General features: G+C 50.2%; 215 protein-coding genes, 1 pseudogene and 1 riboswitch (2 of these 217 only partly in view). Of the genes and pseudogenes, 45 read left to right on the top strand and 171 right to left on the bottom strand.

Going from position 1 to position 230,686, the window contains the following annotated elements; translation table 11 throughout:
* Positions 1-392: the 5' portion of a sulfurtransferase TusA family protein gene (locus tag HH215_RS33700; protein ID WP_169283895.1), read on the bottom strand. 187 nt of this gene lie to the left of the window's left edge; 392 of the gene's 579 nt are visible here — the first part of the coding sequence; the start codon lies at positions 390-392; its stop codon lies off the left edge, out of view.
* Between the two features lie 186 nt (positions 393-578).
* Here HH215_RS33700 and HH215_RS33695 point away from each other — a divergent pair, with 186 nt between their 5' ends.
* Positions 579-1,985 (top strand): SpoVR family protein, encoded by a 1,407-nt coding sequence (locus HH215_RS33695; RefSeq protein WP_169284700.1) that lies wholly within the window; start codon positions 579-581, stop codon positions 1,983-1,985.
* A 46-nt stretch (positions 1,986-2,031) separates the two neighbouring features.
* Here HH215_RS33695 and HH215_RS33690 read toward each other — a convergent pair whose 3' ends face one another.
* Positions 2,032-4,143: a methyl-accepting chemotaxis protein gene (locus HH215_RS33690; RefSeq protein WP_169283894.1), complete on the bottom strand. Its 2,112-nt coding sequence runs from the start codon at positions 4,141-4,143 to the stop codon at positions 2,032-2,034.
* A gap of 198 nt (positions 4,144-4,341) precedes the next feature.
* Here HH215_RS33690 and HH215_RS33685 point away from each other — a divergent pair, with 198 nt between their 5' ends.
* Positions 4,342-5,238 (top strand): SDR family oxidoreductase, encoded by an 897-nt coding sequence (locus HH215_RS33685; RefSeq protein WP_169284699.1) that lies wholly within the window; start codon positions 4,342-4,344, stop codon positions 5,236-5,238.
* Positions 5,239-5,302: 64 nt separating this feature from the next.
* On the opposite strand, the gene HH215_RS33680 is transcribed toward HH215_RS33685, so the two are convergent.
* From HH215_RS33680 to HH215_RS33635, 10 genes are all read right to left on the bottom strand, one after another.
* Positions 5,303-6,649 (bottom strand): MATE family efflux transporter, encoded by a 1,347-nt coding sequence (locus HH215_RS33680; protein WP_169283893.1) that lies wholly within the window; start codon positions 6,647-6,649, stop codon positions 5,303-5,305.
* A gap of 105 nt (positions 6,650-6,754) precedes the next feature.
* The gene (locus HH215_RS33675) at positions 6,755-7,540 is read right to left on the bottom strand and encodes a class I SAM-dependent methyltransferase (RefSeq protein ID WP_169283892.1); all 786 of its coding nucleotides are present in this window, start codon (positions 7,538-7,540) and stop codon (positions 6,755-6,757) included.
* 160 nt (positions 7,541-7,700) lie between these two features.
* Positions 7,701-8,510, bottom strand: coding sequence for a pyruvate, water dikinase regulatory protein (locus tag HH215_RS33670; protein WP_169283891.1), 810 nt, complete (start codon positions 8,508-8,510; stop codon positions 7,701-7,703).
* Between the two features lie 15 nt (positions 8,511-8,525).
* Positions 8,526-9,173, bottom strand: coding sequence for a CBS domain-containing protein (locus tag HH215_RS33665; protein WP_169283890.1), 648 nt, complete (start codon positions 9,171-9,173; stop codon positions 8,526-8,528).
* Positions 9,174-9,222: 49 nt separating this feature from the next.
* Complete coding sequence (ppdK, locus tag HH215_RS33660; protein ID WP_169283889.1) at positions 9,223-11,907, bottom strand: pyruvate, phosphate dikinase; 2,685 nt, start codon at positions 11,905-11,907, stop codon at positions 9,223-9,225.
* A complete protein-coding gene (locus HH215_RS33655; protein ID WP_169283888.1) occupies positions 11,900-12,079 on the bottom strand; it encodes a hypothetical protein in 180 nt (59 codons plus the stop codon). Before HH215_RS33655 ends, ppdK begins: the two co-directional genes overlap by 8 nt.
* Positions 12,076-13,110, bottom strand: coding sequence for a type I glyceraldehyde-3-phosphate dehydrogenase (gap, locus tag HH215_RS33650; protein ID WP_375140478.1), 1,035 nt, complete (start codon positions 13,108-13,110; stop codon positions 12,076-12,078). The genes HH215_RS33655 and gap overlap by 4 nt, the downstream gene beginning before the upstream one ends.
* An 845-nt stretch (positions 13,111-13,955) precedes the next feature.
* The gene (locus HH215_RS33645; protein ID WP_169283886.1) at positions 13,956-14,345 is read right to left on the bottom strand and encodes a LytTR family transcriptional regulator DNA-binding domain-containing protein; all 390 of its coding nucleotides are present in this window, start codon (positions 14,343-14,345) and stop codon (positions 13,956-13,958) included.
* Between the two features lie 36 nt (positions 14,346-14,381).
* Positions 14,382-14,498 (bottom strand): cyclic lactone autoinducer peptide, encoded by a 117-nt coding sequence (locus HH215_RS33640; RefSeq protein WP_169283885.1) that lies wholly within the window; start codon positions 14,496-14,498, stop codon positions 14,382-14,384.
* A complete protein-coding gene (locus tag HH215_RS33635; RefSeq protein WP_169283884.1) occupies positions 14,499-15,047 on the bottom strand; it encodes an accessory gene regulator B family protein in 549 nt (182 codons plus the stop codon).
* 73 nt (positions 15,048-15,120) lie between these two features.
* Here HH215_RS33635 and HH215_RS33630 point away from each other — a divergent pair, with 73 nt between their 5' ends.
* The 3 genes from HH215_RS33630 to HH215_RS33620 all read left to right on the top strand — a co-directional run bounded on the left by HH215_RS33630 (position 15,121) and on the right by HH215_RS33620 (position 18,866).
* Positions 15,121-15,312: a hypothetical protein gene (locus tag HH215_RS33630; protein ID WP_169283883.1), complete on the top strand. Its 192-nt coding sequence runs from the start codon at positions 15,121-15,123 to the stop codon at positions 15,310-15,312.
* A 1,258-nt stretch (positions 15,313-16,570) separates the two neighbouring features.
* Positions 16,571-17,218 carry a sensor histidine kinase gene (locus tag HH215_RS33625; RefSeq protein WP_169283882.1) on the top strand — a complete coding sequence of 216 codons (648 nt, stop codon included), beginning with the start codon at positions 16,571-16,573 and terminating at the stop codon, positions 17,216-17,218.
* A 94-nt stretch (positions 17,219-17,312) separates the two neighbouring features.
* Entirely contained in the window at positions 17,313-18,866 is a 1,554-nt protein-coding gene (locus HH215_RS33620; protein ID WP_169283881.1) for a glycosyl hydrolase family 18 protein, read from the top strand.
* A 91-nt stretch (positions 18,867-18,957) separates the two neighbouring features.
* Here HH215_RS33620 and prkA read toward each other — a convergent pair whose 3' ends face one another.
* Positions 18,958-20,853 carry an ATP-dependent protease PrkA gene (gene prkA, locus HH215_RS33615; protein ID WP_169283880.1) on the bottom strand — a complete coding sequence of 632 codons (1,896 nt, stop codon included), beginning with the start codon at positions 20,851-20,853 and terminating at the stop codon, positions 18,958-18,960.
* Positions 20,854-21,029: 176 nt separating this feature from the next.
* On the opposite strand from prkA, the gene HH215_RS33610 reads away from it, so the two are divergent.
* Together HH215_RS33610 and HH215_RS33605 are read left to right on the top strand one after the other, a co-directional pair.
* The gene (locus tag HH215_RS33610) at positions 21,030-21,872 is read left to right on the top strand and encodes a DUF2161 domain-containing phosphodiesterase (protein ID WP_169283879.1); all 843 of its coding nucleotides are present in this window, start codon (positions 21,030-21,032) and stop codon (positions 21,870-21,872) included.
* Complete coding sequence (locus HH215_RS33605) at positions 21,872-22,180, top strand: Rieske (2Fe-2S) protein (RefSeq protein WP_169283878.1); 309 nt, start codon at positions 21,872-21,874, stop codon at positions 22,178-22,180. Before HH215_RS33610 ends, HH215_RS33605 begins: the two co-directional genes overlap by 1 nt.
* Positions 22,181-22,197: 17 nt before the next feature.
* On the opposite strand, the gene HH215_RS33600 is transcribed toward HH215_RS33605, so the two are convergent.
* Positions 22,198-23,328, bottom strand: coding sequence for an aminotransferase class I/II-fold pyridoxal phosphate-dependent enzyme (locus HH215_RS33600; protein ID WP_169283877.1), 1,131 nt, complete (start codon positions 23,326-23,328; stop codon positions 22,198-22,200).
* Between the two features lie 152 nt (positions 23,329-23,480).
* On the opposite strand from HH215_RS33600, the gene HH215_RS33595 reads away from it, so the two are divergent.
* Positions 23,481-23,633: a hypothetical protein gene (locus HH215_RS33595; RefSeq protein WP_169278030.1), complete on the top strand. Its 153-nt coding sequence runs from the start codon at positions 23,481-23,483 to the stop codon at positions 23,631-23,633.
* Positions 23,634-23,750: 117 nt separating this feature from the next.
* Here the strand turns inward: HH215_RS33595 and HH215_RS33590 are convergent, their stop codons facing one another.
* From HH215_RS33590 to liaF, 14 genes are all read right to left on the bottom strand, one after another.
* On the bottom strand, positions 23,751-23,993 hold the full coding sequence (locus HH215_RS33590; protein WP_115992011.1) for an AbrB/MazE/SpoVT family DNA-binding domain-containing protein: 243 nt from the start codon (positions 23,991-23,993) through the stop codon (positions 23,751-23,753).
* A gap of 172 nt (positions 23,994-24,165) precedes the next feature.
* On the bottom strand, positions 24,166-24,627 hold the full coding sequence (gene trmL / locus HH215_RS33585) for a tRNA (uridine(34)/cytosine(34)/5-carboxymethylaminomethyluridine(34)-2'-O)-methyltransferase TrmL (RefSeq protein ID WP_169283876.1): 462 nt from the start codon (positions 24,625-24,627) through the stop codon (positions 24,166-24,168).
* Between the two features lie 94 nt (positions 24,628-24,721).
* Entirely contained in the window at positions 24,722-25,810 is a 1,089-nt protein-coding gene (gene serC, locus HH215_RS33580; RefSeq protein ID WP_169283875.1) for a 3-phosphoserine/phosphohydroxythreonine transaminase, read from the bottom strand.
* Positions 25,811-26,071: 261 nt separating this feature from the next.
* Positions 26,072-27,496 carry a type I glutamate--ammonia ligase gene (gene glnA, locus HH215_RS33575; RefSeq protein ID WP_169283874.1) on the bottom strand — a complete coding sequence of 475 codons (1,425 nt, stop codon included), beginning with the start codon at positions 27,494-27,496 and terminating at the stop codon, positions 26,072-26,074.
* A 588-nt stretch (positions 27,497-28,084) separates the two neighbouring features.
* Positions 28,085-29,146, bottom strand: coding sequence for a 3-deoxy-7-phosphoheptulonate synthase (gene aroF / locus HH215_RS33570; protein WP_169283873.1), 1,062 nt, complete (start codon positions 29,144-29,146; stop codon positions 28,085-28,087).
* Between the two features lie 150 nt (positions 29,147-29,296).
* Positions 29,297-29,788 (bottom strand): DUF2062 domain-containing protein, encoded by a 492-nt coding sequence (locus tag HH215_RS33565; protein ID WP_169283872.1) that lies wholly within the window; start codon positions 29,786-29,788, stop codon positions 29,297-29,299.
* Between the two features lie 51 nt (positions 29,789-29,839).
* On the bottom strand, positions 29,840-30,799 hold the full coding sequence (locus HH215_RS33560) for a 4-hydroxy-3-methylbut-2-enyl diphosphate reductase (RefSeq protein ID WP_169284698.1): 960 nt from the start codon (positions 30,797-30,799) through the stop codon (positions 29,840-29,842).
* A gap of 169 nt (positions 30,800-30,968) precedes the next feature.
* A complete protein-coding gene (locus HH215_RS33555; RefSeq protein ID WP_169283871.1) occupies positions 30,969-32,471 on the bottom strand; it encodes a sensor histidine kinase in 1,503 nt (500 codons plus the stop codon).
* Between the two features lie 4 nt (positions 32,472-32,475).
* Positions 32,476-33,162, bottom strand: coding sequence for a response regulator transcription factor (locus HH215_RS33550; RefSeq protein WP_169283870.1), 687 nt, complete (start codon positions 33,160-33,162; stop codon positions 32,476-32,478).
* Positions 33,163-33,255: 93 nt separating this feature from the next.
* Positions 33,256-34,740 carry a S1C family serine protease gene (locus HH215_RS33545; RefSeq protein WP_169283869.1) on the bottom strand — a complete coding sequence of 495 codons (1,485 nt, stop codon included), beginning with the start codon at positions 34,738-34,740 and terminating at the stop codon, positions 33,256-33,258.
* Positions 34,741-35,038: 298 nt separating this feature from the next.
* Complete coding sequence (locus HH215_RS33540) at positions 35,039-35,452, bottom strand: YugN family protein (protein ID WP_169283868.1); 414 nt, start codon at positions 35,450-35,452, stop codon at positions 35,039-35,041.
* Positions 35,453-35,502: 50 nt separating this feature from the next.
* Entirely contained in the window at positions 35,503-36,177 is a 675-nt protein-coding gene (locus HH215_RS33535) for a response regulator (protein ID WP_169283867.1), read from the bottom strand.
* Positions 36,178-36,189: 12 nt separating this feature from the next.
* On the bottom strand, positions 36,190-37,203 hold the full coding sequence (locus tag HH215_RS33530) for a sensor histidine kinase (protein WP_169283866.1): 1,014 nt from the start codon (positions 37,201-37,203) through the stop codon (positions 36,190-36,192).
* A gap of 4 nt (positions 37,204-37,207) precedes the next feature.
* On the bottom strand, positions 37,208-38,257 hold the full coding sequence (liaF, locus tag HH215_RS33525) for a cell wall-active antibiotics response protein LiaF (protein WP_169283865.1): 1,050 nt from the start codon (positions 38,255-38,257) through the stop codon (positions 37,208-37,210).
* A gap of 248 nt (positions 38,258-38,505) precedes the next feature.
* Here liaF and HH215_RS33520 point away from each other — a divergent pair, with 248 nt between their 5' ends.
* Positions 38,506-39,795, top strand: coding sequence for an ammonium transporter (locus HH215_RS33520; protein WP_169283864.1), 1,290 nt, complete (start codon positions 38,506-38,508; stop codon positions 39,793-39,795).
* A 64-nt stretch (positions 39,796-39,859) separates the two neighbouring features.
* On the opposite strand, the gene HH215_RS33515 is transcribed toward HH215_RS33520, so the two are convergent.
* From HH215_RS33515 to metA, 10 genes are all read right to left on the bottom strand, one after another.
* On the bottom strand, positions 39,860-40,216 hold the full coding sequence (locus HH215_RS33515) for a hypothetical protein (protein WP_254450301.1): 357 nt from the start codon (positions 40,214-40,216) through the stop codon (positions 39,860-39,862).
* 97 nt (positions 40,217-40,313) lie between these two features.
* On the bottom strand, positions 40,314-41,759 hold the full coding sequence (locus HH215_RS33510; RefSeq protein WP_169283863.1) for a methyl-accepting chemotaxis protein: 1,446 nt from the start codon (positions 41,757-41,759) through the stop codon (positions 40,314-40,316).
* Between the two features lie 170 nt (positions 41,760-41,929).
* Entirely contained in the window at positions 41,930-42,067 is a 138-nt protein-coding gene (locus HH215_RS33505) for a hypothetical protein (RefSeq protein ID WP_169283862.1), read from the bottom strand.
* Positions 42,068-42,113: 46 nt separating this feature from the next.
* Positions 42,114-42,635, bottom strand: a complete 522-nt coding sequence (locus HH215_RS33500) for an RNA polymerase sigma factor (protein WP_169283861.1) — start codon at positions 42,633-42,635, stop codon at positions 42,114-42,116.
* Positions 42,636-42,831: 196 nt separating this feature from the next.
* Positions 42,832-44,772, bottom strand: coding sequence for a threonine--tRNA ligase (gene thrS, locus HH215_RS33495; protein ID WP_169283860.1), 1,941 nt, complete (start codon positions 44,770-44,772; stop codon positions 42,832-42,834).
* Between the two features lie 368 nt (positions 44,773-45,140).
* Entirely contained in the window at positions 45,141-45,995 is an 855-nt protein-coding gene (locus HH215_RS33490) for a putative sporulation protein YtxC (RefSeq protein WP_254450638.1), read from the bottom strand.
* A gap of 271 nt (positions 45,996-46,266) precedes the next feature.
* On the bottom strand, positions 46,267-47,403 hold the full coding sequence (gene mqnC / locus HH215_RS33485) for a cyclic dehypoxanthinyl futalosine synthase (protein WP_169283858.1): 1,137 nt from the start codon (positions 47,401-47,403) through the stop codon (positions 46,267-46,269).
* A 127-nt stretch (positions 47,404-47,530) separates the two neighbouring features.
* Positions 47,531-48,718 (bottom strand): MalY/PatB family protein, encoded by a 1,188-nt coding sequence (locus HH215_RS33480; protein WP_169283857.1) that lies wholly within the window; start codon positions 48,716-48,718, stop codon positions 47,531-47,533.
* A 22-nt stretch (positions 48,719-48,740) separates the two neighbouring features.
* Positions 48,741-49,898 carry a PLP-dependent transferase gene (locus HH215_RS33475; protein WP_169283856.1) on the bottom strand — a complete coding sequence of 386 codons (1,158 nt, stop codon included), beginning with the start codon at positions 49,896-49,898 and terminating at the stop codon, positions 48,741-48,743.
* 17 nt (positions 49,899-49,915) lie between these two features.
* A complete protein-coding gene (metA, locus tag HH215_RS33470) occupies positions 49,916-50,854 on the bottom strand; it encodes a homoserine O-acetyltransferase MetA (protein WP_169283855.1) in 939 nt (312 codons plus the stop codon).
* An 86-nt stretch (positions 50,855-50,940) separates the two neighbouring features.
* Positions 50,941-51,054: riboswitch (SAM riboswitch) on the bottom strand.
* A 346-nt stretch (positions 51,055-51,400) separates the two neighbouring features.
* On the opposite strand from metA, the gene corA reads away from it, so the two are divergent.
* Positions 51,401-52,336, top strand: coding sequence for a magnesium/cobalt transporter CorA (corA, locus tag HH215_RS33465; protein ID WP_169283854.1), 936 nt, complete (start codon positions 51,401-51,403; stop codon positions 52,334-52,336).
* 83 nt (positions 52,337-52,419) lie between these two features.
* Here corA and HH215_RS33460 read toward each other — a convergent pair whose 3' ends face one another.
* From HH215_RS33460 to HH215_RS33430, 8 genes are all read right to left on the bottom strand, one after another.
* Positions 52,420-54,306 carry a heparinase II/III domain-containing protein gene (locus tag HH215_RS33460; protein WP_169283853.1) on the bottom strand — a complete coding sequence of 629 codons (1,887 nt, stop codon included), beginning with the start codon at positions 54,304-54,306 and terminating at the stop codon, positions 52,420-52,422.
* A 180-nt stretch (positions 54,307-54,486) separates the two neighbouring features.
* The gene (locus HH215_RS33455) at positions 54,487-55,485 is read right to left on the bottom strand and encodes an HRDC domain-containing protein (protein ID WP_169283852.1); all 999 of its coding nucleotides are present in this window, start codon (positions 55,483-55,485) and stop codon (positions 54,487-54,489) included.
* A gap of 261 nt (positions 55,486-55,746) precedes the next feature.
* Positions 55,747-56,481 carry a hypothetical protein gene (locus tag HH215_RS33450; protein ID WP_169283851.1) on the bottom strand — a complete coding sequence of 245 codons (735 nt, stop codon included), beginning with the start codon at positions 56,479-56,481 and terminating at the stop codon, positions 55,747-55,749.
* A gap of 42 nt (positions 56,482-56,523) precedes the next feature.
* On the bottom strand, positions 56,524-56,868 hold the full coding sequence (locus tag HH215_RS37205) for a ParB/RepB/Spo0J family partition protein (protein ID WP_445662482.1): 345 nt from the start codon (positions 56,866-56,868) through the stop codon (positions 56,524-56,526).
* Positions 56,869-57,048: 180 nt separating this feature from the next.
* Complete coding sequence (locus tag HH215_RS33445) at positions 57,049-57,456, bottom strand: DUF3102 domain-containing protein (protein WP_256376665.1); 408 nt, start codon at positions 57,454-57,456, stop codon at positions 57,049-57,051.
* A 9-nt stretch (positions 57,457-57,465) separates the two neighbouring features.
* Positions 57,466-57,726, bottom strand: a complete 261-nt coding sequence (locus tag HH215_RS33440; RefSeq protein WP_169283849.1) for a hypothetical protein — start codon at positions 57,724-57,726, stop codon at positions 57,466-57,468.
* A gap of 515 nt (positions 57,727-58,241) precedes the next feature.
* The gene (locus HH215_RS33435; protein ID WP_169283848.1) at positions 58,242-59,216 is read right to left on the bottom strand and encodes a hypothetical protein; all 975 of its coding nucleotides are present in this window, start codon (positions 59,214-59,216) and stop codon (positions 58,242-58,244) included.
* A 21-nt stretch (positions 59,217-59,237) separates the two neighbouring features.
* Positions 59,238-60,677, bottom strand: coding sequence for a DUF8370 family protein (locus HH215_RS33430; RefSeq protein WP_169283847.1), 1,440 nt, complete (start codon positions 60,675-60,677; stop codon positions 59,238-59,240).
* Positions 60,678-60,776: 99 nt separating this feature from the next.
* Between HH215_RS33430 and HH215_RS33425 the strand changes: the two genes are divergently transcribed.
* On the top strand, positions 60,777-60,971 hold the full coding sequence (locus tag HH215_RS33425) for a hypothetical protein (protein WP_169283846.1): 195 nt from the start codon (positions 60,777-60,779) through the stop codon (positions 60,969-60,971).
* Positions 60,972-61,514: 543 nt separating this feature from the next.
* Here the strand turns inward: HH215_RS33425 and HH215_RS33420 are convergent.
* From HH215_RS33420 to HH215_RS33335, 18 genes are all read right to left on the bottom strand, one after another.
* Positions 61,515-62,750 carry a hypothetical protein gene (locus HH215_RS33420; protein ID WP_169283845.1) on the bottom strand — a complete coding sequence of 412 codons (1,236 nt, stop codon included), beginning with the start codon at positions 62,748-62,750 and terminating at the stop codon, positions 61,515-61,517.
* Between the two features lie 105 nt (positions 62,751-62,855).
* A complete protein-coding gene (locus tag HH215_RS33415; protein WP_169283844.1) occupies positions 62,856-63,881 on the bottom strand; it encodes a hypothetical protein in 1,026 nt (341 codons plus the stop codon).
* A gap of 156 nt (positions 63,882-64,037) precedes the next feature.
* A complete protein-coding gene (locus HH215_RS33410) occupies positions 64,038-64,805 on the bottom strand; it encodes a bacterial surface protein (protein ID WP_169283843.1) in 768 nt (255 codons plus the stop codon).
* Positions 64,806-64,842: 37 nt separating this feature from the next.
* Positions 64,843-65,895: a fibronectin type III domain-containing protein gene (locus tag HH215_RS33405; RefSeq protein ID WP_169283842.1), complete on the bottom strand. Its 1,053-nt coding sequence runs from the start codon at positions 65,893-65,895 to the stop codon at positions 64,843-64,845.
* A gap of 164 nt (positions 65,896-66,059) precedes the next feature.
* Positions 66,060-66,851: a hypothetical protein gene (locus tag HH215_RS33400; RefSeq protein ID WP_169283841.1), complete on the bottom strand. Its 792-nt coding sequence runs from the start codon at positions 66,849-66,851 to the stop codon at positions 66,060-66,062.
* A gap of 62 nt (positions 66,852-66,913) precedes the next feature.
* The gene (locus HH215_RS33395) at positions 66,914-67,228 is read right to left on the bottom strand and encodes a hypothetical protein (RefSeq protein ID WP_169283840.1); all 315 of its coding nucleotides are present in this window, start codon (positions 67,226-67,228) and stop codon (positions 66,914-66,916) included.
* A 757-nt stretch (positions 67,229-67,985) separates the two neighbouring features.
* Positions 67,986-68,213 (bottom strand): hypothetical protein, encoded by a 228-nt coding sequence (locus HH215_RS33390; protein ID WP_169283839.1) that lies wholly within the window; start codon positions 68,211-68,213, stop codon positions 67,986-67,988.
* 251 nt (positions 68,214-68,464) lie between these two features.
* Complete coding sequence (locus tag HH215_RS33385) at positions 68,465-68,932, bottom strand: hypothetical protein (RefSeq protein WP_169283838.1); 468 nt, start codon at positions 68,930-68,932, stop codon at positions 68,465-68,467.
* Positions 68,933-68,950: 18 nt separating this feature from the next.
* Positions 68,951-69,406 (bottom strand): ArpU family phage packaging/lysis transcriptional regulator, encoded by a 456-nt coding sequence (locus HH215_RS33380; RefSeq protein ID WP_169283837.1) that lies wholly within the window; start codon positions 69,404-69,406, stop codon positions 68,951-68,953.
* Positions 69,407-69,421: 15 nt separating this feature from the next.
* Positions 69,422-69,835: an ArpU family phage packaging/lysis transcriptional regulator gene (locus HH215_RS33375; RefSeq protein ID WP_169283836.1), complete on the bottom strand. Its 414-nt coding sequence runs from the start codon at positions 69,833-69,835 to the stop codon at positions 69,422-69,424.
* Between the two features lie 43 nt (positions 69,836-69,878).
* Positions 69,879-70,223, bottom strand: a complete 345-nt coding sequence (locus HH215_RS33370; protein ID WP_169283835.1) for a replicative helicase loader/inhibitor — start codon at positions 70,221-70,223, stop codon at positions 69,879-69,881.
* Positions 70,162-71,142 (bottom strand): phage replication protein O, encoded by a 981-nt coding sequence (locus HH215_RS33365; protein ID WP_169283834.1) that lies wholly within the window; start codon positions 71,140-71,142, stop codon positions 70,162-70,164. The genes HH215_RS33370 and HH215_RS33365 overlap by 62 nt, the downstream gene beginning before the upstream one ends.
* A 38-nt stretch (positions 71,143-71,180) precedes the next feature.
* Positions 71,181-71,522 carry a hypothetical protein gene (locus HH215_RS33360; RefSeq protein ID WP_169283833.1) on the bottom strand — a complete coding sequence of 114 codons (342 nt, stop codon included), beginning with the start codon at positions 71,520-71,522 and terminating at the stop codon, positions 71,181-71,183.
* Positions 71,523-71,870 carry a hypothetical protein gene (locus tag HH215_RS35975; protein WP_174887654.1) on the bottom strand — a complete coding sequence of 116 codons (348 nt, stop codon included), beginning with the start codon at positions 71,868-71,870 and terminating at the stop codon, positions 71,523-71,525.
* A 209-nt stretch (positions 71,871-72,079) separates the two neighbouring features.
* Positions 72,080-72,529 carry a hypothetical protein gene (locus tag HH215_RS33350; RefSeq protein ID WP_169283832.1) on the bottom strand — a complete coding sequence of 150 codons (450 nt, stop codon included), beginning with the start codon at positions 72,527-72,529 and terminating at the stop codon, positions 72,080-72,082.
* An 88-nt stretch (positions 72,530-72,617) separates the two neighbouring features.
* Complete coding sequence (locus tag HH215_RS33345) at positions 72,618-73,016, bottom strand: helix-turn-helix domain-containing protein (protein WP_169283831.1); 399 nt, start codon at positions 73,014-73,016, stop codon at positions 72,618-72,620.
* Positions 73,017-73,048: 32 nt separating this feature from the next.
* Entirely contained in the window at positions 73,049-73,309 is a 261-nt protein-coding gene (locus HH215_RS33340) for a helix-turn-helix transcriptional regulator (protein WP_169283830.1), read from the bottom strand.
* Positions 73,293-73,583 carry a helix-turn-helix transcriptional regulator gene (locus tag HH215_RS33335; RefSeq protein WP_254450300.1) on the bottom strand — a complete coding sequence of 97 codons (291 nt, stop codon included), beginning with the start codon at positions 73,581-73,583 and terminating at the stop codon, positions 73,293-73,295. The genes HH215_RS33340 and HH215_RS33335 overlap by 17 nt, the downstream gene beginning before the upstream one ends.
* A 128-nt stretch (positions 73,584-73,711) precedes the next feature.
* Here HH215_RS33335 and HH215_RS33330 point away from each other — a divergent pair, with 128 nt between their 5' ends.
* The 5 genes from HH215_RS33330 (at position 73,712) to HH215_RS36610 (ending at position 77,735) form a co-directional block, all read left to right on the top strand.
* On the top strand, positions 73,712-74,650 hold the full coding sequence (locus HH215_RS33330) for a helix-turn-helix domain-containing protein (RefSeq protein WP_169283829.1): 939 nt from the start codon (positions 73,712-73,714) through the stop codon (positions 74,648-74,650).
* 648 nt (positions 74,651-75,298) lie between these two features.
* A complete protein-coding gene (locus HH215_RS33325) occupies positions 75,299-75,625 on the top strand; it encodes a hypothetical protein (RefSeq protein WP_169283828.1) in 327 nt (108 codons plus the stop codon).
* Between the two features lie 41 nt (positions 75,626-75,666).
* Positions 75,667-76,908, top strand: coding sequence for a site-specific integrase (locus tag HH215_RS33320; protein WP_169283827.1), 1,242 nt, complete (start codon positions 75,667-75,669; stop codon positions 76,906-76,908).
* 211 nt (positions 76,909-77,119) lie between these two features.
* Positions 77,120-77,416 (top strand): DUF3055 domain-containing protein, encoded by a 297-nt coding sequence (locus HH215_RS33315; protein WP_174887653.1) that lies wholly within the window; start codon positions 77,120-77,122, stop codon positions 77,414-77,416.
* A gap of 73 nt (positions 77,417-77,489) precedes the next feature.
* Positions 77,490-77,735, top strand: a complete 246-nt coding sequence (locus tag HH215_RS36610) for a hypothetical protein (protein WP_169284694.1) — start codon at positions 77,490-77,492, stop codon at positions 77,733-77,735.
* A gap of 62 nt (positions 77,736-77,797) precedes the next feature.
* On the opposite strand, the gene HH215_RS33305 is transcribed toward HH215_RS36610, so the two are convergent.
* The 3 genes from HH215_RS33305 to HH215_RS33295 form a co-directional block, all read right to left on the bottom strand.
* On the bottom strand, positions 77,798-78,724 hold the full coding sequence (locus tag HH215_RS33305; RefSeq protein ID WP_169283826.1) for an Rpn family recombination-promoting nuclease/putative transposase: 927 nt from the start codon (positions 78,722-78,724) through the stop codon (positions 77,798-77,800).
* A 131-nt stretch (positions 78,725-78,855) separates the two neighbouring features.
* Positions 78,856-80,262 carry a glucuronate isomerase gene (gene uxaC / locus HH215_RS33300; RefSeq protein ID WP_169283825.1) on the bottom strand — a complete coding sequence of 469 codons (1,407 nt, stop codon included), beginning with the start codon at positions 80,260-80,262 and terminating at the stop codon, positions 78,856-78,858.
* Between the two features lie 17 nt (positions 80,263-80,279).
* A complete protein-coding gene (locus HH215_RS33295) occupies positions 80,280-81,572 on the bottom strand; it encodes a Gfo/Idh/MocA family protein (protein WP_169283824.1) in 1,293 nt (430 codons plus the stop codon).
* A gap of 144 nt (positions 81,573-81,716) precedes the next feature.
* On the opposite strand from HH215_RS33295, the gene HH215_RS33290 reads away from it, so the two are divergent.
* Positions 81,717-82,583 (top strand): AraC family transcriptional regulator, encoded by an 867-nt coding sequence (locus tag HH215_RS33290; RefSeq protein WP_169283823.1) that lies wholly within the window; start codon positions 81,717-81,719, stop codon positions 82,581-82,583.
* 78 nt (positions 82,584-82,661) lie between these two features.
* Here the strand turns inward: HH215_RS33290 and add are convergent, their stop codons facing one another.
* The 9 genes from add to HH215_RS33245 are packed head-to-tail and all read right to left on the bottom strand — an operon-like array spanning position 82,662 to position 92,937.
* A complete protein-coding gene (add, locus tag HH215_RS33285) occupies positions 82,662-83,681 on the bottom strand; it encodes an adenosine deaminase (protein ID WP_254450299.1) in 1,020 nt (339 codons plus the stop codon).
* A 23-nt stretch (positions 83,682-83,704) separates the two neighbouring features.
* The gene (gene ssuD, locus HH215_RS33280) at positions 83,705-84,847 is read right to left on the bottom strand and encodes an FMNH2-dependent alkanesulfonate monooxygenase (protein ID WP_169283822.1); all 1,143 of its coding nucleotides are present in this window, start codon (positions 84,845-84,847) and stop codon (positions 83,705-83,707) included.
* Positions 84,848-84,868: 21 nt separating this feature from the next.
* Positions 84,869-86,311, bottom strand: a complete 1,443-nt coding sequence (locus tag HH215_RS33275) for a 4-hydroxyphenylacetate 3-hydroxylase family protein (protein WP_169283821.1) — start codon at positions 86,309-86,311, stop codon at positions 84,869-84,871.
* 18 nt (positions 86,312-86,329) lie between these two features.
* Entirely contained in the window at positions 86,330-87,700 is a 1,371-nt protein-coding gene (locus HH215_RS33270) for an LLM class flavin-dependent oxidoreductase (protein ID WP_169283820.1), read from the bottom strand.
* Positions 87,701-87,712: 12 nt separating this feature from the next.
* Entirely contained in the window at positions 87,713-89,080 is a 1,368-nt protein-coding gene (locus HH215_RS33265) for an LLM class flavin-dependent oxidoreductase (RefSeq protein WP_169283819.1), read from the bottom strand.
* 4 nt (positions 89,081-89,084) lie between these two features.
* Entirely contained in the window at positions 89,085-90,206 is a 1,122-nt protein-coding gene (locus tag HH215_RS33260) for an acyl-CoA dehydrogenase family protein (RefSeq protein WP_169283818.1), read from the bottom strand.
* 28 nt (positions 90,207-90,234) lie between these two features.
* Positions 90,235-91,305 carry an ABC transporter substrate-binding protein gene (locus HH215_RS33255; protein ID WP_169283817.1) on the bottom strand — a complete coding sequence of 357 codons (1,071 nt, stop codon included), beginning with the start codon at positions 91,303-91,305 and terminating at the stop codon, positions 90,235-90,237.
* Between the two features lie 36 nt (positions 91,306-91,341).
* A complete protein-coding gene (locus tag HH215_RS33250; protein WP_169283816.1) occupies positions 91,342-92,142 on the bottom strand; it encodes an ABC transporter permease in 801 nt (266 codons plus the stop codon).
* 42 nt (positions 92,143-92,184) lie between these two features.
* Complete coding sequence (locus HH215_RS33245; protein ID WP_169283815.1) at positions 92,185-92,937, bottom strand: ABC transporter ATP-binding protein; 753 nt, start codon at positions 92,935-92,937, stop codon at positions 92,185-92,187.
* Positions 92,938-93,189: 252 nt separating this feature from the next.
* Between HH215_RS33245 and HH215_RS33240 the strand changes: the two genes are divergently transcribed.
* On the top strand, positions 93,190-93,774 hold the full coding sequence (locus HH215_RS33240) for a transposase (protein WP_169283814.1): 585 nt from the start codon (positions 93,190-93,192) through the stop codon (positions 93,772-93,774).
* Positions 93,775-93,984: 210 nt separating this feature from the next.
* Here the strand turns inward: HH215_RS33240 and HH215_RS33235 are convergent, their stop codons facing one another.
* The 15 genes from HH215_RS33235 to HH215_RS33165 all read right to left on the bottom strand — a co-directional run bounded on the left by HH215_RS33235 (position 93,985) and on the right by HH215_RS33165 (position 106,107).
* Complete coding sequence (locus HH215_RS33235) at positions 93,985-94,869, bottom strand: 5'-3' exonuclease (RefSeq protein WP_169283813.1); 885 nt, start codon at positions 94,867-94,869, stop codon at positions 93,985-93,987.
* Positions 94,870-94,884: 15 nt separating this feature from the next.
* On the bottom strand, positions 94,885-96,075 hold the full coding sequence (locus HH215_RS33230) for an aminotransferase class I/II-fold pyridoxal phosphate-dependent enzyme (RefSeq protein ID WP_169283812.1): 1,191 nt from the start codon (positions 96,073-96,075) through the stop codon (positions 94,885-94,887).
* Positions 96,072-96,440: a Spx/MgsR family RNA polymerase-binding regulatory protein gene (locus HH215_RS33225; RefSeq protein ID WP_169283811.1), complete on the bottom strand. Its 369-nt coding sequence runs from the start codon at positions 96,438-96,440 to the stop codon at positions 96,072-96,074. The genes HH215_RS33230 and HH215_RS33225 overlap by 4 nt, the downstream gene beginning before the upstream one ends.
* Positions 96,441-96,455: 15 nt before the next feature.
* Complete coding sequence (locus HH215_RS33220; protein WP_169283810.1) at positions 96,456-97,436, bottom strand: RluA family pseudouridine synthase; 981 nt, start codon at positions 97,434-97,436, stop codon at positions 96,456-96,458.
* A 3-nt stretch (positions 97,437-97,439) separates the two neighbouring features.
* Positions 97,440-98,018, bottom strand: a complete 579-nt coding sequence (locus HH215_RS33215) for a cob(I)yrinic acid a,c-diamide adenosyltransferase (protein WP_169283809.1) — start codon at positions 98,016-98,018, stop codon at positions 97,440-97,442.
* Positions 97,993-98,616, bottom strand: a complete 624-nt coding sequence (locus tag HH215_RS33210) for a bifunctional adenosylcobinamide kinase/adenosylcobinamide-phosphate guanylyltransferase (RefSeq protein ID WP_169283808.1) — start codon at positions 98,614-98,616, stop codon at positions 97,993-97,995. The genes HH215_RS33215 and HH215_RS33210 overlap by 26 nt, the downstream gene beginning before the upstream one ends.
* A gap of 102 nt (positions 98,617-98,718) precedes the next feature.
* Positions 98,719-98,970: an aspartyl-phosphate phosphatase Spo0E family protein gene (locus HH215_RS33205; RefSeq protein WP_169283807.1), complete on the bottom strand. Its 252-nt coding sequence runs from the start codon at positions 98,968-98,970 to the stop codon at positions 98,719-98,721.
* 109 nt (positions 98,971-99,079) lie between these two features.
* Positions 99,080-100,309, bottom strand: coding sequence for an aminotransferase class I/II-fold pyridoxal phosphate-dependent enzyme (locus tag HH215_RS33200; RefSeq protein WP_169283806.1), 1,230 nt, complete (start codon positions 100,307-100,309; stop codon positions 99,080-99,082).
* Between the two features lie 32 nt (positions 100,310-100,341).
* Complete coding sequence (locus HH215_RS33195) at positions 100,342-100,833, bottom strand: Lrp/AsnC family transcriptional regulator (RefSeq protein WP_169284692.1); 492 nt, start codon at positions 100,831-100,833, stop codon at positions 100,342-100,344.
* A gap of 146 nt (positions 100,834-100,979) precedes the next feature.
* A complete protein-coding gene (locus HH215_RS33190) occupies positions 100,980-101,342 on the bottom strand; it encodes a spore coat protein (RefSeq protein ID WP_169283805.1) in 363 nt (120 codons plus the stop codon).
* An 11-nt stretch (positions 101,343-101,353) separates the two neighbouring features.
* Entirely contained in the window at positions 101,354-101,578 is a 225-nt protein-coding gene (locus tag HH215_RS33185; protein ID WP_169283804.1) for a hypothetical protein, read from the bottom strand.
* A gap of 166 nt (positions 101,579-101,744) precedes the next feature.
* Positions 101,745-102,662 (bottom strand): cysteine synthase A, encoded by a 918-nt coding sequence (gene cysK, locus HH215_RS33180; protein ID WP_169283803.1) that lies wholly within the window; start codon positions 102,660-102,662, stop codon positions 101,745-101,747.
* Complete coding sequence (locus HH215_RS33175; protein ID WP_169283802.1) at positions 102,659-103,204, bottom strand: hypothetical protein; 546 nt, start codon at positions 103,202-103,204, stop codon at positions 102,659-102,661. The genes cysK and HH215_RS33175 overlap by 4 nt, the downstream gene beginning before the upstream one ends.
* 106 nt (positions 103,205-103,310) lie before the next feature.
* Positions 103,311-103,730, bottom strand: a complete 420-nt coding sequence (locus HH215_RS33170; protein ID WP_169283801.1) for a DUF350 domain-containing protein — start codon at positions 103,728-103,730, stop codon at positions 103,311-103,313.
* A 16-nt stretch (positions 103,731-103,746) separates the two neighbouring features.
* Positions 103,747-106,107 (bottom strand): endonuclease MutS2, encoded by a 2,361-nt coding sequence (locus tag HH215_RS33165; RefSeq protein WP_169283800.1) that lies wholly within the window; start codon positions 106,105-106,107, stop codon positions 103,747-103,749.
* Positions 106,108-106,221: 114 nt separating this feature from the next.
* Here HH215_RS33165 and HH215_RS33160 point away from each other — a divergent pair, with 114 nt between their 5' ends.
* Both HH215_RS33160 and HH215_RS33155 read left to right on the top strand, forming a co-directional pair.
* Positions 106,222-106,584, top strand: a complete 363-nt coding sequence (locus HH215_RS33160) for a phage holin family protein (protein ID WP_169283799.1) — start codon at positions 106,222-106,224, stop codon at positions 106,582-106,584.
* Positions 106,585-106,839: 255 nt separating this feature from the next.
* Positions 106,840-107,217: a cupredoxin domain-containing protein gene (locus tag HH215_RS33155; protein ID WP_169283798.1), complete on the top strand. Its 378-nt coding sequence runs from the start codon at positions 106,840-106,842 to the stop codon at positions 107,215-107,217.
* Between the two features lie 70 nt (positions 107,218-107,287).
* Here HH215_RS33155 and zapA read toward each other — a convergent pair whose 3' ends face one another.
* The 3 genes from zapA to pheS all read right to left on the bottom strand — a co-directional run bounded on the left by zapA (position 107,288) and on the right by pheS (position 114,326).
* A complete protein-coding gene (gene zapA / locus HH215_RS33150; RefSeq protein WP_169283797.1) occupies positions 107,288-110,347 on the bottom strand; it encodes a cell division protein ZapA in 3,060 nt (1,019 codons plus the stop codon).
* Positions 110,348-110,787: 440 nt separating this feature from the next.
* On the bottom strand, positions 110,788-113,235 hold the full coding sequence (gene pheT, locus HH215_RS33145; protein ID WP_169283796.1) for a phenylalanine--tRNA ligase subunit beta: 2,448 nt from the start codon (positions 113,233-113,235) through the stop codon (positions 110,788-110,790).
* Between the two features lie 56 nt (positions 113,236-113,291).
* The gene (gene pheS / locus HH215_RS33140; RefSeq protein WP_169283795.1) at positions 113,292-114,326 is read right to left on the bottom strand and encodes a phenylalanine--tRNA ligase subunit alpha; all 1,035 of its coding nucleotides are present in this window, start codon (positions 114,324-114,326) and stop codon (positions 113,292-113,294) included.
* A 681-nt stretch (positions 114,327-115,007) separates the two neighbouring features.
* Here pheS and HH215_RS33135 point away from each other — a divergent pair.
* On the top strand, positions 115,008-115,241 hold the full coding sequence (locus HH215_RS33135; RefSeq protein ID WP_254450636.1) for an RCC1 domain-containing protein: 234 nt from the start codon (positions 115,008-115,010) through the stop codon (positions 115,239-115,241).
* A 119-nt stretch (positions 115,242-115,360) separates the two neighbouring features.
* On the opposite strand, the gene HH215_RS33130 is transcribed toward HH215_RS33135, so the two are convergent.
* The 8 genes from HH215_RS33130 to pxpB all read right to left on the bottom strand — a co-directional run bounded on the left by HH215_RS33130 (position 115,361) and on the right by pxpB (position 125,003).
* Positions 115,361-115,987 carry a YcnI family copper-binding membrane protein gene (locus tag HH215_RS33130; RefSeq protein ID WP_169283793.1) on the bottom strand — a complete coding sequence of 209 codons (627 nt, stop codon included), beginning with the start codon at positions 115,985-115,987 and terminating at the stop codon, positions 115,361-115,363.
* 139 nt (positions 115,988-116,126) lie between these two features.
* A complete protein-coding gene (locus HH215_RS33125) occupies positions 116,127-116,801 on the bottom strand; it encodes a response regulator (protein ID WP_169283792.1) in 675 nt (224 codons plus the stop codon).
* Positions 116,794-117,651 (bottom strand): sensor histidine kinase, encoded by an 858-nt coding sequence (locus tag HH215_RS33120; protein ID WP_169283791.1) that lies wholly within the window; start codon positions 117,649-117,651, stop codon positions 116,794-116,796. The genes HH215_RS33125 and HH215_RS33120 overlap by 8 nt, the downstream gene beginning before the upstream one ends.
* A 26-nt stretch (positions 117,652-117,677) precedes the next feature.
* Complete coding sequence (locus HH215_RS33115; RefSeq protein WP_169283790.1) at positions 117,678-118,274, bottom strand: Uma2 family endonuclease; 597 nt, start codon at positions 118,272-118,274, stop codon at positions 117,678-117,680.
* Between the two features lie 63 nt (positions 118,275-118,337).
* The gene (locus tag HH215_RS33110; RefSeq protein WP_169283789.1) at positions 118,338-120,011 is read right to left on the bottom strand and encodes a copper resistance CopC/CopD family protein; all 1,674 of its coding nucleotides are present in this window, start codon (positions 120,009-120,011) and stop codon (positions 118,338-118,340) included.
* Between the two features lie 210 nt (positions 120,012-120,221).
* Complete coding sequence (locus tag HH215_RS33105; RefSeq protein ID WP_169283788.1) at positions 120,222-122,345, bottom strand: putative bifunctional diguanylate cyclase/phosphodiesterase; 2,124 nt, start codon at positions 122,343-122,345, stop codon at positions 120,222-120,224.
* A gap of 146 nt (positions 122,346-122,491) precedes the next feature.
* Complete coding sequence (locus HH215_RS33100; protein ID WP_169283787.1) at positions 122,492-123,211, bottom strand: LamB/YcsF family protein; 720 nt, start codon at positions 123,209-123,211, stop codon at positions 122,492-122,494.
* Positions 123,212-123,215: 4 nt separating this feature from the next.
* Positions 123,216-125,003, bottom strand: a complete 1,788-nt coding sequence (gene pxpB / locus HH215_RS33095) for a 5-oxoprolinase subunit PxpB (RefSeq protein ID WP_169283786.1) — start codon at positions 125,001-125,003, stop codon at positions 123,216-123,218.
* Positions 125,004-125,104: 101 nt separating this feature from the next.
* Between pxpB and HH215_RS33090 the strand changes: the two genes are divergently transcribed.
* Both HH215_RS33090 and HH215_RS33085 read left to right on the top strand, forming a co-directional pair.
* Positions 125,105-125,437, top strand: coding sequence for a hypothetical protein (locus HH215_RS33090; protein ID WP_169283785.1), 333 nt, complete (start codon positions 125,105-125,107; stop codon positions 125,435-125,437).
* Positions 125,438-125,468: 31 nt separating this feature from the next.
* Positions 125,469-127,907, top strand: coding sequence for an MMPL family transporter (locus tag HH215_RS33085; protein ID WP_169283784.1), 2,439 nt, complete (start codon positions 125,469-125,471; stop codon positions 127,905-127,907).
* Here the strand turns inward: HH215_RS33085 and HH215_RS33080 are convergent.
* The 31 genes from HH215_RS33080 to ilvB form a co-directional block, all read right to left on the bottom strand.
* Positions 127,904-128,557 carry a hypothetical protein gene (locus HH215_RS33080; protein WP_169283783.1) on the bottom strand — a complete coding sequence of 218 codons (654 nt, stop codon included), beginning with the start codon at positions 128,555-128,557 and terminating at the stop codon, positions 127,904-127,906. The genes HH215_RS33085 and HH215_RS33080 overlap by 4 nt on opposite strands.
* A 139-nt stretch (positions 128,558-128,696) precedes the next feature.
* Positions 128,697-129,665: an aldolase catalytic domain-containing protein gene (locus tag HH215_RS33075; protein ID WP_169283782.1), complete on the bottom strand. Its 969-nt coding sequence runs from the start codon at positions 129,663-129,665 to the stop codon at positions 128,697-128,699.
* Between the two features lie 144 nt (positions 129,666-129,809).
* Positions 129,810-130,085: a HesB/YadR/YfhF family protein gene (locus tag HH215_RS33070; RefSeq protein WP_169283781.1), complete on the bottom strand. Its 276-nt coding sequence runs from the start codon at positions 130,083-130,085 to the stop codon at positions 129,810-129,812.
* Positions 130,086-130,196: 111 nt separating this feature from the next.
* Positions 130,197-131,174, bottom strand: a complete 978-nt coding sequence (locus HH215_RS33065; protein ID WP_169283780.1) for an aldo/keto reductase — start codon at positions 131,172-131,174, stop codon at positions 130,197-130,199.
* 454 nt (positions 131,175-131,628) lie between these two features.
* Entirely contained in the window at positions 131,629-132,171 is a 543-nt protein-coding gene (locus HH215_RS33060) for a hypothetical protein (RefSeq protein ID WP_169283779.1), read from the bottom strand.
* 778 nt (positions 132,172-132,949) lie between these two features.
* Complete coding sequence (locus HH215_RS33055) at positions 132,950-133,318, bottom strand: hypothetical protein (RefSeq protein ID WP_174887652.1); 369 nt, start codon at positions 133,316-133,318, stop codon at positions 132,950-132,952.
* A gap of 263 nt (positions 133,319-133,581) precedes the next feature.
* On the bottom strand, positions 133,582-134,517 hold the full coding sequence (locus HH215_RS33050) for a carbohydrate kinase family protein (protein ID WP_169283778.1): 936 nt from the start codon (positions 134,515-134,517) through the stop codon (positions 133,582-133,584).
* Positions 134,518-134,861: 344 nt separating this feature from the next.
* The gene (locus tag HH215_RS33045; protein WP_169283777.1) at positions 134,862-135,356 is read right to left on the bottom strand and encodes a YhjD family protein; all 495 of its coding nucleotides are present in this window, start codon (positions 135,354-135,356) and stop codon (positions 134,862-134,864) included.
* A complete protein-coding gene (locus HH215_RS33040) occupies positions 135,353-136,615 on the bottom strand; it encodes a DNA polymerase IV (protein WP_169283776.1) in 1,263 nt (420 codons plus the stop codon). Before HH215_RS33040 ends, HH215_RS33045 begins: the two co-directional genes overlap by 4 nt.
* On the bottom strand, positions 136,605-136,802 hold the full coding sequence (locus HH215_RS33035) for a hypothetical protein (RefSeq protein ID WP_169283775.1): 198 nt from the start codon (positions 136,800-136,802) through the stop codon (positions 136,605-136,607). The genes HH215_RS33040 and HH215_RS33035 overlap by 11 nt, the downstream gene beginning before the upstream one ends.
* A 171-nt stretch (positions 136,803-136,973) precedes the next feature.
* The gene (pyrH, locus tag HH215_RS33030) at positions 136,974-137,711 is read right to left on the bottom strand and encodes a UMP kinase (RefSeq protein ID WP_169283774.1); all 738 of its coding nucleotides are present in this window, start codon (positions 137,709-137,711) and stop codon (positions 136,974-136,976) included.
* Positions 137,712-138,243: 532 nt separating this feature from the next.
* On the bottom strand, positions 138,244-138,816 hold the full coding sequence (gene lepB / locus HH215_RS33025) for a signal peptidase I (protein WP_169283773.1): 573 nt from the start codon (positions 138,814-138,816) through the stop codon (positions 138,244-138,246).
* A 75-nt stretch (positions 138,817-138,891) separates the two neighbouring features.
* Positions 138,892-139,434 carry a GNAT family N-acetyltransferase gene (locus HH215_RS33020; protein WP_169283772.1) on the bottom strand — a complete coding sequence of 181 codons (543 nt, stop codon included), beginning with the start codon at positions 139,432-139,434 and terminating at the stop codon, positions 138,892-138,894.
* Positions 139,435-139,660: 226 nt separating this feature from the next.
* Entirely contained in the window at positions 139,661-140,947 is a 1,287-nt protein-coding gene (locus HH215_RS33015; RefSeq protein WP_169283771.1) for an MFS transporter, read from the bottom strand.
* Between the two features lie 30 nt (positions 140,948-140,977).
* On the bottom strand, positions 140,978-142,513 hold the full coding sequence (locus HH215_RS33010; RefSeq protein WP_169283770.1) for a leucyl aminopeptidase: 1,536 nt from the start codon (positions 142,511-142,513) through the stop codon (positions 140,978-140,980).
* 83 nt (positions 142,514-142,596) lie between these two features.
* Complete coding sequence (locus tag HH215_RS33005) at positions 142,597-143,976, bottom strand: ATP-binding protein (protein ID WP_169283769.1); 1,380 nt, start codon at positions 143,974-143,976, stop codon at positions 142,597-142,599.
* Positions 143,977-144,116: 140 nt separating this feature from the next.
* Positions 144,117-145,427, bottom strand: a complete 1,311-nt coding sequence (locus HH215_RS33000; RefSeq protein ID WP_169283768.1) for an anti-sigma factor domain-containing protein — start codon at positions 145,425-145,427, stop codon at positions 144,117-144,119.
* Positions 145,424-146,227 (bottom strand): RNA polymerase sigma-I factor, encoded by an 804-nt coding sequence (gene sigI, locus HH215_RS32995; protein WP_169283767.1) that lies wholly within the window; start codon positions 146,225-146,227, stop codon positions 145,424-145,426. Before sigI ends, HH215_RS33000 begins: the two co-directional genes overlap by 4 nt.
* Before the next feature lie 144 nt (positions 146,228-146,371).
* Positions 146,372-146,797, bottom strand: coding sequence for a hypothetical protein (locus HH215_RS32990; protein ID WP_169283766.1), 426 nt, complete (start codon positions 146,795-146,797; stop codon positions 146,372-146,374).
* Positions 146,798-146,941: 144 nt separating this feature from the next.
* Positions 146,942-147,490, bottom strand: a complete 549-nt coding sequence (locus tag HH215_RS32985) for a peroxiredoxin (protein WP_169283765.1) — start codon at positions 147,488-147,490, stop codon at positions 146,942-146,944.
* Between the two features lie 124 nt (positions 147,491-147,614).
* Positions 147,615-148,694 (bottom strand): 3-isopropylmalate dehydrogenase, encoded by a 1,080-nt coding sequence (gene leuB, locus HH215_RS32980; RefSeq protein ID WP_169283764.1) that lies wholly within the window; start codon positions 148,692-148,694, stop codon positions 147,615-147,617.
* 185 nt (positions 148,695-148,879) lie between these two features.
* A complete protein-coding gene (locus HH215_RS32975; protein ID WP_169283763.1) occupies positions 148,880-150,076 on the bottom strand; it encodes an aminotransferase-like domain-containing protein in 1,197 nt (398 codons plus the stop codon).
* Positions 150,077-150,093: 17 nt separating this feature from the next.
* Entirely contained in the window at positions 150,094-151,644 is a 1,551-nt protein-coding gene (locus HH215_RS32970; protein ID WP_169283762.1) for a 2-isopropylmalate synthase, read from the bottom strand.
* Between the two features lie 146 nt (positions 151,645-151,790).
* A complete protein-coding gene (locus HH215_RS32965; RefSeq protein ID WP_169283761.1) occupies positions 151,791-152,195 on the bottom strand; it encodes a DUF350 domain-containing protein in 405 nt (134 codons plus the stop codon).
* Positions 152,196-153,512, bottom strand: a complete 1,317-nt coding sequence (locus HH215_RS32960) for a glutathionylspermidine synthase family protein (RefSeq protein WP_169283760.1) — start codon at positions 153,510-153,512, stop codon at positions 152,196-152,198.
* A gap of 6 nt (positions 153,513-153,518) precedes the next feature.
* Positions 153,519-153,812, bottom strand: coding sequence for a hypothetical protein (locus HH215_RS32955; protein WP_169283759.1), 294 nt, complete (start codon positions 153,810-153,812; stop codon positions 153,519-153,521).
* Positions 153,813-154,289 (bottom strand): hypothetical protein, encoded by a 477-nt coding sequence (locus tag HH215_RS32950; protein ID WP_169283758.1) that lies wholly within the window; start codon positions 154,287-154,289, stop codon positions 153,813-153,815.
* 8 nt (positions 154,290-154,297) lie between these two features.
* Positions 154,298-155,329: a potassium channel family protein gene (locus HH215_RS32945; RefSeq protein ID WP_310735522.1), complete on the bottom strand. Its 1,032-nt coding sequence runs from the start codon at positions 155,327-155,329 to the stop codon at positions 154,298-154,300.
* 226 nt (positions 155,330-155,555) lie between these two features.
* Entirely contained in the window at positions 155,556-156,548 is a 993-nt protein-coding gene (ilvC, locus tag HH215_RS32940; protein WP_169283757.1) for a ketol-acid reductoisomerase, read from the bottom strand.
* A gap of 154 nt (positions 156,549-156,702) precedes the next feature.
* Complete coding sequence (ilvN, locus tag HH215_RS32935) at positions 156,703-157,188, bottom strand: acetolactate synthase small subunit (RefSeq protein ID WP_169283756.1); 486 nt, start codon at positions 157,186-157,188, stop codon at positions 156,703-156,705.
* A complete protein-coding gene (gene ilvB / locus HH215_RS32930) occupies positions 157,185-158,930 on the bottom strand; it encodes a biosynthetic-type acetolactate synthase large subunit (protein WP_169283755.1) in 1,746 nt (581 codons plus the stop codon). The genes ilvN and ilvB overlap by 4 nt, the downstream gene beginning before the upstream one ends.
* 502 nt (positions 158,931-159,432) lie before the next feature.
* Here ilvB and HH215_RS32925 point away from each other — a divergent pair.
* Entirely contained in the window at positions 159,433-159,876 is a 444-nt protein-coding gene (locus HH215_RS32925; protein WP_169283754.1) for a GNAT family N-acetyltransferase, read from the top strand.
* Between the two features lie 105 nt (positions 159,877-159,981).
* On the opposite strand, the gene HH215_RS32920 is transcribed toward HH215_RS32925, so the two are convergent.
* Positions 159,982-160,266, bottom strand: coding sequence for a 50S ribosomal protein L33 (locus HH215_RS32920; protein ID WP_169283753.1), 285 nt, complete (start codon positions 160,264-160,266; stop codon positions 159,982-159,984).
* A 279-nt stretch (positions 160,267-160,545) separates the two neighbouring features.
* Between HH215_RS32920 and HH215_RS32915 the strand changes: the two genes are divergently transcribed.
* Positions 160,546-161,265 carry a winged helix-turn-helix domain-containing protein gene (locus tag HH215_RS32915; RefSeq protein WP_169283752.1) on the top strand — a complete coding sequence of 240 codons (720 nt, stop codon included), beginning with the start codon at positions 160,546-160,548 and terminating at the stop codon, positions 161,263-161,265.
* A 99-nt stretch (positions 161,266-161,364) separates the two neighbouring features.
* Here HH215_RS32915 and HH215_RS32910 read toward each other — a convergent pair.
* The 7 genes and pseudogenes from HH215_RS32910 to HH215_RS32885 all read right to left on the bottom strand — a co-directional run.
* Positions 161,365-162,231, bottom strand: a pseudogene (locus tag HH215_RS32910) (IS3 family transposase); the annotation flags it as partial.
* 8 nt (positions 162,232-162,239) lie between these two features.
* The gene (locus HH215_RS36180; protein WP_217362261.1) at positions 162,240-162,536 is read right to left on the bottom strand and encodes a transposase; all 297 of its coding nucleotides are present in this window, start codon (positions 162,534-162,536) and stop codon (positions 162,240-162,242) included.
* A gap of 425 nt (positions 162,537-162,961) precedes the next feature.
* Positions 162,962-163,321, bottom strand: a complete 360-nt coding sequence (rplT, locus tag HH215_RS32905) for a 50S ribosomal protein L20 (protein WP_169283751.1) — start codon at positions 163,319-163,321, stop codon at positions 162,962-162,964.
* Between the two features lie 224 nt (positions 163,322-163,545).
* A complete protein-coding gene (gene rpmI, locus HH215_RS32900; protein ID WP_144704106.1) occupies positions 163,546-163,746 on the bottom strand; it encodes a 50S ribosomal protein L35 in 201 nt (66 codons plus the stop codon).
* 16 nt (positions 163,747-163,762) lie between these two features.
* Positions 163,763-164,377: a translation initiation factor IF-3 gene (gene infC / locus HH215_RS32895; RefSeq protein ID WP_254450298.1), complete on the bottom strand. Its 615-nt coding sequence runs from the start codon at positions 164,375-164,377 to the stop codon at positions 163,763-163,765.
* Between the two features lie 265 nt (positions 164,378-164,642).
* A complete protein-coding gene (locus HH215_RS32890; RefSeq protein ID WP_169283750.1) occupies positions 164,643-165,881 on the bottom strand; it encodes a glycosyltransferase family 2 protein in 1,239 nt (412 codons plus the stop codon).
* 369 nt (positions 165,882-166,250) lie between these two features.
* A complete protein-coding gene (locus HH215_RS32885) occupies positions 166,251-167,411 on the bottom strand; it encodes a glycosyltransferase family 4 protein (protein ID WP_169283749.1) in 1,161 nt (386 codons plus the stop codon).
* Positions 167,412-167,550: 139 nt separating this feature from the next.
* On the opposite strand from HH215_RS32885, the gene HH215_RS32880 reads away from it, so the two are divergent.
* On the top strand, positions 167,551-168,075 hold the full coding sequence (locus HH215_RS32880; protein ID WP_169283748.1) for a phosphatase PAP2 family protein: 525 nt from the start codon (positions 167,551-167,553) through the stop codon (positions 168,073-168,075).
* Positions 168,076-168,180: 105 nt separating this feature from the next.
* Here HH215_RS32880 and trmB read toward each other — a convergent pair whose 3' ends face one another.
* Positions 168,181-168,960, bottom strand: coding sequence for a tRNA (guanosine(46)-N7)-methyltransferase TrmB (gene trmB, locus HH215_RS32875; RefSeq protein ID WP_169284689.1), 780 nt, complete (start codon positions 168,958-168,960; stop codon positions 168,181-168,183).
* Positions 168,961-169,237: 277 nt separating this feature from the next.
* Here trmB and HH215_RS32870 point away from each other — a divergent pair, with 277 nt between their 5' ends.
* Positions 169,238-169,645 carry a cupredoxin domain-containing protein gene (locus tag HH215_RS32870; protein ID WP_169283747.1) on the top strand — a complete coding sequence of 136 codons (408 nt, stop codon included), beginning with the start codon at positions 169,238-169,240 and terminating at the stop codon, positions 169,643-169,645.
* 87 nt (positions 169,646-169,732) lie between these two features.
* On the opposite strand, the gene HH215_RS32865 is transcribed toward HH215_RS32870, so the two are convergent.
* On the bottom strand, positions 169,733-170,368 hold the full coding sequence (locus tag HH215_RS32865; RefSeq protein WP_169283746.1) for a phosphatase PAP2 family protein: 636 nt from the start codon (positions 170,366-170,368) through the stop codon (positions 169,733-169,735).
* Between the two features lie 141 nt (positions 170,369-170,509).
* On the opposite strand from HH215_RS32865, the gene HH215_RS32860 reads away from it, so the two are divergent.
* The 4 genes from HH215_RS32860 to HH215_RS32845 all read left to right on the top strand — a co-directional run bounded on the left by HH215_RS32860 (position 170,510) and on the right by HH215_RS32845 (position 173,527).
* The gene (locus HH215_RS32860) at positions 170,510-170,872 is read left to right on the top strand and encodes a hypothetical protein (RefSeq protein ID WP_169283745.1); all 363 of its coding nucleotides are present in this window, start codon (positions 170,510-170,512) and stop codon (positions 170,870-170,872) included.
* A gap of 106 nt (positions 170,873-170,978) precedes the next feature.
* Positions 170,979-171,473, top strand: coding sequence for a cation:proton antiporter regulatory subunit (locus HH215_RS32855; RefSeq protein ID WP_169283744.1), 495 nt, complete (start codon positions 170,979-170,981; stop codon positions 171,471-171,473).
* A 6-nt stretch (positions 171,474-171,479) separates the two neighbouring features.
* Complete coding sequence (locus HH215_RS32850) at positions 171,480-172,694, top strand: cation:proton antiporter (RefSeq protein WP_169283743.1); 1,215 nt, start codon at positions 171,480-171,482, stop codon at positions 172,692-172,694.
* Between the two features lie 26 nt (positions 172,695-172,720).
* Positions 172,721-173,527 carry a YitT family protein gene (locus HH215_RS32845; RefSeq protein ID WP_169283742.1) on the top strand — a complete coding sequence of 269 codons (807 nt, stop codon included), beginning with the start codon at positions 172,721-172,723 and terminating at the stop codon, positions 173,525-173,527.
* 77 nt (positions 173,528-173,604) lie between these two features.
* Here the strand turns inward: HH215_RS32845 and HH215_RS32840 are convergent, their stop codons facing one another.
* From HH215_RS32840 to HH215_RS32825, 4 genes are all read right to left on the bottom strand, one after another.
* A complete protein-coding gene (locus tag HH215_RS32840) occupies positions 173,605-174,285 on the bottom strand; it encodes a hypothetical protein (protein WP_169283741.1) in 681 nt (226 codons plus the stop codon).
* Positions 174,282-175,178 (bottom strand): ABC transporter ATP-binding protein, encoded by an 897-nt coding sequence (locus HH215_RS32835; RefSeq protein ID WP_169283740.1) that lies wholly within the window; start codon positions 175,176-175,178, stop codon positions 174,282-174,284. Before HH215_RS32835 ends, HH215_RS32840 begins: the two co-directional genes overlap by 4 nt.
* Positions 175,178-175,546, bottom strand: a complete 369-nt coding sequence (locus HH215_RS32830; RefSeq protein ID WP_169283739.1) for a GntR family transcriptional regulator — start codon at positions 175,544-175,546, stop codon at positions 175,178-175,180. Before HH215_RS32830 ends, HH215_RS32835 begins: the two co-directional genes overlap by 1 nt.
* 133 nt (positions 175,547-175,679) lie before the next feature.
* Positions 175,680-175,865: a hypothetical protein gene (locus tag HH215_RS32825; protein WP_169283738.1), complete on the bottom strand. Its 186-nt coding sequence runs from the start codon at positions 175,863-175,865 to the stop codon at positions 175,680-175,682.
* Between the two features lie 316 nt (positions 175,866-176,181).
* Here HH215_RS32825 and mnmL point away from each other — a divergent pair, with 316 nt between their 5' ends.
* The 5 genes from mnmL (at position 176,182) to HH215_RS32800 (ending at position 179,673) form a co-directional block, all read left to right on the top strand.
* Positions 176,182-177,135: a tRNA modification radical SAM protein MnmL/YtqA gene (gene mnmL / locus HH215_RS32820; RefSeq protein ID WP_169284688.1), complete on the top strand. Its 954-nt coding sequence runs from the start codon at positions 176,182-176,184 to the stop codon at positions 177,133-177,135.
* Position 177,136: 1 nt separating this feature from the next.
* Complete coding sequence (gene mnmM / locus HH215_RS32815; protein ID WP_169283737.1) at positions 177,137-177,718, top strand: tRNA 5-(aminomethyl)-2-thiouridylate-methyltransferase MnmM; 582 nt, start codon at positions 177,137-177,139, stop codon at positions 177,716-177,718.
* A 13-nt stretch (positions 177,719-177,731) separates the two neighbouring features.
* Positions 177,732-178,133, top strand: coding sequence for a VOC family protein (locus HH215_RS32810; RefSeq protein WP_169283736.1), 402 nt, complete (start codon positions 177,732-177,734; stop codon positions 178,131-178,133).
* Between the two features lies 1 nt (position 178,134).
* Positions 178,135-179,106: a type I phosphomannose isomerase catalytic subunit gene (locus HH215_RS32805; protein ID WP_169283735.1), complete on the top strand. Its 972-nt coding sequence runs from the start codon at positions 178,135-178,137 to the stop codon at positions 179,104-179,106.
* Between the two features lie 75 nt (positions 179,107-179,181).
* Entirely contained in the window at positions 179,182-179,673 is a 492-nt protein-coding gene (locus HH215_RS32800; protein WP_169283734.1) for a hypothetical protein, read from the top strand.
* Between the two features lie 148 nt (positions 179,674-179,821).
* Here the strand turns inward: HH215_RS32800 and HH215_RS32795 are convergent, their stop codons facing one another.
* From HH215_RS32795 to HH215_RS32780, 4 genes are all read right to left on the bottom strand, one after another.
* Entirely contained in the window at positions 179,822-181,387 is a 1,566-nt protein-coding gene (locus tag HH215_RS32795) for an ABC transporter substrate-binding protein (RefSeq protein WP_169283733.1), read from the bottom strand.
* Positions 181,388-181,468: 81 nt separating this feature from the next.
* A complete protein-coding gene (locus HH215_RS32790; RefSeq protein ID WP_169283732.1) occupies positions 181,469-182,350 on the bottom strand; it encodes a carbohydrate ABC transporter permease in 882 nt (293 codons plus the stop codon).
* Positions 182,351-182,368: 18 nt separating this feature from the next.
* Positions 182,369-183,292, bottom strand: a complete 924-nt coding sequence (locus tag HH215_RS32785) for an ABC transporter permease (RefSeq protein WP_169283731.1) — start codon at positions 183,290-183,292, stop codon at positions 182,369-182,371.
* A gap of 243 nt (positions 183,293-183,535) precedes the next feature.
* Positions 183,536-189,052: a discoidin domain-containing protein gene (locus tag HH215_RS32780; RefSeq protein WP_169283730.1), complete on the bottom strand. Its 5,517-nt coding sequence runs from the start codon at positions 189,050-189,052 to the stop codon at positions 183,536-183,538.
* 234 nt (positions 189,053-189,286) lie between these two features.
* On the opposite strand from HH215_RS32780, the gene HH215_RS32775 reads away from it, so the two are divergent.
* Positions 189,287-191,512, top strand: a complete 2,226-nt coding sequence (locus HH215_RS32775) for a helix-turn-helix domain-containing protein (RefSeq protein WP_169283729.1) — start codon at positions 189,287-189,289, stop codon at positions 191,510-191,512.
* 104 nt (positions 191,513-191,616) lie between these two features.
* Here the strand turns inward: HH215_RS32775 and HH215_RS32770 are convergent, their stop codons facing one another.
* A complete protein-coding gene (locus HH215_RS32770; protein WP_169283728.1) occupies positions 191,617-193,506 on the bottom strand; it encodes a beta-N-acetylhexosaminidase in 1,890 nt (629 codons plus the stop codon).
* 148 nt (positions 193,507-193,654) lie between these two features.
* Complete coding sequence (locus HH215_RS32765; protein ID WP_169283727.1) at positions 193,655-194,629, bottom strand: aldo/keto reductase; 975 nt, start codon at positions 194,627-194,629, stop codon at positions 193,655-193,657.
* Between the two features lie 125 nt (positions 194,630-194,754).
* On the opposite strand from HH215_RS32765, the gene HH215_RS32760 reads away from it, so the two are divergent.
* The gene (locus tag HH215_RS32760) at positions 194,755-195,282 is read left to right on the top strand and encodes a MogA/MoaB family molybdenum cofactor biosynthesis protein (RefSeq protein ID WP_169283726.1); all 528 of its coding nucleotides are present in this window, start codon (positions 194,755-194,757) and stop codon (positions 195,280-195,282) included.
* Between the two features lie 34 nt (positions 195,283-195,316).
* Here the strand turns inward: HH215_RS32760 and HH215_RS32755 are convergent, their stop codons facing one another.
* Positions 195,317-196,273 carry an acetylxylan esterase gene (locus HH215_RS32755; RefSeq protein ID WP_169283725.1) on the bottom strand — a complete coding sequence of 319 codons (957 nt, stop codon included), beginning with the start codon at positions 196,271-196,273 and terminating at the stop codon, positions 195,317-195,319.
* A gap of 272 nt (positions 196,274-196,545) precedes the next feature.
* Between HH215_RS32755 and HH215_RS32750 the strand changes: the two genes are divergently transcribed.
* The 3 genes from HH215_RS32750 to HH215_RS32740 are packed head-to-tail and all read left to right on the top strand — an operon-like array spanning position 196,546 to position 199,780.
* The gene (locus HH215_RS32750) at positions 196,546-197,760 is read left to right on the top strand and encodes a DegT/DnrJ/EryC1/StrS family aminotransferase (protein ID WP_169283724.1); all 1,215 of its coding nucleotides are present in this window, start codon (positions 196,546-196,548) and stop codon (positions 197,758-197,760) included.
* Between the two features lie 35 nt (positions 197,761-197,795).
* The gene (locus tag HH215_RS32745) at positions 197,796-198,776 is read left to right on the top strand and encodes a Gfo/Idh/MocA family protein (protein ID WP_169283723.1); all 981 of its coding nucleotides are present in this window, start codon (positions 197,796-197,798) and stop codon (positions 198,774-198,776) included.
* Positions 198,777-198,787: 11 nt separating this feature from the next.
* Complete coding sequence (locus HH215_RS32740; RefSeq protein WP_169283722.1) at positions 198,788-199,780, top strand: Gfo/Idh/MocA family protein; 993 nt, start codon at positions 198,788-198,790, stop codon at positions 199,778-199,780.
* Here HH215_RS32740 and HH215_RS32735 read toward each other — a convergent pair.
* Positions 199,777-201,084, bottom strand: coding sequence for a neutral/alkaline non-lysosomal ceramidase N-terminal domain-containing protein (locus HH215_RS32735; protein ID WP_169283721.1), 1,308 nt, complete (start codon positions 201,082-201,084; stop codon positions 199,777-199,779). The two genes, HH215_RS32740 and HH215_RS32735, sit on opposite strands and share 4 nt — an antisense overlap.
* Before the next feature lie 97 nt (positions 201,085-201,181).
* On the opposite strand from HH215_RS32735, the gene HH215_RS32730 reads away from it, so the two are divergent.
* Positions 201,182-202,072 (top strand): AraC family transcriptional regulator, encoded by an 891-nt coding sequence (locus HH215_RS32730; protein WP_169283720.1) that lies wholly within the window; start codon positions 201,182-201,184, stop codon positions 202,070-202,072.
* Between the two features lie 214 nt (positions 202,073-202,286).
* Here the strand turns inward: HH215_RS32730 and mgrA are convergent, their stop codons facing one another.
* From mgrA to HH215_RS32705, 5 genes are all read right to left on the bottom strand, one after another.
* Positions 202,287-203,279, bottom strand: a complete 993-nt coding sequence (gene mgrA, locus HH215_RS32725; protein WP_169283719.1) for an L-glyceraldehyde 3-phosphate reductase — start codon at positions 203,277-203,279, stop codon at positions 202,287-202,289.
* 19 nt (positions 203,280-203,298) lie between these two features.
* Positions 203,299-205,044 (bottom strand): B12-binding domain-containing radical SAM protein, encoded by a 1,746-nt coding sequence (locus tag HH215_RS32720; RefSeq protein ID WP_169283718.1) that lies wholly within the window; start codon positions 205,042-205,044, stop codon positions 203,299-203,301.
* A 137-nt stretch (positions 205,045-205,181) separates the two neighbouring features.
* A complete protein-coding gene (locus tag HH215_RS32715) occupies positions 205,182-206,528 on the bottom strand; it encodes a GH1 family beta-glucosidase (protein WP_169283717.1) in 1,347 nt (448 codons plus the stop codon).
* Between the two features lie 103 nt (positions 206,529-206,631).
* Positions 206,632-207,261: a hypothetical protein gene (locus tag HH215_RS32710; RefSeq protein WP_169283716.1), complete on the bottom strand. Its 630-nt coding sequence runs from the start codon at positions 207,259-207,261 to the stop codon at positions 206,632-206,634.
* Positions 207,171-207,653, bottom strand: coding sequence for a hypothetical protein (locus HH215_RS32705; RefSeq protein ID WP_169283715.1), 483 nt, complete (start codon positions 207,651-207,653; stop codon positions 207,171-207,173). The genes HH215_RS32710 and HH215_RS32705 overlap by 91 nt, the downstream gene beginning before the upstream one ends.
* 571 nt (positions 207,654-208,224) lie before the next feature.
* Here HH215_RS32705 and HH215_RS32700 point away from each other — a divergent pair.
* Positions 208,225-208,461, top strand: a complete 237-nt coding sequence (locus HH215_RS32700) for a DUF3951 domain-containing protein (protein WP_169283714.1) — start codon at positions 208,225-208,227, stop codon at positions 208,459-208,461.
* Positions 208,462-208,992: 531 nt separating this feature from the next.
* Here the strand turns inward: HH215_RS32700 and HH215_RS32695 are convergent.
* The 6 genes from HH215_RS32695 to HH215_RS32670 form a co-directional block, all read right to left on the bottom strand.
* The gene (locus tag HH215_RS32695; RefSeq protein ID WP_169283713.1) at positions 208,993-213,900 is read right to left on the bottom strand and encodes an S-layer homology domain-containing protein; all 4,908 of its coding nucleotides are present in this window, start codon (positions 213,898-213,900) and stop codon (positions 208,993-208,995) included.
* Between the two features lie 41 nt (positions 213,901-213,941).
* Positions 213,942-214,892 (bottom strand): DUF1861 family protein, encoded by a 951-nt coding sequence (locus tag HH215_RS32690; protein ID WP_169283712.1) that lies wholly within the window; start codon positions 214,890-214,892, stop codon positions 213,942-213,944.
* A 16-nt stretch (positions 214,893-214,908) separates the two neighbouring features.
* Positions 214,909-216,633 carry an extracellular solute-binding protein gene (locus tag HH215_RS32685; protein WP_169283711.1) on the bottom strand — a complete coding sequence of 575 codons (1,725 nt, stop codon included), beginning with the start codon at positions 216,631-216,633 and terminating at the stop codon, positions 214,909-214,911.
* Positions 216,634-216,701: 68 nt separating this feature from the next.
* The gene (locus HH215_RS32680; RefSeq protein WP_169283710.1) at positions 216,702-217,595 is read right to left on the bottom strand and encodes a carbohydrate ABC transporter permease; all 894 of its coding nucleotides are present in this window, start codon (positions 217,593-217,595) and stop codon (positions 216,702-216,704) included.
* A 23-nt stretch (positions 217,596-217,618) separates the two neighbouring features.
* Positions 217,619-218,578: an ABC transporter permease gene (locus HH215_RS32675; RefSeq protein ID WP_169283709.1), complete on the bottom strand. Its 960-nt coding sequence runs from the start codon at positions 218,576-218,578 to the stop codon at positions 217,619-217,621.
* Between the two features lie 12 nt (positions 218,579-218,590).
* The gene (locus tag HH215_RS32670) at positions 218,591-219,661 is read right to left on the bottom strand and encodes a glycoside hydrolase family 130 protein (protein ID WP_169283708.1); all 1,071 of its coding nucleotides are present in this window, start codon (positions 219,659-219,661) and stop codon (positions 218,591-218,593) included.
* A 371-nt stretch (positions 219,662-220,032) separates the two neighbouring features.
* Here HH215_RS32670 and HH215_RS32665 point away from each other — a divergent pair, with 371 nt between their 5' ends.
* The gene (locus HH215_RS32665) at positions 220,033-221,040 is read left to right on the top strand and encodes a LacI family DNA-binding transcriptional regulator (protein ID WP_169283707.1); all 1,008 of its coding nucleotides are present in this window, start codon (positions 220,033-220,035) and stop codon (positions 221,038-221,040) included.
* Between the two features lie 526 nt (positions 221,041-221,566).
* Here the strand turns inward: HH215_RS32665 and HH215_RS32660 are convergent.
* Positions 221,567-222,559 carry a Gfo/Idh/MocA family protein gene (locus HH215_RS32660; protein WP_169283706.1) on the bottom strand — a complete coding sequence of 331 codons (993 nt, stop codon included), beginning with the start codon at positions 222,557-222,559 and terminating at the stop codon, positions 221,567-221,569.
* Between the two features lie 122 nt (positions 222,560-222,681).
* Here HH215_RS32660 and HH215_RS32655 point away from each other — a divergent pair, with 122 nt between their 5' ends.
* On the top strand, positions 222,682-223,485 hold the full coding sequence (locus HH215_RS32655) for a Cof-type HAD-IIB family hydrolase (RefSeq protein WP_169283705.1): 804 nt from the start codon (positions 222,682-222,684) through the stop codon (positions 223,483-223,485).
* Positions 223,486-223,551: 66 nt separating this feature from the next.
* On the opposite strand, the gene HH215_RS32650 is transcribed toward HH215_RS32655, so the two are convergent.
* From HH215_RS32650 to HH215_RS32635, 4 genes are all read right to left on the bottom strand, one after another.
* Complete coding sequence (locus HH215_RS32650) at positions 223,552-225,453, bottom strand: ADP-ribosylglycohydrolase family protein (protein ID WP_169283704.1); 1,902 nt, start codon at positions 225,451-225,453, stop codon at positions 223,552-223,554.
* Between the two features lie 34 nt (positions 225,454-225,487).
* Entirely contained in the window at positions 225,488-228,535 is a 3,048-nt protein-coding gene (locus tag HH215_RS32645; RefSeq protein WP_169283703.1) for a discoidin domain-containing protein, read from the bottom strand.
* A gap of 104 nt (positions 228,536-228,639) precedes the next feature.
* Positions 228,640-230,193: an ABC transporter substrate-binding protein gene (locus HH215_RS32640; RefSeq protein WP_169283702.1), complete on the bottom strand. Its 1,554-nt coding sequence runs from the start codon at positions 230,191-230,193 to the stop codon at positions 228,640-228,642.
* 29 nt (positions 230,194-230,222) lie between these two features.
* Positions 230,223-230,686, bottom strand: partial view of a carbohydrate ABC transporter permease gene (locus tag HH215_RS32635; protein ID WP_169283701.1) — the 3' end only. Its footprint extends 478 nt past the window's final position; only the last 464 of its 942 coding nucleotides appear in the window; its start codon lies beyond the right edge, outside the window — the gene reads right to left on this strand; the stop codon is at positions 230,223-230,225.

Raw genomic sequence — 230,686 nt, 5'->3', positions numbered from 1 at the left:
ATCGATTTCGCCCCCGGAATATGGTTAAACGCATACTCTGCCGGTTCGCGTACGTCAACGATAACGAGAGATTCCTTAGCGTCGAGCTTGTTCATTACGGTTTCGTTAGTTATCGTATTCGGATAAGTCTGATCTTCTTTTTCCTCGTCCAAGAAAGCTTTGCGCACAAAATGTCTCAGAACCTCGCCTTCATGCAAAGTGCCTAAATATTGATGTCCCGTGTTTTTGGCCCAGCCTTGAATGTCGGCTAACGAACCCTTGTCCGTCGCCTGCACTTCGATCACTTCGCCCGGCATTAAAGTATCTATCGACTTCTTCGTTCTGACGATCGGCATCGGGCAAGCTAACCCTTTGCAGTCCAATACTTGATTCGCGCTGATGCGTTGAGTCATGAGTGATGGTTCCTCCTTTTATCATATACCCTATGGGGTATATTTTACTCCAAAATAATATACCCTATGGGGTATGTAAAACATCTTACTTCGGAACTCCGAAATTGTCAACACACTCCCGCTTGTTCCCACATATACATATCGTGGTGGAATCTTTGTTGAGGACAGGGGGCTTGGCTTAACATGATGCGCGAAGAGGAACAACAGGAGTTGGAAGAAGCCATAACGGAAATTACGGAGATCGCGGAGCGTTTCGGCCTCGATTTCTACCCGATGCGCTACGAGATATGCCCGTCGGATATTATCTATACCTTCGGAGCCTACGGGATGCCAACCCGCTTCAGCCACTGGAGCTTCGGAAAGACGTTTAACCGAATGAAGATGCAGTACGATCTCGGCTTAAGCAAAATTTACGAGCTTGTTATCAATTCGAATCCTTGTTACGCCTTCCTGCTCGACGGTAATTCCCTCGTTCAGAACAAGCTGATCGTTGCCCACGTGCTCGCTCACTGCGACTTCTTCAAGAATAACGCGCGCTTCTCGAGGTCCAATCGGAATATGGTCGAGAGCATGTCCGCCGCCGCGGAGAGAATCAGCCAATACGAGATCGAAGTGGGTACCGTTCAAGTCGAACGTTTTCTGGATGCGGTGATGGCCGTTCAGGAACATGTCGACCCCGTTATTCACAAGCCATACGGACTAGACAAGAAACATTACTTGGAGTCCCAGCAGCGGCGAGACAAGTTCAAGGACCGAAGTTCTCCACGCCCCTCATCGCCTTATGCGGATCTATGGGACCTGGAGAGCTTCGAAGATGCTAATCGGGGGAAAAGCCCTTCCGAAGAGACTGTCGACCCTCACAAATTCCCAGTTAATCCGGAGAAGGATATCGTTTGGTTCATCCAGGAATTTTCCCCGAACTTAGAGGACTGGCAACGGGATATTATGAGCATTCTACGCGAAGAAATGTTATATTTCTGGCCGCAGATCGAGACGAAAATCATGAACGAAGGCTGGGCTTCCTACTGGCATCAGAAGATTATGCGCGAGCTCCCGCTTACGAGCGAGGAGACGATCGAATATGCCAAGCTTAATTCCGCCGTCGTCCAACCGTCTCGCCATTCTTTAAACCCTTATTACCTAGGACTTAAGATTTTCGAAAACATCGAGAAACGCTTCGGGCAAGAAAAAATATTCGAAGTGCGCGAGCTCGACTCCGATCCCTCTTTCCTTCGTAATTACTTAACCAAAGAATTGACGGAGGAGCTAGATCTGTACATCTTCGAGAAGAAGGGCCAAGAGTGGAAAATTACCGATAAAATGTGGGAAACGATTCGCGATCAACTTGTCTATTCCCGGGTTAACGGCGGATTCCCCTACTTGGAAGTGACGGACGGAGACTATCTTCGCAGCGGCGAGCTATACGTTACGCATCGATACGAAGGGACAGAGCTCGATATCAAGTACGTGGAGCGGACGCTTCCCTATTTAGTTCAACTATGGGGCAAACAAGTCCATCTCGAAACGGTAGCGGATGACAAGAAGATCGTGTTCACTTGCGACGGGAAGAAGACGACTCGGAAAAGCGCATAAAGATTTAGAAGGGCAGCACGCCACAACCGCGTGCTGCCCTTCTCTATTAAATCTTGAAGTACGATAGCTTCACAAGAAGCTCTTGAACGTTATGGCTGAGCGCTGCCGAAGCCGAAGAAATTTCCTCCATTGAGGCTAACTGTTCCTCCGAGGCCGATGCTACGCTTTGCGAATTGCCGGCTGCTTCACCCGCAATACGAGACAATTCCTCGATCGAGGCATTTACTTGTTCCGAGCTGGCATTCATTTGCTCGGATGTCGCGGATACCTCCTGAATCTGTTCGCCTACCCTTAACATTTCGTTAGCAACGACTTCGAATAGCGTCGCGCATTCGATTACTTTCTGTTCTCCGACATTGACTTCCGTCGTTCCAACCTTCATCGCGGATGACGCTTTAGCCGTTTCTTCCTGAATGGTCTCAATTAACCCCGAAATCTGCTCGGTAGCTTTGAAGGTCTGATCCGCAAGCTTGCGAACTTCTCCGGCAACGACGGCGAATCCGCGGCCATGCTCTCCGGCCCTCGCGGCTTCGATGGAGGCGTTCAGCGCGAGCAAGTTCGTTTGATAGCTTATCTGGGAAATCAGACTTACGATTCCCCCGATTTCCTTGGAACGTTCGCCTAATTGCTCGATCATACGTTCGGCTTCGGAGACCGTACTCTTAACCCGCGCCATCTGTTCGCCGGCTTCGCGCAACCGTTCGTTGCCCAATTCGGTTTGCGATTGAACTTCCTGCGAGGATGCGGACACCGCGGAAGAAGAATCCGCGATTCTCTGTATGCCCGCCGACATCTCGCTCATCGCCAATGCCGTTTCTCTCGTATACAGATTTTGAGTTTCCGAACCCGAAGCCACTTGCTCGATCGAACGCGTAATCGTTTCGGACGCCAGGCTCGTTTGTTCGGCGCTTGCCGTTAATTGCTCGGAGGTTGCCCCGACGGACATCGAGAGATCCTGAACGAGAATAAACATTCTACGCAACTCGTCGGACATATGGTTAAAGTCTTCCGCGAGCTGTCCGAACTCATCCTTGCTTTTCACTTCAACCTTCTGAGTCAAATCCCCTTCCGCCATTCTTTTCACGCTTCTGACGAATACATGGATATTGCGTATAATTAACAGCCTAATCGCGACCGCAAGCACGAAGTACAGAACGAACAATGCCAATCCGCTTATTAACTGGGTTTCGGATTTGCCCTTATTGTAAGACTCCATAATCTTCTTCTTAGGGATTACGGTTTCCGCGTACATAACGTCATCGCTGCCTGTTATGCGTATAGGCTGAAATACCCTCAATACATTTTCGCCCGAAACATCTTGCGCATAACCTTCCGCGACTTCGCCAGCCGATACTTTCGAGAAGAGTTCCGCCTTGTCTTCATCGTTCCCGTATGCCTTCGAGATCAAGTCAGGATGAACAGGATTCGCAATGTAGTTGCCTTTGCCCGAAACCATCGTTACATATCCGCCCAGCGGAGCATATTTCGAAGCTTCCTGCTGCAAGGAATCCAAAGTAAAATCCATTCCCACGATCCCGAGGAAGCGGTTCTGCTTATCTAGAATGGGGACGATTAAAGACGTCATCTGCACGGATTTTCCGGCAACTTCGTATGCATACGGCTCCATTAAGGTTACTTTCTTGGTTGTCTTAGGAATTTGATAATAATCCCCGTCCCCTTGGGTTTCATAGTTCTTGAGGGGTTCAACCAGGACGTCTTCGCCGTTTCGCACCGCGTAAGGAATCAACCGTCCGGTTTGATCGTCATAAAGCGACTTGCCCGCATAAGCCGCATCTTTCCCGTCGAAAGCATTCGGTTCCCATAACGTGTACGTGCCGATAATATCCGGATTTGCCTTAAGCGTTTCCTGTAATAGCGTTACGACTTGCTCGCGCGTAAAGGAGTTCGTATCCTTGGCATTAAACAAAACTAAAGCAAGCATATCAAGCTCCGCTTTTAGCGCCGACAGCTTTTTTTCGAAGTCGTTTCCGAACTCTTGGCCGACGTATTTCGCTTCATACTCGCCTTTGGAGACGCTGATGCTTTTTAGATTATTGAGATTCAGTTGGACCATAATCGCGAATACGCAACATAGAATCACGATTAGCAACGCCACGAATTTAATAGTCAGCGAAAATTTCATTTTTCTTTTTATCATTGGATGACCCTCCACCTTAAGCGATACGACTTATATCGACAAAATACCAGTTAATGTGAATAAACCCCATACGGTATGTAAAGAAAATGAATAATTGCTTTTAATAGCTTAAAAACCGATGATTTTGTTTAACCTATCCTTATAACGACTGTCGATCGGATTAAAATCCTTTCGCACAAGCTAAGGAGAGATAACATGATGACCTCATTATCGGGAACGCAAACCGACAACGGTACGCCGCAACGTCCGACTTCTTTTCCCCCGCAGCATCAGAATCAACAGCCAGGCATTCAGCAGAATATGAACCCCCTTCCCGAAGCCGAGTCACCCGTTTATCGTCCGGCGGGCAAATTGATGGGCAAAGTCGCCATCGTTAGCGGGGGAGATAGCGGCATCGGGCGCTCGGTATCGATCGTCTATGCCAAGGAAGGCGCCGACGTAGCCGTTCTTTACTTAAACGAAGATGCAGATGCCGAGGAAACCAAAAGGCAGATCGAAGCCGAAGGTCGACGATGCATTCTTATCCGAGGCGATATCGGTGATCCTGCCTTCTGCAAACAAGCGGTTGAACAGACGGTCTCGAATTTAGGGCGCTTGGATATCGTCGTTAATAACGCCGCGGAACAGCATCCGCAAGATAAGCTCGAACAGATTACCCCTCAACAGCTCGAGAGAACGTTCCGCACGAACGTCTTCGGCATGTTCTATCTGTCGCAAGCAGCGATGCCCCGCTTGTCCGCGGGTTCCACCATCATCAATACCGCTTCCATCACGGCTTATCGCGGAAGCCCGGCTTTGCTCGATTATTCCTCTACTAAGGGAGCAATCGTTTCGTTCACTCGATCCTTGGCAATGAACGTCGTCGGCCAAGGCATTCGCGTAAATGCCGTAGCGCCAGGTCCGATATGGACTCCGTTAATTCCGTCCACCTTCGACGCGCAGAAGGTTTCCAAATTCGGAGCGGACACCCCTATGAAACGGGCGGGACAACCCGATGAGCTTGCTCCCGCATATGTGTTTCTCGCGAGCGAGGATTCGTCTTATATGGCTGGACAAGTGCTGCATATCAATGGCGGAGAAATCGTAAACGGTTAATGTCTCCATCGCAGCAGTCAGGCCGTTCCCCATGTGGAGAACGGCCCGACTTTATTGTATAAGTTTACCCGTGTGCTTCTTTTAGTTGCACCGAGTTGAAATCCGTCCGGTAATAACGAATCATGACCGCCGATCCAAGAGCAACGAGGAACGAATACAGCGCCAACCAAGCGCCGATGCTTCCCCAATCTAAAACCATTACGAAAAGATAAGTCAATGGGATGAACATGAATATGCTTAGCACGAACGATGCTCTCATCAAGAACGTCGTATCACCGATTCCTCTTAACCCGCCCGCATAGAAATTGTAGAATCCGTCGAAAATTTGCAAGTAGGCGGATACCGTTATCAAATACGCTGCCAACTCGTATACACCCGGATCATCGCTGTACATTCGAGCTATCGGTTCTGCCCAGATTAGCTCCGCCGTTCCTAGCAAGATCAAGAATATCGTACCCAAGATGGCCGTGTTCGTACCTGCTTTTTTCGCCAAATCCGGTCTTCGCTGTCCGATTTCTTGTCCGACGAGTATCGTCGCCGTAGATCCGAACGCGAAAGCCGGCATGAATCCGAACGACATTACGCTTAGCGCTACTTCGTTCGCCGCAGCAGCCATATCCCCTAACTTCAGGACGAATATCGTAAAGATATACATAGAGACGCTCATCGAGAATTCCTGCAGCCCAAGCTTTCCGCTTTCCTGGGAAATCAACTTCAGTTCCTTCCAATCCGGCTGTTGCAGCTTCCTTGTCTGGTACCGCTTATGCATAGGCCCCCAGAACACGATCAAACAAACTAGCAACTGTACCGCTTCTCCGATTAATAGAGCGTAACCCGCTCCAATAATCCCCATATTCGGCAATCCCCAGTGGCCATAGGTGAGACCATAAGTGAGTCCGACCATCAAGACGTTCGCTACGATCGATACAATCATCGACGTACGAGTATCGCCCACCCCGCGGAAGAAACCATGAAACACGAAGCTTATAATTCCGAACGACATCGCGTAAAAGCGTAACTCCAGATAATCGCCGCCCGTTGAGATGAGGTCCGCGGAACCGCCCGTCAGCTTTAAGACCGCACCGCTCGCTAACCAACCGGCTATGGCAATGAAAATCCCCACTCCCAAGCTTACCATCAGGGCGAGATAAGTCCTCTGCATCCCTTTGCGCATTTCTTGCGCTCCGAAGTTCTGCGCGACGAGGTAATTGACCGAATGGCCGATTCCGGAAAAGATAGCGAACACGTTATACATAATAATGTTGGATACGCCGACAACGGCTATAACCACAAATCCGAGATCGCCGACCAAGATCAGGTTGACCGTACCGGTTAGCGTTTGAGTAGCGAACGCGAATAAGGATGGGAGCGCCAGCATGAGAATGCCATACCAGCTTTTGAAAAGTTTCATGATGTTAAACCGTCCCCGCTTGTTAAGATGTCCTCATTTTCTCCGAGAAGCATCTTTAAGTCAATGAACGATAAGGTTTTATTTTTATCCCTTTGTGCTCAATTTCTATCCGCGTTTTACCGCTGAAATCCGCAATCTTCTATAATCGGCCGTCCATGATCCTTGATCGAAGAGCGTCGATTGTTTCAAAATTTGCACGGATTCGTCGATCCACTGAGCAACTTCCGCTTCGCTTGCGTTCGGAAACATCGCCGTACCGAACATCCGTAACCACACCGTCATCCCATCCGGTCCATTCTCCAGCCGTGTCGGACGGTCGAACAAGTTCGCGCTGCAAACTTCCATACCATACCGCTCGAGCAAGATGGAATATTCTCCTATCGTTGGAAAATACCAAGGCATGAGGAATACCTCTTCTTTGCCGCAACCTTTCAAAGTTTCTTTTACTGCCGATATAATCGTTGCTACGTTCCCGTAACCTCCGAATTCCGCGATTAATCTACCTCCGGGACGAAGCGCAGAAGTCATACTTTCAATAGCTCCCTCCGGCTCTCTCATCCAATGCAAAGCCGCATTGCTAAATACGGCATCGTATTTATGTTCGGATTCCCAGCGCATTCCGTCCGCGCATTCGAAGTGAATTTCGGGATATTTGGCCTGTGCCTTTTCGACCATTTCCGGGGAAATATCCACTCCGATTACCTTCGATCCATGCGCGGCGATCTTAGCGGCCAGATCGCCGGTACCGCAGCCGAAGTCAACTATCCTTTCATCAGGTTTGGGGTTAAGCCACTTCACGATATCCTCGCCATACTTGGAAACGAAACTCATCGATTCATCGTAGCCGTTAGCGTTCCAATGGATTTTTTGCTCCTTATTCCGATTAGCCATGTCTGATCCTCTCCTCGACTGATTATGATAGCTAAGTTATATCATACGCATTGCTATAGTTGAAATATATAAAAACTATGTACTTTATAGAATTTGACTATGAAGAGGCTGAACACCTAAGTCACCTTAGGGGTTCAGCCTCTTTCGATAACCATTCGATTCATGAGCGGAAACAAGATTCCATAATCAACCCGGCTGTTTCCTCAATCGCGCTTTCCGTAACGTCAATAACCGTACAGCCTAACTTTTTGTACAGCTCCAGAGCAAACTCCAACTCGTGCACGACGCGTTCTATGGAAGCGTACTTCGCTCCGTTAGGCAGTCCCATCGCTTTCAGACGTTCGAACCTGATTTTCGCCAAATGTCCCGCATCCATCGTCAAGCCGACCAGCTTCGCTTTATTTTTCAGCAAAATATCCAGGGGCGGCATGACTTCAGGGACGATCGGGTAATTGCAAACTTTGAAGCCTTTATGCGCCAAGTAAATACTTAGGGGCGTTTTGGATGTTCGGGACACTCCCAGCAGTACCAGATCCGCCTGATGCATGGCGTTCATGTCCTTGCCATCATCGCATTTGACGGTAAATTCGATCGCTTCCACCCGACGATAATATTCATCATCCAATTGATGGAGCAGTCCGGCTTTCCTCTTGGGCGAATCATTAAAAACATCGATAAAGGCCTGCATAACGGGACCCATAATATCCACGGTGATCACCTGGAGCCTTATGCCCTCGAGTCTGATCATTTCTCTGAGCTCCGGGAGCACCAAGGTATAAGCGACGAATGAACCCTGTCTAGCCGCTTCCTCCATTAATGCGCTTATCTCTTCCTCGCTCTTCACGTGCGAATATCTTCTAATACCGGTTTGGTATGCGTTAAATTGCCGAATCGTCGCCAGTACGACCATCTCTGCCGTTTCTCCTACGGAATCGGAGCAAACAAATACGGTGCGCTCCTTCTCTTTCAAGCTTGCTCCCCCCAACTAATGGCCAAAAGCCAATTCCAGCAGCACCTTCGTCATCGCCGTCTTCGTAATTCTTCCAATGACCTCTGCCCTCTGCAGACTATCCTCCGACCGTAATTCCAGAACGACCGGCAAGCTGTCCACCTCATGCGAAATCATTTTTTTCGCTGCCGCGACGATGGACTCTTCAGGAGTGATCGTCACGATATTCGGATGGCGGGTCATAATCAAGCTAACCGGCATAGCAGCAGCCGCGCTATTCCCTAGAGTCACCTTGAGCAAATCTTTCCTCGATACGATGCCCGCAAGATGACCGTCCGCGTCGCCGATAATCAAGCTTCCCACATTGTCCAGAAACATCGCGACGACCGCGTCGCTCACGGACGCCGTTTCCCTCAGCACGACCGGTGCCGATTGAAACTCCTTGACCTGCATCGTCAACAATCGCTCTAATGCCAGCTCTTGTTGATTCGAGGCGCTGCTTAACGTATACCCTACCTTGGGTTTGGCTTCGAGCAATTTCAGCATGACTAATAAGGCTAAATCCGATCGAATGGCCGGACGCGTCGTCCCTAACTGCTCCGCGATATACTCTCCCGATATGGGCTGCTGATTCGTCACGATCGTCAAGATGTCTTGCTGGCGGGATGTGAGTTCGATGGTCATCCACTCCTCGTCTACCTATCATCCCACCATTTTATCAAACGCGCTTCATCTATGATATGGGTAAGGATGATTTCATTGTTTTCTCGTATCCGTAAGCAATGGCCGCTTGCGCTGCTGCGATTCGAGCCATAGGCAGCCGGAATGGCGAACAACTAACATAATCCAACCCCGTGCGATGGCAGAAAAAGATCGAATCCTTGTCGCCGCCGTGTTCTCCGCAAATGCCGGTCTTCAAGTTCGGTTTAATCGACCTGCCCGATGTCGTCGCCCACTCGATGAGCAGCCCTACTCCCTCGGTGTCCAGCACTTGGAATGGATTATGCGGCAAGATCTTCTGATCCACGTAGTGGGACAGGAACTTTCCTTCCGCATCGTCTCGGCTATAGCCGAAGGTCATTTGCGTTAGATCGTTCGTTCCGAAGGAGAAGAAATCCGCGATCGGAGCGATTTGAGCCGCAGTCAGAGCCGCCCTAGGCACCTCGATCATCGTTCCGACTTGATAGATGCCGCGTTCTAGAATTTCCCGACCTAAGATTCGTTCACCGATCGTATCGATCCGTTCCCGAAGCATAGCCAGCTCATTCACATGTCCTACGAGCGGAACCATGATCTCGAGCGTTACCTTCGTTCCCTTATCTATACAACGAGACGCAGCCCTGAATATCGCTTCAATCTGCATATCGTAAATTTCAGGGTAAACGATCCCTAATCTGCAGCCCCGTTGCCCAAGCATCGGATTCACTTCTTCGAGGGCTTGCACCTTGCGAATCAAAGATAGAACGGCCTTCTTCTCCGACTCGTTGTCGCCGCCTGCGCGATCGAGATCGTCCAGCTTCTTCCTTAGCTCCTTCTCCTTGGGCAGAAACTCGTGTAATGGCGGATCTAACAACCGAATATTGACGGGATGACCGTCCATATTCGTAAGCATCGCTTCGAAGTCCGCTTGTTGCATCGGTAGAAGCTGCTCCAGAGCCTGGTGCCGTTCCTCGATATCGTCCGCTAAAATCATCCGTTGCACGACGGGAAGGCGTTCAGCCGAGAAAAACATATGCTCCGTCCGGCACAAACCGATTCCTTCGGCGCCGAATTGTTTCGCAACGCTCGCGTCATGAGGATTATCCGCGTTCGCTCTGACTTTAAGCTTACGAATGGAATCGGCCCATTCCAGCAACTCCGACAACTCTTCCGTAATCTCCGCTTCACGCAGCGGAACCTCTCCAATGATCACTCTGCCGCTGGCCCCGTCTATCGTAATCCAGTCTCCCTCTTGCACAAGGCGTGAGCCAACGGACATTTGACGTTGTTCTTCATCGATCTTAATGGTCTCGCATCCGCATACGCACGGCTTGCCCATGCCCCGGGCGACAACCGCGGCGTGGCTTGTCATCCCGCCTCTGCTAGTAATAATTCCCTCGGATACAAGCACACCTTGGATATCTTCGGGCGTCGTTTCCGGTCGCGCAAGAATGACTTTCTTGCCCGCTTGGCTCCATTCCATGGCCACGTCCGCATCGAACGCGACCTGCCCGACCGCCGCTCCCGGGGAAGCAGGCAATCCGATCGCAAACACTTCGGTCGCTACGCTCTCGTCGATTCCTCTATGCAGCAATTTATCGAGATGGGAGACCTCAATCCGTTGAAGCGCGTCTTCCTTCGCGATCGTACCCTCTTTCACCAAATTCGCCGCAATCGTAACGGCCGCTTGCGCGTTTCTCTTTCCGTTGCGCGTTTGGAGAATATATAACCGCCCCTGTTCGACGGTGAATTCGATATCCTGCATATCGCGGTAATGCTGTTCAAGCTGTTTCGCTAGACGAACCAATTGTTCGAAGACGGCTGGCATTTCGTCGCTAAGCGAAGCTACCGGCTGCGGCGTGCGCGTTCCTGCGACTACGTCTTCGCCTTGGGCATTGATTAAGTATTCTCCGAACAATTCGGTAGCGCCGGTCGAAGGATTTCTCGTGAACACGACACCCGTTCCGCAATCCTGGCCCCGATTGCCGAAAACCATGCTTTGGATATTTACCGCAGTCCCCTGGTCATCGGGAATCCGGTTAATTTTACGATATATTTTCGCTCTCGAGTTGTTCCAGGACTGAAATACCGCTTCAACCGCCAACGTGAGCTGTTCACGTACATCTTGCGGAAAAGGACGACCGGCTTGCAACTGGATACAGTGCTTGAAATCGGCGATCAAACGAAGTAATGCGTCCGGTGTTAGATCCTGATCCTGCGAAACCCCTTCTTCTTGTTTCAGCCGATGAACGATTTTCTCGAAGTGATGCCCACCAATATCCAGAACGACGTTCCCGAACATCTGCAGCAGCCTCCGGTAACAATCGTACGCAAACCTAGCATTATTCGTTTTAGCCGCCAAGCCTTCCACTGTCTCGTCGTTAAGACCCAGGTTTAAGATCGTATCCATCATGCCCGGCATCGACGTGACCGATCCGGATCTGACGGAGACGAGAAGCGGATCGGCAGGATTACCGAACTTCTGGCCTTTCAGCGTCTCAAGACGGTGAAGGGCCGCTACGATTTCGGATTGCAATTCATCCGACATTCGATTGTCGGCTTTGAAATACGATAAACAAGCTTCGGTCGAAATCGTGAACCCCGGAGGTACCGGGAGACCTGCGCGCGTCATCTCCGCAAGATGCGCTCCTTTACCCCCGAGAAGGGTTTTCATTCCCGCGTTTCCTTCTTGAAAATCGAATACTTGTTTGTTATTCATTTATTATTTCCCCCTTGATGGCGATGCAGTTTTCGTTATCGCAGATGACGTACATTTTCTTGTATCCGTTCGTCGGGAGAGAGCCCACCACTTGATAGCATATTTTACAGATAATGAGCCCCAGATCGTTCATGTGGTTGTCTTGCGCGCCGTTAATGGTTTCGTTGTTCATACGCTTACAACACTCCTTGTTTCTAATGAATGATGTGCGTTGCTTACATGCATCGCCAAATCGTAAACACGGCTGGCATATGCCCACTCATTGTCATACCAAGCGAAGAGTTTTAGTTGATCGCCTCTCACCATCGTGCTAAGACCATCGATAATTGCGGATTTCTCGTTCCCGATATAGTCCGTTGAGACCAACGGCAATTCGTTGTATTCCATTACCTTCGTCTGTGGTCCGGATACCGCTTCTAGGAAAACCTCCCGGACCTCATTTAAAGTTGCCTTACGTTTAAGCTGCAAGGATAGATCCAGCATGGAGACATTTTGCGTAGGTACTCGCATCGAAATGCCTTCGATGACGGAAGATAAGTGCGGAATAACCTCCTTCAACGCTTTGCCGACCCCGGTAGACGTGGGAATAATGGAACTTGTGCAGGCGCGGGCCCTTCTCAAATCCTTATGGGAGTTGTCGAGATGATTCTGATCGTTCGTGTAGGAATGAATCGTGGTCATCCACCCCTGTTCCACGCCGAAAGCTTTATCCACGACATGAAGTACGGGAGCTAGGCAATTCGTCGTACAGGATGCCGCGGAAATAATCCGATGCTTGCGCGGGTCGTACTGACTGTCGTTGACCCCCATCACAACGGTCAAATCAACGCCCGATCCCGGTGCGGTAATCAATACTTTCTCCGCTCCGGCCTTTAGATGACGAGAGGCGCCATCGCGGTCATTAAACTTACCCGTAGCGTCAATTGCCATCTCGACTTCGTATTCTCGCCATGGCAACAATTCAGGTGCTGCTTGAGAAGTAACCGCGACTCGTCTGCCATTGAGAATCAAATCATTCCCGTCCACCTCGGCCTCGCCATCCCATTTCCCATGAACAGAGTCATATTTAAGCAGATGAGCTATCGTTTCCGGACTGCTAAGTGAATTTATGACGCCTACTTCGACTGCCGACTGTTCCGTCGAGAACACCTTCCTTAGTAATAGGCGTCCTATACGTCCTGTTCCGCTCAATCCTACGCGCAATATGCTCACCCCTGAGTTATTATATTTACAATATAGGTCTAATTAAATAATAAATCAATACATTATGACCATTATTTAATAAAAAGTTCATATTTATGAGTCACATTAAGTTGATTATATGTTCAAGATGGGTTGATTGTTGGATTCGGACGATGATATGTGAAAAATCATATAGATTTTGCTTGGAAATAGAAAAGCGGATGAATCTGTATGAAAAAACATACAGATTTTATCTTTTTGCGATATTTTCGAAGATTCTATGCTAAAAATAGTACAGATTTATAAGGGGGGAAGAAGCTCGAGGGTAGCGTCAAGATTAAGTCCGCATGGATTATTTTTACGGATTAGTTATTCCACCCCCCTCTCATTCCGACTACCTGAGTAAACTGCACATATCTGCACAACCCATGACCGATTCGATATGCGTACTTTGCTCAGGAACTAGATTCCGTAGCATCGAACAAAGTTTTACGCGGCGTAATATCTTTTGAAAATTCGAGCCTGAAACGCATCGTTGGTTAACAGGAACGTAAACCGCTACTAGCGGACTAATTGGCTACACTTAGGCTAGTGTTACTTTTTGGCATTATTGCCCCGTCTGCGGTCAAAGTCGGTGCTACAGCGTTACTTTTTAGTACTATCGCACCAATCGTGCTCGGATTCCACGATGTAGCATTACTTTCTGACACTATCGCACCATCCTTGTTCAGAGTCAGCGCAACAGCATTACTTTTTAGCACAATCGCACCATCAACGAGTTATCCATTTCGATTATTAATCCCTAAAAAACAAAAAAAACCAAACCTCGGCGGCTTGGCTCTTGTATTCCGTATGGCTTTACACGTTCACTTCTTCCAGAACAACGACGGCCTTGGAATTGCCTTGTACGGTGCGCTTTCTTCCTGCGCCAGATGCTCTACTTTACTCACATTTGCTTCCGAAACGGTAGCAAACTTGCTGTCCTTACTCCACGGATGCTCAAAGTAAACCTTTCGAGCCTTTGGATCAAAAGCCTTGACGTGGTTTAGATTGACCAAATTCGTCCGATCCAAACGCTCAAAACCCAAGTTCTTAAATAACAGCAGAAGCTCGTCGAGTGTCGTGGGATAGAAATACATGCTGTCCTTCGTATAAAACTCGGGACCGTCCGCCGTCGGTTTAATCGCGATCAAATCTTCGATATTCACGGTACACGGATTCCCATCACGGTCCAATAAGCGGATTTGTTCAGTCATGATTTCATCCCTCCTGTCAAATAAATACTTTCAAATCTACAATTCTTCTGGAATTTCAGGACGGTGAAACCAAAGCATACTTGCCGTACTTACAAAAATGACAGCAAATACCGCTAGACCTTTCCCGACGAATAATGCAATTTTCTTCTTCATTCATTTCCACCCCCTTTTCAACATCAGTTTTGAATAGGGTATAACAAGTAATGATTGAAATAATAATGCCAACGCCACTGCTGAATTCAGTAAAAATAAATTCGCTATAACGATAATAATTGAAATCATCTTCAGTACAGGAAAGTACGATTTAGGAATTCTTGCATGATTTTCGATATTTGAAGGTGCAAATACGAATAATATTAGTATAGTAAATATTGTAATAGCTAACAATACGTCATTATTAATAGGAACACTAAAAGATACAATAATCACGCATGACGAAAAGATTGTACACATAAGCGCCGACTTGAAGTGATGTCCTCCTGAAAAAAAGTGCAAGAAAACAAAAAATAGTGAAGCCAGAAAACTATCCCACAAATGTCCGCTAATAGCACCAATGAAAATAATAATAATAAAAATCAGCAGGCTGTTAAGTATTCCAATTAACGCAAACTGTAATACTGCTATACTTGCAGTCTGATCTGGATTTTGTTGTTTAATCCAAGTTGCCGCATTTAATGCCCACTTATCAATTATGATTATCATCCCTCTTCAAAGCAAGATAGAGCAATGTGAGCAACATAAGTAAAAAAATGATAGAGATTAATAAATAAGGAGGATGATCCGAGATGAAATACAACATGTTGACAAATATAAAAACTATCAGCGCTACAACAAGTACAATAAAGAAAACACGATTGGATCTGTTAAATATCAACGTTTTTCTATTGGTACTTCTATGATCCACAAAACTAAAACCGCCGTGCTTGAAGTAAATGATCAATGCAAACAAGAACATGTAGAAAGCTGATGAGACTTGGACCAGAAAGGCTGTATTCGAGTATATTTCAATTTCTTGAACAACACCAAAATGAGTTAAAATCGTTACTAAAGTGGATTGGACGAGCCCGAATATAAAATATATGGTAAAAACCATAATAATGGAGTTAAAAATCGAAACTCTCAAAATAATGTTAACCAAAAAAATAAAAACAAGAAGTTGTACCAATGGAGATACAGAATCCAAATTTTGTTGAATAAGTGTATTTGAAATAAAAGAGAGTAAAATTGATGAAACAAGAAACTTAATAAAATGTTCTTTCACATTAAATCTAAAAAGTACGAGCATTAATGTAAGCGATGACAAATATTCCAGAGTCGAGAATATAATAAATAAGAAAAAAGTCATTAGGTATAAATCCCCTCTAAACTAGTAAGCACCTCTCATTATTTTATCAAATATTGAAGAAAACGCATCAATATTTTCATGATATATCCGAATTTATTTATTATACATACCAAATGACCTAAACAAAGTGGTATAAATGTAGTATTACATTGAAAAATATTGGTGAGGCGCACGCGATATGGATATTGTATTCGATTTTCTTAAACTGAATATCCTCGCCTCCCAACCTCAAACGTTCGTTTTTTGGTTATTTTGTTTTTCTTTCTTAGACCCTACTCCGCCAAAATTATTCAAAAGAATTTTCATTCTATCATTTATTCATTCGATCTATACCGATATATTAATTTTGATTATTCCGCTACACTTACATCTCATTAACTCCATATTAGCAGGATGCATACTCCTATTTGTTATTTTCAAAGAAATCAGCGTAAAGAAAAAATTATATCTAATGCTCTTTTCACTCATTATCATTATTATTATGGATCTAATAACAGGTAGCATAGCTATATATGTAATGGGAATTGACTCCCATTCCGACATGATCAGGGACCATTTGTTTCAAGTACTCACAATAATCTATCCAGAGTTAATCGTTCTCGTCATTGCTTCTTGGTTTATCCGTAAGCGAAATCTCTTTTCGGCGAAGCGTTTTTTCTCCATTGTCCTAGAAAACGAACGAAAAGGCTTAAATTCAGTGATTTCCCTCATTTGCTTTCAATTTGTGCTTCTGGGAGTACTTCAATTCACTCTGTTCAAAAATCAAAATATCCATCCCTTGATCAATACAATCCTGATTTACGTTCTTATCTTAATAAGCCTCTTAGCCCTAGTCTCGATCATCCGCCTGCTAATCCGCACCCGAGAGCAAGCAGCACGCATGACGCAAGAGGTGTACGTGGAGGAAATCAACGACATGTTTACGTCGATACGCGGTCAAAGGCATGATTTTCTTAACCACGTCCAGGTCATCCACACGATGGTTCAAATGGGCAGAACCGAGCAATTGAAAACGTACGTGGCGGACTTGGTCAAGGAGACGCAAGACGTCAGCGAGATCGTCCAGCACTGTTCGCCGGCATTGGCTGCGTTCGTCCAAGCTAAGATTACCGTTGCGGTCGGCAAAGGAATCTCTTTCACCTATGAATTGCCGGGTAACTGGGAGGCCGAAGATACGACCATTAAAATGATCGATATCATTAAAATCATGGGAAATCTCGTCGATAACGCGTTCGATGAAACGGGACTTCTTCCTCAGAACGAACGTCATGTCCACGCATCCATTCTGATCTCGGACGATAAAACGATCCAGATCCAAGTAACCAACAGCGGGCGAACGATATTGCCCGAGGAGAAAGAACGCATATTCGTGCCCGGTTACACGACCAAGGGAGAAGGCCACTCCGGTCTCGGATTGGCGATCGTTCTCGAACGGGTCAAGCACTATCGAGGCAAGCTCGACGTCCATTCCGACGAGAGCATCAAAACGACGGAGTTCCGAATTTCCTTGCCGAAACAGTCTGCATAATATCTCCTCTACTCCCATATTGTTTGGGTTTACTAGAATCGACCGCTCCCCGAGAATAAGTAGAAACACCTTATTCTCGTAGGAGGAGTGACGAATGAAAAGCTATACAATCCGACTCCGCATCATCCTTCTGTTTATCATAGCGGGCCTCGCTACCATACCTATGCCTTCTAGCCATGCCGGCAATGAAATCAAAGTTACATATAACAAGAACAGAATCGAATTCCAGAAGCAGCCATTCGCGAAAAACGGCACTACCTTCGTGGAAACGCGGCCGTTTTTGAAACCGCTCGGCGTTCGAGTCGACTGGGTGACCAAAACCAAATTCAAGCTCACTAAAGCCGATCTCGTTATCGATATGCAGGTCAACAGCAAAACCGCTTATTTGAATAACAACAAGCTTGTCACGTTGGCAGCCGCTCCGCTTTTAGACGGTTCGACTTTATTTCTGCCTTTGCGTCCGGTCGCTTCCTTAATGGGACTAAATCTAAATTGGACGACTACATCCAATACAATAGAGATTACCGGTCAGCCAGGCAATAATGTCACTCCTACGCCTCCGACGAACTCGTACAAAGTCGTAGCCTATTACCCGCATTGGGCAACCTATCAAAACTTCAAAGTCTCTCAAATTGCCGCATCTAACCTGACGCATATCAACTATGCTTTCGCTAACGTCAAAGAAGGCGTGGTCGTGAACGGAGATTATTGGGCGGACCAAGTGAATTTCCCGCAGCTCAAACAGCTTAAACAAGCCAATCCGAAGCTGAAGACGCTCATTAGCATCGGAGGATGGACTTGGTCGGGACAATTTTCCGACATTGCCCTAACCGACGATGCCCGGAAGAGATTCGCCGTCAGCGCCGTGCAATTCATGCGCAACAACGGTTTCGACGGGATCGATTTGGATTGGGAGTATCCGGTTGCCGGAGGATTGGCGACGAATCGCGCCAGAGCGGTCGACAAGACGAATTTCACGTTGCTCCTTCAGACCCTTCGCCAGAAACTTAACGATGCTCAGACTCAAGACGGCAAAACCTATCTGTTAACGATCGCCGCAGGCGCTTTTCCCGCTTATGTGACCAATACGGAAATGCCCAAGGTAGCGGCCTCCGTGGATTGGATTAATCTCATGACCTATGACTACCATGGCAATTGGGAAAATAGAAGCAATCATAATGCTCCGCTGTATGCGGATTCCGCCGATCCGAACAATGCCAAAAGCAGCATCAACGACACCGTCGCGACTTATTTGAACGCTAAAGTGCCCGCGAATAAACTCGTCTTAGGCATTCCCATGTACGGACGGAGTTGGACAAGCTGCGGCGAGACGAATCAAGGGCTATATCAAGCTTGCAAAGGGGTTGCCCCGGGCGTTATCGCAGACGGTATACATGAATACGGAAATTTGGAGAAGCAGGGTTGGATCAACGGCAACGGCTTTGTCCGCTATTGGAACGAAAGCGCCAAAGTCCCATGGCTATACAAGAAATCAACGGGTACGTTCGTAAGCTACGAAGATCCTGAATCGATTGCTTACAAAGCAGGTTACATCAAATCCAAAGGACTAGGCGGAGCGATGTTGTGGGAATTAAGCCAGGACTTTAACCAAACGTTGCTGGATAAGCTTACGAACTCCTTACGGTAAAATGGCTATATGTTTGATCGCGCTTTACAACGTTCAGAACCGAATAAAAGGGCGGTGCAGGAGCCTTGGCTTCCTGTCCGCCCTTTTTCATTCACCGATTCAATAAGCTCCCCACGTACCGCAGCAACTCGTTCGCGCAGACCGGGCAATAGCTGTGCTCGTCGATAAGCCGCTTGGTTACCTCGTTAATTCGCTTCAATTGGCTCTCGTCAGGCGTCTTCGTAGAGGTCGTGATTTTCACGATATCCTTCAGATCGGTGAACAGCTTCTTCTCGATCGCTTCCCGCAGTCTATCGTGCATGCTGTAATCGAACTTCTTCCCTTTCCGCGAGTAAGCCGAGATTCGGATAAGAATTTCCTCGCGGAACGCCTTCTTGGCATTCTCGGAGACGCCGATTTGCTCCTCGATAGAACGCATTAAGCGTTCATCCGGATCCATCTCTTCGCCCGTCAGCGGGTCTTTGATCTTCGACCAGTTGCAATAGGCTTCGATATTGTCGAGATAATTCTCGAACAGCGTGCGCGCCGACTCTTCGAACGAATAGACGAACGCCTTCTGAATTTCCTTTTTCGCCAGATTGTCGTATTCCTTGCGCGCTACGGAGATGAAGTTTAGATATTTCTCCCGCTCTTCCCTCGTGATCGAAGGATGTTGATCGAGCCCGTCTTTTAACGCGCGGAGTACGTCCAGCGCGTTAATACACGGCAAATCTTGCTTGATCAATGCGCTTGAGATTCGATTGATGACATAACGAGGATCGATTCCGGCCATGCCCTCCTCGACAAATTCGTTCTGCATCTCCTTCAGATCGGCTTCCTTATAGCCTTCTACCTCTTCGCCATCGTACATCCGCATTTTCTTGACCAGATCCATCCCTTGTTTCTTCGATTCCTTCAGTCTGGTCAGAATCGAGAAAATCGCGGCGGCGCGCAAGGCATGGGGAGCGATATGAACATGGCTCATATCCGATTGACCGATGAGCTTCGTGTAGATCTTCTCCTCGTCCGACACCCTGAGGTTATACGGAATCGGCATGACGATCATGCGCGACTGAAGCGCTTCGTTTTTCTTGTTCGAGATAAACGATTTATACTCCGATTCGTTCGTATGGGCGACGATTAATTCGTCCGCGCTAATCAACGCGAAACGGCCTGCTTTGAAGTTCCCCTCTTGCGTCAGGGAAAGAAGATTCCACAAAAACTTCTCGTCGCACTTTAGCATTTCTTGAAACTCCATCAGCCCTCGGTTAGCCTTGTTCAGCTCCCCATCGAAGCGGTATGCCCTCGGATCGGATTCCGAACCGTACTCCGTTATCGTCGAGAAGTCGATGCTTCCGGTTAAATCCGCGATATCCTGGGATTTCGGATCGGAGGGACTGAACGTTCCGATTCCGACGCGATTTTTTTCCGAGATCAGAACCCGTTCGATCGGTACTCTCTCGATGTCGTTCTCGAATTCCGTCTTCAAGCGCATCTGGCACGAAGGACACAGATCGCCTTCAATTCGCACGCCTAGCTCTTTCTCTACTTCCGGGCGAAGCTCGCTCGGAATGAGATGGAGGGGATCCTCCTGCATCGGACAGCCCTTAATGGCATAGACGGCGCCTCGGGCCGTACGCGAATATTGCTCCAAGCCTTTCTTAAGTAATGTAACGATAGTAGACTTTCCTCCGCTTACCGGTCCCATCAACAACAATATCCTTTTGCGAACGTCAAGCCGTCTTGCAGCGGAATGGAAGTACTCCTCCACCAGCTTCTCCATCGTCTGGTCCAGTCCGAAAATCTCGGAGTTAAAAAAATTATATTTTTTACTACCGCCCCGCTCCTCGACGCCGTGGGAAACGATCATATCGTAAACCCGGGCATGAGCGGTCATCGCCGGAGTGTTATCGCGGCGAAGTAGATCGATGTACTCCCGAAAAGTGCCCGACCAGCCTAATTTCTCACTCTCGGCCCGATACTCTGAGATCCGACTGAAGATGTCCATGCCGCTTCCTCCTCGCAACTTTCTCTACTCTTGACCTGACGTAATACATACTTATGCGAGGAAACGGACGAATTTGACCTGACATTGCTTTTACATTACGCATTTCATTTGAAAACGGTGTGATATAATTGCGGTAATTTAGAAATAACGCGTTTAGCATGCAGGAGGGAAATCCGGTGGCAGTCCAATTAGAAACCGAGCTTTACCCGCCGGTCAAAGGCTTTTTTACCGAGAGAGGTTACGAGGTCAAGGCGGAAGTCCGAGGGTGCGACCTCGTTGCTTGCCGAGCCGATCAAGATGAGCTTACTATCGTCGAGATGAAAAAAACTTTTACGTTACCTTTGTTGCTTCAAGGCATAGATCGCCAGAAAACCGGAGCGACGGTCTGGTTGGCCGTTGAACGCAATCGTACGAAAAAAGGCGCCCACAACCAGAGGTTCGCGGAAATCACGTCGTTGTGTCGCCGATTAAACCTCGGTTTTCTTACTGTGACCTTCTACAAGACGAAATCCGCCGTCATCGACGTATGGTGCGAGCCTGCCGTTAGCTTAGCTATTCCCGCCGCCGCAAAGCATGGTCCCCAGGCTCTTGCCGCCGAGTCTCCCGCTCCATATCAGCTCTCTACGGGAGGACGTCGCAAAGCTAAGGCAGCTAAGCTACTGAAAGAATTTAATGCCCGTAGCGGAGACTACAACGTAGGAGGAAGCACGAAACGCAAGCTGATAACCGCTTTTAGGGAGAAAGCGATCCAGTGCGCGTTGGCGCTCGAGTGCCACGGCCCTTCCGCTCCCCGGCAGGTAAGGGATTGGACCCACTGTCCAACCGCCGGCTCGATGCTTAGGGACAATCATTACGGTTGGTTCAAGAGAATCTCAAAGGGCGTTTACGAGCTGACTCCATCCGGCCGCGCCGCTTTACGGCAATACTCCGACGTTACGAAGGTATGGGCAACGCGATTTTCCTGGGCAACGAATTACTTGCATTCCCTTAACGAGCTAGAAGAAGGAGTAACGACCTAATGAACGGTGAAGAGATCGAACTCGGTCCGGTGGATACCTTTACGGAACTGCCGGTTGAAATTACGTTGGAGCATAACCCTTATTGGCTTGTCCGGACGTCCGAAGGGGGATTCCGGCTGTTATTGGCTATTTGTCCGCACGCGGGAGGAGAAATTCGACCGCTTAACGATGTCCTCTTCTGTCCGCTTCATTTCTGGACATTTCATGCGGAGACAGGCGTTTGCCTAAACGATTCCGACGAACGGCTTATGGAACGTAAAGTTATCCTGCGTGACGATCGGCTATATGCGGTAGGCGAGAATTACTAATCGCTTACCGCCCCTCGTCAACTTCTCGACCATCGCCCCGTGAACTCTTCAATACTCTCCGCAAGCCTTGCAATACCTTGCCTCATTTGACGTTCATCCGCGAACGCGTGCGTCATTCTTAGCGTATTGATCCGGGCGTCCTTCACGAAGTAAGGGCTGCCAGGCTGGAAGATCAGCCCCTTCAGCCATGCTCCGCGCAGCAAGGCTTCGCCATCCAGTCCCGAAGGCAGTACGACCCAGAGGTGAAGCCCTCCCTTGGGCTCTACCCAACTCAATCCTTCGATTTCTTTACGCGCCAATAGCTCCGTCATCACTCTCATTCGTTCTCCGCACTGTATTCGGAGCATTTCAAACAACGGTTCTAACGGCTGTTCGTCGATAAGCCGAGACAAAGCCTTTTGCTCGACCGGATTAGCCAACTTTTCATTTCGGGATTCATATCCGTTCCTTATGGAGCTTAGCTGCTCCGACGTCCCCGCGATCCATCCGATCCTCGAACCCGCGACCAAACCCGGAGGAAGCTGCCCGATGGAGAGAACGCCAGGCTCGAGCCTCTTGGACGACGGATAACCGGTTGGCTCGTAGAGCAACATTTCTTGCCGATCGTCCATTACCAGCAATACGCCTGCTTCCTTGCAACGAATCTGGACCGCCGTACGATTGTCCGCGCTCCAGCACCCGCCTTCCGGATCCGTACAGGAGGGCGAGACGTAAACCATTTTCGGACGATACCGGAATAACGCCGTCGTTAATGCTTCGGGATCCATCCCTCTACGATCGCCATCGACCGCTTCAACCTTTAACCCGGCTTTGCGAAAGGCTTGCAATGCGGAGCGCGATGTCAGCCTTTCTGTCAATATCGTATCTCCGGGTACTAACTTCCGTTCCAATATCCAAGCAAGAGCGCCATCCGCACCTCGCGTCACCATAATCCGGTTAGGATTGCCCCCCGTCTTTCCCTTTAACAATCCATTCGCCAATTGGTCCCTAAGCTTCTCCGACCCAAAAGGATCCGTTTTGCTTTCCACACCCCCTAGTTGCTGAGTCGCGACAATTGTAGCCGCTTCTTCTACGCGCTCTTCCCAGTCCGACGAAGAGACCAAGCCTTCCTTAGGCCATCCGCCCATCCAGTTAATGATCAAGCTCAAGGCGTTCCCCTCCCATGACGATGTTGGCCATGGTTCATTTATATGCCCGTTTCGGGATGGACAACCCATGATTCACTTTGTTCACAACATTTTGCGTTTTCTTTTTCCTAAGGGTTGGTTATAATATGGAGAGTGAATTGGAGGTGTGGAACATGTTTCTAGCGGAAACAGCTGCAAAAGCAGCCGAGCAATTTCAGTTGTTTGGAATGACCAACCGGTTCTGGATTATTATCCTCGTTCTGGTTCTGTTCCTCACGGCGATCCTTACGTCTTCTTATAACGAAGATAAAACCAAAGGGCTGTAAGCCAATCCAAAAGCCGGACTCGCATCCTAACGGAGATGGGTCCGGCTTTTTCGTTTAAATGCACCCTACCACAAAGAAACCGCCCCTCTGAGGGGCGGTTTCTTTGTGCGGTTATGTTTACAGCCCGTGCATATCCTTCACGCAAGAAGCGCACACATAACGCTCCTTGAATTCTCCGACGCCTTCCATCGAAGAACAGAACACGCAACGAGGCCGATAACGTTCCAGAATGATATGATCGCCTTGGACCAGTATTTCTACAGGATCCCCTTCATTCATTTGGTATCGTTTACGCAACGATTTCGGTAATACGATTCTTCCTAATTGATCCACTTTACGAACCACGCCTGCAGGTTTCAATGCAGTTCCTCCATTCATACGCTATTCTAGCTAGTTATCACGAAACCTTTTAGCCACTCTATAGCGTTCTATACGGAAAGCAAATAACCTTCCCCAATTTCAATTTGCTTAAAATAGTGCAATAATTCGACATAATAAATCGTATTAAAACAGATTTTGTCGAACTTTGTAATTACTTTAAAGGAAAATCATTTTGCCTTAAAGCCTCGAATACGACTATCGCTGCCGAGTTCGCTAAGTTCAACGAGCGGACTTTATCCGTCATCGGGATCGTCATGCACGTCTCCGTATGGGCATCCAGCAAACTTTGCGGCAATCCGGCCGTTTCTTTCCCGAAGACGAAAAAATCTCCGTCGCGAAACTGAAAATCCGTATACCTATTTTTAACCCGGGTACTCGCGAAAAAAAACCTCGCTCCGGCATTCGCGGCTTCGACTTCCTCGAACGAATCGTAATAGGTGATGTTTACGGCATGCCAATAATCCAATCCCGCCCTTTTCAACACCCGGTCATCCGTCGAGAAGCCTAGCGGCCGGACAAGATGAAGATGAGTACCGGTGGCTGCGCACGTTCTTGCGATGTTTCCCGTATTCGCGGGTATTTCCGGATTTACGAGCACAATATGGAATGCCACGGCAAATCCCTCCTCACTTCAGATCGGTGAAAATCGAAAAATAGCGGCAGATTACCGCTATTCTTCATGTTATCGTGCGTATACGACGAGCGAATTAACCGTTACGGCTCTGAAAGTCGCGCATGAACTCTACAAGAGCCTTTACGCTTTCGACAGGAACCGCATTGTAGATCGACGCCCGTAAACCTCCTACGCTGCGGTGCCCTTTCAAGCCGACGAAGCCATTCGCTTCTGATTCCTTAACGAATTTCTTTTCCAGCTCTTCGTTCGCCAGCGTGAACGTTACGTTCATCAACGAACGGCTGCCCGCCTCCGCGAAACCTCGGTAGAACCCATTGCTTCCGTCGATCGCATCGTAGATCAAGCCCGCTTTCTCGCTATTGCGCGCTTCCATACCCGCCGCTCCGCCGTTTGCTTTAATCCATTTCAGCACTTCGTTCATCATATAGATCGCGAACGTTGGAGGGGTGTTGTACAAGGAATCGGCTTTGGCATGGGTATCGAAACGAAGCATCGTTGGAACGGGAGCAGATGGTTTCGAGATAAGATCCTCTCGAATAATCACGATAGTTACGCCGGATGGTCCAAGGTTTTTCTGAGCTCCCGCATAGATGACGCCGAATTTCGACACATCGACTGGACGGCACAAAATATCGCTCGACATATCCCCGATCAAAGTAACATCGCCGGTATCCGGAAATTCCGCCCACTGGGTACCCTCGATCGTCTCGTTCGAAGTCAAGTGAAGGTAGGCCGCATCGGAGGCGTAGTTCAGTTCGCCGATCGCAGGAATCCGCTTATACGAATCCGCCTCCGAAGAAGCGGCGATCGCGATTTCTCCGAACAGCTTCGCCTCTTGAATCGCCTTCGTCGCCCAACTGCCCGTTGCTACGAAAGCAGCCGTCGTGCCCGGACGAAGCAAATTCATCGGAATCATGGCGAATTGCGTGCTAGCTCCGCCTTGTACGAACAATACTTTGTAACCTTCGGGGATCGAAAGAAGCTCGCGTAGCAGCGCCTCGGCTTCGAAGTGAACCTTCTCGTAAATAGCGCCTCTATGGGACATCTCCATCAAGGACATTCCGCTATTCTCGAAATCGACAAATTGTTCTTGAACCTTCTGCAGAACCTCTAGCGGCAATGCAGCAGGACCTGCGTTGAAATTATAAGCGCGGTTAGCCATCTTGTCCCCACCTTATTTAAAATTCATAATAGGCTTATCATAACAAAGCTTTAGGTTGAAGAGCAACAATTATCCGTGCAAAAACATCAATAATATGTCTTATTTCCGAACGAAAGCGGTATCATTGCATTGGAATTTTCGGCTTTTAACTTTAGCACATCACGAATATGGAAATCTCGCTTTATCAACTCAGCGCAACGAAAATGCAGCCCCATCCGGATGGATGAAGGCTGCACCGTAACAAGCATTATGCTTAATGAATTAGCAATCGAAGTAGAGGCCATACTCATGAGGATGAATGCGGATGGCTACCGCTTTCGCTTCGGCACGTTTAACGTTAACGTAGTTCTCGATGAATTCTTTCGTGAACACGCCGCCTTCAGTCAAGAACTCGCTGTCGGCTTCCAGAGCGTCAAGCGCCTCGTCCAGTGTACCTGGAACGCTGCGGATTTCTTTCTTTTGCTCGTCGGACAATTCGTAGATGTTCGTGTCGAAAGGTCCATAACCAAGAGCGGATGGATCGATTTTGCGTTTGATTCCGTCCAATCCCGCCATCAACATCGCCGCGAAAGCAAGGTATGGGTTAGCCGTGGAATCCGGCGTACGGAACTCGATACGGCAGCCCTTAGGCGTAACAGCCGCAACCGGAATACGAACTGCCGCGGAACGGTTACCTTTGGAGTAAACGAGATTAACCGGCGCTTCGTAACCAGGAACGAGACGTTTGAACGAGTTCGTGGACGGGTTCGTGATTGCGATCAAAGCAGGCGCATGGTGGAGAATACCGCCGATGTAATGCAATGCCAATTCGCTCAGATTAGCGTAAGCGCCTTTTTCGTAGAACAAAGGCTCGCTGCCGTTGAAGATAGACGAGTGAACGTGCATTCCGCTACCGTTATCTCCGAACAATGGCTTAGGCATGAACGTTGCGACTTTGCCGTATTGGCGAGCTACGTTGTGAACAATATATTTGTATTTCATCAAATTGTCTGCAGTCGTTGTCAGCGTGTCGAAACGGAAGTTGATCTCCGCTTGGCCGGCTGTCGCTACTTCGTGGTGATGACGTTCGATGCGAAGACCAGCTTCTTGCATCAGACGTACCATTTCGCTACGGATATCTTGTTGGGAATCAACGGGAGCAACCGGAACGTATCCGCCTTTGACGCCGATTTTGAAACCAAGGTTTCCGCCTTCTTCTTTGCGGTTCGTGTTCCAAGCCGCTTCTTCGGAGTCTACGAAGAAAGAAGAGGAATTCATTGTGGACTCATAACGAACGTCGTCGAAAATGAAAAATTCGGATTCAGGCGCGAAAAATGCTGTCGTGCCTACGCCGGACTTTTGAAGGAATTCCTCGGCTTTATGTGCGATAGAGCGAGGATCACGCTCGTAACGCGCGCCGTCTGGCGTATGGATGTTACAAATTACGATTAATGTCGAATGGGCGGTGAAAGGATCCACGTATACGGAATTCGTATCCGGCATCATAACCATATCGGACTCTTCGATACCACGGAAACCCGTGATAGAGGAACCGTCGAATGCTACCCCGTTAACGAACGTTTCCGCATCAACTTCGGTAGCTGGCAATGTAATGTGATGAGCGCGACCTGCAAGGTCAATAAAACGGAAATCTACGAACTCGATGTTTTTTTCCTTGATTAAATCTAAGACTTGTTGAACTGACATTTGAATTTCCTCCCCATTTCCGAACATTAAGTGTGTGAAACCGATCTATTGTTCAAGTTTTCACCGAACTTATGAAGTTATTATAAAACTCTGCCCTAAGAGCGTCAATACTTATGTAAGGTATTTTTTGCGCTTGTGTGAGCATTGCTCACAACTTATTCAAATGTTTTTCTACAACTCCTCTAGCCTCCCCTCTTATATCTTCCATCCCTACCAAATTCGCCGTATCGATAGCAGATGTTTTGTATGCGCTTTCGAGATTTTCAAGGCAAAACCTGACATGAAAGATGATTTTGAAATATACTTGGTTTCCGAACGAATAGCCACTCAAGCACCCCAACTCCCAACTGTCACCGAGAGATAAGATCATGGCATTCTCTTCCGTTATTCGAGTAAGAATCTCATTTGTGGAAGGGATAACGGCACAGGACCAGGTCCGCTAAGCCGATGCATCCGTTTTTGACAGCGGTACGGTTCGAGTAATCGACTGATCGATCGTCATAAAGTTAAAAAAACGCACCGTTCGATCATCGGCTATCCGATAAACGAACGGTGCGGTTTAATTGGAATGTGGATTACGGCCGGCTACTACTTAATCCAAGATTCGAAGGCTTCGGCTGGAGCCTTATCCGTATCGAACTTCTTGCCGAGCAATGGCGCAAGCTGCTCAAGCTCCTTAAGCAAATTCGCGAACTGGTCCGGGAAGAGCGATTGAACGCCGTCTCCGGTTGCCGAATTGTCGGGATCGGTATGCATCTCGATAATAAGGCCGTTCGCCCCGGCGGCCAAAGACGCCTTGGTCATCGTCTCGACTAATTCGCGACGTCCGGTAGCGTGGCTAGGATCCGCGATAACAGGAAGATGCGAGAGCTGTTGAATGACCGGAATAGCGGTTAAGTCGAACGTATTCCGCGTGTACGTCTCGAACGTACGAATTCCGCGTTCGCATAACATAACGTTAGGATTTCCTCCGGCCAGAATGTACTCCGCCGCGTTTAACCACTCATCGTAGGTCGAGCTGAACCCGCGCTTAAGCAGAACCGGATTTTTAATCGTTCCTAACTTGCGAAGCAGATCGAAGTTCTGCATATTCCGCGTACCTACCTGCATAATATCTGCGTATTCCGCGCAAACGTCAACGAACTCGGGAGCCATGACTTCGGTTATCGTCAGCAAGCCGTATTTATCGCCTGCTTCCTTCATCCACTTTAGTCCTTCCACTCCAATCCCTTGGAAGCTATATGGACCCGTACGGGGCTTAAACGCTCCGCCGCGCAACACCTGTCCGCCTGCCGCTTTGACTAAGCGCGCGATCTCGTCGATTTGCTCCGGCGTTTCTACGGCGCATGGTCCGCCCATGACTACAAGATTATCTCCGCCGATCTTGACGCCCTTCACTTCGATAACCGTGTCGTCCGGATGGAAGTCGCGGCTAGCCAGCTTATACGACTTGGAAATCTTGATCACGTTCTCTACGCCTTTCATCGAACGGATATGTTCGGCAAGAGAAGGCTCCGCCTTGCCGATAATTCCGATGACCGTGCGATCCGTTCCGCGCGAGACGTGCGCTTGTACTCCGGTTTGTTCAATATGACGGACGATCTCCGCTATGCGCTCTTCGGCAATATTAGGGGAAGTAATGACGATCATGGCATTCACGCTCCTGGGTTGATTTAACGCGTATACGCTTCGACGCTTATACGCTTTTAAGCACTAAAGTAAATATAGATTAAAAAATGTCCCGTGTCAACCCCCTTTCATTACGATCGGGTTGATCAAAGGACATTTTCGCCGCTTCTATTAGGAACTGGCTTCGACTTTCGTTCTGATCATCTTCCTCTTATCTTTGCGTTTCAACTTATACGCGTTTAAGCTCATCTTGATCGGGAAATAACAGATCATTCCCAAGATCGCGCCATCCACCATGCCGCCGACGATAAGCTTCAGATTCGTGAGCAACAGATGATTAAACCACTCGGGGAAAATAGCCAGATGGAAACTTAGATTCTTGGGCAGTATCCACCCTCCGACTTTGGAATTGGGATACATCATCGGGATGTATATGACTTTACCGACGACGAAACCAATTAAAGCGGCAGGCATATTCCCTTTAAGCAAGTAACATAGCGGAAAGATGAGAACGAAAGCAAAACCTAGCGTAGGCAACGTAAACATCTCAATGGCGAGTCCGATAGCGAAACCCATTGCGACGATGGAGGCTCCGCCCTTAGCCCGGATCAACATCATGTATTTGTATTTCAACCAACGGCGTATCTGTTGAAGTCGATGCATGGATAGCTCCTCCCATTGGGTGACGCAAACAGACCTACCACCGTAGACTCTTTAAGCGTTCGCTCCTACCGCCTTAATTTTAACGTTCGGCAATAATTTATTCGGATTAACTGTCCGATGAATGGGCCAGGTGTCCGGTTTGTCGGAATCGAATTGTTCCAAGTAGGCGATGACTTCTTTGGTAAGAGCCGTCGGCGTCGACGCTCCCGAAGTAACCGCAACCCGTTCAAGACCTAATAACCATTCTTGCTTAATCTCGGAAACGTCCGCGACCCGATAAGCTGGTACTCCGGCGATCTCTTGGGATACTTGAGCTAAGCGATTGGAGTTATTGCTGCGCGGATCGCCCACGACGATGCATAATTGGGCTTCCCCGGCTTGATCGGCTACTGCTTCTTGACGAACCTGCGTAGCGAGACAGATCTCGTTATGGATTTCCGCCGTCGGAAACGCAGCAAGCAGAAGTGCCATAAGATGTTTAATGTCCCACTGGGACATCGTCGTCTGATTCGTGATAATAATCCGGTCGTTCGTCAGGGTTAACTTCTCAATGTCCTCTTCCCGTTCGATAAGGTGGACGTGACCCGGAGCAATCCCGATGGCCCCTTCCGGTTCTGGGTGGTTCTTCTTGCCGATATAGATAACCTCGTACCCTTCGCTGACTTTCTCCCGGATCAAATCGTGGGTCTTGGTTACATCCGGACAAGTGGCGTCCACTAAGGTTAATCCTTTCTCCTTAGCTCTTCTACGAACTTCCGGAGATACGCCGTGCGCCGTGAAAATCACGGTGCCCTCCTCGACCTTCTCCAATATTTCCAGACGGTCGTTGCCGTCCAGCGTAATGATTCCTTCTTCCTTAAACGCTTCGGTCACATGGCTATTATGAACAATCATTCCCAATATATAGATAGGTCGCGGAAGATCAAGGTTACGCGCCGTTTGCAACGCCAGAACCATTGCATCCACGACTCCGTAACAATAGCCCCTCGGGGAAATTTTTACGACTTGCAACATGAACGCCTGCTTTCTCGCCCGGAATAGAACTTCTTCTGAGTGCGATGGGCGTACCGACTCTTTATCTATTATAGCTTATTAGTCGTATCGGTGAAAGGCGACACGAACGGCGAAAGGCGACGACGCCTAATCGTGAAGATTCGGTGTCGTCGCCTTCCCCTATAAGTCATTCCAACGATGATTCGGACTGTGCGATCGGAAGCCACAAGGTGATGACCGTACCTTCCCCGGGCTGCGTCCGCACTTCGAATTTGGCATGGTGCATGTCGGCTATCCATTTGGCTATCGACAGTCCTAGACCGGTGCCGGCCGTTTCCCCGCGAGACACGTCCACGCGATAGAAACGTTCGAAAATATGTGGGACTTCTTCGGCATGTATTCCGATTCCCGTATCGGCCACGGACAATCCCACATAACCCTCGCTTTTTTGCGCATATAATCGTACGACGCCCTTCGGGGTGTACTTAAATCCGTTCTCGATAAGAATAAATAGCAACTGGAGCAAATAATCGCGGTTCCCCCGAACTTCGACCCCGTCAAGCGCTTCTAGAGGACCGACGGCCCATTCCGCCTTCCGCGGCAGGAAGGCGGCTCGACGGGAAGCCTCTTCCGCTAGTGCGCGCAATGTAATTTCTTCCATTTCCATAGCATAACCCGCATCCGCTCTAGCCAACGATAGCAAGTCGTTAACCAAACCGCTCATCCGCCGGGCTTCGTCCGCGATATCGCGAATCGATTCCAGCGACATCTGCTGTTTGTCGAGCGCCGACAAAGCCGATTGCTCCATCGAGGCGTATCCGTCGTCCCCATCGTCCTGACGGCTCATCTTATCGCTAATCCAAATTTTCTCCAGAAGGTCCACGTTACCGCGAATCGTCGTCAGAGGCGTGCGCAATTCATGCGAAGCGTCGGAAACGAACCGCCTTTGCGCGGCATTCGAGTCCTCCAAGGTTTTGTAAGCCCGCTCTAGCCCAGAGAGCATTCCGTTCAAAGTATCGGTTAAACGTCCGATCTCATCATTCGGCTTCTCCCTCGGAATTCTTAAGCCAAGCCCCGAACCGCTTTGGATCCGTTCCGCCGCTTCCGTCACGCGGTTGATGGGCATTAGCGCTTTGCGGGACAAGAACATTCCTAGGAAGAAGGCGGCTATTACGCCCGCAACGCCCGATAACCACAAAATGTTTCTTAGCTGGGCAAGGAACCCCTCTTCCCGCCCAATGTATGAGCCGACTTGCAATAAGGCAACGACGCTATCATCTTCATTTAACAATGGTTCTTCAAGAATTAGGAATGGCGCCCCGTTCACATCTTTCGAAACGAACCTGATCTCGTGTTTGATTTCACTTTGCTTGGGAAACGGAAATGTTAATTCGTCCCTCTGCAGACTCGGCATCATGTTTTCTGTTTTGTCATCCACGGTTCCGATAACCGATTTATTATAGTTAATCAATTGAAGATAAATGTTGTTATCTATCCCGCGAGGAATAACGCGTAAATTAATATTCCAAGTGACCCCCACTCTCGTTTCGGCCGCAATCCTCTTCATATTAACCTTAATATCGGACATCGTGTTACTCCGAACGATACCGTAAATGATGACCCCAAACGCGACCAGCGCCACCGCAAGAAGTCCCGAATACCACAGCGTCAACCGCAGCCGGATGGACATGTGATCAGCTATCTCCCTTCAGAACGTATCCGGCTCCCCTAACGGTCTGGATCAGTCTCTTCTCCCCGCTCTCCTCCAGCTTCTGCCTGAGCATGGCGACATATACCTCAAGCACGTTGGATTCACCGCTATAATCGTAGCCCCATATCCGCTCCATGATCAGATCCCTGGAAAGCACCCGTTTCGGATTCTGCATAAAAAGATGAAGCAGATCGAACTCCTTCGCCGTCAGGTCGATGCGACGATCGCCCCTTAGCGTCTCCCTGCCGTCTACGTCAAGCAACAGATCTTCGTAACGAAAATGTCCGCTTTCTTCCGTTTTGTCGGGGCGTCTGCGAAGAAGCGCCCGAACGCGGGCCATTAGTTCTTCGAGGGCGAAAGGTTTGACCAAGTAGTCGTCCGCGCCTAAGTCAAGCCCTTTAACCCGATCCGACACTTCGTCTTTTGCCGTAAGAAGAAGGACAGGCGAAGTAATCCCCGCCTCCCGCAAACGGCGGCATACTTCCCAGCCGTCCATTTTCGGCATCATTACGTCCAAAATAATCAGATCGACTTGGCGTTGGCCAAGCACTCTTAATCCTTCCGCTCCGTCAGGCGCCGTCGTGATTTCATACCCTTCGAATGCCAAGCTGCGCCTTAACAGGGCCGTAATCTTCTCATCGTCGTCAATAACCGCGATATGGGGTCTCATAGGGCTCGTCCTCCTCTGACAACAAAGAGCGGGACAACCCTCTTTCGGTTTCCCGCTCCATTCGGTCTCATTCCTTGCGAGTGCGATATAACGTTACTGCTGTTGAGTATTATACTCGTTTTTATCGCCGATCTCGACGACGATTTCTACCTTTTTATCTCCGCGAAGTACGTCCAATTTGACTTTGTCTCCGACCGCTTTTTTCTGGATCGCGGCAATCAGCTCTTCTTTGTTTTTGTATGTCGTGCCGTCTAACGCCGTGATAACGTCGTATTGCCGCAAGTCGGCTTTATAGGCAGGAGTATTAAACACGATCTCCCTGACGAAAGCACCCTTAATATTCTCGTCAATGCCAAGACGTTGAGCGATATCCGCGGTCATGTCCATTAGAGTCGCTCCAATGAATGGTACCGGCTTTTGCGGAATTTTAGTATTGCTCTTCAAATTATCCAACACTTCGGTAATCGTGCTCGTCGGAATCGCGAAGCCGATCCCTTGCGCTTGGGAGCTCACCGCGGTATTGATCCCGATGACTTCGCCCTTCAGATTAAGCAACGGACCGCCGGAGTTACCCGGGTTAATGGAAGCGTCCGTCTGCAGCAAGTGCTTATAATTCCGTGTTCCGTTGGAATCGGGAATGCTGATTTCACGTTCGTTAGAGCTAAGAACCCCTACGGTGATCGTGTGTTCGAAACCGTATGGATTTCCGATCGCGACGACCCAATCGCCCATATTCAAGCTGCCGGAATCGCCAAGCTTCAAGGTCGGGAAATCATTTCCTTCGATTTTCAATACCGCCAGATCCAACTCGTAGCTCGAGCCGAGAAGTTTGGCCGTATAAGGCTTCTCATGGCCTTCGATCGTTACTTTAATTTCGCTGGCGCCGCCTACCACGTGTTGGTTGGTCAAGATATATCCCGTCGAGTCGAAAATAAACCCGGATCCCATCCCGCTCGGCTGCAATTCGCCTTTTCCGCCGGTGTCCCCGCCTCCGAAATCGTCACCGAAAAATTGACGGAAGAAATCGTCTTCCAGCAGTCCGCCGCCTTGTTGCTCCGCCGCATACGTCTCGATCTTAACGACTGCCGGGGAAGATTGCTCGAAAATTTTGGCGATATTGTTCGGGCGGACTGCGTCTTCCGTATTGCTTACCGGATTATTAACCGTCTTCGCCGTCGTTTCCTGTACTTGCGACGAACCCCCGAACGCTTGGTCGGAAAACCAATTTTGCCGATCGGCGGTGAACATTAATCCTCCGACCACTACTACCCCTACAAGGAACGAGGCGAACATCGCCCTGAACGAAGTTCTTCGCGGAGGTTTGGCACCCCAATCATTTCGCGCCGGCCCCCCGGATACGGTGAAGGGGCGATACTCCTTCGAAGAAGTCGGGGTAACGTCCAACGTTCTGGATTGTTCGGAATTCGGTTGCTCGCTCGCTCCGTAAGAAGGAGTAGTCCCGAAAGGTCCGAACGTATACGGCTCCGACTCTCTCCGGACATCCGCGTAGGGATCGTCTCTTTTTTCAGGCTCATATGTGAATCCTTGCTCTTCCGGTTTTTTGTTCTGATCATCCATTTTCATTTTCCTCCTCGCGCCGCGTTAGGCAGACGCCGTTCTAGACTTCTTGATTGTATATTATACGAGTTTCCTTAAAACTATCTTAAACGGAAATGAATACGAAGTAAAAGCCTAGAAAAATCCTTATCAATTCGAGTTCAAAAAGTCCGGTTTTCAGCACCGAGAAGGTTAAAAGAAGTTGAATTCAAGATTCGATGTCGAGTACGCTTCTAGTTAGGCTTCGTGATCAAAATTGGACTTTTTGACAACCTCTATTACCACAAAGAAACGGCACTCGCGTGCCGTTTCCGCTTCTTCAACCTGGATATATGGCTTCCGCTTCGCGCAGCTTCCGCTCGGCTTTCTCTATCCATTCGGATTCGATCTTATCGTCGGGATCCAATGGATCCGAAAACTGGTTCAAGACGGCCCCCATCACGCCAGGCTGCGCTTCCCTATCCAAACCTTCATTATAGACATGTTTAAGTACGTACGGCTGGCCGAACCGGATTTCGGTATCGTTGTCGTCCGACTCGCCATCTAGATTGCCGACCGTTACATCGAACGGCAAACGCAACCATACTTTATTCGCTTCATCCAATGCGCAATCGAAGGAGCCATGATCGTAATCCCAATTCCCGCCTAACGTAAATCCTTGCTCCGATAATGCTTCTCTCGATACGACGTAATCCCGAACTTTAGAAGTCAGGGCAGACGGAAGGGCATGCACCTTGAGGGAACCCCCTTTTTTTCTTAGTAGAGTATCCCAAGGTTAATAAATTATGCTTCCTTTACCCAGCCTTTTCGATGCGCATATATGGCAAGCTGCGTTCGATCTTCCAGTTCGCATTTCATCAGCAAGTTACTGACATGGGTTTTGACGGTTTTGATGCTGATATGCAGCTCGTCGCCGATATCTTTATTATTCCGTCCTTCCGCAATAAGAAGCAGAACTTCGCGTTCCCGCTCCGTTAACCCCTCGACGTCATTGCTGACGGAACGCTTGCGAAGTCCGCGGGTAAGAGCCTGGGACACGTCCGTGCTCATGACGGGCATGTTCTTGATCGCTCCTTGCATCGCGTAGATCAATTCGTCGGCCGATACGGTTTTTAGCACATAGCTGACCGCTCCCGCTTCAATAGCTTCGACGACTTTCCCGTCTTCCAAGAAGCTGGTCAAGATGATGATTCGAAAATCCGGATACTGGCTTAACAACGCTCGCGTCGTCTCGACCCCATCCATGTCCGGCATCATCAAATCCATTAGAACGATCTGCGGTAATTTGCCCTGAAATCCCCCGTTCGCGAGTTTCTCGATCGCTTCTTTCCCTCCGCCGGCTTCGCCGATGACTTCGAATCTCGAATCCAACATTAAATAAGTACGCAAGCCCATTCTAACCATCTCGTGGTCGTCTACGATAAGTACTTTCCAAGGGGAACCTGCAGGCTCCGTCATCTTCATCCGCTCCTATTCGAATTTCGGAAACCATACCCGCACTCGCGTGCCGGAACCCGGTTTCGTTACGATCTCCGCTTCTCCGCCCAGCTTCTGCGCGCGTTCATTCATCGTCGACAAGCCATAGGTGCCCGACCTCACCTGCTCGTTCTTAAAGCCCGCCCCGTCGTCTTCTATAGACAGGGAAATCTGCCGGTCCGTTTCGCCAAGATATAAACGAACGCTTAACGCTTCCGCATGTTTGACCACATTCGCCATCGCTTCTTGAATGATCAAGAACAGTTGATGCTCCTTCGCGTCCGATATTCGGCCTTTCATTTGTATTTCAAGCTTGCCCTGGAGCCCGTTTTGCCGACAATAATCCGGGAACCATCGCTCTAAAGCTTCTTCCAATGTCCTGCCTTGCAGTTCCATCGGCCTCAGTTGCGCGATCAGCCCGCGCATTTGGCGTTGCGCCGTCGAAGACATGGCGATAAGCTGCTCCATCACTTTCTCCGCATGTTCCCTATCGCGTTCCAGCAGTTTAGGTAACGATGATGCCGACATATGAAGCGCGAATAATTGTTGGCTTACGGTATCATGAAGGTCGCGGGCTAACCGTTTTCTTTCTTCCAACACCGCGTCTTCATGCGAGGAAACTTCTTCCATGACCTCTTTTTCCCCAAGCTGCTGAAGAAGTTTGATGCGTCCTTCCAAATGACCCATCATCGCGTTCATTTCTCGAAACACTCCCGAGAAGGCGTCTCCTTCGATCTCTGGCAAGCGCGTATTCCAGCTCCCTGCGGACGCTTGCTTCATCGCAAGCTGCAATTGATCGATCATCCTCTGCGTTCTTTGACCGCCGCGATAAGTAATGGCCATCTGCACGGCAGCAAGCACGCCGGCCCAAGTTAGCCAAGTTTCCAGACTTGGAATGCTGTCCGTGAAGATGACCACCCCGCAGTAGAGCAGCGTCATGACGACCATCGTCGTCAAGCCGGCGTAAATCGAAGAGGCCCATTTGCTCGTCCGAACCCGTTTTACCATTGATTTAGCCTACCTTCGTTACTCGAACATCGCCGATTAAGCTGCTTACGATCAGAACGACGCGTTTATCGGAATCCATATAATTCGGAGTTTCCACCGACATTTGATTGAACAAGCCGCCGCGTTTTTGATCCAACACTTTCACGTCGCCGATCAGACAGCTGGATTCCACCTTCAGTCCGACCGAAAGGTCGTTGGGCACGAATACTTTCACGTCGCCTATAAAGGAAGAAACGTAAACCCGGGTTTCTCCGAGTGAAATCTGCGCTTTCGTCAAGTCCAACGTCGTATCTCCGATGAAATTCGAAATATTCATTGGGCGAAGTTCCCAATAACCGTTTCCGAAATGCATATCTCCAATAAATCTACTGTGGTTGTCTCTTGCGTAACGTTTCCAATCGTGGTTTTTTCCGTAACGTTTCCAATCGTGGTTTTTCCACCAATCCTTATGCTCATGCCCTTGATTCCAACCATCGTATTCCGAATCGTCGCTGCGCTCTCGGGCTTTGTCCTCCCGATTAGCGTAATGAGAGGATTCGAAGTCATTCCGAGCCTTCTTGGATAAATCCACGGGATTACGCCGTTCGAATTCCTCCAACTCCGGCGGAACGGGAGGCGGTCCCGGGGGCATAGGCGGCACAGGCGGAATCGGAGGAGTCGTAGGGTGAATCGGATTCCATTGTCCGCCCTTGTAATCTTTTTGTTTCTTGCACGTCGGACGGTTACTTCTGAATATCAAGTTAATCCCGAACAGAATAATCGCGATCGGAACAAGAATGCGTATCATATCGGATACTCCCCATTCCAACAAACCCAAGTTCCGACCGAGAAAGTACCCCCCGATGATCACCGTCAACGAATTCCACCAGAACCCCCCGCCGTGTTGCAAAAGCAGCCCTTGCAATCCGAATACAATGAGCAACACCGGCCAATACGTCCCGATTAGCTCCCCGATATCCAACGAAATCATCCCGACTTGGTTCAATAAGAAGACAACTCCGATCGTCACTACGACGATCCCCCACAGCAAGCGGTGCGCGGTCGATGTTTGCATAATCCCGTCCTCCAATAGATGCGTATCGAAATATATGTTCTCAGTATAACGAAACAAGCACGCGTATCAACAGCGGCGTAGGTAGTAAACTCTCCTCGGTCTCGAGACTGAGTATCCGTATCTTGTGCCTCTTTAAGTGTCACATATCATTACATTATCCGTTGACTTAGGTGACTCTCCACTATATAATGAGTTCGAATTTCTATGTGATATGTAAGGTATTCATAAAGCTATTAGGAGTTGAAGCAATGGAACTCGAGCAATTATCAAGAGGCCTAGACACAATCTGGGTCGTATTGACGGCCGCGATGATTTTATTGATGGAAGGCGGATTTGCGCTGCTTGAAGCCGGATTCGTACGACAGAAAAATGCCGTCAGCATAATTATGAAGGTTTTCGTGGATATCGCGTTCGGCGCTCTCGTCTTTTTCGCTATCGGTTTCGCCCTAATGTACGGCAAGGACGCAGGGGGATGGATCGGCACGACCGGCTTCTTCATGGAAGGCGATCTAACACATCTTTCGCTCAATATTTCTTACGACACCTACTGGCTGTTCCAATGCGCTTTCGTTATTGCCGTAATATCCATCGTTTCCGGTGCGGTAGCCGAAAGAATTCATTTCCGCGCATACATTATCTACACGATATTCATGACGGGACTTATTTACCCCATTTCCGGTCACTGGATCTGGTCCCCTAACGGTTGGTTAGCTCAATTAGGGATGATAGACTTCGCCGGTTCCGCAGCCATTCATGCGCTCGGCGGCTTCGCGGCGTTAGCGGCAGCCTTATTCATCGGCCCACGTCTAGGCAGATTCGGAGCGGATGGCAAAATCAACATCGTACCCCCTTCCAATCTGCCGTTAGCTTCCGTCGGCGCATTTATTCTCTGGTTCGGTTGGTTCGGATTCAATTCCGGAAGCACGTTAAGCGCAACGAACGAGAGCATCGGCCATATCGCGCTGACCACAATGCTCGCATCCGCCGCTGGTTGCGCCGCATGTATCCTCTTCACGATGCTAAGATATCGCAAAGCCGATCCTCCCATGGTCATTAACGGAGCGTTAGCCGGATTAGTCGGAATTACCGCGGGATGCGCCTTCGTCTCCAGCGCCGCCGCCATATTCATTGGCGCGCTCTCAGGGATCGTCATGGTATTAGGAAGCGAATGGCTTGAAAAACGCAAAGTAGACGACCCCGTCGGAGCATTCGCCGTCCATGGCATCAGCGGCAGTATCGGAACACTCGCCGTCGGCCTGTTCGCCATGCCGGGAACAGCCGCCCATACCGGCCTCTTCTATGGCGGAGGATGGTATCTATTCGGAGTGCAGGCACTCGGATTGGCCGTCGTCGCCATCTGGGGATTTTCCCTGACTTGGCTCGTCCTGAAACTCATTCAACTATTCAAGCCCGTCCGCGTAACTCGCGACGAAGAACTGATCGGTCTTGATATCGGCATTCACGGCGTCCCGGCCTATAGTCAAGATCACGACTTCCTTGACGTGGATCAGTTGAGAAGCCAATCTGCCGATCGATAGACGAAAAGGAAGGTTGGGCTGCATTCGCCGCCCAACCTTCCTTCTTTATTACGCTCAATACATTTCAAGTGTTAAGAGCTGTGACATCCGCGGGAATGTTGCCCGCCAGCATCGCTTGATAGTTGGCCACCTCAAGACGAAGCATACGGACTTTCTCCATTGGCTTCTTCACGTAATGAATGTATTCAAGCGCCAAATGATGATCCGGTTTCTTGCCCGATAGGATTCGACGTAACGTCGACATCGATCGATAGGCCTGCTCCTCCAGCCTTAATCTCCGTTCGTAACGTTCCACCATCTGTTCGATGTCGGATATTTCCTGCTCCCGTTTAGAAATGAGCGCTTCAAGTAAGGAATGCACCTCTGCAGCTTTACGCCGCGGTATATTCGTCGCGGAAATCGGTACCGAAGGCTCCGTCATGATAGGTCACCTACCCTATTCTCGTTAACTTTCATAACATTAACTATATCATACTGGATTTTTTCGTTTTTGAGAACCGTTTATGGCCATTTATTTGTCAAGAAATCACAATATCTATCCCGACAACCCCGAAGGCCGTTCCATCAATCCTCATCAGCGGCATCGATACCGTTAAACACGGCTTCTTCGTAATAGCGGAAACATAAACTTCCGATACGAAGGTTTCTCCCGCCATCGCCCTTTTCCACCACTCGCGCCCTCTGGCATTTAATAGTCCCGCTTCCGGGGCGGAGAAGACGAAAGAACCATCGCTGCGATTAGACCAGATAGCTTCCATACCCGACGAGCGCTTCAACCAATTCCCCAGCACCTCGCGATGGACTTCCTCCGCCATCCCAGCCAGAGCAGGATCCAACGTAAGCGTCCGCAACAAATTCGTCCAATGCGCCGTATCCGCGGCTACCGCGCCGCTCCACACCCTACCTCCGGCATTCTGAACGGCTACGACGAGTTCATCCGCCGATTCGTTCAGCTCTTCGGACACCCGGCCGAGATTGTTGATTTCGGTCCTTTGCCGCTTATTCTGCGCCAAAGTGTCGTCTACGCTACTCATGGTCAACCCGACGGATTCCACGACATCCTCCAGCATGGCATTCGTCGAGGACGTCCGGTCCGCCTGCTCCACCGCAAACTCAAGCGTCTTGCCGACGTGCTCGTCAACCTTCAAGAACGAATTGAATATGATATCCATCTTCTCGCGCGTCCGCGACATCTCGGTTAAACCGAGTGCGACGGACTCCTTCTCGCGTTCAACCGAGCTAACGACCTGGCGAATGCCGGACTCGATATTGTGCACGATGCTCGTCGATCGCTTGACCGCTTGTCCGCTCTGTTCGGCAAGTTTCCTGATCTCTTGCGCGACAATCGAGAAACCGCGCCCATGCTCTCCCGCGTGCGCCGCTTCTATCGCCGCATTCAGCGCCAGCAACGACGTCTGAGCGACGATTTCTTGGATTAATTCGTTGATCTCCCCGATTTTCGAAGCTTGGGCGATCAATCCGTTCACCCTTTCCTCCATCGTCCCATGATTCGTCGACAAATCGTTCATGACTTCATCGGTGTGATTAAGAGAACGACATACCTCCACGACTACGTCCTTCGTCCGTTGACTCTGAGCGTTCAACTGTTCCGTGACGCCGCGAATTTCCTGCGAAGCCGCAGACACTTCCTGAAGCGAGGAAAACGCTTCTTCCAAACGAATCATAGCCGTCTGGCTATTCCGACGAAGCTTCTCTTCATGCTCCGTCGTTCTGTCGGCGATCGCGTCCAGTTGGCTTATGCTCGAATCTACTTCGGATACGGCCGCCTGAAGCCGATCCGCGATAACGACGGCTTCCTCTATCATGTGTCGAAGAGCTTCCGGCTTCGCTTCCGCGGTCGACTCCTCATTCCGCGAGGCAACGTTTGCCTGATCGGGCCGAGAAAAACGCGGCTTGTCCATCCCGTTGCCATTTCTCCTTAACCAACGTTGCCATAGTGCCATCTCTCATCACTCCAACAAGTCATTTGTCGTTTTACGTTAGTTTTCCTAACATTATATTACGATTTTTGACAAAAAGAAAGGGACCCTTAAGGGTCCCTCTCCAAAAAAGCTTGTTTATTTATGGAATCTTCACACAAAAACATGACGCGCAATTAACGCGCAAGCTAAAACTACCTATTGGACTGGTTCGAATTTTTCTGGGCAGCTTTATTTTGCGTGTTGTTGCCGACATTCGTCTCAGACGCAAACTCGGCTTGATAATCGTTTGCGTTTGCATTGCCGATTTTCTGCTTCTTGTTCTTTGCCACTGTCTACCTCACCTCCACAACATAGCATGGACAGCAAGGAATTGGTTTATGTATGTCGATCTTCGTCTTCTACTTGCGTTTTTAATCTCGCTTTGCCGCGATGAATCCGCGCCTTAACCGTACCAACCGGCAACTGCAACGCGGTCGCAATCTCGGCATCCTTCAAACCGTAATAAAACTTATACAGAAGCAGCGTTCTTGTAACAGGATCCAACTGTCCCAACAGATCGGACAGCTCCATCATCGATTCTGGATCGAAGTTAGATCTCGTACCGGCAATTTCATGCTCCAGGTGATCATCGATACTCTCGTGACGCCTTGCCCGGTTAGCGTTCGAAGCTAGGTTAGAAGCAATCGCCTTGGCCCATGGAATGAGCTTCTCCTCGTTCCGCAGCGTAGATCTCTTCTCTAGAATACGCACCCAGGCTTCTTGCACCACGTCGCCCGCGTCGTTCTTGTGCCATAGCTTATGACGAACGACCTTCAGCATTTGCGAATAAAGCTCGCCCAGTACTTCATCTTCCGACCAGAACGATTCCGGTAAATTTGAATCACGGAGGAAGTTCATGTATCCAGCCACTCCTAAAAGGATGCTTATTTGAAGTATTCTTATTCTATCATAAACGCGATAAAAAGAGAATAATTACCATTTAATAGAAGATATGCGACATGACGCGAAACTGCTCAATTTTCACGAAAAAAGGAAGCCCTTAAGCACGATATGCATAAGGGCTTCCTCCTATCGTATTCCAGTTAGCCTAACTCTAGTCAATCCGTTTGGAAGCAATCTCGCCCGTAATGCGGGAAACGAATTCGTCCACCGATTGAGCACCCAAATCCCCTTCGCCGCGACGACGAACGGAAACGGTTCCGTTCAACGATTCGTTCTCGCCGATTACGAGCATATAAGGGATTTTCTCCAACTGGGCTTCGCGAATTTTATAACCCAGCTTCTCGTTACGCAGATCCGACTCGACACGGACGCCGGCGCGTTGAAGCTTCTCTTCTACTTCCTTCACGTAAGGCTCGTAGATCGGGTTTACGGGAATAAGCTTCGCTTGTACGGGGGATAGCCATAGCGGCAGCGCACCCGCGAAATTTTCCAGCAAGAACGCGGTCATGCGTTCCATCGTACTGATAATGCCCCGATGGATAACGACCGGGCGATGTTTCTTGCCGTCATCTCCGGTGTATTCCAGTTGGAAGCGTTCCGGTAGCAGTACGTCAAGTTGCGCGGTCGATAACGTTTCTTCCTTGCCGAGAGCCGTCTTGATTTGCACGTCCAGCTTAGGACCGTAGAAAGCCGCTTCTCCTTCCGCCTCGAAGAACGGTAAGCCTAGCTCTTCCACGACTTCGCGAAGCATACGCTGGGAATTTTCCCACATTTCGTCGTCCGGCCAATATTTCTCGGTATCCTTAGGATCCCGGTAAGAAAGACGGAAACGGTAATCTTTAATGCCGAAGTCCTCGTACACCTGGCGGATCAAGTTAACGACCCGGGTGAACTCTTCCTTGATTTGATCCACGCGACAGAATATATGAGCGTCGTTCAGCGTCATCGCGCGAACCCGGTGCAAGCCCGTCAAAGCTCCGGACATCTCGTACCGATGCATGGTGCCCAGCTCGGCGATACGTACCGGAAGATCGCGGTAGCTGCGCATGTCGCTCTTGTACACCATCATATGGTGAGGGCAGTTCATCGGACGAAGCACCAATTCTTCGTTATCCAACGTCATCTTCGGAAACATATCTTCTTGGTAATGCTCCCAGTGACCCGATGTTTTGTATAGCTCTACATTGGCTAGTACCGGGGTATACACGTGACTGTAACCCAGCTTCTCCTCTAGATCGACGATGTAACGCTCAAGCGTTTGACGTAGCTTGGCGCCATACGGAAGCCACAACGGCAGCCCTTGACCGACTTCGCGGTTGAAAGCGAACATTTTCAACTCGCGGCCGAGCTTCCGGTGATCCCGTTTCTTGGCTTCCTCGAGGAAATGAAGATGCTCGTCCAGCTCGGCTTTTTTCGCGAACGCCGTTCCGTAAATCCGCTGCAGCATCTTGTTCTTGCTATCGCCGCGCCAGTAGGCACCCGCGACGCTCAGAAGTTTGAACGACTTAATACGCCCCGTCGACGGCAAATGCGGTCCGCGGCAAAGATCGAAAAACTCTCCTTGATCGTAAAGCGTAATCGCCACGCCTTCCGGCAAGTCCCGGATAAGCTCTAATTTTAACGGATCGGAAATCTCTTCGAATATTCGCAGAGCTTCTTCGCGGCTGACTTCCCGTCTTTCGATCGGCAAGTTTTCTTTCACGATTTTGTCCATTTCCTTCTCGATCGCCGCAAGATCCTCGGGAGTTACGGACTGCTCCATATCGATATCGTAATAGAAGCCATCCTCGATGACCGGTCCGATACCAAGCTTCACTTTGTCGGCTCCATAAACGCGTTTAAGCGCTTGAGCCAATAAGTGAGCGGTACTATGACGCATGACCTCCAGACCGTCGGCATTGTCCAGCGTTAGGATCTCTAATGCCACGTCGCTCGAGATAGCCGTATTCAAATCCACCACTTTACCGTCTACTTTACCCGCGACCGCTACTTTTTTCAGTCCGGGACTGATCGAGAACGCGATTTCTTCGATGGTTATGCCGGCATCGTAAGAGCGAACCGCGCCATCGGGCAATTTCACTTGTACAGACATTCGAATTCCTCCTTCGTTTAATGGGAAACAAAAAAACACCTCGTCCCGAAAGGGACGGGTGCTCTGAATGCGGCCCGTGGTTCCACCCTCCATCAATCGGTTAACTGGCAACCGATCCTCTGGCATGTATTAACGGTCATGAACCGGCCGAGAATACTAACGCCATCACGAATGATCGCGAATTCATCTCCGCAGCTCGAAAGGGGTCAACGTCAGTCGGTACGGAAGGAACTTGCAGCCAAGGTTCCTCTCTCTGATCCGTCCTTTACAGACGCCGATGTCTTTCTCATAGCTTGTAAATGTGGATTGATATCAAAAATTATACTCGTCTTGCCCCGTTTCAGTCAAGTACGACCGCGAAAAGCCGATTAATGTGCCGGTAAATCGGGATAGACAGCCGCCCGGTCGCCGAATATTCCGATGATGGTACGAATGACCTGCGATTCCGGTTCGGGAGTGTGGATATACAATTGGCGCGGAGAGGCGGCTAGCAGTCGGCTCACCACCCTGCTTTCCTCCTCCTGCTCCTCTTGAACATCGATTTCCGGCGCCTCTTGGTCCAGCGGACGCATCTCCTCGTCGAGTAAACGAAAAGCATGACCGCCGGAATGCAAGACGTGCACGGCGGACGTTCTGGTCTCCTGCCATTCCACCATCGATTTAAGCAGCGTCATGAATTCCTGGTATTGTCTCTCCATGAGCCTCTCTTCGATTGCCGTTTCCGCGGCCTCCTGCACCTCGGCGCGATAATCGCCAAGCCTGAACCGCATAAATCCGTCCAAATGAAGCCGTTCATGATCTTCTAAGTAATGTGAAAATCGAGTGGTCAGCTTTTGCAACCGTCGTTCCCTGCCGCGTCCCATCCAAGATTCATCGACATCCGGCTCGCCGTCCAGCAAGGAAACGGCTTCCGCGATGAGCGCATCCGTCTCGAATTCGTCCTTAAGCCCAAAACGATTTTGAAATAACGCGCGAAGCAGCGTAGGCTCTTGATCGGAAAGCGTATATTCCGCAAGCGCGCGCCCCACTCTGTCGCAGTAGTTTTTTTTATCTTCCGGCCCGGGACCTAAAGGAAATTGACAGCGGATAACCCCGTCTTCCCGGCTAAGCTCCCACTGCACGCTATCCACGGGATTGTCCGTGCCCACGAAAGTTCGGTTCAGCATGCCGGCCAGCCGTTCCAACGATGAATGATCGTTCCCGTACTCCACGACGACTTCCATTCTGTTCAATTCCTCACCTCCAACTTGCAAGCTTGATACTTACTATATGGTGACCCAAAAAGGGATATACGATGGGTTGCCGGTTATGGTACTTTTTATGAAGTTTAATCTCCGGTTCGCAAGACGCGCGCCGTCTGTCCGTATTCGCGCCTCCCATATGTTCGATTTCCCTTCATTTACTAAGTGAAATACGAAATGCAGCGAATCGTTAAACGCCAAAAAAGCTCCGCCTCTTCATCCGAGACGGAGCTTTCTTCAAGTAAGGTATCGTTTAGTTTTGCATGACGTAATCTTTGGCTACTTTGTCGTTCTCGCGGTAAATCTTGATCGTTTCGTATTTCGTGTTGCGTTGGGCCGGAATTTTACCGCATTCGCGGATTAATTTAAGAATAAGTTCTATGTTGACCTTATGCGTCGTTCCGGCGGCCGATACCACGTTCTCTTCGATCATCGTGCTTCCGAAGTCGTTACAGCCGTACTGTAGCGATAGCTTCCCGACTTCCGGGCCCATCGTCACCCAAGAAGATTGGAAATTATCGATATTGTCCAAAGCGATCCGGCTGATCGCCAGCGTTTTTAAATATTCTTCCGGCGTCGCTTTCTCGCGTTTCATGTTCGTGTTCTCCGGCTGGAACGTCCAAGGAATGAACGCCAGGAATCCCGGGGATGGATATTGATTGTTCAAACATTCATCTTGCGCGTCGCGAACGCGCATCAGATGCAGCGCTCTTTCTTCCATCGATTCGCCGAAGCCGATAACCATCGTCGCCGTCGTATTCATGCCGATCTTATGCGCGGTCGTCATAACGTCCATCCAATCGCGCCAACTGCCTTTCATTCGGCTGATTTTCTTGCGGGTCCGATCGTCCAGAATCTCCGCTCCGCCGCCCGGAAGAGAATCCAGACCGGCCTCATGCAGCTGTCTAACGACGTCCTCTAACGGAATATTTCCGGCGACGACCTGCATTTTACGAATTTCCGCAGGCGAGAAGGAGTGCATCGTGATTTCGGGGAAACGCTGTTTGATCGCCCGCAGTAAATCCAAATAATAGCTGAAAGGCAAATCCGGGTTCGTTCCGCCTTGCATCAGAATCTCGGTACCGCCTACGTCGATCGTTTCTTGGATTTTACGGAAAATCGTTTCATCCGGCAGCACGTAACCTTCGTTCGAGCCCGGAGCGCGATAGAAAGCGCAGAACCTGCAATACACGTCGCATACGTTCGTGTAATTGACGTTGCGCCCGACCACGAATGTCGTAATCGGCTCCGGATGCTTCTTCAGCATGATCTGATTCGCCGTATGACCAAGCTTTTCTATTTCATCGCTTTCGAATAAAGTTACGATATCTTCCAATTGCAGTCTCTTTCCTTGCAGAGCTCCATCCAAAATCCGGTCCACTTGATTCATCTGGGGACCCTCCTTCTTACGGACTTATGTCCTCTTAAACCGCTTATCCCATCGTAACACAAAATCACCGCGATAGTCACCTCAGAGGTGACAAGATCGCGGCGATATCCGATTCATTCCAACCTGTTTATTTACTCGACACGGTGGCGGAATTCGCCGCGGAGGCGAATTTCTCCAGTGCTTCCACCAACAATGAACGACGACAAGCCAGGTTAATGCGTAAGTAACCTTCTCCTTGTTTGCCGAATACCGAACCATCGGAAAACGCGACGCCCGCTTGCTCGAACATGAGTTGCTTGAGCACTTGAGGTTTATCCGAGATCGCCGTGCAGTCCAACCATACTAAGTAGGTGCCCTCGGGCTTGATTACCTTCACTTGAGGTAAATGCTTCCCGACGAAATCCACCAAGGCGTTTAGATTTCCCTCTAAATAGACGAGTAACTGATCTAGCCATTGTTCGCCGTGCGTATAGCTGCTTTCGATCGCGGTCAAGCCGAAATAACTTTCCATATGGATCGACAGCGTTCTAAGCAACGCATTATACTTACGCCGTATTTCCTCGTTAGGAATAATGACGGAGGCGGCTTGCAGACCGGCTAAGTTAAACGTTTTGCTCGGCGCGATACAAGTGACGGAGTTCTGCGCGAATTCATCCGATAGCGAAGCGTACGGCACATGCTTGTAACCGGAGAATACGAGATCGTGATGAATCTCGTCGGCTACGACCAGTAAACCGTATTTCGTGCAAATCTCTCCGATGCGCACCAGTTCTTCGCGTTTCCATACACGGCCGCCCGGGTTATGAGGAGAGCATAACAATAGCATCTTCGCTCCGTCTTTCGCTTGCTGCTCCAACAGATCGAAATTTATCGTGTATTGACCGTCTTTCAAAATCAGCGCGTTGTCTACAACGTTACGTCCGTTCGCTTTGATCACGTCATAGAACGGATAGTAAACCGGCGATTGCAAAATGATACCGTCGCCCGGCTCCGTAAATGCCAGCACCATAAGGCTTAGCGCGGGAACGACGCCAGGACTGGAACTGATCCAATCCTGTTCGATCGTCCAGCCATGCCGTCTCGACAACCAACCGATAATTGCATCGTAGAACGATTGCGTACGAACCGTATAGCCATAGATACCTTGTTCCGCTCTGCGGGTAATCGCCTCGACGACTTCCTTCGGCGCTTCGAAATCCATGTCCGCAACCCACAGCGGCAAAATATCCGGACGGCCGAACAGTTTCTCCGACTGATCCCATTTATAAGAAGCCGTACCCGTCCGATCGATTATTTTGTCAAAATCGTATTTCATCGTCGTTTCCCTCCGATCCGGATTATCCGTTTATTTCACGCTCAGCGGCTTCGATCGCTTGCTTGAGATCGTTCATAATATCGTCGACATGCTCGAGTCCTACCGAGAAACGAAGCAACCGATCGTCCACTCCGACGGCCTGGCGGATTTCAAGGGGGATATCCGCGTGCGTCTGCACGGCCGGATAAGTCATTAGCGACTCCGCGCCTCCTAAGCTTTCCGCGAAAGCGATCAGCTTAATATGACGAAGGATCGGTTCGATCGTGCGGGCATCTTTCATTTTGAAGGAGAAAATACCGGTGTTGCCCGAAGATTGCGCGTTCTGTATTTCGTGTCCGGGATGATGAGGAAGGGCCGGATAATAGACTTCATCCACAGAAGGATGAATTTTCAGCCATGCCGCGAGTCTAGTCGCGTTATATTGATGACGCTCCATACGAAGGGCTAGCGTCTTCATTCCCCTCATCAGCAACCAGGAATCCTGAGGTCCGAGCACGGCACCGATCGAATTGTGAAGGAAAGCGACATCGGCCGATAACTTCTCGCCCTTGGTCACGATCAATCCCGCCAACACATCGTTGTGGCCGCCCAAATATTTTGTCGCGCTGTGGATGACGATATCCGCCCCAAGCTCTATCGGACGTTGGAAGAACGGCGTTAGCAACGTGTTGTCCACGATCGTGAGAAGCCCTTTTTGTTTCGCCCATGCGGCTACTTTCGCGATATCCGTAACCATCATCAACGGGTTGGTCGGCGTCTCGATCAGGACCGCTTTCGTGTTCGGCTTCCTGTGGGACTCCAGCGCATCGAGATCGTTCGTATCGATGTAAGAAGCCGTCACGCCGAAACGCGACATGACTTGCTCGAGCAGACGGTATGTACCGCCATATAAGTCAAGGGAAACTAATAGATGGTCGCCTTGGCTGAACAGCGAGAAAATGATTTGCAGCGCTGCCATGCCCGAACTCGTCGCGAACCCGGCGTCGCCGCTTTCGAGATCGGCCGCTGCGGTTTCGAGAACGGCCCGGGTCGGACTCTTGGAGCGAGAATAATCGAATCCCGTGCTTTTCCCAAGCTGGGGATGGCGGAATGCGGTCGATTGGTAGATCGGGAAGCTGACCGCTCCGGTTTGCGGATCGTTGATCGATCCGATTTGGGCTAAACGGCTTTCGATGTTCATTGTGTTTCATATCCTCCCTATCGCAACGTGGTCTGGTTAGCCTTCGCTTTGCCAAGCTCGAACGGCGTAGCTTGATAAACATAATAATTCAGCCAATTAGAGAACAGCAGGTTGGCGTGCGCGCGCCAAGTCGAAACCGGAATTTTCGAAGGGTCGTTATTCGGATAATAGTTCTTAGGCACGTCGATGCGCAACCCTTTCGCTTTATCGCGATCGTATTCCCATTTCAAAGAAGGGGCATCGTATTCGGAATGGCCGGTGACGAAAATTTGCTTGCCGTCGGAAGTCGCGGCGATATACACGCCGGCTTCCTCGGACTCGGACCATATTTCCAAGTCCGCGACATTATCGACATCCGACTTCAGCACTTCCGTATGACGGGACTGCGGTACGTAGAACATCTCGTCGAAGCCTCTCAGCAAAGGGACGTTCGGCTTGGAAATTCCATGCGGATATACGCCGAACATTTTCTCGGGCAGATCGTATTTCGGCACCCCGAAATGATGATACAGTCCCGCTTGGGCGCCCCAACAAATATGAAACGTCGAAGTGACGTTGCCGACCGTCCAATCCATGATTTCCTTCAATTCGTCCCAGTAAGTGACTTCCTCGAACGGAAGATGCTCGACGGGAGCCCCGGTTATGATAAAACCGTCGTATTGCTCGTCTTTGATATCGTCGAACGTTTTATAGAAGCTGGCCAGATGGTCGGCTGAGGTATTCTTGGAATGATGCGTCTTCGGATGCAGCAATACCGCTTCCAGTTGTAGCGGAGTGTTGCCGATCAAGCGCAACAGTTGGGTTTCCGTCGTTTCCTTCGTCGGCATTAAATTCAAGATCGCGATTCGCAGCGGGCGAATATCCTGACGGTAAGCGACGCTTTCATCCATGACGAATATATTCTCTCCTGCTAATATTTCCTTGGCCGGCAGATTATCCGGTACTTTGATCGGCATGTTCATTCCTCCTGATTACGTCAAAATGTACAACAAAAAACGACCCCAAATGAGATAGGGTCGTGTAGCAGATCGTACGCGCGCCCCTCTCATCTGTCAGAAACGTTAAGTTTCCGCAAGATTTAGCACCGTGCGTATAATAAAATACGTCGGTTGCCGGGCTTCATAGGGCTAGTCCCTCCGCCTGCTCTTGATAAGATGGCCATTTCTATTCGATTGTGGGGAAAACTATCCTTAATGTACCCGAAAAACCGAAGGGAGTCAAGGTGTGAACCGCCCAATGGCTTCGACATATTTTCTCCTTGAAAGGTACGGGGGTGAGGATTATACTTAACACGTTAATAGCGACTTATCATTATCTGATTATAAAGGGGGGAGCCGGACATGGAAGGCGATAAACCCAAGCCCTGTGGCAATCGCATGAATAACGCAGGATGGAAACCTTCGGGGGGGACTATTTCTTTGTCCGGCTTCTTCGGCTAAGATTTCTTTCTCGTGGAGAGCGTCCTGCATGAACCAGATCGGACATGCAAAGGAGCAAATCCCATGAAAATCAGATTGGTAAACAACGGCATTTTTACGACTATCGACAGTATTAACGATACGCTTATTCCGCCTAAGAGCGGCTTCTATTGGATCGACGCGGACGTAGACGATCTCATCGTCCTTCAACCTTTATTCGGGCTGCACGACTTGGCCGTCGAAGACTGCTTGATGGAAGAGGAACAACGTCCCAAACTCGAAATTTACGAAAATCAATACTTCCTCGTGATCAATAGCATTCGGTTCGACGACGAGGAAATTTTCTTGCGTGCCTTGAACATGTTTCTTGGACGCCACTATTTAATTACGGTAACCCGCCAGAAGATCAACGAACTCCGCAGCGTCAAACCGATTCTGTGGGAGCAAGAGGTCAATTCGGCGGATCGGTTCCTCTACCACCTGGTCGACATTGTCGTCGATAACTATCTTACCGTCGGCGACCGAATCGAAGCCCGGATCGAGAGTCTTGAGGAGGATATCCTCATGCATACGAAGAAATCCCACCTGACCGAGATCATCGGACTCCGAAGCGAGATTCTATGGCTGAAGAAAGTGCTCGGTCCGCAGCGCGAACTGATCGCGACGTTAAACAAGAAAGACCTGCGGCTTATCGATAATGAACTGCAGAAATATTTCGGCGACATCCACGAGAATGCCGTCAAAATATACGAAACGTTCGAAACCTATCGCGATCTCATGGCGAACTTGCGCGAAGCCTATCAATCCAGCCTTGCGAGCCGGGCCAATGAAATCATGCGCGTATTCACCGCGCTGACGACGATCTTCATGCCTTTAACGTTCATTACCGGCATTTACGGAATGAATTTCGACTATATCCCGGGAATGCATTTCGATTTCGGCTCCGTTGTGTTAATCGGATGCATGGCCGTTATCGGGTTCGGAATGTTTTACTTCTTTCGCAAGAAAGATTGGTTGTGATCGGCATTGGATGATGATGAATTTATCTGAGGGAGAATTCCGGCAGTTTCGCGGAAACTCCCTCTTTCTCATGTCCGAAAACGTCAGTTCCCCCTTATGATTTTGACGGCGTGTTTGCCTTGCGTTACCGGTTGCTTCATCGTCATTAGAATGCGATAGACCGTATCTCCCCAGTTTACGCGCAACCGTTCATCCACGATTTCGATCTGCTCGCTCTTAGCTACCAAAGCTTCCGCATCGTACGTAACCGTTACTCGTTTGTTCGGCGCATACTCGAGCTCGATTGCGCCATCAGCCGCGATAATCGGCTTTAACGGCGTCATCAGGCTGTAATAAAGATCGGCAGCCGGATCGCGAAGCCGGAAATCGTCGATAATCTCGACGTACCCTCGTCCTTCTCGCGAAAGTCTGAAGGTTCGCTGCCATTTTTCGATCCCTGCTTCGTCGGGGTAAGCTCCCTCGATTCGTAACTTCATCTCCGCCTGACCGGCATCCCCGGTAAATGCGGCATCCTCTCCTCGGAATTGCCGCCCATCTTGCTGACCGATCCCCCTTACCGTCGGCAAATTGTGATATTCCGACTTCAGATACCATAACTCATACCTCTGCGGACTGAACGTTTGCACCCGGTATTCTTCGGTTCCCAGATCGATGAGTACGGGTAAGCCATCCGCGTATACGATAAAATGTCCGACATCGTTATGATTATGCGATTCGGCGTTATGGCCGCCTTTGGCGGCGATGAACAACCCTTCATCCCCCTTCTGCCGAGCGGACATCACTTGCGAATGGGCCATCCATGCCTCCGGAACGTTAGGCGGCGATGCTTCGGCGTCCTTCCTTTCCCGTTCCTGGAACAAATTCCGCAGATGCCGGAAAATCGAAAACCAATCATGAAGCGGCGGTTCCGTTTCCGGCAAACTCGCTCCTAGCCGGATTAAATTATCATCCTGAATATCCCGACCGAAACCGTACACGACGTCGCCTTCCGGTCTGACGAGCGCATCCCCATCGGCGAAATTGACGTAATAAGGTCCGGCAATGTGTGCCTTGTACAAATAAGCCCCGATATCCTTGACGATTCGTTCCCCGAAAATATCGATCCGGCCGCCGGAAGCTTGATGCAGCAGATCCAAACAATCGTATAGGGAACCGCCCGATTTCCCCCAATACATCGGTCCTTCATCGCAGCAGCCGTCGGGCGGATAGGTTTCAAGAAATACGTCCAAGCTTCGCATGATCTTGCCAACGGCCTCGTTCCGAGATTCCGAATCCCGTTCCAGAAGAAGAAAACCCATCAGCGCGTTACCGTTGCACCAAGGATTCCAATTGTTTACGCGGTGACCCGGGGCGAACCCCATCCACCAATAATCGTCCCGCCGCGCATAGGGCTTCAACAAGCGATCGTTTACTTCCCGTTCTATACGAAGGGAGATCCGCGGACTGATCTCGTCGAATCTGCACTTGAGCAAGTATCTCGTCCAGATCAATAAAGCCGCCGTCTCGCTGCTAAACAACTCCACCTGATGATCTGCGCTATCGTGCAAGCTCTCTTGCGATCCCGGTCGAATAATCGCTCCGTTCATCTGGGGCGGCATCCAAGTCGTTTCTTCGCAAATGCTCATGACTCCGTCTACGATCTGATCCAAGAACCGTCCACTGTACTCGATGCATTCCGCGAGCACCAAAGTACCGAGTATCGTCCTTCTCTCCCAATAAGAGTAGTTATAACCTACGAATGTTCCATCCCGGCGATAGGACAAATATTGCGAAGCTTTCAAAGCAGGCCAAGCATAATCGATGTATCTCTCCGCAAGGGAAAGCCACCGGAGGCGGGACTCGGTCGTTACGGCCGTCCAAGCATCGCGATCTTCCGCATGCGGGTAAGGATGGAATTCATCGAGAGGCAGCAGCCATTGTTTCCCTTCCTCTTTCAGGCGGTCGAACCGTTCAGTCAGCATGGTTTCCATAGGCAGGATCGTTTCGCATCCCGTGCCTCCTTTGAAATATTTCACATTTTGAAGTGGACATTAGAACTTCTGATACGTTTTGACCATAATTTTACTGATTGAGGAATTTAAAGCAATACAAAAAAATCCCCGACTCCGGTTGAGGAGGCGAGGATTTATCGTAATCGTTCTGGCAGCTTTCTATACCGCGGATTGTTTGACGCGACGATGACGAATCCGCATCATGCGAAGCTTCTCGTACTGCCGTTCGACCTCTTCATCGTTCGATCCGATCTCGCCGTAGATTTGCTGCAGCAACGGCTTCAAATAACGGTCTCCCAATTGCTGAATAGCCGTCTCGTACTGCTCGTTTTCCTCAGGAGTGACTTCAAGCAGTTCCCGTTCGACTACAGGCAGCACGTCGTAACCTTCTTCGTCCAACCTTTCGATCCTTTCCAGCAATTTACGCCGAGGGCATTTCAGCTCTTCTTCCAGTTGTCCGAGATTCCGGCCTTCTCGAATGCCGTTCAGCAATGAACGTTTCTCCTTTACAACGGTTAAAGCTTTGCCGTATTTATCCTCTTTCATATGGAACATCCATTCGGAAAGTTGCACATCGCTGACGGCTAGAGATACCCATTCTTGCAACGGATAAGTGTGGGTTCTATCTACGCCCTTAAGCAAAGAAATGATTTCGTCACCGTAGCGTTCGATCTTAATCTTCCCGAATCCGGGAATTTGTTGAAGTTCCTCTAACGTATGAGGCAAGAATACAGCTAACGTCTGCAGCTCTCGATTCGTTGCAATGAGATATGCGGATTTCTTCTCTTCGACGGATTTGGCTCTCCTCCACTTACGTAAATCGGCAACCACCGTCTCCGCGTCTTGCGAATCCGCATAACATTGGAGCAGTTGCGGGAAAGCCGGTCGGCGTTCCCAGAATGGCGTTTCCTCCAACATACCATCCAAAAGCGGCCTAAAACCTAACTTCATCTTGCTCGCTACCCCATGACGAAACGCGGCAAGCAACTCCTCCCAACTCATGCCTTCGTACCAAATGTCCTCGACTTCCGACGTTCCAAGCTGGATCGCCCTCCACCCTGCGCTCCAAATCCCTTGCAACTCCCCGATGAATACTTGCGCTCTGTCCTCCGCCTGACCCGTTACCCGTTCGAACTGATTCAAAAACACGACCTGCATCTTGACTTCCTCCTTAAACCGCCCATGCGGCATAGTATATGGATGTTCAAGCAGCAATGCCGGCCTGCCTCGGAACGCAAAAAAACACCTCCCGCCGGACGGCGATGAGGTGCTTCTTCTATTTTGGGGTGTTTTGACTATTCAATGCTAACCAAGAATGTCTACGTATCAAGGTTTTTGTGCTCTAACTGACATGATGAAATCACCATTATTGTGGGCAGGCGTGGGCAAAATGTGGGCAAGTGCAAATCACTCTGGAGATCAATCTCTGGAGTTTTCTTTTTCTTGAACCCAATTATAAAATCTTATCGTGTTCAATATCTTATTTTCGACTCCCCAGTCGTTAATACTTTTTTTATGCATTTCAAACTTTGATCTGATATCTATTTTTTCCAACCTATTCATCTTACTTAATAACTGCAATCCTGTCGGCCAATTCAAACACGGTTGTTCGCACATTTCACCACTCTTATTTGGAACTTTGTAATCCACTATGTGATTATGACTTCTTAATAGTTCTATTTCTTTCGAATTATAAAGTTCATCTAGTTTCAATACTTCAGGGTCTATAACCACTCCCGACCAATCCTGTTTCTTTTCGATATTATACGCTTTAACGATTCCCTTGCCATATAAATATTGTCTTTTATCTTGTTTTATTGATATAGGTCCACATGAAATGCCGCCCCTGATTGGAACTCCATCGTACATAAGTGCAGCACTCAATATATTCACAATCATAATAAAACCAACAAAACTTAATGCATTCTTATCACCAGTCCAAATTATTATACTGTCCGATAAAGTTAGAAAGCTTATTTGCACGTCATCATATTTCAGATCTCTCAAAGTTTTATTTACATTTTTCTCAGCTCTCAAAACATTCCTTTCAATTACGCTTTCGATTATTTTTTCAAGATCATTATGACTATTACTATTGACCATGTCTCTAAACCCTAGAATATCCAAAAAAGCTATAAACTTTTCATCTCCCATGATAACCCTCCTATGAACTTCACTATGTGACTATTCGACATGCTAACCCCTATACCTTTCGGTAGTTTCACAACGCTCTGCAAGCCAATCAGACAACGATCGATCCGCCAATTTAACAAGTAATTTTTTGTCGCGAGATGAAAGTTCTACACGGACGACCTTGTCAGCAATTGCAGACTGTAGGTTCTTAGGAGCTCTAGCGATTTGTCCTGCTTGGGTAGAATTTATAGAGCGCTCTATAATTTTTTGTTGGATTGGCACATCCAATTGAAGGAGAGACAGTCTTAAATTAACCCAATTTTGTGACTTGCCGAATTCCTTTGAAACCCTGTCCTGCGTCCACCCAAACCGTTCCAACATCTCCCGGATTCCCTCTGCCTCTTCGATCTCCGAATATCATAATAATCCTCAGTGAAGCGGATATAGCCTTGCTGGGAGCCTGTCGCATCGCTTGGCAGTTAGATACCACCTCTATCGGAGACTCAGAAACGTTGATCAGCTAACACATTTCAACCTACAGACAGCGCGCATGAAGTATCAGCTAGCGGATTCGGATTCTTAGGCGCATTACTCAACTGTTTGAAGATCCTTCTTGACCTCGCACAGTTCCCTGACCGTCATGTCCTCAGCTTTCTTCGATTTACCGGTTGAGGGAATATCATGTGCCTGTCCGAGGAACTCTGAACGGTCAATTGATTCCGGCAGAGAGAGCATTTCGAACAATTTCCCGCTAGGAAGATGTTCCGATGTCGGAACATTTGAAAATTGATTGAACGCTTGAATTAGGTTCCAAGCAGTAGTCTTCGGAATGTCTATCGATTCAAGCCAGCTTAACCATTGCCCATGTGCTAAATCATTTTCCTTCACATGCTTCAACCGCTTACCGATTTCGAAAACTGCTTGTCCTGCGACTTGCATAAAGCTGTTGATCTCTGTGTTGATAACCGATAGGTCAGTAGATAAGAATAAAAGCACCCGAGGGTGCTAGGATTGGTTCATATGCAATTGTAAGTCATTAAGAATTGATTTTAATGCTTCATTTTCATCATCAAGATTAATAACGAACCACGGAATCCTTTTGCCCTTAGATTCTTCTGATGCCTTTGCTTTGAAAATGCCCGTCCCAAGTTTATATATGCTGATTTCCCAATTCCATTCAGTCGTTACCGTACCCGATCCTCCAAATGGTTTTACGCTCTCCAGAAGAATTGCATAATTTTTTACTTCGTGAAATATGGAACTCATAATAACACCTCCTTAGTCATACTTCGACAGCAGGAAGGCATTTCCTTTTATTCTAATTCAGCACTCATCCTGCTTGTTCCGAACCTCATCAACGTGAATTGACCCACGAAGTGGCTCAAGACAATGGACTGATAACACTCTGCTGATATCCTCATCTCTTGCTCATCAATCACTAGCTGCGAGCCTCTGGTAATAATCCGAATGTTCTATTCAATAGAAAAACGATCCGTGAATAGATCGCTATTCTAAGCATTTAATTATTTTTTGTTCAATTGCTGTGAGTCTTAGGAATAACCTACGATCACGGCCGATAAGACTGATCTCCTAATAGAATTACTTTTTCCTTTGACGCCATCCAGTATGCAACTAAGGATGCAAACGCAAAAACAGAATATGAAATAGGATTTTCGGATTGCCTGAGACCCTCGATAAGGATAATGTATATTTACAGTAAGATCCCCATCCTTTCGGGAACCATTCGCTCGACCTGTTTTACTTATGATCCTCTATTCATATTAATCCCACATCCCAAGAATATTAGTAACTTTGATTTTCCAATTTCCTGTATGTGTGACTCTTTCGAAATTTTTATCATTACTACTCAGCAGTTGTGTTCGACTCAATCGGGTAAGTTCTTTCCAATCTTCATTAAAAATATATATGGCATTTCCAAACCAAACATTTTCCAAGATAACTTTTTTATCATTTATGACAGCACCAAAATATTTACTAAATCTATTTTCACCAACGATGTACTGCGTCGGTTTCAGTGACTCAAAAAATTCAATCCGTTCAATAATCAGTTGTTTTGTTTCTTCAGAAGGTGATCTTAACCTCATAAGTATTTGTTCTACGTTAGAATTGATGTTTTTCTGACCAGGCGGTAGCAGTTCCCACTTAACATATAAAGTTGATATGTACTGCTCATTCGTAGCATCCGCACTAAATATATTGCTTACACCTGTGTTCTCCATAAATAAGTTAATATGAAACAATAATTCCTTTTCAAACGATGGGTCATCCTTCTTTAGCTGTGTATCCAAACTGAATTTTATAGTTAGTGTTGTTTCATTTTCTTCTAACTTTTCTAGATTGATATTTATGTTTTTTTCATACCAGTGCTCTTTTTGTCTTACTAGTTTTGTCCAACTCATTTCGTGAGAACCTTTACTCCAATCTCCGAAATTAGGGACTTGGCCAGCTGAATAAGTCTTACTTATCTTAGGGAGATCCTTTCGAACAAACGTTCTCCCTTCTTTGTTATACTTTGAATACCTTCCATTCTCTTTAGAAGGCAATACAGAATCCTCGATCTGAATCGAATCATTAATAAATTCTATTCCAATGTGACTATAAACTCCCTGTTTAATTTCTGATACTGGAATTTGTTTTACAGCCCCTACTACTAGTTCATTAGACTCCAGCTCTTCCACCTTTTTCAGTAAGTCTGTAGACAATTTAAACACATTCTTTTTCCAAGGTCTCTTCATATTTGTATCCTCCAATTCTTCTTATAATTTTGATGCTGATGGTTTATTGTCTCTTGCATCAATGATGAAAGCTTTAACTTTAGCTCCGTTATCTTCGCTTATTTTTTCAGCCAATTGCTTAATACGTTCCGCTTTATCGAGCTCATCATCTTTTTGGACAATGACCATATAGAAGCCATGGGTAATACCCTCACCTTTGAGATATTGAAGCAATTGTTTTTGTAATCCATCGTAAAACTTACTATTACTAGCTCTTTTGACCTCGAGGAGAACTCGATGTTGAAATCCTTCTGTAAACTTAAAATCTACTGGACCTCTCCCAATGTCTACTTCACGTGAAATATCAATATTGTTAGCATAGCAATAGTGTTTTACAACTCCTAGAAATAATAATTGAGAGGCTTCTTCTATCTTCGGTTTTTTAACTATCCCTTCATTCCATAATAGTTTATATCCTGAGTTGTCTATTATGAAAGTTTCAAAGATTCTTAATAAAGCTTCTACAAATCCAGGTAGGTCTTGTTCTCCTGTTATAGGATTGATAATGAATGGAAAAGAATCACGAAACTTCTTTGACTGCTCATACCATTTATAGAATCCGTATATATCCTTTTCTAAATCATATGGTATTGAATCTCGACCCTCATTGAACTCAACATACTTTTCGACAAAGCTAGGATTATTTCTAGCGATATTAATAATATCTTCTTTTCTAATTTTGCTTTTAACTTCAAAATTTAAATCATTTCTAAGTGTAAAATTTTCATTTTCCCAAGCCCAAGTTAGAAAATCCTCAGAATTTATTGTGGAAAGATGTCTTAACACCTTTTCTGGCACAAGCAGGATGGGACGTGGCCTTTCAGTAAACGGATTAATTGGAAGTTCAACAATATTGCTCTCCCAACGAAGATATTCAAAGTTAAAATCAGAGTTTCTCACTCGTACTCTTTGAGTAGGGATCTTGTGCCTTTTACATATTTCCAGAGTGTAATCAATTAACTCTCTTTTAAGTATGTTAGCAGCAATGTCACTTATCCTATCCCGTCCTATTCCTTTACCCAGCAACGACATTTCTTCAAAATGTACCATGTCTCTGATTCCTAGACCTATTGAATCAATCATTACACTCGCAATATTTATTGAAAAACCTGGACCAGATCCTGCCCCGTCAGTATCACTTCCTGCAAAACCTAAACATAACTCACTTGCCTCTGGGAATGACAATATACTCAGTAGTTTGTTATAGGATAATGAAAAGGTATTCCCGCCACTTTTTGCAGCAAGTTCGAATGCCCTCTGAAAGAAAACAATAATCTTAGTGTGTGAATTTACAAAAAAACCTTCTTTACATTGAAAAAGTAAAAATGGATCAATAAAAAGTTTCGTATCAACGGTCAGAATGGGATCAAACCAGTCGTCAGCTTTAATTTTTTTTATTCCAAATAACTCAGAGAAAAGCATGAAGTTGTTCCTCCATATGTCATAATCTATTGTTACATATTTCGACAACAGGAAGGATTTACCTTCCGCATGTCGAAAAATGATCAAAGGAGGTGCTGTATGTTCAAGTCTGGATTTCTACTAGATACCGATGAAAAAATAACTGCTGCACTTTATAACCAAACTCCCGTTTCAGTATGGAAAAACGGCAAGCTTTATTATGAAGGTGGTCCGATCCAAGAACAGACCGAGGAAGCCGTTTATATCAATGATGGGTATTTCTTGAAAGCTACCTGTATATTCAAGATCGCTTAGGCTTGCCTGGTATTTGCCTTACGAACTTATCGTTCTCGTCATAGACCATGATACATAACCCCTTAATAGCCCCCTTTGTTTCGAAAAGTAACTTCATTGCCTCGTCTTTCGATAGCGGAACATTGATGCGTTTCCCGTTATACCCGAGGTAGTACTTCAGCCCAGGACCCCCTTAGACAAACGAAAAGGGAGTGCTGACGTTAGCCGCACTCCCATATGATTTTTTATCTCTGTTACTGTAAACTGAGTTCAACTTGAGATATAAAAATAGCAAAAATCCTCTAACAGTGTACCTAGATTATTACGAAGAACTACTTTTTATCTGTGTTGTCGTCAGCCATGTAAAACATACAACTATTACGAACGAAATTGTTTAGAACGCTATCTATCCTTAGTTTAACATGGAAATCCGTAAGCTCCTCGATCGGAGCCAGCCCGAAAGTCTCCCCGTCGAAAATTAAGTATACGGGCGTTCGATTAGCGGCGGCTTCGTAAAGGGCGTGCGTTGTGGCAAGCGGGATCATCGCGAAATCCCCAAATGTATTAATCATTTTGAAATGTGAAATGTGCTTCTTCTATATTATCAATGTTCCAAACTACTCCATCGTAAGATTTGATTAAAAATGAATAGTCATAGTTCCTGGCTTTCCAATATTCACGAACATAGACTTTGCTAATTTTGACGTTGGGATTATCACTTTCTTCAGTTTCTGGGTCCGAGAGAGCAAGACCATAAAAATCCTTGTGTTCCTTGTTGCGGTATTTTTCTTGTTTCATTTGTTTTAGTAAGATATCCGGAGAGACTCCGTTTATATAAGAATGTCTAAAATCGTTTGTGAAAAGTGAGATATATTTATTAATTGAATTAATATTAGGATTTAGCTCAAGTCTGATTTCGTAATAATCATTTATTAAGTCTATTATTTGCTTTTTTTCTTTTTCCAACGAAGTGTTACTAAAAGTTTGTTGATATTTTCTTTTATCCCCTTGGTATGTATTTCTATATGATTCGATCTTTTTTACTTTATCTCTGGGGATGAGATTCATTTTCTTCGCAGGCATATCATAACCAATAATATATTCAGGGTTAATATCCATTTTTATTAGTATCTTCTCAAGCCCATCTTCGTAAGTTACTTTTAAAAGCTCAATGTTTTTTCCATCTCTATTGTATTTATTGAAAGTTTCAACTTGTGATTGAAGTCCATATATATACACTGATAATAAAGTAACTATGAATAGAACACCTGAGATATAGAAAACACACATGTGATTATTGAAACGATCATATCTATTTATTTCGTCGTTTGCTTTATAGAAAAGTAAACTAACTATAAAGTAAAGTAAAAAAGCTACCGCGGCTGTTAGAGTAGAATCAGGAATAGAGTCCCCACTCATAGATAATAACTGAAGCCTTAATATAATTCCCATTAAAATGATGTATATTGCCATAAAGAGTGCCATTTTAAGCTGATCTAAAATACTATTGCTTGTGCGTCTTCGAAACCAGATTATTAGTTTATGATATAGGGAAATGTGTTTAACCAGGATGTAAGATAGGATAAATGGTAATAGAATAACAAGAGATTGATATATACCATTAGTTATATACAAATTGTATGACACTGGCGTTACAGTGAGTATTTTCTGAAACATAAACTGTTCTGATAAAAAGGGAGAAAATGCACCTTGAATAAATACGAAGCCAATAAGAAAAACAGCAAATGGAGCAAACCATAAATCCTTAATAAAGGTTAAAGTTCTTTGAATGCTATTCAAAATTATTCCTCCAAGAATACAAGATAATGTTTCAACAATATTCGACAGTTTAACAGGATTTCCCTGCAAAAAAAGCCCGTCAGCCGAAGCCAACGGGCTAATCTACTATGGATTTACAACATCATACTCGTCCACATCGAATGTAAGGATTTTATCGAAGATCACGTATTCACTCCGGGCTTTGAACGGTCCTTTGTTCCACGTCTTCACGAATTTGTATTTAGCTGGACCGCTACCAGCATCTTTAGCATCATACCATGAGATGAATGCGTTAAGTTCAGTAGCGCTAAGATCGTATTCCTTAATTTGACCGCCGGATATGTAGACCGTGAGGAGTGCACGTCCGGGGTTTGGCGGAGCTATGGGAGTTGCAGATGCTTCATTTGATAGTGTGCTCTCGCCAATGACATTAACAGCTACAACAACGTAATAATACGTAGTGCCGATTGTAACATTAGGGTCAGTATAGAATGTGTTAGTCACATTAGTTGCAATAGTTGTATATGGCCCACCTGATGACGTTGATCTTTTTAGTGTATAGTTTGTCACACCGACTGTAGAAGTCCATGACAAGTCAACCACGCTATTACCGCCGGTTGCGCTAAGATTAATTGGCGCCTGTGGACGAGAGAAAACGTCAAACTCATATATCTTTGGATTCGAATTTTCCGTTCCTGCACAAATAAAAACGGTCTTCACTCCTGTGATAGCCCCAATATTTTGTTGAGTTCCGTCTATAACTAGATGATTACTACCGGCTAATTCAGTCCCAATACTCATAATTTGATTATTATTTTCGTCAAACGCTCTTATTGAAAACTTTCCATCGGCTTTAATTTTATAAGCGTTAAGTGTAACTGGTGAATCAAAAGTGTACCAAGCATACTGTTTCGCTTTATTTTCAGCATTGTTTCCATAGTAAAGTTGGAAGAGTGTGCCTTCGCTATTATCTGTAATTAAATTAGTTGTATTTCCTGAAGGAGTGATAACGCCGGCTATTGGGTCAATCTGACCAATTTCAAGAATCTTTCCATTCAATAATCCTTCTGAGTACGCACTTACAGACTTTATTGGAGCTGTTAATCCGATTATTAATGCGAATCCCATTAGAAATAATAAAACCTTTTTCACTTATTAACCCCCTAATATGTAATGCCCCCATTGTACGAGGAAACATAAGGAATTATAAGACTGATAATCTACTTTTTTCGACATTATACTAAAGAGTTAAAAAGGAAAATCCCGGAAATAAAAAAAGCCCGAGAGCCGAAGCCCCGGGCTAATCTTTTATGGAGAGGTCACATCGTACTCGTCGACATCGAATGTAAGAATCTTATCGAAGATAACGTACTCAGCGCGTGACTTAAACGGCCCTTTGTTCCACGTTTTTACGAACTTATATTTTGCGGGACCGCTGCCGGCATCTTTAGCGTCGAACCAGGAGATGAATGCATTAACCTCAGCCATGGATAGATCGTATTCCTTTTCAAGTCCGTTCGTCATGGTTATAGTGAGGAGCGCTCGATTTCCTTGAGCAGGTTGTTCTGGATCTTCAGGGTTAAGAATTGTCCCAGTATCATCAATGTCGATTGCATCCAGTGAAAATAGACCATTTACATCAATCTCAACATTGTGCTCAATATCTGGAAGATCTGTTTTCTCGAACACAAGGATTTGGTGATTTAAACTATTGAATTCAGAAAATGCACTATCGTATTCCCCATCGATTATTACCTTGTTGCTTTCACTATTAGGTCTATCCGTATTGTAGTTAGCTATTAACCTAAATTTCGTTCCTTTAAATTTAAACTTAACGCTCCCCTTGGTTCCAACAAATATTTTTATTGAACCTCCATAATAGGCACTGTCGTAGGTATATCCCCAAGACTCTCCAGTGTAAATAAAATTGTAATCCGTTTCATCATATCTTGTCCAACCCGTCTCAGGATTTTGTAGGACGTCGCCCACTACAGCAGCGCTCGCATTCGAAACAAATGTGAATAACATAACTGCACTAAGAACTATTGAAACAATTTTCTTGTTTATCTTATTCAAACTGCAGACCCCCTCAAAAATAATTAATCAAGCCCTATTATTGAGTTACTACATCGTACTCGTCGACACTGAAAGTAAGAATCTTATCAAATATCACGTATTCATTTCGTGCCTTAAACGGGCCTTTGTTCCATGTTTTAACGAACTTATATTTTTCAGGACCGTTACCGTTATCTTTCTCATCAACCCACGTAATAAATGAATCTAATTGCTGCTGTGAAAGATCATATTCCTTAATACTTCCATTTGTCATGGTAATAGTCAGAATTGCTTTACCGTTAGAAATGGGTTGTAAAGTTGCAGAAACTTCATTAGATAATCCGCTCTGACCGTTTGAATTTACGGCTACTACCACGTAGTAATAGGTTGTCCCGACAACAGCAGTCGTGTCTGAATATATATTGCCTGTTACATTACTTGCAATATCTGTATAGGGACCACCAACTGTAGTGCTCCTCTTAACAATATAACTAATTGCTCCGGTGACAGCATTCCAACTCAGTTTAATGTTTGAATTATGGGACTGAGCACTTAAATTACTAATTGAATCCGGAATTTCTGTGGTTGGATTTGAATCAGGATCTAATACATACCCAGAATCATCGATATCAATCGCATCCATATAAATATGATAATTTGAGTTTTCATGCGCATTTGTTATTTTTACAGTATGTATTGTGTCAGTTAAATTTAGTTTTTCAAATGCAAGTACCTGCCATACCTCCCTACCATCTCCGGCACAGCTATATGTATATTCCACCCCGTCAATCAAAACTTTCACATTGTCTGATTGATTAGCATAATAGTACATGTTTATTATTCGTAATTTAGTTCCCTTAAACTTAAACTCAACAGATTCATTTTGGAATAAAAGGTTATAGGTGTTATTAAATGCAGCTGTTGTACCTCCACTCACTCGGTTTGAAGAATATTTAATAGAGGGATCTGAGTCATCAATTCTCTTCCAGCCGCTTTCAGGTTGCAGTAATTGTTGACCAACTATAGCAGAATCTGCGAACGAGACTGATGAAAAAAGTGTTGTGATTACTACCAATAAAGCTAAAATTGTAAAACTAATTTTCTTTTTCACTATAAAGCCGCCTCCTAGTTAAGTAATGTTCCAATCATACGAGGAAAAATCAGGAATTATAAGACTGATAATCTACATTTTCCGACAGTATACTTAAGAGTTAAAAAGGAAAATCCCGGAAACTGAGGTCTCCGGGGGAATGTCAAACTATATGTTTACCTAAACTATGTTTTATTGGGAAACAATCGACTTAATATGCTCTTTCCCTTCTGCTTATTCTCCGTTTTACTGATTTTCTCCAATAACGAACGTGCTTCTTTATCGGTTACAAGTTCACCAGTATTCGCGTAATGCTGAATCCAAAGGGGTAATCCACCGGTGAGATATGCGTTTTCCAACTCGTCCTCCCGTGGGACGATACATTCGTCTCCAACAGCCAATACAGGATAGGAACTGCCAATGATTTGCTTAAGTTTTGGCCCATCAGGAACACCAGATTTAGAGGTTCGTTCCTGATATGACAACCCCGCAGAATGTTCCACCGCATTTAATTCCTGTTTAACCTGCTGAGCTTTCTTATAGAACACGTTGGCCTCTGCGATCTTTAGAGTCAGAAGTGCTCTAAGTTCCCGAGCTTCCGACTGCACCTTGTCTATATCATCGTTAATACCATCCACTTCATGTTTCCATGCCGTTTTTACATCATCAAGTAGGATCCGTAGCTTTTCCTTTTTACCGGAATTTGCTCCAGAAGTGAGCATCTCCAGTCTCTCAGTCGCTGTAGAAATATCGAGTGCGATATTCTCCGCTTTCTGTTTTAGTTCGGATAGTTCTGTGGTCGTATATTCCTTCGTACCTGCTGCGTCTTCAATCATGGCCTGCTTGTATCGTTCAGTAGCTTGCACATGTTCAGATTTCTTTTTCCTAATTTCGGAGTTCAAGGCTGCGACTCTCGAATTAATTACAGTATTTGCGCTATTAAATTCTGTAATGGCTTGCTGAAATGTATGTTTCAAGGTAAATACCTCCTAATGTTTTGACGATTATTATTAATTTTCAAGGTGATTAAGTCCGATAGCTAGAGATTATTAGACCGAAGACGGTAAGCTTCTTCAATGATTGCATCCACATCAGAATCGCCAGTAGGAGTAGGTGCATGATGATTCTTTTTTTGTCGATTCGCCATGATCCTATTCGCTTCAGCTACCATTGTTGTGACTATTTCGTTACCTATTTCTTCTTCAGTACGATGTAAACCCGCTTTCACTATGTCTATAGCTGTAGTTTCTGGACTTAACCCGTTCGCAATGGCCTTATCGATCATATCGCTGTTGACTTTCGTACGAAAACTTTCAAGCATATTAATTCGTTGTTGCTCTGTATAATGATTCATTCTTATCTTCCTTCCGTTTATGTTTCGTTACTTAAGTTATCGTTACTTTCTTTTTCCGCTTTGATCGTCCTAATCCAGTTTAACTGCTTAATTTGAAGCGATTTTCATTAGTTGCCCATGTACCACACCCACCAACGAAAGCGAAAGGATCTTTTTGAAATAAAATCTAGCGGGATTTCGGGCTCACGCGCACCCGCATTCCTTTTGGGGCTGTCCCAGTACCTTTTTGTTCCAGAACCATCTTGTTTCCCTGCCACATCGCCCTCTCACGCGCCCGCTACTACAACACAGGATGTACATACACCTATGCCTTCATGTGATGCTAAGACTAAGACCCGAACCATATGCGATTCTGAATGGCTACTAGGTCATCCTCTATTACTTTTGATTTATCGTATTCAACTACAATGTTCAATATTTCGATAGATATATCAGTGGCTAACGCTCCTGTATATATAGCATTATCTAAGATTCGGTCTATCTTGACACTTACATCTACCCTATCTCTATCCCTGCTATACCTCATCGAATTAATATCTCGGATCCGTTCGCGTTCCTTTGTGGTAATCTCATTGAATGCTTCTTGGTACACATCGGGATGATTGGATTTCAATAGCCCTAGAGTTAATGGAGATCTCTTAAATAAACTCAATAGGAATCTAAACATGGCTTACCTCCTCTCTAATCGTTTGATCAATGTAACCTATAGCTAGCTGGATGCTTCGCTTAACATGGCTTAGGCTATCGCGTCTCTAGTCTAGACCAACCAGCCTGGCAGGTTACCACTTGTTACTACAATCGTTTCATAACCAGACGCACTCGGTTTGTTCGGATCAATGATCTCCCACATGATGTGTACTTGATTCATACCTGCACTGAAGTAATGATCAACAACCTTACGTGTAGGATTCTTCTCGATCCAGTTCTTCAGCGCCTCACGCGGATTAGCTGAGTTAAGTGTTACTGTACCTTGCTTTGGTTCCATATATATCACCTCCCCTCATTACTGACATAATTCCAGATACATCACCTGATGCTCTAGGAGCGCCATACAGGAATCAATCTTTCGATAAGCATTAACCCCACTAGACTATCTTTAGAACGTCTCAAATCGACCACAGGAAGGCTTCACTATTCTGTTTATATAGAATCTAAATAAGTAAGGAGATATCTATATAAATATTTAATAAACAACCTAGATAGGTGGGCTATCTGACGTGCTTCATGGTATTAAGCTCAATCGTCAATCTCAGGACGGATTAACATGAATTGATGGCATTCGTTGGGAGACTCGTTTTTGATCTTCTCGATAACCCACCCATCCCGCAGATGCATTGCCAATATGTCCAATTGTTCGGCAGCATCCGGATCGGTGAATTTAATCTCAAAGTTCATGAAGCCACGATTTTTCAGATGTTTATCCTTCAGCCTGTCATAAGCGTCTTGAATCGCGAACACAAGATCCTGATATATCTCGTGATCTGCCTCGTATGCTTCGCTTATGACCTCGTGAGCAATCGGGCCGACATAATCATCTACTTCGCTCCATTGAAAGTCGGGTCCAGAAGCAGCCTCTAGCATCTTCCCGATGTAGCCCTGGTAGAGCTCATAATTACCTGCGTTGTCCTTCAAGAATTGGGAAAATGATATTGGTTTTCCGTCAAGTGTGACCGATGCGAATAGATCTTTAATAGACTGTTTCATTGATTAATCTTCCCCTCATTATTGGGTTTGGTCTTGCTCTATTTCAGCTACTTCCTCAATTGCAAGGCGCAGCCTGGAAAGCAGATTTGTAAATGCGCTATCTCGATTGTTTGCGTAAATAAATTTACTCATTTGCAATTGCCGCTGGGCTTGTTTGTCCAAGATCGGTTCACGCTGCATATATCTACAGCGGATAAGGCGCATCTCCTTGATTGACAATTTATCGACAACTCTCTCAACCCGCTCGCAGTAATCTAGCCTCTGTTGCTGTGTGAATACGTTCCATACTGCGATATCTGCCGTCGAATCACTGGTAACATTCGTGTTTCCGTGATACCGAACTTCGTAACTGCCGGTAATCTGAACTTCTTTCCGCTCAAATTTCTGATACTTAAATTCGCGGTACGTATCCAGATATCTCTCCATAATGCGTTGAATCTCTTTCCGTTCATCTGCCGCTGAGCTCTTCCCCATAGATTCACCCGCTCGCTATATGTTAGGAACCTCTATAGGATCTGCTCCAAAATCTAGTTTGAAAGCACCGGCTAACTTAAAGAACGCTGAGGTCCGAATCTTTGTATATGTCCCTTCCGCAATTCCAAGTTCAATCTGATAAATCTGATAGTCTCTTGCTTCGTCTGAATCCATGTATCTAAGCTTGATCATGTCTTTTTCGGACAAAGGGAGCCGCTCGACAATTTGTTCCAAGCGTTGAATAAGCATTTTACGCCGTTCGGATTGTTCTATCTCATAGGCCGATTCATTAAGATCTAATCTACCAGAAGCGTCATTTTCGGCCTCGACCAATTTGAAGTATCTATAGCGCTCGAAGAGGTCCTCACATACTCGCTGAAGTTCTTTTTTCTGAGCCGCAGTTAGTCCTTTGATCAATTTCGTTGCCATGTGCTCATCCTTTCGTGATGTATTGCGTTAACTGTGCAACTTGCTAATTCAATAGCTTATTATTCAGCTTCTTATCCAGCTTATCAGCCCCAAAAATAAACGCCTCTGGGTCACCTCCAGCAGCTACCCATTGTTGGTGGGCTATTTGCTTATTTCGGTGATATATTTCTGGATCCATACTGATCTCAGGTTCGTATTGAATCACTTCAGCTATGGTTGGAGGGAATTTACTGGTCTTGATGTGCTCAACGACATTATCCTGAGCGATGTAATACGGTGTGCCGGTTAACATTTCAACCCATAGCTTGGTTTGTTTTTCATCCCACTCACGGCTCGGGTAAGCTGTCGTGATCATGGCCATAATCTTGATTACTTCCGTCTCCTTCATGCTGCTCCACCTTTCTAAATTGTTTATCAAGAAAATCCATTGTATCTTCGAACTTCGATTTCTTCTTGGGATAACCATGATTGCTCGGGTTGGAATTCATCTTTATTGCTAGGTCGATATATTTCTTCCTGAGCTTATCTGGAGAAAGTATGTTCTTTTGCCAGAATGAATCTGACGTACTCCAATCAATGATTTTGTGCAGTTCCTTCGTATCTCTCTTATCTATTTCAACGATCTTACAAAAGTCATCTGCCCACGTCTGCATATTAACGTTTCTTATAAGGTGATCGACTTTATTAATCGCTGCATGCTCCATTATTTTCGAATGAAAATATAGAGACATTTGATAATAAACATTGTCCTCGGAATAAGCGGTTTTCTTATTTCGGGAGGAAGGATCTTCTTTAATTTCATTTCTCTTTACTTTCTCTTTCTCTTTCTCTTTCTCTTTCTCTTTCCCGATTTCTTCCGGAGGAAACGCATCATTATCGTCGTTTCCGGTATCAGAAACATCTCTTATATGATGGTTTCCGGTGGAAGAAACTATATTTCCGGGTTTATGAGGCAATGAACCAATGCGCTTCTTGAATGCATCCTTCACGTTGTCTACTAAGTTCTGCACCCATATGATTTGGTGATCTTGCCACAAGTCCTTATCGATAGTTCCCAGTTGAGCGAGTGTCTCAAGGATGCTAACTCCTTTCTCCTCATCAACCCTAGTCTTAGACAACAAGAACCGTTTATTGGCTTGATCTCCGTAATGGAATGCCATTCCCTCGGTGTCACCTAACACTTCAAGAAGCTTGAACCAGAATGCATAACCATCGTTACCATAGTCATTTTCTAGGATGAATAAGGTTCTTCCGGCTTTGATATAATGCGGGAAATAGTCAACTGTACTCTTAGTTGGTCTCGCCATATAATATTTACTTCACCGCCGATCGACGTTTCATTGATTTAACTGGTTCCGATAAGAGCTCTTTCATTACCGGCTCCATCCCTCCCCCGCCTTTCCTTCTTGGTTTCAATGAACATTAGATCCATTTTCTCCATGCACTGTCTGATAGTTATGTTGCCTTCAAGGAAGGAAAACAGGGGATCGCAGAGGTATGCAACCTCATCATCATCTCGCTCGATTCCGCATAATCCCAGAATGGTATGAATCAGCTCGAATTTATGTGCTTCGAGGGGCAATACGGTTACGCCGGCCGTATCAAGGGCAGTTAGCTCAGCTTCCAAGTCTTGCAGTAGAATAAGAAGCGGACGCATGATGATCCAGTTGAAATAGATCGTTGCCATTTAATCGCTCACCACTCTCAAAGATGATGTATGAGGCCTGTCCACTGCATTGAAGCTCTCCTGTCCGAAAATCCCTGACATTGGCGCCGACGATTGCGAACCACTATCCATGATCACTTCTGGATCCTGAACAGAATCAGCATAGAGAGATAGGATTGAATCGCGCTCCTGCCGTAATTGCTCAATGCGGCCACGCATCTCTTCACGTTGCTCCATGGTGTATGCGCTCGTGTTACAAATAAGCTCCTTCGCTAGGCGGACATGCTCTCCGCTGATCTCCAGCAGCCTCGGACCGTGCTCAGCACTATCAATAGCTCGTAATCGCGTCTGTAAATTAAATTCAGCCATATCATTTGGCTCCTTTCTATATTCTTCGTCCGGCTGCTTTCCGGAAATATCCAGCTTCCAATCCGAGCAGTGGCTCCATCCGTTCCAGGTGTAAAACAATCCTGCCGTCGTTACGGAAAGTCGAGCACTGCTTAACAACTGACTCTATCTCATCTCTGCTCTTGTCGAGCATCAACGATAATTCCGTAATAAGTTGTATCAACCAACCCTCAGGCATTGGGAGCAACTCCTTCTCTGGAAATAATCTCTTCACAAAAGGCCCGGAGCTCCGACACGTCAAAACCTTCTCGTTCGAGCCCTTCAATCACGGATTCGAGAGGAATAGAACCATCATCGGCAATCGCGTCAACAATGCATGCGCTAAACACCTGCTCACGGTCTGCCCTTGTGAGGATAGGATTATCGACTTCGATCGCTTGTTCCTGCGACATGGACAGTACCCGATCGAATCGTAGCTGAAATTCCGAAAATTCAGCATTGGTCATATCGCGAGACTCATTTGCAATTAGCCGAACAGCTTCCATGAAAAACTCCGCCTCTTTTCCTTGCCCTTGCAAACAATCCGGAATTTCGCCTCTCTGGATTTGCTCAAAGACATTCTTATCGAAGCTGTTCGCTTCGTAAACACCGCGCCAGTTAATCACCTGTTTTGCCTGCATTAAAATATCGCTCCCTTGATTGAGTTTTAATGAGTTGCTAGTAAGCGGAGATGATCAACATAATTCCCGTTAACTGACCAAGTGTAGTTCAATCATGAGCGAAGCGCTCAGCTGCTCTTGCCTTTTGCGCCTCTTTCCAACGAAGCAAATCAGCTTTATCGATTTTGCGGCTTCCGCCGATCGTATAACTCGGGATACCGCCAGCTTCAGGGGCAATTCCGCAATATTCATAGACACGTGTACGCGAAATTTGTAAGTAGTCGGCCGCGACTTGCGGCGAGCAAACATCCGGCAAATGCTCGGCCCTTAGAACCCTCTTGCGTCCGTTTATAATCGGAGCTTCACTTGTTGCTGCGGATTCGCGGTTACGAATCTCATTGGTGCCTTCCACGATCAAAGCCTTCATTGCCATTAAGCTACTCGCATTCTCATTCAGCAGTCTTTCAAACACTACGTCCAAGAATCTTTGCGTTGAATCAATGCTCATGGTCTTTCTCCTTCATTAATTGATGGATTAAATTAGTTCGTTGCAGATTGTGGCTGCTTGTTCGGTTTCGACTTGCTATATCCGATACGAAAGATGTCATCAAATTTGACTTCGAGAGCATCACATATTTTTTTGGCGGCTTGCGGACTCGGGTTCCCTTTCCCGTTCGTGATTTGTTCGATGGTTGCTTCTTCAATCCCAACGACTACAGCAAATGAATGTACTGTATGTCCTTTGCGGATAAGCAGTTCTACGAAATGTTTGGCATTATAAAACTTAATTACTGGTTCCATGTAATCCCCCCATTCCTATTTCTAATTCGTTTGTTGTTTCAGAAACAACATCTTCAACAAAAAAAATTTCCCTTGGATCCTTACTGAAAACTCTTGAAATCTTCAACATATTCTCCGCGGAAGTATTCGCCCCATTCTCTATTGCTGATATCGTGGCTTTCGTTACACCTATAATTTGAGCCAGCTCTTCCTGGGTCATATCGAAAGCCTTACTTCGACGCAGGTACTTAACATCATTTTTCAATAAAATCACCTCACTCTTTTGTTGTTTCACACTTTACAAAATTCATTTTATTATGGATGTTATAAAGTGTCAAGTACGAAACAACATTCCTCTTTATCTTTGTTCGTCTATACCTTACAATAGAAACCAAGATGATCAGATGGAAGGAGTTATAACAATTGAATCAGAAATTTGGTGAAAAACTTCGCGAACTACGAGGGAAAATGACTTTACGAGATGTTGCTAAACTCACCGGGCTAAGTCACACATATATACGCGATCTAGAATTAGGAAACAATCGAAAAACTAATAAGCCACCAATACCATCAAGAGAGACACTACGGAAACTTTCTGAAGCTTACGATCACCCATATGGTGATCTTCTTGAATACTCCGGTTACTTTGATGGTCTCTCTGATGATAAGAAAAAACAATTAAAAGAAGCGTACAATGATCGATCGAAGGTAATTGAATCGTTCCGAGATTTATTATCCCAAATGTCAATTAACGGAGACTATCCGGAAGAGATCAAAGTGGATCTAATTGAATTAATGAAAAGCACAATTGACGATGAAGTGATGAAAGATTCATTGTTCGACTTCTCGAACATTACTAATGAGTTAATTGAAATGATGCAGAGACTTGACGATTTTGATGAAATGGGGAAACTTTATGCAGATGTCATTAAAATAGCCAAAAAACATGAATTAGATATCGATTATTCAAAATTAGTTACCACTGGAAGCCATCAAAAACGTGGCAACCAAATGCAACTAAAACAACTCGATGATTTAACATGGGACTTAGTAGAGATGACCGATGAAGAAGCAAGAGAAGCAGCACGTATAACCATTCGCGACGTTGTAAAAGCGTTAGTGGGGGTAGTTGAAGAACATAGTGGAAGAAAATTCGATTTAGGAGATATAACAACCGTTGGACGTGATCTAGAAATGGCTCTCAAAGATTTTCCGTTGACCATTGGTGAAGTAACGCAGAACAAAGAACTTACTAGCTTACTCAATGAAGAAGAAGTCACGTATAAACATCAGCCACTAAATGCTCCCGATCGCCAACGCATCCTGGACATGCTCAAAGTGTTGTTCCCGGATCGGCAGTAACTGAACGAAAAATTGCGCACCCTAAGAATCTCTTAGGGCAAGAAGTAACCAACGCGAATTTCCGTTCGTTGAAACTCCACCATTCCGTTGATGTAATGAGACTATGCAAAATTGCTGAGTCGAAATTGAGGAGCGCACGGATCCATGCTGACCCATGACAGTCCAATTTTGGACTCACCATAATTGGTGAGTGAGATCATGATTCGACAGAAGTGTCGAAAGAAAAGTGCACTCGCGTGCACTTTAGAGAAAATAGCGCGCGCTATAACTGGTCGACACCCGGGTACTAATACGACGCGCGTCGTAAACCCTACACGATTATTACGGACGTATGCAGACAATGCACCGTCTAAGCTCCAGCACGCAATGACTGACAAGGGGACGCTAACTTACCGTAACCATGACCTCATTAGTAATGAACCTATGATGTATGTTCAACATACCCCATCAATCACACCGTCTAAGCTCCATTTCGTATTGATTCATCATGGTTTCAGCACACTACAACGTTAACCGGTACAAACTACCACCCAGCCTATACAAGCCCTCAGAACGGCTTTATCGGGCTCAGGCGACTTACAAAGAGGTTCCCCGCTGCATGGCGGTTCCTATATGTATTAAAATTCATAAACCGAAAGGAACAATTCTATGAAGATGAAAAAAATCAGTCTACAGAAGAGGAAAGAATACGTGGAGGCCCTCCAGAAAGAAATTGAACATCAGAATGAAGTCATTGCTTTAATCGAGTCTTATTCTCCCGATACGCTCGAAAAGCGGATTATTCATGAGTACGCCATTGAAGGTGCTGTAGCGGAAGTGGCTAAAAAGTTGAATGAAGAGGGACTTCGTGTTGGGGCACGCAAATATATAAGTAATGATGTATCTGAAGTAGTGCGCTCAAAACCAATAATAGACAAGTTGCATGAAGTGACTAAAAAGGCTCTTGAACACAATACAGCAGGTTTGCGTTATTGATTGTAGTTGACTAAAAAGCATAAATAGAATTAAGAGAGGAGTTGAAAACAATAGCTAAATCAACGGTACGTAAACGTAGTTGTAAATGCGAGGGAAAGTGTAAATGCGGAGCTACCTGGTCTTATCGGCTCGAGCTCGGCCCAGATCCTAAGACGGGCAAACGCCGGCAAACGGAGAAACATGGCTTCAAGTCTCAGAAGGAAGCAGAGCTCGCTTATGCAAAGGCTATTGTATCCGTTGCTGACGGTACATACGTATCGGAGAAAAATGTTTCGTTTAAGGAATTCGCAGAACAATGGATTGACATTTATGCAGCTACTGGAAAAGTGAGAAACAGCACGATCGATATTAGGCGTGCTAGACTCAAAAACCTATCCGCTCACTTCTCCGAAATCCCACTTAAGAAAATTACCCGAAAAATGTATCAGGACATGCTCATTGAGCTCAAGAACAAAGAAGTCGGTAAGAAAGTTAAGAGAAAAGGCTACTCGAAGAAAACAATTGAAAGTATTCATGAGACGGCAAAACTACTGTTCGCCAATGCAGTTGATCTTGAAATAATCGCTTCCGATCCAACTGAAAAAGCCCAGTTACCAACTTTTCAAAAGACAGTTGAAGAGTTAGAAAATGAGAACGAGCTTCCGAAGTATTTAGAGAAGGAAGAGCTTGCCCGTTTCCTCCATGAGGCTAAAAAGGGCCATCCGGATGATTTCGTGAGGTATTATTTATTAGCTTATACAGGATTGCGAATCGGGGAGATGGTTGCTCTAAAGTGGCGGGATATCGATCTGGTAAACCAGACAATCAATATCAACAAAACGTTGTATGAGAAGGATGGAGTTGCGAATCCAGGATTAAACCCACCAAAGACGATAAGCTCAAAGCGTGTCATCGACATTAATAAGGTGCTTGTTACAGAATTGAAAAGTTTGAAAGCCCGACAGAACATTTTCAAAATGGAACATAAGAAAACTTATCTAGATAAGGATTACGTATTTGCTCGGGAAGATACATTGCTAGGATATCCAATTTCACGCGGCAGCGTTCATAAGCGCATGACCACACTGTTAAAGTACGCGGGCTTGAATACAGCCCTCTCACCGCATTCGATGAGGCATACCCATACTTCACTCATGGCCGAAGCCGGTGTATCCATAGAGGCCATCATGGAGCGTCTAGGGCATAAGTCGGATCGAGTAACGAAGGACATATATCTACACGTAACAAAAACACGAAAAAAAGAAGCAGTCCAAAAGCTCGATGAGCTAATGAATGGCCTCTAATGTTTATCTCACGTGGGCAAAACGTGGGCAAATACCCACAAATAAATTCATAAACCTTGATATCATTGGGTTTTCAGACCCTCAAAATAGAAGTGCTTCCTCTCTCCTGCAAACATGAACAACTATAGATTATCAAATATATCCAAGTTAGGCAATACCCCGTCTATCCCGTATAATAAGAGGAGCAGAATGCCAAGGAGGACTTTTACCGATGAGTATGAAGGATTTCGATTTTTTATCGGATTCGACGGAACAAACGACGACCCGGTTCGTCACGTTCGTAACGCCCGGTCTGAAACGCTTTGACCTGGCGATTTTATCGACGAACCGTTTCTACGGCAAGAAGCTCGTAACGGACATGATGTTCGGACGCAGCGCCGTATTGGGGCCAGACGACCTCGAAGAAGAGGGCGTGCTGGAATCGGTGTTTCGGATCAACGAGGAAGAAGCGGCAGAACTCGCCCAATTTCTGACTCTCGTACTCGGAGCCGTCAATTATACCGATTAACTTTCCGATTAACAATCGGTTGACCCGGACACTCTAATGGAAATCACCCTAATCAGTTAGGAGGTTTCCAACCCTGTTTCCCTTTCGTTCGGAGAAAAAACAAGCGACGACCGATCTCGCGACGGTTGAATCGCTGCGCAATGATCTGATTCCCGAAGAATTTCCCGAAGGCCCCTACGGCTCTCCGTTGATCTCGGAAACTTTAGGTAAAACCCCGGAGTGGCGTGATGACCAGCGTTCTCCGGCTCGTTTCGGCTATGAGAATCGCGGATTGCATGCCGGTTTGGACCGGGATTATCCGGGAGAAGACCCGTTGTAATTACGAAATAGGGACAGCATCTTTCGGCTAAGCAGCCAAAGTTCCTGTCCCTTATCTATCGGTTAATGACGGGCAAGCCGTTTAATTTCATCCAAAGATATTTCAAGCGTTTCGGCGATCTGCTCGTCGGAGAAACCTTTGGCAAGCAGCTTGCGAACGGTCATTTTGCGTTCTTCCGCTTTTCCTTTCTCCAACCCTTCCTCTATTCCTTCCTCGTATCCCCAACGTTTCCAAGCCGGCATAAGCTCCATGATGTTATCGCCCTCCTCCGGATATTGGTTAAGCAACTCGCGCAGTACTTGTTCATCTTGTTCTCTATCGGGCTCGAAATACAAATCCGCAACGGACATGATTAAAGCCATTTTCGCATCGTCCAGCTTTTTTCTCATCCGTAGAATCATCCGCAAGTAAGCCGAACGCATCTCTCTCTTTTCCTTCTTATTATATCCCATTTTCGCTAACAGCGCAGCGGCTACGGGATTATCCGAATCCACGAATCGTCTCCAATTATGCTTTTTCAGCTCCACCTTTAAAAACTGAAAACGGACGATCTCATGATCGGGTATCGCCATCGAGTAGGTATCCGGCTCTTCTCGCCACGCATCCGAGGTAAAGATCGCAATCGGAATAATAAGTCTATGCTCTTTGCGATGCCGCTCGAAGAGTCGACTGAAATAGATAAACATTCGCTCGTTGAATTTTTCTTGCCAGTACGATTGCGGCTCTAAATGTATCAGTATATAAGCATTAAGCGATCTATACCTGGTTTCTATGAGTAAATCGAGACTCCTTGCCTCTTCGCCAACGATATCTACGAGCAACTCCTGCATTAACAATCGCGTGTGGGTATGATCCAATAGCAAATCCAAGTGTGGAAAAAACAGCTCGATAAATTCGGCGAAAAAGGTTTGCAGCAATTTCTTGAACGCTTCATCGTGAGGAATGTTCTCTCTCTTGCCCTGCTCCTTCGTTAAGTCTTGCTCGCTCACTCCATATCCTCCCTTATGCCCATGAACAACAACACGCCGCTTGCTCCCCCTAAAGGAGAACAAGCGGCGTGTGCTTCACGACCGATAATTAAATATAACCGAAGCATATCAAAGCAGGCAGGATCGCGCAATTAAAAATTGAAATACCGTTTCGCGTTACGGTAACAAATATCTTCCACCATGCCGCCCAGAAGATCCGTATCATCCGGAGCTTCGCCCCGAACGACCCATTCTCCGAGCATATTGCATAGGATTCTGCGGAAATACTCATGTCGCGGATAGGAGAGAAAGCTGCGAGAATCCGTAAGCATCCCCACGAACCGGCTCAAAAGCCCCATGTTGGCAAGCACGTTCATCTGTTCGAGCATGCCGTCTTTCGTATCGTTGAACCACCAAGCCGAACCCAATTGGATTTTCCCAACAGCGTTACCGTCCTGAAAGCTTCCCATGACGGTGCCCAACACGCTATAATCTTTCGGGTTTAGAGAGTACAGAATCGTCTGCGGCAGAGTACCCGTGGCTTCGATTCCGTCTAACAGCTTCATCAACGGATAAGCGAGCGGTCCGTCATGAATGGAATCGAATCCCGTATCCGGTCCCAAGCGCGAGAACATGCGGCTGTTGTTGTTCCGGGAAGCATGGATGTGCAACTGCATCGTCCAACCGCGTTTCGCGTACTGCTGGCCGAGATGGATCAGCGTATAGGTTTTGTGCTTCTGCTCTTCTTCCAAAGTGAGCGGTTGCCCGTCCATTGCCTTGGAGAAAATAACCGAAACCTCGTCCAGCGTCGCTTCCGAGTAGTACACCTGATCTAACGCGTGATCGGATACTTTACACCCGACGTTGGCGAAATGTTGAATTCGGCTATCGATCGCTTCGAGGAATTGCCCGTAGCTCGTGACCGGCATACCCGCTGATTGCGCTAGCTTCTTCACCCATGCCACGAACGGTTCTCTGCGTATTTCCAAACCTTTGTCCGGTCTGAACGACGGAAGCACCTGACAATCGAAGTCCGCTAATCCTTTGATTCCCTCATGGTATTCGAGCGTATCGGTCGGATCGTCTGTCGTGCAGATGACGCGAACCCGCTGTTCCCGAATAAGCTGCCTAACGGAAAAACGTTCGGATTGCAAGATCGCGTTGGCTTTCTCCCAGATAATCGGTCCGTTCTTCTCGTTAATCGTCTCTTCGATATTGAAATAACGACGAAGCTCCAAATGCGACCAATGGTATAACGGATTGCCTAACGTAGCGGGAACCGTCTTCACCCAAGCCATGAACCGATCGTAATCGCTAACGCCCGGCCCTCCGGTAACGAGGGATTCGGGAATCCCGTTGGCCCTCATCGCCCGCCACTTATAGTGATCCCCGTACAGCCAGATTTCCGCCAAATTGCTAAAGCGCTTGTCCTCGAATATTTCCTGGGGATTCAAATGACAATGATAATCTATGATCGGCTGTTTCGCCGCGTAATCATGATACAATCGTTCCGATACGGCATTCTGAAGCAAAAAATTATCGTCCATAAACGCTTTCACTTCGTTATCCCGCTCCTTCAGTGAAATTTCACCAGCTCATCTACCTTTATGGGTTGACCTGTCCGTATGGAGCGATTCGCGGCAATTCCCGTCAGAATCGATCTTGCTCCATCGATGTGGTTAGCCGCCCGATTGAAGCGATCCTCTACCGGCGTACCGAAAATATCGTTCAGCAGTGCGGGGTCGCCGCCGCCATGCCCGCCTATGCCCTCTTCTACTTCGACTTCGTAAGGAGCCGCGAACATCGGGAATACCGTGATGCTTTGAGCTTGCAATGCGCCTTCCTGCGACTTCTCTCCGCCGGAATTGACATAAGATTGCTCGACGACCTTCATTTCGATGCGACCCTTCGTTCCGTTAAAGGCAATTCGGTAACCTTCCCAAGGTAAATACGCGTTAAGCGAATACGTCATGATGGCATTATTCTTGTACTTTACCATGACGCCCATCGTATCTTCAATATTGATGCCGTCTCCGAATACGCTCTGGTCGCGGCGGTAGCCGTCCTCATGCTCCGCGTCCAAGTAAAGCCCCTTCAGATTCTCGTTCTCGTCCATATGAAGCGCGAACGGATCCTCTTTCGCGTTCGGGTTGCCCGTTGCCCGGTCATAGAACTTGGTTTCGCCGCGCGCCTCCGCGTTTTCTTTGCCGTAGAACAGCAAATCTCCGAAAGCGAAGACGGTGTCCGGCTCGGAACCGATCCAGAAATTGACGAGATCGAAATGGTGAGTCGATTTGTGCACGAGCAATCCGCCGCTGTTTCTTTTGTCGCGATGCCATCTGCGGAAGTAGTCCGCGCCGTGCTGCGTATTCAACAACCATTCGAAGTGCACGGAAGTGATCTTGCCGATCGTTCCGTCTTCAATCAGTTCGCGGGCTTTCGTATGATGGGGAGCATAACGATAATTAAACGTTACCCGCACATCGCGGCGAGTGCGTTCGACGGCGTCAAGAATCTGTTGGCATTTGATCTCGTCCACCGTCATCGGCTTCTCCGTAACGACGTCGCAGCCTAGCTCCATAGCGCGAATGATGTACGAGTGATGGGTCCGGTCCACGCTTGTCACGATCACCGCATCCGGACGCTCGTTAGCGATCATCTCTTCGAATTGCTCCGCTTTATAAGTGTTGACCTTTTGGTAACCGTAACGCTCCGTCAATTGCCGATTCGCGTAATCCATGCGGGTTTGGTTCGTGTCGCAAAACGCCAACAATTCGGATGTTTCATGAAATGAAGTCGCGATCGCCGAATAGAAGAACTCTGCCCTGCCGCCCGAACCGACGAGTACGTATTTTTTCTTTAAAGTCATTTCCATCACCCTTTTACGATAGTGTCAATCCTCTAGCACTAATTTATCGCAAACGAGTATTTAATTCTCCGTGTTTTCTGCTTTTTTTTCTTAAAACCCCGCTTTTCTTGCTATACTATAAACATAGAGAGGAGATGATGATCGATGAAGTTGCCCGAGACGATGATATACGGATCTTATTCCGATCCTCTATATCTCGATTACGTGAAGCGAACGGTACCGTTCAGCATGACGAGCAACCATTTTCATCCGTATTACGAAATCTACTACCTCCTTTCCGGTTCGAGAATTTACTTCGTTAAAGACACGACCTATCGGATCGCTGCCGGAGACCTTGTATTCATCGATAAGAACGAGGTTCATAAAACTTTGCAGGAAGGCGAGCCCGCTCACGAGAGAATCGTTATCCATATCGACGAACGATTCGTCAGGGACGTACTTAAGCCCCACGACGATCTGCTGCTTAGTCCATTCCGCCAAGACAGTCCTATCGTCAACTTACTGTCCGACAACCGGGAGAGGCTTAGCCAAACGATCGGAAGAATGTTAGTCGAACTTAGAGACCGGCCGCCGGGATACGTAATTTCAATCCGGCAAGCCGTTACGGAGTTGATGCTACTATCTTCTCGTCACGTTGCAGCCAATCGCCCGCCGGAGCCCGCTTACGTTTCGCCGCTGCACCGGAAAATCTCCGAAGTCGTGCGTTATTTGAACGCGAATTACGGGGAACAAATCCGCGTCCAACAGCTCGCCGAACGGTTTTTCATCAGTCCTTACTACATGAGTCGCGCATTTAAGGAAGTTACCGGTTTTACTTTGATCGATTACTTGAACCTCACCCGAATTAAGGAAGCGCAGCGCTTGCTTAGAGAAAGCAGCCTCTCCGTAACGGACGTCGCCGCTCGAACCGGCTTCGATAATTTCTCCCATTTCGGCAAAACGTTCAAAAAAATAACCCGGACTTCCGCCCGGGATTATCGCAAGGTGCAACGTGCCGCCACTCCACTCTAGCACGAAGCTTTGAGCTTCCGCTTTAACGGGATAACACGTTTTTCCTTAGTTATTTGATTGTAAGTCTTCATTAACGCGCTAACTCGTCCGATTCAAGAACGCGGTCAGTTGCTCGTGAAGCACCCGTTTCCTCCGATCGTCGCAGAAAGCCGCGTCAATCGCATGGCGTGAAGCGGACACGGCATGTTCGCGCGTCCATTCGCACAACGAGCCGATCTTTTCCCATTCGCTTGTTAGCGATATCCCCAGCAACTCCGGGTCATCGGTATTCACCGTGACGCGAACCCCCGCCTCCAGCAACCGGCGAAGAGGATGATCATCGATCGAAGGATACAGCAGAACCAAGTTCGAGGTCAGGCACACGTTCAGAGGGATCCCTTCGTTAGCAAGCCGGATTATCAAGTCCGGATCCTCCGCCGCCCTTACCCCGTGGTCGATGCGATCGACGACTAACAGATCGAGGGCATCCCGGACCCCTTCGGGTCCCGAGGACTCCCCCGCATGTGCCGTCGTAAAGAAGCCCGCGGCTTTAGCCTTCGCGAATGCCTTGGCGAATCTTGGCCCCGTCCTCCCTGCGGCTTGTTCGTTCCCGTCGATAGATAAGCCCGCAATGCGAGGGTTTCGATTCGCGATCATCCAATCCACGAGTTCCTCGGCCGCTTCTCCGCTCTGCGTCCTTAATAGGGATAAGAGCAGACTGCAATCCGCTAATCCCTCATCCGCCGCGCGTTCGAAACCCGCGATCAACGAGGAAACCAATCGCTCAACAGTCCAATGTTCATGCCAATGGGTTGGATTCACGATAATTTCCGCATAGGAGACCCGTTGCTCCGACAATCGTCGGGCGACTTCGTAAGCGATCCCCTCCAATTCCTCGCCGGTGCGGATCAATCCGCAAATCCAATCCAGGAATTCAAGGAAAGGCTTCAGCCCGTCGAATTCGTAAAGCTTATCGATCGGCCGAGGCAGCTTCGCTCCGTATTTATCCGCAAGCGCAAGCAACGCCGCGCTCGGAATCGAGCCCTCGAGATGGACGTGCAATTCCACCTTGGGCAGATCCGCGAGCCATCGGCCGTCTATCCCGTTCGCCGCCATCATAAAACCTCCTAGCGCCTATGTCCTTATCTCGCTTCGGCTTTCGGGATTTCGTTGTTCGCGATCATTTCCCCGAACGGGCTAATATAGGAGTTCCCCGCGCGTTTCTCTTGCTTGCCGCTGAGCGGCAGCAACGGGAACAACAACTCTGCCGTCCGGTAGGCTTCCTCCAGGTGAGGATAGCCTGATAGAATAAACGTCTCGATTCCGATATCCGCATAAGCCTTCATCCGATCCGCGACCGTTCGGGGATCGCCGACTAGCGCGGTTCCCGCGCCGCCACGGACAAGTCCGACGCCGGCCCATAGATTCGGACTGATCTCCAAATTCTCGCGCCTGCCTCCGTGCAAATTCATCATTCGCCGTTGTCCGACCGAGTCGAACCGGTCCAATATTTTCTGGGCGCCCGCGATCGTGTCGTCGTCCAAATAGCTGATGAGCTCGTCCGCCGCTTTCCACGCGTCTTCTTCTTTCTCCCTGACGATCACATGAAGCCTGATTCCGAAACGCACCGTTCTCCCTTGTTCGGCCGCGAGCTTGCGAACGACGTCGATCTTCTCCTTCACTTGCTCCGGGGGTTCCCCCCAGGAAAGATAAACGTCGATATGATTCGCCGCCACTTTGTGCCCCGCATCCGAAGACCCTCCGAAATACAAAGGCGGATACGGCTGTTGAACGGGCGGATACAGCACTTTGCCGCCTTTGATCCGAATATGCTCGCCGTCCAGATCGATTTCCTCTCCTTGAAGCGCTTTACGCCATACGGTAAGGAATTCGTCGGTCATCTCGTAACGGGCGTCATGGTCGAGATGGAGGCCTTCTCCGGCCAATTCTATCGGATCCCCCCCGGTCACGACGTTGATAAGCAGCCTTCCACCGGATATCCGGTCGAACGTCGAGGCCATTCTCGCCGCTATCGTCGGCGACATGAGTCCGGGTCGTACCGCGACGAGAAATTTAAGCTTTTGGGTCATCGGTATTAAAGCCGAAGCCGCGATCCACGGATCTTCGCAGGATTTGCCGGTGGGGAGCAGGACGCCTCCGAATCCCAAGCTGTCCGCTGCCTTGGCGATCTGAGTCATGTAATCGAAATCGACGGCGCGGGCCCCATGTCCGGTCCCCAAATACTTGCCGTCGCCATGCGTCGGAATAAACCAAAACACTTCCATGTCATTTACTCCTTCCTATTACTAGCGGGATTGTCGCAGAAGCTTCCATATCGGGTCGACCAACGCGGATTTGTCGCTGCCGATGTACTGATTCGCGAAACTCCGAACCGGATCTCCCGCGTAGAATCGTTCGTACAGTTCATGCCTCGAACCGAGCGGGCTGCCGATAAGGTCCCACGCCAGCTTGAACAGCCGTACTTTGTTTTCCGCGTTTAACGATACCCCTTCGAAATAACGGTTAAGCAAGTCGCTTAACGGCCCTTCGAACTGGCTCATCCTCGCCGGCGTCTGAACGAAACCTCCGCCGCCGATCTGCTGGAGGATTTCGATCGCCCTTGGGTACAGCTTCGTTCCGATGCTTCTCGCCGTATCGATGTAGGAAGCTTCCGGCAACCACATCCCCGTGACCGGGTCGGGTTTGGCCTGCGCTTCCGAAGCGATGACGAGAGCCTTCATCGTATCGATCTGCGTAATCAGCTCTCCGAGCTTCTCCTGCACGTGCAGGAATCCGTTGACGCCGATCGCGTCCGCTACGGCGATAGCGACTCCGGTTACGAACTCCAGCTTCGCGACGAAACGAACGACCGTCTGATGGAAAGCGAGCGTATTGGACGGGGTATGGGTTCTCAGTTTCCAGACCGCATCCGCGTCGCCGTTGATCAGTACCCGTTCCCAGGGAATAAGCACTTCGTCGAACAACAGGACGGCGTCCATTTCGTCATAACGGGCGCTAAGCGGATAATCCCGAACGCCGGCTTCGGCGAACGAGTCCCTGCACACGATATGCAAGCCTTTCGACCCGGCGGGTACGATCAAGGCATGCGCGTGCTTGCTGTGCCGGACATCCAGCTTGTTAAACGAGAAGATCAGAAAGTCATGGGTATAGGGGGCTCCCGTCGCGATCATCTTCGCGCCATTCAGTACGATGCCTTCTTTCGTTTCCTTGACGACATGCAAATACCTTTCGGCAATTCGTTGATCGTCAAGCCCTTTGGACCGGTCGATCTGCGGATCCAGTAGAGAAGTCGTCAGGAATAAATCCTTATCCCTCGCCTCTTCGTAATACGCCGCTATTTTCGACTCCAGCTTGGACTCCAGCTTGCCTAACTGCTTACGGGAGCCATACCACCCGGTCACCAACGAACGGGCGTAATCGGACAATCGGCTCATGACGCCGTTCGTCTCTTTGGCCCAATAAGAGAACGCGTTGCTTCTCTTCGCCAAATCCTCCGCGCTATAGGGAACCAGAAACGAGCTGTGCGCGTATTTGTCGCGCCCGTTCACCGGATACCCCACGTGATCCCTGAACTTGGCATCGTCCAAGAAATCGAACAACCGGCTAATCGTACCTAGCGTTCCGGAAAATGCCGGATGAGTGGGAAGATCGGTTACTCTATCGTTATCGACCCAGACGTTGCGGCCGTCGTTTAAGCTATCCAAGAATCGTTGTCCTCTGGAAGGCATCACCCATTCACTCCTTTGTCATTTGCGACGGCGGAAAGCCGCTCCGGGATGCCTGTCCGGAAGACGGCTTTCCCCGGGTCCGAAGAGCTTCTCGCGCATCGTTCCCTTCTCGTACTCCGTCTTGTACAATCCCCGTTCCTGCAAGACCGGAACGACCAAATCGATGATATCCTCCAAGCTTCCCGGAGTGATGAGATGCGCGAGATTAAATCCGTCGATCCCGGTTCGTTCCACCCATTGCTGCATTTGATCGGCGACTTCCTCGCCGGATCCGAAGAGCAGCGCGCTTCTGCCGCCGATCTTCGTAATCTCGTCCACGACCTCGCCTACGTTCATCTTTTTCTCCGACATCGTCGTAAACCGGGCAACCGCCGCCTGTCCATGATCGGACGCGTAGTAGGACAAGTAATCCGACCGATCGTACTTGGACAGATCGATTCCGCTGAAGCCTCCGTAGAGCACTTGAGGCGCTTCATCGCTTCGTATCGCCGTATACTCCCGATATTTTTCTTCCGCTTCGGCCCGGGTGCGACCCACGATCGAATTGATCGCCATGAACACCTTAACGTCCTCCGGCTTGCGGCCGTAAGAAACCGCTTTGGCCCGGATATCGTCCACGTAAAATTTCAAGCTCTCGAAATTGTGGGCGTCGATGAACACGCATTCCGCGTGTTTCGCCGCGAACTCCCGGCCTCTTGCTGACGTTCCAGCTTGATAGAGAACCGGCGTACGCTGAGGCGAAGGTTCGCTCAGATGAGGACCCGGAATGTTATAGTATTTGCCTTGATGATTAATCTCGTGGACTTTGGAAGGATCGGTGTAGATGCCTCTCGCCGTATCGCGAATGACGGCGTCATCCTCCCAACTGGCTTCCCACAGCTTATAAACGACGTCGAGATATTCGTCCGCGACCTCGTATCTTTCGTCATGGGTCACCATTCGGTCCAGACCGAAATTCAAGGCCGCGCTCGGCAAGAAAGACGTGACAATATTCCAGCCTACCCGTCCTCCCGTTAAATGATCCAGCGTCGACATCCGTCTTGCGTGCGCGTATGGCGGCTCGTAAGTCGTCGGTATCGTAACCGCGAAGCTCAGATGCTCGGTCGCATAAGCCATCGTCGGAATAATCAACGAAGGATCGTTCACCGGCGCTTGAACCGCATCGCGCAGCGCCGCGTCACGATTGCCGCCGAATATGTCGTAGAAACCAAGCACGTCCGCCAAGAACAAGGCGTCGAATTTCCCCCGCTCAAGCAATCGCGCCAATTCCACCCAATAGTTCAGATCTTTATAGCGATGGCGTTGGTTCGCCGGATGTTTCCACAATCCATGAGCGCTGTGCATGGCGGTGTTCATGTCGAAAGCGTTCAGCAATATTTTTTTCCCCATCGTCGCAATCCCTCACTTGTATCGGTAACCGGCTCCGGGATGCCGCTCGGGCAGTCGGCTTCGACCGGCCCCGAACAACTTCTCTCGCATCGTACCTGTTTCATATTCCGTTTTGTATACCCCTCGCTCCTGCAAGATCGGTATCACTCCGTCGATGACTTCCTTCAAGCTGCCCGGAGTGACGAGATGGCCGAGATTAAACCCGTCGATCCCCGTTTTCTCCATCCATGCCTGCATTTGATCCGCTACCTGCTCCGCGGAGCCGGTCAGAACGACGGCCCTGCCTCCGATTTTCTTAACCGATTCGATGACTTCCCCGTAAGTCATCTCCTTGGGAGACATCTTCGTATAACGAGCCAGCACGGTTTGTCCGTGATCGGTTGCTTGGTAAGTCAATATCTGATTCGGATCTCCCTTCGACAAGTCGATGCCGGTATACCCCCCGTAAATCGCTTGCGGTCCTTCTTCGCTGCTTAACTCGGTCAACTCGCGGAACTTCTCTTGCGCTTCCTTAGCCGTCGTCCCCACGATCGTGCTAAGCGCCATGAACACCTTAATATCATCGGGATGCCGACCGTAAGCGACGGCTTGGGCGCGAATATCGTCTACGTAAAACTTCATGCTCTCATAGGAATGTCCGTCTATGAAGACGCATTCCGCGTGTTTCGCCGCGAACGCCCTCCCTCTCGGCGATGCCCCGGCTTGATACAACACCGGCGTCCGTTGCGGGGAAGGTTCGCTAAGATGCGGCCCGGGTACGCGATAATGCTTACCCTCGTGATGGATTTCCCGAACCTTGGCAGGGTCGGTGTATATGCCTTTGACCGTGTCCCGAATGACCGCGTCGTCCTCCCAGCTGCCTTCCCATAGCTTATACACGACTTCCAAGTATTCGTCCGCGATATCGTAGCGCTCGTCGTGCCCGATCATCCGGTCCAACCCGAAGTTGCGCGCCGCGCTCGGGAGAAAGGAGGTAACGACGTTCCAACCGATCCTGCCGTTCGTCAAGTGATCCAGCGTCGTCATTCGCCTGGCGTGGGCATAGGGCTGCTCGTAGGTCGTCGGGACCGTTACCGCGAAGCTCAGGTGCTTAGTGGCGTAAGCCATCGTCGGAATGATCAGAGAAGGATCGTTGATCGGCGCTTGGATGGCGTCCCGGAGTGCCGCATCCCGGTTTCCCCGATAAATATCGTAGAATCCGTATACGTCCGCCAGGAACAACGCATCGAACATGCCCTTCTCCAACAATTGCGCCATCTCGACCCAATACTTCAAATCCTTGTATCGGTATCTCTCGCTTTCCGGATGTTTCCATAGGCCATGGGAATTGTGCATGGCCGCGTTCACGTCGAAAGCGTTAAGCCTGATTTGTTTCGTCATAGGATCACCCTTGCTCCCGCACGTTGAGCTCGTTCTTCCCGACGAACAACTTGCAAAGCTCGCTCGAGTATGCCATCAATCCGCCTGCCTGAGCATCGCGCAGATGACGTTCGAAGGGCAGAGCTCTCGTGAACGCAAGCCCCCCTCCTACCCGAAGTCCGAGATCCGCGACGTCTTTGCCGATTTGGTTGGCCAATATTTTCGCTTCCATCGATACGACGTTCGTTTGCTCGGACCCGGCATCCGCCAAATCGAGCAAGTGCTCTGCCAACAGCTTCGCGGCCTTAAGCCTGACATAGACTTCCGCCGTTTCGTATTGGATCCATTGCACGTGGGACAACGGCTTGCCGTCCGAGAGCTTCTTTCCTTCCGCTTGCGCCTTCAGAGCATCGTAAGCCGACTGGGCGATTCCGAGCGACAGCCACGGAAGTCCGAGCGCGATCAAATTCTGACGGGTAGAGGCGACCAGCCCGAACCGATTCTCCGCTTTCAGGCGGGTCCGATTAAACCCGATCAATTGGCTCCTCGTTCCTCGCATGCCGAGAGCATCCCAAATTTCGTGGATCTCGACCGTCTCGTCGCGCTCTACGCCGAAGAAGGCCGGCAATCCGTCGATGCTGGCGTTAATCAAGAAGAAGTCCGCCCATTCCGAGCCGGAAACGAACCTTTTGGCGCCGTCCAAGCTCCAATCCCCGTCCCCGAGCGGCGTCGCTTCCTGAACGGGATTCAGGAACAAGTTGCCGGAGGAGGGTTCGCTTAATGCATTGGCAAAGCGTCTTCCTTGCTTCCATTGTTGCAAATAGTAATCCGATTTCTCGGGATTGGATAACGTAATGAGAGATTCCGCGGCGGAAGTGTTCATTAGCCATACGCAGGCCGTTGACGGGCATCCTCGCGCGATTTCGAAGACGATACGCCCGAACGTCGCGTACGAGATGCCCGCTCCGCCTTTCTCTTCCGGCAGTATCGCCGTATCCAAGCCCCGTTCGAACAAGAGTCTGAGGTTATCCTTGGGCAGTTCCGCCTTGCGATCCGTCTCGGCCGCAGTTAACGCGAACCGCGCGGACAATTCGGCCGCCAAATCTATCCAATATCGTTCCTTCGCTCTCGTAGTCAGGGTACTCATGGGCTCTTACCTCCGTCATGCTTCCTCGTTATTTAGGCAAATACTCCGTCGTGAACGCTTCGTTGACGTCGACGTCTTTTTTAAGCAGGCCGACTTCCAGCAACTGTTTCTTGTTCTCTTCCCAACGCGCTTCCTTCATGATTCCGAAGCCTTCCGTAGCGGCGTCTCCGCCGGTCACGTAGGGTTTGTACGCAATCGCCTGCTCGTTCATCGCGGCGATCGGGAGGTCCTTGTTGTCCTCGTGAATGCGTACGTTGATTTCCTCCGCATTGTCGAAATAATACGCCCAGCCCTTCTTGACGGCCCTCAGGTACGCTTTAACGACTTCCGGGTTATCTTTCAGGAAGCTTTCCGACGTAATGATCGTGATTTCGTACGGATCGTAACCGGACTCGGACAACAAGAACGGCTGCGCCTCTATTCCTTGCTCCTTCAGGGTAATCGGTTCCGAAGTCGCGAATCCGTGCAGGAGCGAGGTCTTGTCCTCCAAGAACCGGACGAGCGTACCGTCGGTCACTTGCTCTTTCAACTGGAGATTGTATTTCTTCTTCACGTATTCGTATGCGGGCACTCCGGGAACGAAGAACGCCGTACGGCCGTTCAGGTCCTCGAACGTCTTGATGTTCTGGTCCTTGTGGAAAATAAGAGCCTGCGGAGAGCTCTGAAGCGCGCCGGCTACCGCGACGATCGGCAGGCCTTCTTCGCGGTTCTGCAACACGGTGTCGGCTTTCGCGAATCCGAAATCCGCGTTGCCGGTCGCGACGATTTGTCTTCCGTTCACTTTAGGTCCCCCGGATTTTATCGTAACGTCCAGGCCTTCTTCCGCGAAGTACCCTTTAACCAAAGCCGCGTAGTCGCCGCCGTACTCCGGCTCCGCGAACCAGCCTAATTGAACGGTAATTTTGCGAAGCTCCTTGGAAGCTTCCGGCGAAGCCGCTTCGGAGGAAGCCGCTTCCGGGGAGGCCGCTGCCTCCGAAGACTTCGGCGACTCGGATGCCGTCGGCGACGCGCCGTTCGATTCCGCGTTATTGCCGCATCCCGCGACGATAACGATTGCGAGTAACATCGTGAATAGCAGTTGAATCGGAGTTTTTTTCATTTTTTATCTGTCCTTTCGAATAGGAGAATAATAGCTTTAGTCGATATCCGTCCTCAGCTCGGATTCATGCCAGGAGCCGAGTAATTTACGGGACAAGTAACTTACGAGTTGGTAGAAGGCGATTCCGAGAAGCGATGCCATGAGACCGCAAGCGAACAGATAAGGCGTTTGAATGCGCATCGCCGCGTAGGTGATCGCATATCCTAGGCCTCCCTGTCCGCCGCCGACGCCGGCGACGTACTCCCCGACGATCGCTCCAATGACGCAGAGGGAACAGGAGATTTTCAGTCCCCCTACGATATACGGGAGCGCGGCGGGTATGCGCAGCTTCCACATCGTCTGCCACTTCGACGCGTTATACAGATGGAATAGGTTTTTCAAGTTCTGATCCGTAGAGTTGAGTCCGATCAACGTGTTGGATAACATCGGACAGAAGCCAATCAGAAAGGCGATGATAACGATGGAGCGCAGTCCGGCATCGAACCAGATGACGATAATCGGGGCCACCGCTACGATCGGGATCGTCTGTAAGACGATCGCGTATGGATAGATGCTTCTCTCTATCATTTTGGAGCTGGCGAGCAGGATCGCGCCGACGACTCCTCCCACGACGGAGAAAAGAAATCCTAAAATCGTTTCGAGCGTCGTCGTATAGACCGAGCCCAACAAGCTTCTCCAGTTGGAGACGACGGCTTCGACGATATCCGACGGCTTCGGCAATAAGTATGCCGGAAGCCCTGCCTGCCCGACGATCAGCTGCCACAAGCCCACGATCAGTACGAAAGCGGCTAACGGAGGCAGAATGCGGCTTAAGCGGCCGTTTCTAACCAAGTCCATAGGTTGGGCCTCCTTTCCGTTCAATAAGTATTTCGTTCGCGTTCAATGTCTTAACGAGTCGCTGACTTGGCTAACGAAACGGCTGAATTCGGGATTAGCCCGAAAACGCTCGCCTCTCGGATAAGCCATATCGATCGGAATTTCATCGGATATCCGGCCCGGCCTCGGCGTCATCACCATAATCCGGTTGGACAAGTAAACCGCTTCGAACGCATTGTGCGTGACGAACAAGATCGTCATTCGCTCGGTCTTCTGCCAAATCGTCAGCAGCTCTTCCTGGAGAGTCTGCCTAGTGATCTCGTCCAACGCGCCGAACGGTTCGTCCATGAACAAGATCCGGGGCTTGGCCACTAGTGCCCGCGCGATCGAGACGCGCATCTTCATTCCTCCTGAAAGCTCGCGCGGCAAAGCTTTCGCGTAATCTTGCAAACCAACCAGTTGCAATACCCGCTCCGCTTCTTCCTCCCGCTCCTTGCGCGGTTGTTTCCTTAGCTGCAAAGGCAGCGTAATGTTGTCCTTGACCGACACCCATGGCAAGAGGGTCGCCTCTTGGAACACGCAGGAAATCGAGTTGCTTCTCCTCGCTTGCTCCGGCGTGCCGCCGAGAATTTCGATTTCTCCCGAAGTGGGATTCGACAGCCCGGCCGCCATACGGAATATCGTAGACTTCCCGCAGCCGGAAGGTCCGACGAATGAAACGAATTCCCCTTCATGAATGCTTAAACTCGCCTCTTGGACGGCTATCGTTCCGTTCCGGTACGTTTTCGAAACATTCCTCAGTCCAAGAACCTCCACCTGCTCATCACTCCTTGCCTACGCTCGCGTTCTATAAAAATCAATGTTCTTCCAGTTTGTCTGGTCAGCGTTGCTTCCAGGAGCGACGAATAGGCTCCGTAGGATAATAGGAATCTTAATCCACTTAATTCCTATGTGTCAAGTAGGATTAATACTTGAATATCGCCCTTTTTTACACTAGAATGAGGTTAAAAATCAGTCATTCCCCCTCGGACGAACTGAGATTTGGACCACGGAAAGGAAGATATAAATATGGCTGCTGCTACCCGCAGAAGGTTCACTCCCCATCAGAAGGCGCACATGATATCCAAGCTTCTCGAGGAACAAACCAGTATTTCCGAGCTCGCCGAAGAACACGGCATCCACCCCCTCGTCTTGAACCGGTGGAAAAAACACGCCGTGCAAAATCTGTCCAGGCTATTCGAGAACGATCATAAGAAAACCGATAAACTGAAAGGCGATTACGAACGGCAAATCGGAGAAAAGCAAACGGAAATCGATCAATTGCGTCTGCAGTTGGATTGGCTGAAACAAGCTACGATATCGAGGTTGTCCAAGGAAGACCGCAACGTGTTCGTCGATAAAGAAGAGACCCGACTCCCCATCCGCACGCAAACCGCTCTTCTTGGACTTAGCCGTTCGACGCTTTATTACCGGATGAATCACACGTCTTCCCGCAAATCGAAATTAATAGATCCTTTAAGCGAGATGAAGCAACTCCCTCTCTATCTGTTCGCGGGTTTGAGCGTGGAGCAGCAGAGAACGAACCGCGAATCCGAAGTATCCAAACTGAAAATCCAGAACGGTTGGATGGACGTATTCGGCGGTTACCACTAAACTTATTTTTTCGAATTAAGTGTCCAATTCTCTCAACCTATAACGAATGAAATTCCTTTGCCCTAAAGCTACGTTCACATAAAAAAATATTTTTTCGTCCGTTTCGCCATCCGTTTATCCATCCGTTTCGCCGCCCCTTCCGCACAAAACAAAAAACCGGATGCCGCTAAAGGCGTCCGGGTTCTTGTCGCTACTTCCGATATAAAAATATTAAGATACCGCGATAAGGCGAGTGACGTCTTTCACTAAGCTGTTGAACTCAAGCTCCTCGAACATCGAAGCGATTTTCGCTTGATCGGGTTGCCACAGACATTGTTCCGGCGTACAGGCGACAGGCGCTCCGCAATGAATTGTGGCCAGTTCTCGGCAGAGATGCAGCATCTCGAGCTCGGCTTCTATTTTAGCTTTTACCCCTTTGGGCAATAACGCCAAGTTTTCCAAGATGCCTTCTATGGAGAGGTATTCGACGAGCAGCTTGGTCGCCGTTTTCTCGCCGATTCCTTTGACGCCCGGATAGTTGTCCGACGTGTCCCCGATAAGACCTTTCAGATCGATGAACTGCTTGGCCGTCAGTTGCTTCTCTTCTAAGAGCTTATCCGCATCGTATACCGCGTAGTTGGAAGGTCCTTTTTTCATAATGACGACCTTCACCCGTTCGTCGACGAGCTGAAGCATGTCATGGTCTCCCGTGAGTACGAAAACTTCCATATGCGCGCTTAACTGCTTCGACAAGGTGCCGATGCAATCGTCGGCTTCATAGCCGACAACGCCGATATTCGGAATGCCGAAGCCGGTCACGACTTCTTTCACCAGATCGAATTGAGGAATCAGATCCGCCGGAGCTTCGGGTCGATTCCCTTTATAGTCGTTGAACTTGTCCGTGCGGAAGGTTTTGCTTCCCATATCCCAGCAACAGACGACGTGCGACGGGTTAAATGTTTTGCAGGCGTCCAGCAAATATTTAACGAACCCATATACCGCGTTCGTAGGCAAGCCGGCTTTCGTTTTCCGAATATAGCCGCCATAAGAATTGGCGAAGTATCCCCGGAATAACAAAGCCATTCCGTCCACTAATAACACTTTGTTCTCGGCCATTGCGACTTTCTCCCTTCATTTCCCCGGCTGAGCGGTACGAATGAATCTTCCGATCCGCTCGGCGGCATCTAACAGCTTCGGCTCGGATTCGACCAGAGCCAATCTTACATAACCTTCTCCTCGCGCGCCGAACGCGTTGCCAGGGATAGACGCCACCCCCGTCGACGTGAGCAACTCCTGGGAGAATGCCCGCGAAGACCAGCCTTCCGGCACCCGGGCCCAGAGGAACATCGTCGCACGAGGCATAGAAACGCTCCAGCCTTGCTCGCGAAGCGCTTGAACGAAAACGTTCCTGCGTCCTTCGTATAAGCCCGAAATCGGCTTAGGATCATGGATGTCCATCTCCAGCGCGGCTATCCCGGCCTCCTGGGTGCCAAGAAACACGCCGAAATCGATATTATTCTTTAATGCCCGCAATGCGGACAAAACCTCTTTGTTTCCTACCGCAAATCCTAGACGGGTGCCCGCCAAGTGATAGGATTTCGACAACGAGTGGAACTCGATGGCGATTTCGGAAGCATGCGGAATTTCAAGCACGCTTGGCGGACGCATGCCATCGAATGCCATTTCGCTGTAGGCGTTATCGTGGACGAGCAACACGCCATGCTTACGCGCGGCATGAACCGCCCGCTCGAAGAACGCCAAATCGGCGGTTGCCGACAACGGATTGCTCGGATAATTCAAAATCATGAATTTAACTTTATCCCAGACCGCCTGCGGCACGGCTTCGAAGTCGGGCAAATAATCGTTCTCCTCGAGCAAGGGCAACGAAATGGCCTCGACCCCGGCAACGGCCAAACCCGCTCCGTATACCGGATATCCCGGATCCGGAAGCAATGCGGCATCTCCGGGATTGCTAATCGCTAACGGCAAGTGGGCAAGCCCGTCCTGCGTGCCCATCAGCGACAGCACCTCCGTATCGGGATCAAGCTCTACGTTGAACCGATGAGAGAACCACTTGGCAACCGTCTGCCTAAACGCCGAGGTCCCTTCCGTACCCGGGTAACGATAAGTATCGGATCTAAGGCTGGCTTCCGCCAACACGGATCGGAGAAGCTCGGCGGGAGGCTGATCCGGGCTGCCGATATCCAAATTGATCACGGACAATCCCTTGTCGCGGGCTTCCCTTTTCCATTCCGCCACTTCCGCGAAGATCGCGGAGCCTAACCGGTCAAGACGATCGGAGCGAAACCGAACGTTCTTCATAAAGTGTACCACATCGGGCCGAAGTCCTGTTCCCGGAAACCGATGGATACTTTGCTTCCGTTCGTAACGATCGGTCTTTTGATTAACATGCCGTTAGACGATAACAACCGTATTTTCTCTTCGTCGGACATTCCGGGAAGCTTATCCTTCAATCCCATTTCCCGATATACTTCGCCGGATACGTTAAACCATTTCCCGATCGGCAGTCCGCTCTTCGCGATTAACTCACCCAGCTCGGCTTCTCCCGGAGGAGTCGTCTTGATATCCTGAAGTTCCAAGCGATATCCGTGTTGCTTAAGAGCTTTAATCGCGCCCTTACATGTGCTGCAAGTCGGCAAATGATAGACTTTCAATTGTTCGCTCACGTCCCGTGACCCCTTTTATTCAGTATGCGAGAGCTTGGAAAGCTCCTGTTCAAGCCGTTTCATATCCTCGGGCAAAGCCGCTTCCAACCGCATCTCTTCTCCGGTTACCGGATGCTTGAAGATTAACAGGGCAGCATGGAGCGCTTGGCGGGCAATCACTTCGGACAAATTCGCCGCCCATTCCGAACTCGTCCATTTCTCGTCCGTATAATAGCCGTCCCCGATAATCGGACAGCCTACCGAAGTCATATGGACCCTGATCTGATGCGTTCTTCCCGTACCTAGTCGGATGTCGATCGCACTAGCTTGGTCGTGATAGGTATCCGTCACTTTATAGAACGTTAACGAAGGCGCTCCATCCTCCCTCACGACTCTGCGATGGGGATCTTCCGTTTGCCTTCCGATCGGCGCGTTGATCTCGCCCTCCCGTTCGGGAGGACGTCCGTACACGAACGTCCGGTATTGTTTCGTAACCGTGCCCTCCATCATCTGCGCGGATAGTTGTTGCTGCGCCAACGGATGCTTCGCAATGACGACCAAACCCGAAGTATGCTCGTCCAATCGATGTACCGGCCGGAAACGAATCCGCTCTCCGCGCTCCTGCCAATAATGCATGACCCCGTTGGCTAGAGTGTTAAGATAGTGTCCCGTCGTCGGATGAACGATAACTCCGGCAGGTTTGTTCAATACCAACAGATGGTCGTCCTCGAAAACGATATCCAATTCCATCGGTTGCGGCAAGATCGTCTCCGAAACTTCCGTTTCCATGCGCAGGCTAATAATATCCCCCTCGGAAACGATATGGTTCGGCCATACTTTCAGGCCGTTTACGGACAACCCCTCTTCCGAGGTTTTCAAGCGAACCATCAGCCGCCGCGAAATACCGATCCGCTTGCGAAGCACTTCCCGCAATTTGCGCCCTTCGTCGGAAGCATTCGCAACGAATTCGATCGGAGCGTAATAATCCGCGTTGACGTTCTCATTCTCGTTAGCCATGAATCAAGACCTCCGCCGGAAGACCGGGGCGCTCCGCTCGTACTCTACGTCGAGAAGCCCTAACCTGGCATTCGCCACCCTTGCGACGGTGAAGAAAAAGTCGGACAAGCGGTTCAAATATTTGCGAACCTCGTCCGGACACTCCTGCTCTGCCGACAACGTAACAAGCCTTCTCTCCGCCCGACGGCAAACGGTCCGGCACACGTGAAACAACGATGCGGCTTCGCTTCCTCCCGGCAAAATAAATTTCTCGATCGGTGGCGTCTGCGCTTCATATAAATCGATCCAGCTTTCAAGGCGATCCGTCATAGCGGGCGTAACCTTCATCTTAGCCGGATCCGGAACCGCGTAACATAAATCCGAACCGCAGTCGAACAATTCATGCTGAACGATCGTTAACGTTTCGAGCAAATCCGCCCAATCCGAAGTAGATTCCCTAGCCAAGACGGATGCGGCTTGCCCGACAAAACTATTTAACTCGTCGATCGTCCCGTAGGCTTCCACTCGGGCATCGTCTTTCATTACTCGGCCGCCAATGACCGAAGTCTTCCCTTCGTCACCGGTCCGGGTATAAATTTTCATCCGTTTTACTCCCCCTTTTCAATCGATAACCTTTTAACTCCGTTGCCATCCCGGCCGTCATTCGGTATACGATCTCGCTGGATTCCATTAGCTTGCGGTTTGCGTTGGCCAATCTATAAGCATATCCTTGCTCACGAACGTTCATGGACAAACCCGCCGAAAGCTCCTCCGTGACCACGATAACACGGCCTTGAAACGCCAGTATCGCCTCTAAAGCCTCGCGCCATTCGGCTTCGATCCGCTCCTCCGCCTCCGGTAATTGCGCTTCTATGCGACGGTAAACCCCGCGCAACCATCCTGATAGGCTATCTATAACAACAACGCGACGGTCCGCCCGATAAAAATTAGAATCCAGATTAATCGCGTTCAACTTCTTCGCCAATGTTTCGTCCGCATCCGAGCGGGTCCAAGGAAAATCCGGCCGAATGTCCGAGCCCATTTCCGTATCCATGTCCGTACCCTTAATCGCAGCTTCGATAAGCATTTCAGGAAAAGGGGGACAGGACAACCGAATACCTTCGCGCCCTACGACATAGGCAAGCTCATCGGCGAAAGCGGACTTTCCGCTGCCGATGCCTCCGGTAATAAGCCATAACAATTCCGGTCCCCTCCTCTTCCGAATCTAAGCATAAACGGCTATCGTCGTCCTAGGGACGGCGAGGGAACGTTCATGTCTTGAAAAAAAGAGGCCGGCGACGAATCACCGAACCTCCTCCCGACTTATGAGAACTTGTTTCATATATTCGTTGATCTTAAGATCCAGTTGCCGGCTAAGCTCCATGACCGAATCGGCGACTAATGAACGCTCTCTCAGGAAGGTTTCCGTCATTGCCTTGCGCAATCGATCGATTTCTTCCACTAACTCCGCTACTCTGTTCGGGTACTGAGAAATGATGGGTGTATCGGCATGTAAGGACGACAAAGATATGGAATTATGTTCTGCCGCAGCCATGTACATTCCCCCTTCTCATGACGAAAATCGATACTCAGCGGGTTGAAAACCATGGTTATTATAGCAAAACATCTACGAATTGAACATCACTTTTGTAAAATATACATTTTTATTCCAAACTTCTAAGGAACGAATCGATACGTTCCAAGGCTTCCGTCAGCTGGGAAACGGAGGTCGCGTAACAGCATCGGAGGAACCCTTCCCCGCCTTTGCCGAACACATGGCCGGGAACCGCGGCGACTTTCGCTTCCAGAAGCAATCTTTCCGCGAACTGCTCGGAGGTCATCCCCGTCGACTTGACCGAAGGAAACGCATAGAAGGCGCCCTGCGGCTCGTGGCACTCGAGCCCCATCTCGCGGAAACCTTGAACGACGAGACGGCGTCTTTGATTGTAAGACTCCATCATGCGGTCCTTCTCTTCCAATCCGCCTTTGGTCAACGCCTCCAAAGCCGCGACCTGCCCCATCGTCGGAGCGCACATGATCGTGTATTGGTGAATTTTCAGCATGGCGCTAATCAGATCGGGATGTCCGCAAGCATAGCCCATCCGCCAGCCGGTCATCGCGAACGCCTTGGAGAAGCCGCTTACTAGAATCGTGCGGTCTTTCATGCCGGGCAAAGACGCAAAGCTGGAATGGTTTCCCTTAAACGTCAGCTCCGCGTAAATCTCGTCGGAAATGACGATGAGGTCGTTCTCTTCCACGATCTTGGCGATCGGGAGCATTTCCTCGTACGTCATGATCGCGCCCGTCGGATTGCTCGGATAACACAACACGAGAACTTTGGACTTCGGCGTAATAGCTGCTTTCAAGCTCTCCGCGGTCAGCTTGAACTGATCCTCGGCGAACGTCTCGATGCCGACCGCGACGCCTCCGCTTAGCGTGGTAATCGGAGAATAGGAAATGTAGCAGGGCTCGGGCACGAGAATCTCGTCTCCCGGTTCGATGAGCGCGCGAAGGGCTAGATCTATGCCTTCGCTTCCTCCGACCGTTACGATCATTTCCTTGGCCGGATCGTATGTGAGATGGAACTGGTTGGATAAGTATTGTCCGATCGCCTCGCGCAGCTCTGGCATTCCCGCGTTGGGCGTATATTGCGTCTTCCCTTTCTCAAGGGAATACACGGCCGCGTCCCTAACCCGCCATGGGGTTACGAAATCCGGCTCTCCAACCCCCAGAGTGATGATGTCTTTATCTTTGCTCGCGCTGACCAGATCAAAGAATCGCCGAATACCGGACGGCGGAATCTCGCGCGCATGCGCGGCCAAATGGTGTTGCATTCCGCCGCTCCGCGAACGATCGTCCTGACGGATTAACGGCTTTTCCTCGTCTTTTATCATGGGGCATTCTTCCTTTTCGTTGAACTGCTTATTTATGGAGATACGAGCAGGCGATGATCATCCTCGAATTCTTCGAAAATAATGCCATCCTGTTTATATTTCTTAAGAATGAAAAAACTCTTCGTGGCAATAACGGACTCGATCGTCGATAACTTATTGGAGACGAACGAAGCAACCTCTTTCAGGTTTTTCCCTTCGATCTCGACAAGCAGATCGTAAGCTCCGGACATTAAATACACCGATTTGACCTCGGGGTACAGATAAATGCGTTCCGCGATGTTCTCGAACCCGCGCCCGCGCTCCGGCGTACACTCGACCTCGATAAGCGCCGTTACCTTCTCGTCGTCTACTTTGCTCCAGTTAATAACCGTCGCATACTTGACGATGACGTGATCCCGCTCCATCTCCGCGATCGCGGAGGAAACGTCCGCTTCTTCTGCGCCCAACATCGTTGCGATGGTAGCGGCAGACAAACGGGCGTCTTCCTTGAGCAGATCCAAGATGCTTAATTTGAATTCGTTCATCATGATCCCTCCTGAATTACTCTTCATCATACATCAAATACAGGCTGCGTGAAAAGGTAAATCAGATGAACCGCCGAAAAATCCCCGCATCGGCAATCGCTGCCAATCGGGGAAGGGGCCGCGCTCGTTGTCGGCCGAACGGACTGCTATTGATAGGCCGGCATCGAGGACGTACCGGCCGAATTCGGAGGAATAGGGCTCTGAGCCGCTTGCGCTTGCTGCACGAACTGGGAGGTTTTTTGCTGCGTTTGCTGATATTGTTTCAACTGCTTATCTACTTCTTGCTTTATAACCGGAGAGGATGCGTTGTACATATTATTTTGCTGCATTATCGTATATAACTCGCCCTGCATCGTTAATGTGCTGTTCAGCATCTGCGTAAACATCTGCCGGATTTCCGGACATACGGACTCCGTTGCCGCTGTCGCGTATTCTCGCGTTACCCTTTTGAGATCCGAAAGAATCGTCGATGCGATGTCCTCGTCGGTTAAAGTCGGTTTATTTAGCATGATGATCCTCCTTAGGATTGGGGTTGTGCCGGCGCCATCGATTGATGCTGTTGAACGGCGTTCAATAGCGTGTTGTAATGTTGCGTGTGCACATCGACCATGTGGGAGCACGCTTGCTGCAACTGCACGTTAGTCATCGTAGCGGCCGCTACCGCGCACTGCTTAATCTGCAGGTCTTCGTTGGACATGGAGTCCGCGATGTATTCCAGTTCTTTAGCCGTCATAGCTTGCATCATGAACGGTTATCCCTCCTAGACGTTCGATTAGACATCAGATGGTATTGTGTGATGATCGTTCGTTCGTTATGCACCGCAAGCTTATACGGCTCCCTTCTGCTTGGAAAATAAATAAAGAACATCCGCAAGCTTGCGGATGTTCTCGTTCCAAACCATCTATCCCGTGTTAGAAAATTTCCATGCTCAGATATCGTTCTCCCGTATCGGGCGCTATGCAGAGAACCCGCTTTCCAGGCCCCAATCGGCGTGCGATTTGCAATGCGGCCCACACGGATGCCCCCGAAGAAGGTCCGACCAGCAAACCTTCCTCCCGAGCAAGCCTCCTCGTCGTCTCAAGCGCATCATCGTCCGTCACTTGGATGATCTCGTCGTATATAGAAGTATTCAGTATTTGGGGAACGAATCCCGGACTCGTGCCGACCAATTTATGCGAACCGGGTTGTCCGCCCGATAATACGGGCGAACCGGCAGGCTCGACGACCGCAACATAGAGATGAGGAAGCTTGGCTTTCAACACTTCCCCCGTCCCCGTTATCGTGCCGCCCGTTCCGGACGTCGCGACGAAAGCATCCAAACGTCCTTCCGTTTGCTCGATGATCTCAAGCGCAGTCGTCGTACGGTGAATGTCCGGATTCGCGCCGTTCTCGAATTGGTTCGGCATATAGCTGCCCGGATTCTCCTCGATCAATTGACGCGCTTTGGCGATCGCCCCGGGCATCCGTTCGGCGGCCGGCGTCAATACGACCTCCGCGCCGTATGCGCGAAGGAGAGATATTCGCTCGGCGGTCATGTTGTCCGGCATAACAAGAATCAAACGATATCCTTTAGCGGCCGCATACATTGCTAATCCGATGCCGGTATTGCCGCTAGTCGGCTCCACGATCAAGCTTCCGGGACGAATCAAGCCTCGCGCCTCCGCGTCGATCAACAAGCCGGAAGCCGCGCGATCTTTCACGCTGCCGCTCGGATTCATTTTCTCCAACTTTACGAATACGTCCGCATGCTCCGGCCCAGTCAACCGTTGCAATTGAACGGCCGGGGTGTTGCCTATTAATTCAATAACCGATTGGTACATTCGTGTCATGCTTCGGGCTCCTTATGACTAACAGAGGAGTTTTGACTCAATCTGCGTACGATTTGATGCCGATAGGAATCCCCTAGGAAACTTTGCACCGTGAAACAAGAGGGGCATGCAAACATCGTTAACGTAAACGGAGCGGCCAGTATCGTCTCTCCCAACGCTTCCGATACCCTAGGACGAAATTGGGCTTCCGAGACGAGCTGTTCCCCGGTTTCGATCATAAATTCGCGACAGAACGGACATTCCGGAACAAGCTCTTGTTCGTTGAGCAACTGTTCGACGGTCTCTTCGAATTGTTGCAGCTCGTCATCGGTTTCGATGAACTCCTCATCCTCTTCCCAGCTAACGTACTCGTCGATTGCCACCACGGGGGTATCTTCTTCCTCTTCCCCTTCGTCCTCGTCTTCTTCCGCGCCGCCGATATTGAGCTTTAACGTACGATAACCATCCAACTCGTTATCGCAAACCGGACAATACTTCTCCGGCTCTTGCCCCTCCTCCTGAATGATTTCGCTTTGACACCACGGGCAAATTACTGAAGCCATAACGCCTTAAACCTCCTTCATCATGTAAATGACACCGATCGCAATGAATATAATCGCCAGAGCAAGCAGCGTTCCCCACAAATATTTCATGTTGTTATCCTCCGATTTAAATAACGGCCGCGCCTATGATATAGGAAAGGGATGCCGATAATACCAGCGACAGAAATCCGACTGCACGATTATCCTTCTCGAGTTCATCGTCGATCCGAAATACCGGAGTCAGGAATTCGAACAGAAAATACGCGACAAGCAGCAACACGAATCCGACTGCCGCCCATAGCAGGCTTTGATAGATCGTATCGTTGGATTCGATTGAAAACCGGAAGATATTGCAAATTCCGAATATTTTGCCGCCCGTCGCCATCGCAACTGATAAATTACCTTTGCGGATTTCGTTCCAGCTATCGTATTTCGTCACCCATTCGAACAAGGACAGAAAAACGATAAGCGCGAGTATGCCGACCGAAAAATAAGCCAGCACCGCCGAAAAGGGGTGGGACATCAAGTAATCGACCACATCTTGCACGACTTAAGACCTCCCGTTAATGGAGCTCGGCTACGGACACCCCCGCGCCGCCTTCCCCGAATTGGCCCAACCGGTAGCTCTTTACATGTTTATGGCGACGAAGGAAATCCTGAACTCCCGTTCGCAAAGCTCCCGTTCCTTTGCCATGAATAATGTATACCTGCCCCAGATTGGATAGAAATGCCTCGTCCAGGAAATGATCCACTTCCATGATCGCTTCATCCAGCATCATACCACGTAAATCCAGCTCCGTCCGAATGTTCTCGTCGCGGGAACGCTTCACGATGGTCGCCTGCGCAACCTGCTTGCTTTGCGCGGCTTTGCGTACCGGCTCCAAGTCGGATAACGAAACCTTCATCTTCATGATTCCAAGCTGTACGACGGCTTCCGAACTTCCCGACAATTCGACGACGTGACCTTTTTGCCCGCTTAGGCTAAGTACTTTCACTTCATCTCCGACTTCGATCTTCGCTTGCTTCGCCCCTGATGTCCGATTCGGTCTTGCTGCGGGCGGAGGTACCGCATCCTCTAATCGTTTACGCGCTTCAATAAGCTTATGTTCCTTAACGGACGCACTTTCCTCCATCGCAAGACGACGGAGATCGGAAATAATCTCTTCGGCTTCCCGCTTGGCTTTCGCTATCGCCAGCCGCGCTTCTTCGCGCGCTCCCTCCAATAGCTTCGCCTTCTGCTCTTGAAATTTGAATCGCTCATCCTCGATGTCCTTCTGCAGCTTCTCGACTTCCCGGCGCAACCTCTCGGCGGCATGGCGCTCCGTTTGCGCTTGCAGTCGATCCTGCTCCAGGGAAGCAATCATTGAATCGACCTTCAACTCGTCTTCGCTGACCTCGCCCCGCGCATGGTCGATAATGCTTTTCGGTAATCCTAACCTTTCCGCGATCGCGAACGCATTGCTGCGACCGGGAACGCCGATAAGCAAACGGTAGGTCGGCCTCAGCGTGGCGACATCGAATTCCATGCTGGCATTAATAATGCCTTCGCGATTGTAGGCATACGCCTTCAGCTCGCTATAATGAGTAGTCGCGATTAGTCTGCATCCCCGCTTCTGCAGATGCTCCAATATCGCGATCGCCAGCGCCGATCCTTCGGCCGGATCCGTTCCCGCTCCCAGCTCATCCAGAAGCACAAGGCTTCTATCCGTTACTTGGCCTAACATGGAGATCAGATTGGTCATATGGCTGGAGAAGGTGCTTAAGCTTTGCTCTATGCTCTGCTCGTCGCCGATATCCGCATAGATACCATCGAATACGCATAGACGGCTACCGTCCTCCGCAGGGATAAACAAACCCGACATCGCCATCAAGCTAAGCAAACCGATCGTCTTCAACGAAACGGTTTTACCGCCGGTGTTAGGTCCGGTGACGATAATCGATGTATAAGCATCGCCCAGCTCCATATCGAACGGAACCGCTTGTTTAATATCGATCAACGGATGGCGAGCTTTCCTCAGAAGAAGCCTTCCTCCATCGTTCATCTCTGGAAGCGTCGCGGACAAAGAATGAGCCAACGCCGCTTTGGCGAAAATAAAATCGATCAAGCCGAGAATTTCCGCATCCCCGGTAAGAAGTTCGGCTTTTTCTCCCGTTTGTTCGCTCAGCTTGCGCAGAATGCGTTCGACCTCGTTTTGCTCTTTAATCTTGAGCTCCCGCAGCTTGTTATTCATCTGAACGACCGCTTCCGGTTCAATGAACAACGTCGCTCCGCTTCCGGATTGGTCATGCACGATTCCGCCGAAATGAGCGCGGTATTCCTGCTTGACCGGGATCACATACCGATCGTTACGCATCGTGATCAAGGCGTCCTGAAGCATTTTCTGGACCGAGTTGGACCGAACCAGGCTTTCAAGCTTTTCTCTGGCGCGTCCTGCGTTGATTCGGATATCGCGACGAACGGACGCCAGCTCCGGACTTGCGGAATCCAGCACTTCCCCTTGCTCGTCTATGCATTTTCTGATTTCGTCTTCAAGCGGCTTAAAGTCGGTTAACGGTTCGCAGAGATCGCTAAGAAGCGGAAGCTCGGTTTCCTCGCCCGCAACGGCAATAAATCTGCTTAACCGACGGGAGCCCATAATGAATTGGGCCACCTCCATTAGCTCGGGAGGTTGCAAAATCCCTTGCAGCTTCGCTCTATATAGCGATGCGCGGATGTCCGTAATTCCTCCGAACGGGGGAGTACCTTTGAGCATGTTGACGCGAACCGCTTCATCGGTAGCGGCTAGACGACGCGCCACGATAGGGAGTTCGCGGGACGGAGCAAGCTTCTCCGCCTCTTCCTTGCCGAGGCTTGTCGAAGTTAGCCCCGTAAGCCGGCGAATGATTTTATCGAATTCTAATGTATGTAATGCCTTATCGTTCACGGCGAAATTCATCTCCTTCGCCTTATATTATAGCCGAATCGATCAATCTTGCGAAACCTTCCACTCATAGGGTTTAAATCTAAGGATACACTAACGCTTAAGGAGGTCGATAAAATGAATTTTTTAGGCACGGTCGTTCGCTTCATCGTCTCTGCCATCGTACTGATGGTCGTGGGATGGCTGGTACCCCAATTTTCGGTGGGAGGCTTCTGGAGCGCCTTGATGCTCGCGGTCGTTATTGCCGTCTTGGGCTGGATCATTGAAGGGATATTCGGCAAAAAGGTCACCCCGTTCGGCCGCGGGATCGTCGGTTTCTTGTCCAGCGCGTTGGTCATCTGGTTAGCGCAATTCGTCGTGGGGAACGTCGAGGTCACCATGATCGGTGCCTTGCTTGCCGCGCTAGTGATCGGGATTATAGATCTTTTTATTCCCGTCGCTACCCCTTACGAGGCCGGACATCGTCGGCATCGGGACTAAACCCGATCCCAGTGAAAACCATCTTCGGACGTCAACAACCTCCTTGCTCATTCAGCAGGGAGGTTGTTGACGTTTATTCCCGTTTCCATAGTTATTGAATAGGAATTGGCAGATATTGATAATGTCATTGTTCCGTCATGGGTTTCCCGGCAAACGCGACGATACATATGTTACAATATTGCTCGTGCAGGAATGGATTCGAATAGAGAGAGCCGATGATCTTCCGCAAATTTTCAAGTACGGAGGGAAACGAACATGCAAAAAAAGATCGCTTATTTTCTCACACTGACCGCTCTTGTGCTCGCTCTATCGGCATGCGGCGGCAACAACAAGAATACAGAAAACAACAGCGCACCATCCAACGCTGAAGCCGCTTCGCAGGAAGTCGTCATTAAAGCAAGCAGTTGGGAATTCGACCAAGCCGAGTACGCTGTACCCAAGGACACTCCCGTCAAGCTGACGCTTGAAAATGTGAGCGGCGCGCACGGCATCGAAATCGTCGGACAAGATATCAAAATCAGAGGCAATAAGTCCGAAGTCGTCACTTTGCCGGCCGGCACTTACGAAATCAAGTGCAACATCATGTGCGGCAACGGACACAATAAAATGGTAGCGAAAATTGTCGTAAGCTAGCCGTAACCTGAATCGAAAACGACAAAAGGCTATTCCCAAGTGATTCGCTCGGGAATAGCCTTTTTTTTATTTATTCTTGTTCGAGCAGCTCGATCCACTCGTTATACTCGGTCTTCAGCTTCGCGTGTTCGTTGCCCAGCGCGGAATGCTCCCGCTTGAGCGCCTCCAGCTCCGCCTGCAACCGATCGCCGCGCTCCGCTTGCTCGCGCAGCTCCTCCTGCGAGGCGGCCAACCCCGCCTCGCGAGAAGGTGCGGCCGCCGCTTCCGCGAGCGCCGCCTCAAGCTCGCGCTCCGCCCGCTGCGCGGCTTCGCGCAAGCCCTCCTCCGCATCGCCAAGCTCGGCGATGCGGGCCTCTAGCGCCGCCGTCTTCTCCGCGGCGGCGCGCTGCTCTTGCTGCGCCGACGCTACGCGCGCTTGCAACTCCTTCATCGAATCGCTCCACGCTTTCTCCCACTCGTCCCGCTCTCCAAGCTGGCGGGCAAGCTCGTCGCGCTCTTGCTCCGCCTTCTCGAGCGCGGAGGCGTGCGAGTTCAAGCGCTCCATCGTTTGCGCTTCGACCTCTTGCAGCATTTCTTGCTGCTCGATAATCGTTCGACGCTGGTCTTCCGCTTCTTTTGCCCAATGCTCGACGTCGCTCTCGAGTTGCCCGCGCAGTTGTTGCCATTCCCGTTCTCTCGCCAGCCAATCTTCCTGCGCGACTACCAATGCTTCAAGCTTCTTCTTCATCGATTCAAGCTCGTCGGAGTACATCGTCTCGACATCTTTAATCTCCGATTCCAATTTGACTTTCAAGGTTTGCAGTTCTGCTTCCTTCTGGCTTGCATAGGCGATCTTCTCGGCCATATATTTGCCGTTCTGCTCCTCGGATTCCCTGCGGAAACGGTTCGTCAGCTCCTCGAGCTCTTCCGAGTGCGCCTGCTTCAAGCTATCGAGATCCGAACCTAATATCGCTTCGATCTCCGCTTGTTTCGCGATCCATGCCTTTTTCTCCTCGACGAACTGAAGGGTTAGAGACTCGGCTTCCGCTTGAGCGTTACCCAGTTCCGCGGCCGCTTGCTGCTTCGTCTGCTCCAGTTGCCGATCGAACTGTTCCCTTAACGCTTCAAGCTCCTGCTCGGCTTGGAGCCCAGCCAACCGTTGCGCTTGATCGGCTTCGGATTTCGCCTGTTGCAGTTCCAATGAAGCTTGAGTCTTCAAGCTCTCCAATTGCTGCGTCATTTCCGTTTTCAACCGCTCGTATTCCTTGGCTGCCAACGCTTTGGCGCTTTCCAATTCCTGCTCAGCGTGAATTCTCGTTTGCTCGAGCTCTAATTCCGCCCTTACCTTCGCGCCTTCCAAATCTGCCGAGGCTTGCGTCATGACCGATTCGAGCAACTCGGACGATTCCGCCTTTAACATTTCAAGTTCGCCGGATATTTGAGCTAATTCGTGGCTAGCTGACGATTTCTCTTTCTCGAATGCTGTCGTCAACTCCGCGCGCAGAGATTCCAGTTGTTCTCCGGCCAGCGCTTTTACGCTTTCCAGCTCCGCATTCGACTTCGCCCTTAGACTTTCCAAATCTTCAACAGCCACGGCTTTAATGAAGTCCAGCTCTTCAGCCAACTGTTGCTTCGCTTTCTCCAATTCCGCCGTCTTCGCGATCAAGTTTTCCACTTGCTCCGAATGGTCGGCTTTGACGAAGTCCAGCTCTTCAGCCAACTGCTGCTTCGCTTTCTCCAGTTCCGCCGACTTCGCGATCAAGCTTGACACTTGCTCCGTATTGTCCGCTTTGGCGAAGTCCAGCTCTTCAGCCAACTGCTGCTTCGCATTCTCCAGTTCCGCCGTCTTCGCGATCAAGCTTGACACTTGCTCCGTATTGTCCGCTTTGGCAAATTCCAGCTCTTCGGCCAACTGCTGCTTCGCTTTCTCCAGTTCCGCCGACTTCGCTATCAAGCTTGCAACTTGCTCCGAATAGTCGGCTTTGACGAAGTCCAGCTCTTCGGCCAATTGCTGCTTCGCTTTCTCCAATTCCGCCGTCTTCGCGATCAAGCCTTCCACTTGTTCCGATTTCTCGGATCTGACGAAATCCAGCTCTTCGGCCAACTGCGCTTTCTCGCTCTCGAATTCCGCCGACAACTGCGCACGCAAGGACTCTAGCTCTTTCGCTGCGCGATTTTTGGCGTTTTCTAGTTCCGCTGCCGATTTCGCTCTATAGCTTTCCAGCTCTTCCGTCTTGTTAGCTTTAAAGACTTCAAGCTCTTCAGCCGTCCGGGCTTTAACTTCCTCTATCTCCTTGGCCGCTTGCGCTTTAACGTCCGCCAATTCTTCGGCAGCCCGAGCCTTGACGAACTCTAACTCGTCCAAAGCCTCGGCCTGCTTGTTGTCCATATCCGCTTTCCATTGCGCCCTTAAAGTCCCCAGCTCCGAAGCAGCCCGAGCTTTCTCGTTGTCCAGGTCAGCCGACGATTTAAGCGTCAAGTTATGTATTTCTTCCGCTTTCCTGACATTCAACGCTTCTAGGCTTTCGGCAGCCTGATCTTTAAAGAGCTTTAACTCTTCCGCAGCCCTTTCCTTCTCGCTCTCGAGCTCCGCCGCTTTGGCTTCGGCAAGCTCCCTCGCTTTCAGCGCCTCGGACCGTTCATTCTCCAACTCGGCCGTCAAATCCGCTCGCAGAGCTTCCATCTCTTTGCTGGCCTCGGTCTTCGCGATTTCAAGCTCCGCCGTCGTCTTCTCCCTGAGGCTCTCTAACTCCGCGTCCGCCTTCGATCTAAGGCTCTCTAGTTCTTCCGCCTTCTGGGCTTTTACGAACTCTAATTCCTCCGCGACCTGCTCCTTAACGAACGCCAGCTCCTGCGCGGTTTCTACCTTTAAACTTTCCAGTTCCTCGATTTTTCGGGCGTTCTCCGTCTCGTCCTTAAGCAATTGCTCGTTTTCCCTGCGCAATCGCATTAACTCATCGCCAACGTTCACGGCGGCAAGCACGGCCAATTTCGGTAAATCCAAACGGGGAGACCCGCTATTAATTTTGCTCATATGCTCGTTGACCAAAGCGGCAACCCGTTTCATATGTTCGGTACTGGTGTGACCCGTTAGCGTATATTGCGTTCCATATATGTCAACGGTCACACGCGTTTTGTCGTTATTCTGCACAGCGTGATCCTCCCATTGCGTCCGTAGTTATGTATCTTTTTTACTAATACCCGATAATGCTCCTCCAAAGCGCCAAACTGGCTTAGATCGAAGTCGATCCTTAATGAATTGGTCTGCTAGAAGTACTTTCATTGCGGCCGATTACTCGGGAACTCCTGCTTCATAATCGAATAAATCGTTACTGCTCAGGCCGAATAATTCGAAAAGATTTTTTCTCGACCTTTTCTCCGATATTCAGTCTTGCGCTAATGCAATTAGGTGATGGCGTAACTCTATTCCTTGTTTATTCCGAAGTTGACTCGAAATAGAGTTATGCCGTAACGTTATTTCCGATCCGCAACCAGCCATTCTCTGATCACGCCGTTCGCGAACAAAAGCAGCGAACCATCCGCGCCAGTCGGCGTCTAGATGTATTCGCTGCCTCCCTTACTGTTTCCTGCCTATTTGCGAAGTTCCGCGCCGAAAGATTGTTCCAATTGTGTCAATACTCGGGCATGCGTTTCCGTAACTTCCTCATCCGTCAAAGTACGTTCTCCATGACGATAAACTAGTGCCAGCGCAACGCTCTTCTTCTCCGTTCCGATGCGGTCTCCGGTATAAACGTCGAACACCTTCACGGACTCCAACAATTCGCCTGCGGAGGCGACGATAGCTTCCGTTAACGCTCCGCCCGCCACGTTACGGTCTACGACGACCGCGATGTCCCGCTCGATCGCCGGGTAGCGGGGTAACGTGCGATATTCGATATGACGATCCGCGTATTCATAGATCGGGGCAAGCTCCATTTCAGCCACATACGTATCCGGCAAGTCGAAATCGCGTTGCAATTCAGGGTGCAATTGCCCGATGTAACCGATCGTTTCGTTCCCACGCTCCGTATGAATCTTGATCGCGGCCGTTCTTCCGGGATGGAATCCCGCCGGCTGAGCAGCTTCGTATACGATTTTACCCGTAAGCCCCAGATGATCGAGAATTTTCTCGAGAATGCCTTTGGCATCATAGAAATCGACGGCCTCGGAGGAACGATTCCAGCTTGCCGAACGCCGGTTGCCGCTCAGCAACAGAGACACGCGAGGCTTTTCTTGCGGTAAACGAGTCAGCACCTCTTCGTCGGAATGATAGACGTTACCGATCTCGAACAGCGCCAAATCGTTATTCTTGCGCGTTAGATTATACGCGGCCGCTTCCAACAAGCTCGGAATCAGCGTCGTCCTAAGAACGCTTCGTTCTTCGCTCATCGGCATCGCGAGCGGGATCGGTTTCGTATCGCCTGACAGCTCCGTGAACAGCTTCGTTTTTTGCTCGGAAGTCACGGAGTAGCAGATGGCCTCGTGCACGCCGGCTCCCGTTAAAATCGAACGAAGCTCCCTGCGTATCGCCTGCGGCTTCGTAAGCGATCCTGCCGTCGTTTGACCGTCGATCAAAGTCGTCGGAATTTCATCGTAGCCGTGAAGTCGCGCGACTTCCTCAACGAGATCGACATCCCGGGTAATATCCCCGCGACGGGAAGGGACGGTGACGTTCCAAATGCCGTCTCCGCTAACCTCTACCGCGAAATGCAATCGGGAGAAAATCGTTTTGATCTCCAGCGAGGAGAGCTCGGTGCCTAACATTCCGTTAATCCGGCTCAATGAAATTTCGACGTTCGCCGGTTGTTGAACGGAAACTTCCGCTTCGACGATTCCTTCCGTTACGAGCCCTTCCGCGTATCTCGCGATCAATCCCGCAGCACGGTCGAGCGCGTCCCTTACCCTTGACGGATCGACTTCTTTCTCGAAGCGGGATGACGCTTCCGAGCGCAGACCCAATTGCCGCGACGTACGGCGAACCGTACCGCCTTCGAATTTGGCGGACTCCAGAATAATATCGGTCGTCTCCGGAGTGACCTCGGAATTCGCTCCGCCCATAACGCCGGCCAACGCGATCGCTTTCTCCGCATCCGCGATTACGAGCATTTGCGGCTCAAGCTTGCGCTCTTGGTCGTCAAGCGTGACCAGGATTTCGCCCGGCTGGGCCAATCGAACGTCGATGCGTCCGCCGGCGACTTTCGCCGCATCGAAAGCATGAAGCGGCTGGCCGTATTCCAGCATGACATAGTTCGTAATGTCTACGATATTGTTGATCGGGCGAACGCCGGCGGCAATGAGACGATTCTGTATCCATTGCGGAGCCGGAGCGATCTTAACGCCTTTAATGTATCGCGCGGTATACAATGAGCATTGCTCGGTAGCGGTTATCGACACGCGTACGTGGTCGGAAGTCCGGTCGACGGACGAATGCAAATCCTTATCCGGCTCCGGAAGCTTCAACGGTCGTCCCGTCAGCGCGGCCACCTCGTAAGCTACGCCGAGCATGCTCAAACAATCCGAACGATTGGGCGTGAGATCCAGCTCCAGAATAGAGTCGTTTAACGCGAGCACGTCTAAAATATCGCGGCCGATTTCCGTTTCAGGCGGCAAAATCAGAATTCCCTCTTGCTGTTCCTTCGGCAGCAGCTTGTCGTTAATACCCAATTCGCGAGCCGAACAGATCATGCCTTGCGATTCCACGCCGCGCAGTTTCGCTCGCTTAATATCAAGACCGCCCGGAAGCTTCGCGCCGACCATCGCAACCGGAACTTTCATATCCGCGCCGATATTCGCCGCTCCGCAGACGATTTGCAGATCTTCCCCGGTACCGGCGTCGATCGTACAGACGCTTAGCTTATCCGCGTCCGGATGTTTCTCCCTCGTTTTCACATAGCCGACGACGACTCCGCTAACTCCCGCGTTACGGGAAGGAACGGAATCGATCTCGATTCCTCCGCGCGTCATCATTTCCGCCAATTGCTCAGCCGGAATGCCGCTTAAATCAATATAATCGGATAACCACCGATAAGATACGTTCATGGGAAACTCCCCTCGTTTGTCCTAGTATATTTAATCGCTTTACCTGATCATTACCGTCACATCTTCGCGAACTGGTTCAAAAACTTCGTGTCGTTCGCATAGAAATGGCGGATATCGTCAATGCCGTATTTCAGAAGCGCGATCCGTTCTACGCCCATACCGAACGCGAATCCCGTTACTTCGTTCGGATCGTATCCGCCGTGCTCCAGCACTTTGGGATGTACCATTCCGCAGCCGAGAATTTCGATCCAGCCCGTATGTTTGCACATCCGGCAGCCGCTGCCTCCGCACTGCGCGCAGGTGACGTCCACTTCCGCGCTCGGTTCCGTGAACGGGAAGAAGCTCGGACGAAGACGAATTTGCATTTGCGGTCCGTACATCTCTTGCACGAATTGCAGCAACGTCCCCTTCAGATCGCTCATTCGAATGTTCGGCCCGATTACCAAACCTTCGATTTGATGGAACATGAACGAATGCGTAGCATCGTCGTCATCCCGGCGGTACACGCGTCCCGGGCAAATGACTTTAATCGGCGTTTTGCCGTTCATCGCCTTCATCGTACGGATCTGCACCGGGGAAGTTTGCGTGCGTAGCAAGATCTCGTCCGTAATATAGAAGGAATCCTGCATGTCGCGCGCAGGGTGGTTCTTAGGTAAGTTCAGCGCTTCGAAGTTGAAGAAGTCCGTCTCGACCTCGGGTCCTTCGGCAACCGTATAACCCATTCCGATGAAAATATCTTCGATTTCCTGAGTCACTTTGTTCAGCGGATGAACCGAACCGACGCCAACCGCCTTACCCGGCAGCGTTACGTCGATCGTCTCCGCCTGCAGGCGATGGGCGGTTGCCGCGCGATCGAATCCTTCTTGCTTCTCGGCGATAACCGCTTCGATGGCCGCGCGTACCTCGTTGCCGACTTGACCGATCACCGGACGCTCCTCCGCGCTTAACGCGCCCATGCCGCGCAAGATCTCGGTCAATTGTCCCTTCTTGCCTAGATAGTGAACACGAAGGTCGTTAAGGGTAGCCGCATCCGCGACGCCCTGAAGCTGCTCCAGCGCTTCTTTTCTTAGAGCCTCTAATCGTTCTTTCATCCCGATTCTCCTTATCGCATTGAAATAGAAAAAGGCCTTCTCTCCCGTAAGGGACGAAAAGACCGTGGTACCACCCTTTGTTGAAATGCCGCCGCTACTCCTTCGAGTGGCTGGAACGCATGCGCGCTCCTGGACATTCCCGCTTCATACGGCATAACGGGCCGTCAACCGGTTCTCCTACTGATCGGATAGACCGACCGTTCAGAGTTCTGCTCGGGAGTGAATTTAGGCAGCCTGTATTCTTAGGAACGCTCACAGTCTAAGGCGTTCCATCCCTGAAAGAAGGCACTGCTTACTTGTCTCCGTCATCGCATTTCTACATTTTTGAGGTTGTTACAAAAGTTTTCGAACTCTCACTTTAATGATCATTATAGGGCAACCCCACTGTTCAAGCAAGCCGGATAGCCCTAACTAGCGTTATTTTCTTATGTTACGGAAACGAATTGCTGTTAATCATATATCGTTGCCTTATCTTCCGGCCATGGAAGAATCAATTTTGCAATTAAGAAGGATGGTACCGTCTGGGGATGGGGAGAGAGCAACAAAGGATCACTAAGAATTCCTATCGACGGAATCGTATATCGTCCTATGCTTATCGAATGTATAAAGGATGTTTCCTCAATTATCACGGATAGTAAGATTAGGACGTTAGTTCTGAAGAAGGACGGGTCTTTGTGGGTCATGGGATTTGATGTAGTTGAATTTAAATATGATGCCCCTCTAAAACAAGGAGAAGAATTAAGGCGCATAGAGGGACTAGGAAAAGTAACGTCCGTAGCAATGGGACAATCCCATGCCGTAGCCGCCACCGCAGATGGAATGGTATGGATGTGGGGAAGCAACTTAGCCGGACAATTTGGAAATATGAGCTTAAAGGAGAGTTCCGCTCCAATTCTTGTTCACGAATTCCGATAACGGGATTATGTAACCCTGTAATCGGCTAGTCCTCTTATTTAGAGCGGTATTTGATTCGCAATAACTAAAGGGATGACGGGAAGTTCCGTCATCCCTTTTCATGATGCTTTAATTCTTGTTTATGCCCGTTTGCGGAATAGCGCGATAAGTAACGCGAGAACGCCTGCAGCCAAGCCCGCGATGGCGAGCGAGAGTGTTAAAGTATCGCGGCCTCCATCATCCTTCGCTTCTCCGCCCGCAACCGTTCCTCCGGCAGCGCCATGCCCATCTCCGTGTCCGTCGCCCGTAGCCGCGGTAACCGTCGTGACCGATGCCGGTTTGTCCGCGTCCGCGGCGCCCGTCCATTCCACGACTTCTCCGTCCGAGTAGGTTTGGTAGGCTTTCCACGTTAATTCATTAGCATCGTCGGCCACTTTGCCTTGCATGCGGAATTCTCCGAATTCCGTTGCGCCGAGTCCATTACCCGTAGCTTTCCAAGTAACGCTGACGATTTTATCTTCCGCGCCCTTCTCGATCTCGTAAGTCCAATCCGCCTTCGGTTCAAACCGGCTGACGTTTACATTATCCGGGATCGCGACTTTGACCGTCGTCGTTGCCGCTTCCTTCTCCGATGGAACGCGAACCGTGAACACCTGATAGGAGCCTGCAGGCACTTCCTTGGGTTGAACCGTAACGTGCGCGCTAGCCAATCCCGCGAACGCTAATGACATCATAAGAACCAATACGAGAGAAAAACTTCTTTTCATGAGAGATTTCCAGCCTTTCATCGTCCATTAGGATAAGATATCTCTCAGTATAGTCCGCCCCCATTCATCGCGCATGACTCGAAAGAGTCATATGCGCTAACTCTTTGTGACAAAACGGCAACGATATTGTCCCTCGTTCCTATTCCGTCTCCACCATGCCCCGTTCGTAGGCGTAACGCGTCAACTGGACCCGATTGTCCAGATGCAGCTTTTGCAAAATGTTTTTAATATGGTTTTTTACCGTATGTTCGGACAACCCCAGAGAAACGGCAACCTCTCGATTCTTTTGGCCGCGCGCCACTTCCTGTAAAATCTCTTTTTCCCTTGGGGTTAATCCCCCGGCCTCCTGTTCCTTCTCCTTCGTAGTAGCGGAAGCCGTGCTCTTGCGGGAAGCGAATTCCCGTAAAATGGACATGGCGAGCTCGGGGTTCAACGGGGCCTCGTCCAATGCTACCGCGCGCAAGTAATCCCGCCAAGAGGAGGGATTAAGATTCTTGAGCAGATAGCCTTGAGCCCCCTTCTTCAATGCTTCGAACAAATGGGAAACGTCGTCCGAGACGGTGACCATGATGATCTTTATGAACGGATATTCGCTCTTGATCAGCTTAACGGCCTCAAAACCGCCCATTCCCGGCATGTTGATGTCCATCAGAATTAAATCCGGAAGCAAGCTTCCCGTCATCGCCAACGCTTCTTCTCCGCTGGAAGCTTCGCCTACGACTAGAAACTCGGGAATCCCCGCAACGATCGTTCTCATCCCTTCCCGCGCATGGCGATGGTCGTCCGCGAGCAACAAACGTATCGGCTTACTCATGTACTTTCCCTCCCCTTTTCAACAATTCCACAACCGTACTATCACCTCTGCGCTCAATAAGGAACGACCACCCCATCGCCTTCGCCCGATCTCGAACCATCCGAAGCCCGAATCGACCCGACGCTTGCAACGGATCGCCATGGAATCCGACGCCGTCATCTTCAACCGAGCAGCGAAACCCATGCTCGCCGACCGACTCGCCGGTAACGGTCACGTTGGATGCCTTCGCATGCTTGCGCACGTTCATGAGCGCTTCCCTTATGCAGGCGTGGAGCTCCACTTTCTCTTTATCGGTTAAGCTCTCGTCCGGAATACTCCAAGTAAATACCGCGCGAGCTTCGGTCATGTCCGCCGTTTCTCCGAGCAGCTTTCTTAGAGGTACCACCCAAGCGGCGGCAGCCGGCGTGAGCGGCTGACGAAGGTTAGCGATCGCTTGGCGAACGTCCTCGTGCATGACGCGCACGGTTTCTCTCAGCCCTTCGGCTAGCTGTTTCACCGGTCCTTCGCTTTGCATCTCATCCAATTGATCGAGCTTGACCGCTAACAGGAAAAGCGACTGCGAAATTCCGTCATGAAGCTCTCTCGCCAAGCGTTCCCGTTCCTCAAGCGCTGCGTTCGCCCCTTTAGCCCGCTGCAGCGCTTGCTGGGATTGTTCCAGTCGGCTGAAGAGATTTCTCACTAAAGTTAAAGTAACGAGCAGAACGATAAAAGGAGCTAGTAAATTGCCTAGCTCCATAGATATATAAGGCAGCAGAATGGCATGGCGAATATATTCCCATAAGCCGATCGTAAGCGTAGGGATAAGCAGGATCAACCACTTAATCCTTCGATCCTTATTTTCATTGTTCAATGCGGAACGCCTCTCTCGACCTCAAGTTATTCCACTTCGTCGCGTGTAAGTTTGCGGAACAATCTCGCTATATCGATGTCCACGCAGGAAAACATCGGCGAGTTCATCCGCCCGGTAATTCCGTACGTTTCGTGCAGAACGTATTTTCCCCCAGATAGAATAAACTGATCAACCAACCGATGAACGGGATCAATCACCCAATATTCCTTGACTCCGTGCTTCTCGTATTGCCGCTTCTTACGGATCTTATCGTTATGGCTCGTGCTGGGCGACAAGATCTCCGCTACGAGATCCGGAGCACCCTCAATTCGCTTGGCGTTAATGATCGAGGAATTCTCGTGCAGGATATAGACAAGATCAGGTTGAAAATGATTATCTTCGTCCAGAAACACATCCAAAGGTGAAAATAAAACCTCTCCATTGGGATGACAAGTGTGATACACCATAACGAAGATTTCTGCTAATAACTGCTGGTGGGTAACGGTCGGCGCAGGCGTGAGGTCATATCGCACGCCCTCCACGATCTCGAATCGAACCTCATCCTCGAATGGGAAATCACCCTCCGGTTCCCCATACGACTGCTGCTGCTCCCTAACCTTATCCCTCTTCTCGTCATGTCCCATACGCCACACTCCTTCGACCATTTTTATCCATTATAACCTGTTATCGCATGCTCGTCCTCCCTATCAGTAAACCCGATAAGTCGTTTCCACGACCCTCTCCGTATCGTCCGCATCCGTTACCCTGATCTGGGCTTTCCACTGTCCGGCGAAAGGAAGAAACGGGCCTTTAGCTTGGTAAGTCGACTTCTTAAAGTCTGGAAATGCGTCCATTTCTTTATCCGTATAAGCTTCTAAAGGAACGTCGATAAAACCCATTCCTTCTTTATCGAGAGGTAACATCCGTAATTGAACCGACTTGGGTACGCCCTTGCCTATCTGCTCCGGAAGCCATATTTTCAAGTTAAATTGGTTATCTCCGGGCGTGTTGGGCGACACTCTCAGCGTGACATGCATTTCCTTGCCCATTTGATGAAAATTCAACTGCTCGTTGGCCGGCAACGGAGTTTGATAAGTGAGAACCCCTACGCTGATAACGATTGCGGACAACAAACCTACGTCCACTTGCAGCAGCTTGCCGTGCGGAAGATCTCCTTTCTTCAGCCTTCTTCGGATCAAGAAAGCCGTAACCCCGACGAGAAGAGATAGAATCGCTTTAGCGACTAACCATTTCCCCCACGTAGTGTATTTCAAATAGGTCAAGGAAGGCATGAAGTCTAGCGTCGATAAGATTCCCGTCACCCACAGGAGGAGGAACGAGACCAGAGCCCATTTCGAGAACACGAGGGCAAACCTGCCCGCTTCCGGTCTTTCTTTGTACCAAATCGCGAGCAGCAAGATCAGTCCTCCGCTCCACAACGCGGCAGCCAGAAGATGCAAGACATCTAAACCGATCGTATAAGCGATAGGATCGAATGCCGCCGCATGACCGGACCACGCCTCGACGAATACGGCTATCGCCACCCAGCCTAACCTCACCCAGATTCCGATCCCGGACAGCAACGGCGCGACGACGGCGAGCAACAGCTGCGCTAGATACAGCTTACCGATCGTCGTTTCCGTCAGGATGCGTCCCCACTCGGCAAGCGGCTCCCCTTGACCCAAATCCTGCAAGCTGAAAAATACGTAAGCCATAGTCGCGAGCAAGGCGAATTTCCCCGACAGCGCGAGCGATCGCGCGTATACTTCCCGAACGGTGGGGGAAGTTTTCCTCAACAGGCCCCACATCGCGATCCCGGCAACCGCTAGTAGACCCGCATAATACAAAATCCGGGCGGTATAGAGGAGAAATACTTGTCTGTCCAATCCGCCCATTCCATGGCTAGAATGACCGACCTGTTGATGCGGATCAAGCTGGCTAGCATCCGTGAGCGCAGCAGGGGTGCCAACGGTAAAAACGTAAGCTCCGGATACCGGGTGGCCATCTGCCGAGATGACGGAATAAGACACGGTGTAATGGCCTTCCCCAAGCTTCGGAAGCGCTATGCGAATCCCTTTGCCCTCTTTAATCATCTCGATCTTGCCCTTCGCGACGTCCCGAGACGATTCGTTAAGCACGACGAGCTTCGAACCTCCGCTATCCAATCTCTCGTTAAACACGATCTCGACCGACGGCGGACTGACGTCCATCCGCACGTTTGCTTCCGGCGTCGTTTGCTCAAGGGCGGCATGCGCCTCCACCCGGCCGTTAAAACTAAACAGCGAAAACAAGAATAACAATGCTATGAACGATAACCCGAATGCTTTATTGGTAAAGTGAAAGCGCGAAGCCGCGCGAATAGGTCTATTAAATAACATCATTCCAGCCTCCTGATCTCTCTCCCAAACGTAAAATCCATCTCATGCAACTCTATCGTACCCGAACGGGACTACCTCTTCAACTATGTCAAAACGGTGACTTCCACTACGAGAGTTTAAAATAACAAGAACACCTCTTAGGATCGCATCCTTCGACGTGTTCTTTGACTTGCTTTCCGTGTATTGACCGCCGATTTACTTGATAACCCCTCTTTACCCGGCTGTCTCTTTCGAATCTGTTTTACCTTTGTCCATATCGAATAAAGCAAGGAACTTCTCGGGAGACACGGGACGTGAGAAGAAGAAACCTTGCGCTTCTTGGCACTTCAATTCCTTCAGGAAAGCCACTTGCCCCTCGCTCTCTACGCCTTCTGCGGTCACGGTCAAGTTCAGGTTGCGGGCCATTGCCGATATCCCGGAAACGATAGCCGCGTCGTTGCGGTCCGTCAGCACGTCGTTCACGAAAGAGCGGTCGATCTTCAGCTTATCGATCGGGAACCGCTTCAAGTAATAGAGGGAGCTGTAGCCTGTTCCGAAATCATCGATACTGATCCGCAAACCAAGCTTCTTGAGTCTCTCCAGCATTTCGGTCGCGTACGCAACGTCGGCCATAATGCTTTCCGTAATTTCCAGCTCCAGCCATTGCGGATCTAAGCCGGTTTCTTCCAGAACTTTGGCGATTCGCGCGTCCAGATCGTGCTGCCGGAATTGACGAATCGAGAGATTAACGGACAAGATGATCATCGGGTATCCGTTGTCCTGCCAGCTCTTCATTTGAAAGCATGCGTTGCGAAGCACCCATTCTCCAAGCGGCAGAATAAAGCCGTTTTCCTCGCAGAGGGGAATGAACTCCGACGGCGGGATTTCCCCCCGTTGCGGATGGCTCCACCTAAGCAAAGCTTCGGCTCCTACCAACGTCTCGTGCTCCAGATCGATCAGAGGCTGGTAAGCGAGATGGAACTGCCCGAGCTCGAGCGCAATTCGCAAATCATTTTCCAGCAGCAGCTTTTCCTTCGCTTTCAGATTCATTTTAGTCTCGTATCTTTTCCAACTGTTGCGCGTTTCCTTAGCGCTGTACATGGCCGTATCCGCGTTCTGCAGCAAAAGATCGAGAGAATTTCCGTCATCCGGAAACAACGCCATGCCGACGCTGCTTGTAATATGGAACGAAGATGGCCCTACTTTAATCGGTTGTTCGAATAGCTCCACGAGCCGTTGCGCAGCTTCCTCCGCTTCCTTTTCCCCGCGAATGCCGGCTAAGAGCACCGTAAATTCGTCCCCGCCAAGCCGAAAAACGTTTTCCGGCTTTTCGGAGAATTTACATAATCGCTCGGCGACCGCAACCAACAAACGATCGCCGAACGCATGTCCCAACGAATCGTTAATGGTTTTGAACCTGTCCACGTCCAACCATAACAACGCAAACCGGCTGCGATTATGTTGCGCTCGCGCCATCTCGGCTCTGACCCGGTCCGCGAATAAGCGTCGGTTCGGCAATGCCGTCAACTCGTCGTGATAAGCCAAATAGTTAATCCGCGCTTCCGTTTTCTTCTGCCGCCGGTACGGCTCCTCGATAAGGACCAAGTAAATGCCTTTAAGGAGACAGTAATAACCCGCCAGCTTGAAAACATCCCCGATTAAAGCTTGCACGCTTTCCGGCCCGGTCCCTAAAGACTCTTCGAGCTTAGCGAAAAACAACCAGATCAGCGCCTGTACGATCGTCAGCATCGATTCCGGTCTTTCGATGCGGTGACGGTACAAAATAATGCTTATCGCAGCCGCATAGAGCAGCAGGGTAGACGATTGTTGGAAAGGAGCGAGCGCATCTATGACCGATTGATTCCAGTGATTCGTCTGGAAAACAAGCAAAGATACGACTGTAACGATGCATAGGACGGAAATAATCGCATAAATTCGAGCACGGGGCCTGACAATCGGATTATCTAACGAAAAAACGACAAGCAAGCCTAACGCGCCAACCCATTGGGAAATCCAGTTCAGCAGCAGGCTTGGCGTATCTCCGATTATCGGATCATGCAACGGCATTCCCGAGCCGCTAAGCGCGTGCAATAAACCAAGGAACCCGATCGCCGTGAATAACGCGGCCGTCATTAACCGTTGCCTGCACAAAGTAGGTACGAAAACCATCCAGCCTAGAATAAGCAAAGCGAAGCATATCGCGAATGCCAATGCCTCCATAATCGAATGCACGGCATAACGATTAATTGAAATGAACAGATCCTCTAGCCAGTCGTGCCCAAGCTGCAACAAACCAAATAGGATTATTGCAGCGATAACCACCCATATCGTTTTCATTTCGGCGCGATTCATCGACATTTATGTGCCCCCGACAATATCCCTATCTAGGTAAAAAGACTCTATGTACTTTTCTATATTTTCCACATGAACTTTCATTTTCCTGCTTTTCTCAATCGATTTCGACATATTTTCGACAGAGATTCGACAAATATCGTCTAAGTCCCTTATGGAGCTTCAATAGGAATGCCTGATTTTAGCAGCCCTTGCGCAATATGGCGGGCATGTTCGGCGGCACTAGGAGTATCGCCGTGCAAGCACAACGTTTGAACTAGTCCTCCGGTTGCAAGAGACACCGCCTGCCGTACAATTTCCTCCGAATGCTCAAGTACGGCACCGGGAATATTTCTGGGCATGAGTTCTCCGTTAGGCAAATAAGCACGATCCGCGAAACCTTCGGTCACGAATACAACTCCCGATTCCAATGCGGCTTTATGTAATTTACTCCCTGAAGGTCCGAAAAGCATCAACTCCGGCTCTGTTCGTTGAACCGCTTCGACGATCGCGCTCGCCAATCGTTCATCTCTGGCCGCCATGTGATACAACGCTCCGTGAAGCTTGACGTGCCGCAGCTTCCCTCCCGCGGCTTTCACGAAAGCTTGCAGCGCTCCAATCTGATAGAGTACGAAGTCGCCGGCTTCCTCCGGGGAAACGGCCATCTCGCGGCGTCCGAATCCGAGACGATCCGGCAGCCCCGGATGCGCGCCGATCGCGACGCCGCGCTTAAGGCAGCTTCCTACGGTTTTGCGCATAGTATGCGGATCTCCGGCATGAAAACCGCAAGCGATGTTCGCGGACGAAACATACTCCAATAAAATATCGTCCGCGCCCCAATCGTAAGCTCCGAATCCTTCGCCCATATCCGCATTTAAGTCGATCGCGATCATAGCGTTACCCCTCCAATATTCGTTGGCCGTACGTCTTTATCCCGGCAGTTAATATCGCTAGTTCTCTTTCTTGCTGCCTTATGGCCTGCTCCGCTTGGTCGATGTCGGAAAGTTCGAAAATCATCCGGTCGCCTGGGACTGCCTGTGCCAATCGCGGCATATCCGCGCTAAGGACATGCGCGATCTTAGGATAACCGCCCGTCGGCTGACAGCCAGATCCCAATATGATCGGTTGGCCGTCGGGCGGAACTTGAATCGTTCCCGCAACTACGCCATGCGACTCCAATTCCTCGTAATTCGTTCTCGTTAAAGCTCCTCCCGATAACCGTATGCCCATTCGATCGGAATTCGTTTCAATGCGATATTGCCCGGATACAAGCCGATTCCTCGACTCGACGGTGAAGGAATCCCATTCCGCTCCCGGCAACACGCGTAACAGGATCCTACCGGTGGGTATCCGGTCGTACGTTGCGCGAGGGAAGTCTCCGCCTTCGCCAACCTTTGCTTGCCAATCGACGGTGCTCCAGCCGGACACGCCTTCCCTCGCTTTGTTTCTGAGCTTGGAGACGAGTTTGGCCGTGCGACTCGAATATGGGTCAACGCCTATCGAATCTCCCGCCGTTAACGATCTGCCGAATCCTCCGCCCATTCCCGCTCTAACATCCATACTGCGGCTTCCCAGTAAACGAGGAGCGTAGATTCCCCCGGCAATCGCCAAGTACGCCCTGCAGCCGGCTACGGCCGTTCCGAACGACAACGTCGTTCCGCGGCTAAGAAATACGGGCTTATTCATCGGTATCGAGGCCCCGTTCGCGGTAGGCACGAGATTCCCTCCGCAGATGGATACGAGAATATCACGCTCGATCGAGTAACTTCCTCCGACCATGGTCAGTTCCAGAACCGCCGCCCCTTCTTCGTTCCCGACAAGAAGGTTCGCCCTTCTCATCGATAACCGATCCATTGCTCCTCCGACCGATACGCCGTATCGTTGCCAGCCTTGTCTCCCGAGATCCTGAATCGTCGTTAGCAGACCAGATTTCAGCACCTTCAATGCCGTCAAAGGCGTCGATGGCGTCAAGGAGCGGCTTTCCCCTTTCCCTTGAACGGTCCTCATCTTAGAATCGGACTTAACCTCGCTGAATTTGTCCACCGAAACAAACTTCACTCGATCTCCTTGAGCGAGAAGAAACGGCTCTTCGGCATTCGGACGATACAAAGGAACGTCCGTCCTTCCGATAATCTGCCATCCCCCCGGCGAAGTTACGGGATATACGCCGGTCTGGTTGCCGGCGATCCCGACGGCTCCCGCGCTAACTTTCAGTCGCGGAGTATCATGGCGAGGCTGAGCCAACGTTCCGGGCAGGCCGCTCAGATAGGGAAAACCCGGAGCGAAGCCCATCATGGCGACGGTATAAGAAGCTTCGGAATGCAGCTTCGCGAATTGCGCTTCCGACACCCCGCTTCTTCGCGCGCACTCCGATAGATCGGGGCCGTACTCCCCGCCGTAGACAACCGGAATGACCACTTGCCTCGGAGTCGGCAATGTCTGTTCCGCGAGCGTATCCAGTACTCCGATCAATCTTTCGGCCGCCGATCGTAAGGAATAATCGGATCCGCGCATATAAAACGTTATGGATCGATAAGCGGCTACCGTTTCCATAAGCCACGGGAAATTCATGAGATCTATCGCCCTTGCTTTAGAGGCCGGATTGCCGATTTCAACCGTTCCCTCCCAATAAAGCGAGAAGGCGCGATCGCCAAGCGGCCGTATGGATATCGCACAATCGGTCATCGGTCGGTCTCCTTTCGCGACTTCCTTCGCAACTTGCATTTGCAACCTTTTCGAAAAACACGGTACAATTATAATATCGGCAAGGGAGGAATGGTTCAGAAGTGGAAACATACGACTTGGCGGAACTCGTCATCACGCAAGATTCGCAAACATGGCCCCTGGAATTCTCTCGCGCCAAATTGATGATCGTCTCCGAATACGGTACGCGTCTCTGGTATATCGACGTAGACGGAATAACCGACGAAGGTTTGCTCGGAAGGTTCGCGGAATCGGAAGAAATCGGCGTCGGCATGAGCGCGATAACGATCGGAGGACGCCGGTTGGAAGGAAAGGGATTTTTCCACCCCAACCCGCAGCATCGAGCCGCCGCCATCCGCGGGGATGGTCAATTAGAAGGTTACGGACAATCGGGCAGTCATGCCCTTAAGGAATAAAGACGGATGACCAGATGACCCGAGGTGTATTATGGAAAAATGGATAGGCTGGATCGCTAAGCTTCGTTGGGCGATCGTAGCCGTATGGCTGGCGCTTGCAGCCCTCTCTTTCTTTGTTTTGCCGGATTTACAGAGCATCGTCCGGCAGACGGAACAGAAGTTCTTGCCCGTTGACGCCGAATCCGTTCAGGCCGTTCGTCTATTGCAAGAAATTAACCCGTCCTCGCATTCCCTGTCCAGCGCGGTGATCGTCCTGCATCGCCAGGGGAGCTTGAACGACACGGACAAACGCTGGATGGAGGAGCTTCTTGAACGGATACAGTCCAGCAAACAAGAGTTCATGATTTCTAGCGTAATATCCACCCGAACGAATCCGGAACTGGCAGAGCGGATGCTCAGCAAAGACGGTTCGACGCTGCTCGCCATCGTCAATTTTCCTTTTGCCGATTTCGAGGATTCGACGAAGATTTCGCTCGCGAAGATTAAACCGATGCTTCGCGAGGCTCCCTCGGGAACGACGGCCATCTTGACGGGAAGCGCCCAGCTGTCTCAGGATTTCCAGCAATCTTCGGAAAACGGCTTAAGACGCACCGAGATTATCACGATCGGACTAGTGCTCGTAATATTGCTCTTCGTGTTCCGTTCTCCCATCACCCCAATCATCCCGTTGCTTACGATCGGAATCAGTTTCATTATTGCGCGCGGACTGGTCGGATGGACCGCGCAATTCGGCATGCCCGTCTCCCACTTTACGGAATCCTTCCTTATCGCCGTGTTATTCGGAGCCGGCACGGACTATTGCATCCTAATCATACAGCGGTACCGCGAGGAGTTAAGATCGGATAACGGGGAAGCTCTCCCGGCGGCGATTTCCCGCATGATGAGAGGCGTCGGGAAAACGATCCTATTCTCGGCAAGCACCGTGCTTACCGCGTTTTTACTCATAGGTTTCGCGGATTTCGGCTTATATCGTTCCGCGGTAGGCGTTGCTATAGGCATGCTAGTGACCGTCGCGGCCGCTTTAACGCTTACTCCCGCCTTATTATTGGTTTTCGGTAAAGCTTCCTTTTGGCCTAATCGCCATGGCGCAGCGCATAAGCGGGAAGAATCGCGGATGTGGGCAAAGCTCGCGACGCTGGCCGCCAAACGTTCGACTCTTGTGCTGCTCTCGACCACGATCTTGCTGGCTCCGCTCGCATTGCTCTTCCAAGGCCAGCGCTCCTTCGACGATATTTCGGAGATGGACCCGAAGCTGGAATCCATCGTCGGATTTCGCCAGATCGAACGCGCATTCAGTGCCGGAGAAGCGTTCCCGGTGACGATTGCCGTGTCCGCCGCTCAGTCGATGCGCACGAAATCGGGACTTGCGGCGCTAGAACAAGCAAGCTCGGATCTCGCGAGAGCGGACAACGTACTGGAGGTTCGCAGCGCGGTTCGTCCGCTCGGACGCAAGCCCGATCAAATGACCGTACCCGGACAACTGCGGACTCCGAACGTCGACGAGATCATCCAAACCATTATGAAAGAACAAAGATTCCTGTCCGAAGGGCTTGAAGCCATAGCTTTAGGAGCCCTTCCGTTCAGTCAAGGATTGTTAGGGATCTTGCCTTCCATCGGTCGGTTGGGCGACGGAATCGGCAAGCTTCTCGTTTCGCCGCTAGGCGGGTTTGCTCGCGTCTCGGATTCAGCGGGGAGCAAGACGACCGATGCCGATCGTCAAGCGTTGGACTACTATATTTCTCCGGATGGAAAGACGACGAAATTCGAACTCATCTTGAAACCCTATCCTTATTCCGGCTTGGCAATGGATTCCGTACCGGTCATCGCCGGTCAATTGCGGGCAAGCTTAGCCTCCACTTATCTTACGGATACGAAGGCTTATGTTACGGGGGTATCCGCCAAATACAATGAGCTAAGAGACATATCCTATCACGATTTCGTCCGGACGGGTTTGTTCGTGCTCGCGGGAATCGCCGTCGTCCTCATCCTGTTGCTGCGTTCCGTACTGGCACCTATTTGCGTCATGCTCTCTTTGGGTTTCAATTACTTGATTACGATGGGGATCACGGAATTCGTCTTCGTAGATATGTTAGGGTACCCTGGTCTATCCTGGACGGTGAGCTTCTTTATTTTCCTTATTATCGTGGCTCTCGGGGTTGACTACAGCATCTTCCTAATGGCTAGATTCAAAGAAGAGGTTCGACCTGGGGAAGTCCGCTCAGCCATGACGAAAGCCATGAAAACAACCGGAGGCATCATCACGTCCGCGGCGATCATCATGGCGGGAACGTTCGGAGCCCTTTGCTTCTCCGGGGTAGTTACGCTCGTTCAGATCGGCCTTGGAACTTTGTTCGGTTTATTGTTATACGCCACATTGTTCATGGGGCTCATCGTGCCTGCTTTCACGTTCCTCCTAGGGGAAAAGAACGGGTGGCCTTTCAAGGCCAAAACAAACAGAAAGTTACCTTAGTCATCGTCCGAAAATGTCGTTTTCCAACTGCTTACCGCGATTCTCCCCTCTAGAAAACGAATGAAAGCTTCCAGCTCCAATTGTTGAAGATACTCGAGGATGTCGCCGGCTTCTTGTTCATCGACGCAACGTTGTTGAATAGCAACGACATTCACGAACAAATACGCATTCCAGCTCCCTTGAGAAGCGATCTGCAAGAGAGCCGTCTGAAGCGAACCTCTCGGAATCCTACGCTCGCCTAAGAATGCGGCCGCTCTCGATTGCAGGCCGTGATAAGCCGGATGGTTGCCGGCTTGGTGAAACCAGTATTTCGCGTTATCGAAGTCCCCTTCGCGCCGATGCATAATGCCATGCAAAGCCGCCCCCGTCGGGGTATTCATATGCTCGACCAAGGCATGCGCCGCATCCAGGCTATCGTTCCATAGGTGAAGCGCCGCCTTCCAGGCCATGGCCGACAGCGTGCCGTCCGGCCTTCCGTCCGCCACTAAATCGATCGGTATCGCCGCGATCTCTTCATCCAATCCGGGATGCCACACCTGATCCGGCAATAAATGAGGTAAGCTCTTGCGATTGTTCAGCCGGGTAAGCAAAGTAACCCACCGTTCGGTTTCGCCTGATCTTTCGCGCCCGGCAGGGATCATTTCCCTCATCCTGTCGCCTCCTGGAATACCATCTTTTTACAAGACAATAGCCCAAAGTACGGAATTTGTCGAGAGAAATTACAAAAAATAGGAGCTAGCCGAGTCTTATGGACTCTAAGCTAGCTCCTTCGTGCGATAACGGATGTATTTATTTGCCGTGAAATACTTCCGGCGTTGTCATTTTATCGTAGAAATCGGTGAATTGGTCACGTTTGTCGGATGCGCGCCAGCCCATCGCCGAACGCGGATGCTCATCCAACGTTCCCGTGATCATGTCGGGAATGAGGTATCCCCACTCTTCCTTCTCGCGCAGCTTGATCATATGCTTCTCGATCATGCCGAGTACCGGACGAAGGCTGTATTCCGGACGGGTAAGCTTCGCCAGCAAGAGCTCGGTCGGCGTGTTGCCCGCCGCGCGACCCATTCCGTAGACGGAAGCATCGAGGAACTCGACGCCCAGTTGAGCCGCGGTCAACGTGTTCGCGAATGCAAGCTGCAGATTGTTATGCGTATGAACGCCTAAGCGTTTGTTCTTCAGAGCACGGCGGAATTTCTCCACCAAATAACGCATGTCGTCCGGATCCAAGCTGCCGAAGGAATCCACGATGTATACGACGTCGATCGGACTGTCGTTGATCATCGCTAACGCTTCGTTCAGTTCGTTGTCCATAACGCCGGACAAAGCCATAATGTTGATCGTCGTCTCGTATCCGCGCTCATGGAACAACGTTGCAAGCTCGATAGCCTTAGCCGTATCGCGAGCGTAACAAGCAACCCGGATCAGGTCGAGCATCGACTCGCTGCGCATAAGAACGTCAGCTTCGTCTACGCGGCCCACGTCAACAAGCGCGGAGAGCTTCGTTCTTTTCTTCTCGCCGATGACTTTACGCAAGAAATCGTCGTCCAGAAATCTCCATGGCCCTTCTGTGCCTTCGCTCTTCAGAAGTTTAGGGGAGTTTTTGTAGCCGACCTCCATGTACTCAACCCCGGAAGCGTTAAGCGATTCGTACAAATCCTGCACGAATTCCACGCTGAAATCCCAATTGTTAACGAGTCCTCCATCGCGGATGGTGCAATCCACGATCTTGCAATGATTCGTCTGGTTATGTACCGTCATATCCTTAAATCTCCTTTTCTCCTGCATGTGCGGTTTCGAAACATAATGATTATTAGTTTACATCAAACCGATTCTCATTGCTACCTCTATTGCAACTGTTTTCCGGAGCAAGAGACGAATCGGGCGACTGCCCATTCCGATCGATCACGCGAAATGAAACACGATGTCTTCGTCTTGGCAATCGATCTTTAAGCTTTTCCCTTCCAGAAACCAAACGTCCTTGCTTTCCATATAAAAGGTTATCATTTCCGCTACCGTCGTCACCGCGGCGTCATGAGGAGTATCCCTCGTGATTCCGAACGCGAACGGCGTTTCCCCGCCGCTTACGTATCGCACGAACACCCGAATGATCTCTCCGTCGGCAATTCCCCATTCCCCTTTGAAGCATGACAGCGCGGAAGGCGTAACGATCAATTCCATATCCAACACCTCATCTTTCATTTTGGGTACCTTTACATTTTACATCCAAATCCCAAATAAAGAAACGAGCCTTCTCCGAAGAGAAAGACTCGTTGTTGAACGGCTTGCCGATCAAGGCATCGGACGTCCGCGGGACGTAATGTACAGATGATACCATTCTTCGCGGGATAAATTGACTTTGCCTGCCTCGCCGCACGCGATGATTCTTTCCGGGTTAACTGTCCCGATAACGGGCTGGATGTTCGCCGGATGCTTCATTAGAAAGGCAAGAACGATCGCTTCTTTGCTCGTCCCCTTCTCTTCGGCTAGTTGCGCGACCAAAGCAGCCGTTTCTTGAACGCTCGCGCTCTCGCCCGAGATATCCTTACCGCCGTATAATCCGCGAGAAAGCGGACCCCACGCTTGCAATTGCACGTTATTGAGCCTGCAGTATTCGACCGTCCCTTCGGGGAACGAAGACCGCTTACCGTCTTCTTGATTGATGTGGACGACCGAATCCAGCCAGTCCAACTTCAGCAAGCTGAGTTCTAGCTGGTTCGCGACCAACGGCTCGTCCAGATAAGCTTGCAGAAGCTTCATCTGTCCCTCGCTCATGTTGGAGACTCCCAGGCTTCCGACCTTGCCTGCCGCTTTCAGCTGATGGAACGCTTCCGCCACTTCTTCCGGTTCCGCCAATGGATCCGGTCTGTGCAGGAGCAAGATATCCAACTTTTCGATGCCCAATCGAGCCAAAATGTCGTCCACGCTAGAGAGGATATGCGCTTTCGAGAAATCGAAACGAGTCCGCGGATAGTCGTCCGTCCCAAAACGGATTCCGCACTTGGATTGCAGGATGATCGAATCTCTGAGTTCCGGACGCTCCTTCAACACTTGGCCGAACACTTTTTCCGCTTTGCCTAACGCATAAATATTCGCATGATCGAACATATTGATCCCGACCGAAAGAGCGGCGTCGACCGCTTCGTGCGCTTGCTTTACATGATCTGCGGTAATCGGATTATCGTTCCATTCGCCACCAAGCCGCATACAGCCTAATACAAGCTGGCTAGCCGTATAACCGTGTTTATTCAAGGGAATGTTTTTGCTCATCGGAAGATCCTCCAGGAAATTTGTTTAATTGATTCTTTATCAATTATAACGAACCGATTGCGATCGCATAAGAAGTATACTTAACCGTACTAAGTAAACAACTGGGGCATTCTATCGGCAGCTCGGGTATTCGATTGGCAGTTCGGGCATTCGATTGGCAGCTCGCGAAATAGAGTTGTCTCTTTTCTATGCTATCCGACGCTTAAGTAAATCCACAGTGTGTCATACTTCTCAATTCAATGCGGTGCATTCGCTAGGCTACGATTTATATCTCCTCGGTAGAGACATCGCCGGATGAAATTAGGCGGCACAACCGGGTTAATCGGCTGGAAGTGCCGAACTTGACGGTTTAGACCGGCTCAGCAGGGTTAAATCGACCGGAGCTGGCCCATTCGCGGGTTTAGACCGGCTAGGTCGGGTTAAAATGGCCTAATGAGTTACTTTGAGTGCAACTCTACGAGAGCGAAGCCACTCTAGCTAGTCCCACCCAAAGTACCTCCATGCTCGATTTAAAGCGGCGTAGCCGCTCTAATCCCATCAAAAGCGCTTCCTTGCTCGATTTAAAGCGGCATAGCTGCTCTAATTCCACCCAAAGTACCTCCATGCTCGATTTAAAGCGACGTAGCCGCTCTAATTCAACCCAAAGTGCCTCCATGCTCGATTTAAAGCGGCGTATCCGCTCTAATCCCATCAAAAGCGCCTCCATGCTCGATTTAAAGCGGCGTAGCCGCTCTAATTCCATCAAAAGTGCCTCCATGCTCGATTTAAAGCGGCGTAGCCGCTCTAATTCCATCAAAAGTGCCTCCATGCTCGATTTAAAGCGGCGTAGCCGCTCTAATTCAACCCAAAGTGCCTCCATGCTCGATTTAAAGCGGCGTATCCGCTCTAATCCCATCAAAAGCGCCTCCTTGCTCGATTTAAAGCGGCGCAGCCGCTCTAATTCAACCCAAAGTGCCTCCATGCTCGATTTAAAGCGGCGTAGCCGCTCTAATTCCATCAAAAGTGCCTCCATGCTCGATTTAAAGCGGCGTAGCCGTTACTACTCAGGTCAACTTCTTTTAGGGAGTATTACTAGGCACTTTTTAGTCTGCTTCACCGTAGTCGTCATCCAGCCTCACACTAAGTAACATCCTCCGTCGTCAGCCGACCTTTGGCGGAGATAACGTAATCTCAGTTCGTTTCCCGGATCGTCAGCCAACCTTCGGTAGTTGTAAGGTACTCTCAGTGCGTTTCACGGATCGTTAGCCGAAATTTGGCAGCTGTAAGGTACTCTCAGTGCGCTTCCCTGATCGTTAGCCGAAATTTGACTGGTGTAAGGTACTCAGTGCGTTTCGAGGAGCATTAGCCAACTTTCGGCGGAGATAAGGTACTCTCAGTGCGCTTCCCTGATCGTTAGCCGAAATTTGACTGGTGTAAGGTACTCAGTGCGTTTCGAGGAGCATTAGCCAACTTTCGGCGGAGATAAGGTACTCTCTGTGCGCTTCTCGGATCGTTAGCCAACTTTGGGCGGGTGTAAGGTTCTCTTTGTGCTCTAATGGATTTGCCGTGGAGCTTTGCGACTGGGGAGACCTGAGTAGTAGCGGCATAGCCGCTCTAATCCCGCTCAGAGTGCCCACTTTTCGGTTGCGAATGACAATGCTAAAGAAGAGAGCGAGGTCCTATTGCGAAAACTCTTTCAATTTATGTTTGCAGGAACTCTTGGTCCCTGCATTACGCGCAACAAAAAACCGCTGAATCTTCTCAGATCAGCGGCCTTGTTCGTTGCATGAATGCCTTCACACCGGATATCCTAACCGATTCGATGAAGATATTCTTCGATGAGGCTTCCTATTTTTCTCGCCCTCGGTTACCGAGAGGGTCGACAGTTTCAGGGATAACTCGTTAAACCATTGCTCATCCTTCGCGGCCAAAGCGATGTCGATCAAGCTTTCGATGGACTCGGCATCTTCGAACGAATGCGTCGGCAGCTTTCTCAACCAACCTTCGCGAACGGAGACCAGCCTGCCGATCGATTCCGAATTATCGGATTTAACGGCGAATACCGTTGCCATACCCGCTTGAACGTCTAACGAATCTACAAAACCGTGAATCAATTCCCCGTTTTTCGTTTTGGCTTGCACCCAATCGCTGATTTCGACTTTCATCTTTAACACCGCCCATCCGGAAGTTTGTCTCGCATTAACTGTAACATTATCAATTACATATGAGTTAAAAAAATCGACGATTAGCGAGAGTTATATCTGCCTGTCGTCTATTCTTATCCCTGTACTGTAATAATATGCATTACAGTTGTTTTTGTCAAGAAAGAACCGCGGAATATTCGAAACATCCGAAAATATCCGCGGTTCTCATTGTATTCGTACCCGTTGGCGATACATGTAGGTTTGGATACGTTAGCTACGGTAAATTAGTTAAAACCGGAAATGAACTGCCCGACTTCTTCTCGAGAAGGCACATTCCCCGCACCGCCGATTCTAAGAGTGGCTAGCGCTCCGCAAGCGCAACCTACGCGAAGCGCTTCCGTTATTCCCTGACCGGATACCCATTCGTAGATCATTCCGGCATTAAAGGAATCTCCTGCGCCTGTCGTATCGACCGGAACGACGGGGAACGGCTTCGCTTCGATCGTTTTTCCGTCCCGATCGATGCAGAGCGCTCCTTTCGAGCCTCTTTTTACGACAACTCCTCCTCGCTCATTCGGTAATTTGCGAATCGCTTCTCCTATAGTCTCTGCGTCGAAAATCTGCAGCAATTCTTCTTCGTTGGGAATGAACCAATCGGTAACCTTCAGCAACTCGGTTATCGCATCCCGATTCCAATTCCCGTTAATGTCCCATCCGGCATCGAAGGAGGTCGTGATCCCGCTTCCGGCAGCCCTTTCGAATACGCTATTCCAATGCGGACGCATGTCGTCGAGCAGAAAATAAGATCCAAAGTGAATATGAGAGGCTTCCTCATACATCTCCTCCGGAAGAAACTCGGGACGCAATCTGGAAATCGCCCCGAGGTGCGTCATCAGCGCCCGATCCGAAGCGGTCGAGAAGGATAACGTTACACCCGTGCTCCACCTCGGATCCACTCGTACATGCTGGGTTCCTATGCCTGCCTTATTCAACTCATCCAGGCAGAACCGCCCTAACGAATCGTCCCCGATCACGCTGACGAACCGAACATCGCCGCCGAGCCCCGCCAAGTTCGAAGCGGTAATCGCCGAAGACGACCCCAGCACCATTTGAAACGAATCCAGAAGCTTCTCGCGATTAAACTCCGGAACGAGATCTTTCCCGGTCATGATGATGTCGGGATTCAGTTCGCCGACAACGTACACGACTTTTCCTTTCATCTTGCTCCACCCCTTTGCAAATTGAACAATAAATGTTTCTCCGCTTCGAAGAATTTGTCGAATTAACGATTTCCCACGCGCCGAATGAATACCATAGTTGTATCTATATCGTAATGACCGTTCTCAGGGGTGTCCACATATTTTTCGTTTTGGCGAAACGTTTGGTTAACCCACGCAAATAAGCCTTCGTTCCGTTTAGAAGGAACCGAAGGCTTATGTTCTAACAGGCTTTTACAAAGGATTGCCCGATCATGAGCTCTTAAGGAATAATCACTCTCATCGGCTGGGTGGATCTTTTCCTTCAAATAATCCGATAACAATTCGTCAGCAGTAAGCCGATTTCATCAGTCCCGGTTATTCGCGATCCCCGTATAGCCAGTGATGTCGGGGTGAAAAACGGAAATCGCGTATTTCGCGAAGCGAAAGCTGATCTCCGTTCGCAACGTCTCGCGAACGATTCCGAACTTATCCTCGTAGCCGCGACAAGCATAGCGATGATAGATAATCCCATCCTTCGTCTCGTCATCGAAAACCTTTATATTCCGATTTCTCATCTCGCGCCGAAGAGCGAATAGATCTTTACTGATGCTATCCATGATGTGCTGAATGAGCTGTTCGAAATAGGTTCTGAATAGATTCGGGGAACGCTTAATCTCCTGCAAACTCTTATCGCACATCGTAAGCATATGCGGATACATAATCAGATCCCGGATCATCGTTAGCTCGTCGCTGGTCGCGCGTCCCGATAATCCTTTGTTTTGCCGGTTCTGATATTGCTCCTGGTGCTCCGTCAAGAGCATTTTTCCTTTCCATCGTTCGTTGCCGTCCAATTTACTCATTTGTAATGTCCTCCGATCTGCTCAGATCGCTCCTTCGCCACTCCGGCGGCCAATAACGAGGATCCTCGCATAATCGCGCCGCTGCCATATCGGTCTTTGATCGAATCCGTTGCCCGCTCAAGCGAGTATGCGGCAGTCCGATCGTCAAACAGCGTAAGCTGGTACGTGCTGTCATCGGTAAGTTGCGTTAGCGACACATAGAGGTGGCTTACGGGCATGCCCTGCCAAAATTCGGCGAAAATTCTATGCGCGGCTGCAGCAACCTCATGCGTCAGAGAGGTGGATTGCGGCAGCGTCACTTGTCTGTTAAACCCCGACCTTCGCTCTCCGTCCGTCTCCCCCGCACCGACGGAGACGACGCGGCCTTGATAACCTAACCTGCGCGCCCTTCGGCACACCTCCACGACAAGCTCAAGGAGCACGACCTCGATATCCTCCGACTTTCGATATAGCGAAGCACGGAGCGTCTTGCCGTGACTGACGGATTTAAGCGCGCCTCTGATCGACGATTCTACCGGACTCGGATCGATCCCCCGAGCCGTCTGCCAATAATACTCTGCCTGGATATCGCTTTGCTTGCCCATGCGCAGCCTCATTCTCCGCTTAAAATCCGCAAGCGGCATCCGGGCAATGTCGCCTATCGTCGGAAGACCCATGCACATGAAATGCTGAGTCATCCTGTTGCCGACCATAAACATCTGGTTAATCGGCAGCGGCCAAAGCTCGGTTTCGATGTTCTCGTTGCCAAGCCGAAATATCCCTTCCGGCCTTTTCTTGGAAAAATTGTCCGTTGCCATCTTGGCAAGAACTTTGCTCGGCCCGATTCCGACGCGGGACCATACTCCCGTAGCCAATTTGACATGCCGTTGAATTTTCCGAGCGATCTCTTCCGCCGACCCGTACTCTGCGATCGCTCCCGTCACATCCAGAAACTGTTCGTCGATGCTGTACGGTTCGACTTGATCGGTAAAAGACTCGAATATTTCCGTGATGAGCAGCGAAATCGTAATGTAACGTTGCATTCTCGGACGAATCACGACCAAATCCGGGCACTTCGCGCGAGCTTCGAACACTCTTTCCGCCGTCGTCACGCCCTTGGACTTGGCGATCGGACAAGCCGCGAGGATAATTCCCGATTTGCGCTCGGGATCTCCAACCGCAACCGGCTTATCGCGATATTCCGGATGCGCTGCCTTCTCGACGCTTGCGTAGAAGGATTGCCCATCGATCAGAAAAATAGTCCTGTCTCTATGATGCATGACGCATCACCGGCTGAACGGCTAATACGCGATCGTCGATGAACATGCGCGGCTGTTTCTTCAGTACGTCGTAAGCTCGGATTTTACCGGACTCCACGCTTTGGATAAGGACCGTTCGTTGCGTAATCCGACCTTTGGCATCCTGATAGATGATCTGAACTACGCGCCCAATGTACTTTTCAGCCATGTACCTCGCCTCCATACAGAACATTTGTTCCCTTATTATATGGCGAACAAACGTTCTTATGCAAGAGGTAAAAAAGTACAGTAAAAGTACAGTAAATTTACAGAAAATAGAAAAAAACAAAAACCCATCCGCAGGAACCGATGGGTGAGTCGAAACTTGTCGCCGCGCCGTCTATTCCAATTCCAGAACAGATCCTCCGCTAATCAACGTTCCGATATTTTTCCCTTCGCAAATTTCTTTCATGGAACCCGGTTGATCAAAGTTGAATACGTGCATGGGCAGATTATAGTCTCTGGCTAGTATGAATGCCGACTGATCCATAACCTTTAAGTTATGCCTTAAAACATCGTCGTAATGGAGGGATCTGAATTTCCGCGCTTCTTTATCATGCTTCGGGTCTGCATTGAGAACGCCGTCTACGCCTTGTTTCGCTACTAATAGCGCTTCGCAGTTCACTTCGATCGCCCTTTGCACCGAAGGATAGTCGGTCGTTACGTAGGGCTGCCCGTTTCCTCCCGCAAAGATCACAATGTAACCCTTTTCCAAATGGTGTACCGCTCTTAACCGGATATAGGGCTCGGCAACCGACGTAATAGGTATGGCAGTCATGACTCGAACTTCTTTATTCGTTTTGGCTTTCAGAACTCCGCGCAGCATTAAGCTGTTGACGACAGTCGCAAGCGTACCGATGTTGTCGGCTTCCGCCCTCTCGATGCCCCAGCTTTCCGCCATATTTCCTCGGAATATATTTCCCCCGCCTATCACCAAGGATACCTCGACGCCTAGATTCACGACCGACATAATTTCATTAGCGATGTAATCCAATCTTTCCGGCGCAAAACCGAATTCGGCATTTCCCGCGACTGCTCCGCCGCTTAGTTTGATAAGAACTCTCCTGTACTTCGTCAAACGTTTACACCCCCTAAAAATAAAAAACGCTAAGCATTAAATGCTTAGCGTCCTAATGGAATGAGAATATGAACGGCGAAGTGGCTCTGTCGTCATTCCTCCGTCTCCTCCGCATATCCCCACTCCTTCCAGAAAATGATATCGATTTATTTTATACATAACGACTGCAAAAGGCAATAACGGATTCATGCGTAACGGATCAACTTAAACCTGCGGCAATTGCAGAGCGCCCCCCAGTGCATTAGTTTCAGTCTAACGGAGCCCGCAGCCCTTATTTTGCTTAAAAAGGAATTTTTTTAATTCTAACGGAAGTGGGCGCTCTTATTTCCATAATTCCCAATGAAAACAGGCCATACGAGCACAAATAGAGGCTCCTGGTTCCGTTACAATTTTAAAACACCCGTTTTCGTCGAAATAACGTCCGTGGGCGCCGTTAGAAAGTTAACTCTCGATTGTTGTTTGCTACAGAAAGAAGCTAATATCAGGTGAAAATCTAATGCAGTTGCCCTGATCATAAGCCGTTTAAGACCATTCACTTTTTTTCATATCCTACTATTTTTCCTAACACATCCTGCTTCAAAAAAGCTCCTGCCATTTGGCTATCATTGAATCCTCTCCAGCGCACATCCGCTAAGATATAATATTCGTTTTCTTCAAGTGTTACCGCGCCCCAAGAATCGTTGTTCTTAATGGTGGAATCGTCACCATAGAACGCGTCGAGTTTCTGGTCGTTAATGTACACTTGGCCCTTTGTAATGCTCACTGTTTCACCGGGTAGCCCCACAATTCTTGCAATATCCGTGTCTTGGTCTTTATTGTTTTTAGTTTTGAACAACACAATATCCCCGCGAGAAATGTCATATCGCTCATAGTGGTTTAAGTCTGCTAATACTTCGCTATTTACGAAAAAAGGATGTGGGAAACCATAATCGATTGCTGATAACATGCCATCTGTTCTTACCTGCACCTTCTTTAACGTTGGGTCAGGTTTGTCGATGACTTTTATTTTCTCCTCTGTCATGGTGTCAGTGACGGTTTCGTTACAGGCGCTGAGAAGCATCGCAATAAATACCGTAAGAGCAACAAAGATGATTGTTCGTTTCATAGAATTTCACCTTTCGGTTGCAGTATCACCTCAATGCACACCTAAAGCTATTTACCAGTGCTGGACGTTAATTGACTAAATATCCCCGGATGGATTGATAATGGCCAGAACCTGATGATCCTCCCACACCCCGTTGATCTTCAAATTGCTTCGAGAGATGCCTTCTTTGAGAAAGCCGGCGTTCTCGAGCACGCGGATAGACGCGGGATTCCGAGGCGAGACTTCACCTACGATCCGGTGAAACTTCAGCTCCTCGAAGGCATAGCGTACGACCTGCTTCACCGCCTCCGTCGTATAACCCTTTCCGTTATACGCCTGGTCTAAGCTATATCCGATCATACAGCTCTGAAGAGGGCCGCGCATCACCAAGATCAGACCTATGCTACCTATAATCCGGTCATCCTCCTTGTGACATATCACGAAGGCGTATCTCCTATCCTCTTCCCTATCGGCCTTGCTTTTAATAATCGTTTGAAGCTGATGTTCCTCCGTATAGTACTCCTCTGAACTGTTAGGCGAAAATTTCTCGAAAAACTCCCGATTGCGCTTGTACATGGCTGTCAATTGTTCGGCGTCCGCCTCCTCGGGGAACCGGACGTACACTGGCTTCTCCGACATCAGTACCACTCCCGCACACAAGATATTAGATAATTATATCAAAGGCTGGAAGGTTCCGATATTGATTTGTTGAGCGGCGACAGTGAATCGAAGGACAAACTTTTATCTAACGGAGGTGGCAGCAGTTAAATATATAACCCGCGATTCCCGCCTAATCCGAACCAAAAAAGAGCGCACTAAGCGCTCTTTAAGGTTAATTCCTTTTGCCCTCTTGCTTCATATCCACTCACCGATGACTTGGCCGCGACTTGAAAACAAACGGGGCTATCGCAAGCGCTAATACGAGAAGCGCGACTCCGGCGAACGTTGCTATCCCGTAAGTTTGGATCCATAACGGTCCGTTGGCCGCTTTGTCGTATAACCAACCGCCCGCGATCGGGCCGATGAAACCGGCGATTCCCGTTAATGCCGAGAATACGGCCACGTACATAGGTCTTTCCGACTTCGGAGAATCCCCGATCAGGAAATTGAACACCAATAAATTATACCCGGCAAACCCGAACCCGAGAAGAATATGCACGACGATGAGAATGAGCAGCGCCGGCAAGATCGCCATTCCCGCCCATACCGCGCAGGAAGCCGCGATAAGCGGGAATGTCCACAGCAGCAGCGCGTTCGTGGAATATCTGCTGTTCAATACGCCCCAGTAATAATAACTGACCATCATGACGAGATTCTGAAGCATAATAATCATCGTCACCTTGCTCGTACTCAGATCCATGATCTCGAGCATGACGTAAGAGAACAGCGGGATAACGACATTTTGCAACAAAATAAACGCGGATATAAATAGCGTCGCCGACAGGAATCGCCGGTCGGTAAACGGTCTAACGAACAGCTTAAGAGATCTGCCGCTTTCCGACGGCTGGAAAGGCGGATTCGGATATCTCGATAGCGCCCATCCGTTCCATACGACGCATAAGGCGCTAAGCGCGAATAATACGGTGAAACCTTTCGGTCCCGGCAGCCATTCCATGATCTGACCGCCCGCCAACAACGTAATGCACACAACTGCCCAATGAACGGTGTTTCGAATGCCGAAATACTTCCCTCTCACCGCCGGGGGAACGACGTCGGCCATCAGAGAGGTCCAGATGACTCCTCCCGCCTGCCCGGAGATCATGGACACCAACCATAAAGCAATGTAAATCGGGATCCACGAGTCCTCCGTAAAGGTAAGGGGAATCAGTCCGGTTCCTACCCATAACGTCCGGTGGACAATGCCGAACAGCGCAACGAAAAATCGTCGATTCTGCCATTTCTGCATGGCAAAAGCGATAAAGATTTGAATGAGCAAGGCAAACGGAGGTATCGCCAATACCAGTCCGATGTGGAAAGCCGTAAAACCGAGATAAGTCAAATATACGGTCTGCAGCGGACCGCCGAGCAGGTTTCCCACTATATTCGCGGGTATTCCCTCGATGAGGGAAATACGCAAGCTTCTACGATTGACCGATTCGTTCTGCTTGCCGATAGCTAACGATTGCTTAAATCCCCTGATGAATCTGCTCATTCCATGCTCCCCCATGTTGTACCGGCTACATTATTCCTGCACTGTCTCTTCGCTATTGATATATTCCAGCAAAGCACGGACCATGACACCCGTCCCGCCCTTGCTCTCGAAACCCCTGTCACTCCACATCCAAGCCGTTCCTCCGATGTCCAGATGGATCCACGGCCGCTCGTCCGCGAACGCGTTTACGAACAGCGCTCCGGCTATCGCCCCCGCCCAGGTTCCCCCATGGTTTTTGACATCGGCTACGTCGCTCTTGAGCAAACGCTTATATTCCGGATACGTCGGAAGCGGCCATACGTATTCTCCGGCGCGACGAGCAGAGTTAAGAAAGCTCTGCAGCATCTCGTCGTCGTTCGAGAAGGCGCCCGTCGTGACGTCGCCCAGCGCGTGCATGACCGCGCCGGTTAACGTCGCGACGTCGATGAGCTTCGTCGCCCCTTGACGCAAAGCCGTCGCGAGCCCGTCCGCCAATACGATTCTGCCTTCCGCGTCGGTGTTCAGCACCTCGACGGTTTTCCCGCCATACGTACGGATAACGTCACCCGGCTTAAATGCGCTCCCGGAGGGCATATTCTCCGCCGCGGGGATCACGGCCACGATATTCATTGCGGGTTTCGACTCTCCGACTGCCCTCATGACGCCCATGATCGCCGCGGCACCGCCCATATCCGATATCATTTCCTCCATGCCCTCGGCTTTCTTCAGGGATATGCCCCCCGTATCGAAGGTTACTCCCTTGCCGATCAGTCCTAAAGTCTCGTCCGAGCCCGGGTTCCCTCTATGATGGATCACGATCATCCGCGGAGGGTTGGCGCTCCCGTTCCCGACGGCCAATAGACCTCCCATGCCCTCTTGAGCCGCTTCCCGTTCATCGAAGATGCGGCAATCCAATCCGTACCGCGCGGCAAGTAAACTCGCTTCGTTCGCTAGCCGACCGGGAGTCAGCAGATTGGCCGGTTCGTTCGTCAGCTCCCGCGCGTAACATACCGCATTGGCCGACCGAAAGCCGCGCAGCAGGCCTTCGCTCCATTCGCCGATCTCCGTCTCCGAATCGAGCACGAATTCGATCTCCGCGAGTAAAGCTTGCGTACGCCCCGCCTCCGCTTGACTATTCCTACGGTACAGTCCGAGAAGCAAACCTTCCATGAACGCGCAAGAGGCCGCTCTTAGATCGTGCTCCGCTAAGGATAACGAGAATCCCGGGGGTACGATGAAGACGGCTTTCTTTATTTGATATTCCAATAGCTTCGTTCCTAGGCTTCCGGCGGAATCCCGCAACGCTTTAGTCGTATACGGAGCAGCCTCGCAACCGACGAATAGCGCATACTTCTCGGGGAGGATTCCCAACGTGGAGAGCAGTTCGGTTTCTCCCGATTTTCCCTGATAAATACCTCGATCAACGCGATCTCTCAATGCCGAATCGATAGACGGCTCTACGAGCTTACGCCCCTCATCGATAGCCGCGCGATCGGCAAACACGATGATGGCTTCCGCCGTTCCTTGTAAGCCTCGTGCGTTAGGCCCCGTCGTTTCCCATTTCAGGGGCCAATCCTTCCATAACATGCCTATGTCCCACCCTAAGAGAGAATCTCGTGCTTTAAGAGGTTGTTGAGCTTTCACTATCACTAATCCAGATTCTACTCTTTTCACTCGACATAAGGCAAATAAATTAAAAATTCCGTCCCTTCGTTGAGTTGACTATCGACATGAATCGTGCCTCCATGATTACGGATAATCCGATAGCTGACCGACAACCCCAGGCCCGTCCCTTCTTCCTTCGTCGTGAAAAAAGGATCGAACAACCGGCTCAACGTCGCCCGCTGCATGCCCTTCCCGTTATCCTTAATCGAAATCAAAGCGTATTTCCCTTCTAACCTTGCCGTGATATCGATGCGCCCTTTGCGCCCGTCTTGTTTCTCGTGTATCGCATCCATCGCGTTTTTGATAATATTCAAAAATACTTGCTTAATTTGTTTTACGTCTACCGCAATCGTTAAATACGGATCGAAAATTTCATTGTGAATCTCGCATCCGTTCATAAGCGCTTCGCTCTCCGAGAGCATTGTCGTTTCCTTAAGCAACAGCCCAACGAGAACCTTCTGCTTCATTGGCGCGGAAGGTTTGGAGGAATTCAGAAACTCGTAAATAATATCGTTGGCCCGATCGATTTCCGACAAAATGATCCGACCGTATTCTTCTTTTCCGATGTTCTTGAGAAACGGGTTGAGCAGTTGAATAAAACCTCTGATCGAGGTTAACGGATTTCGGATTTCGTGCGCGATGGCCGCGGCGATCTTACCGAGCATCGCCAGCTTGTCGTTCTGGAATGCGGCCTGTTCGATCTGCTTGTACTCGGATACGTCCTTGACGCTAACTAGATAGTCGCCGTCCAACTCCTCGATACGCGAGATGCTAACTAGCAAGAACCGTCCGTTCGCATCTTGGAATTCGCCGTGATATCTACGAAACCGAACCATTTCCCGATAGATCCTCAGGAAGTTTTTACGAACGGAAAGCTGAAGGTTCGCGTGAAAAAATAGTTGATTGAGCGTAGAGCCGATCAAGGAGCGACGGGGGGCTTGCAGCATTCGCGACATCTGAACGTTAAGAAACCTTAAGTTCCCCGATCCATCGAATAAGGCAACTCCGCTGTCCATATGCTGGAGAACGGTTTCAAATTTATTCGGATGCTCTTCCTCCATCGGGGGATAGTGGATAGAGCTTGCGCTTTTGAGTATTCGTTCCGTTTCCGCTTCTTCCATCGCGGCCGCGCCTTCCGGCATTCGCACCGCGATAAGCAATTCCGTAATAAACAAAAGAGACCGGTGCACGAATGTCATCCGGTCTTCCGGTTCGGCATAAGAGAGCAAAAACTTCACGCTTTCCTCATGATGCTCCAAAATATCGTCGATCGGCACAGCCGAAAGCTCAAGCCGTAATTCCTTCGTCTCCGAACGAACGTGAAGTCCGCTGCTTCGAACAAACTCTGCCAGAATCGGAAAATAACGCGTTCGCCATCCGTCCATTCAAGCATCCCCCATCGCCAGAGCTGTGCAAGGCAAGATCAAATCAATTTTAATATCAAATTAATCAAATCATAGCCATTAATTAGCATTACTGTCAACGGGAGAAGTTGTCGAGCCTTGACGATCCATGGTTACTCCTGTTAGTCTTTGTTGTTCGATCCGCGGCCGTTCTCTCTTTCGCTTCGCCCGGATTTCCCATTCTTAGAATCTTCAAGCAGTCGCTTCCACGATGAATCGTTATTCCGCTTCTCGCCATCCCGATCGTTCCGCCCCTGGTAACCGGAATCATAATGCCCTCTCCCGTTACCCGCGTTGCGCCGATCGTCGTCCTTATCGTCTTCGTCGTCTTTTCCGCGCCAACCCTCTTCCTTGCTGCGTTTATCATTGTCCTCGTTACGTTTGTAGGCGTCATTTTTCCGGTTATCGCCGTCGTCCTTATACCGGTTACCCGAATCATTGCCGCGTCTGTCGTCATCTTTATCATCGTCATTGTTATTACGGCTGCCTATACCATTACCGCGCTTGTCGTTATCATTATGTTTGTCGTCGTTGTTGCCGTTGTTGCGTATTTTGTCATTTTTTCCATGGTTCGCTTTTCCGTCGTCTTTCGCTTTTCCGTCGTCTTTATCGTCCCGATCGTCTTTATCGTCATGGTCGTCTTTGTCGCTTTTATCATCGGATTTACCCTTGCTCATCACTTTATTCACGCCGCCCCAAGAAGCAGCGATATCCTTCAGCGACTTGGACTTAAGCGTCTCCATCGATACTTCGTGCCCTTTGCTCTTCGATACGAGCCAGAAAGCCATTTGCCCCGACGAGATCCCGTTCTTGTTCGCTTCCTCCCGAACTTCAGCCGGTACGGATACCGTCGTCACTTCAAGCGAAGCAGCCGGCTTGGACGGCTGTTCCCGCTTCGTCGCCTCATTCAGGATGCTTGTCATTTTGTTCGTGACATCTTTTTCCCAAGTTGATTTTACCGCCTTAACCGGCACGCTCGCGATCATGATTTCCCGGTCGTCCTCCGTAAGAACCTTGTCATCAATCAACCTCCGGGCAATCTCGTTCATGACCGTCTCTAACTCTCGTCCCCGGTATTTCAGCCCTTCGATGACGCCTTCCGCTTCCTTATTAATCGCACGCAGCTCGCGAACTCTTTCCTTGGCATCCAAGCCCAGCTCGATGCTCGGGTTAATATCCATCGTCACGTAGGCTACGACCGGCGGCGCGCGGAATACGAGGAAACCGATCAAGACGAGCAATAGCATCGAAACGGCCGCGCCTGCTTGCAACAATCTCTGCCGGATCCGGGGAACGGCACGCGCCAACGGAAAATCGGTAATCTCGTCTCCGATCTGGAACCGGGCTTGACGTTTCACGCTTACGAATTGACCGTCCGGCATAAGCACGATGGCCGTCCGTCTATTTAACGACATTACTGTTCCGCGATTCATGACATCCCCTCCTTTCCTTCACGATCCAAGCCGATATATTCCTGCAAAAAAGGATAAGTCCCATAGGCGATCAAACTTACCGCGATCAAATACTTACGATGGCGCTCGGCCGTTTTGCGAGAAACGGACTCCATTTCGCATAGTTCTTTAATCGGCAGTTGCCGTTTATCGCACAGCGAACGAAATAACGCCTCTTCGCTCGCGAGCCTTCTCCCCATCCTAAGCAACACTTCTCGCGAATCTTGATGACGGGGGGAATGGGTGACTAGATCATTAAACGTGATCCCATATAATGATAGCTCTTCCGTCAAAGCCGCGATTTCCAGCTTACGCTCGTCCGCGGATCTCTCTTGATGATAAGCTTCGATCGATTGAACGACTTCTATTCGATTAATCGCATTCTCTCCATCTTCCGTCGTAGAGTCGAAAGCGCTATAGGGAATGGATGCGGAATGTCTGCTTTCTTTCCTCACGTAATCGATCAGCCTTCGGTGTATGACCGTTTCCGCGAAGCCCAAAAACAACCTGCCTCCCTCCGCGGAAAAACCGGTAATCGCCTCATCGAATGCCGCCAAAGCCACGCTATACGCGTCATCCTGCTTCGGGTCGATATAACGGCGGAAAAATCGGCTGGTTGTCTTGAGTATGTATGGATGATACTGACGAATCAGCTCATTGCGCAGTTCATGACTTCCGTTCTGGATCTGCTCTACTATGCGATCAGGCGCGACTCCCTCGATCGAGTTCCGCGACGATCCGCCAGATGAACCCAGCCATTTCTTGAAAAGTACGAGCAGCACTCGCTCACCCCACATTCATACCATTCGAAGCTTTATCGCATTATAAGGGGGTACCCCCTGCAATAAATAAGAAAGACTGCCTTAAGCAGAAGAAATCCACTTAAGTGCAGTCTTCGTTACTTCCTATACTAACCCAGAGCGGGTTTAAATCGTACCCCCCGGCGTTCGTTTCAACTTCAACTTATGGCGTCTCTGACTTAAGACGATAAGACGTTTCTTTAACTGCTGCTCCCACTCCTGATCGCGGATTTCCTTCGCGAAGGTCAGTAAGTCGAGCGACATATCGATTTGATTTTGCACGATTTGCATCGGGTCTTCTTCTTCGTTGTTCACGCAATTCTCATGAAGAGCTTTGTCGGACTCGTCAACGTAGTCGTGGAAGTCGACTTCTGATGCTCCGTCGCCGTGTGCATATTCGGCCAAAATTTCGTATTCGTTCTCCACCAGATAGTGCACTTCGATACGGTGACAAACCGGGCAAAACAAAATCGGTACGTTATGAATGCGTGTCCGGATATGTTTTAACGTCCCTTTCGTTCCAATCATGCTGGCTCCACAGCAAAAGCTCATCGCCTTCCCTCCTTCAAATCAGCATTGTTATTCTTCTCACTATATTCTCTATCTATAAACACAATTCCTGCCGCATTTTATTTCCAATAGGGTAAAAAACTCCCCGGAACCAAGTTCCGAGGAGCTGACGAATCTATCCGATTCTTATTTCGCGACGAGGTGCTTGTCGCCGGCTTTCCAGTTCATCGGGCACAGACCGCCGGATTGCAAAGCTTGCAGTACGCGAAGAGTTTCCTCTACGCTGCGACCTACATCGTTATGGTTAACGACTTGGTATTTCAATTCGCCGTCCGGATCGATAATGAACAAACCGCGAAGCGCGATTCCTTCTTCTTCGATCAGAACGCCATAGTCGCGAGCGACTTGTTTCGTGATATCCGCGCCAAGCGGGTGATTCAATTGGCCAAGACCGTTATCGTTCTTAGCTGTATTAATCCACGCGCGGTGGCTGTGTTTGCTGTCTACGCTGACGCCGAGAACTTCCGTATTCAAGCCTTTGAATACTTCGTTAGCATCGGAAAGAGCCGTGATTTCCGTTGGGCACACGAATGTGAAGTCCAGCGGGTAGAAGTACAATACTAACCATTTACCACGGTAATCGGACAACGAAACTTTGCCGAAATCTTTACCGTCTCCGTTTGCCGTTTCCAAAGTGAAATCCGGTGCGGGACGACCTACTAAACGCTCTGCCATGCCATTTACCTCCTGTAAGCCCGACCTTGTCGCCAGTGCCTAATCAATAATCACGTTAAAAATCGTACCATCCTTGGACGGCCTAGTCAAGATGATAATTATTCTTTTTTTAGAATTATTATAATTAACGTTTCATTGCAGCGACGATCAAGTCGCCCATAGCCGTCGTACCGATCGCCGTGCTCTTATCTACCGCGATGTCGCCCGTGCGATGTCCGGCATCCAATACGTTCTTAACCGCGGTTTCAATGGCTGTCGCGGCTTCCTCGTAACCGAATGTCAAACGGAACATGAGCGCTACGGACAAGATCGTAGCAATCGGATTCGAGATGCCTTGTCCGGCAATGTCGGGAGCGGAGCCGTGAACCGGCTCGTACAATCCGAAGCTGCCTTCGCCAAGAGATGCGGAGGAGAGCATGCCGATCGATCCGGTCAGCATAGCCGCTTCGTCGCTCAAGATATCTCCGAACATGTTTTCCGTAACGATAACGTCGAAGCTCGACGGGCGGCGAAGCAATTGCATCGCGCAGTTATCTACAAGCACATGTTCTACTTCTACATCGGCGTACTCGGGAGCGATGCGGTTAACCGTATCTCTCCAGAGGCGGGAAGTTTCCAGGACATTCGCTTTGTCAACGGAAGCCAAGCGCTTGGAACGCTTCTGCGCAACTTCGAACGCTTGACGCACGATACGTTCGATTTCCGTTACGTTATATACGCATGTATCCACCGCTTCTTCGCCTTGCGCGCCTTCGCGACGGAATTTCTCTCCGAAGTAGATGCCGCCCGTAAGTTCGCGAACGACGATAAGATCCGTTCCTTCAAGAACTTCCGGCTTCAACGTAGAAGCATCCTTCAAGCAATCGAATACGACGGCGGGACGAATGTTGGAAAAGAGGCCTAACGCTTTGCGAATACCGAGTAAGCCGGTTTCCGGACGAAGTTCTTTGGAATTGTTGTCCCATTTCGGTCCGCCCACGGCGCCAAGAAGAACGGCATCCGCCTTGCGGCACATTTCAAGCGTATCTTCAGGCAACGGAGTGCCTCTCTCGTCGATGGCGATTCCGCCGAACAAGCCATGCTCAAGCTCGAATTTATAACCGAACAATTCCTCCGAACGTTTAAGTACTTTTTCAGCTTCCGCTACGACTTCCGGACCGATTCCGTCACCTGCGATGACGGCGATTTTTTTAACTTCTGACATCGTTATGATTCACTCCAATTTAGGGTATAGGTTGTCTAATGAGACCTTCTCTCAATTGTAGTACATTTAAGGGCAAGAGGCAAAATAGATAAAAACTATTACTTTAATAGGCTGCAGCTATTTAGCGGGCTAATGTCGTGAAAAAGCGGTGGGCAAGAAGCTTCTTGCCCACCGCTTTTCTATCGCTATTTCACCAATACGCTCTCCATCGCCTGATTCAGACGTTTCATCCCAATGATCGTTCTCTCGAAATCATTGTGCGTGAAATTAAGTCGCATCGTGTTCTTGCCGGAGCTGTCCGCGAAGAAGGAAACGCCGGGAACGAAGGCTACGTCCATATCGACCGCCGTCTTGAGCAATTCGCCCGTATCGATCGATTCCGGTAGCTCAAGCCAGAAGAACATGCCGCCCTTCGGCTCGTTCCATACGACGCCCGGCCATTGCTGCTCGCGCAGCAAGTCCGCCATCTGGCGCATACGGCTCTCGTATTCCTTGCGGACGAATTCGATATGTCCGTCTAGATCGAAATGTTCCATCAACTGATGCAAGGTCTGTTGATCCAGAGAGCTTGAGTGCAAATCGGCCGCTTGCTTGGCGCGGGCCATATGACGGATGAGATCGGGATCGCCCATTACCCAGCCCGTGCGCAGCGCCGGAGCTACCGTCTTGGAGAAGGTGCTCGTATAGACGACGCACGAACCTTTCGGATGCTGGTCTAACGAGAACAACGACGGATAAGTAATCGACGCATCCCCGAACTTCAGCTCGCCGTAAGGATCGTCCTCGAGAATAAGCGTATCGCTCGCCCGGCACAGCTCCAGTACGCCCTTGCGCCGTTCCAAGCTCCAAGCTTTCCCGGTCGGGTTGGAGAACGTCGGAATGGCGTACACCATTTTCGGTTTGTGCTGCTTCAGCTTGGCATCCAGATCCGCCAGTACCATGCCGTCTTCATCCGCGTCCACGGATACCAGCTTAGCGCCGTAAGACCGGAATACTTGCAAGGCGGACAAGTAAGTCGGTTTCTCGACCAAGATAACGTCGCCGTTATCGATGTAGATCCGAGTCAGCAGATCGATGGCTTGCTGCGATCCCGTCGTCAGGAGCATATCGTCCGGGGTCACCGTTACCCCTTTGCGCGCCATCCACTTGCAGATGCTTTCGCGAAGCGGCAAGTAGCCCTCCGTCAAACCGTATTGCAAGGCTTTATTGCCTGCGGCGAGTACCCGCTCGAAAGCTTCCCCGATCGCGGCGACCGGGAAATGCTCTTCCGCCGGCAATCCGCCGGCGAATGAAATGATCGATTTCTTCTGAGTCAGCTTCAGAATTTCCCGGACGGCCGACGATGAGAATGTGTCCAATCTCTTCGAGAATTGATAGTTCATCCAACGATCCCCATTTCTTAGATCAACGTAACGTTGTCGCGACGATTGCGGGCGGGAGCATTGCGCTTATCGATCAGCCTGTTCAGGGCATCCACGTAAGCGCGAGCGCTCGCTTCCAGAATATCCGTGCTCACTCCGCGGCCCTGCGCGGAAGAATCGCCTTGCTTAAGAACGACATGAACTTCGCCAAGCGCATCCGTACCGTCGGTTACCGATTTAATCGTATAATCGTCCAGTTCTACGACTTCGCCGGTAAGGGCGTCGATCGCTTGGTAGATCGCGTCCACGGAGCCATTGCCTTCCGACTCGCGCTTCACGATCCCCATCTGTGTCTTGAGCGTAACCGTCGCCGACGGGGTAGCATGGCTGTCGAAGGAAACGACAAGCTGCTCCAAGGCGAATACTTCCGGCGTTTCGATGATTTTCTCTTCGAGCAGCGCGCGAATATCCTCGTCGCTCACGTTTTTCTTCCGATCGGCCAAATCCTTGAATTTGCCGAACGCCGCGTTCACTTGCTCTTCCGTCAATTGCTCGTAGCCGAGATCGATGAGTTTCTCGCGGAACGCATGACGGCCGGAATGCTTACCGAGCACGAGCTTACTGTCGCGAAGGCCGATCGTCTCCGGAGAAATAATCTCGTAAGTCGTTTTCTCCTTCAACATGCCGTCCTGATGGATGCCGGATTCGTGCGCGAATGCGTTGGCGCCTACGATGGCTTTGTTGCCCGGTACGACCATGCCGGTAAGCTTGCTTACCAGGCGGCTTGTACGGGCAATCTCCTTCAAGTTCAACGTCGTCGTGGCTTGGAAGTATTCCGCCCGCGTTGCGAGCGTAAGCGCCACTTCCTCCAGCGAAGTGTTACCCGCGCGCTCGCCGATACCGTTAATGGTACCTTCGATTTGATCCGCGCCATTGAGAATAGCCGCTAGCGCGTTGGCGGTCGCCATACCCAAGTCGTCGTGACAATGCGCCGACAGCTGAATCGTATCGATTCCAGGTACTTTTTCTTTCAACGTTTTGAATATATTGCCGAATTCATAAGGCGTCAAATAGCCTACCGTGTCGGGGATATTCACGACGGTCGCTCCTGCTTTGATCGCCATTTCGGTTACTTCGCATAGGAAATCCAGTTCCGTGCGCCCGGCATCTTCCGGAGAAAACTCGACTTTATCGAAAAACTGCTTGGCATAGCGAATGACCCGATCCGCCGTTTCCAACACTTGCTCTTTCTCCATCCGAAGCTTGTGCTTGCGGTGAATCGGCGATGTCGCTAGAAACAGATGAATCCCGGGATTTTTTGCCCCTTTAAGCGCTTCGACTACCGCATCCACGTCTTGTTCCCTAGAACGGGCAAGACCGATAACGGTTGCATTTTTAACGGCTCTGGCCACTGCGTTAACCGCTGCTAAATCTCCCGGCGATGCCGCGGGGAAACCCGCTTCGATCCGGTCTACGCCCAACTTCTCCAATTGCAGGGCGATTTCCACTTTCTCTTGCGTGTTCAAGTTAACGCCGGGAGATTGCTCTCCATCCCTAAGCGTCGTGTCGAAAATATAAATTTTTCTCATGGTAGGGTTTAACCCGCACCTCCTGAAGCTAATCTTGACTATCTACAGATTATATCATATTCCACGAGGAGAAAAGCCACGTTTCGTCGCACAAAACAAAAAACCCGACCCAACGACTTTCTTGGATCGGGCCGGCTTTTCCACGCTTACATCAAGAACGTGCCGATTACGATGGACACGCCGATGATGATGGAACGAAGCATTTGCGCTATGGCCATGTTCCCGTTCGCGATTTGTTCGCACACTTTGAATTTCGGAGTCAACAAATCGAAAACCAGATAAACCAGACATAGAATCGCGATACCGATTACGGACCACGCTAACATATCCATCCAAGAGTCCGAGCTATAAGAAACCATAGCCACAATGATGCACAGCCCAAGCAGCTTGCTTCCGAAATAAAGTCCTGCCGCTTGATTTCCCTTATTGATTTCTTCCGAGTCGTTGAATTTCGTCAGCTTGCTGAATACGAACGCTCCTACGACCAACACGACGAGCAGAACGCCCAATCCGATCGCGACGTTCAACAAATCTTCGGCCAAATTATCCATTTACGATTCCTCCCTTATCTCAACAGCAGCGGGACAATAATACGCCATGTCCCCTGTAACGGCTTCCCCGATCCGAGGCAGTAAACCGGCGTAACGGCCTCCTATGACATAAGCTCCCGTTAACACGTAACCCGAATACTTGCCGTTCTCGGTCGGCACTTCGGCGGCTTCCATCTCGCATCGAAGCTGATAGACCTTCGGCTGATTCTCGTAATACTCCCGGATTTTCGTATCGTCGTCGCTTCCCCACTCCGAAGGATTTTCCGCATCCCCTTTGGAATCGAAGAGCGTAACTCCTTTGCCTTCCCGTCCCCAGAAGCCCTTGGATACATAAGGAGCGCCCGTCGCTTCGAATACGGTTTTCTCGAAATATGTAGGCAACAAATAGTTCTCGATCGCTTCGCATTCTTCCTTGCCGAATAGCGTGAAGCCTACCGCTTCTTCCGTTAGATGGTTCCTTTCGTATAGCGACCATATGAGCGCCATGAATCCTTTGCTCTGCGTAATGATGCTCTGAGCGGGATTAATCAAACCAAGCTTACCGTCTTCGACAAGCTTAAGAAGCGCCTCGCCGATCGGAAAATCCGAGGCTTCTTCCCGGTCGTGTACAAGATACTCAAGCGGATACAACCGGTACAGCACGTCGATCCGACGCCCATCCGAGTAAAGCCCGTCTTCCGGAACGATTTCCAGTTTATCCAGAGGGACGAATTCCGCGGGGTAACCGAGTTCGCGAACCGCTTCCATAACATACAGCGTGTTCGTCTTGTCTTCGATATGCCAGTCGTAGCAACTGAAAGCCAGAGTGCCTGTCAGCCCCGAATCCGCGTAATGGCCGAGCAACTGCCGGAATGCCTCTTGAATCGCCGCGCGCATCCCTTCGGACGGGTTGCCCAATCTTGCGCATCGACCGATCAAGGCTTCCGCTAGCCATGCCGTTTCCGGAATCCCTGAAGGGGTGTCGCTGTTGTTCTCGATGCATTTCATCAGCTCCCCATTTACGATCCAGTCCTGACGGGAAACCGCATGATACGGCACTTCGACGCGGGAAGACGGAATCAACGAAGGAGGAATCCCCAAGAACCGTTCGAAGAATTCGTCCGGCAAATACCTTTGCGCGAAACGAAGCGCCTTATCGTAAACCCCGTTCACCCGCTCCGCAGCTATCGCTATTCTTTGTACTTCATCCGGAGCATAGAGAAGAAAAGAGGGCAGGCAGTACTCCTTGCCGTACATCCGGTGGTAAGGTATCGCTTCGGCTATCGTTCCTTGGAACACCTCGTCATGCGTCAAAGCCATGTGGAACATCTTGCGCATCGCGCCTCAACCTCCGGAGCTGTTATCGCCGCCGCTGCCGAACCCGTTGAAGGGTTGGGATTTCGAAGAGCTGGATTTGAACTTGGAACTGGAGCTGGATTTATACTTCTTCTTCGATATCACGCCATAATACATACCGTCGGCGTCGTCATATACGCACTCTTCGTAATCCGGATCGCATTCGTTGCTCGCGGTCAATTGATTGCAGCCCGTCATCATGACCGGCACGGTCAGCAGCAAGGTTAACGCGGCCAGCTTGCCCGAATTGATCCTAAACGGCTTCTTCTCTTCTTGCGTCATTTAGTCCTTCACCTCTTTCAAGAAAAAAAGCACCTTTTTCCTCTCGTGATCGAACAGCGTGTAGATGACTTCGTACGAATTGCCGTATTCGATCAAATAATGATCGAGCAGAAGCTGCGAAATATCCATAGGCCCCGCAATCCCGTACAGCATCGACTTCACGTTGAAATCGCCATTATGCCAAACGCAGAAAACGGGTTCTATCGAATGACCTACATCAACGAATTCGAAGGCATGTTTGCAGATCGCCGAACCGTACGCTTCCACATCGTAATCCCTGAAAGGCTTCGCGTATATCGCATGCTCTCGGTTATTTTCCGATTCGTTGGACGTATGCTCGAACATCCGGTTCCGGATCACGGTCGCGTTCACTAGCTTGCGCAGGAACAACTCCTCCCGGGAAACATAAACCTCCAGCAGCTCTTGCTCCACGCGTCCTAACGATTCGGACCATTCCTGATAATGAAGCCGTATCATCGATCCCGTCACCTCCCCTCTTGGCGAAGCGCCGTTATCGTCTCTTTATCCGCAATTACGTATAACCTCGCATCGGCGGGAATCGCAGCATTCAGTTTGCGGTTGATCCCCATGTCGCTCCCGTCCGCGATTAACGTGGCGCCTTTCAGCAGCAGCGCCTGGAAAGCATCGCCATAGGTTTTCCAAGCGGCGTCCGCTTTGATCGCGAACATATCGTCGCCGTCTTGCCGGCTGAGCAACTGGGTGAATATTTCGATATTGCCTTCGTGCAATGCCGCCCTTACGGCCAACCGGGAAACCGCGTCGTAAGACAGCACGAACTCGTTCACTTTGACATGACGGAAATTTTGTATGTGTTTTTCCAGAACGATTTCAACCGTCGTATGTACTTCCGGAGCATGCTTTTCTATACTGGATGCGATCAACAGCGATTTACCGTCTACGAGCGAAGTATCGTCGATTCGGGAATCCGAGAAAATGATCGCCGCGCGGGCCTTATGAACGCTTGCGTTCTCAAGCGTATCGACCGATGTCGGATCGCCGCTGACGAAAAACACTTTAGGATGGTCGAACGGATGCTTGTCAGAATCGTCAACGATCACGATCTCGATATCCTCGTCGGTCGATAAGATCTCTTCCGCGGCAAGCTTCGCCTTCTTGCTCCAGTTAATGAGGATAATGTGCTGATTACCTTGGTATTTCAATAGTCCGGCCTCCCTCTTACGGTGAATCTCCACGAAATAATCGATGATTTTGCCGATGACCAAGCTGAGCAGTCCGATCCCGAACACGTACAGGAACATCGCGAACGCTTTGCCGGGCACGGTGGTCGGATAGAAGTCGCCATAACCTACGGTCGCAATCGTGGTCATAACCCAATAGAACGCGTTAAACCAACGCTCCTTAAACGTAACGGGCTCGATCAAATAAATAATAGAAGCGCTCGCCAACACGAACCCGATCGTCCCGAACAGCAGGAAAATGCTTTTGAGCCGGATCAGCTTCATCGAGAGCTTGCGGATGATGTGCAGTACCTTCACCCCCTTGCAGGTCCTTATTCTCACTTTATGCTACGTTTACGGCTACGATATCCATAATCTACAGCTTGACTAACGTCGAAAATAGTCGTTATTCGCCGTCGATTACGGGGGTAACCGGAGTGATTATATCATAAAATTCTAACAATATTGTGTTTTTTTTCTAATAATTGAAAAAGCGAAAAAAAGCCCCGGCGGCTGCCGAGGCTTCGTTCGAAACGATAGAGTCTTACTTGCTGATCCAGTGCATCATGCCGCGCAGTTGAGCGCCGACGACTTCGATCGGGTGCTCGGCTTCGTTGCGGCGAGTAGCCGTAAGGAACGCGCGTCCGGATTGGTTCTCAAGGATAAAGTCGCGAGCGAATTTACCTTGTTGGATATCGGAAAGAACGCGTTTCATTTCTTTTTTCGTTTCGTCGGTTACGACGCGAGGTCCGGTAACGTAGTCGCCGTATTCCGCGGTGTTGGAGATCGAATTGCGCATGGAAGCAAGTCCGCCTTCATACATCAAGTCAACGATCAATTTCAACTCGTGCAAACATTCGAAGTAAGCCATTTCAGGCGCATAACCAGCTTCTACAAGCGTTTCGAAACCGGCTTTAACGAGCGCGGAAGCACCGCCGCAAAGAACGGCTTGTTCGCCGAACAAGTCGGTTTCGGTTTCTTCGCGGAAGGAAGTTTCGATAACCCCTGCGCGAGTACAACCGATTCCTTTGGCATAAGCCATACCGATTTCGAATGCTTTGCCCGTTCCGTTCTGATGGATAGCGATCAGTCCCGGTACGCCGAAACCTTCGACGTAAGTACGGCGAACCATGTGGCCAGGGGATTTAGGAGCGACCAACAGAACGTCCGCATCCGCAGGAGCAACGATTTGGCCGAAATGAACGTTAAAACCGTGGGAGAACATAAGAGCTGCGCCTTTTTTCAGGTTCGGCTCGATTTCGTTCTTATAAACGCTTGCTTGCGTCTCATCCGGCATAAGGATTTGAACAACGTCGGCTTTGCGAGTCGCGTCAGCTACGGAAAGGACTTCGAAACCGTCATTGCGGGCAGTGTCGGCCGATTTGCCTTCGCGAAGACCGATAATAACGTTTACTCCGCTGTCGCGAAGGTTTTGCGCTTGCGCGTGACCTTGGCTGCCGTAACCGATTACCGCGATTGTTTTGCCTTTAAGAACGCCGAGATCAGCGTCTTTCTCGTGAAATAAATTAACTGCCATTGGATTGTGTTCCTCCTTAAAATAGTAAAAATAGTGATTGTTAACCCTCGAAGCGGGCGTTCCAAGGGAGAATGCCGCTACCGCAAACAACCGCTTCTCCCCTCGGACCCCCGCTTCGAGCGGGTACTCTACAACTAACCGCATAACTCTTATTCTACTTAGCGCCTCTGTTCATCGCCGTAACTCCCGTGCGGGAAAGCTCGCGGATGCCGTACGGCTTCAGCAATTCGATCATCGCATCGATTTTCTCGGTATCGCCTACGACTTGAACGATCAAGGTCGTAGGTCCGATGTCGACAACCGCGGCGCGGAACGTCTCCACGATACCGAGAATTTCCGGTCTCATGGACGGGTCGGCTCCGATCTTGATCAGGCCGAGCTCGCGACCTACCATCGGGTTGCCGCTTACGTCGATGACTTTAATAACGTCGATAAGCTTGTACAATTGCTTCTGGACTTGCTCCAGCGTATGGTCGTCGCCTGTAGTGACGATAACCATACGGGAGAGGCCAGGTTCTTCGGAAGAGCCTACGGTAATGCTCTCGATATTGAAGCCGCGGCGGCCGAACAGGCCTGACACCCGTTGCATAACGCCCGGCTGATCGTTCACAAGTATCGCTATCGTATGTTTACGGTTCATTCGGAATCCCCCATAATCATCTGATCGATCGTGCTTCCTTGGGTAACCATCGGATACACGTTCTCGTGTTTGCGAACGACGAATTCAACGACCGCAGGACCCGGATGCGCGAGCGCTTCCTTCCAAACCTGAAGCGCGTCTTCCTTGTTAGCGGCGCGGAATCCTTTAACGCCATAGGCTTCTGCCAGCTTCACGAAATCGGGGCTGCCCGACAGATCGATATGGCTGTAGCGATTATCATAGATCAGTTCTTGCCATTGGCGAACCATTCCAAGCACTTGGTTATTGATAATAACCACTTTGACCGGAATGTTGTTAATTGCGCAGATCGCTAGCTCTTGAGCGCACATCTGCATGCCGCCATCGCCGTTGATGGATACGACCGTTCTATCCGGATTGCCCATTTGCGCGCCGATCGCGGACGGGAATCCGAATCCCATCGTTCCCAAACCGCCCGAAGTTACCCATGAGCGCGGCTTCTTGAAAGGATAATACTGAGCGGCCCACATTTGGTGTTGCCCGACGTCGGTCGTTACGATCGCGTCGCCGTTCGTCGTATCGTGAATCATCGAGATGACCCATTGCGGTTTCAATTCGGTGTCCGAATCGATATATTTGAAAGGCTTTGCCGCCTTCCATTCCGCAATCTGCTTCCGCCAAGCGTCCGCTTTACCCGCGTATTTCGCAATCGAGTTCGCTTGCTCGAGCACGGCTTTCACGTCGCCTACGATCGGTACGTCAGTCGGAACGTTCTTGCCGATTTCCGCCGGATCGATATCGATGTGAACGATCTTAGCGTTCGGCGCGAAACCCGCGAGCTTACCGGTTACGCGATCATCGAACCTCGCTCCGATATTGATGAGCAAATCTGCCGTTTGGATTGCCGTATTCGCCGTCCATGTTCCGTGCATGCCCGGCATCCCCATATGCAACTCGTGGCCGCTCGGGAAACCGCCCAAACCAAGCAACGTCGTCGTCGTCGGAATTCCCGTCTTCGTGATGAACTCGTGCAGTTCCTCATGGGCTCCCGAGTAAACGACGCCGCCGCCGGCGAGAATTACCGGCTTCTCTGCGTTCTCGATCGCGCGGATCATTTTGTCCACTTGATTCTTGTTAGGGTTGACCGTCGGATGATATCCGCGCAGATTAACTTCGGTCACGGGCTGGAACAACGTCTTCTCGGCTGATACATCCTTCGGAATATCGATGAGCACCGGACCTTTGCGTCCGCTATTGGCAATATGGAAAGCTTCATGGATGATTCGCGGCAAGTCTTCCGCCTTGCGCACCAGGTAGCTGTGCTTCGTGATCGGCATCGTGATCCCCACGATATCCGCTTCCTGGAAGGCGTCCGTTCCGATTAGGTGAGTCGCAACGTTACCCGTAATAACGACCAACGGTACGGAATCCATATAAGCGGTAGCGATACCCGTGACTAGGTTCGTCGCCCCCGGTCCCGATGTCGCGATACATACGCCTACTTTGCCGGTAGAGCGTGCATATCCGTCAGCGGCATGAATGGCGCCTTGCTCGTGGCGAGTCAGAAGATGCTGGAAATCGGTGAAGCCGTGCATGGCATCGTAGATGAACAGAACCGCGCCTCCCGGATAGCCGAAGACGCACTCCGCTCCCTCCAGTAACAAACTACGAAGCAAAATATCCGAACCCGAGATCACTTCCGGCTTACTCCACTTCTGAATCAACTCTTCTTTGGATTTCAATGTAACACCTTGTGTACTCATCCTTTTTTTCCTCCTTTCAACAAATCAAAAAGCCTTTCATCCCAACGCCAATATGGCTGCTTGGGACGAAAGGCTGTTGCTTCCGCGGTACCACCCGAGTTTGCCGCGCACCTCGCGGTGACGGCCTTATAAAGTACGTGTTCCGACTAGACGAAGGAACGAGCCATACTCTAAGCGCAATAACGTGCGCCAATCCGATTCTCCCTAATGCGTCGATATGACGGTTCAGGGGAACAGCTCCGAGGAGACTTCGCTTACAGGGATTAAGGCATCGGTTTCAGCTAGTCCGACGCTCTCTGATCATAAGGGCCCTATCGCTTTATCCTCATCACGGCTATTTGTTTTTCAGTCGATTTAGCACTAATTATATTCTTCGCTAAGTCATTCGTCAATACACATCTTAGCCGTTACCAATCAAAAAAGTTGTTCATACGTTGTAAAACCGGTATTCGCCGAAAGTTAAAGCAATTCCGAGCGACTTAAATCGGGGGAGGCGCCCCACTTGATCCGATGGAGACAACCACGTGACGATAAAGGCATCGTCGAGCTTGTCCGCACGCAATTGATTCCGATTTCCCCTTGGCAGCACCCGCGAGGCAATCGGCTGCATTACGAAATCACCCGCCGCATCCGCAAAGGGGCAACGCTTGTCGTCGCCCAATCCGCTAAGAGCTCGCCGATCGGTTTCTTGCATTTGGAGTTTCGTTCCAAAGCGTTATTCATTGATTTATTGGCCGTAGATTCCCGCTACCAGAGCAAACAGTGGGGAACCGCGCTTATGCTTCGTGCCGAACAGTATGCCCTTAAGAAAGGTTACATTGTATCTCACGTGTTCGTTGATGAAGATAACGTACGCGCTATTCGCTTTTATCAAAAACTCGGATATTATCCCCTGCGAGCGCTCCAAGCTCTAAAAGTCATAGAACTGGCAAAGCACTTGGCATAAAGCAAAAACAGCGGATCCGAGACTTATCGGTCCCTTCCGATCCGCTGTTAATCTTCTTATCCATTTGCGTTGGTGTCCACAAGCCTTAAACCTTACCTTGTTAATTTACCAGCCCCAACCACCGTAACCGAATCCGTCGTATCCTCCATAACCACCGAATCCTCCGCCATATCCAAACCCGTCAGCAGCCGTACCGACGGCCAACACATCGAATAATAAGAGCGGAAGGAACAATTTCGTCTGCACCTTTTTACCTTTCGGCGGTTCTAGCACAAGCCGGTTACCGGATATACGGACAAGCTTACCCAAGACTACGGATCCGTCCTTGCGCACGGCATATATTTGTTTTCCGACTAACTTCTGTACTTGCGAACGCGTTATACGTGACATCTCTAACCACTCCTCCCTAGGTGCTCTCGAAGAAGTTGCACCGTGTCCATTAACTTATGAGGAGGAAGCTTCTCGTGCTTGTACCTCTGTCCGATAGCGGAGGAAATGGGGCTGGAGAACGCGTGTGCTAAGGAACTCGAATTAGGAACTCGAATTAGGACTTGCGCTGAAAGAAACATTTGTATAATATCGTAGTCAAATAGGTCGCGAAGAACGCGCCGTTCGTATCCAGAATTCTCTGGACGGACGGCGTATTTTATTTTAAGGGGGCGGCGTCAAATGGTGGTCATGGTTAATCCGACTTTCGAAGCTGCATACGATGCGTGGATAACTTTTCATGTGAAGAAAAGTACCGGGGAGAGGAAACGAAAACTTCTAAAGGGATTAGGTCACGCTCCGAAGTTGTTTTTAAAGAACGTCTGGTGGCCCCTTTTCGGGCATCTATCGGATTTAATTCCGGAATTTGAGGTTCGGGATTTCAAGGACGGCTATCGCTATTTGGATTTCGCATGGATCTATAACGGCGTCGAAATTGCCATCGAGATCGACGGCTTCGGCTCTCACTGGCGAGACATAGACCGCTGGCAATTCGACGACCATCTGTTTCGCCAAAATGATCTGGTGCTGGATGATTGGATCGTTCTTCGCTTCTCTTTCGATGCTATCAAGGATCACCCCCGGAGATGCCAACAGATGATCCTGCACGCAAAAGGAAAGTGGAGCCTTGAGACACCTGATCTCCCCGTCGTCGCGGATCCCATTGACCGGTCGATATTGGAATTCGCCATCCGCGCAGGCGGTCCTTTTTCACCTTCTCAGGCTGCCGAGATATTGGGCTGGAATCGCGTTACCATACGTCGACACGCGAAAAATCTAGCCGCTATGGGAATACTTATTCCCGCCGGCAACAGCAAACAAAGGAATAGAATGTATAAAATCAATCCGACGTTTCATTCCATCAGCCAAGTGGCTTCGAAACCTATCCTTCGGCAAAGATAAGCTACTCTCAGTGCTTTATTTGGTTCATCACCTATCCAGCGGCGGAGTTAAGGTACTCTCTGGACCTCTGTCAAGAAAGTGGACACGCTATAAGAGCGTTTATTTAATACTGCTATAGTACTGAGCTTCGAATTGCGAAGGTGATAAGTAACCTAGCGAACCATGTATTCTCTTACGGTTGTAGAAGAGCTCAATATATACAAACATCTCTTGTTGCGCCTGCGCCTTCGTTTGAAATTTCGTACAGTAAATAAACTCCTTCTTCAGCACGCTGTGGAACGATTCGATACAGGCGTTGTCGTAGCAGTTACCTTTGCGGCTCATGCTTGCTTCCATGCCATATTGCTTTAACCTTTCACGGTATTCATCTGATGCATACTGCGAACCCCGATCAGAGTGGTGTATAAGCCCTTTGGGAGGTTTGTGCGTACTGTATGCCTGATCAAGCGCTGCAAGCACTAAATCGGTTGTCATCCGGTCTGCGAGCTTCCAGCCCACAATCTTACGGGTATATAAATCCAGAACGCTGGCGAGGTACAAACGACCTTCACGGCACGGTATATAGGTAATATCGGTTACCCAAATCTTGTTAGGTGCAGTCGTCTTAAAATCCTGATTCAGCACATTTGGTGCTATAGGTTGATCGTGATTCGAGTCAGTGGTGGTCACTCGGAATTTCTTAGATACACAAGAACGTAAACCATTCTCATGCATGATTTTCCCTACTAAACGTTCAGAAACTGTCCAACCTTCTTTTCGTAGAAGTTTTGTGATTTTAGGGCTACCATACCTGTTGTGAGCGTCTAGGAAAAGCCAGGTGATTCGCGCCAATAGCGCTCTGCGACGCTTCTGATAACTGTTCTGGACGGTCTTCTCCAGAAGCCATTTATAGTAACCGCTCCGTGATACACATAGAACTGTGCACATCTTCTCCATTCGAAACTCGGAGCGATGATCTTCGATGAATTGGAACCTTAGTTCCTTTCTTTGCTGAAGATGTGCATGGCCTTTTTTAGGATAGCGATTTCTTCCTTGAGATCCTCAATCGTGCGTTCTTGCTCCATCAGTTGCTTATCTTTCTGGTGAAGGGTCGCACGATCTACAAGCGGTTCATTCTCAAACTTGCGGTACTTGGTCATCCACTGTTTTAACGTACCACTTGGGATGTTTAAATCTTCTCCGATCTGGGGCAATGTCTTTGTCTGTTCCTGAATGTATTTAACAGTCTGTTCTTTAAACTCTTCACTGTAACGCTGTCTCTTCTCACCCATACCGGACACCTCATCTTCTTATTGTTTTTTATTATCTGTTAGTTCTTATGAGGTGTCCACTTTCTATTCTAGCTGCACTCAGTGCTCTATGTGGTGGGTCGGCGGTGTGCTGCCTATCCATCGGCAAAGATAAGCTACTCTCAGTGCTCTATTTGCTTCATCCCCCACCCAGCGGCGGAGTTAAGGTACTCTCAGTGCTCTATGTGGTGGGCCGGCGGTGTATTGCCTATCCGGTGGCTAAGCGGTGTGCCCTCGGTGAGTTCCTATCCGGCAGCAGTGCCCGTGGTGAGCTACCTATCCTTCGACAAAGATAAGGTACTCTCAGCGCTCCTCACGATCCGTTAACCGTTTGCCGTCGGCCTCCCACGGAGACCTCCGCAAACGAAAAAAGCCCCGGTTGCCCAGGACTTATCCGTAACGCGAAATTACGCGTTGATTTTCTCTTTTGCAGCGCCAGCAAGGGAGTTGAACGCGTTGATATCGTTCACTGCCAAGTCGGCAAGCATTTTGCGGTTTACTTCGATGCCAGCCAATTTCAGGCCATGCATCATTTTGCTGTAAGACAAGCCGTTCTGGCGAGCCGCAGCGTTAATACGCACGATCCACAATTTGCGGAAGTTCCGTTTCGTCTGACGACGGTCACGGTATGCGTACATAAGGGATTTCATTACTTGCTCTTTCGCTTTCTTAAACAGGCGATGTTTCGCGCCCCAGTAACCTTTTGCCAACTTTAACATTCTATTGCGACGACGGCGCGTGACGAATCCGCCCTTGACTCTTGCCATGATTCATTACCTCCCGGAAGTATTCAAATAGAAGTAGTTCAAAAAGCCCGTTATTTGAACACGAAGCTTTGTTCGGGAAGCGTACTCGACATCGAATCTTGAATTCCGCCGGGCTTTCCGGTACCCATGCAAGCGTTACTTGCAATTCGTCCCTAACTCCCTAAGCTTCATCCAACTTTCTCGGTGCTAACAACCGAACTTTTTGAACTCTCGTTTCAAACGATTTATTTCAGGTTTGCAAGCTGTTGCTGCATACGGCGAACATCGCCTTGAGCTACCAGCGGTTGAGTTCCCAGTACACGTTTCGCGCGTCCCGATTTGTGGGACAGCAAGTGGTTTTTGTAAGCTTTGAAGCGCTTGACTTTACCCGTTCCGGTAATTTTGAAACGATCTTTCAAGCTGCTATGAGTTTTCATTTTAGGCATGAATTGTATCCTCCTGTCAGTGGGCTTTCGGAGCCAAAATCATAATCATGCTGCGGCCTTCCAGCTTCGGCATGCGCTCTACAACACAAATGTCTGCTACTTCGTTCGCCACTCGTTCCAAGATCTTCTGACCGAGCTTGGCATGCGTAATTTCGCGACCGCGGAACCGCACGGAGCATTTCACCTTGTCGCCTTCATTCAAAAATTTCACAACGTTGCGAAACTTCGTTTGGTAATCATGTTCTTCAATGTTCGCACGAAACCAAACTTCTTTGAGGTCGACGATTTTCTGATTCTTCCGAGCTTCCTTTTCTTTCTTCTGCTGCTCATAACGGAATTTGCCATAGTCCATAATGCGACACACCGGCGGTTTCGCCTGCGGCGCTACGTTAACTAGGTCGAGATTCGCGTCAATGGCCATCTGCATAGCTTCACGAAAAGGTTTGATCCCGATTTGCTCGCCTTCGGCGCCGACAAGTCGGACTTCCTTGGCCCGGATTTCCTCGTTGATTTGATGATCCTTGCTAATAATGTTCCACCTCCGAAATAAACTGTCGAGTGAGATTGTCGTGAAAAACAAAAAAATACGAGTCGCATTGACCCGCATCCTAGTCCTAACGTTATCGGTCATGCAAGGAAACGAAAGCTTCCGCAATCTCCGTATCGTCGGCTACGCCAACCCGTCAGCCATAGCCAACCAGGTGAGAAGCGGGTGCTTCTGCTTGCGCGTGCTGAAACATTTACATAAATCAGTCACAACGACCACTATACCACCCAGTTCCCGGGATGTCAACAACTCATTCATCGACACAACTCATTCATCGAACTTTTCTGCTTAGAAAAGGCAAGGCAGTCCCTTAGCTATTGCAGCATCGGAACTGCCCCGTCTAAACGAGTTACATTTGTTTTCCTTGAACGTCTTCCAATCGGATCACGCGCGTATGCTGCGTATGGCTCCAAGTTTTGTTGTTCTGCGTGAAGAAGGCGTAGAACGCGATCGGCCACCAGGACAAGAAGAAGACCGGGAACAACAACAGTCGCAAGTATACTTTCCAGTTTACTTTCTCGAGAAGCATCGCGAGCGGACATTGCAGGTAACCGTAAAGGACGATCGATAACGATAAACCAAGCGGCATTTTCGAATAGATCGACGTCAAATGCGGATCCCCCGGCAACATCATGTCGAACCACAGCGACATCGTAACCAAGAAACCGATCAGGTAAATAAACGCGTTGAAAATGTACAGGGCCGCATCGATCTTAACAAAGCTGCCCTCTTTAATTCCTTGCCAGAGCAACGGGAACATGTAGCGACGCGTAACGTCGAAGTGTCCTTGCATCCAGCGAAGGCGTTGGCGGGCGGAAGCGCGGAAAGTAATCGGCTTCTCGTCGAAGACGCGAGCGTCGAAATTAAACTTCGGATAAATGTTCCTTTGGATGCAACGGACCGTGAATTCCAAGTCCTCGACCAGGCTGGTCGCGCCCCATCCCATTTCCTTCAGCAGCTTCGTATCGAAACACATTCCCGTTCCGCCGAGAAAGTTGGATAACCTCAGGTTATAACGAGGCAATTGCCATAACCGGTTACAGAACCAGTAAGTAATTCCGTTCGCCGCGCTGACCCAAGAATCATGCGGGTTTTTCGTATCCAAGTAGCCTTGGATAACGCGGTGTCCGTTGCACAGATCTTCGTTCATGTATTGGAGGAAGTTCGTCGCCACTAGGTTGTCGGCATCGAACATCACGATGGCATCGTACTGTCTCGGATGTTTCCATAATTCCTTAAGCATCCATTCGATCGCGAAACCTTTGCCGCGTTGGTTCGGATTCGTTCGCTCAAAAGCATATACGCCCTCATATTTACGCGTAATTTGGGCCGTGCCATCCGTGCAATTATCGCAGATGACGAAAATATCGAACAGTTCGCGCGGGTAATCCATCTTCAATAAATTTTCGATCAACGCTCCGACGACGGTTTCTTCGTTGTGCGCAGCGACAAGCAAAGCGAACGATTTGGTCGGCTTGTGCGTAATGCGTTCTTTCCTGCGGTACCACCCGAAAAACGAAATAATGATTTGGTACACGCCGATGGCGGCAGCAAGGCCTTGAACAACCAAAAGAAAATTGTTAAACATATTCAGTTGTACCCCCTAGATCCCTTTTTCATTTCTTTTTCTCTTTTTTTGTTTTTTCTCTTTTTTTGTTTTTTCTCTTTTTAGTTTTCCGCTTTTTTGTTTTTTCTCTCTCTAATTTGATCTTCCGATCTTTCTGCGCCCGGTGCTCCCTCCGAAAGAGACATTCTTGATTTTCTTTCGTTTTCTGCCATTTGTCAAAAGGGTACTGCTCTCATATTCGCGCTTCACGGCCAGGATGAGGGGTTCTCGGTCACGAAGCATCGTCATCGGCGGCAATTGCTTCGGCTAACCATTGATTTCATCGATTTCCAACCTTTTTCTATCCGGAGACCTATGCCCGATTGACAATAAACATAACGATCTCCAGCTTTAGAAAGTTGCGGTTAAATTTCCGACGGCTTCTTCGATGCTTGATCTCAAAGCGAAAAAAACTTCATCCCAACTCCGTTCCCTTGCCTCTTGTTCGCCCGCGACGGACAGCCTTGCGCGCAAGGAGGCGTCTCGGTACAGCAATTCCAACTTGTCGGCGAAATCGAATACGTTACCCGGCGAGCATAGCAGACCGTTCTCTCCGTCGCGGATCGTATCCGGCACCGCTCCCCCAGCCGCACCCACCACGGGCAACCCGCAGGCCATCGCCTCCAAGACGACATTACCGAAGGTTTCCGTGGCGGAAGGAAAAAGAAGAACATCCGAAGCCGCCATCCACTTCTGAAGGCTAGTCTGCGGAACCGCGCCGAGAAATCTGGAACGAACGCCGGTTCTTTCCGTTAAGGCTTTAATCTCGTTCGCTGCCGGACCGTCCCCGGCAACGACGAACTCCGCATCCGCGCCGGTTCGCGAAACAAACTCGGAAACCGCTCGCACGGCCACTTCCGTCTGCTTCTCCGGCGCCATTCTACCCGCGTACAGAACGATGAACCGAGAGCTTGGCACTCCCGATTCGCGCAGGAACGCCTCGCGGTCTATACCGGAATGAAATCGTTCGGCGTCGATTCCCCGGCTCCAAATTTCAAGCCCTCCCCAGCCGTCCGCGCGACATTCTTCCAACACGGATTTCGAAGGCACGTATATGCGTCGGCAAGGACGGTGAAACCAATGCAAATATCTCCATAAAAGTTTACCCATCCATTGAAGATTGTAAAACGGCAAATACCGCACGAAGTGAGTATGATGCGAGGCGACCAGCGGAATTCCGTGCTTGATCGCCAAATGCCGACCCGCGACTCCTGTGCCGAACGGTGTCGCAACATGAATAACCGTCGGCTTAAAGCTCAGAAGCTTGCGCTCGATGCTCCCTGTCCGAGGCACCGCGAGTCTGCATTCCGGATACAGGAAAAACGGCAAGCTGACAAGCCTTTCGGCCGCTTCCGAGACGGTTTTCTCCCTCCGAGGCCTCGAAGGAGCGAATACCATGCAATCGATGCCTTGCTTACGCAAATACGCGATCCAACGCTCCAAAGTTTTGGCGACGCCGTTAACTTCGGGAATATAAGTATCGGTAAATAATGCCAAGCGAATTTCGGACATGATCGAACCCATCCCTTCTCCCGTGCGATACGTCCATTTTACTAGGCGCACGTTAAGCGGATGTCAAAAGCAAGTTAATACTGAGGTGACAATCGCTTTGTAATCTATATATAGAAAGAGAACGCAAAGGAGAGGGAATATGAGCCGAATTTACCGCCTGCTCCAGGAAGTCGAACGTCCATTATTCCTGCACGTCAACATTCGTTGGAACCGTTCCGCTTTGAACTGGCTCTTTCATATTTTATCTCTGATCGCCGGCGCAACCTTCAGCTTGTGCATGTCGCTCGCTGCCGGATTGTTCGCCCCGGAACCATGGAGCAACGCCGGTTGGATCGCTTTCTCTGCCGTCGTGCTCAGCCATATCCCCGTCGCCATCGCCAAGAGAAGCGCTCCGCGCCTTCGTCCTTATCAGGTGTTCCCGATGATCAATACGAATGGGAAACCGCTCAAGGATCCTTCTTTCCCCTCCGGGCACACGACTGCCGCTTTCGCGATGCTAACGCCGTGGATGCTAACCGAGCCGTTGCTCGTCCCCGTCCTGCTGCCGATCGGAATCGGCGTCGCGTTATCGCGCATCTATTTCGGGCTCCATTTTCCGAGCGACACCGTCGCGGGAGCAATATTGGGCAGCGCAACCGCATTCCTGCTCACCGTTTGGTTCTAAGCGGCGAATCCTCCCCGCAAACAAAATAACGTGCCTGCCCCAAAGGCAAGCACGATACATATAACGGCCATACCTGGCTCTCACCCGGGTATGGCCGCTTGCTTATTATTCGTCGTCGGTATCCGAATCGAAGCCCGATTCGTAATTCCGCGTCGTTCCTCTGCTTGCTTGCTTCTCCAGCTCTTCGGCGATCGACCTCCGATGCTCCCGTTGAACCTTCTCGCCGATAACGGCCTCGAGCCTGTAGATCGGCATTCCTTGTCCAACGAATTTCGTCTCGTATTCGGTTAATACGAGATCCTCGCGAATACCGCCGCGATGCAAGTCCAGCGATATATTGCGCATCTGGTATTCCACGGCCGAAAAGCTGTTCAGAGAAAATTCGAACAGGCTTAGCGAATCCGTCTTGAAGTGTATTTCTCCGATATCGCTTAACACTTCCTTATATTTCTTGAGGAAGCGGGGATGCGTAAGGCGCCTTTTGCCATGCTTCGACTTCGGCCAAGGATCGCTGAAATTCAAATAGATCCGTTCCAATTCGCCCGGCTCGAACATCATCTCGAGAAATTCAACGTTTCCCCGCACGAGCGCCAAATTGGGAACGTCGTCTTGCCCCTTCTCGTTTTTCCATAATGCGCGGGCTTTCTCGCTGCCCCTTCGAAGCAACTCGTCGTAAATATCCATCCCGATGTAATTAATATCCGGATTATTCGCGCTCATTCGGCTAATAAACTGGCCTTTTCCCATCCCGCATTCAATGCGGATGGGGTTATCGTTACCGAAAAATTCGTGCCAGCGTCCCTTCAGCTTCTGCGGCTCCAGCACGACAAGATCCGGCTGCCGTTCCAAGCTTTCCCGAATGTTTTTCCTACCGCGAAGTCTCATGCTCATCCCAATAGCCTCCCGCAACCTTCGTTGCCTAACAGTCAATGAATCCTATTTTGCCCAATGTAAAGCCCTTTGTAAAGGGAGAAGTCCCATATTAAGCCGACGGAGATACGATTCGCGCAGGATCGTCTTCGTTCGAAACCGGCAATCCAGAAAAATCCGTTCGCCTCGGAGATTGATATTTTCGAAACAAGGGTACATTAGAAGTGACGATATCGAAATCCAGGACAACATATTTCTTACCACTAAGATCTTAAGGAGGTTTACTTCGAAAATGAAAAAACCGGGCAGGATTTTTGCCATTGTGGCTCTTGCAGCCGTATTCGCCCTAAGCGGATGCGGAAATAAAAATAACAATACCGCATCGCCATCTCCTTCTCCAAGTCCAACCGCTTCGACCCCTGCAGCCGGTGGCGGCGGAATGCATGACGTAACGATAGACGCCACTAATTGGAAATTCGAGCCGGCGGAAATCAAAGCCAAAGTCGGAGACACGCTCAAGCTGACCTTGAAAAACTCCCAGGGCGCCCATGGAATCGCGAGCGATGACTTGGGGATCAAACTCAAAAACGGCGAAACCCAAGAAATCAAGCTTGAGAAAGCGGGTACGTTCGAGTACCACTGTTCCATTCAATGCGGCCAAGGCCACGACAACATGGTTGGTAACATCATTGTTGAGTAAGCGCTGATCCGATCGATATCCCACTTAAAAAAAGGATTGAGAGCCTGTCCGTCTGGACAAGCCCTCAATCCTTTTTAACATGATGCCTCATGAAGGTCGAATAAATTTCCGGAAAGCTCCGATCATTAGACCCAACCAAACCCCGCTTGCAGAATATCCGCCTAAAATATCGCTAGGATAATGAACGCCTAAATAAATGCGGCTAATTCCGATGGAAATGACGATTAACGACGCGATTGCGACGAGAAGAGTTCGGCCTGTCCGACTTCTCACATGTCTCCAGAGCAGATAAGTCAATATGCCGTATAGCGCGAAAGCCGCCATTGAGTGACCGCTCGGGAAGCTAAATCCGCCTTCTTCAGCCAGCCGATGGATAACAGGTCTTTCCCTTTGAAATAAGGACTTCAGGATAACGTTAAGAAGCGGAGCTCCCCCCATCACCGCAACAAACAGCAGCAATTCTTTGCGATGTCCGAGAACGAAAGCCAAGAAAATCAGAATCAAGACGGCAATGACGATGACCACCAGAGTGGATCCGAGCCAACTAAACCACTCCATCGCGTGCGTGAGCCCTGGGTTTTCCCAGCCTTGAACGACGGATATGACGCTTGAATCGAATTCGGAAGCGCCGCCAACCTTAACGATAATACTGATCAATACGAATAAAACGAATGCCGCTCCCGTCCAAACGTATGCATTGCCAAGATGCGTCTTACGTACCACGCTTCCAACTCCTTACTAGAATTAACGCCATAAAATGAAGTGTATCACATTTCGCTGGCCGGAATAAAATGCTTCGTTAAATTGAGGGCAAGGCTTCCGGTATGTTATTATAGGAGAAAGGAATAACGGGGAGGAAGCCGGATGAACAAAACTTATCAACCATTTCGCAGCATGACGTTCGTCCTCTTCTTGCTCCTTGCCTTCGTGCTATTCAGCATGCCTACCATGATGATCGGAGACAATTTCGCAACCTCTAACAGCAGTTCCCTTACCCACGATATTCCGAACAGCGTTAAAGCGACTAAGCGGACTTCCGCGTCCATCCCGATCAAGACGTTGCTCCTTGCCGAGCTGCTTCTTCTTGCCTTTCACTTCCGTTTTTTTGCCTACGTTCCTTACCGTATGCCCGACAATAAATCCGCGTTTTTGCCCCTCGTCCTTCTTCGATTGCGTAAAATTCTGCTCATGCCTCTTAAATTGACCACATCCTACGTGCGAGCGTAACTTCGAACCCGTTAGCCTCCTGCAATAAATTCAGCAGAGGTTTATTTGGTTTGTCCGTTATTTATTTCACTGGAATGTGAATCATACCTTAGGAGGTTATACAACAATGAACATTCGCGAAATCGATCTTCCAGGTATCGGCAAAAAATTTCAAATGAACACCCGCAGCGGGGATAAAATCGTCATTATCGTTCATGATGACGGTCGCCGTGAATGTTACCACTTCGAGCACGACGATCCGGAAACGAGCATTTCCATGGTTACGTTAGACGACGATGAAGCCCGGATGATCGCAGCCATGATCGGCGGTATGACTTATAAACCCAAAATGCTTGAGTCGATCGAGGTCGCTCTAGACGACCTCATTATCGAATGGTACAAACTCGAAACCAACTACGCTTGCATAGGGAAAACGATCGGAGAAATTCACGTACGTAAAAATACGGGAGCTACGATTATCGCCTTGCTCGGAGCCAATCACGTAAAACACATTAATCCCGGTCCGGACTTCAAGCTCACTCCGGATACGACCTTGGTTGTCGCTGGAGAGCGCTCGCAACACAAGGAACTCAAGAAAATCCTCATGCACGGGGACGGTTGATCGAATATGGATCATATCGTTCTTGAAGTCGGCCTGGCGGTCGCTCTCATCGCTCTGGCTGGTTTGCTGTCGGCAAAATTGCGGTTTTCCGTCATTCCGTTCTATATTCTGATCGGAATGGCGGTCGGACCTCATTCCATGAAGCTATGGCATTTCGATTTTCGTTTCATAGAAAGCGCCCCTCTCATCGAATTTATGGGGAGGTTAGGCGTACTGTTCCTGCTCTTCTACCTCGGACTCGAATTTTCCGTGGGCAGGCTGATCAAGTCGGGGCGTTCGATCGCCGTTGGCGGCTCGATCTATATCGGCATCAATTTTACGCTGGGACTGATCTTCGGATGGGCGTCCGGTTTCCCTCTTCAAGAGACGTTAGTCATCGCGGGAATAACGACGATCTCTTCCAGCGCCATCGTCGCCAAAGTACTGGTCGATCTCAAACGAACAGCCAATCCGGAAACGGAGATGATTCTTGGGATCATTATGTTCGAAGACGTATTTCTCGCCGTTTATATTTCTATCCTTTCGGGTCTTGTGCTCAGCGGGTCCGGATCGGTCGGGGGCGTCGTTCTCTCCGCGCTTATCGCGCTAGGTTTCATGCTGGCCTTGCTCATTATCGGACGCAAAGCGGTGCCTTTGCTGAACAAGATGCTGAACATTCGATCCAACGAGCTGTTCGGACTCGTCATCTTCGCGGGATTGTTCCTCGTCGCCGGCTTCTCCGAAACGATTCACGTGGCGGAAGCGATCGGCGCCTTATTGATCGGCCTGGTACTCGCCGAGACCGAGCATATGAAACGAATCGAGAAACTGATTCTCCCCTTCCGGGATTTCTTCGGGGCGATCTTCTTCTTCAGCTTCGGTCTGACGATCGATCCAACGACGCTCGGCGGAGCGGTATGGTTATCGCTTGCGGCCGTTGCCGTTACGCTTGTCGGGAATTTCACCGCCGGGATGTTAGCAGGCAGGAGCGCGGGGCTTTCGCCGAAAGCTTCGGTAAATATCGGATTTACGATCGTCGCGCGCGGAGAATTCTCGATCATTATGGCGAACATCGCCAAGTCCGGGGGATTGCTTCCCATCGTTCAGCCTTTTGCCGCGCTGTATGTATTGATTCTGGCCATTCTCGGGCCTTTCCTGACTAAAGAAACGAAGTGGATCTACAAAATACTCGACAAAGTGTTTAAGTTAAGCAAGACGCCGAAGAAAGTCGAATCTTCATAAATAAACAAGAAAGGGTGAATGCCGTCATGTTTAACATGCGCGTATCATTCCGGCTTGGTTTTGTGATGTTTGGCGCTTTATTATCCGCGGTCGGGTTAGAGTTGTTTCTTGTACCGAACAATATGCTTGTCGGCGGCGTTACCGGGGCATCCGTCATTATTTCTTATCTGACGGAGATGCGGTTGGGGTTATTCTTGTTCTTGCTGAACTTGCCCTTCGTGCTCTTCCGTTACCGCAAATTCGATCCGCAAACCCGTCTAATGACGTTGGCGGGCATATCCATTCTTTCCCTAGCCGCTTTCTTCCTTCACCCGGCTCCTCCGATCATCGAGCACTCCCTAGCCGCGTCAGCCGCCGGAGGGATCGCGCTAGGGATCGGCATCGGGATCGTTCTACGATACGGAGGATTTATCGATGCGGCGGACAGCCAGGCAATGACGGGCCTTGCCGAAACTTCCGAGCGGACGAAGAAACGGTTATGGTTTGCGAATGGAGGAATTCTGATCGCCGGAGGATTCGTATTCGGCTGGGACGAGGCGTTGTATTCCATCGTAGCCTTTCTGTTGGCTTATCGGACGGCGGATTTCGCCATGAGCGGATTCGCCATGACGAGAATGATCTGGATCGCAAGCGATCGCAGCGAAGAGATCAGTGTTGCGATGCACGACCGATTCGGGAAGGAAGTCATTCTGCTCGACGACAACCCGAGCAGCGGGGGCAAGGGCCGGCTGATACTGTGTACCGTCAATCGTATGGAACAAGCCAAAGTCCTTAAGGATATTCGGGAATTGGATCCCGAATGCACCATAGCCTTTCAAGCCGTGCATAGCTAAAAACAGGCTTGAATCCCCGCACATTCGGAAGATAACAGCCCCGGAAATCGGAAGATTTCGCGGGGCTGTTATCTTTTCTATACGGTTGCTTTACGGAGTAATAAATAAGAGAGGAGTAAGTAAAGCACGGTCAGCGCGAACAATCCGTTGGCGAGCTCGAGAACGGAGATATCCGCGAACCAGTCGAAAAGGGCTTTCCATTTGTCGTTTAGACCAATCAAATAGCTGCTGACGGTGAACGCGAGCCCCGTGACGATGAAGAAGATGTACATGCCGTTGCGGCCGAATCGGCGGTGAATGCACGAAATCGCGAAACCCATGAAGAATAGATTGACCATAAGCGTGAAAAGTACCCAGAATTGTTGAAACGCCGGACCATCGGTCAAATATTTCACGTTGAAGAAATACAATCCCACTCCCCATTGATCGGTTAGACGTTCGATGTATCCGATCACGCACAGGAGAATAGACGTTATCGCGGCAAGCAAACCGATCGTTGCCGTCGTTCCAATGAAATAATCTTTTCTTCTGCCGCTGAAGCCCATAATGAAAGGGAAGGTTTGACCGACGCTAAGGATTCCGAGCACCATCATATAGATGTAGATGGAAGCTAAACCTCCCGTATAAATCTTTTCGTCGGACGCTCCGCCGATAATATAGTTGCAGGCGAAGCTTATGCCTAGAATCACCCACGGCATGGCCAACCATGACCATCTGTCGGCTAGATGCGTCTTAACGATTCCCACTACTCTATTCATCGCGTTTCTCCTGCCTCTCTAGCGCTATTGCCATTCGTCAGATGAACGACCATCTGCTGCAAAGATACCGGAGCGATCTCGAGCCCTAGCTCGGCCGCCAATTTGCGGTCTTGCGCGCTGAGATAGCCCATGACCGTCGCCGACATCAGTCCCGCGAACGGTTCGCGGTGAACGACTTCCTTCCCATCCAGGAACTTCTCCACCTTCGCGGCCGTCCCCGCTACCGTGGATGCTTTACCTCGCAGCGTCTCCGATTCTTCGTTCAAGATCAACTTGCCTTTGTCGATAACCAACACATGCTCCAGCATCTGACTGACCTCGTCGATCAAATGGGTCGACAGGATAATCGTCCTCGGGTGTTCGGCATAGTCCGCCAATAGCCTGTCATAGAACAAGCTTCTAGCTACCGCATCCAATCCTAAATACGGCTCGTCGAATATCGTAAGCGGAGCTCTGCTGGCAAGCCCTACGATGATGCCGACCGAAGAAAGCATTCCTCTGGAGAGCTTCTTGACCCGGCGCTTCAACGGAAGCTGAAAATCCTTTACGAGCCTATCGGCGAGCTCTCGATCCCAGTTAGGGAAAAACAGCGGAGAAACTTTCAACACGTCCGCGACCTTAAAGTTTTCCGGATACTTCTGGCTTTCTTTAATAAAACAGATTTGTCTCAGTACCCGTTCATTCTCGTACGGCTCTTCTCCGAACACCTTTATCTGCCCGTCGGTTTTGAATAACTGTGCCGTAAGCATATGCATGACCGTCGTTTTACCGGCGCCGTTCCTTCCGAGCAAACCGTATATCTTGCCCTCTTCAAGCGTAAAGCTAACGTTATCGACAGCCGTTACTTTTCCGTAAGCTTTCGTCAGTCCCTTAACCTCAACTACGCTGTTCATTAAACTTTCTCCCCTCTCCGAATCATTTCGGTTAACTGCTCTGCCGTAATGCCCAGTTTCTCCGCTTCTTTAACCATCGTCACGACGTATTGCTCATAAAATTGCTCTTTGCGTTTCTCCATGATTTTCGCTCGGACGCCCGTTGCCACGAACATGCCAATTCCTCTTTTCTTATACAAAATTTCTTGATCAACAAGCAGATTTACGCCCTTCATCACGGTTGCCGGGTTAATCTGATAAAATGCCGCGAATTGATTCGTTGAAGGCACCTGCGATTCTTCCGGCAGCCTCCCGTCGATGATATCGTTCTCGATCCGCTCTGCGATTTGTATGAAGATGGGTCGGCTGTCGTCCATCGATATCGTCATTTGTTCACCACCAGTTATTCGGTTAGTTACTTATGTAACTAACTATATAACCAACTAAAAAGATTGTCAACGCAAAAAAAGGCCGAACACCTGAAATTAGGCATTCGGCCTTCCCGTATCGTAAGTTCGCCGATTAATTAACCGGTCTTTGTTCTTCGATATAATGATCTTCGATAACGCTGTTGATTTTTTTCCGCGCCGATATTTCGATACTATGATTGTTGGGGAATTTAGCCCCCGCAAGTGCCATAGCTTCTTTCACCGTCAACTCGATCTTTACCGTATCGTCCCCTTGCGGTATGCGTACGCTTGTATTCATTACGATCATCTCTCCTATCGGAAAATTTAATGGTACACCTAATCTGCCCGAGATATGGAAATGGTATGAATTGGGTTGTGGATAAATGAGACGATGTCAGCTTTGTTTATTGATTTGGCGCACTTTTAATATAACACTTCATGTTAGGTATTGCAAGCGGGGTGAGCACTTTTTCGGCCCGATTTTCGATGTTAATTGTGAATCGAACGACGGGGAATTCATCGGTAATGCATATGAATCCGGCTATCCTCGCAATTTGGTCGGTTTTTCGCTACAATTATACCGACTTCTCTAAAGGACGGATGCATTCATGGCAATGATTGGAACGGATCGACAAACCCCCCTATTATGGGCGGACAAAAGATTTCATACATGGAATTACGAAATGCGGGAAACGTTCGGCACGAAGACGTTCAAGGTCATGCTCGATGCGGGATTCACCTGCCCTAACCGGGACGGAAGCATCGCCGCTGGAGGCTGCACGTTCTGCAGCACGAGAGGCTCCGGGGATTTCGCCGGCAGTCGGCGAGACGACTTGGTCTCTCAGTTTAACGATATTCGAGACCGGCAGCATCTCAAATGGCCTGAAGCGAAGTATATCGGTTACTTCCAAGCCTACACGAACACTTATGCGCCGGTGGAAACTCTCCGCGAATATTACGAGGTTATCGTTCAGCAGCCGGGCGTAGTCGGCTTGTCGATCGCGACCCGGCCCGATTGCTTGCCGGATGACGTCGTCGATTATTTAGCCGAATTGAACGAACGCACTTATTTATGGGTCGAGATGGGCTTGCAGACGATTCACGAATCGACTTCCCAGCTCATTAATCGCGCCCATGATACCGATTGCTTCATTGATGCGGTCACCCGGCTGAGAGCCCGCGGCATTCGCGTTTGCGCCCATATTATTCACGGATTGCCGGGAGAATCACGCGAAATGATGCTGGAGACCGTTCAAGCGGTAGCCGGTATGGACGTGCAAGGGATTAAGATTCACCTTCTGCATCTCATGCGCAAAACTCCGATGGTCCGCCAATGGCGCGACGGCCTGTTACGGTTCTTGGATCAGGACGAATACGTATCGCTTGTCGTCGATTCGCTCGAGATGCTGCCTCCTGGGATGATCGTCCATCGCTTGACGGGAGACGCCCCCAGGGATTTACTGATCGGGCCGATGTGGAGCTTGAAGAAGTGGGAAGTGCTGAACGCGATCGACGCCGAGCTCGTTCGGCGCGATAGCTGGCAAGGCAAAGCATGGAAGGGTCGATGAGATGGGCTTCCTATCCGTGTTGAGCCAAGCCCAGCGATGGGTGAAGGAGCGTGCCCAGCCGGGGGATGCCGTCGTGGACGCCACGGCCGGGAACGGTTCCGATACGTTATTCCTAGCTCGAACCGTCGGAGCCGGCGGTACGGTATACGCCTTCGATATCCAAGCCGAAGCGCTTGGGAAGACGCATGAAAGACTCGTTGCCGCAAGCGGCGAGCAAGGTAATCTTGCTCCCGTGAGGTTGATTCACGGCGGACACGAAGCGATGGAGAGCGTCTTGGATCAACAGCTTCATGGCCGAATCGCGGCGATCATGTTTAATCTCGGTTATTTGCCAGGCGCATCGACTGACGTTATTACGAAGCCAACCACGACAGTGGCCGCGCTGGATTCCGCGCTTCGGCTGCTTCGAAGCGGCGGAGCGCTTACCGTTGTCGTCTATCCCGGTCACGATGGCGGACAAGAAGAAGCGAGTGCGGTAGAAGCTTGGGCATCGGATGTCCCCTCTTCGCTTGCCCAAGCTATCCTCTATCGTTTTCCGCAGAAAGCGGCATCGCCTTATTTAATCGCCCTGAACAAAAAATAGGAGGTCGTTATTGATGGCTGTAACTAAAATCGAGCACGTTGGCATCATGGTAAGTTCTTTGGAGGTATCGATCCCTTTTTACGAGAATATCGTAGGTCTTAAGCACACCGAAACGACTACCCATACGAACGGGGTCATTCGCTTAGCATTCCTAAGCTTCCAGGCTTCGTCGGAAACCGAAGTCGAATTGATCGAGGGCTTTACGGGAGAACTCGCTAAATCGGGACGAGTCCATCACATTGCCTTTACCGTAGACGACATCGAAGAGGAGTTTAGTCGCATTCGTTCATTAAACGTAGCCGGTCTTGACGAAGAAATCACGACTTTGCCTAATGGCAGTCGGTACTTTTTCTTCGATGGACCGGATGGCGAAGCGATAGAAATGTTCCAAACGACACGAGGAGGCGCGAACTAAGATGAGCTTACGACCTTACCCCTTGCATTTTAAACCGGAATTCAAAGAAAGAGTGTGGGGCGGACGCGCCCTTGAAAAATTCGGCTTCGACGTTCCGGCCGGCGTTATCGGAGAAGGCTGGATGATCGCGGACCATCCGAATGGCGTATCGCACGTCACGAACGGCGAATTGGCCGGCAAAGGACTCGACGAAATCCGCGGAATCGTCGGAGCAGAATGGTTCGGGTCGAAGGGCAGCGGCTCCGGCAGCGAACGTTTTCCGTTATTGATTAAGCTATTGGATTGCAATGACGACCTCTCGATTCAAGTGCATCCGAACGACCATTACGAGAAGCTTCCTAAGGGCGAGCTGGGCAAGACGGAAATGTGGTACGTACTCGATGCCAAACCGGATGCCAAAATCATCTATGGGCTGAAACCGGGAGTAGATCGGGCAGAGATGGCCAAAGCGATCGAAGACGGCCGCATCATGGACACGTTGCAGGAAGTTTCCGTGAAAGCCGGGGACGCGTTCTACATTCCTGCCGGCACCGTACACGCCCTGTGCGCGGGCGTCGTCGTCGCGGAAATTCAGCAGAATTCGGATACGACTTATCGCTTATTCGACTACAATCGTCCAGGATTGGACGGCAAACCTCGCGAACTGCATATCGAGGATTCGCTTAACGTAACGGCTTACGAAGGATCCGGCGCGGCAAGAATGGATACGGACGGGGCGAAACCAGGCGAATGGCTTACCTTGGCCGCGTCTCCGTATTTCAAGACGGATAAAGGAATCGTACAAGGCCAATGGACGTTGTCTACTTCGTCCGATAGCTTCGTGATCGTCATCGTTTGCGAAGGAAGCGGAAGCATTAGCTGGGACAGCGGTCTTGTCGATGCCAGAGCCGGAGACTGTTTCCTGCTTCCGGCTAACTTAGGGGCCTATACGCTGGACGGTTCGATGACCGTACTTCGCAGCTTAGTGCCTTAAGAGGATATCGACAGGTTTTGTCGAATTAGAATGAGCAGATATCCAGACTAGCGGATGAAGAAAGGACGGATCCATATGCGGAAAGCACTTATATTGGCTGGCTTAGGAGTTGCGGTATGGGCGGTACCAACCCTCTTCTTCCTGTTGTTCGGCGATTGGGTCGTACTAGAGGTCGGAGATGCTTATTTCGGTTCTTCCCTGTTTCTGCTCGAGATGTTATCCTTCCTTCTCCTGATCGGCTTGGCTTTGATCGTCAGGCTGAAGCTGCTGAGGGAGCGCGGATCGGCTACCCAGTTCGGATATACTGCGGCGGTTATCGGATTATTGCTTAATACGTTCTCGGTGTGGAATCGGGATTCGGTCTTTCCGGCTTTCAGCGAAGGTCAGCATCAGGCGTATACGGTCTGGATGACGTTGGCTTACGCCTTGACGCTCATCGTTCCGGCCGTTATCGATCGGCTGGTAAAGGAGCCCGAGAAAGCTCCGGAGCCGATCGCGGAATCGGTTACCGAAATCGAGCCTCAAGCGGAGCTTTCGGAGCACTCGGAACCCGTAGAACGAATCTAGCGATCGCGCATCGCCAAGCATAAAAGGCTTCCGCCGTCCTTCGGGATGGTGGAAGCTTTTTGTGTTGGACAAAAGTATCGAGATCCAAGACACATTCGAGTCCCCTTTTTAATGAAAAAGAGAAGGGTCGCCCCTTCTCTCCACCGGTTTATTTGGTTGCGGCCCATGCGTCGAGCTGTTTCTGGAGCTCCTCTACGATTTTCTCCGATCCGGCCGTCTTCATCTTGCTCAAGAACTCGGGCAGCACCTTGTCCGGATCGACGGACCCGCTGGCAAGCGCATTTAAATGTTGATCGACAACCGCCCCCACCTTGGCCACTTCGTTCTTCACCGGTTCCACGTTAAAAGCGAAACCCAGAGAGGCCGAAGGCTTGGCGTCCTTATTGATCTTCGCCGTCGCTTCCCATACTCCGTCGGGTTGTCCCTTCGTGTAGTAAGAATTAAAGACGTTGCCGACAAAGAAGTTCAGGAAACCGTCGTACGAGCCGTCCATTTTCTGTTCCACCTTGCCGTCCGCCGTTTTCGTATAGTTCATGCCTTCCAATCCGAAGAGAACGAGATTGTACAGCTCTTGGTCGGAGTTCAGCAGATCGATGAACATGAGGGCGCGTTCCGGATTTTTCGAATTGGCGTTTATCGCGTTCAGCGACGCTTGAATCGATCCCGTCGTCATCGGACGCTCTCCGATCCCGTAACCGACGTATTCGATCCCGCCTGCTTGCGACGTCGAATACTCCACGTCGCCTCCCGGTTTCGTCACGGGATCGGTGACGATTCCGTATTTGCCCTGCACTCGGTAATTCGTCTTCGTCGTCGCCGCGTCTTTCTGGATATATCCCTTCTTGTACCAATCGCGAACGAGATTCAAATAGTCTTTGAATTGTTGCGATTCGAATTGATTCAAGGCGGTAAGACCGTCGAACTTCAGGACACCCGGCATTCTCGCGCCGAGCATCGTATCGAATCCGTAATACGCCTGCATATTCTCCCAGATATAGCTTCCGAGACCTTCGATGGGGAACAAACCGGGCTCGCCGTCTTTCAGTTGCTTCAAATACGGCTCCAAGTCTTCCAACTTCGACACGGTAGAAGGATTGAAACCATATTTGTCCAACAAGTCTTTACGATAATTAAATCCGGATTGTCTGGCGTAAATTTGCTGGATCGGCGTTCCGTAGATTTTACCGTCCACTTTAATCGCGTCCCACGCCGCTTTGTTCGTCGAGGAGATCGTTTGCGGCGCATACTGCTCGAGTAGATCGTCTAAGGGCAAATACGCTCCCTTGGCGACGTTCGGAACGTAAGCATTGAACCAGTTGGACGTAAAGACGATATCGAAATCTTCGTTGGCGGCGATCATCATGCTGACTTTCTGTACGAAATCCCCGATCTCGATCATGTTGATATCGATCGTGGCGTTGATCTTTTCCTGCGTGATTTTGTTGATGGCCGCGAACACTTCGTCCGCCTTATCCATTTTACCGGTTTTCGGCAATAGCCACTTTAACGTAACCGGTTCCAGAGCTTGTCCGGGCGACGCTTGCGCGCTGGCCGACGCCGGTGCGGACGCGGAAGATGAAGCACTCTTCGAAGGACTTGAAGCCCCCGTTTCTCCCTCGGCATCTTTCCCATTGTTTCCGCATCCCGACAGAACGGTCGCGAACGCCATCGTAAGAGCGAGCAAGCCTGTCCCTAACTTTTTCCCTTTTTTCATCTCATGATCCTCCTAGTATCGATTATATATTAAACCGGCATCTTAAATTAGCGTAATAGGGCCGGGTTTAACCGAGATGGGTCAACCTTTCACCGAACCGATCGTCAAGCCTTTAACAAAGTATTTTTGGAAAAACGGAAGAATGAAGAGCATAGGTCCCGCCGCGACGACGCACATCGCCATTCTTGCGGATTCGGAAGGGATTTGCGACATTTTAACGCCGGAGACGCTTCCGATATGGCTTCGGAGAAACTCGATATTCGACATCATCCGGTTAAGCAGCAACTGCAACGGAAGCATTTTCTGATTGTCGATATACAGAAGAGCCAGCCACCAGTCGTTCCAATAAACGAGAAGGATGAGCAATCCGATCGTCGCGATCGCGGGCTTTGACAGCGGCAGGATAATCCTCGCATAGATCGTTAACTCGCTTGCCCCGTCGATCTTAGCGGACTCGATGATGCCTTCCGGAATTTGACGGAAAAAAGTTCGCAGAATCAGCACGTTCATCGCTCCGACTAGATAAGGCAGAATAAGCGCTAGCAAGCTGTCCTTCAAGTGCAAATAATTCACCATCATAATGTAGGTGGGTACCAATCCTCCGTTGAACAGCATCGTGAAGACGACGAGAAACGAAAGCTGCTTCCGGAAAACGAAAATGTTGCGCGACAAGGCATACGCCAGCAGAGACGTCACGAGCAGACCGCCGACGGTGCCGAGAATCGAAACGAGTATCGTGATTTTATAAGCCTGCAAGATGATCGTGGCGTCGCTTAGAACGTATTGATAGGCTTCGATATTCCATTCATAGGGAATCAACCGATAGCCGTTCTCGACCAAATATCGTTCTTGCGTTAGCGATACGGATATGACCGCGACCAGCGGAATCACGCACAGCAGACAGGTTAACGCGAGAAGGGCGTGGGCGAACCAAACGGCCCGCCGGCCGGTTTTGCTTTTCATTTCGTTGTTAGCTCCTTCCTAGAATAGCGCACTGTCTTTATCGATTTTTCTTGCCCAAAGGTTGGCGAACAAGATCACTGCAAGACCCATCACCGATTGGAAAAAGTTCACCGCGGACGACATCCCGATGTCGCCGACCACTCTTAGCGTCCTGAAAGCGTAAGTATCGATGACGTCCGTGGCGGGCATGAGCATCCCGGATTGCATCGGGAGGAAATAATACAGTCCGAAATCGGAATAAAAGATACGGCCGACCGACAAAATCGTCAAGATCGTAATAATCGGAGCCAAAAACGGAAGAGAGATCGACCAAGTCGTGCGCAGCTTGGAAGCTCCGTCGATCTCGGCCGCTTCGAAATATTCCTTGTCGATCGACAACAGACTGGAATAGTATAAAATCGTACCGTAACCGACGCTTTTCCACACGCTGGCCAGAATGAGAATATACGGCCAATACTTCGGATCGCTATACCAGCCGACCGTCTCGAACCCGAGGTTTTCTAACAGTTTGTTGATAATGCCCAGATTCTCGCTTAGAAAAGCGTAGGAAGCGAACGAGACGACGACCCAAGACAGAAAAAACGGGAAAAACAGCGTCGTTTGATAGATTTTGATCCACAGCGGACGGGTCACCTCGTAGAGCAACAAGGCCAATACGATGGAAGCGACGGTCGATAGCAAGATGCTTCCGAAGTTCAGCAGAATCGTATTCCGAAGCACGTTCCGAACATCCTGGGAGGAGAAGAAAAAATCGAAGTTGTCCCACCCCGACCATGGACTGCCGAGGATGCCCTTATCGAAAGAATAGTTCTTGAAGGCGATTATCAATCCGTACATCGGCAAATAGCTGAAGACGATGATCAGCAGTATCCCGGGCAGGGACATCAAAGATAAAAAGAAATTGTCGATTCCGCCCAGCCTTGGTTTCCGTTTGTATTTCATAAGCTACTTTCCACTCCTTTGCTTGCGTCGCGAGACGCCGATCGGCTTTGTGTTCTCGTGTCCCCAGCATAGAGCAGACCCGATCGTTCGGAGTAGTTCGATTAATGGCATAACCTTGCGATCCTTGCTGAGCGGAGACTTTCAATTGTGGCAATCGCTTGTTTATGCGGCTCTATCCTAATCCGACAGACGCAAAAAACAGGGCGATTCGCCGAGATTCGGCGATCGCCCTGTTCCTATCCGTTATTGCCGAAGCTCCTCTCCGCCGTTCGTCGTTCGATTCAAGAGGAGATAGGCGATTTTGGCCATCTCCGCCCGGGAGGCGCGTCCGGTCGGATTAAAGCGATTTTCTCCGGTGCCTTGCATGATTCCAAGTTCCGACATCCAGCTTACCGCTTCCCGCGCATATGACGCGATTAAGGACTGGTCCGCGTAAGTAAAAGCTCTTCCGTTCGACACGGACACGGTACCCCCGGAATAAGAGATCGCCCGGGAGATCAAGACGGCCAGATCCTGGCGGTTAATCTCGGCATCGGGGTCAAAATGGCCGTTCGAACCGGTTACAATCCCGGCTTCGGCAAGAGCGTTCACCGCTCCCGCGTACCCGCTATCCGCGGCTACGTCGGCGAAGGACGGCGTAGCCGCCTCCTTCAACCCCAAAATGCGCGCCAGCAGGACGGCCGTCTGCGAACGGGTAATGACGGCGGAAGGATCAAACCGATCATTTCCCGTCCCTTGAATCATCCCTTTCGCGGCCATTGACGAGATGAAGCCGTACGCCCAATGCATCTCGGACAAATCCTTGAACACAACCGGGTTCTGTCGGATGACGTACAGGCCCGATCCAATCGCCTGGAACCGCATGTCCCCCTGATCGTATCTGCCGCCAAGATTCATCATCGTGCCGTCGTCCAGAAGGCGGAACGCGCTGGCCAAGTCCGAATTCGCCGCGGAGTCACGATCCGGCCAGATGACGAAGATCGGCGGATCGAAGGAAGCTGCGCGATTGCCGTCGGCTTCGACCACGAATTCAATCGCGCGGCCTCCCGGATACTTTCTCCGTTGTTGCTCGTTAAGCTCGGAGTTGGCCACGCTTTGCACCTTGACCGTTATCGATATGGCACCTTGTCCCGCCATCTTGACGAGCGTCCCCGTCGGGATTTGCAGTTCGCCTGCAAGAGACTTGATCCGCAACGTCTCGACGCCTTCTTGCAGCGCGAGATTCGCCAATTCAGCCGGGAATGTCATCTCCATTCCGGCATTCGTCTCCGAACCTCCCGGCACCTCTGCCGTCAATATCTTGCGGCCGTCGGTGACGGAGACGTTATTTTTCAGAAAATCGGCCGCGTCCGTAATTTCAAGCTTTGCCGCTCCTCCGTTGAGGCGATTGCCGCTCGGAGATGGGCTCCCCGTCTGTCCTCCGCTCCCGTTTCCGGGATCAGTCGGGCCCGCGATCTCGATTCCGGTATAAGGTAAAAGGGTAACCGGACTCGTCATGCCATAAACGCTGAAGTATCCCTCTTGCGTAATCGGGTCGTCGTTATCGATCACGTCGAACACTTTGACTCCATCCACGAAGAGGAAAATACGAACGCCGCCGTCCACATTGATCGCGCCCGTACGGATACTGTGTCTTTCGTTCGGGGAATAGTGCGTGTTGGCCACGTTTCCGAATCTCGGAATCATACCCCCCACCGTGCCGATCAGCATTTCGCGGCTGCCGTTCAACCACTTCTGCAGCTCCCAGCCGTCGTGATTGACGTTAATCGCATAGGTCGTGCTCGGCTTAAGCGCGAAGTTGACGTACGGATTTTGATCCCTAAGCGTGAATCCTAGCCAATCTTTACCCTCCATGTTCAGTGCCGACCGCATGTCGAAGGCCAGTATCGTTTCTCCGAATTTCCCTCCGGTATATCCGCTGTTTCCCGAGATCGTAATGCTTCCGTCCCCGTTCTGCGTCGGCAGCGCCGTCCATACGTTGAGTGAGCTTATCGCGCTGTCCAGCGTCGTTACGGGCGCCGTAATCGGACCTGTCCCGCTGATCGATTTCTTCACGTTAACGAGCCATACGTAAACGACCTGGCCGTTAGAAACCGTGAACGGCACGGCACCCGCTGAGAAATCGACGGGAACGCCGGCTCCCGGCGTAACCGAATAACCGTTCTCCAGCGTAAATACGGGAGATAGCGCGGACAGGTTCGTGCTTTCCGGCACCGTCAATCTTGCCGTACGGTTGATCCAATCGATCACCGGCTCGCTGATCTGGCCGGTAATGGATACGTTCTTGACTCCACGGTTATTGGCGAAATAATAGGCGTGCGAGTCCGGATATTTCGCCAGCTTGGCCTGATGCCTGGCCACGTCCCGATCCGGGACCTTCGCCGCGATCGCCGCGTATTCCGGTTGCAGGCCCGCGTTCGCGATAATTGCCGCCGCTCCCGAAACCGCCGCGAAATCGCCGTCCGGGACATGCGTATTATTTTCGATCACGTTGCCGGTTCCGTTGTTGCGCTGACGATCCACGCTGTAATAATTATCATGCCAGTGATTATTCTTGATCGAAGGCGTCCACATATTCAGCCACCAATAGGCCAGCCCTACGACGTTATTTTTAACCTCGACGCCGACGGTTCCTTCATCCAGGTAAATTCCCGCGTCTTTATCGAATGTCCCGTCGTTGTATCCGTCCACGTAGTTTCCGGAGATGACAGAGCCCGGCTGCGCGCCAAGCGTGTAGATCAATCCTCCGTCGTGCTGGACTTTGCCCGCTTCCGCGACGAGGTTGTTCTCGATCCTGTTGTTTTTCGCGCTGGTTGGAGTCGCATAGCCGTACAAACCTCCCGCGTCAGCATGTCCCCAACCCCAGCCTAGCGATATTCCCGTGTAAGGAACCTCGCGAACGATGTTGCGGGACACGACCGTTCCCTCCGTGTATCCGACGAAAATCCCGACCGAATCGTAATAATCCGCGCCGATCCGGGTCACGTAGTTATTGCTGACCGTATTGTTCTTCACGACGTCCCTCGCGTCGGCTTCATAGGCGTGGTGATCGTCCGTAGCGCCAATGAACAGGCCTCCGGCCGAGATGTCGTGGAAGACGTTGCCGACGACCGCATTGTCTTGACTTGCTTTCCATACGCGTAACGCCCCGCTTCCCAAGTTGCGGAAGACGTTGTTCTCCAGAGTGACGTTCCGGCTATAAGCGAGCTCGACGGCCGACGGGATTTGCTCGACGCGGGGGCCTACGACGAACGTTCCCGCTTGCGCGTCCGCGTACCCGTTCTTGTTCGGTCCCGTCCAACCGGAGGTTTCGAAGACGATTCCTGCGAAAACCAAATTCGAGACCGGCTGATCCAGCGTTCCGGTCAGCTTCAACAGTTGCTCGGCCTTGGGAAGCTCGGTCTTCAGGATCGCCATGTTCTCTCCGGCTCTTGGTTTATAGTAGATTTTCGCGTTGCCGCTTCCGTCCACCGAGCCGTTAGGATCCAAATACCATTCTCCCTCGCGATCCAACAGTTCGTAAGCATTTTCGATCCAGGTCGGCCTGTCGTTATCCACCTCGGTTTTATCCCAGATCGCCTGATTCATCACCAGATTCGTGCCGTCCGGACTCACTCTGTCGATCTTCCCGATATGGTGGTACCACCAGCGAAGAATATGAACCTCGACGTTCTGAAGGTTATGCCAGTTCTGCAGTCCGTAGCTTGCCGGTACCCGATACCCCATCTTGGATAAAGAATCGGACGTCACTCCGTCCGTCAATTTGGCAGGTCCGTTGTCGGCATCGCCGTCCGAGGAAGAAGCGGTCGCGAGCGCGTTCATCGCATGCGCCGAGCCCTTCACGAGCGCACCTGCCGCGCTTGCGATTCCGGCGGGCGGCGGACCTTCGCTGCCGCTTGCCGGCGGCAACGCTTCGGCCTCCATCAGTTGGAACCGGTAGTTGCCCGATTCGCCGACTCCGATTCTCAGAGGGACAATTCGCAAATACTTGGCCTGAACCGCTTGATCGAAAATAAACTCCTGCGGTTTGCCGTTCGTATCCGGAATCCCGCTCAACCGCAGGATATCCTCGTATTCGATTCCCTCCGACGAGCTCTGAATGAGGATTTCCGCGGGATAATGAACATTGTTCGTGCCGTCGTTCCGAGGATACAACCGAAGCCCCCCCACATGCCGGGCGGAACCCAAATCCATTGTCACCGCGGCGTCTTTCATCTCGGGCGAGGGCGAAGAGAAACTCGTGTAGAAGCTTCCATGGAGAAGACCGTCCGTGATCGCGTTCTTGGAAAGGTTCCCTTGAGGATATTCCCACGAATTGGGGGCCTCGACCGTTGCACCCCGCGCCAGATTCGCGGTCCCGTATACCGCCAGTTCCATCAACTGCATTCGATAATACGTTTGTCCTCCGTTCTCCTCTCCGTGACCGATCTTATTGACGTTCACCCGAAGCTGCTTGGCGGCCGCGGGCGCGAAGGTTAACGTCATCGGCCCGTTCGGCGTCCATTGTCCGTAGACCACGCTTGTTACGGAGCTCCAATTCTCGCCGTCCGGGCTGACTTCGACCGTAAAATCGCTAGGTTCATGCACGACGCCTCCCTGATCGTCCGGACGCGGCCACATGCGGACGGCGGAAACGGGAACCGCGTCCGTATCGCTCAGAGTGACGGTAAGCATCTGGGGAAAATTCGGATCCGTCCAGGAAACCGTAGTGGCAAACGTATTCAAATCGCCGTCCACCAGATTGCCGACCGGCAGCGCTCCTCCCACCTCATCCTTCATGGAGAGATCCACCGGCCTCATCAGAGCCAAGTTACGGCTGAAGTCGACACGATCGACCTTGCCCAGATTCGGATCGTAGACGTAGTCGGCATTGTCGGCCTCGATCTCCGCCAGGATGAGCCGATGCTTGCCCGCCTCCAGCCTGTCCGACGCTCCCAGCTTCGTCACGTTAAGCTTCACGAATCGGGCGCTTTGCGCACTGAAAGCGAAGGTTTGAGCCTGCCCCGATTCGGGCGACGCGTAACCGTTTACCGTTACCGCCGGCACATAACTAATCCCGTCCGTGGAGAGTTCGATCGTAAAATCCGCCGGGAATCCCGCCGCCTTGCCGCCCGTCTCCAGAGCCGATCCCGGATACAGCTTCACGCTTTTCACGCCGTTCACGACGCTGCCCAGATCGACGACGATCCATTCGTTCGCGTCCGGCCCGTCATGAGACTGGCTAAGGTAACCGTCCGAGCCGGACCACTGCCAATCGACCGGGCTTTCCTCGCTCATCGAGCGATTCGCCCGCACGCCGTTCGCGTAAAATTGACGCGCGCCCTCGGCGCCTGCCGGAACGGGGGCGACGTAAACGTTGTTGGCCGGATCGAACATCGTCCAACCGTTGACGCTTTGCCCTCCCGTTATAACTGGCTCCTCTCCGGGAGCGGCCGCATAGATCACGCGGTGGCCGTTCGCGCCCGAATCCTGCGGACCGAATTCCAGCGCGCTCTCTATTCGATGGTTTCCTCCTCTCAAGTAGATGACGATATTTCCCGTCATTTGATCGACCTGCTGACTGACGACATCCCTGGCATGCGCGATCGTTCGAAACGGAGCCAGCTCGCTACCGTCCGATTGATCGCTGCCCGCGACGGGATCGACCCAATAAACGAGATAAGGATTTTCCGTGTTCGCGACGGCCGTAACCGGCAACGACGTCATGAACAGCAAAGCGGCCAAAGCACAGCATGTTAACGCTTTCCCGATTGGCTTCATTGCAGCACCCCCGATAAAATGATAGACCGACTCCGGCCTTATCCTTGAAAATATCAGGCTCTTGCCGAACAGACTACTTCGAAAGCCGGTCATCGCTTGTAAACGTACGGATGGATCGACTTCAATATGTGGCTAATCCTTGTATGTGTGGCGAAGAGGTAGACTTCCCATGCCGTCATCCCTTAGTATTTGACTCACAGAGATAGAAAGCAGCCGAAGGGGAGACTTCAGTCGATGATCAACAGGTGGAAAAATCTTAAAAACTCTTATTACAAGCTGCTGTTAATATCATTGCTCGTTTTCTTCCTCTTATCTCTAACGCTGCTATTCGTTCCGCTATACTTCAGCATAAGCAACACGTTAATGAAAACGGTATCTTCCCACTCGATCAAAAGCTTGTCCCAGACGAGCTACAGCGTCGAATTCATGCGAGAGTCCGCGAATACGGTCGCCAATCAGACCTTTTTCAACAGCACGATCAATCAATTGCTGTATGCTCCTTCTTACAACGATATCGAAACGATTATCTCTTTGGAAACGCTATACGGTTATTTGAAGTCGTCCCTCTTTATCGATTCGATCTATATTTACAGTTCTGCCACCGGGAATGTCGGCTTCGCGGGAAAGAGCTACGGCTCCGGTTTCGAGCCGATCGACCGTTTTTTCGATTCGGGTTACTTAGACGCGATTAGAAGAAACAGCGGTTATTCCTTCACTCCCGTTCCGAGGAAAATCAACGGAGGCGAGTTGGTCTATAGTTACATTCTGGCTCCTTCCAAGCCGGCCGATCGTTCCTACCCGGATTCCATCGTCATCAACATCTCGGCCAAATGGCTGGAGCACACGTTCAAATCCCTGAGCAATGAGGATAACGACAATATTTTGATCGTCGACGCCCAAGGCAGGATCGTCAACGAAACCTCTTACGCGCCCGTGCTGTCCGATCTGCGCGACGATCCGATGATTCGCGATATTCTGGAACGGAAGGAGGCCTCCGGTTATTTTACGAAAACGGTTAACGGTCAGAAGCACTTAGCTACCTATACTTCCTCTCCGGATATAGGATGGAAATTCATTCTTCTGACCCCTTATTCGGATATCGAGGGGAGTTACGCGCACGTCAAAACGCTCATCGTCGTTATCTATGCGTTGACGTTGATCTGCGGGGTGCCACTCTGTCTGTTCATTTCCAAGAAGCTCTATAAACCGTACGGCTCCATTAAAGACAAGTTGATCGATCTCGAGATCAAAAACAGGGAAAACCACGCATCGGCCAAACAGAACGTGCTTAGAACGCTGCTCTTGAATCCCTCTCATCAGCGGAACGAAGCGATCGAAGAAATCGCGTCGGCCGCCGAGCTGCAGATCCGTTTTGATCGTCCCTATTTTCTGCTGCTCATTCAGATCGATCGGTATCAGGACTTCATCGATCTATACAATCTAAACGATCGCGCGTTGATAAAGTATTGCATTCAGAATATTGCTGAGGAAATGATCGGAACCGGCACGACCGTCGGGTCGATTGACTTGGGCGACGATTGCGTAGTCGTTCTGGCGAACCGGAATTCGGACGATTCGCTCGGTCTTGATCGGTTATTGGAGGATTTGCGAAAATATATTCGTCAGGAGCTTAAACTTTCCATCAGCGTCTGCGTAAGTCCTGAAGGACATTCCGTCGCGGACGCCCAGATGCTATATAAGCAAGCGAAAGATTGCATCTTGAACAAGTTTTTCTCCGGATACGGAAGCATTCTGCATGCTGGTCGAACGTTAAGCGAAGCAGCCGGCGAATCGCCCGAATATCCTTTCGTCCAGCAGAAGCAAATCATCGATCAGATCATGCTGGGAAAAATAGAGACGGCCAAGCAACTCTTCGCGGAGCTCCTAGACGATCTGAAAAACTATACGTACGGCTTCTTTACGCAAGTCATACTGACCTTCTCCATCGAGCTGAATGCGGCGGTACGGAAGCTGGAGAGGAACAACGGATTCGAAATCCCGTTCCAATTCAACGCTTTCGTCGCCGAGATTAACCGACGAGAGACGATAGAGGAAGCGACGAGCTTATTCAACGAGCTATTCGGTGAAATCCACAATCTTATCGAATTAAAGAAAAACGCGAAAAGCGACAGGCTGATCCAGGACATCGTCGACATCGTTCATCGGGATTACCGGGACGCCAATCTGTCCTTGGAGACGATTGCGGATCGCGTCAACCTATCCAGCTCCCATATTCGCCGCGTGTTCAAGAAAGCCATGAATCAATCCGTGGCGGACTATATCCACAAAACGCGAATGGAGCATGCCAAAGAACTGTTATTGTCCACGAAGTTGTCCGTGGCGGACATTTCAGATCGCGTAGGCTTCTTGAATAACACTTACTTCTTCACCGCCTTCAAGAAAACGAACGGAATTACGCCCGCGGAATTCCGCAATAAACGCGAGCCTATCGAGAGTTGACGCGATCGGATACGCATCGTTCGAGGCCTATCTTTCGCTGCATATACTCAAGCCTCAAAAATCCTCGCTTCGTCCAGACAGGCGAGGGTTTTTGAGGCTTTAAGTTATCGATGCAATTCCGTTCGGTACTCTTCCATCAGCTTGTCCAGCCGAACAAGGCTTTCCTTCATCCCGCCGGCACGGTTCCGGCATAGCCACACCCGTTCGAATTCGCTTACGATCCCTTCCAGGTCCGCGGCCAAGCCGGATATCGCGCGCTCTCGTTCCGCTTCGTTCAGGTCGGCATGCTTGATTCTGCCAAGCTTGGCTCCGTGCAGAATCAAAGCGATGGCGTTGGCGTGTTCGGACTTGACCCATTCGGCGTCGTCGCACCGCATGTCGGCTTCCTCCAGCAGGCTTCGCAGACGGCGAACGTACTCATCCACCCTCTCGTACTCCTCCCGCTCAAGCGGGGGCAGATTCAAGCGATCCAACTCCGTGTTCGCGTCTTTGAGCCGATGGTAGAAAAGCGTCCGGTAAATCCCGCTTCCGTCGAACGCGCTCTCCTTCTCCTGCCGGTAGTAGTTGCCGAGGTCCAGCGCAAACCGACCCATAACGCGATTGAGGTCGCGATAAACGAAGCGGTCCAGGTACCCTGCGACGTCAACGTCGGCATTGCAGTCCACTCCCCAACTCAGGGCGGCTCCATAGATGAATCCCGGATAACTGACCGGAAGATGCTGCCAATGGTTCGGGGAGCCCCAGTCCGTATTCAAGAAACCGATCGCTCCGAACTTCTTGCCGAGGGTGGCTGCGTTCCGCAAGTTGGCCTTCATGTTATCCGTTAAGCCGGCAATCGAATTCCAAGAGGAAGTCCCGGGGCAGACATAAAAGGGGATACCGCTTCGGCTCAGCCTCTCGCAGTTTTCCGAAGAAGGCTGATCGGCTTCATAGCCCCATTCCAAAGCGATCGCGTCTTGGGGCAGCGACGGAATGAGCTCGGGGTAGTGCGCGATAATATCGGCCCAGTACATCATTTTTTTCCCTTTGCGCTCGACTAACTCATGCAGCTTCCATAGGAAATCGAGATAGACGGCGCCTTTTCCCCGTTCCTCGCATTGTTGCTTGCTGCGTCCCTGACCCAATTCGAACGTTTCGTCGCACCCTACGTTAAAATACCCGGAAGAAAATGCCGGCAAGAGATCGTCGTACGTTTTTTCGAGAAACGTTATGACGTTCGGATCGAGCGGATTTAACGTCGTCGGATGATACCAACCCCACGGGGCCATGCAGCCTTCCGGGCTTTCAGACAGTTCGTTGAACTCCTCGCGAACCAACCACGGGGTCATATGCCCGAAGCTGTTCTGATTCGGAACGAGATCGATGAATCTGTTCCTGCAGTAGACGTCCAGCAGCCGAATCTCTTCCGGGGTAATCGGCGTACGGTCCCGCCATACGTCCGGAAAAGACGGGTAGGCGTACGAAAAACCCTCGATGTAGAGCTGCAATTGGTTGAGCTTCAGATCCGCGATGAGATCTACGATCCGGTACAACGTCTCAAGCGTCGGAATTCGGTCCCGGCTTATGTCCAGCATGATGCCTCTTGCCGCGAAATCCGGATAGTCCGACACCTCCAGAAAAGGAAGCTTTCCGATTTCGTCTCTCTGCGCGACGAGTTGTTTGAAGGTGCTGACGGCATGGAAAGCGCCCGCATCGTCCGAATAGCGGATTTCGATCCCTCGCGGTCCGATCTTTAACGCGTAGCCTTCGGTAGGAAGGTCGCTCCGCTTCACGAAAACCAATCCATGTTCTTCCGGCACCGCTTCGGTTTGAATAGGATAAACGCACCCCGTATTCTGTTGAATAATCCCTTTCACTCTCTCGGCGATTTTATGCAAATCCGAACTCGCTTCCTTGGCAATCCGGATAGAGCCTCCTTCCGCAAGCTCATAGGTGCCTGGCGAATAAAGAATATCCCTCGGCCTAGGCACTAACACCAAGTGTTCCGCAGACAATTGTTAACCCTCCTCTGAAGTTCGATTCCCGCCCATCTTAGCAATCTTTTCGGGAGGGATAAACTTTGAAAGGCGGTCATTTCTTTGTTTCGCGGGAAAAGCGACTTCGAAATCCGGCTGTCACTCCCTCCGGCCGACCCCTTTTCTATTAAATCCCCGCTTCTTCGCTACGGTCCGTCGCCAATGGAGGATCGATGGATAGCGCCGATATTTCATTGCGCTGCTCCCGCCTGAAATCGAGATCCACCGCCGCGAGCGACGGCTCGAGCTGCTCCAAATTGCGGGCCCCGATAATCGGAGCGGTAATGCCCGGATGGCTCATTACCCACGCAACTGCCAGCGTAGCCGGATGAACGCCTTGCTCTTCGGCGTAAGCGTTGAAGCGATCGGCGGTCGCGTAATACGATTCCTCCTCGTATCGTTTCGTATAGTTGACTTGATCCACGAGACGACCGGAGGACGGCCGCTTGCCGACGCCGTATTTCCCGGTCAGCAGTCCGCCGCCTAACGGGCTGTAGCTGATGACTCCCAATTGCTCGTATTCCGCGAGCGGCAAAATCTCGACCTCCGCTTGGCGTTTAACGAGATTGTACATCGGTTGAACGAGCTCGAATCTAGCCAAGCTTTCCCTCATCGAAATCCCTAGAGCGGTGGAGATTTGCCACGCCGCCCAGTTGCTGACGGCAGGATATAGGATCTTCCCTTGCCGTTGCAGGTCGTCGAGAGCGCGTACGGTTTCCTCTATTGCCGTTAAAGAATCGAAACGATGAATAAAATAGAACTCGAGACGGTCCGTCTTTAGCCGCTTTAAACTTTGCTCAACGGAAAGGAAGAGATGCCGGCGCGATGCGCCCCGAGCGTTAAGATCCTCTCCGGTCGGAAACCCCGCCTTGGACGTAATCACCAATTCGTCCCGCTTGCCGGCGATCAACTCTCCAAGAATTTCTTCAGAAACTCCGGAACTGTAAACGTTCGCTGTATCGAAGAAATTAATTCCTTTATCCAGACAGCGGTAGAAAAGTTGCTTGGACGTTTCCTTATCCGCGTTGCCTCCGAACGACATCGTTCCGAAGCACAGCTCCGACACTTGTATGCCTGTTTTGCCGACCGTTCTGTATTTCATTCGAATCTAACCTCCATGAATTAAGTTCAGAACTCTTCCTTAAGTTTAATATTTGATTCGCCCTTCCGTCTCTCTTAGGTTTCTGATATGTTCATAGTAGATCACGAAAGGGGACATGACGGACGATGTCGACTTCCACCGAACAACATAGACGCGAAGCACCTTCCAGCGTTGCTTGCGCGATCATAACCGTATCCGATACCCGCACTCCGGAAAACGACAAGAGCGGACAGCTCATTAGGCAACTATTGGAGGAAAAGGGGCATACGGTAGCGGAGTATGCGATCGTTCGCGACGAGTATGAGGGTATCGCGAATTTACTTAGAGCCGCCTCGGACAATCCCCGAATCGAAGCCGTGCTGTTAAACGGCGGAACGGGCATCGCCGGTCGCGACACGACCTATGAAGCCGTTCGCGATCAGTTGCACAAGGAAATGCCCGGCTTCGGCGAAATATTCCGCTTCTTGAGCTTCACCGAGGATATCGGTTCGGCCGCCATCCTATCCCGCGCGATCGCCGGTACGATCGGGACGACCGCCGTCTTCTCGATGCCCGGCTCGACCGGCGCGGTCCGGCTGGCGATGACTCGCTTGATCGTGCCCGAGCTTGGCCATGTGATGCGCGAGTTATATAAGGACCAACCTCGGGGATGAAACATGTTCCATACTCCGTACTCCGAACTCCGAACTACTTCATTAGTTTAGCAGCAATAAACTCCATCGCTTTGCGATTCTGGTCGCCCGTGACCGCATGACCCGTGAATGGATACGGAACGATCGTCTTCTCCGACTCGACCCGGTTATACGCGGCGTAGATCGTTTCCGGCATCGTCACCGGATCCTTCAGACCGACCGTAACGAAGATAGGAATCCGGATGCGATGCGCCAAGTTCATATTATCGTAGTAACTAAGCGTCGTGAGCACCGCGTCCAGATGCTCGGGGAATCGCTCGATAAACGCCGCCGCTTCCATCAACGAACTGGTGGAATTCAGTATTCCGAAATCCATCTGGCACATATTCGGGATATGCGGAACCGCTATCGCCGGTTTATCGGACAACGCCGCGGCGATCATCGCCAGCCCTCCGCCCTGGCTGCCTCCCAATGCGCAAATTCGGGAAGCGTCCACTTCGGGTTGCTCGCTGGCCCAATCCAATGCCTTAAGCGCGTCGATCGTGATCGCTTTGTAATAGCAGGTGTCCCGATGCAGAATGCCTTGAGTAACCCATCCCCTGGCCGTTCCGAAATCTTGCCGAAGCAAATTGCCCGTCTCCCCCGCCTGGCCTCGAACGTCGATCGCGAATACGGCCACGCCCATTAACAAATACGAAGCATAATCCTCTGGATTGCCTTTGCTCCCCCCATACCCGTGATAGATCACGACGCAAGGCAGTTTCTCGTGAATATGGAAACGAGGAAGCACATACCACCCATGAATCGGCGTCTCGTCAAAGCCTTCAAACTCAACCCTGTAAGCTTGCATATATGTAAACGGCGTTTCCACGAGCGTTTTCGTCGCGTTCAGAGGCTTGTCGGCGAACTGCTTCAACGTCAGATCCCAATATTCGTCCAAATCCGGCCGTGCCGTTAACGGCGGGTTTAATTTCTCCAGATCTTCGATCCGTCTATAAACCGCGTTGCTCATCGTCTTCTCGGCTCCTCTCGTAATTGCGTTGCTCTTTCGATCATACCACCTTCCCCGACCGGCGCAAGAGCTCTTTTTGGCGCGTCTCTCCTCCTATTTGCTGCTTTCGGTTCATAGGTTCCGAATGCTTCCCGAAAGAATTGGCTTTACATAGAAAGAAATGACCTTCTCGCCCCTTCGTTATCTCTTACGATTGAAATAACCTCGGAGGCCGAACGCGATAACGCGAAACAGCATGATCGGCCGCAGGGTAGAGAGGAGATTACAAGTTCATGTCAAAGCTCGCAATCCACGGGGGAACCCCGGTCCGGACGAAAGATTTCGCGGAATGGCCGATATTCGATCAATTGGAGGAAAAGCTGCTGCTTCAAGCTTTACGCTCGGGCAAGTGGGGAGGAACCGGACAAGCCAATTCGCCGGAGTTCAATAATCTGATCGAGCAATTCGAGCGGGATTTCGCCGAACTGCATCAAGCGAAATACGCCGTATCCTGCGTCAACGGAACCATCGCGATTACGGCGGCGCTGCAAGCGGCCGACGTCAAGCCGGGCGATGAAGTCATCATGCCGCCCTACACGTTCATCGCAACCGCCTCCGCGGCGCTCGCTTACGGAGCTATCCCCGTATTCGTCGATATTGAAGAAAATACGCTGCAGATCGATCCGGATGCGGTCGAACGGGCGATTACTCCGAGAACGAAGGCGATCGTTGCCGTACACATCGCCGGGGCTCCGGCGCGAATGGATCGATTGCTGGACATCGCTTCCCGCCACGATTTACGTCTAATCGAAGACTCGGCGCAAGCGGTGGGCGCAAGCTTCGCCGGACGTCCCGTCGGAGCCATCGGCGATGTGGGCACGTTCAGCTTTCAATCTAGCAAAAATTTGAATTGCGGCGAAGGCGGGGTCATCGTGACGAACGATCCCGAGATCTGGGAGAAGGCTTGGTCCGTCTGCAACGTGGGCCGAATTCCCAACGGGGCTTGGTATCAGCATGAACGGATCGGCCAGAATTACCGCTTGACCGAATTACAAGCCGCGATCTTGCTCGCCCAGATGACGAGACTGGAACAACAAATGGCAGTTCGCGAGAAAAACGCCGCCTTGCTCGATCAACTGCTGAGCCGGAACGAGGCATTTCGCGTCGTACAGGCAACCGAAGGAACGACGCGGCATGCCTACCATCTCTACATGCTTCGCATCGCTCCGAATGCTGCCGATTATATCGAAAAGAACGATTTTATTCGAAAAATAAACGCCGAAGGAATCCCGATCTCTTACGGATATGTTCCGCTTCATCAAAATTCCGCCATTCTCGATTCGATCGAGCAATGGACCGGGGAGCGACGCGAGTACTCCTGCCCGGTCTGCGAAAGGCTCTGCCAACGCGAAGCCTTATGGCTCCACCAAACCGTCATGCTCGGCGACGAGCAAGCGATGCACGATATCGCGGACGCCCTTGACAAAGTGGCCTCCTCCTATCGATGACGAAACCTATTAAGACCGGAAGCGAGGACGACCAGATGATAAAAGTAGCGATTGCCGGCTGCGGAACGATGGGAGAAGTTCATGCGGCCAATCTGTCCCGCATGCCGGGCGTCGTGATCGCGGGCGTCTACGGACGCAACCCGGACGCCTTGGCCGGCTTCGCCTCCCGCTATCGGACGAAAGCATACGATGATTTCGAACGAATGATCGAAGATACCGACGCCGATCTCGTCTGCGTGCTGCTGCGCACCGAAGAGCACAAGGAGTACGTCATACGCGCGGCCCGTTGCGGCAAGCACGTATTTTGCGAGAAACCGATCGCCCTCCGGACGGAAGACGCACGACAGATGATCGACGTGTGCGAATCGCATAGCGTTCAACTGTTCATCGGCCACGTTCTCCGTTTTTTCCCGAATTACGTTGATGTTAAGAAGCATCTGGATAAAGGTACGATCGGAGACGTAGGCGTCATTCATACGAAGCGGGTCGGTCCGCATCCGGGCAGGGCGAAAGCTTGGTATAGCAACCCGGCGGCAAGCGGCGGCGTGATCATGGACTTGATGATTCACGACATTGATTTTCTGCGCTGGACCATCGGCGAAATCTCTTCCGTGTACGCGGTGAACGTTCGAAGGCACGACCAAGATTACGCCTTGGCGACGATGCGTTTTCGCAACGGGACGATCGCCAATCTGGAAGCGCATTGGGGCTTTCCCGGCCCCTTTCAATACGCTTACGAGTTTGCCGGCAACCGAGGGATGATCCGGATGAACAGCGGGGATATCCAACCCTTCGTCATGCGGATCGGCACGCCAGACATCACGGCCGATCCAGCCGTGGCCGTTCCGGTCAATCCGGCGGCTCATGACGCCTACTACGAAGAAATGGCTCATTTTATTGCCTGCATCAAAGAAAACCGAACGCCTTTGATTTCGCCGCATGAAGCCGCCGAGAGCGTAGCGATTGCTCGAAAGGCGATCCAATCGGCTTTGACCGGCGAGCCCGTCTATCTCTAAGGAGGATTCCGATGAAACCGTTAAAGATCGGCATGATCGGTCTGTCTCACGGCCATGCCTACAGTTATATGCATGAAATGTCCTCGTTGACGGAGACGGTTCTCGTCGGCATCGCGGATGAAGAGCCGGTCCGCGGGAAGGATGCCGCCGATAAATACGGCGTGCCTTATTACTCCGATTACGGCGACCTGCTGGCTTCCGAAGCGGACGCCGTCGTCATCTGCTCGACGAACGCCCGCCATGCCGAACTGGTCAAAGCGGCGGCGGCAGCCGGCAAACACGTGTTATGCGAGAAGCCGCTCGGCATCGACCGGGAAGAAATGCGGGAAATGATCGAAGCCTGCCGCGCGGGCGGAGTGGAATTGATGACGGCGTTTCCTTGCCGGTATTTGTCCAGCGTCGTTCAAGCCAAAGAAGCGATAGATCGAGGAGAAATCGGCGACATCCTCGCCATGAAGGGAACCAACCGGGGTAAAATGCCGGGCGGATGGTTTACGGATCGTGAGCGATCCGGCGGAGGCGCCGTTCTCGATCATACCGTTCACGTGGCCGATCTGATGAGCTGGTTCTTGGGGAATGCCGAGGCGACGGAGGTGTACGCTCAAATCGGAACTTTGTTTCACGAGGTGGATATCGACGATGCGGGGATGCTGCACTTCCGCTTCGACAACGGCGTATTCGGGGTTCTCGACCCCAGTTGGTCCCGTCCGGCGGCGTTTCCGACCTGGGGTGACGTGACGCTGGAAATCGTCGGCACGAAGGGCGTCATTTCGATTGACGCGTTCTCCCAGAAGAACGAAGTTTACGGAGGACAATCGGGAACGCATTGGGATTATTGGGGCGACAACATGGATCGCTTGATGATCCGGGATTTCGCACGATCAATCATCCGGGGGATTCCCGTCCCCATCTCCGGCGAAGACGGGGAACGGGCCGCAAGCATCGCGCTAATGGCTTATGAATCGGCCGCATTGGGCCGACCGGTCAGCAGCGGCCAACGTTAAATGTCGGCTTCTCGCCTCGCGTCGATCGCTTTCTTCAATACTTGAAGAACCGTCGTCTCTGCCTGATCATCGTATGAAGCCGGCAATCCGAAATAAAGGACGGATTCCCGCGGCTCGTATCCTCCTTCTTGCAATTGCAAGGCGGTCGTCACATAGCCGATCATCCCGTTGCTGTAAGCGACGGGAATGACGCTGCCGTTCGACTCCGACTTGACGAACAAACCGAAGTCGACGCTCATTTCTCCGTTCATGAACAATAGGCTTCGACCTTCTCCGATATCGAGACGGGTCGCTTCGAACGTTGCGGAGGATCGAATCCGTTCGGGATGGTTCAGAAGAAATTCAGCCCACTCCCGTTCCAAAGGCCCCCCCTCGAGTCGCAGCGTCATCAATTGTTCCTGACTCGGCACGTATTCGTAAGGCAGTTCCGCCGAATAGCGCCTCGCGCGGAGCGTTGCCGTCTCTATGGGCTTCATCCGCAGAGCTAACGTTCTTTCCGCCTCTTCGGCCACTCGCCTGCCGGCTTCGCGAACCGCCGCCAAACCGTGCCAATCGCCGTTCATATACGGATTAATATCGCCGCACGTTCCTTGCAAGAAGCCGACGACCGTGCCGCCGCCAAGCCGGCTTTCAAGCGAATCGACCGCGTAGCCGCAATATTCGGAAGTCAGCGCATTCTCGCTCGATAACACGGGGTGACATGTATAATGAAGCAACAACGCTTTCGGGCAACCATCCTCCGTCCGAAAACGCAACACTTGAAGCTCGTGATCTTTAGGCCCCGTCTTGTTCTGGGAGTGAGTAGCGCTCCCGTCGACAATCATACGACGGTTCCAGCCCAAGTCGCATTCGCCGGATCCCGATTCGAGGGTTACCGATTCCGCGTTCTTCATCGCCTCCTCCGCTCCGGCCAGAATCGCCTCCCGCAGAAGGGCCAAATACGCTTGGTCTGGGTCGCCCAGGCGGACTCCGAACTTGCTAGCCGGGCCGGAGTGGCTGTGCGTCGCGTGCAGCACGACGCATTCCCGAGGAATTCCCAGCCGGGCTTCGATCGATGCGCTCAATTCCCCGACAAGCCGATTGCTCCAATTCAGCAGGTCGGCCGCAACGAGCAGACTTTGCGCCGAAGGAGATCGTCCGTCGTCCGCTTGCCGGAAATAAAAAAACCGAGCGTGAATTCTGTTGTCGATATGTTCAAAACGTTGACCGTGTCGGCTAGCAAAACCGCTGAGCGGCAGCGAGGAATCCGGAGTGATATCCTTCTTGGCCGTGCCTAAAATCAACGTACGGGTTGACATTGACATGGTAATTCCTCCTTGGACGAAAACCGTTAACTATCGATTCTACCGCATTGTTCAACCTTATTCTTAACTTTATAATAGAGGACAGGAGGGATTCCGGATGAGCACTTTTCCAGAGCACATGGACACGCACGCTTTCGCCAACCCGAAGAAAGGGCAGATTCCCTTTTATATTCTGGAACATACCCTCCTTTCCAGCACTCATCTGCATCACCACGATTACGTCGAACTCTCTTTCGTGACCAAAGGCCATGGCGTAGAAACGATTAACGGCAATTCGCACGAAATGGTGCCGGGCACGGTCAGCATACTGCTTCCGCACCAATTGCACAGCATTGCAAGCGATCCCCTTTCTCCGCTTAGGCTTTATTGCTGCATGTTCGACATCTCTCTGTTAACCGATTCTCCGTTCGACATTCAACTTTGCAAAAACCTCATGTCTGCCGGCAACGCGATGCCCAGCCATATTTTGCTGGAATCTTCCGATCAAGTCGACATGCATCGGCTCTGCTCCGGAATGATGCTGGAATACAAAGCCATGAACATAGGCAGGAATAGCTCGATTCGTTCGAAGCTCGTGGAAGCCCTGCTTCTGTTCGTCCGTTCTTTTCCGCCCGCTTCGGTCGAACGTCAATCTCCGTCCTTGGAAGATTCCAGGCAGCTGGATTGGGAAATTATTCGCTATTCGAACACTCATTACCTTCAGAGACTTTCGCTTCGCGAGTTGTCCGGACGCTTCGGCGTCAGCCCGTCCTATATCAGCCGTCTGTTCAAGCAACACCTAGGCGCCCATTTTCTCGACCATCTGCACAATTTGCGAATCAAAAGGGCTTGCTCGCTGCTCGCGACCACGGAGATGTCCGTCTACGATGTATCCGAAGAAGCGGGGTTCGAATCGTTTCGTACCTTCTCCCGCATTTTTAAGCAAATGAACGGATTAACGCCCAGCGAATACAGAAAATCAGGGTCAAGGGATTCCGGCCAACATTGATACAACGCTCGCCTCACCGATATCGTAACCGATCCGAGCCGGAAAAGACGGTCATTCCTTGTCCCGGCAGGTCATATATTTCCTAACTTGAACTTCATACGATTATTTTCAAGATGGCGTCAAGGAAGTAAAGAAGGCCGCTCCCCGCATAAGCTCGGACTTTCGTCCGCAGCCTGCGAGAGCAGCCTTCTTCGTTTAACGTGCAAAAACGAGATTACGACTTCAAAATTTGTTCAATCCGAGAAAGCTCCTCCGAGCTGAAAGCCAGGTTGTTCAGCATTTCAACGTTATCGTCAAGTTGGCCGACCTTGCTTGCGCCGACCAAGACGCTTGTTACGCGCTCGCCTCGCAATACCCATGCAAGCGCCATTTGAGCAAGAGATTGACCGCGTTCCGCCGCGATATCGTTCAAGCGACGAACCTTATCCAGCTTCTCTGCCGTGATGTTGTTTTCGTTCAAGAACACGGAAGCGCCGGCCGCGCGGGAATCCTTCGGAATTCCGCCCAAGTACTTGTTCGTCAGCAGGCCTTGTTCCAACGGCGAGAATACGATGGAACCGACTCCGCCTTCCTCCAGCACGTCTTGCAAGCCATCCTCGATCCAGCGATCGAACATGCTATAGCGCGGTTGGTGAATGAGCAGCGGCGTTCCGAGCTGTTTAAGAATGCGAATCGCTTCTTTCGCTTCGGGAGCGCGATAGTTGGAAACCCCGACATATAGAGCTTTGCCCGAACGAACGATCTGATCTAACGCCATCATCGTTTCTTCAAGCGGCGTCTCCGGATCCGGGCGATGGTGGTAGAAAATATCGACGTAATCAAGCCCCATCCGGGTCAAACTCTGATCAAGGCTGGAAATTAAATATTTGCGGGAACCGAAGTCTCCGTAAGGACCCGCCCACATGCCGTAACCCGCTTTGGTGGAGATGACCATCTCGTCGCGGTATGGCTTCATATCCGTCGCAAGCAGTCTGCCGAACATCTCTTCCGCGGATCCCGGAGGCGGACCGTAGTTGTTGGCTAGATCGAAGTGCGTAATTCCCAAATCGAACGCATGGCGCACAAGCGCCCGTCCGTTCTCGAACGTGTCGATTCCGCCGAAATTATGCCAGAGTCCCAGCGATACCGCGGGAATCTTCAGGCCGGAACGCCCGACCCGATTGTATTTCATCGTTGCGTAGCGATCGGAGCTAGCTTGATATCCCATTGATCGGTCACCTCTTATTTTATTGTTTAATTGCCGTTGTTACGTCTTGCTGCGGCAGCGCCACCAACTGAGGTCCGGCTTCTTCTCCCGAATACAGAAACACGAGTACGGAAGGGTTGGCGCGATCTACAAGTCCTTCATTTATCCAAGCTCCGTAATCGAAAGGAAGACGATCCAGCGTCCCCTTCTTCTGCAACTCGCGGTCATCCATACCCAGCTTTTGCGCCGCATATTTCAAGCCCGCCGTCCAATCCTTCTTCTCTAGCCGATCTTCCCACCAGAGCTTGCGAGGCTTGTATTTATGCTGCAAATAGTAGTCGATCTTCAGCAGTCCGAACGCTACGTCGCGGTCCAGCTCGGGTCTGGCGTCATGCTCCAAGAACGCCCACAGCCGGGAAAATAAATCTTCCAATTGATGGCCGATGCGGCTCCAGCCTTTCTCTTCCCAATAATCCCCGAATGCTTGGAAAAAGTCGAATGGAGATGGATAGGCTTGCTCGATCAAATATTCCATCGTCCGATCCATCCGATGGGCGTTCCAGAATTTCTCCAGGACGTCCTCTACCCGTTTAATACGCACGATGTCGGCAAACGGCATCAAGTCGTTGCCCAACATTTCGTAAGGCGCCCGTTCCGAATAGACGTAGCCGAATTTCGCGGCATCGATTCGCAGTCCCGTCCCTCTTAACATTTTCAGGAAACCAAGTTGCAGCTCTTCCGGCCTTAACGCGAACACTTCGTTAAACGTCTTACGGAACGTATCGTAATCCTCATGCGGAAGACCGGCGATTAAGTCCAAATGCTGATCGATCTTGCCGCTCTCCTTCACCTTCACGACCGTGCGGGTAAGCTTCGTGAAATTCTGGCGGCGCTGAACGGCGAGATTGGTCGGATCGTTCGTCGATTGAACGCCGATCTCGAAGCGGAATACTCCCGGAGGCGCGTTCTCGGCAAGGAAATCGAGCACCTCCGGTCGCATGATGTCGGCCGTGATCTCGAACTGGAACACGCATCCCCGATGGTTATCGATCAGGAATTGAAAAATTTCCATTGCGTAGTCCCGCTTGATGTTAAACGTCCGGTCGACGAACTTGATCAGCTTGGCGCCGTTATCGATCAGATAAGTCAAGTCCGACTTAACCCTCTCCATATCGAAATACCGGACGCCTACCTCGATGCTCGACAAACAAAATTGACAGCTGAACGGACATCCTCGGCTCGTCTCGAAGTAAACGACGCGGTTCCGCATCGAAGGAATATCCGTATCGAATCGGTGAGGCGACGGAATGACGTTGAGATCGAGCTTCGGACGAGGAGGCGTGATCACGACTTGCCCGTCCTTGCGATAAGCCAACCCGAACACGAAATGGTATTTCCGTTCCCCGGAGATCTGCCGCAGCAAGTCCCGGAACGTTTCCTCGCCTTCGCCCATGACGATAAAATCAACGGACGTTAGACGATTCATCCAATATTCCGTATCGTAGGATACTTCGGGTCCGCCGAGCATGATCTTCACGTCCGGAAGCACTTTGCGTAGCATGTCCACGACGACGATCGTTTCCTCGATGTTCCAGATATAACAGGAGAAACCGATAACGTCCGGCTTCTTGGAGAACAGATCGGCCGCGATTCCCATCGCTGGATCTTTGATCGTATATTCGGCAATGTCCACCTCGAACTCGTCCTGGGCGAAAGACTTCAAATATCTCAGGGCGAGCGAGGTGTGGATGTATTTAGCGTTCAGCGTCGCTAAGACGACGTTCATGGCGTATTCCTCTTTCCTAGTAAGGCATCTCCCTTATTGTAACGGAAAAAGCCCTAGGAAGAAACCTATGCCGGACGCGCGTTCGCCGAAAGGGTTCGAAAAACCGGAATGCTCCCGCACCCCGGTTCATCTATGAGTTATGCCTCGAAACCATCGTTCTTAATGACGTCCTGAATATAATAGTAACTATCCTTCGGATGGCGCTCCAACGTTTCGTAATTCGTGTAAACGATACCGAAGCGTTTGCGATACCCTTCCGCCCATTCGAAGTTGTCGAGCAGCGACCAAGCGAAGTACCCTTTAAGCGGTACGCCGGACTCGATCAGACGATGGCATTGAATGAAATGTTTGCGGAAATATTCCGTGCGAAGAACGTCGTGAACCCGGTTATCCCCGGTCAGCACGTCCTCGTAACATGCGCCGTTCTCCGTAATATAGATCGGCGTGTCGCCGTATTGCTCGTGCGCCCAAGAGAGAACTTTGTACAAACCGTCCGCGTATACGTTCCAATCCATGTACGTTTTGTCGAAGCCGACTTGAACTTCTTCGCAATCGAACAAGCCTTCGTCCTTCTTGTACCGGCCGAATCCGCCGCTGTAGAAGTTCACGCCGATGAAATCGATTTTCCGCGAGATCGTCTCCATATCGCCGGGCAAGATCGGAACCGTCGCTCCCTTGGCCTTGAACCAATCGACCATGAATTGCGGATACGTCCCCTTGAACGTGGGCTCCATAAACCATTCATTGTTGTAAGCGCGATTGCGATGAGCGGCCGCGACATCCTCCGGAGAGGTGGAGTACGGCTCGAACCAGTACAAATTGTGGGTCGTGCCGATCTCGCCTTGAATGCCGAGCTCGCGGAATCTCTTCACCGCTTCTCCATGGGCAACCATGCAATGGTGCGCGACGTTGATCGCCAGTTGAAGATCGGTATTGCCCGGTGCATGAGCACCGATATAGTTGGAGAGGAACGAGACGCACCAAGTTTCGTTAAACGTGATCCATTGTTTGATTTTACCGTCGAAGGCTTTGAAAATGACCTCGGAATAGTTCACGAACGCGTCGATCGTATCGCGATTGTCCCAGCCGCCCTTATCCTGCAACGCTTGAGGCAAATCCCAGTGATATAAGGTCACGCAAGGCTCGATGCCGGCGGCGATCAACGCGTCCACGACTTTACGGTAATAATCCAAGCCCTTTTCGTTTACTTCGCCCATTCCTTGAGGGAATATGCGCGGCCATGCGATCGAGAACCGGTACGCTTTAACTCCGAGTTTCTTCAGCAGGGCAATATCTTCCTCGTAACGGTGGTAGCTATCGCAAGCGACGTCCCCATTATCGTTATTAAACACTTTGCCTGGAGTTTTAGAGAACGTATCCCAGATCGACGGCCCGCGTCCGTCCTCTTGCCAAGCCCCTTCGATCTGATAAGAAGCCGTTGCCGTACCCCATACGAAATCCTTTGGAAAGTCTAATCTAGCCAACAAAAACCCCTCCGCGTTTTAAATATTTAGAAAACGATTTCTAAACTTATCATTTCGCTAAAGGGGTCTTAAATCCTGCTATGCGATTTTGGCATGTCTTTATCTAATTTTTACTGGCGGGCAGCTTGGAACTCACAGATGCGTTGATTTTATCGCGGAACTGCTGGATTGCCGGGATATTCGTTTGTTCGCCGTTTTTGCTCTTGGCGAATACCGCCCCTTCCGTCGTATCGAGAATGGAGAGCAATTGTTTAGTCAATTGACCGGTAATCGTTCCGGCATGCGTAGTCGCCATTTGCTCGTATTGGCTTTTCACTTCCGGCAGGATCAGGAACGTATCGTAATCGAATATCGGCGTATTGTTAAGTCCGATCAAGTACATGTTCAAATAGTTCAAATATTTAATCTCGATCGCTTTTCTTTCCGGCGTATCCGGGAATGCAACGACATAGCTCTCTGCAGCGAGCGCGCGGTTAGCCAGTTCGTCCCATGAAATGGCAAGTCCTGCGTCTCTGGCGGTTGCCGCATCGGATTCCGTCGCCATGACATCCAAATAAGCTTTCATCGAGATCGACATTTTGTCCGCGTACGAGACCAGCTTGCCGTAATCCACGATCGGGAAAATAAAGCCTTCCGCCGTAATCAGCTTGTATCCCCCGCGTACGTCCTTTGAACGAGATCGCGAACGGCGGCGTCGCCGATCGATTCGGCTTTTTCCTCGGTAATCGGCCACTCCGACTTGGATAGTAGCTGTTGCACTTTTTCCGCTTCGTACTCTTTCTCGACGCCCGGCAAGTTTTTAACGTAATAAGCCTCGAGGGAACGAACCATATCGTCTGCCTGCGCAGGCTCCACTTCCGCGATTAACTCCTTAAACGATGCGAACAATTCATTAGCCGGCGGACTAGCCATCGCGCTATCTTGGAATTGCTTCAGGATAAGCTCGCCGGGGTCTTCGCCGGGTTCTTCCGAATCGCTTGCCGTAGGTAGCGGAGTCGATGACGAGGTTGGCGAGGCCGATGGACCTTCGGAACCGTTATTTTTGGCTCCGCAGGCGGTAAGAACGAGCGTAAGTGCTACGATAGCGACTCCCCATTTGAATCTTTTTGCCGATTTATTCATCATGATACCCCCATGATCTTATGTCTGATATTTATTTTGACGGTATAGAACCTTTTTTAGTTGCAAAATTACCTTTCAACCTATTTCCTTTCCTCTCGTACTATTGTGCGACTCCTTGCGTATGGATACTCCTGATGTAGGAAAATATTGTCGAATAAGGACTCTGTGTGTAAAATATTAGGAAAATAACTGCGAGGGCATCGCCATGAACGAAATATGGTCACAGAACCTATCATCAATTATTCTCGCTGCGATTGGTGCTATCCTTATATTTGGTATGACAGCACTCATGAAAAGATCAAAGAAATTTGAGGAACTAAAGTGGATATATGATAGGGCTCGCATTACCGGCTATCTGATGCTGGTATCAATCATTTATTTAATAGTCCAAGCTATTGTTATAAGCAACCGCTAATACTCCGTGCCATTGTGTTAATTATTTCTAGACGTGTCTATTGCACTTACTGGGTCATTACTGCATCAAATTTTCGTTATGTGCAGTAAGTAATCTGGATTGAAACCTTGTCACCAGTCTGATCGTATTCCTTATAAACATTTATTGGAGGATATTTCCATGAATACCACACTTTCCGTTGTAGCTTTAATTTCTGTTTTCATCATTTTCACATTATTGATAGGGATTGTAATTTTTAAGAAGCTCAGTAAACTTTCCACCTCTCATTACAATTACACTCCATTTGATAACATAACAGGTCACTCATCAGTTGAGTTCCATGAAGAGAAAGAAGAACATGAAGATGAGGATGACCAGGGTGACGATAAGGATAAGTTTCGATATAAGTTAAAATAGTTTTAATTGTACCCCGGCGTATCTGTTGCGCTTAATGAATCTATTGTTCAGTTGCTCACTAGTTCGCTTGAATCTTATGCAGCACTATCGTCTTAAAGGCAAGAAAGGATTGTCTAAGACGTCCCCTTACAGGTATGCACACTCAAATTAAACCGCCACAGCACTACAACTCTTCCTCTCTTAGGTCTAGTCTAAAAATAAATGGATTTATCCCGTTATTTCCATATATGAGAGCTGTACTGCACTGAATAGATGGATAAATCCATTTGTTTTTTGCTGTTCATTCGATCCCGAAGGGGAGAGGATCGGATTAACTGTACTTTTCCATTTATTTGCTTATGATGGTTCAAATCCGAGATAATTAGCTGTATAAATCCATTTAATTGTCAATCGCACCTCAATTTCGCACACCAATTCCGACTCAGTCGGTCATTCCTGCAGCCATCTACAAATTTTCGTCCATCATCATCCCTACGCAACAAAAATAGGCCGCCATAAGATTACTTATGGGATGGCCTATTCGTGATCGAACTATTGCGAATCTACGATTGCCAGAAGCTTCTGAATAACGATAGCCGCTTCCGCGCGAGTCATAACGTCGTTGGGACGAAGACGGTTGCGATGATCCCCCTGCAGCAGTCCCGCTCCGACGCTCTTCGATAAACTATCTTGGAACATCGCCGAAATATCGGACTTATCCATGAAATCATCCAATGAACCCTTACCGACAGGAACCTTAACAGATAATCGCTCAACCGTCCGCGCGAGAATGACCGCCGCTTCGGATCTCGTCATCGCGGCTTCCGGAGCGAACTCGGTCTTCGTTCTTCCGGTAATGATTCCTGCTTGCAGGGCGGAAGCGATATCGGCCGAATACCAGCTCTTCTCGCTTACGTCCGTGAAGCTCTGTTTCGCATCCCAGCTCCGCAGACCGAATGCCCTGACGATTAGCGAAGTGAATTCGGCGCGGGAAATCTTTAGATCCTTACCGAATCGTTGATCGGTTACGCCATTAACGACATGTTTGGCCGCCAGTTCGGATATCGATGTGTATGCCCAGTGCGAAGCCGGCACATCTTGGAAGTACTTATCATATTCCAGAACACCGTACTTGCTGAAATGGTTCACGTTAGCATTCATGAATCCCGATGTAACCCGTCCTCCGACATATTCCAGACTTCCATCTTCGTCTAAGAAGTAGACCCCTGACAAGGAAGGATTAACATCCGCCTCGATTTTCAAAGAAACTCGAATCGGTTTACTCAGTGAATGAACGTCTACGGATGGCTTATCGGAGTGTATGAATTTCAAATTCAACTCGTAAATGTCGCTTCCTTGTTTCAACTTTACATTGGCTCTAGGCGCGAGACTTTGCAATAAAGACGTTGCAGCTTCCTCCTCTACCTTGATCACCTCGAGGGAAAGCGTCCAATCGCTCAACCCTGCGGCTTGAGCTTGTTTGAATAACGCGTCCATTACTTCCGGCGTAAGCGTAATCGTTATTCCTTGCGAGAACAATTCGATCGGATGGGACTTGGCGTCCTTCAAAATCACTTGAGAGATCCGAATCGTGTCGACCCCTTCCGGTATCGCTATCCGGACGACTCCATTTTCTTGAGATTGAAGAAGCTCCTTCTTCACCTCAAGCACGCCTAATGCGTCCGATGTCGCCTTACCACCGCCGGAGCCTCCGACGCTTCCGGATGAATCGCCATTTGCACGAATAACCGTGATCGGACGGGTCGCTTCGCCTAGAGCCGTAGTTGCTCTCACCCGATATTGCCCGGGAGAAATCGTGGAAGGTATGTCAACGACCACGCTAAATCGCCCTTCGGAATCCGTCGCCGCCGCCTTCGATACGCCGGCTACCTTAACCGTTACATTCGCGTTACCGACCAAGCCCCCGTTCGCGTCTTTAACGCTCCCTCTGACGTGCATGCCCGAACCGGCAAACACGTTGTCGTTCGGCACTTCTAACATTAGAGTATGCCTATTGTCCACCTGCTCGGAAGCTCCTACGATCAGGGATCCCGACAAGCTGTCTCGAAGGACCTTTACCGATCCGCCCGTCGGCAAAGAATAGGTCGCATAGGCTAACGCCGGATAAAGAATAAGCGCATCCACGTCGGCCGCTGTTAAAGCGTCCGGGTTTTCCAGCGTTAACGTAACGGTTCCTTCAGGCAAATCCAATGTATCGATTCGTTTGATTTGAACCGTATCGCTAACCGATGATCCTTGTAAGGATACCGTCTTCGGCGATAGATCATTAAATCCGACCTTAACCTTAGCGTTCGGATTTGCGATATAGCTTAACATCACGTCGTATCGTCCGGCTTCGGGCACGTCGATGTCAAACGTCTTTTGCTGCCCCGCGGGCATTTGAACATAACTGGAACCGGAAAGATCCGTATTCGAGTACCGAATCTCCGGCACGCTCATTTTGTAAAGCTTTCCTTCCGTCACCATGGCGTATCCTTCATGCGCAGGCGTTTTCGTCGATACCGCTTCAAACACGATTTCCAATTTCACGGTTCCCTCGGGAATTTTGGCTACCGGCGTCGTTTTGACCGAGCTTGCTCCCGCATACCAGGTACGGGCGTGATATTTCATGTCGTTGGCGTCCGCGACCCGGACTCTATCTCCGTTGGCCTTGATTGCGTAAACTTCCGCTTTCAGCGTCGTATCGAATTCAACCCTCGCCGAGAACTCGAGCTTCACTGCATCGCCAACTTGGAAGCTTCCGGCTGCACCGCCTACCGGCAGTTCGGTTTTGATAACGCTTCCGTTAAACAATCGGATATTATTGTAGCCGGTCGCGGCAACGAATATCGCTCGAGTCCCCGTCCAATCGGGATACACTTCCCGCACGCCGTCTATCGCTTGGACGTCTTCATAAATTTTTGCCTCGTCAGTGCCCGAGTCTGCATCCTGCTTAATCAGTGCGAGATCAGGGTCATTAAGCCCGCCATTCGGGAACGACATTCTCTCGTCAGGCGCGGCAACACTTTTGTACAAGTTCTCCACATCTAGCGTTTGAGCTTGATTCTCCTCTGTCTGGCGGGCGTATAAGTAAGATTTTGCTATAGGATTATCCAATACGCGCACGAGGACGCGAATGGCTTCATCGAGCGACTCCCCGCCGCTGTTGATGTTCACTTCCGTATCGTATAAACCATCGTAAGCATATCCTTCCGCCTCGTTGAACATCGGAAATTGACGCACGTTGTTTCCCGTCCACCAAGATGCCGCAATCCCCGCAAGCGCCGCGTACTTCTCTTTTCCGGTTACCTCGTAGAGCGCCAAGAAATTATCGACGTAGCTTGCGGTTCCGTAATTAATTTGCGGGTAAGGCTTCTTATTCGGATGCATCGTTTCCGCTCGTCCGGAAATCAACAAATCTCCCAGAAAGCTGTCCGCCGCGTGTTCGGCCGCTTCGATCCATTCCGGTTGTCCGGCGATTTGTCCTGCGTAGGCCATTGCGCGAATCTGAATGCTGTTCCATTCATCCCAATTGTACGCTCCCGGCACGCCTTCATAGTGATGCATGAAGCCTCCATAAGGGAAGTCCCGGAAATCTCCGAACTTAGCAAGCGCCAGTCCTTCTCCTAACCTACGGACGGATTGCCGAATGTCGGCTCTGATCGACTCGTTATCCGCCACTTTCATATGCTCCGCCAACGCATTGATCGCCGTGGAAGTAAGCCAAGTATCGCCGAGCAGCAGCCACTTGGCTTTACGTACGCCTCCGGCCTCTGAATATTGACCATAGAAAGGATCCGTGTTCTCCTTCAGCCGCTTCAAGCAAAGAGCAAGCCGCTCCTTCACTCGACCGGCCAACGCGGAATCTTCCGCTTTCAGCCTCGGAAGAGCTGTCGCGAAAGCTTCATAGGACCGAACCGCCCACCAACTGAAGCTCTTTTGCGAAGAAGCACTGTCCTTGGGTCTGATCGTGCCGTCGGGATCCTTAACCACGAAGTTGTCGAAATCCCCATCGCTGTATTGCATCCACATTAGGAATTCAAGCCCGCGCTTCACCTTATCGTAACTGACATCGTCGCCGTACTTCTCATAATGCTCCGCGAACGCGATAACCGCTCGCGATACGTCGTCAACTGCCGCAAAGCCTTCTTGCGGATCGCCGACCCAAGCATAGCCCTTGGACAGATCGTTCCGGTCTATCGGTTCGGAATAAAGATGCGTTATCATCATCGGAATTCCGTCGATCGTTACATTCTCGTTCATGAATAAGAAGTGCTTGAGATTCAGATAAAATTCATCCTTACGGTGAAGCGCGAATTTGTTAAAGAACGACAGGTCTTTCGCGGTCAACTGGCCGTCTTTATCGAAATCCGCGCTAACGCCATAAGGACCGTTTAATATTCTCTCGCTTAACCACGTAGCATCCGCTTCATCAACCGCACTATCTCCGTTTAAGTCGTATACGGATGATGCCGCTCTCTCCGCCGTTATCGTTAATTCCTTCAACCGGACGGGAACGCTCGTCTCATTGTGCAGTTCAATCCAAAGCTCCGTCGCTCCGTTTCGTATGACTCCTCCATTGTTGATGACGCTCCCGTTCGCAACGAACCATCTACCGCGTTCGGTTCCGGCAATATCGTTAACATCCCGTAAAGTGTATTGTCCGTCGTTCAGCCTGACAAACACGCCGTCCGTCCGGTTAACGACCGACGGCACGAACAAGCTCGCCTTCACGCTCACCTTGTCGCCGGGTTGCGGAGAGGTTTGCGCATTGCCGATCGGCAAGCTTCGCCAAGCAGCGGCCCCCGGTTGGAGATAAGCCCCTGTTCCGAAAATCGCTTTTCCATTCGTATCCCAATTGCCGGAGAGAGCTTGCGAGAAATCTCCGTTCGGTACCGTATAGGGCTTAACGCGATTATCGGAATCTACGCCCCACACCTCTACTCGGGAAACTTCGATGGTTCCGGCCGTATCGTTATGTAATTCGACCCATAGCTTATCCTGATTCGCAGGGATACGACCTTCTAGATTTTTGAAAGTGGAGGTCAGTTCAACCGGTATTTCGCGCGCAACTCCGGCCAGACTGTCAATCTCGGCCAGTGGAGAGCCTGCAACGAGACGAATCAACACATTGTCGTCCGTCGTAACATCGCTGCTGAGCGTTGCGTACACTTTGGCATAAACGGCGTCGTTCACGCTCGGTCCGCTAGCATCATTGGTGATGTTAAGAGGTTGCCAGATGGCCGCGCCCGGCTTTAACTCAAGATAATGCTCCGACCTGATTTTATCGGTAGTTCCGGTCGTATTGTTGTTGTTCCAACCCGTCAATCCTTGGTTGAAGTCTCCGTTGTCCATGGCATAAGTAACTTGAATCGTATCCCCTGAGGCAGCAACTGCCCGGAGCGTAAACATAGGGATCAACAGCACAATAAATAATACAAGCGAGACTAATCGCTTCACAATCATCCCCCCTTAGTCATTTCACTCGATCCAAATGATACTCAGTAACTTTCATATTCCAAGAATGGATCCTTAATCTCGATCCGATAGGCTTCCGCATCGCTTGCCCCCACGTATAAATCCGCTAACCCGCCGGCTTTGCGCACGATGCCGCCACTGAAAATAATATCTTTCAAATCCATCCTTTTGGCAGCACCAGCCGGGAAGTTCTGGCGCATGGCGATGATTTTCATCGGAGAAGCTATCGACGTCTCGGGATGGAAGGCGAATGTGATCGCCCGATACCGACGGTTCACTCCGTCGAATTCCGCAATATGACCTAGCACGCCCACGTAACCGTTCGCCAATAGGTGAGGCTCGTTCGCTCCCCCCCACTCCAGCGGGGAAAATTGATTGTTGAATGTCGGCGCGCGCGCGATAATATCCGCGGTTACGTCTTCTAACGTGGAGACTTTCGTAAACCCGATAACACTCCCCGGACCTCCCCCCAGTAAGCCTCCCGGTCTGGACAACACGCCGATCTCGCCGTTAGCGAGTTCGAGTAGCCGGACGTCCTTCATTCGATCGGGACCGGTTAGAAAGGGCTGCAAGCTGCGCACATCTTGTCCCCGGTAAAAGCTGGTTACCCAGGAAACGATGTTCTCGGGATGGAGAGGGTCACTGATGACGGCCACGCCTCCGAATATAAGCTCGCCCTTAATCCGAGTAACGAACGGATCTTGCAATTCGAATGTCGGATAATCGGGATGCGGCGTCCAAACATCTCCTTGCTGCCGGAAGAAAAGAACGTCCGACCTTTCGGTCGTCCGTCCTTCCACCCGGCCTGCTATAATCAAGCTGCCCCGATCCATAAACGGTGAAGTAATATTGTAAACATCCTTACCGTCAACGCCTTCGAAGAGAATTCGTTGTCCGCCATTCAATCGATCCGATCCTACAAACTCCTCTACCAGTTCCGCGCAAGTCTGATATTCTATCTGTTGTCGTATCATGTCTATTCCTCGATCCTTATTGGCCTTCATAAGGATTGGTCTTCAGAAATTCGTTAAATTGTTTCTCTAGCTCCTCGCGCACCTTCGCATATCCAGCTTTGTCGAAATCCTTCTGAACTTTTGCCAACGTTCCTTCAATGTCATCGGATACTCCGTCACCGATCGTTCTTAATAGAGATTTCACGTCATTGAGCTTTGCCGTCTCATTCTTCACGTTGTCCGTCACGAAGTTGAAGCCTGCGGAGAGCTTCTTGAAGAAGAAGTTCGTATCTCCAAGATTGTTTAATGTCGTGACGACATCGTCAGGAGTCGTTGCATCGTAGCGCACCATCGTCGGGTTCCAAGATAACGTAAAACCAGGGAAGTTATAATTGCTCGCCGCATCTACGCCAGCAGGAATGGAATATTTGGTGTCTCCTTCGGCCGTCCAATGTTTGCCTTCGATCCCGAATTCGAATAAGTCATGATTGCTTTGGTTCGTGAACAGCCAGTCGAAAAACTGCATCGTACGTTCGATGTTCTTCGAATTAGAAGGGATAGCGGCGAAGTTCCAAGCTTTGAAATCGCTTCCTACCGCTTTCGGCGTTCCGTTAAGATAGCCGGGGTTGATGATAAAGTAACCCAATTTCGCTCCAGGTATCGCCTTCTCGAGCTGTTGCTTCTCGGATGCATAGATATCCAGCGTACGAACGACCGAAGCCGCTTTTCCCGACATGAATTGACCATCCGGATCTTTCTGAGCCAAGATGTCCTTCTCCAAATACCCTTTCGTATACCATTCGCGAGCCAACTTGTAGCCTGTCAGTGGATCCATCGATTTCAAGGAATCGGGAATAAGCGCTATAAATTCCGGATCGCTCCATGGATTGACGGTCTTAGCGACGTAGACCGTTCCATCCGGTTTGATGGCGATGCTGCTGTTCGTACCCGCTACATTCGTTTCGTAATTATGCTTCTCCGTAATTGGTTGTACCATCGTAAGCAGCGTATCGGAAAGTAAATCCTGGTTACCGTTCCAAGTAAGCGGGATCACTCCTTTCTCGTTGGCTAAGATCGCATCGTAATATTTCGTCAAATCCGCTACCGACTTGATCTCCGTAACTCCGTACTTCTCAGCAAGATCTTTACGATAATAGATAACTCCGCCGCCATCGAACCCGTGCGTGAATGGAATACCGTAGATATGAGACTCGCCCTTGGCATCGATGAAACTGTTGTTTTTCAAATATTCGGGTGTGAACGCTTTCTTAAGTCCCGGGTATTTATCGTTATTGAAATAAGAATCCAGGTTAGCCAATTGATCCTTAGCTATCATCTGATTAATATTCGGAGCGGTCCATTGCGCGGTAAACGCGCTGTCCACTTGCTCTCCACCGGCAATCTTCAGTGAAACTTGTTGCCCGATGTTATCGAAGGTCGTGAAGTTGAACTTGAGCTTCGTATTCAAGGTATCTTTGGTTTCGGCGTAAAATTGGTCCAGCACAGCCTGCAAATCATTCACGTCGGCGGTTCCCGATGGCATGAAAAACTCCAACGTGACTTCCTCCGGCGGAGCCTTGACGGATTCGCTCGGTTCGGTAGATTCGGTAGGTTCTGTTGTTTCGGATGCATGTACCGAAGCTGCAGGCGTCGATGCGCTTGGTGAACCGGCGTTCTCGTTCTTGGAACACGCTGCCAGAACGGACAGCAACACAATTAAGGCAGTACCCATAACCATACTTTGGATTGTTTTTCTAAACATTCTTAACCCTCCCGGAATGAAATTCTATGCTAACCGGCACAGCCGGCAATAGCCTTCCTAAATCTTCCTCAGCCTTTCACCGCACCAATGGTTAACCCTTTAATGAAATACTTCTGAAGGAACGGATATAAAAGAATTATTGGACCGATCGATACCATCGCCGTCGCTACCCGGATCCCGATCGTCGGAACCATTTCTCCGCCTAGGGCAGCTCTCGCCGCAGCGCTCAGCGAAGAATTCAGAAATTCGGCCTGTTGCTGCAATCTCATAATTAGAAACTGTAAAGTAAACAATTGCTGATCGTTAATGAAGAGGAGCACCCTAAACCATTCATTCCAATACCCGATGGCGGCGAATAAACCGATCGTAGCTAGAATCGGCATCGATAACGGAAGAATAATCTTGAAGTAGATGTAGATCTCGCTCGCACCGTCGATCTTAGCCGATTCCGCTAAAGCTTCGGGGAGCGTAGAGAAATAGTTCTTCATCAGGAAGACGTTAAATCCATTAAGTGCAGCCGGAATAATGAGCACCCATATACTGTTCTGCAAATGTAGGAAGCGGGTTGTTAAAATATAAGTAGGAACAAGTCCGCCATTAAACACCATCGTGACGTAGCAGAAGAAAGCGAGCTTGTTTCGATATTTTAACGATTTAACGGATAGCGGGTAAGCAAACGAGCTAGTTAGGAATACCGTGAGAATAACCCCAAGAATCGTTGTTATGATGGTAACTCCATAAGCTCGATAGACGCTTCCGGTTCCCGTGAAGATCAATCGGTAGGCCGTAAGATCGAAGTTTCCGATCCATAAGCTGTACCCGTTCCGTATAAGCTCAAGCTCGTTCGTGAAGGATGCCATTAGAGCAATCCACATCGGGATAACGCACATTAAAGAGAATAGTCCGATCGCCGCATAGAAAACGAATAACATCGTCCGATCCCCAAGAGATTTATGATTCATCGCCGTACCTCCTCTCTTCATTGTTAGAACAACGCTGAATCCTTCGACATTTTGCGAGTAATCGCGTTAACGGAGACGACGAGCACGAATCCAACGAAAGCTTGAAACAAGCCCACGGCGGATGACATTCCGATGTCGTTGTTCATCCGAAGCGCCCGATAAACGTAGGTGTCGATAACATCCGTTGTTGGTCTAAGCAGAGGGTTATCGCCGATCAGAGCGAAAATCATTCCGAAATCGCCGTAGAAGATACCTCCTACAGAGAGAATGAGTAACATGATCGTTGTCGTCTTGAGCATCGGAAGAGTGAGATAAATAATCGATTGGAATCTCGAAGCCCCATCGATCTTGGCGGCCTCGAACATCTCTTGGTCCATGCTTGAAATGGTAGCTAGATAGATGACGGTACCGAACCCGACTCCTTTCCACAGTTTCAGCAGCACAAGTATGAAAGGCCAAGTTGAAGCATCCTGATAGAAATTAATCGATTCCATGCCCAATGCGTTCAATATCCCGTTAATCACGCCCGTATCGGTAGAAAATATCGCGATGGAGAAAATGGAAACCACGGTCCACGACAAGAAGTTCGGTAAAAACATGAACGATTGGGTCAGCTTCTTGAACTTGTTGCCCGCTACCTCGTTCAAGCCAACAGCCATGAAAATTTGAACGGCAAGTCCGGTCAAGATAAACAAACTATTCAAATATAACGTGTTGAACGTGATCCCTACCCAGTCGCCGGAGCTGAAAAAGAACTCAAAGTTATCCAGTCCCACGAATTCGCTGCCCATTCCGTAGAGACCGGCCATCGGGTTGTAGTCCACGAAGCTCAGGTACAGTCCGACCATGGGCAAATAATTAAAGACAATCAGGAACAGTACTCCCGGCAAGGTCAGGAGGTACAGATAACGGTTTTTCATGATTTCACGCAGAAACGTTTCTTTACTCTTGGACTGTACTGACGATTGTACCGACGTTTGCATCCGAACTCCTCCTTAACGCATCGTAGGACGATTTGCCGATTGTACTTGCAGATTTGCTCTTATATGATCAAGAGATGTTTCCGCGTAACCGACGCACGTATCGCTGGCCCCGTAATAAATTTTCACGATATCGTTCTCGACAAGAACGCCACAAGGAAAAATGACGTTTCCGAAAAAACCCTCGACTTCAAACACCTCTTCCGGCTGCATGAACGGTGTCTCGCTTCTCGCAATGACTTTCCAAGGCTCGTTCTTATCCAATAAAAGCGCTCCTAGACAATAATGATTATCCTTGTTCGCACCATGGTAGATTTCAAGCCAGCCTTCCTCGATCTCGAAAGGAATTGCGCTCGCTCCGATTCGTCCATCATCCCAGTATCCTTCGCGCACGTTCGCCAGATGGCGATGATTTCCCCACTGCCTTAGGTCACTAGACTCCGCAATCCACATCTCCGGTTTGCCGTAATGAGAGCAAGAAGGGCGATGAAGCGCGTAATATTTCCCTCGGACTTGTCTCGGAAATAGGACGACATCCTTGTTGTCCGGATGGAAGACGTTACCTTCGCGATAGAAGGTGACGAAATCCTTCGTCGTCATCATCCCGGTACATATGCCATACTCCGAGATGGCCGAGTAAGTCATGTAGTACGTATCTTCGATTCGGGTAATCCGGGGGTCCTCGATTCCATAGCTTTCGTACATCGTACCTGGAAGAATCGTAGGCTTATCATCGATCTTGAACCGGATTCCGTCACTGCTTCGTGCGACACGCAAATGGGATATGGAGGTTAAGTAATTTTTCTCGGGCGTCTTGATCACTCTCACGTCGGAGAAATCGCATTCTGGAGTTTTGGCGATCGTTCGTATGGTCATTCGATTGGAAGAAGCCTCATAAAACGGCGTCAAATAAATATCCGGATTGTCGTTAATCGGTCTCTCCGCGACGCGAAGCATCAAGATCACTTCGTCCTTGTACTTGGTCACTCCGGCATTAAATACGCCAATGACTTCCCACTCATTATTGGAAGCGCTAACATCTTGAGGCGAAATAATCGGATTTTGTTTCGAGCGGATAACTGTCATGTTATTTCTCCCCATTCCTGCCGATTTCAGCATTTAAATACTGAATGATTACCTAAATTTACCTTATGTAAGCGATTATAATTTAAGTTAATTTATTTTGTCAACGTAATTTATTAAGTAACATTTAGTTAACTAATTCACAGGGATAAATCATTGAACTGAACGATAAAACCTTCTACATTTCATCCCATATAGAAGTAATACTCCTAAATACCGCTATAAATCGACATTCGGTGCAGTTGCAATAATGTAAAAAGAGTATCTTTTGTAAAGTAACTTTCGTGATTGTTATACTTACAATTGACTTATAAAGTTACTTTAGTTAATATTCTATGAAGAGGAAATATTTTTATTCTTAGGAGACTGCTGCCATGCAATCGGGAAAAGTAACTTTAGATACCATTGCAAACATACTAGGCGTAACGAAGGTTAGTGTCTCTAAAGCGCTCAACAATCAGCCAGGTGTAAGCGATGGACTGCGGAAGAAGATTCTCCAAACCTCCAATGAGCTCGGATATTTGCACAAGAACGCAAAGCTTACCAAGTCCGTGTCCAAGCTCGGGATTATTGTTCCGAAGCGCTTCTTCCTCGATACGGATAACTTTTACACGAAAATTTACTACTATATGAATCAAGAATGCTCCCAAAGAGACATTAGTCTATCTATTTACTTGCTTGATCCAGAACAAGAGCAATCCAATAGCGTCCCGCTGTCCCTCGCTCAGGATCTGTCCGATCTTAATGGATTGTTCATAGCCGGCGAAGTCAGCGAAGCTTACGTCAAGTTGCTGACCGCCTATCCGTTCCCGGTAATTGCAATAGACTTCTACAAATCGGATATCGCTCTTAATTGCATTATTCCCGACAACTTTCAATCCGGTTATGCCGTCACGAAATACTTAGTGGATAGGGGACACGTCGATATCGGGTTCGTCGGCAACCCGCATTACACCTCTAGCGTTATGGATCGTTATTGCGGGTATTTGAAAGCTCTCAACTACTATCATCTGGAATGGAACAAACAATGGATGCTCGTTAACAACGACGATAACGGCTCGTACGTAATGGATTTTGAGTTGCCCAACAAACTTCCCACCGCTTTCGTATGCCACTGCGACATGGCTGCCTACAAGCTATTGCTTAAACTTCAAGCGGAAGGCATATCGGTACCCGATCAAGTATCGCTTATCAGCTTCGATAACACGGACTTAAGCCAAACCATCGTACCTCCCCTTACTTCCGTGGACATAAGTAAACATGAATTCGCGATCGAAGCCGTTGTTCGGATGTTAGGATGTATTAAACATCCGGAGGCGCAACCCAAAAACATCTATTTGCAAAGCAAGATCATCGAACGGGAATCTGTAAAACGGTTGTAGAAGCCGTGAGAGGATAGGAAATAACAAACATAAACGTTCACATGCTGTCCTTAGGGATAGCATGTGAACGTTTATGCCGGAGTGATTTAGAAATTTATTGGTCTTAAAACCGAAATCAGGTTTCAACCCGGGCTCCCGCCCGGTACGTCGCTCCCCTCGCGTGTGGATTGACTTGGTTCCATCATCGGCTCAAATTCCCAATGGAGATCACCTCATATCGTAATTTCCTTCTCGGGAGCGTGAATGGGATTTTTAAAAGATTGATTGCTATGCATCAATGTTACGGTCAGACGGTCAAAATGACCGTCTCATATGAGATATTGTTCTGTTGAACTTGTGAAGCGGTCAAAATGACCGTCTCAACATACATTTCGGGGTAATTGCGCCAATTACAAGCGTCCAGACGGTCAAAATGACCGTCTGGACGGGAAAGTTAGCTCAATTACTTCCGTTTAACGGTCAAAATGGCCGTCTCGGAAGATGAAGCCTCGTGCTATTCAGTTTCCTATAAGAGCCATTTGTTATTTCACAACACGACCCGCTGACGCTTGCGAGCAGACTCCAAACAGGCGTCGATCAATCTCATGCTCGCGACGGCATCCTGAGAAGGATAGGCCGGCGGCTCCTCGCCCCGCACGACCTTCGCGAATTGATCGGATTGCGCGACGTAAGCGTCGACTCCGTAAGGGCCTTCCTTCCGGATAGCGGATCCGACCTGAATCGTAATATCGTCGTTTTCCTTCGAAGGAAGGAAAGACGGCTTAAGGACGATCGTCCCTTCCGTGCCTACGATCTCTAGCTCGTTACGGAACGTCGCCCACATGCCGCAGTCGAAGGTCAGCGCTACGTTACCCGGAAATTCGACTAAACCGGAAGCCATCATATCGACGTCATCGTGCTCGGGAGAAAATAACGCGTGCACGGTAACCGCTTCGGGCTCGACGCCCATAATGAGGCGAGCCGCGCTGAGCGGATAGACGCCCACGTCGTATAGCCCTCCGCCGCCCCAAGCTTTGACTTGCCGAATATCCCCCGTGCTTGCTGCCCCGTTGTATGTAAACACGCCGCGAATAGCTCTCAGATCTCCGATTTCTCCGCTTGCGATAATCTCTTTCACTCTCGCGATTCGCGGATGATGCCTGTACATGAAAGCTTCGGCTAGATGAACTCCGGCTTCCTTGCAGCAATCTACCATCTCTTGAGCTTCGGATGCATTTAGCGCCAACGGCTTCTCGCACAAGATATGTTTTCCGGCTTTAGCCGCCGCGATCGTCCATTCTTTGTGCAGATGATTCGGCAGCGGGATGTAGACGGCGTCAATGTCCGGATCCGCCAGCAGCGCCTCGTAACTTCCGTAGGATTTGGGAATGCCGAATTGCTCGGCCTTGGCTTTCGCCTTGCTCTCGTCCCGGCTGGCAATCCCGATCAACTCTCCCGTTTCCGACGCTTGAATCGCCGGAATGACGGCACGATCCGCGATCGCCGCGCAGCCAAGAATTCCCCAACGTAACCGTTTCATCGTTCGATCATCCTCTCCTTTTCCCATTATCCCAACCATTATAGCATGTTTGCCCGTCTTTCCGACAAAGCCGATATAGGGTACAATGAAACGAGCAAAAGACATAGATTGGGGAGAGACAGATGCCTTACCGCTTAATTGCCATGGATCTTGACGACACCTTACTAACCGACGAGCTAACCGTGTCGGACGCCACTCGCCAAGCGATGAACGCCGCGATTGCCCAGGGCGCCCATCTGACGATCGCGACGGGAAGAATGTTCGATTCCGCCCAGAAAATCGCCCGTCAAGTCGGACTGAACGTGCCGATCATCACCTATCAGGGCTCGTTGATCAAGAACCTGCTAGACGAGGAAGTTTTGTACGAACGCTCCGTTCCCGTAGACGTAGCTAAACAAATCTACGATTATTGCCGATCTCACGGCTTGCATCTTCAAAGCTATATCGCGGATAAGCTTTACGTATCCGAAGACACCGACAAGATCAAAGGATACGCGAAGCAGTCCAACATTCCCTATACGATCGAGCCCGATTTCGGTCGGATCATCGCGAACGAGCGTCAAACGAAGCTGCTCATTATTGACGAACCCGCGAAATTGGACGCCCTTATGCCCGAGTTGAAGGAGCTGTTCGGTTCCCGGGTCCACTTGACCAAATCGAAGCCGAACTACTTGGAGTTCATGCATCTGGAAGGCACGAAAGGCCATGCTTTGCGTTTCCTCGCCTCTCATTACGGCATTCCGATGGAAGAGACGATCGCCATGGGCGACGCGATGAACGACCACGAGATGGTGCAGGCCGCCGGCCTTGGCGTCGCGATGGCGAATGCCGTTCCCGCGCTGAAGGAAATCGCGGATTTCATTACGCTTAGCAACAATGACGACGGCGTTAAGCACGTGCTGGATAAGTTTGTTTTGAACGCGTAATCGGGCTTGTACCCCGAAAAACGAATAAGGAGCTAACCTCGAATCTCCGGGGTAGCTCCTTATTCGTTATGTCCTTGCCTCAGGATCGGCGACGATAAACATATTCGTATAGTAGTACCAAGGTCCGGGTTCCGCCGTTTCGAAAGTGGCCACCGGAAGCACGTAGACTTGCAGAGCATCGCGTTTCTTGAATGCCGTTATCTCTAGTTCATGGCGGCCGGCCGGCATCGTGAATTCGGCGAATTGCCGTTCATGCGTGCGATGATAAGCTGGCATGAAATCATCGCCTTCGGCGCTATCGATGATCGTCTTCCCGTTTAGGGTCGCTTGGACTCGTACGTTGGAAGCGACGTTAAACCTTATGCTTCTCTCGGTCGGATTGATCAGCCAAGCGCGGGCGCGATATGCGCCTTCCGTTCCTTCGCCGGAATCGCTCCCCGAACGGGATTCCGCGCCCCACTCGATGAGGTTGCCGCTGGCATGGACCACCTTCTCCGAATCGCTGCCGGGCTCTCGGATCAACCACTCCTGCATAGGAACCAAATAAATCGATTCTTTCAATTCGGCCCACGGAGAATGGTCATGAAACCGTTCGATAACCGCCGTCAGCTCATACTGGGTTTCTAACCGTCCCGCCGATTGCATCGCGAAGGAAAAATCCATGGATTGCGAAGGCGCAAGCTTAAAGGCTTGTCCGGAATCTCCTTGCCATTCCTCCGGCAACCGCAGCGAGAGGACTCCCTCCCATTGTTCTTGGGTATGGTTATGAAGCGCAAGCACGAGGGTCTTCGGTTGCCCGTGTCCGATCGAAGGACCCTGATCGCCGTATTGAACGATAAGCTCGATCCCTTGGCCTTCTAACGAATTCCTCGTAACCATTCGGTGATCGACCGAGACGTTCCGAGTCCATAATTCCCTCACCGCTTCATTCGATTCGAGATCCAGCACGCCCAGCCGCGTCTCCAACTCGGAATGCACGATCAAATCCATGTCCCATGCGGCCAACACCTGCTTGCCCATGCGAATCGTTCTTCTCGTTAGCTCGTCCAGGTTCCGCGGAGCGGGAAAGCCTTTGATCGGAGGGCTGACGACGACCGATTCCCCTACGGGCCGAACCCATTTATCCGGCAAGCCCTCGGGCCCGTCGATCATTCCAAGGATCGCGCCTAACGTCGCGGCCGTGCAATCGGTGTCGTAGCCGCAGTTAACGGCCTTGAGCACCGCGTCCTCGAAATCGGTTCCGTACAACCAGCCAAGGATCGTGAACGCGATATTTTGCGGAGCGTCCGTGAAGTTATTGCTGCCGTGATGTGACAAGATCAAGCTGCGCGCTTCTAACCAATCTTTGCCCTCCGCGTGCCACGCCAGCAAATCCCTTAACGCTTTCGCGGTTCGGCACGTCTCGGGAATATAAGTCATGCCGATCCGGATGAGCTCGTCTCTATCTTTCACGACGAAGATAGCGCTCTGGATGGCGGCGAAGAACATCTCGCCGTAGACGCCCTCCCCTCCGGCATGATCGACGATCGCATCCTCGTAAGCGTAACGCGCAGCGAGATGCGGAGCGCCCGGAGCGACCATTGCCCAGATTTCGGAGCGGATCGGGGCGCCCATGCAGTCGGCGAACGGATTGTTGAACGATCCCGCCACGGGAGCGATCAGCCCTCTTCTTAAATTCGTTATCGCGTATCCGTACTCGTCGAAGGGGAAGAAAATATGTTCGACCCACTCTTGCCCCAGCTCCCGGCTAGTCAGCTTCGGTCCGTATTGTTCCAACGCGTGCAGCCACACCAGCTGTAAATCCAAGTCGTCGTTCTCGAGCGGTCCGTCCGGCAACAGAGGGTAGAAGTCCAACTTGAGCAGCTCCTTTTTCCCCTCTACCGGAGCCCCTAGCGTTCCTCCGATATTTTTACCTAACCATCCGCCGTAAATCGTACGATAGTACTCCCGTTCGTTAATGACATTCATGCTTCGTTAACTCCTTCGAGTTCAGATTATGATGTTAATGCGCGACCATGACGTCGTCGTAATAATAAGCTCCGACGGGCGATTCGCCCGATCCGAATTTGACGGCCCCCACATCGGCGGTAGCCGTCTCCAGCGCTTTATTGTGCGCCTTCAATACGCCGTCGATATACAGATCGTACGTATCCGTTGCCGTATCTATCGTCAGCAGAACATCGTACCACTGGTTCACGTTGTACGTCATGAAGGGAGACCAACTCGTGCCGTTATTCGCGTAAATCTCCCCTCCGCTATTGAACCCGATCTGCAGCAATTCGGCTCCCGCGGAATTATCGATGAGCAGCGACTTCCAGTTCGTCTTGTCGGCAATGTTCATTCTCGCTTTTACGGTTACGACGCCGCTTGCGGGAGCGAAAGTTCTAGCGCTTACGATGCCTCCGCTTCCGGTCTTGTTCACTCTCACGCTCTTGTTCGTCGCGCTCGGCACGTTCTCCACCGTAATGCCGGGGCTGCTAGTCCATCCGACCGGACCCGTTCCGGAGACTTGACCGTCGAACGTTTCCTTAACGGCTAGCGGGGATACCGTAGCCTTCACGTTGTCGAAATAATAAGTTCCCGGATTGGTTTCTCCCGAACCGAATTTAACGAACCCGACATCTTCCGTTGCCGTCTCGAGTTTTACGTTATGGACTTTCCGTACGCCGTTCACGTAAAGATCGTAACGATCCGACACCGTGTTGACGACGACGCGAATGTCGTACCACTGGTTCACGTTGTACGTCATGAAGGGAGACCAACTCGTGCCGTTATTCGCGTAAATCTCCCCTCCGCTATTGAACCCGATTTGCAGCAATTCCGTACCCGAGGAATTATCGATGATCAACGACTTCCAATTCGTCTTGTCGACCACGTTCATTCTCGTTTCGACGGTAACGATTCCGCTGGACGGAGTAATCGCTCTTGAGGTGACGATGTCTCCGCTTCCCGTCTTGCTTACCCGCACGCTCTTGTTCGTCGCGCTCGGCACGTTCTCCACCGTAATGCCCGGACTTCCGATCCAGCCGCTAGGCTGCGATCCTGTAGCTTGACCATCGAACGAATCGTCCAGCAACGCGTCGGAAGGGGAGAAGACGACGTCGGAGACATTTCCTTGAATGCCGATGTTTCCCGATGCCGCGTTGGTGACGAACGCGCCGCCTCTTTTGTAATTCGTAATTTGAACGTTTTTTACGTAGGAGGTGCCGCTCGCGCCCTTGATGAGCGATTGCATCTCTCCGCCGCCGTAATAATCGATATTTTCCAAAGTGACGTCTTTAATAGCCGCTCCGTTGCCTTCGCCCGGGAATCTCTCGTCCGTCCGCAATTGGAAAATCATCGATTCGCTTGGATTTCTGAAGCTTTCGATCCGGATATCCTGGAACAAAACGTTCCTGATCTCGTTCCCCCCGTTCGGCCACAGCTTCATAACTCCGTTGAATTTGCCCAGGTCGTATACGCCTTGTTGAGCCAAAACGTCGATATTTCGCACGGTAATATCCGAGATATCTGCGTTCGCCGCCGTACCTAAACCGATCAGCACGATGTGGGCGTCGTCTCCCCAGAATACGCTGTTCCGGAAAATATTATGAGAGCCCGGTCCGTAATGATACATCACGACATTGTCGTCATTCGATCGGATGAACACGCCCTCCACTAGACCGTTGCTGCTCGCGCTCATATGAATTCCGTCCGCGTTAATCGTGCTGCCGAAGATGTTTACGTTACGGACAACGGGTCTTTCGGAGAAATTCATGACGATCGTCCACATCGGCGAATCCAGTATCGTGATGCCTTCGATTTTGTTGTCGCTGCCGCCGATGAGCCAGATCGCGCCCGCCCTGCTTTCCGCCAGCGTCGTCGGATAATGGGTCAGCTCGCTCGCGTCCAATATTCCCCGGCCGCCGATCGAAATATTGCTTACCCCGTCTCCCATGAAGGAACCTTTCACGACGGCTCCCGCTTCGATGTAAACCTTGTAATTATTTTGCGATAAGAAGAAAGATTCGCCGGCATGCCAGTTTCCGTACTCCGAGCTCGATTTCATTTGGGTAGCCGGATTGCCGTCCACGACGCGCCCGTAATTGGGCATCGCTCCGGCGATCGCTCTGTTCAGTGCCAGGTTGGTCGTCCCTCCGACGGCGTATAATTCAAGCTCGTTCACGTAAGAACTGAGAAAATCGCGACCCGTCCCGTTGTTACCGGTCAACTTCAAACGGACGTAACGGGCGCTCTTCGCAGGGAAAGTTATCGTAATCGACCCCGAATCCAAATTGCCTGTGCCGTCATAGGCAATCCGGTAGGCATCCGTTTCGTTCGATTTCGTCTCGAGCACGAACTTCTGCGGATCTACCGTTGTCGCCGCTCCGGCCTTCCCTTGATTGAGAACGAGCTTGTCGATGGAGTAAAAGGCTCCCAAATCCAGCTCTACCCACATCCCCCTCGGAAGATGGTGCACGCCGGGCTTAAAGTAGTATGTATCCTTGCCTGCCGGCAATCGCAAAGGAATCTCATCGCTAGGTCCGATGACGTAAACGTTGGATGCGGCGTCCGAAACAGCTCCCGTCTCGATCGGATTCGTCACGATATGCAGCACTTCGTTTTCCCAGCCGTTATTGATCCGAAGAACAATCTTGCGCGGAGAAGACTCGTTCTGCGTCACGGGGAAAATTAACGTATTTCCCGAAACCGCCGGAGTTAATCCGTACGAAGTCGGTCTTAGATCATAGGAAGATACCGTTCCGATCGCATACACGACTTTAATCTCGACCGTTCCGTTAAAGTCGAAGTTGACCATCGACGAAGCGGCTAAGGAACCGTCCTGATGCCCTACGTTGACTTTGTATTCGAAGAGATCGATCCAAGCGGAATCGCCCGCTTTGCGGACTTGAACCTCGAAGGCCGTATTGGCCGGCGTTCCCGCCGGCGGCGACCATACCCTCAACTCGTTGCTTCCCGAAGCCCGTGCCGCTCCTCCGAACGCGATTCCGGAAATCAAACCGATGCCTAAGCAAAAAATAACCAAAAGCTTTAACCAACGTAGCGGCATTGCGTTTCCCCTCTTTCTCGTCAAATGAATAGGCCGTGATCCATTCGAAGCTTATCAAGAAAGGAGGCATGACTCGCGCCAGCCTCCGCAATACTGTTCGTCGTTTATTTATTTTTCGCCCATTCGTCCAATTGCTTCTGCTTCTCCGCGATGACCTTGTCCAATCCCGCAGCCTTCAGAGCTTCCCGATACTTCGGAATATAGACTTCCGGATCTACGGAGCCGGAGATGATCGCATCCTCGAATTGCTTCGATACGTTAGTGATCGCCGCGATTTCGTTCTTCACCGGTTCGGAATCCCAAGCGAATCCTAGCGCGATCGACTTCTCGGCTTGCTTGTTGAATTCGCTGAACGCGTTCCACTTGTTCGGATCTTCATTCGGGAACAAGTACGTGTTCATCTGGTTGCCGAACATCCAAGCCTCGTTGCGGTACCCGACCGTTTTCGCGTCTACGCCTTCCGGATAATCGATCGCCGTATCGGACTTCTTGACGTAATGCTTGTTCTCGATACCGAAATCCAGCATATTGATCAGCGTCTTGTCGCTATACAACATATTCAGGAACATCATCGCCCTCTCCGGATCCTTCGAGGTTTTGGAGATCGCCAGCATAATTCCCGCTACGGTTACCGTCGTCGTATAAGGAACGTCCAATTGCTTCTGGACGACGGGGAAACCCCAAGCCGTCGACATCTCGGCATCCTTGCCCGGCTTTAGCTCTTGTTGAATCGCGAACGCTTTGCCGGCTTGCATCAAACCCCAATCCTTGACGGTTGCCGCGTCTTTATTAACGAGTCCGTCCTTATACCATTTATGAGCGATTTTGGCCACTTCCATATATTCCGGCACTTCCGTTTTATCGATCACCTTCAACTCGCCGCTATTTCTGTTCAACACGCCGAACCCGTCTCCTAGCCCGTCGTATTGACCGTTCAACACGAGGGAACCTACGAAACGATTGTTTCCTTCGAACAACGGCGTGATGCCCGGTTCTTTCTCTTTGATCATTCGCAGAATCGGATCGAGATCCTCCAAGCTGTTGATTTGGTTCAGATCGATATTGTATTTGTCGACCAACGCCTTGTTGAAGAGGAAACCGTTAGCTCCGGCGAATTCCTTGTTCGTCGGCGTTCCGTAAATCTGGCCTTTTACTTTAAGACCGGATAGAATTTCGTCTCCCAGCACGCTTTGGATATCTTGACCGTGTTCGGCGATCAGTTCGTCGAGAGGGAGATAGGCTCCCTTGGCTACATTGCTGTAATAGCCTAACGTCGCGGCGGATATTACGATATCGAAGCTCTCCTTGGAGGCGAACATCAGGTTGGTTTTCTCCAGCCAAGATCCCCAGTCGATCGGTTTCAGTTCGATCGTGGCGTTGATCTTGCTTTTTAAATACTCGCTCAGCGCGCTCTGCACTTCTAGCAGATCTTTGGGAGTGTCGCCGGGATATACAAGCGTGATCTTGTACGGCTCTAGCTCGGGTGCCTTGCCTTCTCCTCCGTTTGCCGTCGTTTCCGACGGTTGGCTCGGGCTTGCGTTAGAACTTGCGCTTTCGGCGGTAGAAGCCGGTTTATTGTTGCCGCATCCCGCAATCACCAGGCTGAAGCTTAGAACGAAAACCGCGATCATGAACATTTTTTGTCTTAAAACCGACATGTTTACCCCTCCAATGATGTGTTCGTTTTCTAGCCTTTTACGGCTCCGACAGTCAAGCCTTTAACCAAATATTTCTGAAAAAACGGGTACGCCAGCACGATTGGACCGATACCTATGATCGCCATCGCCATGCGGACCGTTTCTGTCGGCATCTCCGAGAGAAGCTTCCCTATGTTCGAATTCTGCGTGTTGCTCTGAAGAAACTGAATGCTGAGCAGCGTCTTCGTCATTAAATACTGCAAGGAAATCAAGCGGGTATCGTAAATGAATACCAAGCTGTTGAACCAATCGTTCCAGTACCCCAGCGTCGTAAATAGACCGATCGTGGCGAGCACCGGAAGAGATAGCGGCAGCACGATCCGAAAGAACGTTCTCCACTCGCCCGCCCCGTCGATCTGCGCGGATTCGATCAGGGAGTCCGGAATCGATGTCGAGAAGAAAGTACGCATGATGAGGATGTAAAACCCGTTCATCAGCAAGTTAGGGACGAGCA

This window comes from Cohnella herbarum (assembly GCF_012849095.1).
In the GTDB taxonomy this organism is placed as follows: domain Bacteria; phylum Bacillota; class Bacilli; order Paenibacillales; family Paenibacillaceae; genus Cohnella; species Cohnella herbarum.
Note: the sequence above shows the minus strand (reverse complement) of the source record. Positions and strands in the feature narration are given on the sequence as shown.

Coding starts and splice junctions, on each gene's coding strand:
- HH215_RS33060 (WP_169283779.1), bottom strand. CDS start 132,171: ATGGAATTAGAGCGGCTACGCCGCTTTAAATCGAGCATGGAGGCACTT.
- HH215_RS33370 (WP_169283835.1), bottom strand. CDS start 70,223: ATGAAGGAGACGGAAGTAATCAAGATTATGGCCATGATCACGACAGCT.
- HH215_RS33360 (WP_169283833.1), bottom strand. CDS start 71,522: ATGGCAACGATCTATTTCAACTGGATCATCATGCGTCCGCTTCTTATT.
- mgrA (WP_169283719.1), bottom strand. CDS start 203,279: ATGGGATATCAAGCTAGCTCCGATCGCTACGCAACGATGAAATACAAT.
- HH215_RS32665 (WP_169283707.1), top strand. CDS start 220,033: ATGCAATCGGGAAAAGTAACTTTAGATACCATTGCAAACATACTAGGC.
- HH215_RS32650 (WP_169283704.1), bottom strand. CDS start 225,453: ATGAATGTCATTAACGAACGGGAGTACTATCGTACGATTTACGGCGGA.
- HH215_RS33055 (WP_174887652.1), bottom strand. CDS start 133,318: ATGAAAGTCGAAATCAGCGATTGGGTGCAAGCCAAAACGAAAAACGGG.
- HH215_RS33085 (WP_169283784.1), top strand. CDS start 125,469: ATGGAAAAATGGATAGGCTGGATCGCTAAGCTTCGTTGGGCGATCGTA.
- HH215_RS33430 (WP_169283847.1), bottom strand. CDS start 60,677: ATGCTTTTCTCTGAGTTATTTGGAATAAAAAAAATTAAAGCTGACGAC.
- HH215_RS32740 (WP_169283722.1), top strand. CDS start 198,788: ATGAAACCGTTAAAGATCGGCATGATCGGTCTGTCTCACGGCCATGCC.
- HH215_RS33040 (WP_169283776.1), bottom strand. CDS start 136,615: ATGCATCATAGAGACAGGACTATTTTTCTGATCGATGGGCAATCCTTC.
- HH215_RS32975 (WP_169283763.1), bottom strand. CDS start 150,076: ATGAACTATCAATTCTCGAAGAGATTGGACACATTCTCATCGTCGGCC.
- lepB (WP_169283773.1), bottom strand. CDS start 138,816: ATGAAACGAACAATCATCTTTGTTGCTCTTACGGTATTTATTGCGATG.
- thrS (WP_169283860.1), bottom strand. CDS start 44,772: ATGTCTGTACAAGTGAAATTGCCCGATGGCGCGGTTCGCTCTTACGAT.
- HH215_RS33475 (WP_169283856.1), bottom strand. CDS start 49,898: ATGAACATCGAAAGCCGTTTAGCCCAAATCGGATCGATCAACGATCCG.
- HH215_RS33685 (WP_169284699.1), top strand. CDS start 4,342: ATGACCTCATTATCGGGAACGCAAACCGACAACGGTACGCCGCAACGT.
- serC (WP_169283875.1), bottom strand. CDS start 25,810: ATGGCTAACCGCGCTTATAATTTCAACGCAGGTCCTGCTGCATTGCCG.
- HH215_RS33290 (WP_169283823.1), top strand. CDS start 81,717: ATGAAGTTGCCCGAGACGATGATATACGGATCTTATTCCGATCCTCTA.
- HH215_RS33695 (WP_169284700.1), top strand. CDS start 579: ATGCGCGAAGAGGAACAACAGGAGTTGGAAGAAGCCATAACGGAAATT.
- HH215_RS33380 (WP_169283837.1), bottom strand. CDS start 69,406: ATGGGGAAGAGCTCAGCGGCAGATGAACGGAAAGAGATTCAACGCATT.
- HH215_RS33490 (WP_254450638.1), bottom strand. CDS start 45,995: ATGGAAGTCGTCGTGGAGTACGGGAACGATCATTCATCGTTGGAACGG.
- HH215_RS33265 (WP_169283819.1), bottom strand. CDS start 89,080: ATGACGAAACAAATCAGGCTTAACGCTTTCGACGTGAACGCGGCCATG.
- HH215_RS33035 (WP_169283775.1), bottom strand. CDS start 136,802: ATGGCTGAAAAGTACATTGGGCGCGTAGTTCAGATCATCTATCAGGAT.
- HH215_RS33015 (WP_169283771.1), bottom strand. CDS start 140,947: ATGAGCAGATTCATCAGGGGATTTAAGCAATCGTTAGCTATCGGCAAG.
- HH215_RS33125 (WP_169283792.1), bottom strand. CDS start 116,801: ATGAGTAAGCCGATACGTTTGTTGCTCGCGGACGACCATCGCCATGCG.
- HH215_RS32840 (WP_169283741.1), bottom strand. CDS start 174,285: ATGAATAGAGTAGTGGGAATCGTTAAGACGCATCTAGCCGACAGATGG.
- HH215_RS32640 (WP_169283702.1), bottom strand. CDS start 230,193: ATGTCGGTTTTAAGACAAAAAATGTTCATGATCGCGGTTTTCGTTCTA.
- HH215_RS32795 (WP_169283733.1), bottom strand. CDS start 181,387: ATGAAAAAAGGGAAAAAGTTAGGGACAGGCTTGCTCGCTCTTACGATG.
- HH215_RS33020 (WP_169283772.1), bottom strand. CDS start 139,434: ATGTCGGAGAAGCCAGTGTACGTCCGGTTCCCCGAGGAGGCGGACGCC.
- HH215_RS36180 (WP_217362261.1), bottom strand. CDS start 162,536: ATGGGTGAGAAGAGACAGCGTTACAGTGAAGAGTTTAAAGAACAGACT.
- HH215_RS32870 (WP_169283747.1), top strand. CDS start 169,238: ATGAAAAAACCGGGCAGGATTTTTGCCATTGTGGCTCTTGCAGCCGTA.
- HH215_RS33635 (WP_169283884.1), bottom strand. CDS start 15,047: ATGATAATCATAATTGATAAGTGGGCATTAAATGCGGCAACTTGGATT.
- rpmI (WP_144704106.1), bottom strand. CDS start 163,746: ATGCCTAAAATGAAAACTCATAGCAGCTTGAAAGATCGTTTCAAAATT.
- HH215_RS33565 (WP_169283872.1), bottom strand. CDS start 29,788: ATGCATCGACTTCAACAGATACGCCGTTGGTTGAAATACAAATACATG.
- HH215_RS33645 (WP_169283886.1), bottom strand. CDS start 14,345: ATGACTGAACAAATCCGCTTATTGGACCGTGATGGGAATCCGTGTACC.
- HH215_RS33010 (WP_169283770.1), bottom strand. CDS start 142,513: ATGTTATGGAAGGATTGGCCCCTGAAATGGGAAACGACGGGGCCTAAC.
- HH215_RS33390 (WP_169283839.1), bottom strand. CDS start 68,213: ATGGAACCAAAGCAAGGTACAGTAACACTTAACTCAGCTAATCCGCGT.
- HH215_RS33260 (WP_169283818.1), bottom strand. CDS start 90,206: ATGAGTACCCTGACTACGAGAGCGAAGGAACGATATTGGATAGATTTG.
- HH215_RS33295 (WP_169283824.1), bottom strand. CDS start 81,572: ATGACTTTAAAGAAAAAATACGTACTCGTCGGTTCGGGCGGCAGGGCA.
- HH215_RS32810 (WP_169283736.1), top strand. CDS start 177,732: ATGGCTGTAACTAAAATCGAGCACGTTGGCATCATGGTAAGTTCTTTG.
- HH215_RS33190 (WP_169283805.1), bottom strand. CDS start 101,342: ATGCTAAATAAACCGACTTTAACCGACGAGGACATCGCATCGACGATT.
- cysK (WP_169283803.1), bottom strand. CDS start 102,662: ATGACACGAATGTACCAATCGGTTATTGAATTAATAGGCAACACCCCG.
- HH215_RS33395 (WP_169283840.1), bottom strand. CDS start 67,228: ATGAATCATTATACAGAGCAACAACGAATTAATATGCTTGAAAGTTTT.
- trmB (WP_169284689.1), bottom strand. CDS start 168,960: ATGAGACTTCGCGGTAGGAAAAACATTCGGGAAAGCTTGGAACGGCAG.
- HH215_RS33250 (WP_169283816.1), bottom strand. CDS start 92,142: ATGGACTTGGTTAGAAACGGCCGCTTAAGCCGCATTCTGCCTCCGTTA.
- HH215_RS33690 (WP_169283894.1), bottom strand. CDS start 4,143: ATGATAAAAAGAAAAATGAAATTTTCGCTGACTATTAAATTCGTGGCG.
- HH215_RS33665 (WP_169283890.1), bottom strand. CDS start 9,173: ATGACCATCGAACTCACATCCCGCCAGCAAGACATCTTGACGATCGTG.
- HH215_RS32960 (WP_169283760.1), bottom strand. CDS start 153,512: ATGCGCAAGATGTTCCACATGGCTTTGACGCATGACGAGGTGTTCCAA.
- HH215_RS32645 (WP_169283703.1), bottom strand. CDS start 228,535: ATGCCGCTACGTTGGTTAAAGCTTTTGGTTATTTTTTGCTTAGGCATC.
- HH215_RS33005 (WP_169283769.1), bottom strand. CDS start 143,976: ATGGACGGATGGCGAACGCGTTATTTTCCGATTCTGGCAGAGTTTGTT.
- HH215_RS33535 (WP_169283867.1), bottom strand. CDS start 36,177: ATGACGGAGCCTGCAGGTTCCCCTTGGAAAGTACTTATCGTAGACGAC.
- HH215_RS32675 (WP_169283709.1), bottom strand. CDS start 218,578: ATGCAAACGTCGGTACAATCGTCAGTACAGTCCAAGAGTAAAGAAACG.
- HH215_RS33460 (WP_169283853.1), bottom strand. CDS start 54,306: ATGGAAACCATGCTGACTGAACGGTTCGACCGCCTGAAAGAGGAAGGG.
- HH215_RS32915 (WP_169283752.1), top strand. CDS start 160,546: ATGGTGGTCATGGTTAATCCGACTTTCGAAGCTGCATACGATGCGTGG.
- mnmM (WP_169283737.1), top strand. CDS start 177,137: ATGGGCTTCCTATCCGTGTTGAGCCAAGCCCAGCGATGGGTGAAGGAG.
- HH215_RS33275 (WP_169283821.1), bottom strand. CDS start 86,311: ATGCCTTCCAGAGGACAACGATTCTTGGATAGCTTAAACGACGGCCGC.
- HH215_RS32790 (WP_169283732.1), bottom strand. CDS start 182,350: ATGAAAAGCAAAACCGGCCGGCGGGCCGTTTGGTTCGCCCACGCCCTT.
- HH215_RS33340 (WP_169283830.1), bottom strand. CDS start 73,309: ATGGAACCAGTAATTAAGTTTTATAATGCCAAACATTTCGTAGAACTG.
- HH215_RS33450 (WP_169283851.1), bottom strand. CDS start 56,481: ATGGGAGATGAAAAGTTTATAGCTTTTTTGGATATTCTAGGGTTTAGA.
- HH215_RS33255 (WP_169283817.1), bottom strand. CDS start 91,305: ATGAAAAAAACTCCGATTCAACTGCTATTCACGATGTTACTCGCAATC.
- HH215_RS33105 (WP_169283788.1), bottom strand. CDS start 122,345: ATGTCGATGAATCGCGCCGAAATGAAAACGATATGGGTGGTTATCGCT.
- HH215_RS33215 (WP_169283809.1), bottom strand. CDS start 98,018: ATGAAAATTTATACCCGGACCGGTGACGAAGGGAAGACTTCGGTCATT.
- HH215_RS33155 (WP_169283798.1), top strand. CDS start 106,840: ATGCAAAAAAAGATCGCTTATTTTCTCACACTGACCGCTCTTGTGCTC.
- HH215_RS33080 (WP_169283783.1), bottom strand. CDS start 128,557: ATGAGGGAAATGATCCCTGCCGGGCGCGAAAGATCAGGCGAAACCGAA.
- HH215_RS33375 (WP_169283836.1), bottom strand. CDS start 69,835: ATGGCAACGAAATTGATCAAAGGACTAACTGCGGCTCAGAAAAAAGAA.
- HH215_RS32660 (WP_169283706.1), bottom strand. CDS start 222,559: ATGAAACGGTTACGTTGGGGAATTCTTGGCTGCGCGGCGATCGCGGAT.
- HH215_RS33175 (WP_169283802.1), bottom strand. CDS start 103,204: ATGGCTTCAGTAATTTGCCCGTGGTGTCAAAGCGAAATCATTCAGGAG.
- HH215_RS33075 (WP_169283782.1), bottom strand. CDS start 129,665: ATGACGGTACATAACCAGACGAATCATTGCAAGATCGTGGATTGCACC.
- HH215_RS33640 (WP_169283885.1), bottom strand. CDS start 14,498: ATGAAGAAGAAAATTGCATTATTCGTCGGGAAAGGTCTAGCGGTATTT.
- HH215_RS32855 (WP_169283744.1), top strand. CDS start 170,979: ATGAACATTCGCGAAATCGATCTTCCAGGTATCGGCAAAAAATTTCAA.
- HH215_RS33130 (WP_169283793.1), bottom strand. CDS start 115,987: ATGAAAAGAAGTTTTTCTCTCGTATTGGTTCTTATGATGTCATTAGCG.
- HH215_RS33545 (WP_169283869.1), bottom strand. CDS start 34,740: ATGGATGATCAGAACAAAAAACCGGAAGAGCAAGGATTCACATATGAG.
- HH215_RS33530 (WP_169283866.1), bottom strand. CDS start 37,203: ATGGTAAAACGGGTTCGGACGAGCAAATGGGCCTCTTCGATTTACGCC.
- HH215_RS32920 (WP_169283753.1), bottom strand. CDS start 160,266: ATGTCACGTATAACGCGTTCGCAAGTACAGAAGTTAGTCGGAAAACAA.
- HH215_RS33385 (WP_169283838.1), bottom strand. CDS start 68,932: ATGAAACAGTCTATTAAAGATCTATTCGCATCGGTCACACTTGACGGA.
- HH215_RS35975 (WP_174887654.1), bottom strand. CDS start 71,870: ATGGCTGAATTTAATTTACAGACGCGATTACGAGCTATTGATAGTGCT.
- HH215_RS33520 (WP_169283864.1), top strand. CDS start 38,506: ATGGAACTCGAGCAATTATCAAGAGGCCTAGACACAATCTGGGTCGTA.
- HH215_RS32780 (WP_169283730.1), bottom strand. CDS start 189,052: ATGAAGCCAATCGGGAAAGCGTTAACATGCTGTGCTTTGGCCGCTTTG.
- HH215_RS33455 (WP_169283852.1), bottom strand. CDS start 55,485: ATGCAGGTCGTGTTTTTGAATCAGTTCGAACGGGTAACGGGTCAGGCG.
- HH215_RS33070 (WP_169283781.1), bottom strand. CDS start 130,085: ATGGAATTGATCGTTACGCCTTCCGCGCTGTCATGCTTCAAAGGGGAA.
- HH215_RS32745 (WP_169283723.1), top strand. CDS start 197,796: ATGATAAAAGTAGCGATTGCCGGCTGCGGAACGATGGGAGAAGTTCAT.
- HH215_RS32970 (WP_169283762.1), bottom strand. CDS start 151,644: ATGAGAAAAATTTATATTTTCGACACGACGCTTAGGGATGGAGAGCAA.
- HH215_RS33045 (WP_169283777.1), bottom strand. CDS start 135,356: ATGAGTAAATTGGACGGCAACGAACGATGGAAAGGAAAAATGCTCTTG.
- HH215_RS32800 (WP_169283734.1), top strand. CDS start 179,182: ATGCGGAAAGCACTTATATTGGCTGGCTTAGGAGTTGCGGTATGGGCG.
- HH215_RS32835 (WP_169283740.1), bottom strand. CDS start 175,178: ATGAACAGCGTAGTTGAGGTTAAGGGACTGACGAAAGCTTACGGAAAA.
- HH215_RS33555 (WP_169283871.1), bottom strand. CDS start 32,471: ATGTCCATCCGGCTGCGGTTGACGCTGTGGTATTCGGGACTTCTTGCG.
- HH215_RS32830 (WP_169283739.1), bottom strand. CDS start 175,546: ATGACGATATCGATGGACGACAGCCGACCCATCTTCATACAAATCGCA.
- HH215_RS32755 (WP_169283725.1), bottom strand. CDS start 196,273: ATGAGCAACGCGGTTTATAGACGGATCGAAGATCTGGAGAAATTAAAC.
- ssuD (WP_169283822.1), bottom strand. CDS start 84,847: ATGGAAGTGTTTTGGTTTATTCCGACGCATGGCGACGGCAAGTATTTG.
- HH215_RS33100 (WP_169283787.1), bottom strand. CDS start 123,211: ATGATCGCGATCGACTTAAATGCGGATATGGGCGAAGGATTCGGAGCT.
- HH215_RS32720 (WP_169283718.1), bottom strand. CDS start 205,044: ATGAACGTCGTCTTAGCGACGCTGAACGCTAAATACATCCACACCTCG.
- HH215_RS33220 (WP_169283810.1), bottom strand. CDS start 97,436: ATGGCTAACGAGAATGAGAACGTCAACGCGGATTATTACGCTCCGATC.
- add (WP_254450299.1), bottom strand. CDS start 83,681: ATGATGGCGGCGAACGGGATAGACGGCCGATGGCTCGCGGATCTGCCC.
- ppdK (WP_169283889.1), bottom strand. CDS start 11,907: ATGAATAACAAACAAGTATTCGATTTTCAAGAAGGAAACGCGGGAATG.
- HH215_RS33325 (WP_169283828.1), top strand. CDS start 75,299: ATGAAGATGAAAAAAATCAGTCTACAGAAGAGGAAAGAATACGTGGAG.
- rplT (WP_169283751.1), bottom strand. CDS start 163,321: ATGGCAAGAGTCAAGGGCGGATTCGTCACGCGCCGTCGTCGCAATAGA.
- ilvN (WP_169283756.1), bottom strand. CDS start 157,188: ATGAACCGTAAACATACGATAGCGATACTTGTGAACGATCAGCCGGGC.
- HH215_RS33205 (WP_169283807.1), bottom strand. CDS start 98,970: ATGGCTGCGGCAGAACATAATTCCATATCTTTGTCGTCCTTACATGCC.
- HH215_RS33630 (WP_169283883.1), top strand. CDS start 15,121: ATGATCCGAGATGAAATACAACATGTTGACAAATATAAAAACTATCAG.
- mnmL (WP_169284688.1), top strand. CDS start 176,182: ATGATTGGAACGGATCGACAAACCCCCCTATTATGGGCGGACAAAAGA.
- HH215_RS33230 (WP_169283812.1), bottom strand. CDS start 96,075: ATGAAGAACGTTCGGTTTCGCTCCGATCGTCTTGACCGGTTAGGCTCC.
- HH215_RS33480 (WP_169283857.1), bottom strand. CDS start 48,718: ATGAAATACGATTTTGACAAAATAATCGATCGGACGGGTACGGCTTCT.
- HH215_RS33110 (WP_169283789.1), bottom strand. CDS start 120,011: ATGATGTTATTTAATAGACCTATTCGCGCGGCTTCGCGCTTTCACTTT.
- leuB (WP_169283764.1), bottom strand. CDS start 148,694: ATGTCAGAAGTTAAAAAAATCGCCGTCATCGCAGGTGACGGAATCGGT.
- HH215_RS32735 (WP_169283721.1), bottom strand. CDS start 201,084: ATGTCAATGTCAACCCGTACGTTGATTTTAGGCACGGCCAAGAAGGAT.
- HH215_RS32880 (WP_169283748.1), top strand. CDS start 167,551: ATGAGCCGAATTTACCGCCTGCTCCAGGAAGTCGAACGTCCATTATTC.
- HH215_RS32730 (WP_169283720.1), top strand. CDS start 201,182: ATGAGCACTTTTCCAGAGCACATGGACACGCACGCTTTCGCCAACCCG.
- HH215_RS32765 (WP_169283727.1), bottom strand. CDS start 194,629: ATGAAATACAGAACGGTCGGCAAAACAGGCATACAAGTGTCGGAGCTG.
- HH215_RS33235 (WP_169283813.1), bottom strand. CDS start 94,869: ATGGCCGAGAACAAAGTGTTATTAGTGGACGGAATGGCTTTGTTATTC.
- HH215_RS33500 (WP_169283861.1), bottom strand. CDS start 42,635: ATGAACTTCCTCCGTGATTCAAATTTACCGGAATCGTTCTGGTCGGAA.
- pheS (WP_169283795.1), bottom strand. CDS start 114,326: ATGAAAGAACGATTAGAGGCTCTAAGAAAAGAAGCGCTGGAGCAGCTT.
- HH215_RS33425 (WP_169283846.1), top strand. CDS start 60,777: ATGTTCAAGTCTGGATTTCTACTAGATACCGATGAAAAAATAACTGCT.
- HH215_RS32700 (WP_169283714.1), top strand. CDS start 208,225: ATGAATACCACACTTTCCGTTGTAGCTTTAATTTCTGTTTTCATCATT.
- HH215_RS32985 (WP_169283765.1), bottom strand. CDS start 147,490: ATGGCAGAGCGTTTAGTAGGTCGTCCCGCACCGGATTTCACTTTGGAA.
- ilvB (WP_169283755.1), bottom strand. CDS start 158,930: ATGAGTACACAAGGTGTTACATTGAAATCCAAAGAAGAGTTGATTCAG.
- aroF (WP_169283873.1), bottom strand. CDS start 29,146: ATGATCGTCATTACTTCCCCTAATATTGCCGAAGAGCGCATAGCGGAG.
- prkA (WP_169283880.1), bottom strand. CDS start 20,853: ATGGACATCTTCAGTCGGATCTCAGAGTATCGGGCCGAGAGTGAGAAA.
- HH215_RS33195 (WP_169284692.1), bottom strand. CDS start 100,833: ATGAACGAATTCAAATTAAGCATCTTGGATCTGCTCAAGGAAGACGCC.
- HH215_RS32775 (WP_169283729.1), top strand. CDS start 189,287: ATGATCAACAGGTGGAAAAATCTTAAAAACTCTTATTACAAGCTGCTG.
- HH215_RS33185 (WP_169283804.1), bottom strand. CDS start 101,578: ATGATGCAAGCTATGACGGCTAAAGAACTGGAATACATCGCGGACTCC.
- HH215_RS33065 (WP_169283780.1), bottom strand. CDS start 131,174: ATGAGCAAAAACATTCCCTTGAATAAACACGGTTATACGGCTAGCCAG.
- HH215_RS32680 (WP_169283710.1), bottom strand. CDS start 217,595: ATGAATCATAAATCTCTTGGGGATCGGACGATGTTATTCGTTTTCTAT.
- HH215_RS32950 (WP_169283758.1), bottom strand. CDS start 154,289: ATGATACGGCTTCATTATCAGGAATGGTCCGAATCGTTAGGACGCGTG.
- HH215_RS32850 (WP_169283743.1), top strand. CDS start 171,480: ATGGATCATATCGTTCTTGAAGTCGGCCTGGCGGTCGCTCTCATCGCT.
- HH215_RS32860 (WP_169283745.1), top strand. CDS start 170,510: ATGAACAAAACTTATCAACCATTTCGCAGCATGACGTTCGTCCTCTTC.
- HH215_RS32845 (WP_169283742.1), top strand. CDS start 172,721: ATGTTTAACATGCGCGTATCATTCCGGCTTGGTTTTGTGATGTTTGGC.
- HH215_RS32670 (WP_169283708.1), bottom strand. CDS start 219,661: ATGACAGTTATCCGCTCGAAACAAAATCCGATTATTTCGCCTCAAGAT.
- HH215_RS32805 (WP_169283735.1), top strand. CDS start 178,135: ATGAGCTTACGACCTTACCCCTTGCATTTTAAACCGGAATTCAAAGAA.
- glnA (WP_169283874.1), bottom strand. CDS start 27,496: ATGTCAGTTCAACAAGTCTTAGATTTAATCAAGGAAAAAAACATCGAG.
- HH215_RS33000 (WP_169283768.1), bottom strand. CDS start 145,427: ATGAATCGCGGAACAGTAATGTCGTTAAATAGACGGACGGCCATCGTG.
- mqnC (WP_169283858.1), bottom strand. CDS start 47,403: ATGAATCAAGTGGACCGGATTTTGGATGGAGCTCTGCAAGGAAAGAGA.
- metA (WP_169283855.1), bottom strand. CDS start 50,854: ATGCCGATCAAAGTACCGGATAATCTGCCGGCCAAGGAAATATTAGCA.
- HH215_RS33655 (WP_169283888.1), bottom strand. CDS start 12,079: ATGAACAACGAAACCATTAACGGCGCGCAAGACAACCACATGAACGAT.
- HH215_RS32785 (WP_169283731.1), bottom strand. CDS start 183,292: ATGAAATACAAACGGAAACCAAGGCTGGGCGGAATCGACAATTTCTTT.
- HH215_RS33550 (WP_169283870.1), bottom strand. CDS start 33,162: ATGAGACCCCATATCGCGGTTATTGACGACGATGAGAAGATTACGGCC.
- HH215_RS32965 (WP_169283761.1), bottom strand. CDS start 152,195: ATGGATAATTTGGCCGAAGATTTGTTGAACGTCGCGATCGGATTGGGC.
- HH215_RS33435 (WP_169283848.1), bottom strand. CDS start 59,216: ATGAAGAGACCTTGGAAAAAGAATGTGTTTAAATTGTCTACAGACTTA.
- HH215_RS33160 (WP_169283799.1), top strand. CDS start 106,222: ATGAATTTTTTAGGCACGGTCGTTCGCTTCATCGTCTCTGCCATCGTA.
- HH215_RS33620 (WP_169283881.1), top strand. CDS start 17,313: ATGAAAAGCTATACAATCCGACTCCGCATCATCCTTCTGTTTATCATA.
- HH215_RS33135 (WP_254450636.1), top strand. CDS start 115,008: ATGGGATTTGATGTAGTTGAATTTAAATATGATGCCCCTCTAAAACAA.
- HH215_RS32685 (WP_169283711.1), bottom strand. CDS start 216,633: ATGTTTAGAAAAACAATCCAAAGTATGGTTATGGGTACTGCCTTAATT.
- HH215_RS32760 (WP_169283726.1), top strand. CDS start 194,755: ATGTCGACTTCCACCGAACAACATAGACGCGAAGCACCTTCCAGCGTT.
- pxpB (WP_169283786.1), bottom strand. CDS start 125,003: ATGACCGATTGTGCGATATCCATACGGCCGCTTGGCGATCGCGCCTTC.
- HH215_RS33440 (WP_169283849.1), bottom strand. CDS start 57,726: ATGAGTTCCATATTTCACGAAGTAAAAAATTATGCAATTCTTCTGGAG.
- liaF (WP_169283865.1), bottom strand. CDS start 38,257: ATGCAAACATCGACCGCGCACCGCTTGCTGTGGGGGATCGTCGTAGTG.
- HH215_RS33605 (WP_169283878.1), top strand. CDS start 21,872: ATGAACGGTGAAGAGATCGAACTCGGTCCGGTGGATACCTTTACGGAA.
- HH215_RS32990 (WP_169283766.1), bottom strand. CDS start 146,797: ATGAGCTTTTGCTGTGGAGCCAGCATGATTGGAACGAAAGGGACGTTA.
- HH215_RS33240 (WP_169283814.1), top strand. CDS start 93,190: ATGGCTGCTGCTACCCGCAGAAGGTTCACTCCCCATCAGAAGGCGCAC.
- HH215_RS32750 (WP_169283724.1), top strand. CDS start 196,546: ATGTCAAAGCTCGCAATCCACGGGGGAACCCCGGTCCGGACGAAAGAT.
- HH215_RS32825 (WP_169283738.1), bottom strand. CDS start 175,865: ATGAATACAAGCGTACGCATACCGCAAGGGGACGATACGGTAAAGATC.
- HH215_RS33345 (WP_169283831.1), bottom strand. CDS start 73,016: ATGAGCATTGATTCAACGCAAAGATTCTTGGACGTAGTGTTTGAAAGA.
- HH215_RS32955 (WP_169283759.1), bottom strand. CDS start 153,812: ATGACGCAAGAAGAGAAGAAGCCGTTTAGGATCAATTCGGGCAAGCTG.
- corA (WP_169283854.1), top strand. CDS start 51,401: ATGAAAATCAGATTGGTAAACAACGGCATTTTTACGACTATCGACAGT.
- HH215_RS32890 (WP_169283750.1), bottom strand. CDS start 165,881: ATGTTTAACAATTTTCTTTTGGTTGTTCAAGGCCTTGCTGCCGCCATC.
- HH215_RS33115 (WP_169283790.1), bottom strand. CDS start 118,274: ATGGGACATGACGAGAAGAGGGATAAGGTTAGGGAGCAGCAGCAGTCG.
- HH215_RS32690 (WP_169283712.1), bottom strand. CDS start 214,892: ATGATACGACAACAGATAGAATATCAGACTTGCGCGGAACTGGTAGAG.
- HH215_RS33510 (WP_169283863.1), bottom strand. CDS start 41,759: ATGGCACTATGGCAACGTTGGTTAAGGAGAAATGGCAACGGGATGGAC.
- HH215_RS33200 (WP_169283806.1), bottom strand. CDS start 100,309: ATGATAAAAGACGAGGAAAAGCCGTTAATCCGTCAGGACGATCGTTCG.
- HH215_RS32705 (WP_169283715.1), bottom strand. CDS start 207,653: ATGATGAATAAATCGGCAAAAAGATTCAAATGGGGAGTCGCTATCGTA.
- infC (WP_254450298.1), bottom strand. CDS start 164,377: ATGACCGATAACGTTAGGACTAGGATGCGGGTCAATGCGACTCGTATT.
- HH215_RS33350 (WP_169283832.1), bottom strand. CDS start 72,529: ATGCAGGCAAAACAGGTGATTAACTGGCGCGGTGTTTACGAAGCGAAC.
- pheT (WP_169283796.1), bottom strand. CDS start 113,235: ATGAACGTATCTTATCGGTGGTTATCCGATTATATTGATTTAAGCGGC.
- HH215_RS33315 (WP_174887653.1), top strand. CDS start 77,120: ATGAGTATGAAGGATTTCGATTTTTTATCGGATTCGACGGAACAAACG.
- HH215_RS33515 (WP_254450301.1), bottom strand. CDS start 40,216: ATGACGGAGCCTTCGGTACCGATTTCCGCGACGAATATACCGCGGCGT.
- HH215_RS33365 (WP_169283834.1), bottom strand. CDS start 71,142: ATGGCGAGACCAACTAAGAGTACAGTTGACTATTTCCCGCATTATATC.
- HH215_RS33680 (WP_169283893.1), bottom strand. CDS start 6,649: ATGAAACTTTTCAAAAGCTGGTATGGCATTCTCATGCTGGCGCTCCCA.
- HH215_RS33270 (WP_169283820.1), bottom strand. CDS start 87,700: ATGGGGAAAAAAATATTGCTGAACGCTTTCGACATGAACACCGCCATG.
- HH215_RS32885 (WP_169283749.1), bottom strand. CDS start 167,411: ATGTCCGAAATTCGCTTGGCATTATTTACCGATACTTATATTCCCGAA.
- HH215_RS33675 (WP_169283892.1), bottom strand. CDS start 7,540: ATGGCTAATCGGAATAAGGAGCAAAAAATCCATTGGAACGCTAACGGC.
- HH215_RS33595 (WP_169278030.1), top strand. CDS start 23,481: ATGTTTCTAGCGGAAACAGCTGCAAAAGCAGCCGAGCAATTTCAGTTG.
- HH215_RS33625 (WP_169283882.1), top strand. CDS start 16,571: ATGACGCAAGAGGTGTACGTGGAGGAAATCAACGACATGTTTACGTCG.
- HH215_RS32655 (WP_169283705.1), top strand. CDS start 222,682: ATGCCTTACCGCTTAATTGCCATGGATCTTGACGACACCTTACTAACC.
- ilvC (WP_169283757.1), bottom strand. CDS start 156,548: ATGGCAGTTAATTTATTTCACGAGAAAGACGCTGATCTCGGCGTTCTT.
- HH215_RS33050 (WP_169283778.1), bottom strand. CDS start 134,517: ATGAAAGGAAAAGTCGTGTACGTTGTCGGCGAACTGAATCCCGACATC.